Here is a 230,686-nt window from a genome sequence, read left to right as displayed (position 1 = left end):
ATATGATCATGACGAATTTGCCCGCATCAAAGCGGCGGCAAAAAAAATTAAGGAGCGCTGTGATGCCTTGGTTGTTATTGGTATCGGGGGATCTTACCTGGGTTCCAAGGCAGTGATATCGGCATTGACCAGTCCTTTTTATAATGAAGAACCACGAGGCATGCGAAAGGCACCTAAAATTTATTTTGCCGGACAGAATATCAGCGGAAAATATTTAGAAAATCTGTTGGCGTTACTAAAGGATCAGGAAGTCTGTGTCAATGTGATTTCAAAATCCGGTACAACCACGGAACCCGCGATGGCGTTCCGCTTTTTTAAGAAATTTCTGGAAGAAAAATATGGCAAAGATGAAGCGAAGGAACGCATTTTTGTCACAACGGATCAGGCTAAAGGGGCACTAAAGTTTATGGCCGACGAAGAAGGCTATGAGACCTTTGTAATTCCCGATGATGTGGGCGGGCGTTACTCGGTTTATACCGCGGTCGGTTTGCTTCCCATCGCTGCGGCTGGAATTGATATTGATGCGTTGATGGAGGGGGGAAGATCCGGTTATGAGGATTATAATAAACCAGAGTTTGAAAAAAACCCCTGTTTTCAATATGCGTTGTATCGGAATGTTCTTTATAATCGGGGTAAAAATATTGAAATTTTAGTCGATTACGATCCCTCGCTGGAGTATCTGGCTGAGTGGTGGAAACAATTATTTGGTGAAAGTGACGGAAAAGATGGCAAGGGTCTCTTCCCGGCCTCGGTTCATTTTTCCACAGACCTTCACTCGCTGGGCCAAATGATCCAGGATGGCCCGAAGAATCATTTTGAGACGGTGATTGTCATTGACGATGATCAATCGGATATCAAAGTTTTTAACGATGAAAAAAACCTCGAAGGACTCAATTACCTGACCGGTTGGGAAATCGATGCGGTGAATGAAAAAGCCTTTATGGGGACATTATTGGCACATGTAGATGGCGGCGTCCCGAATGGGGTTATTCATCTAAAAAAACTGGATGCTTTTCACATTGGCAAGCTGATTTACTTTTTCAAGAAGGCCTGTGGTTTAAACGGCTATCTGTTAGGGGTAAATCCCTTTGATCAACCAGGGGTAGAAGCGTATAAGAAAAATATGTTTGCGCTACTCCATAAACCGGGATATGAAGAGTTGACAAAAGAACTGGAAAAACGTTTTTAAGGCGGTCAAGTTATTTTGTTTAAATGCGGCAGAGTGAAAATAAAGTAAAAAAAGTTTAACAAGGAACGCAAGACATAATGTTACAATTATGATACAATATCGAAAAATCTAATACAAAATATCTATAACCTCTGCAGATTAAGAAGCATAATTTATGAAATTTGCAGTTGGAATAGAAAAAATACGGAATTAAAGGGCAAAACTGTTGTGAAATAGTGACGCAAAGCTAAAGGGACTTTTATAAGTTAGCCAGTTACTCAATTAGATTTGACAATTTAGGAGGTAGCGGTGAAGACTTATAACGAAAAAAAGTTATTAATCCTCAGCTTTGCGTTGTTTTTTTTGGTCATGATGGTTTTTATAGTTCACTCAGTTTCTTTTTTTCAGCTTTCTGATCAGGCGATTTTTGGTATTCTGTTTTATAGTTTTTCGTTTATAGGCATTTTTTTTATCAGCCTGACCAGCAATTATTTTGTTTTCAAGCTTAAGAAAGAAATCTTAAAATTAAAGCGGATGCAGGATGTTGACTTTTTGACGGGCTGTCCCAATTGGATCAAGTTTAAACGCGACGTCGAAACGCTCGTTAAAAAAGACCAGACCCAACCCTATGCCATGATCATTTTTGATGTCGATAAGTTCAAGGCGATCAATGATTTATACGGCGATCAGACAGGTAATGAGGTTCTGACGGCAATTGCCCGGATTTTAGAAGAACACCTTGAAACAAATGAGTTGTTTTCGAGAATCGCAACCGACAATTTTAGTGTTTTAATGAAATATAAAGGTTACGGGCAGTTTTCTCAGCGGGTCGAAAAACTGATTCACGAGATTAGTGGCTATTCTCCCAAGTTTATCATTGGTATTTCGATGGGCATTTATCTCATTGAGGAAGACAGGGATATCCATACCCTTAGCGATCGGGCCAATATGGCCAAACGTTCGATAAAGGATAACTCCCAGGTGAGTTACGCCTTTTATGATGACGGGATGCGTCACAGCATGATGATTGAGAACGCGATTGAAAATAGAATGGAAATGGCCTTGCGTAATCGTGAGTTTGAAGTATATCTTCAGCCTAAGTATTTGTTTTCAGATGAGCACATAATCGGCGCAGAGGCGTTGGTGCGGTGGAATGATCCTAAACGGGGCATCTTGCCGCCCAATGATTTTATTCCCCTGTTCGAGAAAAATGGGTTTGTGAAAAAAATCGATACCTATATGTTTGAAGAAGTGTGTAAACTGCTGCAAAAATGGAAAAAGGAAATGGATCAACTGACAAATATGATTATTTCGGTTAATTTTTCCCGGCTCCACCTGGAAAATACGTTATTGCCGGAGGAATTGCTGGCCATTGCCAATCGCTATCACATCGATCCGAAGATGATTGAAATTGAATTAACGGAAGGAACTGTTTTTGACAATGAAAATCAGATGGTTGCGATTATGAACCATTTAAAGGCTTCCGGGTTTCATATTTCGATTGATGACTTTGGACGAGCCTATTCATCGCTCAATACCCTTAAAAATCTGCCGGCAGATATTTTAAAGCTCGATAAAGCTTTTTTTACCGAAGATAATGCGCGGGGAAAAAAGATTATTACCAGTATGTTGAATATGGCTAAGGATTTAGATCTGATCACGGTTGCCGAAGGGGTTGAGACTCAGGAACAGGTCGATTTCTTAAAAGAAAAAGGTTGCGATATTGCTCAGGGTTTCTTTTATGCCAAACCCATGAATGTCATTGAATTTGAAGATTTTGTCAATAAAAAACTGAAATCGGCTTAGGCTGATTTCAGTTTTTTGAGGTGTTGGCGTTTTATTGATGTTAAGAAAGTGTTTTACAAAAAAATGTTCTTACTCGGATGCATTTTCGAAATTAAGACCACCACAGGTGATATCGGCAAAAACGGAAAGAGCTACCGAATGATCGGGGTCCACACAAACCGTATTGTCGGCAATGCCGCCAAATTTACAGGTATCAACAATTTTTAATTTAAAATTATCGGGAACGATGATGTTCAGACCGCCGCTGATGATACTGATATCCATGCGATAATGGTCTTTTTTAGTAACGACATCTGAAAAGTCAAGCTGCATGCCGCCAAAGAAAGCTCCGATTTTTGTATCCTGCATGGTCTGATCCCGATAATCTTTCATTTTTCCGCCGTACAGAACGGTTTCATCCAAGGAGTCAGCACTGTTGTCAAGGCTCGCTTCAAATTCCTTGCCTTTTTTGATCACGCAAGCATGATAAAGGGCGATCCCAGTTGCAAAAACAACACCTGTTCCGATGAGTAGCTTTTTAATTTTCATGGTCTTTCCTTCCTGTTCTTTTTTATTTAGTTTATCATGATTTCAATAATAACCGTACCTTTTTTTGTTTTTTTTAAGAACTTCACCGATAATTTTAACTTAAAATAAAGATACTATGCTATAATATTTAAAGCTTCTATTCAGTTTTTCTGAATAAATAACAGTAAAAGAAAGGTCTCAATGGAAACAAAAAAGTATTATGATGAGTTTGAAACCATTGTTGGCGATATATTAACACACAGTGAATTCCAAAAATTAAGGGAAATTGATCATCATGGCAATGGTTTATATGAACACGCTGTTGCAGTGGGGTATTATTCCTATCGCGTAGCCAGATTTTTAAGGATGGATTACGCATCCGTTGCGAGAGGGGCAACACTCCATGATTTTTTTCTGGAAGCATGGCAGGGTAAGGTTAAAACAGGCAAAGGGCTCAGTCGGATTAAGGAAATGCATGGCTTCTCCCATCCTAAAGTAGCACTTGAAAATGCCGAAAAATATTTTGATATCGATCAGCGCCAGGCAGATATGATCGTGAAACATATGTTTCCCCTGACACTTATTCCCCCGACAAACCTGGGCAGCTGGGTTGTTACCGCGGTGGATAAATTTGTGGCCACCAATGAACTGGTTTTTAAAAATACCCAGCCCATCAAACGGCTTAAAAGTATGATGTCCAGAGCTTAATCGGCAGCTTGCCTTAAGCATTTCTATGACACAAATCAATAAATTTGACGGAGGAACTATGATCGAAGAACAGATTGAACGAGCAAAGGCCCATTTTGGAGAGGTGATCAAAGAACAATTGACACGGATTGAAAAAATGAAGATTCAAAAGGATTTTACCGATTTCACAGCAAAAGATAGAATTATTATTGGTATTGTTGGTGGCGATGGGATTGGTCCATTTATCACATCAGAAGCCCAACGGGTTTTAGAATTTCTACTGGCGGATGATGTTAAAACCGGAAGAATTGTCTTTAAAACCATCGACGGCTTAACCATTGAAAATCGCGCGGCTTGTGGAAAAGCGATTCCGGATGAGGTTTTAGCAGAACTTAAAACCTGCGATGTCATCTTAAAAGGACCCACAACGACACCGCGAGAAGGAGATCCCTGGCCAAATATCGAAAGTGCCAATGTGGCCATGCGCCGCGAGTTGGACTTATTTGCCAATGTGCGCCCGGTTTCTGTTCCGGAAAAGAATATCGACTGGACTTTTTATCGGGAAAATACTGAAGGTGCTTATGCAGTTGGTAGCAAAGGGATCCATGTTAACAATGATTTAGCCATTGATTTTACCGTCACCACCCAGGACGGCTCAGAGCGAATCATTAAGGCGGCCTTTGATTTTGCCCAAAAATCCGGAAAAAATAAGGTAACAGTCGTTACCAAAGCCAATGTCATTAAAACAACGGATGGTAAATTTTTAGATACAGCCAAAGCGATTGCCAAGAATTATCCCACCGTGGAAATGGATGACTGGTATATTGACATCATGACTGCCAAATTAGTAGATGAAAAGCGTCGGAGTCAATTTAAGGTAATGGTACTACCCAATCTCTATGGTGATATCTTAACTGATGAGGCGGCTGAGTTCCAGGGCGGTGTCGGTACCGCTGGTTCAGCTAACATCGGCAAGCAATATGCGATGTTTGAGGCCATCCATGGGTCAGCCCCAAGAATGGTCGAAGAGGGTCGTGGACAATACGCCGATCCCTGTAGCATTATACGTGCCGCCGGAATGCTGCTCGTGCATATTGGTTATAGCCAAAAAGCAGAACAGCTTCAAAAAGCTTTGGATATCTGCGGTTTATACGAAAAGAAACTGGTGCTGACTGGCCGTGAGACAGGTGCTACCGGTTCAGAATATGCCAATTACGTAATGGAAACATTGTCCAACCCGAAGTTGGACGTGATTTATAAAAATTTCATCTAATTAATGAGGGGCGTCTTTTATGACGTCCTTTTTTTGCGGCATCAATTAAAATATAGTAGGAGGCTATCATGCTGGAGAAAATTGATTTAGGGGTTACAATCGACAAAGAAACCTATCGTCAGGAAAAAGAACGACTGACGACCCGGTTAGGCGAGTTACAGCGGACTCTCCATGATATGGGGATACCGGTTTTAGTTCTTTTTGAGGGCTGGGATGCGGGCGGCAAGGGGACACTCATTAATGAACTGCTGATGCCTATGGATCCGCGATCGTTTCGGGTTTATAACTTTAAGAAGCAGGAAAATGAGGAGGAGTTATTTCGCCCGTTCTTATGGCGCTATTGGACCAAAACACCGGAGGAGGGGCAAATCACAATTTTTAATCGCAGCTATTATAGCGATTTGTTTTATCGTAAATCGACAGATACCATTTCAATGCAAAGGCTGATGAAACAGGCCAATGAATTCGAACAAACCCTATCTGAGGATGGGATGATTATTTTTAAGTTTTTTATTCATATCAGTAAAAAAGAACAAAAAAAACGGTTTGACAAATTGCTCGATAATGATGTCACGGCCTGGCGGGTTACGCCCCGGGATAAAAAAGAAAATAAGCATTATGATAAACTATATAAGAAGGTGAATCGGGGACTGGAACTGACCGATAACGATTGTGCTCCTTGGGCGATTATCGAAGGTGAACAAAAAGACTACGCTCTGATTAAAGTTCTGAGTATATTGGAAAGACGTCTGGAAAAAGCGATTAATGACGTAAAAATGACGCCAAAAATAAAACTTACGCCACTGATTGAGGTTGGAGATAAGCCATTTCAATCGAAAATACTTGACGGGATTGTACTTGACCAGGTTATCAGTGAAGAAGCGTATCAGAGTCAGATAAAAGAATATCAGAAACAAATCCGGCTATTGCAATTTCAGTTGTACCGGGAACGGATTCCCATGATTATCGGGTTTGAAGGCTGGGATGCCGCCGGCAAGGGTGGCTGTATCAAACGGCTGACTAGAAACCTGGACCCCAGAGGTTATACGGTCTATCCAACAGCCAGTCCCAGCGATATTGAGAAAAAGCATCATTACCTCTGGCGCTTCTGGCGGGACATCCCTAAAAATGGTCATATCGGCGTATGGGATCGAACCTGGTATGGTCGGGTGATGGTGGAGCCGATTGAAGGTTTTTGCACCCAGGAAGAATTTGATCGGAGTTATCGGGAAATTAACGAATTTGAAAAACAACTCTCCGACTGGGGTGCCATCGTCATTAAGTTCTGGTTGCAAATTGATCAGGATGAACAGTTGAGACGCTTCACCGATCGGGAAGGAAATCCTGATAAGGAATGGAAAATCACTGAAGAAGATTGGCGGAATCGGGAAAAGTGGGAGCTTTATAAAATAGCAGTGGATGACATGCTACTAAAGACATCAACGGTCGATGCACCCTGGGTTATCGTGGAAGCTCAAAGTAAATATTATGCCCGGATCAAGGTTTTAAAGCAAACCATCGCTGCGATCGAAAAACGCTTAGACAATTAGGTAAGTCACTTTTTATCGATTATAATAATCGATAAAAAGGTTGCGCCTTAAACAATCACGCCTGTTTGTCGCACTTGATGGTCAGGCGTGAAGTAAATTATAGAAATAATTGAGATCGTTATTGTTGCAACCGATTGAACACACAGGTGTTAAAGACTAACAATGAGAGCCGTATGTTTTTAAGTTTATTTTGATTTTACCTCAGTTTTTCAATGGAAAAATCGGATTGCATAAATAAATAAAGTGCGGGAACGAATAGACACCAATAGTAATTAAATATTTAAAGTGATTTATTAGTATAACAAAAAGATCTATTGTTATTCACTGAAAACGTTTAATTTACTTGATAAGTCGGGTATAATTATTTTAATAGTTTTAATAGAAAGGAGATTACATGGATTCAATTGATATTGAAATCCTTAAGTTGTTGCAGAAGAATGCACGAGTTACAGCTTCCGAAATTGCCAGTGAAGTCAGTTTATCGGTTCCTGCAATCAGCGAACGAATAAAAAAATTAGATTCTTCCGGAATCATTCAGAAGTACACCATTATCCTGTCGACTCAAAAGATGAATAAAAATCTGGTCGCCTACATGTTTATATCCCTTAAACACCCAAATTATATTGAAGGCTTTGTCGAATTGGTGGAGAATGAGAATGAGATCATTGAATGTGATTATCTGGCCGGAGATTATGATTATTTAATTAAAATTATTACTAAAGATACTAAAAGTCTGGAAGCAGTGTTGAATCGCATTAAAACAGTTACCGGGGTACAAAAGACAAGAACGATTGTAACCCTGTCAACCGTAAAAAATACATACTCCATTCTTCCCTACGAAGATACGAATATGTAAGATTTTTTAATTAAGTTTACAAATTTATATTATAGAACAGGAGGTTTTATCATGATTGTAGGTATTCCAAAAGAAATTAAGAACAATGAGTCACGTGTATCCGTAACACCAGCAGGTGTGCATGCCCTAGTAGCGAGTGGCCATAAGGTATTTGTCGAAACAAAGGCTGGCCTTGAAAGTGGAATTGAAGATCAGGAATATGTAGCAGAAGGGGCCGTTATTCTAAATCAGGCGAAAGAAGTATTTGAACAAGCTGATATTATTGTAAAAGTAAAAGAACCGATTGAGTCTGAATATGAACTGATGAAGGAAGGCCAAACCTTATTTACTTATCTACATCTTGCACCAAACCTGCCTTTAACCGATATATTAGTTAAGAAAAAAATTACCGGGATTGCTTATGAAACCGTACAATTGCCAGACCGATCATTGCCACTGCTGATCCCAATGAGTGAAGTTGCGGGAAGAATGTCTGTCCAGGTTGGTGCTACCATGCTGCAGCGTTATCACGGTGGTGTTGGGATGTTACTTGGCGGTGTTACCGGTGTATTACCAGCAGAGGTCATGATAATTGGTGCGGGTACTGTCGGTATGAACGCTGCAAAAATGGCAGTTGGTCTGGGCGCGCATGTTACCGTTATTGATATCAGCAAACCAAGATTAACCTATGTGGATGACGTCTTTAATGGTCGCGTTTCCACATTAGTCAGTAATCCCTACAACATGGCCGAACTGACCAAAAAATCTGATCTGCTTATCAGTGGCGTCTTAGTTGCTGGCGAAAAAGCGCCAAAACTGGTCACTGAAGAGATGGTTAAAAACATGAAAAAGGGATCTGTTATTGTTGATGTCGCCATTGACCAGGGCGGATCGGTTGAAACCATTGATCACAGCACAACTCACGATGATCCCTGCTTTGAAAAACATGGCGTTATCCATTATTCAGTAGCCAACATGCCTGGTGCTGTTCCCAAAACATCCACCTATGCACTGACGGGATCGACCCTGCCATATTTACTGGCGATTGTTAACAAGGGACCTGAAGCGGCAATGAAAGAAGATCCTGCTTTACTTTTAGGTTTAAACACTTACAAAGGTCATGTTACCTGCAAAGGTGTTGCTGAAGGCTTAAACAAAGAATATGTGCCCGCAGACGAATTGCTATAGGTTTAAATGTAGCATCGAGAGATTTTAAAAAGATGGATCTTAAAAACTGACTGCAGGGCGACACTGTTTTAATTAACAGTGGAGCCCTGCCTTTAAAAAAATTCTGCACAAAAGTGTAATCGATAACACTGAACTTTTAAATTTAAAGGGGGCAATATGAATTTTTCGGATATCATTTCAGCTGTAAATAACTTTGTTTGGGGACCCATTATGCTGGCACTACTAATGGGGACCGGGATCTTTTTAACCGTGCGCTTAAAGTTTGCACCATGGCTCAACCTGGGCTTTGCCATTAAATCAGTCTTTACCAAAACGGATAAATCCAAAAAAGACGATTCAAGCGGTGACATTTCACCCTTCCAATCCCTGATGACAGCCCTGGCGGCCACTATTGGCACCGGGAATATCGTTGGCGTCGCAACGGCGATGGTCCTGGGAGGACCGGGTGCCCTGGTGTGGATGTGGATTTCAGCCCTGTTTGGACTTTCGACCAAATATGCTGAAAGTGTACTGGCGGTAAAATACCGGGAAACCAATGCCAAAGGCGAAATGGCCGGTGGTCCCATGTATGCGATGAAAAATGGCTTTAAAAACAAAAAAATCGGTTTAGCGCTCGCATTTTTGTTTGCACTATTTGCCACCGTGGCATCGTTCGGGATTGGCAACATGACCCAGGCTAACTCAATTTCAGGGGCAGTATTTGGTACTTTTGGCGTACCCACCTGGATATCGGGCCTGATACTAACGGTGTTGTCATTTTTAGTTATTCTCGGTGGCATCAAGAGCATTGGTAAGGTGACAGGGGTCATTGTTCCATTTATGGCAGTGTTTTACGTTTTAGCAGCACTTGTTGTTATCATCATCAATATTCAAAACGTACCAGCAGGTATTGTGGAAATCTTTACGATGGCCTTTTCACCGACAGCAATGGCTGGCGGCGTGGGCGGAACGATTGTCGCAACCATGTTGACATCGATGCGTTGGGGTGTCGCCCGGGGCGTGTTCTCAAATGAAGCAGGTCTTGGTTCAGCACCAATTGCCGCTGCCGCAGCAAAAACGGATCATCCTTCACGACAAGGTTATATCAATATGACAGGAACTTTTTTTGATACCATCTGTGTCTGTACAATTACAGGTCTAGTTATTGCCTCTTCTGGCGCCCTGGGTACAATGGACGCGACTGGTGAACTTTTAATGGGAGCAAATCTTACCATTGCCGCTTTCCAGTCCGCTCTGGGTCCTGTTGGTGGCTATATTGTAACGGTAGGAATTGCCCTCTTTGCATTTTCAACCATTCTGGGTTGGGAGTATTACGGTGAAAAGTCATTGGAGTATTTAATTAAAGCACCAATTGCCGTCACAGTTTATCGGATTCTTTACTGTCTTGTTGTCTTTGTTGGCGCTACCACAGCTCTTGAAGTTGTCTGGAATTTATCAGATGCCATGAATGGCTTAATGGCCATACCAAACCTAATCAGTTTGCTGGTTTTAAGCAGTGTTGTTGCCAAAGAGTGTTCTGAATTCCAGTCAGATTTCTTAGTACCAGAGAAACTGGCGCTTAAAGAAGCTAAAAAGAAATAGTGATTTCGATTCAATTAATTGAGTAAAAAAAGTTATCAATTCACAAAAATTACTGTTGATGAACTGTTAATGATTATTTTAACAGTTCATCCGCAGTAAATTATTGTGAAAAAGTAATTTGAAAGGATATAAGTTTTCAAACATACGACCATATCTTAATTAAAGAAATTTAAACCATCTAAAGGTTAACATTAATCGTTTTCTGATAAATCAGTGAAAATTTACCAATAAAACGTAACAAAAAATTACCCATGCTAAAGTGTATACACCCAAAAATTAATATGATATAATTTCATAGATAAAATTTTGCTATTTAAATCTACAAAAAAACATTTAGTTTTTAATTTCAAGGAGGAAAATCATGCCAAAAAAAATGATGACAATGGATGGAAACACTGCTGCCGCACATGTTGCTTACGCGTTTACCGAGGTTGCCGCAATTTTTCCAATTACACCTTCATCCCCGATGGCTGAGTATGCCGATGTTTGGGCGTCTCAGGGACGAAAAAATATCTTTGGAGAAACAGTAAAAGTTTCCGAAATGCAATCTGAAGGCGGTGCTGCTGGTGCAGTTCACGGTTCATTAGCTGCGGGAGCCTTAACCACAACCTTTACTGCTTCTCAGGGACTTTTACTGATGATTCCGAATATGTACAAAATTGCTGGTGAATTATTGCCAGGTGTTTTTCATGTTACTGCCCGTACCTTGGCTGCTCAGGCACTCTCGATTTTTGGAGACCATAGCGATGTAATGGCTTGTCGTCAAACGGGTTTTGCTTTACTGGCTTCCGGCGGTGTTCAAGAAGTAATGGATCTTGCTGCGATTGCTCACTTGGCTGCCATTAAGAGCCGGATTCCGTTTATGCATTTCTTTGACGGTTTCAGAACGTCACACGAAATTCAAAAAATCGAAGTTATCGATTATGATGTGTTTAAAAAACTGGCCGACTTTGAAGCGATTCAGGCATTCCGCGACAATGCCCTAAATCCTGAACATCCGGTCACGCGGGGAACGGCTCAGAATCCTGATATTTTCTTCCAGGCCAGAGAAGCATGCAATCCCTTCTATGATAATATCCCGGCAATTGTGGCTGACTATATGGAAAAAATTTCAGCTGAAACCGGCCGAGAGTATCATTTATTTGATTACTATGGCGCAGCGGATGCCGAAAATATTATCGTGGCGATGGGTTCGGTAACAGATACCATCGAAGAAACGATTGATTATTTATTGACCCAGGGAGAAAAAGTCGGACTGATCAAGGTTCGTTTATTCAGACCTTTTGCCCCGGAATATTTATTAAAAGTATTACCAAAAACAGCTAAAAAGATTGCTGTTTTAGACCGTACAAAAGAACCCGGCTCATTGGGCGAACCTTTATACCAGGATATTTGCACCGTATTCTACGGCAAAGAATTCCAGCCACTGGTCGTTGGCGGCCGCTATGGTTTAAGCTCTAAAGATACCACTCCAACGCAGATTAAAGCTGTTTACGATAATTTAAAATTGGATCAACCCAAAGACAAATTTACGATCGGGATTGTTGATGATGTAACTCACACAAGTCTTGAATTACCCGAAGATATCTTTACCGTTCCGAAAGGAACAAAAGGATGTAAATTCTGGGGTCTTGGTTCTGACGGAACCGTTGGTGCCAATAAATCAGCGATTAAGATCATTGGCGATCATACCGATTTGTATGCTCAGGGTTATTTCTCCTATGACAGTAAAAAATCCGGTGGGGTTACCGTTTCGCATTTGAGATTTGGTAAAAAACCAATCAAATCAACGTACTTAATTGTAAACTCGGATTTTGTTTCCTGCTCAACCCAAGCCTATGTTCACCAGTATGACCTGTTAAAAGGTTTGAAAAAAGGCGGGACCTTCCTGCTTAATACCGTTTGGGAACCAAACGAGCTGGATGAAAAATTACCAGCTTCGTTAAAGAAATATATTGCTGATAATGACATTAATTTCTATACCATCAATGCCACAAAAATTGCCGAAGAAATTGGGCTGGGCCGTCGAACCAATATGATTATGCAGTCCGCCTTCTTCAAATTGGCTGACATTATTCCAATTGAAGATGCCGTTAAGTTCTCTAAAGCCGGTATTTTGAAGTCTTATGGAAACAAAGGCCAGAAAATTGTTGATATGAATAATGCTGCCGTTGATAAGGGAATTGACGCCTTGGTTAAGATTGATGTTCCAGATTCATGGAAGGCTCTCAGTGCTGAAGCCATCGCCAAAGAAAATGTACCAGAATTCATTTCGAAAATACTTCGTCCGATAAACCGCTTAGAAGGCGATGACATCCCTGTTTCAGCTTTTGTAGGCGGAGAAGATGGAACCTTTATGTCGGGTTCATCAGCTTATGAAAAACGGGGAATTGCTGTAAATGTGCCAAAATGGATTCCGGAAAATTGTATCCAATGTAACCAATGCTCATTTGTCTGCCCACATGCAGCGATTCGTCCAGTACTGGTGGATGCCGGTGAAAAAGCAGCGGCACCGGAAGGTTATACAACAATTAAAGCAAACGGAAAACAATTTGATGGTTTAGAATATCGTATCCAGGTTAGTACCTTGGATTGTACCGGATGTGGCAACTGTCAAGACGCTTGCCCAGCCAAAACAAAAGCTTTGGTAATGGAGCCAATCGATACCCAGGCGGCCCAAATCCCAATGTGGAACTATACGACGACCGTAAAAATCAAAGATAACCTGATGAATAAGGCCACCGTCAAAGGGAGCCAATTCTGTCAACCATTACTTGAGTTCTCGGGAGCCTGTGCAGGTTGTGGCGAAACACCATATATTAAAACCATTACCCAATTATTTGGCGATCGAATGATGGTTGCTAACGCAACGGGTTGTTCATCCATCTGGGGTGCTTCCTCACCATCGACACCTTACTGTATCAATGCTGAAGGAAAAGGACCCGCCTGGGCAAACTCTTTATTTGAAGATAATGCCGAGTATGGATTTGGAATGATGCTGGCTACCGAAAAAATGGCTGACACCATTGAAAGCTACCTAAAAGAAATGATCGCTGGCGATGCACCAGAAGCAGTAAAAAGCGCGGCTCAAGCCTGGATTGACAGTCGAAAAGACGCTGAAAGCTCAAAAATTGCCTCGGCAAAACTGGTAGAAGCTCTAACCGCTTATACACCAGGTGAAGCATTAGCGACCCAAGCCAAGTTTATTCTTGACAATCAGGCTTACCTGATTAAAAAATCTCAATGGGTCTTCGGTGGTGACGGCTGGGCCTACGATATTGGCTACGGTGGACTGGATCATGTCTTAGCCTCTAACAAAAACATAAATATTTTCGTGCTGGATACAGAAATCTACTCCAACACTGGTGGTCAGGCTTCTAAATCGACACCGACTGCTGCAGTGGCACAATTTGCATCAGCAGGCGAACGGATCAAGAAAAAAGATCTTGGCATGATGGCGGCCACCTATGGTTACGTCTATGTTGCTCAGGTTGCCATGGGTGCTGATAAGAACCAATTTATGAAAGCCCTTCAGGAAGCGGAAGCATATGATGGTCCTTCACTGATTATTGCCTATGCACCTTGTATCAACCATGGCATTAAAGGCGGTATGAGCCGTACCCAAACCCACGAAGCATTTGCAGTGGAAGCGGGCTACTGGCACCTGTACCGATTCAACCCAAGCTTAAAAGAAGAAGGTAAAAATCCATTTATCCTGGATTCCAAGGAACCCGATATGGACAAATTTACGGAATTCCTGGATTCAGAAGTTCGTTATACCTCATTAAAACTGACCTTCCCAGAAGTTTCGGAAACCCTTTATGATAAGGCAAAAGAAGAAGCAATGGAACGTTACATGGGTTACAAACAAAAAGCAGATATGTAAATTAAATAATAAAAAGAGAAATCCTTTGGGGTTTCTCTTTTGTTTAACCATTTAAAAAAGCGCTATTGGTCTTGACCAATAGCGCTTTTTTGGTGGATACCATCACTAGGAGTGGTGGTATCCGTGAAAAATTTAGCAATGTTGAGGTGAGGGGTGTCTTCGCTTGAATCCTTCCAGGTCATCATCGGGGTTATAAACGGTTAAGAGCATTTTGTCTAAATCAAAATCAAAATCAAAGTTCGTGTCTGATTTTAAATCTTCGAGAACAGCCATAATCATTTCACCATCGCCGACATCATCCATGCTGAGAAGGGCTTTTCCATAATCATCAAATTTGGCAACTTTCACTTTTTCGTGAATGATTTCAATCATACGTTTTTTTTCCATAAATATACCTCTTTCTAAATAGTAGTGTTCTTAGTTTTTTAAATACCCCGATAAATGAATTTTATCCAATAAAAAATTGAAAGAGCGGCAAAACTTTATTTTTGTTTAAATTTTAAAATAAAGGATATTAAAACAAGGAGAATTCTATTTTACTTAGAATAGAGATAATAGACTCTTAAAGGTCAAGACTTTAAAAAAAGGAAAAAACAAATGACAACTTACTACTCCGAAGAATTGATACAATCGGTCATCGAAGCAAATGATATTGTCGATGTCGCTTCGGGTTACATGACCTTAAAACGAGTGGGGAACTCGTTTAAAGGCAAATGTCCGTTTCATAATGAAAAAACAGCGTCTTTCACGGTTTCGCGGGAAAAACAATTATACCATTGTTTTGGTTGTGGTGCTGGTGGCAATGTGATTACTTTTATTATGGAAATGGAAAAACTCCCCTTTGTCGATGCCCTAAAATTTCTGGCTGCCCGGGTAAACATGATTTTACCGGAAAAAAGCAATCAGCAGGAAGACCATCAGGTCTATGAGAAAAAGAAGCGCCTCTACGAATTGCATCGGGAAGCGGCTAATTACTATTATAAAATGCTTAAAACAAGTAAATTAGCGCGAGAATATCTGTTGCAAAGAGGGATTGGCCAAGAAACCATCAGAGCATTCGGTTTAGGTTATGCCAGTGAAGACTGGAGCCGATTAACCGATTTTCTTAACACCAAAGGCTTTTCCACAGCAGACATGCTGGATTCAGGCCTGGTTATGGCTTCGGAAAACAAGCGCCATTATGATCGGTTTCGGAGCCGGGTCATGTTTCCCATTGTTAATCCCCGGGGACAGATTGTTGGGTTTGGCGGTCGCCTGATGGCAACCGATCAAAATGGACCCAAGTATCTCAATTCCCCAGAAACCACCATCTTTTCTAAAAGCTATGAGCTCTATAACTTGAATCATTGTAAAAATTTCTTGGATGATGGGCGAATCGTAATTGTTGAAGGTTATATGGATGTGATTTCCCTTTATGAAAAAGGGATCAAGAATACTGTGGCAGCATTGGGTACGGCCTTTACCCCGTTTCATGGAAAAATCCTGGAGCGTTACGCTGGTGAGGTGGTTATTGCTTTTGATGGCGATAATGCTGGAAAATCGGCAACAGAAAAAGCGATGAAGATCTTGAAAAATACCAGTTTAAATGTTAAAACATTAAGCTTGCCAACAAATGAAGATCCCGATTCCTTTGTCCAGAGATATGGTCAACAGGGATTTAAGGACGCGGTTTCAAAGGCATTAACAATTGTTGAATACGAACTGGAATTGTTAAAAGGACACAATGATCTGTCCCAAACCGATGGCAGACTGCGTTATGGTAATGAGGCCATAAAAATATTAAGACAGCTTGAGACGTCAGTGGAAGTTGATTATTACAGCAAAATGGTTGCCGGTGAAACGGGAATCAATCAGGAAGTAATCCGTCGTGAGGTTCTGCGGTCAAAAACCCGAGCTGAGAATCCTTCGCCACTGGTGGAGATAACCCGCGACGCGGTATCGCTGCAAAAGATTCCTAAGGCTTATCAAAAAGCTCAGGAATTGGCGATCCGCTATTGCTTGGAAAGACCGGAAACAATAAACGAGTTTCCCATGGATTACCTGACGGAGCCCTTTTATAAGGACCTACTGCTAACTCTTTTTGAAAAGCGGAAAGCAGGGGAAAAAATTGAAGTCAATCAGATTATGTCACATTTTGATGCGTCAGAGGATGTCAAAAAATTAGTTGAGTTTATGATGAACGAGGATGAAGTCTCCCGGTCAGATTATCAAGATGCTTTGGAAATAATGAATCGTTTTTATAATGAAGCTCAGCTTGACAAACTTTCTGAACAAATAAAAAGAGAATCAGCCAATGGCAATGACGATGCAGTTGCCGGGCTTACCAATCAACTCATAGAGATTAAGAAAATGATGAAAGAAAACGGGAGGCACTAAAATGAAACAAGACAAAACAAAAACCGACGATGTGATCATAGTTACTGATGACAGCATCATTGAGATTGAAAAAGTCGCAATTGAGCTGATGCCGGAAGTGCAGCAGTTATTAAAACGCGGGAAAACGAAAGGGAATTTAAATAATCACGATTTTGAAGAAATCCTGGATAAAGCTGATCTTGATCCGGAGGAAATCGATTCAATCTATTTGTATCTGCAAAAAGAAGGAATCGAAATCGCTTTTACCGATCTCGAACTGGAAGCCCTGGAAGCGGCTGAACTTGAAGAAGAGAATCAGAAAGAAATTGAATTGGCAGATTCGGTCAGCGTTAATGATCCGGTTCGGTTATATTTAAAAGAAATTGGCAAGGTACCTTTACTAACCGGAGATCAGGAAATGACGCTGGCCCGCCGCATGGAAGCCGGCGATGATTCGGCCAAAAAAGAATTGGCTGAAGCTAACCTGCGTCTGGTCGTCAGTATTGCCAAGCGTTATGTGGGACGGGGGATGTCGTTTCTGGACCTGATCCAGGAAGGCAATCTGGGTTTGATCAAAGCGGTTGAAAAATTCGACTATACCAAGGGTTTTAAATTCAGTACCTATGCAACCTGGTGGATTCGGCAGGCGATCACCCGGGCCATTGCTGATCAGGCCAGAACCATCCGGATCCCGGTTCATATGGTCGAGACCATTAATAAACTAATTCGGGTTTCCCGCCAATTACTACAGGAATATGGCCGGGAACCAACCCCGGCAGAAATTGGCAAGGAAATGGGCTTTTCAGAAGAAAAAGTACGAGAAATTCAAAAGATCGCTCAGGATCCGGTTTCCCTGGAAACACCTATCGGGGAAGAAGAGGATAGCCATTTGGGCGATTTTATTCCCGACGAAGATGCCCCGGCACCAGCCGAAGCGGCTTCCTATGCGCTGCTAAAAGAACAGTTAATTGAAGTCTTAAACACGCTGACCGAACGGGAAGAAAAGGTACTTAGGTTGCGTTTTGGCTTGGACGATGGCCGGGCCCGGACACTGGAAGAAGTGGGAAAAGAGTTCAATGTAACCAGAGAACGAATCAGGCAGATTGAAGCCAAAGCCTTACGCAAACTGCGTCACCCCAGCCGTAGCAAAAAATTAAAGGATTATTTAACCTAAAATGAAGATTAAGTTAAGTCCGCGGCTGGAGGTTATTGCCGATTGTGTTGCCGGGGCCAAATTGATCGCCGATATTGGCACTGATCATGGCTATCTGCCGGTTTACCTGGTGGAAAACGCAATGGTTTCCCGGGTAATCGCCAGTGATACCAACTGGCAGCCGCTTAAAAAAGCCGAAAAAATTATTAATGAACAACAATTACAAAAACAGATAGAGACCCGACTTGGTTCGGGTCTTTCTGTGCTTAAACCCGGGGAGGTCGAGGCTGTTGTCATGGCTGGTATGGGGGGGCTGTTAATCCGGGATCTGCTCGAAGCCCAGCCGGAGGTGGCTCGGCAGCTAAAAAAACTGGTGCTTCAGCCGATGAATAATCAGGCGGTGCTGCGAAAACATCTGGAAGCGACCGGGTTTCGAATTATTCGAGAAGATCTGGCTCGGGAGGGCGATCGGGTTTATGAGGTTATTGTAGCAGCACCGGGAAAGATGATAATGACCAATCCGCTGGAATATGAATTGGGTTTTGAATTTTATACCAGTAAACATCCTTTGCTCCTGCATCTGATCGAGCGGAAAATATTTTTGGAGCAGCAAATCGTTTTAAATACCGAGGGCAAAACCACTGCAGTTGCTACAAAGCAATGGCAGGAGAGCAGTTTGTTTATTGAAAAACTGAATGAGGTGAAAAGATGTCTGTTAAACTAAATCAAATTATTCAAACAATTGAGGCGCTTGCTCCTGAAAAATTGGCGGAAGCGTGGGATAATGTGGGTCTCCAGGTAGGTTCCCGGCAACAAAGCATTAAGCGGCTGCTGCTGACTCTGGATATCACGGCGGAAGTGGTTGCAGAAGCCATTGAAAAAAAGGTAGATCTCATTATTGCGCATCATCCGTTTATTTTTAAGGGTTTAAAAACCCTGTCAACAGACGGGGAAAAGGGTCAGATCATTGAAATGCTGATTAAAAATGAGGTCGCTGTTTATGTGGCTCATACCAATTTGGATAAGGCAGCGAAAGGCCTTAATCACTATCTGGCCCTGCGGATGGGACTCGATAAGATCAAAACGCTGGAACCTTCTAATCCGGCGCTTTATTATAAACTGGTAATTTTTTCGCCGCAGGAAGCCAGCCAGAAAATCATTGAGGTGTTAGGGAAAAACGGCGCCGGGACCATTGGCAACTATGACTATTGCACTTACCGTTCACCCGGTACTGGCACCTTCCGTCCGCTCGCGGGCGCCAAACCTTTTATCGGGGATCTCAATAAACTGTCCTGTGTCTCGGAAGATCGGATTGAAGCGATTGTGGCAGCGCCGGATTTAAAAAATTTGATTGCCGCCGTAAAAAGAAATCATCCTTATGAAGAAATGGCCTATGATGTGATCGCTCTGGAAAACGGGGGGCTGATCAATGAAAACGGATTGGGAAAAATTGGCGTGTTAAGCCAACCCATGGCCGGGCTGGATTTTATTGCCCATACCAAAGACCGACTGGGCCTGGTGGCTTTACGAGGGGCAGGTAAGGTGCCGGATATCGTCCGGCGGGTGGCGATCTGTTCAGGGGCCGGAGCGGACATGATTGGACTGGCCAAAGCCAGACAAGCCAATGTGCTGATCACGGGTGATCTTAAGCATCACGATGGGCAACGAGCCCTGGAAAACAATATCTGGGTCCTGGATGCCGGCCATTACGGCACCGAGAAATGGGTAACTGATTGCTTCCGGCAATTGCTGGAAGCTGGTCTGCCAGACGCCTGCCCGGAAATGATTGTCGCCGAGTCGGCCCGGGATTTTATTGTAAATTATTAGGGACTGAATAAAAAAACTTGAAATTTGAGCAAAGACAGGGTATACTACAGTGATTTAGTAAATCAGATAGTCGCACCCGGAGTAATCCGGTTGAGGAAAGTCCGAGCTCCACAGAGCATGGTGCCGGGTAACACCCGGTGGAGGCGACTCTAAGGCCAGTGCAACAGAAAGTAAACCGCCAGCAATGGTAAGGATGAAAGGGTGAGGTAAGAGCTCACCAGCGGTGTGGTAACACATCGGCTATGTAAACCCCACCTGGAGCAAGACCAAGAACGGACCTTGAAAGACGGCTGCTCGTCGTTGTCCTATGGTAGGTCGCTAGAATTTATTGGTAACAATAAATCGAGATAGATGACTATTTAAACAGAACTCGGCTTATAGATTTAGTAAATCACAAAAGTCAATTAGGACGATTGCAGAACCTGCAGAAGATTAGAGTTATCGGTAAACTACCGTACCGACCAATTGTTAATCTGTTGTTTGCTGCGGGATCGGACAGGTTTATCAACCTGTTCGCCCCGATGCAAACAACAGATGTAACAATTGTCGGTACTGGGTATAAATTTATCAATAGCCTTAGTCTAATACAGGACGCTGCAATCGTCTTTTGCGTTTTTTGATCGGGGGTTGTATAATAAAGTGAGATTTATGTGAGTGGGAGAAGCGATGAAGAAAAAAGAAGCCATCGAAAAAATGATCCAGAATAGTTTGAAAATGAACAAACCGGTGATCGGCGTGGCGGTGGGGTCCGGGCTTTTTGCCAAGCAGGCGGTTAAGGGCGGGGCTGATTTGCTTCTGGCCCTGAGTGCCGGGCGGTTTCGATCGGCAGGGATTCCTTCAATCGGCTGTATGATGCCATTTTCCAACAGTAATGAGTTGGTATTTGACTTTTCCAGCCGTGAAATACTGCCAAAACTTAAAGATCGGGCCGTGATCTGCGGCATTAACGCCACCGATCCCAACTATTCCCATCAGGAGCTGATTCAAAAAGTCCGGGAACTGGGCTTTAGCGGTGTCAATAATTTTCCGACGATTGGTCTGATTGATGGGCAATTCCGGGAATGGCTGGAGGAAAAAGGGCTGGGCTACGACCAGGAAATAGAATTTATGAAAAAAGCGGTGGCGGCCAATCTCTTTACCATTGCTTTTGTCTTTGATGAAAAACAGGCCCGAGCAATGACCCGGGTGGGTGTGGATGTGGTCTGTGCCCATTTTGGCTGGACCCGGGGAGGCGAAAAATCCGGCAAGGTTTTTTCCACCATTAATGAATGTCTGGAAATGACAGAAGCGATTTTTGCAGCAGTCGATCAGATCAATCCCCAAACTTACAAGATGATTTATGGCGGACCCATTAATTCTCCGGAGGACGCCTATTATTTTTATAAAAATTCCCAGACCATCGGTTACATCGGCGGCTCCAGCTTTGAGCGAATCCCCACTGAACTGGCGATATCAGAAACGACCGATAAATTTAAAAATTATTATAAATTAAAGCAGGAAAACAAGCATTTAAAAAAAGAACTGTTAAAAAAGCGGGGCTTTGATGAAATTGTCGGCCAAAGCGTGATCATGCAGGACATGTATGAACTAATTAATAAGGTGGCCGATAAAGACGTCAATGTTCTAATTCAGGGCGAAAGTGGAACCGGGAAAGAACTGGTCGCCAAAGCGCTGCATTTTAACAGTAAACGTTGTCTGGGTTCGCTGATTAAGGTAAATTGTGCGGCCTTGCCGCCCAACTTGCTGGAAAGTGAGCTGTTTGGTCATGAAAAGGGAGCGTTTACCGGAGCCGACAAGCGGCGGCTGGGGAAATTTGAACTGGCCAACCATGGAACCCTGTTTCTGGATGAGATCGGTGAAATGGATGTCGATCTCCAGGCGAAGGTACTGCGGATTATTCAGCAGCAGGAATTTGAACGTGTCGGGGGCGAGAAAACCATCTCTGTGGATGTGCGGATCGTCTGCGCCACCAATGTGGATATTAAACAGGCGGTAGCAGAGAATCGTTTCCGGGAAGATCTCTACTATCGGCTGAACGTGGTGGAAATAAATACCCCGCCGCTACGCCGTCATCCCGAGGATATTCCACTGCTGTGCAACCGCTTTTTAGAAGAGTTTAGAATAAAGTATCAACTCGAGGAAAAACGACTGGCTCCGGATGCGATGGCCTATTTAATGGAATGCCCCTGGCCAGGTAATGTTCGGGAAATGAAGCATGTGCTCGAAAGAGCGGTGATTCTCAGTGAAGGGAAATATATCCGTCGGGATGATATGGTGGTGGAAGAATTGCACAAACCAAAAACCCAGCTAAAGAACCAGTTGGGTTCAGATCTGTTGACTACCAGCAAGGAACACCTGGAAAGTACCTACATATTGGGTGTCCTCAAGGCATGCCGATGGAATCGAACCGAAGCAGCGAACCGGATTGGCATCTCCCGGCGGACACTCTACAATAAAATAGTGAAATTTAATTTATCGATGGAAGACCAGGAATCCATGGAATAAAAAAGTGGGCAATATCTACTCGAAATGAGTAAATATTGCCCATATTACATTTGTCTGGGAAAAACATTTCCCGTTCCCCTATTTAGAATGGCGGGAACAATGGCTTCGCCGGTTTTAATAGTTGGCACAAACCTTGCGAGTTATTAAAGATAATAATAAATCTAAAGGGGGGCATGGAATGAAAAACGTATTAATTGTAGGGACCTTTGATACCAAGGGTCATGAATTCAAGTTTATCAAAGAATTGATTGAAAAGCGGGGGGTTAGTACCACCACAATCAACTGCGGGGTTATTGGGGAGCCGTTATTTGTCCCGGATGTTAGCAGTGAGGCGGTTGCAATCGCTGGCGGGTCATCCCTAGAAGAGTTACGGCAACAACATGATCGCGGTCTGGGCATTGATGTCATGATGGCTGGAGCGGCTAAAATCACCAAGGACCTTTATGACCAGGGCAAGGTTGACGGAATGATTAGTCTCGGCGGCTCTGCCGGAACGACTATTGGCACCTTTGCCATGAGAAGTCTGCCGGTGGGTGTGCCTAAGATTATGGTTTCTACCGTAGCTTCGGGTGATACCCGTCCCTATGTTGGGGAGAAAGATATCACCATGATGTATTCAGTGGTGGATATTTCCGGGATCAATAGCATTTCCAATCATATTTTAGCTAACGCTGCCAATGCCATTGCCGGGATGGCCAGCTTTGATATTCCAGCACTTAAAGAAGAGAAACCATTGCTGGCGGCCACGATGTTTGGGGTCACAACGCCTTGTGTAACCGCTGCCAGAGAATACCTGGAAGATCAGGGCTACGAGGTACTGGTGTTCCACGCCACTGGGGCTGGGGGCATGGCCATGGAAAGTCTGATTGAAGCCGGGTTTATCAAAGGCGTTTTTGACGCCACCACGACCGAATGGTGCGATGAGGTGGCCGGCGGTGTCTTTACGGCCGGACCAACCCGGTTAGAAGCGGCTGCCAAAGCGGGAATCCCTGAGGTCGTTTCGGTGGGCGCATTGGATATGGTTAATTTTGGCGCTATTGAAACCGTTCCAGAAAAGTACAAAAGTCGCAACCTGTACAAACATAATGCCAGCGTCACCCTGATGCGGACCACGGTCGATGAATGCTCCCAGATGGGGAAAATTATTGCCGGTAAGCTAAATATGGCCACCGGGCCGGTTGCCTTGTTTATTCCATTAAAAGGTGTTTCAGCTATCGATGTGGAAGGGGCACCATTTTATGGCCCGGAAGAGGATGCCGAATTGTTTGCACAATTGCGGGCAAATATAAAAGATAAAGTTGAACTGGTGGAAATGGATACCGATATCAACGACGAAGCCTTTGCCCTGGCAATGGCTAAAAAATTGATTTCAATGCTTGAAAGATAAAGAAGAGTGAAGGAGAAAATAACATGGCAATAAAACGAGAAGAAGTATTAAGACGGTTAAGAGAACAAGAAACAAAAGGGATTTCGGTGGTTGGTGCCGGAGCTGGCACCGGAATTTCTGCCAAATGCGCGGAAGCCGGTGGCGTGGATCTGATTATTATTTATAATTCCGGCCGGTACCGGATGGCAGGTCGTGGTTCTTTAGCCGGGCTGTTATCCTATGGGGATGCCAATGCCATTGTCATGGACATGGCCAGAGAAGTCGTCACAATTGTCAAGGACACGCCAGTTTTGGCTGGGGTCTGCGGAACGGATCCGTTTAGAGATATGGAAATGTTTTTAAAACAGGTCAAAGAAGCCGGGTTCTCCGGGGTTCAAAATTTCCCCACAGTCGGCTTAATCGATGGCGTATTTAGACAAAACCTGGAAGAAACCAACATGGGTTATGATCTGGAAGTTGAGATGATAAAAAAAGCCCATGAGCTAGATCTGGTAACCACACCCTATGTGTTTAACGTGGAAGAGGCCGAAAAAATGGCTAAAGCCGGAGCCGATGTCCTGGTTGCCCATATGGGACTGACAACCAAAGGGAGCATTGGCGCCTCGTCAGCGAAAACCCTTGATGATTGTGTCAAACTGACCCAGGAAATCTGTGATGCCGGAAAAGCCATCAATCCCGATGTGATGGTCATTGTCCACGGTGGCCCGGTGGCGGAACCGGAAGATGCCAAATATGTCCTCGATCGGACAAAAGGCGTCTGCGGCTTCTTCGGAGCATCCAGCATCGAACGTCTCCCAACCGAAATTGCCATTACCAAACAGGTTAAGGACTTCAAAGATATCAAACTATAAAATCAATTCCAGACAAAAATCTGTCGATAAAAGAAAATAGTTATTGTAAATAAGCACGTGAAGCCGTACCGACAATTGTTACATCATGTTGAATGCAGCAAGGCGGACACGACAAAGCCAGTCCGAGCTTGTGCGAAGGCAACGAGCCAATTACAAGCTTGCTTGTAGTTGGCGACTGTCAGCGAATCAAAGAGAAAGAAGCATAGCGGATTTCTCGTGGTTGCAGCTTACAACAGATTAACAAGTGGTCGCACGGTAATTTTGCGATCGAGCCAGGCGTTGAGTAAAAAGTTAATTCTTTTTATTCAACGCTTTTTGTTTTACACTTAACAACTATTTGGTATAATAGTACGAAAACAGTTGATGTCGGGAGAATGAATTTTGAACAACACGATAAAGAGCATCATAAAAAAGAACTCGGTTTTAACTATCGATTGTGGCACCAGAGGACTCCGAGGAATTCTTTTTGACGAGCAGGGCAATGAGCTGGCAAAAAGCGAAGAATTATTTACGGGTTATTATTCAAAGCATTTTCAATGGAAGGAAGCTTCACCAGAAATGTTCTGGGAGGCTCTGGTTAAGGTTGTTTGTGAGCTGAAGGTTAAACAGCCGGATTTGTTCCTTACGATTCGAGGCATGACGGTGTCCTGTCAGCGTGATGTCATTACCGTGGTAGATGAACGCGGAAAACCCCTGCGTGATTTTATCAGTTGGCTGGATCGCCGGGAATTGACTGAACCACTGCCCTATCCCTGGCCCTACGACCTGCTTTTTAAAACGATTGGTTTTAGTGGTTATGCAAAATCATTCAGTAGAACTGCCCATGTTAATTGGATTAAGGTTTCGGAGCCGGACATCTGGGCCAAAACCCACAAGGTTGTTTTTCTTTCGACCTATTTTTTGACCCGCTTAACCGGAAACATCGCCGACAGCCGTTCTAATACCGCCGGACATCTGCCTTTTGATACGAAAAAGAAGCAGTGGTGCGGCAAGTATGATGTTAAAAGTCAGATTCTTCAAATGGAACCGGAAAAATGTTACGAACTCACCGACTCCTGTGAAGTGATTGGAAAGCTGACAGCTGAAGCGGCCGAAATCACAGGCTTACCGGTGGGTTTGCCAATTATAGCTTCGGGAACGGATAAAGGTTGTGAGACACTGGGCGTTGGTGCACTGACCCCGGATATTGCCAGCATTTCACTCGGAACTCAAGCTACGGTAGAGATTACCACTAAAAAATACGTGGAGCTCTATCCTTTTTATCCCGCTTTTGCGGCGGTTGAGAATGACTGCTATAATCCGGAAGTTACCATCTATCATGGATTTTGGATGGTGGACTGGTACACGAAAGAATTTCTTGATCAGACTGATCCCAAAGATATCCATGAGATCCTGGAAGGCTATCTGGAAGCGACCCCACCGGGAGCGGATGGCCTGATTCATCAGCCCTACTGGGGGCGGGAAGCTTTTCGGCCGGAAGCGCGGGGGACCTTTATGGGATTTAGTGAAGGACATGATAAACGCCATCTTTACCGGGCCATTATCGAAGGCCTGGGATATGCCTTGTTAGAAGGACTAAAACTGATTGAAAGAAAGACAAAGGTACCAATTCAGGCCGTTGGTCTGTCTGGCGGGGGCTCTCGCAGTGATGGTGTGGCTCAGATCATGGCAGATGTTTTAAACCGCCCGGTTTATCGGGTGCAGACCTTTGAAACCACCGGATTAGGTGCTGCTATTGCCACCTTTGTGGGCTTAAACCATTATCCGGATATCAAAACCGCCAGTAAGGCGATGATTCGAAAATCACAGATTTTTGAACCCAATCCGAAAAATGTAATAAAATATACAGAAATTTATAATAGACTATACAAGCAATTATATCGTCGGGTAAAACCCTTATATCAATCGTATGAAAAAATAAGATAAGATCACAACCGACATGTTAGAGAAGAGGTCATAAAATAAAATGAAGAACAATTACAAAATGGGTATCGATATCGGCTCCACGACCATTAAAGTGGTGGTTATTGACGGCAAAAACGAAATCATCTATGAAGAGTATCGGCGTCATTTATCAAACATCAAGGTTACTATTGTTAACCTGTTAAAAGAAACCTATCAAAAGTTGGGGGATTTGGAGACACGGGTTTGTGTCACCGGATCCGGCGGACTGATGATTTCCCAGTGGTTGGGAATTCCCTTTGTTCAGGAGGTCGTGGCCAGCACGCTGGCGGTAGACCGGGTTATTCCCAAGACCGAGGTTGCCATTGAGTTAGGCGGCGAAGATGCCAAGATCACCTTTTTTACCGGAACCATCGAACAGCGGATGAACGGTACCTGTGCCGGGGGAACCGGTGCTTTTGTGGATCAGATGGCAACGCTTCTAAAAACCGATGCCGAGGGACTCAACGAATTGTCCAAAACCCACACGATGATTTATCCGATCGCATCACGATGCGGTGTTTTTTCCAAAACGGATATCCAGCCGCTAATTAATGAAGGGGCAGAGAAAGCGGATATCGCGGCTTCAATTTTTCAGGCGGTGGTTAATCAGACTATCAGCGGATTGGCCTGCGGACATCCGATCCGCGGGAACGTAGCTTTTCTAGGGGGACCCCTTTATTTCCTGTCGGAATTGCGACAGCGCTTTATCGAAACCCTGAAACTCACAAAAGAACAGATTATTTTTCCCGAAAAATCCAATCTCTTTGTCGCCATCGGGGCCGCCTATTCGGCTGAAAAAGAAGAAAAAATGCATTTGAAAGAGCTGGTTACGGCCGTTGAAAACCTGGATGCAGTTTCAGAAAATGAAGTCGGTCGGCTGGAACCGCTGTTTAAAAATCGGGAAGAGCTTACGCAATTTCGGCAACGTCATGATAAAAATCAGGTCGTCAAAAAAGCGCTAAAAGACCATCACGGGTGCTGCTTTTTAGGGATCGATGTCGGTTCGACCACTACCAAGGCCGTTGTGATCGATGGTGATGGTGCATTACTGTACAGTTACTATGGTGGCAACGAGGGGAGTCCACTGGCTCAATCGATTAAAATTATCAAAGAAATCTACGGATTGCTGCCGGCGGATGTTACGATTGGTAACTCGACGGTTACCGGCTATGGTGAAAGTTTGATCAAAAAAGCATTAAAAATTGACATCGGCGAAATTGAAACCATTGCCCACTATAAGGGTGCAAAATATTTTTGTCCTGAGGTCGATTTTATCCTCGACATCGGCGGCCAGGATATGAAGTGCATGAAGATTAAAAACGGTACCATCGACAGTATTATTCTCAATGAAGCTTGCTCCTCGGGTTGCGGTTCGTTTCTGGAGACCTTTGCTAAATCATTGGATCTTGATATGCAGGCCTTTGTCGAAGCTGCGTTGATGGCGGAAAAGCCAGTCGATCTGGGGACCCGCTGTACTGTTTTTATGAATTCCAAGGTTAAACAGTCCCAGAAAGAAGGCGCCGAAGTGGGGGATATCTCTGCAGGTCTGTCTTATTCGGTCATCAAGAACGCTTTGCAGAAGGTTATCAAAATTCATAATCCCAAAGAACTGGGCGAACATATCATCGTTCAGGGGGGAACCTTTAACAATCAAGCGGTACTGCGGACCTTTGAAAAAATAACCGAAAAAGAAGTGATTCGCCCGGATATTGCGGGCTTGATGGGGGCCTTTGGAGCAGCTCTGATTGCCCGGGAAAATTATCGCCCAGGCGAACGCAGCAATCTTTTAGGTTTAGCAGCGCTGGACGATTTTGCGGTGGAAGTCGGTCACAAACGCTGCGGCGGTTGCAGTAACAATTGTCTGCTGACGATTAATCGCTTTAACGACGGCAGCCGACACATCACCGGAAACCGGTGCGAGATTGGTGAAGGTAATGTCAAAAAAAATGCTGATCTACCGAATCTCTATCAATATAAGTATCAGCGGATTTTTGATTATCCCGCGTTGCCGGAAGCAGAAGCACCGCGCGGTAATATCGGTATCCCCCGGGTTTTAAATCTCTATGAAAATTACCCCTTCTGGCATACTTTTTTTACCCAACTGGGTTACCGGGTGGTACTATCTCCGGAATCCAATCGTAAAATTTACGAAAAAGGGATGGAGAGCATTCCGTCTGAGTCGGTCTGCTATCCGGCCAAATTGGCTCATGGTCATATTCAGGCACTGCTGGATCAGGGTGTCAGTCTGATTTTTTATCCCTGTATTCCCTATGAGGAAAAAGAATTTGATGATGTTGATAACTGGTACAATTGTCCCATTGTCATGTCGTATCCCGAAACCATTAAACACAATCAGGATGATGTGCAAAAAGAAGGTATTACTTTCTTAAATCCGTTTTTGCCCTTTGATAATGATTTACGGTTGGAAGAACGATTAGCCGAAATTTTTGGCGCCTTTGGTATCACTCGTCAAGAAATTACTGCGGCCATGAAAGCTGCCATTGCGCAAAAAGACGCTTTCCGGCGGGATATGGAGAAAAAAGGGGAAGAAACCATTGCATATCTAAAAGAAACCGGGCAAAAGGGAATTGTTCTGGCTGGTCGGCCCTATCACATTGACCCCGAAGTCAATCATGGTCTGGATCATATCATTACCGGCCTGGACATGGCTGTACTTACCGAAGACGCCATTGCTCATCTCTATCATCCCAAAGAAGAGCAGCGCTTCCGAGTCCTGGATCAATGGAAGTATCACAGCCGTTTATATAAGGCGGCGGAGGTGGTTAATCAGCATGATTTTCTGGAGCTGGTACAGTTGACTTCCTTTGGCTGCGGATTGGATGCGGTGACCTCGGAGCAGACGCAGGAAATCCTGGAAAGTCACGGCAATATTTATACCCTGATTAAAATTGACGAGGTCAACAATCTCGGTGCCATCCGGATTCGAATGCGATCCCTTAAAGCAGCAATGATCGAGCGGGAGAAAAATAATATTGTCGTGGACCCAACCCTGATGAACCAACGGGTGATTTTTACTAAAGCGATGAAAAAGAAGCATACGCTGCTGGCTCCTCAGATGTCACCGATCCATTTTGACTTTCTGGAAGAGGCAATGGAAAAATATGGTTATCACATCGAGGTCATGCCCAGCGTTGATAATGCGGCCATTGACGAAGGGTTAACCTATGTCAATAATGACGCTTGCTATCCCACCATTATTACGACGGGTCAGATTATGGCAGCACTGAAATCAGGAAAATACGATCTTGATAATGTCTCCGTATTAATGACTCAGACCGGCGGACCCTGCCGTGCCTCCAACTATGTGGCGTTTATCAGAAAAGCGCTGGAATCGGCCGGTATGTCGCAAATTCCGGTTATTTCACTGAGTGCCATTGGTTTGGAGAAGAATCCCGGGTTTAAGCTCAGTCTACCGCTGTTAGCGCGGCTGCTGGTGGGGATTGTTTATGGTGATCTGCTGCAACGGGTGGTCAGCGGTACAAGGCCTTATGAACTGCACCCCGGATCCACTGAAGAATTGTATCAATCTTGGCGCAAAAAAATAAAAGCCAGTTTAAAAAATGGCAAACTTCGTGATTTCAAAGAAAATGTTCGGGCGATTGTCAACGAATTTGATGCCCTGCCCCGAACGGATAAAAAACGGCCAAAGGTTGCCATCGTTGGAGAAATCCTGGTTAAATACCATCCCACGGCCAATAATAACCTCCAGTTAGTCTTAGAAGCAGAAGGTGCCGAGGTGGTTATGCCGGACCTGATGGATTTCTTTCTATATTGCGCTTACAATCAGGTCTTTAAATACGAAGAACTCTCAGGTAAACGAAAATCCATGAAACGTGCCAAACTGCTGATTAAATTTTTGGAGTTTTCCCGAAAAAACATGAAGCTTGCCCTGGATGCCAGCACCCACTTCCATGCCCCATCCACCATTGAGAAAAAGGCGGGTAAAGCCCAGGAACTGATTTCCCTTGGTAATCAGGGTGGGGAAGGTTGGTTCTTAACCGCCGAAATGATGGAGTTGATCGAAGATGGGGTAGAGAATATTGTTTGTGTTCAACCCTTTGCCTGCCTGCCCAACCACGTGATGGGAAAAGGGATGATCAAACCGATCCGCCAAAAATATCCGCGCGCAAATATTGCCCCCATCGACTACGACCCGGGAGCAAGTGAAGTCAATCAGCTAAACCGCATCAAACTGATGATGGAAACCGCCAAACGAAATCTGGATCGGAAAAACTAAGAAACTGGCTAGTTTGGTTTGACAAAAATTGTAGAAATAGAACTAACGTAGTACCGACAATTGTTACATCATGTTGTACGCATCGGAGCGGACACGGCGGAGCCAGTCCGATTCTGCGCGAAGGCAACGAGCCAATCACAAGCTTGCTTGTAGTTGGCGACTGCCCGCGACCAATGCGAAAGGAGCAAAGCGGATTTCGCATGGCGCGGCGAACAACAGATTAACAATTGGTCGGTACGGGAGTTCATCGACATCCTGAGACTGGCTTGACAGCCGGTCTTAATTTTTTGCAAAAAAAAAGAACCGATTCAGAAGAAACAGCTCGTTTTCCTAAATGAAAAAGGGGAGTAATTCATTTAGAGATAAAGGATTATATGTGATAATTTAATTATATGGAGTTCAAACAAAGAATACAATCATTATTTTTCCTATAACGTTTTCAGGATTTTGTAAAAGTTTACAATTTAATCTAAAATTTACAAAATAGAATTCCAGGATATGGTATAATCTCGTTAAACTAAAAACACAAGGAGTTATAATGAAAAAAATACTGATAATTGAAGATGAGTTGAATATATATGAACTGATCAAATTTAATCTGGTAACCCATGGATTTGAAGTGGATGGCGTCCAGGACGGTGCATTGGCCATTGAAAAAATACTAGATGTCCTGCCGGACCTGATTATTCTGGATCTGATGCTGCCGGGGAAAGATGGCATTAGTATTTGCCGGGAAATCCGGGCCAATAGTATCATCTCCTATATACCGATTATAATGCTTACCGCCAAAAGCGAAGAATTTGATAAGGTTCTGGGACTGGAAATCGGCGCCGATGATTATATCACCAAGCCCTTTGGAGTCAAAGAACTCTGTGCTCGGGTTAAAGCCGTTTTAAGGCGGACCGAGATCCTTTTGTCAAAAGAGGATGAAGCTATTTTTGTTGGCGACTTACATATTGAGCCAAAGGCATTTGAAGTCTACCAAAATGGCGAAAAACTGGCGCTTACCTTAAAAGAATATGAATTACTGGTGTTCTTAGCGAAGCATCGGGGACAGGTACTGACCCGGGATCAATTGCTCGATCAGATCTGGGGATTTGACTACTATGGAGAGACCCGAACAGTGGATGTCCATATTCGTTATTTAAGAAAAAAAATTGAGGAACAATCAGAGGATGGCAAAAAATATATCGAAACCGTTCGCGGGGTTGGGTATCGTTTTATTGAGAAATAGGAGCGTGCTATGAAGAAACGGCTGTCCATTTCGCTGACAATTATTATTGTTGTTAGTATTACGATCTGTGGATTATTTACCACCATCAGCTATCGGCAGAGTTACTATGCCGATACAGAGAACAATATAAAGAAGAGTAGTAACTATATTATGAATTATATGCTGCCGGACTTTTTGGAAACTGGAAATAAAAAGAGTTTTGATGATTTTTCCCAAAGCACCAATGTGCGAATGACGATTATCAATCCCCAGGGAGAGGTCACTTATGAGTCTTTGCAAGGGGTTGGTGATCTAGAGAATCATAAAAATCGTCCTGAAATTATTGGTGCCCTAAAAGGTGTTGAAACAACGGAGGTTCGTTTTTCGAATACCTTTAAAGATGAAATGATTTATGTGGCGACCCCATATTTTGGTGAGACGCAGTCAGTTGGGGCAGTGCTACGGATTTCCATGCCGGTGAATGCCATGGATGATGCCATGTTTGAAATGATCAATAATATTATTTTTGTGATATTAACGACAATTCTGGCCACCACCTTGTTGATTAATTATTTTATCAATCGGGAGCTAAAACCCTTAGAAGATGCATCTGCATTTGCCAGAGCAATTGCCTCAGGAAAATATGGCCAACAACTGACCATGATCAGGGAAGACCAAATCGGCGAACTGGTGGAATCCCTTAATCAGATGTCCGTCCAATTGAATAATTCGTTTACCGAAATGAACCAGAAGAATGCCGAACTCACTGCTATTTTGTCCAACATGAACCATGGCGTCATTGCCATTGATAAAAAAAATCACATCGTTCATTTAAATGAAGCGGCTCGCATGGTCTTGCGGATTCCGATGAAGGAAGTGGTGATTGGAAAAAATATTCTGGAAGTCTATCGGGAAACCTTTATCCTGGAACTGATGAATTATCTTGAAAATGACGCCTGTGAGAAAACCACGTTTGAATCGCGGATTCATTCCGATCAGGTTTTACGGATCTATATTAATCAGATTGAAGAGAATAATAATATTAACGGCCATATTATTATTTTTGAGGACATTACACTGCTGAAAAATCTGGAAAAAATGCGTCGGGATTTTGTTGCCAATGTTTCCCACGAATTAAAAACGCCGATTACCACCATTAAAGGTTTTATTGAAACCATTCAGGAGAATCACATTACCGAGCCCAAGACCCTGGAGCGATTTTATGCCATTATCTACGAGGAGAGCGATCGCCTCAGCCGATTGGTTAGTGATATCCTGGCCTTGTCGCAGTTGGAAAACAAGGGGGGCTTTGATAAAAGATATGAAACGATACAGTTGGATACGGAAATAATGCAGATTTTTGATATTTTAAAACTCAGTGCCGAAGCAAAAAATACAACGCTTGTATTAACCAGTAAAGAATCGATTAAACTCGAGTTTGTCGCGGATGAATTCAGACAGATGATGATCAATCTCATTGATAATGCCATTAAATACTCAGAACCTGGAAATCAGGTGGAAGTTGACTTATCTGAAGAAGATCATAACATCATCATCCGGGTTCGAGATCATGGCTATGGGATTCCGGAAAAGGATGTCAATCGTATTTTCGAGCGGTTTTATCGGGTTGATAAGAGTCGTTCCAAGGAAAAAGGCGGCACCGGTTTAGGTCTGGCCATTGTCAAGCACACGGTTCAGAATAATTGTGGAAAAATAACCGTCAACAGCCAGGTTGGAAAAGGAACAGAGTTTATGATTCAACTGCCAAAAAATAAAGAATAGCGAAGGTTACAAATTACCGCAGCGTATGATGTAACAATTGTCGGTACTGCTTTATTGCTTAAAAAAATAGCCGGTCAGGTTTGACCGGCTATTTTTTTTAAGGTCGGTTCAGTTTTGAGAAGATGGTGGTTTTACTAAGTAGGCGCATCAGTTCACGGGCGGTGATGCCGATAAAAAGTCCAGTGGGGATGGCCAGCAACATCAGGAACAGAAAATAGAGGAGCAGGCTGGTAGTTTGGACAACAATGGCAGCAACAATGACCTGACCCAGATTATGTGAGATGGCCCCAAAAACACTAATTAGGATAATTGATCCTCTATCTTTAAAATAGTACAGCAGTAGACTCATCACCAGCAGGCTCAACAAGCCACCGCCGAGACTGTAGACAATCGAAAAGCCACCACCAAACAGAAAGCCGGATAAAAGAATCCGGGCAATTACGACCAGTAGAGTCAACGGCCAACCCAAAGTCAACAAGGAAACAAGGGTAATAATATTAGGCAGGCCGATTTTTGCCCCGGGAATGGGTAACGGCAATGGGATCAAACTTTCAACATAACTGAGAATTAAGGCCATCGCCACATAAAGACTCAGAATAACCAATCGGTACGCCTTAGAATGCATCAGGATTCACCAGTGATGACTTCCACCACCAGTTTGTGGGGCAGACACACGATGGTCTCGCCGGGGTTGGAGATGGGATGGGTCTTAACACAAATATGATCGGGACAGTCAGCCTCAATTATTTTGGCAGTTCCCCCGGAAATTTCAAGGGTATTTGAACCGCTTGCATCGGTAAAGGTTTCGGTATGATCTTCAGAGAGCGGAAAAACAGCAACCACTTCGCCCTGGCGAGAGACCCGAACCGAAAGTGGTTTATCGGTTGCGGCGAAAAAATAAAAAGCGGCTATGCCAATTAAACTGACAGCAAGTAAGCCGATGATAATAACAAATTCGTTTTTTTTCATGGAGACCTCTTTTAATATTAATTAAGAACGCTCTTATTTTATCTGAAAAATAGCCGCTGGTAAAGACTTTAGCATTTTTTTATGCTTTTTTTCAGAGACTTTGGTATAATATCATTATTTATTAAGATATTGGAGCAACGAATGAATCAAATGAGCATAAAAAAAACATTGAAACGAGGTATCCTATTTGCCAGCGTGGCAATAGCAACCTTTTTTTTAATGCAGTATTTAACCGGCTGTGAACAAGGTAAAACGGTAACTCGAAGTGACTTCCTATTGGATACTTTTGTCAGCATCACTTTATATGGCGAATCCGATGAAAGCTTATTGGCTCAACCTTTTGAACGGATTGAAGCCTTAAACACGACTTTAACAGCTTTTGAAACGGGCAGTGATCTGGGCTTGATAAAGGAAAATGCCGGCATTCAACCAGTTGTGGTTTCCGATGACACCTACCGGATCATTGAAAAAAGTATTGAATATTCAAAAAGTTCCGGTGGTTATTTCGATGTGACGATCGGTCCGTTAGTAGATCTCTGGGGGATTCACTACCCGGAAACGAAGGAAGCCCCAGCGCTGGAAGCGATCAATGCGGCGAAGGCAAAAACGGATTATACTAAAATTATTTTGAATCCCGCCGATCAGTCGGTTTATTTAACCGATGCGGGGATGGCAGTGAACCTGGGAGCCATCGCCAAAGGGTATATCGCCGATGAGGTGATGGCCGTTCTCAAAAAAGAAGGGGTCGAGCATGCCATCGTATTTCTTGGCGGAAATGTGCTGGTGATGGGTGGAAAAGCCGATAATTCCGATTTTGGGGTTGGGGTTGAAGATCCCCGAAATCCGGGCAATGGATACCTCGGGGTCTTATCCCTAAAAGATGGCTCGGTGGTGACTTCGGGGGATTATCAACGCTATTTTGTAGACGCAGCCGGAAAAAAATATCATCATATTTTAGATCCGTTTACCGGCTATCCGGCGGATTCAGGGCTTATTCAGGTAACCGTGGTGGCGAAAGCATCAGTGGATGCCGACAGTTTGTCGACGACCCTGTTTTTATTGGGGCTTGATGAAGGTTTGAAAAAGGTTGAAGCACTGCCCGATGTGGAAGCTATTTTTATTACCAATGAAAATAAGATCGTTGTCACCAGTGGCTTAAACGATGCGTTTGTATTTGATGAAGAAAACTATGGCGATACCTACACCCTGGAAAGACGTTAATTATTGTGTGTTTCTAACTTATCAGGTATGATAGATTAGAGTTTGGATGGGATTAAAAAAAGAATGAAAAAGAAGGAATAAAATGCAAGATAGTGAGCGAGTAAAAAATTACGATGAAGAAGCGATCCGACTGCGGCGTGAACTCCATCAAATACCGGAAGAGGGGTTTGATTTAGCAAAAACCCAGGCTTATCTTATCAATTATCTAGTGGACCTGGGCTATCAGCCGGAAAAAGTGTGTGAGACCGGTCTGATTCTCTATATAAAAGGACAATGTGACGATGATGCCATTGCCTTTCGAGCTGATATGGATGCCCTTTGCATTCGGGAAGAAGCCGATCACGACTATGTTTCCTGTCATCCTGGATGGATGCATGCCTGCGGGCATGACGGACATATGACGATGAATTTGCTATTGGCAAAATATCTGGCCGATTTTCCCGATCAACGAAAAAGAAGTGTGCTGTTAATTTTTCAGCCGGGTGAAGAAGGGCCAGGCGGAGCGAAACCGATGATCGAGGCCGGAATCTTTGAAAAATATCCGGTTAAAGCGATCTTTGGTTATCATCTGTTTCCTTTTATTGAAGAAGGTATGCTGGCAACAAAGGCGGGGCCGATGATGGCGCAGAACAGTGAATTCTTTATAACGGTTCGTGGCATCAGCGGACATGCTGCGCAGCCGCAGCGGTCAATGGACGCGATCGTCGCAAGTGCTTCATTGATCACCTGTCTCCAGAGTATTGTCAGTCGAAATACCAATCCGATGGAGAGTGTGGTTATCTCAATTGGGTTGCTAAATGGTGGAACGCGCGTGAACGTTGTGGCCGATGAGGTCAAGCTTGGGGGAACCATCCGTTCATTTAGCAATAAAAGTCACGAGAAACTACATCGTCGGATTGAGGAAGTCGTAAAAGGGGTTGAATTAACCCATGGCTGTAATATTGAGCTGGAATTCATCGAAATGTATCCGCCAGTTATTAATAATGAACGATTATATGAGATTTATAAAGAACTGGTCCCGAGGGAAAACAGGGTTCCTTTTCGAAAAGTTATGTTGTCGGAGGATTTTTCTTATTTTCAGAGCGCAGTTCCGGGATTGTACATCGGGTTGGGAACCGGTAATGAAAAAAAAGGTTATAATAAAAACCTGCATACTTCAGATTTCAATTTTGATGAGACGGTTTTGTTAAAGGGAATGGAAGCATCACTTAAATTGATAAACTATTCAAAAAATTATTAAAACAGGAGAGTTAATATGTACGAAGAATTTGCACAGGTTTATGATGAATTGATGAAAGAAATAGATTATTCTAAATGGTCTGACTATGTACAGCGTTTATTTTTTAATAGCAAGCGTGAAATTAAAACTGTTTTGGAGTTTGGATGCGGAACGGGGAATATTACCTGCAATCTGGCCCAAATGGGGTTAAAAATGACGGCGGTGGATTTATCCGAAGCGATGCTAACGGTGGCAGATGAAAAAGCGGATCGGATGGGACTCAAAAATATTCAGTTTTATTTAGGCGATATGAGTAATTTTCAAATTAATCAAACTTTTGATGCCGTGATTTCCTGTTGTGACAGTGTCAACTATCTGCCTGATCTAGAAGCCCTGCAGCGCTTTTTCCTGAGTAGTTATGAATGTTTGGAAAGTGAAGGACTTTTGTTGTTTGATGTTAACACCGTCACTAAATATAAAAAGACCATTATGGATAATACCTATATCTATGATTTAGATGATATCTTTTGTGTTTGGGAAAATGAACCGCATTTTGCCGAAAATGCGATGCACTTCAATCTAACATTTTTTGAGAAGAACAAGAATGACACTTATAATCGTCATGAGGAGACCCAGATTCAATATTTCTATACCATTGAAGATATCCATCGGTGTTTGACAACGATTGGTTTTAAAAATATGAAGTATTATGATTTCGGAACCTTCCTGCAAGGCAGTAATGAAGGTGAACGAATTCAGGTTATTGCCGAAAAAAAATAAAAGCTAAAAATATAATAAAATAGTTGACAATTAGTTTTTACAGCCGTATAATAACACTTGTATCTCAACTGATGGTCGCATAGCTCAGCTGGGAGAGCACCTGCCTTACAAGCAGGGGGTCACAGGTTCGAGCCCTGTTGCGACCACCATTTTTTTTACAAGCGGCCTGGTAGTTCAGTTGGTTAGAATGCCAGCCTGTCACGCTGGAGGTCGAGAGTTCGAGTCTCTTCCAGGTCGCCATAAATTTTTAAGCAGAGAACCAAAAATGAATAGCAATTCATAGCTACCCCAAGGTTAATGGTCATCCAATTATTGGGTAATTAACCACGGCGTAGTAAAGTCATGTAACGGACTTTAAACGTTTAACATGGTTGTTTTATTAATTCTTTACATGCCCAAATAGCTCAGTCGGTAGAGCAGAGGACTGAAAATCCTCGTGTCGGTGGTTCAATTCCGCCTTTGGGCACCACCATCAGCGGAAGTGGCTCAGTGGTAGAGCATCGCCTTGCCAAGGCGAGGGTCGCGAGTTCAAATCTCGTCTTCCGCTCCAACTTAATAGGGCGCCATAGCCAAGTGGTAAGGCATGGGTCTGCAACACCCTCACCCCCAGTTCAAGTCTGGGTGGCGCCTCCAAAATAAAAAAAGCAAAATCAAAAAAAACTTTGTAAAACAGCTTGACAACACAGGAAAACGACGATATAATACAAAAGCTTCTTCGGTGGGGAATGATTAAAAATCACCTGAGATGCAGCGGTCATAGAAAAGAGAATAGTACCATAAAACCTGTAAAACAGCCAAAACATCCGCAAGGATGAAGGCGGCTAAAATAGAAACAGAGAGATGTACTCTTTAAAACATTAACTCGGCAGAGGATAAAGTGCACTCGGTAGAGTATAAAACACAGTTATTCATGAGACAGCATTTAAAGCCTAACGGCTTTAAATACAAACTTTTATTGAGAGTTTGATCCTGGCTCAGGACGAACGCTGGCGGTATGCTTAACACATGCAAGTCGAACGAGACAAAAGAGAAGTGCTTGCACGGATCTTTTAGAAAGTGGCGAACGGGTGAGTAACGCGTGGGTAACCTACCCTATGGAAAGGAATAGCCTCGGGAAACTGGGAGTAATGCCTTATAAGATATATTTGTCGCATGGCAGATGTATTAAACGCTCCGGTGCCATAGGATGGACCCGCGTCCCATTAGCTAGTTGGTGAGATAACAGCTCACCAAGGCGACGATGGGTAACCGGTCTGAGAGGGCGAACGGTCACACTGGAACTGAGACACGGTCCAGACTCCTACGGGAGGCAGCAGTGGGGAATATTGCGCAATGGGGGAAACCCTGACGCAGCAATACCGCGTGAGTGAAGAAGGTTTTCGGATCGTAAAGCTCTGTTATTGGGGAAGAAAAAAAGACGGTACCCAAGAAGAAAGTCCCGGCTAACTACGTGCCAGCAGCCGCGGTAATACGTAGGGGACAAGCGTTGTCCGGATTTACTGGGCGTAAAGGGCACGCAGGCGGTTTTTTAAGTCAGATGTGAAAGGTACCGGCTCAACCGGTGACATGCATTTGAAACTGAAAGACTTGAGTATTGGAGAGGCAAGTGGAATTCCTAGTGTAGCGGTGAAATGCGTAGATATTAGGAGGAACACCGGTGGCGAAGGCGGCTTGCTGGACAAATACTGACGCTGAGGTGCGAAAGCGTGGGGAGCAAACAGGATTAGATACCCTGGTAGTCCACGCCGTAAACGATGAGTGCTAGGTGTTGGGGAGACTCAGTGCCGCAGCTAACGCAATAAGCACTCCGCCTGGGGAGTACGACCGCAAGGTTGAAACTCAAAGGAATTGACGGGGACCCGCACAAGCAGCGGAGCATGTGGTTTAATTCGAAGCAACGCGAAGAACCTTACCAGGTCTTGACATCCTCTGACMAYCYRAGAGATYRGRCTTTYCCTTCGGGRACAGAGAGACAGGTGGTGCATGGTTGTCGTCAGCTCGTGTCGTGAGATGTTGGGTTAAGTCCCGCAACGAGCGCAACCCCTGTGGTTAGTTGCCATCATTTAGTTGGGCACTCTAAGCAGACTGCCGTGGATAACACGGAGGAAGGTGGGGACGACGTCAAATCATCATGCCCCTTATGACCTGGGCTACACACGTGCTACAATGGTCTGAACAGAGGGCTGCGAAACCGCGAGGTGAAGCTAATCCCTTAAAACAGATCTCAGTTCGGATTGCAGGCTGCAACTCGCCTGCATGAAGTTGGAGTTGCTAGTAATCGCAGATCAGAATGCTGCGGTGAATGCGTTCCCGGGTCTTGTACACACCGCCCGTCACACCACGAGAGTTGGCAACACCCGAAGTCAGTGAGGTAACCGTAAGGAACCAGCTGCCGAAGGTGGGGTCAGTAATTGGGGTGAAGTCGTAACAAGGTAGCCGTATCGGAAGGTGCGGCTGGATCACCTCCTTTCTAGGGAATACAGGAAGTCATGGTACTATTTTCTTTTGTATGACCATTTGGTTATACAAGACASAAGCAATCAGCATAAACTTAATACGTTTTAATGTTGGGGGGGTGTAGCTCAGTTGGGAGAGCACCTGCCTTGCAAGCAGGGGGTCAGGAGTTCAAGTCTCCTCATCTCCACCAATTTTTAAAACAAACGCATGGGCTTGTAGCTCAGGTGGTTAGAGCGCACGCCTGATAAGCGTGAGGTCGGAGGTTCAAGTCCTCCCAAGCCCACCATAACAAACTGAACGCAAGTTCATAAAACAAAAGGATCGTATTTTTCATCAGAATTCCTTATTTATTTAAGGAAGAATTTTGTCGAAAAATGCGTTAGTATTTGTACCAGTCACACGCTAATGCTTAGTGACTTGCCAAATTTCATCAAATTTGGACAAATACGTCGATCATTGAAAACAGCATAGTGTATAAATAAAATTTTGAAATACAATTTCTTAACACGAAAACGTAATTTTAGGATCGTATTTTTCGCCAATATTCCTTATTCAGTTAAGGAAGAATTTTGCCGAAAAATGCGTTAGTTTTTACATCAGTCACACGCTAACGCTTAGTGACTTACCAAATTTTAACAAATTTGGGTAAAAACGTYAGGATCAAGAAGAAAAGAGCACAGGGTGAATGCCTTGGCAATCAGAGCCGAAGAAGGACGCGACAAGCTGCGAAAAGCTACGTGTAGGTGCACATAACCGATAAAGCGTAGATATCCGAATGGGGAAACCCGGCTGGTAGAAGACCAGTCACTGTGACGTGAATACATAGCGTTATGGAGGGAACCTGGGGAACTGAAACATCTTAGTACCCAGAGGAAAAGAAAGAAACATCGATTCCTTTAGTAGCGGCGAGCGAACGAGGAAGAGCCCTGATTACATCAAGGCTGTATTATTAGTTGAACGACATGGGAAGGTCGGACGCAGAGGGTGAGATCCCCGTAGACGAAAATAGTATGGACGGGTAATCGACGAGTACCACGGGACACGTGTAACCCTGTGGGAAGATGGGGGGCCCACCCCCCAAGGCTAAATACTACTGATTGACCGATAGCGGAAAGTACCGTGAGGGAAAGGTGAAAAGAACCCCGGAAGGGGAGTGAAATAGAAACTGAAACCCTGTGCTTACAAGCAGCAGGAGCTAACGTGACTGCGTGCTTTTTGTAGAACGGGCCAACGAGTTACGGTATGTAGCAAGGTTAAGTACTTCAGGTACGGAGCCGTAGGGAAACCGAGTCTGAATAGGGCGACTAGTTGCATGCTGTAGACCCGAAACCGTGTGATCTATCCATGACCAGGATGAAGCTTGGGTAAAACCAAGTGGAGGTCCGAACCAGTGTCTGTTGAAAAAGGCTTGGATGAGTTGTGGATAGGGGTGAAATTCCAATCGAACACGGAGATAGCTGGTTCTCCCCGAAATAGCTTTAGGGCTAGCGTTGTAGAGAGAGTGATGGAGGTAGAGCACTGAATAGGCTAGGGGKCGTAAAGMTTACTGAACCTTATCAAACTCCGAATGCCATVCACTTATATACGGCAGTCAGACTGTGTGAGATAAGTCTCATAGTCAAAAGGGAAACAGCCCAGACCATCCGCTAAGGTCCCCAAGTCCAGATTAAGTGGGAAAGGATGTGCAACTGCACAAACAACCAGGATGTTGGCTTAGAAGCAGCCACACATTTAAAGAGTGCGTAATAGCTCACTGGTCGAGTGGTTGTGCGCCGAAGATGAACGGGGCTAAAATCTGGCACCGAAGCGATGGATTATGGTACTACCATAGTGGTAGGGGAGCAATGTCTTGAGGGCGAAGCGAAACTGTAAGGTTTGGTGGACACAAGACAAGAGAGAATGTTGGCATGAGTAGCGAAAGTGAAGTGAGAATCTTCACCATCGAAAGCCCAAGGTTTCCTGAGGAAGGTTCGTCCGCTCAGGGTAAGTCGGGGCCTAAGCCGAGGCGAGCAGCGTAGGCGATGGACAACAGGTTGAAATTCCTGTACCACCTTTAATTGTTTGAGAGATGGAGTGACACAGAAGGATAAGCGAACCCAGCGGTTGGAAAAGCTGGGCCAAGCGTCAAGGCTGAGTAGGGAGGCAAATCCCCTTACTCATAAGGCCAAGGCGTGACGGGGAACGAAAAATAAGTAGGGAAGTCGCTGATTTCACGCTGTCAAGAAAAGCTTCTATTGAGAGAGAAGGTGCCCGTACCGTAAACCGACACAGGTAGGCGAGGAGAGAATCCTAAGATGAGCGGGAGAAGTGTTGTTAAGGAACTCGGCAAAATGACTCCGTAACTTCGGGAGAAGGAGTGCCCCCTTATGGGGGCCGCAGAGAAGAGGCTCAAGCGACTGTTTAGCAAAAACATAGGTCTCTGCTAAATCGAAAGATGATGTATAGGGGCTGACGCCTGCCCGGTGCTGGAAGGTTAAGAGGAGTGCTTAGCGCAAGCGAAGGTGCAAATTTAAGCCCCAGTAAACGGCGGCCGTAACTATAACGGTCCTAAGGTAGCGAAATTCCTTGTCAGGTAAGTTCTGACCCGCACGAAAGGCGTAACGATTTGAGCGCTGTCTCGACAACACACCCGGTGAAATTGTAGTACTCGTGAAGATGCGAGTTACCCGCGACAGGACGGAAAGACCCCGTAGAGCTTTACTGCAATCTGGCATTGAGTTTTGATCGTGCACGTACAGGATAGGTGGGAGACAAAGAATTTGGGACGCTAGTTTCGAAGGAGTTGCCCTTGGGATACCACCCTTGTACGATTGGAATTCTAACGAGTGGCCGTAATCCGGTCATCGGACAGTGTCAGACGGGCAGTTTGACTGGGGCGGTCGCCTCCTAAAAAGTATCGGAGGCGCCCAAAGTTACCTTCAGGATGGTTGGAAACCATCTCTTAGAGTGCAAAGGCAAAAAGGTGATTGACTGCGAGAGAGACATCTCGAGCAGAGACGAAAGTCGGGCTTAGTGATCCGGTGGTTCCGAGTGGAAGGGCCATCGCTCAACGGATAAAAGCTACCTCGGGGATAACAGGCTTATCTCCCCCAAGAGTCCACATCGACGGGGAGGTTTGGCACCTCGATGTCGGCTCGTCTCATCCTGGGGCTGAAGCAGGTCCCAAGGGTTGGGCTGTTCGCCCATTAAAGAGGCACGCGAGCTGGGTTCAGAACGTCGTGAGACAGTTCGGTCCCTATCCGTCGTGGGCGTTAGATATTTGAGAAGAGCTGTTCCTAGTACGAGAGGACCGGAACGGACAAACCACTGGTGCACCAGTTGTTCCGCCAGGAGCATAGCTGGGTAGCTAAGTTTGGAAAGGATAAGTGCTGAAGGCATCTAAGCACGAAGCCCCCTTCAAGATAAGATATCTCACCGAAAGGTTAAGGTCCCTGATAGACGATCAGGTAGATAGGCTGGATGTGGAAGTATGGCAACATATGGAGCTGACCAGTACTAATCGACCGAGGTCTTGATCCAAGATTTTATACACTGTGCTGTTTCCAGTGATCGTTACGATCACCGAAAAACAACTTAATAAAATAGCAAGTAGGGATGAGGATTATCTTTTTCTCTAAAAACAGTTTGATTTTTAAGGATTGTTTTTAGAAAAAAAGATGGGCCATTTATCCGGTCTGACCGCTAACGCTCCTTCAAACCTATTTGTTTTTAGCAAAACAAAGCTAAATAAGTCTCGCGACGATGGCGGAAGGGCCACACCTGTTCCCATACCGAACACAGAAGTAAAGTCTTCCAGCGCCGAAAGTACTTGGTGGGCAACTGCCTGGGAGGATAGGACRTTGCGGGATTTTAAATAATCCTCAGTAGCTCAACGGTGGAGCACTCGGCTGTTAACCGATAGGTTGCTGGTTCAAATCCAGCCTGGGGAGCCATTAAGACATCAAGCGGGTGTGAACCATAATGATTCATATCCGCATTTATTACGGCCCCTTGGTCAAGCGGTTAAGACACCGCCCTTTCACGGCGGTAACAGGAGTTCGAGTCTCCTAGGGGTCACCAATTTCATATTCACGCGGCCTGGTAGTTCAGTTGGTTAGAATGCCAGCCTGTCACGCTGGAGGTCGAGAGTTCGAGTCTCTTCCAGGTCGCCATYTAAAMAGAGAACCAAAWATGYATGAACGTAGTGAGYRAACAYTTTTGAATGAATCGCTGAGTTGATTGGCTGTGACTTAAAGCAACGTAATTTATATGTGTCAATATTTTATCATTAAGCTGATGTGGCTCAATTGGCAGAGCAGCTGATTTGTAATCAGCAGGTTAACGGTTCGAGTCCGTTCATCAGCTCCATTTTTATGTCAAGAATTATTTAAACATCTGGGAGAATGCCCGAGTGGCTAAAGGGGGCGGACTGTAAATCCGTTGACAACGTCTACGATGGTTCGAATCCATCTTCTCCCACCAACGCTTTATCCCAATTTCATACCTGAAATTGGTCGGCAGGCGAGCATAGCGAGACAACAGTGATAAAGCTAACGCATTTTAATTGAAAACTCATCCAATTAGGATGAGAAGAGTTTTCGAATAAAATACGCTCCTCTAAATACCCATTAGCTCAGTTGCCAAGTAGAGAACCCAAATCTTTGATTTGGTGTGAATCACTTAGTTAGGCAAACGGGAGTATTCATAATCGTTTGGAGACAGACAAAAAGTAAATTATAGCATGACCCATTAGCTCAGTTGGTAGAGCATCTGACTTTTAATCAGGGTGTCGGGCGTTCAAGTCGCCCATGGGTCACCAATTTCTAAATTTAGCCGCAGATGATGCGGTTTTTATTTTGTTTGAATCAAAAAAATGCCGCCCAAGATCTTGACCGATCGTGGCGGCATTTTTTTAGTTACAGGCGCTAATTTAGTCTAATCTATCGATAATACTTATCAAGGACAAGCATGATCTCATCAATTTTCGCTTCACCATCGCCTTTTTCAAAGGCATCTGCTACACAAGAATTCATATGTTTTTTTAAAATTTCCAGGTTCGTCTTTTTTAAAAGGGCCTGAACTGCGAGGATTTGTTTCGAAATGTCAATGCAATACCGATCATTTTCAAGCATCTTTATAATGCCATCAATCTGACCCCGGGCAGTTTTAAGCAGGTTTAGCTCGGTTGTACGATCTTTGACTTCCATAATTATTCAGTGATTTCAGAGGCCGGGTAACCTGCTTCTGTGAGGGCAGCAGTCACTGCACTTAGATTAACATTATCGGAAGCTGTGAAACTGGCCTGGCCTTGTTCTAGAGATACGGACACATCACTGATTCCATCAATGCCATTTAACACACTTTCAACACATTTAACGCAGTGTTGACAACTCATATCACTAACTTTTAATAATTTTTTCATTTTTTTTCCTTCTTTCATTTCAATTTTTTTATCTTTAAGCAGTGTTGCTTTGCTAACGGTAGGATTTGCTTCGGGTTGCTTTACGTTTAATAATTTAGCTTTAAATGTTTTTAGCGATAAAGCGTTGAGCACAACGGAAACTGAACTTAAGCTCATTGCGCCGGCGGCAAACATTGGGTTTAGTTTTAGCCCAAACGGTATAAATAAAACACCAGCAGCAAGGGGGATACCAATCACATTATAAATAAAGGCCCAAAATAAGTTTTGTTTGATGTTCTTCAAAGTGGCCTTACTTAATTGTATTGCTGAAACAATATTCATTAAATCGTTTTGCATAAGGATAACATCGGCCGATTCAATGGCGATGTCGGTGCCGTTACCGATTGCAATGCCGACATCACTTTGGGCTAACGCCGGGGCATCATTGATGCCATCTCCGACCATGATTACCTGATGTCCCTCTGCTTGCAGATTCTTTATCATCGATGCTTTTTCATGGGGAAGCACATTGGCTACGACATTTTCGATGTTGACCGTGTTGCCAATCGCCTGCGCTGTCCGTTCGTTATCGCCGGTGAGCATATAGACCTTGATCCCCATTGCTTTTAGTTGCGAAACGGCTAAATTACTGTTTTCCTTAATGGTATCGGCAACGCCGATGATGCCTTTGACCGATTGATCCCAGCCTACTAATAGCGGCGTTTTTCCCAAATCAGAGAGTCGCAGATAATCATTCATAATGTGTTCAACGGAAAGGCTATTTTGCTCCATTAGTTTGATATTTCCTATCACTACATTTTTACCAGCAAGCTGACCTTGAATACCTAATCCAGATAACGAATCAAATTTTGACACTTCATGTAAAGAAAGATGAAGTTCATCAGCTTTCTTTACAATCGCTTCACTCAGCGGGTGCTCTGATTTTTTTTCTAAAGAAGCGGTTATGGTTAACAATTCATTCTGATCGATTTCAGAATCATAAAGAATGATATCGGTAATCGATGGAGAACCGATCGTTAAGGTACCGGTCTTATCGAAAACAACGGTATTTGATTTGCCAAGAATTTCCAAAGCCGGACCATTCTTAAATAAGATGCCTTTTTCGGCGCCTTTTCCGGTACCAACCATAATAGCTGTTGGAGTGGCTAGTCCTAAGGCACAGGGGCAGGAAATAACGAGAACAGATATCGCAGCCGATAAGGCAAAAGATAGCCCAAAACCAAGGATCATCCAGATTATAAAAGTCAGCAGTGAGATTCCCATTACTGCGGGAACAAAAAAGCGACTGATTTCATCGGCAATTCTGGCAATTGGGGCTTTCGATGACTGTGCTTCTTCAACCAGTTGTATAATTTTACTGAGGGTAGTGTCCTGTCCGATCTTAGTCGCTTTAAATTCAAAAGAACCGGTTTTATTCATACTGCCGGAAATAACAGTGTCACCGGTCACTTTTTCGACAGGCAAACTTTCGCCAGTCAGTAGAGATTCGTCAACGCTGGAATGACCACTCAGAATAATCCCATCGACAGGAACACGTTCTCCGGGGCGAATAATGACAATATCATCGATTCGAACCTCATCAATAGAAATTTCGACTTCTAAATTATTTCTTAACACGCGGGCGTTTTCGGGTACTAAAGCAATCAATTTTTCGATCGCTTGGGACGTTTTTCCTTTTGCTTTTGTTTCAAGAAATTTGCCTAAAGTGATTAAAACTAAAATAACAGTGGTTGATTCAAAATAGAGTTCATGTGAATAGTGATGAATCAATTCCATATTATCATATGAAAAACCATAAGCGAGGATAAACAAAACGATAACCCCATAGATAAAGGCAGCACTCGTGCCTACGGCCACGAGCGAATCCATATTAGGAATACGTTTGGCCAGAGCTTTAAAACCATTGATGTAAAAATGCCGACACAAAAAGACAACCGGTAAGGTTAGAAACATTTGCGTTAAGGCGTTAATCAGTAAGTTTTTTTCGCCAGCTAAAAAAGCGGGAATTGGCAAGCCGATCATCGGACCCATGGCGAGATAAAATAAGGGGAGGGTAAAGATCAGCGAACTGATGAGTCGCGATTTAACTTCGTCAATTTGAACTTGATAACTGGGCTTATCATTTTGTTTTTTATTAGTACCTGAGGTGAATTTACTTCCTTCTTCAACCAGTGTTGCGCCATAGCCTAGAGCTGTGATGGTGGTGACAATCAGCGGTACGGGAGCAAGTGTCGGATCATGCTGGACAATTAGTTTCTCATTTGAAAAATTAATAACGGCAGAATCGACACCATCTATTTGGCCAACTTTACGTTCAATGGCGCTGGCACATGCGGTGCAGGTCATGCCACTAATATTAAACTGCGTTCTTTCCATAGTGAGTCCTCCTTTTAAATCTACCCCTCATGGGGAGGGGGTGTCTTTATAACCGAATAATACACCATTTATCGATTTGTGTCAACACAATAATTAATTTTAAGAAACATGCAATCGGTTGCTAGAAAAAATTACATCTTGCTATCATTTTTTAAAGTGCTATAATGAAAAACAGAAATATTGGGTATATTAATAAGAAGAAAATGTTTTGAAATTTAATTGAAAGGAGATTAATCATGTTACATAGTGAAGACGCAGATATTAATTTGGTTATCAGGCAAGTTATCGATCTTGATATGAAGGCGGTGCGGATCAAAAAAAATGTTAGCCAACGAGCGGATCGAATTTTAGAACATACTAAAAATAAGATTAAAGCAAATGAGAAAAATGAATTAGATGGTGTTCAGGAATTAGCCAAACAAAACTATCACGTGGAGATTAGCAAAGCCAAAGAAGAGCGTCAAAGCATCATTGATTCGATGGTTCAGGAATTAGCTAAGACTCAATGCCGATATGATGAGAAAAAAGATGAAAAGGCACTGGAAGTTCTGGAAAAACTCTTTAAGTAACCGATGGCAGTATCTGATTCTATGGATTTTCGATCTAAATTTTATAGAAAAGTGTGAGAGTTAAATGTCTAAAAGTAAACATGCAGCTATAAATACAAAAGTGCTTGCAATGCGAGCTCGAAGAATTAATGATAAAGATTATCTTGAGTTGATTAAGGCAAAAGACTTGAAAGAAGTATTCCTTTACCTAAGAGATCATACTTATTATGGCGATTTTTTAAGTAAAATGAATCCAGAAGATCTTCATCGAACAGAGATTGAAGCGCACTTGAATGATTTGAAAGTGCGTGACACCGAAAAGCTGATGCATTACCTACTCGGTGAGGAAAAGAATTTTCTTCTGATTTTGCTAATCCGTATGGAGGTCGAATCGATTCGAATTTTAATTCGTGGCATCGCCAGAAGTGGTAATTTGGAATCACTCAAGGCACTAATGATTTTTTCCGAAAAGTACACTAAAGTACCTTTTGATCGTCTTTTTCGTGCTAGAGACTGGGAAGAATTTAAAAAGATGCTCGTTAATACCGATTACTACCGTATTTTTGAAATTTATAAGGATATCAAGGGTCCCCATGACTTAGTAATGGTGGAAAAAAATCTGGATCGCTATTATTATGATTTGTTAAAAAACCGTTTAATGAAGCTTGATAAAAAATCGAATCAAGATTTAATCGATCTACAAAGACGAAACTTCGATTTGCTAAATTTAATCTGGATTTATCGCGGAAAAAAATTCTATAGCTTATCCCGAGAAGAATTAATTGCCTATTCGCTACGCGGTGGTCTGGAGCTTAATGAGAAACGTTTATTAAGCCTGGTTGATGCAAAAAATCTCGTCGAAATTAAAGCTTTATTAACAAATTCTGATTATGCATTTCTTTTTAACCACACGGATACCATCGATTTATTTATGGAAAGACGCAAGGAACGCTATTTGTATTATCAGAACTTAAAGCTTTTCGGCGATAGTGACAGTGGTTTGGGTCGGGTTGTAGCATATGTGCGCTTGTTGGATTTTGAAATCGAAGATATCACGTCAATAATTGAAAGCAAGCGTTATCGAATGGGCGCGGATGAGACAAAAAAATATTTAATCAGACCCATTGATTAGGGTGTGAAAGGAAGTACTCTATGGCAGTTGAAAATGTGATTATGATGGATGTAGTCGGCAAAATTAAAGATGTAGACAAATTTGCCAAAGACATTTTTCTTTTCAATGACATACAAATAGTGGACGCCATGCACGAGATTGACTCGGGTAGATTTATTCTGCCAATTCGGGAAGAAAACATGGGAGAACTATTGGGGTTTGCTCAGCTTGTGTCTGGAGAAACCATGATGGATGAGAAGAATTTTGTCAAAACCGTAAATAAATTAAATGAACTCTACAAGGGATCCCTCAGTTTAGATATGGTGTCTTTAGCGAAAGGTGATACGGATCTCGGAAAAGCGTTGGCCAATGCTAAAGCTTTTGAAAACAATTTAGTCCTTGAGTATGGTGAGATCAAAGAAATAAACGATCGCCTTGAAACGCTTGAAAAAAGCAGAACGGCTTATGGCTATTTAGATGAACTGGAAGCTAATATGAGCGAACTTGATCATCTCGAAAATTTTTCGTTTAGTATGGGATCAGTTACAAAGGATAATGCCGCCCGCTTGAAAAGTATTTATAACAGTGTGACTTCAATTGTATTTCATGTTGGCAATCAGGTAGACAATGAAGAAGTGTTTATGATTGTGTCCCCCAGGGATTTAGAAATTGAATCCAAGCGGATTCTAAAGGCGCTGAATTTTAAGCCCATTGAAGGGTTTAGTTCAGAATATACCGAAACACCAAAGATCATTCTTAAAAAAATTAATCAAGAAGTTGAAGTGTTAAAAGAAAGAAAATCAAAGTTACTTGTGGATTTGAATGCCCATTTAAAAGAAAATAAAAAAGAAGCAACGGAGAGTTTTAATACCCTGAGTTTATATGGGAATTTGAGCATCATTAAAAAATATATGGCCTTTAGTGAAGAGAATTTTTATTTTTCTGGATGGATTTCCAGACGTGATAAAAAACGGATGGAGGCGATCGCCGCTAAATACCCGGAAATGATCATCATGTTTTCGGATACAAATAGTGGTAGTGGAAAGCCACCCACTAAATTGAAGAATAATTGGCTTTTTCGTCCCTTTGAGACCTTAGTAAAAATGTATGGCGTGCCCTCATTTAATGAGCTGGACCCAACCCCTTTTTTAAGCATAACCTATATGTTTTGTTTCGGATTTATGTTTGGTGATGTTGGCCAGGGCCTTATTTTGGCTCTCGCTGGCTGGATCCTGGGAAAAAGGGGAGTAGAGCTTGGGAAAGTGCTGTTACGATTAGGGATGTGCTCTACGTTTTTTGGGTTTATGTATGGCAGTATTTTTGGATTTGAAGAGGTGATTCATCCGCTCTGGTTAAGGCCCTTCCATGAGATTAATACCGTCCTTCTTTCGGCCGTTCTGATCGGAATTGTGATGCTTTTTGTTGCCTATATTTATAGTATCATCAACAAACTTAAAAAGAAAGATATCAAAGAGGGGGTTTTTGGAAAAAACGGCCTCTGCGGTTTTGCTTTATATGTCAGTCTCTTGGGGATTATGGGTTTGAACTTTGGAATATTTCCGCATCTGGAAATCTTAGTTCCCGGGTTGATTCTTCTGGCAGTGTTTTTGGTATTTCTGGTACTAATTAGAGAGCCTTTGGCAAACTATTTGATGAAGAAAAAGCCCTTGTATGAAGAAACGGCATCAGAGTATTATGTCGAGAGCGGTTTTGAGCTTTTCGAAATGTTTTTGGGTATGTTGAGCAACACCCTTTCCTTTATCAGAATCGGTGCCTTTGCATTGACCCATGTGGGTCTGTTTATGGCCTTTCAGACATTGGCCATCATGGTACAAAATGGTGTGATCAGTTTTGGAATACTCATCTTTGCCAATATATTTATCATTGCCTTGGAAGGTCTAATTGTTGGTATTCAGGCATTAAGATTACAATTCTATGAGTTGTTCAGTAAATACTATTCAGGTGACGGGATTGAGTTTAAACCGGTTGATCTGGAAATTAATCTAAATTAAGGAGAATTAAAATGAATCTATTAACTCTGATTACAATTGGAGCAGCACTGTTAGTTTTGGGAACAATCGCTTGTGGGGTCTATTTTGTCTATAATGATTGTGATGAAAAAAGTCAGAATATGAAAAAATTCTTGCGCGTAAATCTGTCAACATTTATTCCTTTACTCGCTGGGGCCCTTATTTTTATGGCTCCCAGTATTGTTTCAGCCGCGACTGACGGTGTATCCAGTGGAATCACAGATGCCGGTTTAGGTTATATCGCGGCAGCACTATCGACCGGGCTGGCTTGTGCTGGGGCTGGTTATGCAGTCGGGGTTGTTGGTTCGGCCGCCTTGGGTGCCGTTTCTGAAGATCAGAAAATTTTAGGTAAAACCCTTATATATGTTGGCTTGGCAGAGGGTGTTGCAATCTACGGTCTGATCATTTCAATTATGATTATTGGAAGTTTATAAAAATGAAATCTTATGTGATTAGTGAGAACCGGGACTCTTATCTGGGAATGCAACTAGCGGGTATCGAAGGGACTTATTTAAAATCAAAAGATGATATTGAAGCGGCTTTTAAAGAAGCCTTGAAAAACAAGGATATTGGAATTATTTTTTTGACGGAAAAAGCATATTTGATGATGGAAGAAACTGTAAATGAAGTAAAGAAGAAGTATTTTACGCCTTTAATTACAATTATTCCGGATCGTTATGGTTATCAAAGAAGCGAAGGAATGATAACACGGTATATTAAAGAGTCTGTGGGATTGTAAGGATGTGATAAAATGATTTCTGTAGAAGAAAAACTCCGGGTGTTTACCCAATATATTTTAAGTAAAGAACGAAAATGGGGAAAAGATATCATCTACGAAGCGAAAGAAAAGCGGGACGCCCTATTGGAAGACTCGTGGGAAAAAATCAGAAAAGAAAAAAGGTCTGTTGAAGAACGGAGTTACCATACTATTTTCAGAGATAAAAATAAAATTATCGCAGAAGGAAAAAACAAAGCCAAAGCATTAGAACTGGAAGAAAAGAAACGCATTTTACTGGATTTTAATCAGATTATCCGGGAAAAGGCCAGAGCGTATCTGACCGAAGAAGTTTACGAGTGCTATTTGCGTGATTGTATCGCCCAGATACCGCAGGTATTTGAAAGTAAAAAGGAACTGGTTGTTTTTGTCAATGAACGCGATTACGAGCAAATCAAAAACCTCATTGACGAGCAGTTAGATGGTTATGCGGTAAACTATCATAAGAATTGTCAGGAGTGTATTGGCGGATTCATTGTCGAAGATGAAGAAGTCAGCCTTCATTGCGATTTTACCGTTGAAAGTCTCATAAAAAGCAATTATAAACTCATCGGAATGACACTTAATGGGTTTATGGAAAAGCAGGTGATTTAGGTGGCAGTTACAGAAGAAAAGAAAATTACCGGGATGATTTCGGCGATTAATGGACCGGTTATCAAAGGTAAAAACATGACCACCTTTAAAATGCGAGAAATGGTCACGGTTGGTGATAAACGGCTCATTGGCGAAGTGATTATTCTAGAAGGTGACATAGGCACGATTCAGGTTTATGAGGAAACGGAAGGGCTGAAAATTGGCGAGGTAATCAACCCCACCGGCAGACCACTGAGCTTGAATTTAGGTCCTGGGATGTTAAAAAACATGTTTGACGGAATCCAGCGTCCCCTGGAAAAAATCCAGGAAATCTCGCCAATTTTTATTCCGGAAGGAATAGGACTTTTATCCATTGATGACAAAAAATTGTGGGAAACCGTCTTGAGTGTTAAACCGGGGGATGCGTTAACGGCGGGGTGTATTTTTGGCACCGTTTCGGAAACGGAAGTTATAAAAAATCGGTTACTGGTGCCACCAAACCTTTCGGGAACCGTTATTGAGGTGGTCCCTAATGGCAGCTATACCATTGACGATGTGCTGGTGCGAATTTCGGATCATAAGAATCAGGTTCATGAACTAAAAATGGCCCATGAATGGCCAATTCGTACACCTCGTCCCAATGCCTACCGAAAAGAAACCCTGGTGCCATTAATCACTGGACAGCGGGTAATTGATATCTTTTTCCCCATTGCCAAAGGTGGAACAGCAGCGATCCCCGGGGGATTTGGAACCGGAAAAACGATGACTCAGCATCAGTTGGCCAAGTGGTCGGATGCAGATATCATTGTCTATATCGGTTGCGGTGAGCGGGGAAATGAAATGACTGAAGTTATTGAAGATTTTCCTAAACTTATCGATCCCCGGTCGGGTAAATCGATTATGGAGCGAACGGTTTTAATTGCCAATACGTCCAATATGCCAGTAGCGGCCCGGGAGGCCAGTATTTATACTGGCATCACCATTGCCGAATACTATCGGGATATGGGTTACGCGGTGGCAATGATGGCAGACTCTACTTCGCGCTGGGCGGAGGCGCTGCGCGAGATCTCCGGCCGTCTGGAAGAGATGCCGGCAGAAGAAGGATATCCGGCCTATTTACCATCCCGAATTGCTGAATTTTACGAGCGGGCTGGTAGTATTGAAACCCTGGGCGGGGATGAGGGTTCAATTACGATTATCGGTGCCGTGTCGCCAGCCGGAGGAGATTTCTCCGAACCGGTTACTGAAAACACCAAGCGCTTTGTCAATGTTTTTCTGGCGCTGGATAAGAGTCTTGCTTATGCTAGACATTATCCGGCTATCAACTGGCTGGAAAGCTACAGTGGCTATATTAAAATACTATCGGACTGGTATGAGGACAATGTGGCCGAGGATTGCATTTCGCTGAGAAATAAAATGCTGGAGTTGATGTATGAAGAAAATAAGCTCCAGGAAATGGTGATGCTAGTTGGGGAAGATGTGCTGCCCGATGATCAGCGCTGGGTTCTTGAGATTGCCAAACTGATCAAAGTCGGTTATCTGCAACAAAACGCCTATAATAAAGATGATACCTATGTCCCCTTGGAAAAACAGTATGCGATGTTAAAAGCCATTGAATATCTATACGAACGCGGTCGGGAAGGCTTAAAACTCGGAATACCGACATCGCAACTAAAAGATCTGAATATTTTTGGACAGTTCATAAAAATGAAGTATACCATTCCAAATGATGATTTAAGCGGGATTGATCGGCTAAAAGATGAGATCGACCAGTATTTTGAAGTGCTTTTTAAAAAATATGAGAATTAGGGGGAAACAATGAAAAAAGAGTATTTAAAAATTGATAAAGTCGTTGGTCCCCTGATTCAAATCTCGGATGTGGACGATGTTTTCTACGGTGAAGTGGTTGATATTGTCGAAATCAGCACCGGGAAAGTCAAAAAGGGAAAAGTCATCAAAATTGACGAAAAAAAGGTTACCGTCCAGGTTTTTCAAAGTACGGCCGGCTTGGCCGCCGGAAACAGTATTATCAAATTTACTGGCGAATCCTTTAATTTGCCGATGTCCCTGGATTTACAGGGACGGATCTTTAATGGCATCGGTGAACCGATGTCCCTGGATTTACAGGGACGGATCTTTAATGGCATCGGTGAACCGATGTCCCTGGATTTACAGGGACGGATCTTTAATGGCATCGGTGAACCGATTGATAATGGCAGTGACATTTTTAGTTTGGTTGAAGCAAACATTAATGGTCGTCCCATTAACCCGATGTCCCGGGAATATCCGCGGAATTTTATCCAGACGGGTATTTCTTCCATCGATACTCTGGCGACGCTGATCCGCGGTCAAAAATTGCCGATTTTTTCAGGTAATGGCTTACCTCATAATGAATTGGCCGCTCAAATTGTTAAGCAGGCCCGACTAGGAGACAATGTTCACGAAGATTTTGCGATTGTTTTTGCCGCTATTGGGGTTAAACACGATGATGAAAAATTCTTTAGGAAGAGCTTTGATGATGCCAATGTCATGGACCGGGTGGTAATGTTTGTCAACTATGCTGATGATCCCATTGCTGAACGGATTACAACGCCCCGCTGCGCTTTAACAGCAGCCGAGTATCTGGCGTTTGAAAAACATATGCATATCCTGGTCGTCATGACCGATATTACCAGTTACTGCGAGGCATTGCGGGAAATATCCTCCGCTCGTGAAGAAGTTCCCAGCCGTAAAGGCTATCCCGGTTATATGTACTCGGATTTGGCTTCTCTTTATGAACGAGCTGGGATGTTAAAAGACCAGGTTGGTTCAATTACGTTTTTACCAATACTGACCATGCCAAATGATGATATAACGCATCCGATCCCGGATCTGACCGGATATATCACCGAGGGGCAAGTTGTTTTAGGGCGCGATCTTTTCCAGCGGAGTATTTACCCGCCGGTGGCTATTTTGCCATCGCTGTCCCGACTGATGAAAGATGGTGTTGGTGAAGGTTTCACCCGGGAAGATCATGCTGAGGTTGCCAACCAATTGTTTGCTTCCTATTCCAAGGTTCAGGAAGTAAGGGATTTATCTCAGATTATCGGTGAGGAGGATCTAAGTCCCACTGATAAAAAATATATGGCTTTTGGACGTGCTTTTGAGGCGAAATTTCTAAACCAGGGTTTTGATGAAAGTCGAAATATTATGCAAAGCCTTAACCTGGGGTGGAAACTTCTGGCTTTATTACCACTGACGGAGCTGGATCGACTGAGTCCTGAAAACATCGAAAAATATTTCCCTAAAGAAATGTAGGTGGGACGATGGCCATTAAAATAACGCCAACAAAAGCAAACCTGATAAAAGCGAAGAGTCGAATGAGTTTTTCGGTAAAAGGGTATGATCTTTTGGATAAAAAAAGAACCATCCTGATCCAGGAGATCATGCAATTGGTTAAAGAAGCGGAGTTGATTGAAAATGAGATCAACCAGAAGTTTCAGGAAGCCTATAAGGCATTGCAACAGGTTTGCATTAGCATGGGACTCAATCACCTGGAAGAGTTTGCCTTATCAATAAACTCGGAAATGCCCTTTGAGATTCGAATTAAAGGGGTAATGGGGGTTGATATACCGGAGGTGGTTTATACCGAAAAATACGAAAAAAGTCTTCCCTATGGATTTTATGAGAATAATCCGGCCCTGGATATTGCCATCAAAAAATTTAATGATGTCAAATTTTTGTCCTATCAATTGGCCCAGGTTGAAACAACGGCCTATAAACTTTCGTTAGAAATTAGAAAGACTCAAAAAAGTGCAAATGCCCTGGATAAGATTCAGATTCCCCGATTAAAGGACGAAATTAAGTATATTCAGGATACCATCGAAGAAAAAGAGCGGGAAGAGTTTTTCCGGCTTAAAAAGGTTAAAAATAGACGATAAAACAAAGCCGGAGCAACGCTCCGGCTTTTACTATGTCGTCAACTGCCTGCCGACCGAGCAATTATTAATTCATTGTTTGCTTGCGGACGAATAATTGTTGGTACGGGGTTAATAAGGGACCAAGTGTATTTTGTTTAGTTATTTTGAACGTTATATACGGCCTCTTTGGGAATCAGGTTAAAATCCGAGGCGGTCAGCAGGGCAATGGCTTTTTCCTGATCGTCGGCTTTTAAAATAATCAGGGGTGAACCCTGGTTATTGGGCATAACGAAAGAATAGACATATTCAATATTGACGTCATTTTCAGAAAGGAGCGAAAAGACATCATGAAGGCTGCCAACCTTATCAGAAGGATCCACCGCCAGCACATAGCTTTGTTTAACGACATGCCCAGCGTTTTTTAGAGCCTCGGCGCCCACCTCGGGTTTATCCACGACGATCCGCAAAATCCCGAATTCAGCGCTGTCAAAAACGGAAATAGCGCGAATATCAACCTGGGCATCTTTTAAGACTTTGGTGATCTTGCTGAGATGGCCTTTTTTATTTTCAATAAAGACTGATAATTGATTAATAAGCATGGTTTGCCTCCTATAAATTTTTAAGATCGCAGATCGATGACCCGTTTGGCTTTTCCTTCGGAGCGAACCAGACTTTTAGGCTCAACCAGATGAATACCGGCGTGGATGCCAAGGATCGTATGCAGTTTGGATTCGATTTCTTTGTAAAGCTGATCAAGCAGGGTAACCGAGACCAGCAGGTCCTGATTGATCACTTCGACATCGATTTCGATACGATCAAGATACCCTTTTTTGAGCACCCGAATCTGGTAATTTGAGCCGATTCCCTTAATGCCCAGGAGTACCCCTTCAATTTGTGATGGGAAAACATTAACCCCACCGATGATTAGCATATCGTCGGTTCGGCCAGTGATCTTTGCCATCCGGGCAGAGGTTCGGCCACAATCGCAGGGGGTGGTGTCAAGCTGAGTGATATCCTTGGTGCGGTAACGGATTAGCGGTAGTCCTTCTTTGGTAATTGGTGTAATCACCAATTCGCCGACCGAACCTTCCGGCAACACTTCCAGGGTTTCGGGATCAATAATTTCGGCAATAAAATGATCCTCATTGATATGCATGCCGTTAAAAGCCTGACACTCTCCGGAGACTCCGGGACCGATCAGTTCGCTCATGCCATAGTTTTCAGTCGAGATAATGCCCCAGGCTTCGTTTAGTTTTGCCCGCATTTCTTCGGTGGAGCCTTCGCCGCCAAAGAGTCCGTAGTTAAGAAACAGTTCTTCTTTGGGATCAATCCCCATTTCCTGGGCGGTTTCAGCCAGATGCAGGGCGTAGGAGGGGGTTCCGATCAGGACGGTGGATTGGAAATCCTGCATGATCATAATTTGTTTTTTAGTATTTCCGGAAGAAATCGGGATCACCCCGGCGCCAACCTTTTCCAAACCCTGTTGTAAGCCAAAGGCACCGGTAAAGAGACCAAATCCAAAGGTGATCTGCGCGGTATCTTCATTGGTGACGCCACCCATGGTCACAATCCGGGCGATGACTTCCCGCCAGACTTTTAGATCATTTTTGGTATAACCGACCACAGTTGGTTTTCCGGTGGTCCCGGAAGAGGCATGATAACGGACAATTTTATTTTTGGGTACGGCAAAGAGTCCGAAGGGATAATTTTTCCGCAGGTCTTCCTTAGTGGTGAGTGGGAGGAGCCGCAGATCTTTAAGGCTTCGGATATCCACCGGCTTAACCCCGGCGGCTTTGAACTTTTCATGATAATAAGGCACGTTTTCATAAACGTGATGCAGGGTTTTCATTAAACGCTTAAACTGGAGTTTCCGGATTTCTTCCCGGGATATTTTTTCTTTTTCAGACCATATTTTCATAACTTATTCCCCTCGTCTAAAAGCAGCATGTAGCAGCATTAATATATTTATTTTGTCGGTTTCCAAGAACTTTTTAAAGAGACGATCTGGTTAAAAACCAGTGCACCTGGTTTAGAGTATTTAGGATCGACCGAGAAAAAGCCGTTGCGGATAAATTGGAATTTTTCATAGGGCTCGGCCTTTAGCAGTTCTGGTTCAATATAGGCTTTGACAATTTCCAGTGATTTCTGATTGATTCGTTCCAGAAAATTATCTTTGTTGAGGCCGGCATCATCCTCAACCAGGTAGTCGTAGAGGTGGAGTTCCACTTCGCTGGCGTGGTTGGCGTCCACCCAGTGGATGGTCCCTTTGACCTTTCGCTCACAGCCAGCGCCGGATTTGGTGCCCGGGTCGTAGGTACATTTAAGCTCAATAACCTGGCCATCGGCATCTTTGATCACTTCCTGACAGGTGATAAAGTAGGCACCGCGCAGGCGGACCTCATTTCCGGGGAATAGCCGAAAATACTTTTTGGGAGGAATTTCCATAAAATCCTTGCGGTCAATTAAAATTTCGCGGCTAAATGGTGCACTGTAGCTTCCCATCGCGTCATTTTCCTGATTAAGTGGTAACTCAACCCATTCTGTTTGATTTTCCGGGTAGTTAGTAATGGTTACCTTCAGAGGATCAACGACCGCCATTAAACGGGGGGCCTTTAGTTTTAAGTCGTCCCGAATAAAATGTTCCAGCATCGCGATATCCACAGTACTGTTGGTTTTGGCGACTCCAATGGCTTCGCAGAAAGCCTGAATGGATTCCGCCGTAAAGCCACGGCGGCGCAAGCCGGAGATAGTGGCTAAGCGGGGATCGTCCCAGCCGTCGACAATTTTTTCATCGACTAATTGCTTTAAAAACCGTTTGCCGACAATGGTTTTTGTCAGATTGAGTTTGGCAAATTCGATTTGTCGCGGGGGTTCGTTCTTAAAATCGTCGATGTTAGCAAGCACCCAATCATAGAAGGGGCGGTGGTCTTCAAATTCCAGAGTACAGAGGGAGTGTGTAACACCCTCGATGGCATCCTCAATCGGATGGGCATAATCGTACATCGGATAAATAAACCAGTCATTCTCGGTCGAATGGTGTTTGGTGTGCATAATCCGATAGATGGCCGGGTCCCGCATATTCATGTTGGGGCTGCTCATATCAATTTTAGCCCGCAGGATATAAGAACCCTCTGGTAGCTTTCCAGCCTTCATCTGGGAAAACAGGCTCAGGTTTTCGTCAATGCTGCGGTTGCGGTAGGGACTTTCTTTGCCGGGTTCGGTCAGGTTTCCCCGATACTGGCGCATTTCTTCAGCGGAGAGCTGATCAACAAAGGCCAGGCCCTTACCAATCAGTTCAACGGCGTATGCCGCCATTTTATCAAAATAACTGGAGGCAAAAAAGAGTCGGTCGTCCCATTTGATTCCCAGCCAGGTGAGATCTTCCTTGATCGAATCGACATATTCCAACTCTTCTTTGATCGGGTTGGTGTCGTCAAAGCGGAGATTAAACTTGCCGTGATATTGTTTTGCAATGCGATAGTTAAGTAGTGAGGCTTTAGCATGGCCGATATGTAAATAGCCGTTTGGTTCGGGGGGGAAGCGGGTGTGAACGCGATCGTTGGTGTAGACTTTGTTAATAATGTCCTGATCGATTGCATTGGTGATAAAATTCGTCTTTTTTTCCGTGGTCTCCATTAATTTCCTCCTGTTTATATATTTGCCAATAATACCATAAAGTCGGGGTTATTACAATTTTTTTATAAACCGACCGTTCTGATAAAAGAGCTCCCCGTCGGCATAAATCGCACCGCCGTCTTTCATGTCACAGAGCATGTCCCAATGGAGCATCGAATCGTTGATGGGTCCGCATTCTGGATAGGATTTACCCAGAGCCATATGGATGGTGCCACCAATTTTTTCGTCAAAAAGCATGTTTTTGGTAAACTTAGTAATGCCATAGTTGGTGCCGATGGCAAATTCGCCAAGATAATGGGAACCTTCGTCCGTATCAAGCAGAGCGTTAAGCAAATCTTCGCCACGTTTGGCACAAGCCGTTACAACCCGGCCATCTTTGAAGGTGAGCTTAATGTCTTCAATTTCCTGTCCGCTGTAAATACCAGGAAAGGTGAAACGAATGGTTCCGTTTACGCTTTCTTTTACCGGCGCAGTAAAGACTTCGCCACTGGGGAAATTATGGTGACCGTCGGAATTGATCCAGATCCGGTTTTCGGTGCAAAGGGTCAGATCGGTATCTTTAGCAAGCACATGGAATTCTTTTTTTTGATTTAAATAGGTGACCATTGCCGCCTGTTCATGATGAATTTTCTGCCAGGACGCAATGGGATTGTCAGTATTGAGGAGACAGGCAGAAAATACGAATTCTTCATAGTCAGAAAGTGACATGTTCGCTTCCTGGGCGCCACTTTCAGTGGGATAGAGACACAGCGTCCAATCCATTTCACCCCGGGCGACCCGGTCATTGTAAATTTTAGTAACCGGTGCGCCAGAACGGCGTTGTAGAGCTATACGCTCACCAGGAATTGCGGCCAGGGACCTTAAGTTATGGTCTCCCAAAATGTTTAGAATCTTATCCGCTTTAGAATAGATTGACATCATCATGGGGGCATTAAACTGCAGTTGATCATCACTGCCTTCCTTTAAAAGAATTTCTGAAATTCCTTCCGGGTTAAGCAAAACGGTAGGGTGGGCGCCAGCTTTTAACACGGCCTGGTAGCATTCTTTAATCAGGGGCAGAGCCAGATCAGACCCCCGGATCACAACCCATTCGTCTGGTTTCACATAGAGGGAATAGTTGATTAGGGTTTGGGCATATTTTATCAGTCGATGATCTCTCATGGTTTATCTCCTTATAATTGAAATAGTATTAGTTAAATATATCCGAAAAAAGAATTTAACTCAATAAAAAATTAAAAAAACAGGTGACAAATGTAAACGAACATTGTATAATAACTACAGTATAGTTAATGATTACATGTTCATAAATGGTAACAACGTTCAGACAGAATGGTCCATGCTCCATTTAAAAAAGAATAATCAGATCCTGTACATAAAATTAAGTGGAGGTTACTCATGGAAGACAGAACTTTAATTTGTCAAGATTGTGGCGAAGAATTTGTATTTACTGTAGGTGAACAAGAATTCTACCAGGAAAAAGGTTTTGACAATGAACCAAAAAGATGTCGTGAATGTCGAACAAAAAGAAAACAAACGAGAAGACCAAGAAATAGCAATTTCTAGGAATTACGAAAAAAACAATAAAGATCCCTTTTAGGGATCTTTTTTTCATGGTGTACCAGTTAGCATCGGAATTGACAGAATCAAATCGATTCGTAGATGGAATCGATTTGTCCTTATAATAGACGTCTCCGAGAAGATTTTCCGCGGATACGGAAAGAAAGATAAACAAATGATAGACAAGGCTTACGTTTATATCGTAAAATGTAATGACAATACACTTTATACGGGGTGGACTTGTAATCTAGAAGCTCGGATTAAGGTTCATAATTCGGGAACCGGAGCAAAATATACCCGGGGTCGCCTGCCGGTGACGCTGGTTTATTGGGAAGCCCTCAATAATCGGTCGGAAGCCCTCAGTCGGGAAGCCGTGATAAAAAAAATGTCAAAAAGACAAAAAATAAAATTGATTGGGTGTTGTGAATCGCAAGACCAATGAGGAGTTTTCATATGAATCCGTTAGTCAATGAATTTCCGGTATACGAGACCCTTGCCAACGGTAATACCATTATTATTATTTATGATCTGTTTATCCTTTCGCTTTTTTTGTTTGAACTTTTTCTATTTTATAATAAAGAACGACTTGTTGAAGCAGTAAGGCAAAATAAAACTAAAAAAATCAAACCATTTCGCCGTTTTCTGGTAAAGTTAATCGTTAATTATGAGTATCAGGGGATTCTAATGGTTACCAGTGCATTGCTAATTATTTCACTGGTGGTCGTGTCCAGCCATCATCGTATTCTAATGAGTGAACTGATCGGAATTTTAGGAAGTTTTGCCGTTTTTATCATCGTTGTATTTTTGGTTCAGCACCTCTTTATGAAAATTGATCAGTTTCAGGATCTTGTCGTCTCCCGATTCGTGGATCTGATCTTTTATCTGGTTTTGGGTCATTATTTTGTATTGTTTGCGAATTTTATTTCACCGCCAAGTCTGCCACTCGGTCTGGTGGGGCTTTCTTTTGCCTTGATCCTCTGTTTTTCGGTGATGATTCGAGCTATTGCAAATCCCAGTATCATTCGGAGTTCGGTTTCAAAAAGGCGAAAATATCAGGAAACCGCCAGTATTTTAAAGGGCATGCTGGTACTGGTTGTCAGCGAAATGAGTATCCTCTATTTAATGGTTTATAATTGCTTTAAGATCGATCCGAATTTTTATGCCGCTAATTCAGACCGGGCCCTGGACGCCTTTGATATGCTTTATTACATGGTCATCTCTTTTGCCACCATCGGCTATGGGGATATCCATCCTGTACGCTTTAACGGGATGATCTACGGTGAACTGGTGGCGATGGTCATCGGTTTAGCCAGTATGTTTAGTACCGCTTGCTTTGTTGGGGCAGTGGTTGCCGGAGCCGCCCAGATGAGTTGGAGTCAAAGCCTGGAAAGCGAAAATCACAGTGACGGATCAGAGCAGAACGAACCCAGTGATCGAAAAAGCATGATCACCGTGGTTCGAGAAAAATTAAAAAATAAACAACTGTAACGTTCGCGGCACGATTGCAACGTCAATAATAAGAAAGGTTATTAATCATGAAATTTTATCTCGCATTATGGTTTGCAAAATTAATGGGTGTGGCCATCAACATGATCAGTAAGGATCGGGGCACCAATCTGCCCGGAGAAAAGGCTTTGACGATCGACCCTGATTTTGTAAAACATTTTAAAAACATAGACTATTCGAAGGTTATTTTCATTACGGGGACGAATGGAAAATCGTCAACGACTAACCTGGTTACCCACATTTTAAAACAAAACAGAAAAAAGATCGTCTCGAATCTGGAAGGTGCCAATTTACTCGGTGGCATTGCCACAATTCTGGCCAAAGAAGCGAGTTTATCGGGGAAACTCAAGGCCGATTATTATATTTTTGAAACGGATGAGCGCTACCTGCCCTTGATTTATGCTCAATTGCCAGCCCAAAACATGCTGATCACCAATTTGCAAAAAGACCAGGTCCAGAGAAATGGGGATCCGGATTTTATTATCCGTAAATTAAAAGAGGTGGTGAATCCCAAGATGACACTGATCCTCAATAACGAAGAACCGCGATCCCGATTTTTTGAGGAAACCGCCTGCCGCTCGATTTATTACGGGGTTTCCCATCATGATGAATCATTCACCAAAGGTGCGGATTATCCCACCCAGGCGTGTCCCAAATGCCATCACGATATGAGCTTTGACTATTACAATGTGGACAGTATCGGGCCTTTTCATTGCGACTTTTGCGGCTTTGCCAGCAAAAAAACACCGGACTATCTGATCACTGACCTGAATTTTTCCAAGCAAAGTTTTAAGTTAAAAGATGTGAGCTTTCATATGCCCTACGATCTGCCCTTCATGTTTTATAATTACGCCGGTTCTCTGGCTGTTTGCGAAGCAATTTGCGGGATTGCGCCAGAAGCTGCGGCCAAGGCCTTTGAAAACTTTAAAAACATCGGCGGCCGCTTTGAGGTATTGACCTATAAGAACAAAACCATTAAATACATGCGGATTAAACAGGAAAATCCCGATACCCTTCAAAGTGCGTTAAATATTATGGCTTCTGATCAGAGTGAAAAAATGGTGGCCCTGGGTTTGTATGTGGTCAATGACTTTGTGCCTCATTATATCAATACCTTTTACGCCTTTGACTGTGATTTTAAACCAGTAGTCAATTCCAATGTCGAGCGATACCTGTGTTTCTCTGAGCATGTTTCCTACGATACCGCCAATCGGCTTATTTATGATGGGGTTGCCAAAGAAGCGATCACGATCATGGACAGTGATAATATTAACGAAATTTTCGCCGAAATTGATAAGGCCGAAACCGATAATATTTATTTGATTACCTGGCTTTCCACCTTTGAAAAGATGAAAAAATTTATCGAGGGAGGACAGAATTAATGCAACAGACGATAAAAGTCGGCTGGCTTTTTAATAATATGTTTAACCTGCATGGCGACCGGGGTAACCTGCTGGCCATTCGGGCTGAAGGGGAACGGCGGGGTTACCGGGTTGAGGTCGAACAGATTAATCTCGATACGGAGACCTTTAATCCGATCGATTTTGACTTCCTGTTTTGTCCACCGGGAGAAATTGAACATTTTGAAGCAGTTGCGGCCTATCTGGAACCGCACCGCAAAGAACTGATGGATTATATTGAAACCCGGCCGATGCTGGTGACCGGCACCTCGGTGGGTCTTTTCGGTGAAACAATAAAGCGCGATGATCAGTCCACGATCAGAGGATTGGGAATTATTGAGGTGAAAACACGGGAAAATCATGTCGTCTACGGAGATGATCTTTATTACAGTTGCCGCTACAACGGCAAAGAAATGGACATCATCGGTAGTCAAATTCAGATGTTGGATCTGGATATCAAAGAAGAGTCGCCTTTTGGCTGGTTAAAATATGGTTATGGTAATAACGGCGAGACCCGCTTTGAAGGTGTTATCAGCGGCAAGGGTATGTTTACCAATACCTTGGGTCCGGTTCTGGTTTGTAACCCCTGGCTGACCGAAGAAATCATCAATTTAATTGAAGCCAATAAAAACTGGCCAGTCTGGGAAGACCAGCGTGATAATTCCTTGGAACTAAAATCACTTAAAACCAAGATCGTCCATATTAATAAAAAAGAAACCCGGCTGAAAAAGCTCGGTGAGCGTTAATCTAAACAACTAAGAAAGTGTTTAACGTGGCATTTAGCAGCAGCATTTAATACGAGGATTTGATCCCGACACTTAATATGAATAGAAAGAAAATAACCGTGAAAAAGAAAAAAGTAATAATCGGACTGAGTGGCGGTATTGATAGTGCTGCCTCGGCAAGTCTTTTAAAAAGTGAAGGTTACGAGGTTATTGGCGTAACCTTCAATTTTTTAAGTTCAGAACAAACCATCACGGCCGCAAAAAAGGTGGCCGAGAATCTTCAAATAGAGCATCATGTACTGGAAGCACAAAATCAGTTTAGAAAAAATGTCATCTTGCCCTTTATTGATGCGTATAAAAACGGCGAAACCCCGAACCCCTGCATGCTGTGTAATCAGACCATGAAATTCCCGCTGCTTTGTGATTTTGCAAAGATTAATGATCAGGCTGCAATTGCCACCGGTCATTATGCCGAGGTCAAAAAAAAGGACGACAATTATGAATTATGGGCCAGCCCTAATGCCAGAAAGGATCAATCCTATTTTTTGTATCACCTTAACCAGGAGGTACTTAAAAAACTGATTTTTCCGCTGAATGCTTTTGAGTCCAAGGATCAGGTACGCGGGATGATTAAGAAGCTTTTACCAGAACTTTCAAAAGGTGCGGAAAGCCAGGGGATTTGTTTTATCCCTAAAAAAGGGCACCAACTTTTTTTAAAACAAGCAATTTTTGGATCACAGCCCGCCGAAACTGGTATTTTTGTGGATTCTTCGGGGAAAATTTTAGGGCGGCATAAAGGGATACAAAACTTTACTCTGGGCCAAACGCGGGGGCTTGGTCTATTATCAAACACAAAATGGGCAGTGGTCGGTCTTGAGCCGCAAACAAATACCGTTGTTCTTGATGATGAGCAGGTTTTGTTTAAAGATCGGATTTTTGTGGATCAACTATTTGTGCATCCTCACGTTGACCTTACCAAACAGGAGTTTTCCTTTAAAACCTGTCGTTGGGGTCATATCTACCGTGGTCAGATTGAACGGCTACCCGGCAATCAGGCGATTGTTCACAGTCAGCAGTCAGTGCGGGCGCCAGCCCCTGGTCAGGCCCTGGTTTTTTATCAGGGACGCCGGGTACTTGGTGGCGGAATCATAAAACATTTTGAATTTCGGTAGTCCTGCGGTATAATAGGTGAGATTTTAACATTTGCATGAGAAAATAAAGGGATGCACCGCAAAATAATTAATAAAAGGCTGGTATTGCCGATAAAATAAAGATAAGGTTTTTTATTTTAGTCGCTAAATTTTATTAGTTTTGGTTTATGAGCATACAATCGAAGGAGTTATAATAGATGGGAAAATTATTTGGTACCGATGGTGTACGTGGTATATATGAACAGGATTTAACACTGGAGTTGGCCTATGGCCTTGGTCAGGCGGGAGCCAGCGTATTAGGCAGAAATGCCCACCGGCCAAAGATTGTCATCGGTCGGGATACCCGTGAATCGGGATCGCCGCTAGAGATGGCATTAGCTAAGGGAATTCTCGCGGTGGGCGGAGATGTGCTACTGGTGGGAGTGCTACCAACGCCGGCCGTGGCAGTTATTACGCGGGCGCTTAAGGCCGATGCCGGAGTTGTGATCTCGGCGTCTCATAATCCTTATGAGTTTAATGGGATCAAGTTTTTCAATGGTCAGGGCTTTAAGCTAGCGGATGCGGTGGAAAACGAAATTGAAGAAATTATTTTACAAAGTCAGGCCGTGCCGCTAAAAGATGGTGGTAGTATTCAGACACTGGAAAATCCGGAAGTATTCTATCTCAACCATATCAAAAAAGCAATTGAAACAGATTTTTCTGGGCTTCGGGTGGTACTGGATTGTGCTAATGGCGCTGCTTATAACATTGCACCGGCATTGTTTTGTGACCTTGGAGCAGAGGTTATCGTTATTGGTGATAAACCAGATGGAAAAAATATCAACGCCGGGTGCGGTTCGACGCATCTTACACCGCTTCAACAACGGGTAGTAAAAGAAAAAGCTGATATCGGTATCGCCTTTGACGGGGATGCTGACCGGTGTCTGGCGGTGGATAATCATGGGAATATCATTGATGGCGACAAGATCATGAATCTCATTGGCAGTCGGATGAAGGCTAGTGGCCGGCTGAAAAAGGATACGGTTGTGGTGACGGTGATGAGCAATATCGGTCTGGATATCGCCCTGAATCAAGCCGGATGCCAGACGATCAAAACCGATGTGGGTGATCGTTATGTACTGGAGGCCATGATTGAGGGGGATTATAATCTCGGTGGGGAACAATCCGGCCATCTTATTCTGCTGGATCATAATACTACTGGAGATGGCATGCTGACAGCGTTGGTTTTGCTGGAACTACTAAAAAAAGATGGACGAGATGCCAAAACACTGGGAGATCTCATGAAGGTTTATCCCCAGATTCTGGTGAATGCCCGGGTTGAGAATGGACGAAAACAGGATTACCTGCGTGACGACCAGATTCAAAAAAAGATCAAAGAGGTCGAAACCCATTTTCACGGACAGGGGCGGGTACTGATTCGGCCTTCAGGAACGGAACCACTGGTTCGGGTGATGATTGAAGGAAAAGATCAGAATGAACTAACCCGGATCGCAAAAGAATTGGCTCAATTGATTGAGGCACGTTTGAGCGATTCAATCGAAGCCGTGGGGCGGCCTGTGGTGGCATAATTCGAATAAATAGCGAAAATCATTAAAAATTGATTAAGAAATGAGGGCTTAGGTCCTCATTTCTTTGTGTTAAAAGTGCTTTTATGATAGAATAATCGAGTTAGTATTTGGGGATAATAATGGGCCAAAACCAAAGTACAACAAAGAAGCGCCAGAACTCAAGTGTTGGTCCACACAAGGTTGAGTTGACGAGGTCAGGGAGTATCGAAAATTCGGCGGATGCCCTGGAGAATTGTCATAAAAAACTAAAGAGTGATCTTTAGGACAAAGATGGCATAAAAAAAGAAAACAGGTGAAAAAATGTGTGGAATAGTAGGTTATATCGGAGCTAAGCAGGCTCAGGACGTTTTAATTAACGGTCTTTCCCGGTTGGAGTACCGGGGCTATGATTCGGCCGGAATTGCAACGCTGGAAAATGACGTCATCCGGATCGAAAAGAAAAAGGGACGGCTTATAAATCTGGAAGATGCTCTGGAAAAAGCACCCCTTTCCGGCCAGGTTGGCATTGGCCATACCCGCTGGGCGACCCATGGGGTTCCTTCTGATGCCAATGCCCATCCCCATTCCAGTGTTAATCAAGAGATTGCCGTCGTGCACAATGGCATCATTGAAAATTATATGGCATTGAAGAACGAGCTTAAAGATAGGGGCCACGTGTTTGTTTCCGACACTGATACGGAAGTAGTGGCTCATTTGCTTAATGAGCTGTATACCGGGGACATTGTCAAGACGATTCAAATGGCGATGCAGCAGCTAAAGGGTTCTTATGCGTTGGGAGTTCTTTGCGCCAATGAACCGGATAAAATTGTGGCCGTGCGCAAAGATAGCCCCCTGATTGTGGGTTTGGGAGACGGCGAGAATTTTATCGCTTCTGATATTCCGGCGATTCTAAACTATACCCGGGAAGTTTATCTGCTGGATAACGGCGAAATTGCAGTGCTTACCGCCGACACTATCCAGGTAATGAATAGTGATGGTGAGATCATCGAAAAAGAGATTTTCGCCGTCGATTGGGATCCCGGAGATGCGGAAAAAGGCGGCTATGATCATTTTATGCTTAAAGAAATGGTGGAACAGCCCAAAGCCATGATGGAAACATTAATGGGCCGATGCTGTGAAAGTGGCGTAACCTTCGCCGGTCTTAAGCTAAATACCGAGATGATGAAAAACATCAACCGCATTCAGATTGTTGCCTGTGGTACGGCTTATCATGCCGGAATGGTGGGCAAATACTATTTTGAAAAATTTGCCCGGATCAGCGTGGAAACCGAGGCAGCTTCAGAATATCGTTACAAAGATCCAATCGTGGATAAAAACACTCTACTGATTGTCATCAGTCAATCCGGCGAAACCGCTGATACGCTGGCTGCTATCCGGTTGGCTAAAGAACGGGGGGCCTGGGTTTTAGCGGTGACCAATGTGGTCGGAAGTTCGATCGCCCGGGAAGCCGATGATGTGATCTATACCAATGCCGGGCCGGAAATCGCTGTGGCATCGACTAAGGCTTATGTCACTCAGGTGGGTTGCATGATGATGTTAGCCTCGTTTTTAGGAGAACTTAACGGGAAAATGGAAAAGGCAGAAGGCTCCCGGATTTGCCATGGTTTGATGATGACCCCGGGACTCATCGAAAAAGCCCTGGAAACCCAGGCCGTAATTAAAGCGTTTGCCGATAAAAATCATAAAATCTATGATCTCTTTTACATGGGTAGAGGTGTTGATCTTTATACCAGCATGGAAGGTTCGCTAAAACTCAAGGAGATTTCCTATATTCATTCCGAAGCCTACGCGGCCGGGGAGCTTAAACATGGCCCCATCGCACTAATCGAGGACGGTACCATCGTTGTGGCGGTTTGCACCCAAGAAAATGTTTTTGAAAAAATGCTTAGCAATATTAAAGAAGTCAAGGCTCGAGGCGCCCATGTCCTGGCGATTGTCCAGGAAGGCCATGAAGACATTGCCACAGAGGTCGATGAGGTGTGGGTAATTCCAGAAATGGACGATGATATCACCGCCATTCCCACCATTGTTTATCTTCAACTGCTAGCCTATTATCTGGCGGTTGCCAGAGGCTGTGATGTCGATAAACCTAAAAATCTGGCTAAGAGCGTGACGGTTGAGTAAAGAAGCGATTCGTCTTTAAGAGCTGTGGGCGTGTAAAAAAGTTTGCACAAAGTTAAAAAAGTTTGCACAAAGTTAAAAAAGTTTGCACAAAGTGATGAAAGTTTGCATCAAGCTAAAAAAGTTTGCACAAAAAATTAAATTTGCTTAAATCTATAAAAAAATATATAAAAAGCACCTGTAATGAGTTAGAATAAACTTATTGGAGGTGCTTTTTATGCAAGTTTCAAACTACCCTAAATATATAGATAAAGGTATAAAAGAAGGTTTTGGATCTCGGTAGTTGTCAAGATAGTTGGCGGTTTTTCTTGAATTAACCGACTGACTTATTGGTTTCATTGGTTTCATTTGTTTCATTTGATTCACGGTAGTTGTCAAGATAGTTGGCGGTTTTTCTTGAATTAACCGACTGACTTATTGGTTTCATTGGTTTCATTTGTTTCATTTGATTCACGGTAGTTGTCAAGATAGTTGGCGGTTTTTCTTGAATTAACCGACTGACTTATTGGTTTCATTGGTTTCATTTGTTTCATTTGATTCATCTTTTTCAGGATTTAACCATACTTCGTTTTCCAGAGCCCACTTGCGAATATTTTTAGTCCAGCGGTTTGGATTATTCTGCCGTGCGGCCTCATAAACAGCTGTGCGGTTTGAAAAAATCTCTTTATCCATTCCGGTATGCCGCTGATTTGGGGTCAGGAAATTAAGCCCACTGTGGCAGTGTTCAAAATTATAGTAATGCGTAAATTCCAGAACCCATTGTCTTGCTTCCGGGATTGATTTAAAGCCCTTGTAAGGGTAATCAGGGCGATATTTGCAGGTTTTGAAGATGGATTCGGCATAGGGATTGTCATTACTGACTCTCGGTCTGCTTTTGGATGAAACAATTCCCAGTTTCTGAAGGGTTTCCATCAACGAAGCTCCTTTCATCGGACTACCGTTATCGGAATGCAGAACCAGCGGCTGTTTAGCGGTTGAAATCGTTTCTGAAAGCGCTGCTTTTCGAACAAGTATGCTGGCATTTTGTGCGGATTCTTCCGGCCAGATTTCCCAGCCAACGATCTTTCGACTGTAAAGATCCAGAATCAGATAAAGATAATAGTGAAAACCCTTTACCGGACCCGGCAGCCACGTGATATCCCACATCCAGACCTGATTCGGCCCTGTTGCTTTGTGGCTTGTGATCGTGCGCTTCTGAGGTTTTGATGAACGACCCCGATGATTATTCATGCCGGCTTCTTTCATCACACGGTATATGGAAGATTCGGATGCAATATAGCGCCCCTCCTCATCTGCCAGACGGGGAACAATCTGACTGGGTGGCAGACTCTGATATTTTTTCGAATTCACGACTTTTATTATCTCTTTCCGTTCTGCTGGTGTCAGTTTATTGGAGGGAGTTGGCCGAATCGCAACGGGACGCTGATCTTCCAGCGGTGTTGCCGGATTTTTCCAGCGTGAAAAAGTACGTTCGCTGATATTCAGCTCACGGCATGCCATAAATTGGCGGGCTCCGTTTTGAATGGCTTCTTCGATTAAAGCAGCAGCGATTTTGCGATCTGAGGTTGGGATCATTCGTCCTCGGGCTCCCCCCAGATCGCTTGTGCCTTTTTTCTGAGCACCAGTAATGCTGCTGTTTCAGCCAATGCTGCTTCCTTTCGCTTCAGTTCGCGATTGAGTTGGGTCACCTGTTTTTTTGATTCGCTTAGATCTTTTTTAAGTCTCTTTGATTCATTGGCAACACTCCCATTGGCATTGATGCAGGCATCACGCCAGGCTTCGATTTGTTCAACATAAAGGCCTTTTTCACGGCTATATTCAGCCAGCTCAGCCTGATTCATACGGGCTGTTTCCAGGACGATCAGAAATTTATCCTCACTGGACCAGTCTTCTGAAGTTCCTGTTCCCGATGGTGCTGCCATTCCGGACGCTTTTGCCTGCTTCTTCCACTTGAAAAGTGTCTGCTCTGAAACACCGGTTTCATTATGCAGCTGACGAACTGATTTGCTGATCGGCGGCAACATCTGCTGTATAATATGTTCTTTGAATTCATCGCTATATTGTGTCATGTGATACTCCTATCCTTTTATATATTTACTATAATATAGTAAATTCAATCACCTGACAACTATCTTAACACATAGTGTATTGTGTCATGTGATACTCCTATCCTTTTATATATTTACTATAATATAGTAAATTCAATCACCTGACAACTATCTTAACACATAGTGTATTGTGTCATGTGATACTCCTATCCTTTTATATATTTACTATAATATAGTAAATTCAATCACCTGACAACTATCTTAACACATAGTGATCTGGAAGCTATGATGGATATAAACCTTGGATTAATGTAATTGGTGGTCCGAAGGGTGGAAGGGTATCTCGAATTAAAGGGCTAAAAATTAAAAGAGAGCATCAATTGTTATCTGATTTAGAACGTAATATTTTACATATTTTAGATTTCAGTGATAGGGTTTTGGATATACGTGAACAGTATCCTTTACTTCCAATTCAAGAAACCCTATTAATTGCAGATGAACTCGGCATCAAACATCCAACTAATCCTAAAAACGGGGAACTGGTTGTTATGACAACAGATTTTAATATAACTTTACGGACTGAAGATGGATCGATCGATATTTTTAGAACAGCTAAATATGAAAAAGACTTATACGATTCACGAGTGTTAGAGAAATTCGAAATTGAACGAGAATGGTGTCGCAGAAATAATATTAATTGGGGTATTATCACGGAAAAATATATTGATAGCAACTATATTTTGAATTTGCAAGCTCTTCGAAACAGGTTTGATTTGAGCGAAGTCGAAGGCTTGTCTGGTTTGAATGAAAACGAAATTACATATTTAAAAAAGATTTTTCTTGATAAACTCCATGCTGCAGAAGGAAGTGGAATACCACTTATTGAAATTACAAATGATTTTGATCGACGAATGAGTATTTGCCCAGGTGTCGGGATAGCACTATATCACAATTTGATCGCGACAAAATGGATAGAAGTAAATTTGTATGAAAAAATTAATAGTGCTGTTCCTGCCAAATTTCATGACAATAATTTGTTCATTGATGTGGAGGATATTTCGAATGCAATATCTCTCTGAAGTTTACTTTGATAACGAAAAAGACCAGGTAAATAGAATTATAAGTATTCAGGAAAACTGTTGTTATGTTATCAATATGAAAAAAAGAAATGCGATGCCTTTTATAATTGAAAGAGAAATAATGAATCAGAATTTTGTTATTGGTCTTTATACTGAAATGGATGATCCATTTAATCTACCTTATACAGATGATGGAATCCCTAAAAAGACGCTTGACCAACGAAATTTGGACTGGATCTTTGTAACGGAGTGGTGTATTCCCAAAATGTCAGAATTATTAAAAAAAGAAACGAGAGGGAAATGTATTTCATCTATTGCAGAGCAAAGTGGCTATAATGTAGCAAAAATAAAAGCTTTATTGTCTCGTTATTGGCAGAGAGGAATGATAAAGAATGCGCTGTTACCTGATTGGTTATATTCAGGAGGGAGTGGAAAAGAAAAAAAAGGAACAAAAAAATCTGGAAGAAAACGAAATATCGATTTATCAGGTATCCAAAGTTCGGGAATCATTATCACCGATGTCGTAAAAAATCAAATAATTTCCGCTTATAAAAAATACTATCTAAGTGCCAACAAATTTACTATTCTTGACACATATAACCTGTTTTTACGAGATTTTTATAGTGATCATGTGATAACAAAAAAAAATGAATATAAATTAAAAAACGAGAGTCAAAGACCTTCTTATTCTCAGTTTCGTTATTACTTTGAAAAAATAAGAGATCAAAATCAGGAAATTTCGTTAAGAGAGAGTTCGAAAAAGTATGAGCTCACCAATAGAGAATTAACAGCAAATTCTCAATCCGAAACATTTGGAATAGGAAGTAGATTTCAGATTGATGCAACGATAGCAGATGTTTACCTGGTAAGTAGTTTGCATCGGGATAAGCCAATTGGACGACCTGTCGTATACGGTGTTATTGATGTTTACTCTCGGATGATTACTGGTCTTTACGTAGGATTAGAAGGACCATCTGCACTTGGAGCAACAGGGGCGTTAGCCAATATGATAAGTAACAAAGTTGAATTTTGCAAAGAATTTGGAATTATTATTTCTGAAGAAGACTGGCCTTGCAATCATATTCCGGCGATCATAATTGCGGATCGAGGAGAATTTATGGGACACTTTCCAGAAGGGATAATAAATAATTTTAATATCACAATTGAGAATACGAGACCATATCGTGGAGATATGAAGGGAATAGTTGAAAGAAAATTTGGGACAATTAATGGTAAAATAAAACGTCAGTTACCTGGCGCGATAATGAAAGAATACAGAGAGCGAGGAGATGTCGATTACCGTTTAAAAGCTAACCTTGATTTACATGCTTTTACAGAGGTAATGATTGAGCTGGTTCTCGAAAATAATAGAATGATTATGTCCAAATATGAAACAAGCAGAGACATGAGGATAAATGAGGTCGTTCCAAGGCCAATTGACTTATGGAATTATAGCATAAAAGCTGGAACTAGCCAGTTGAGAAAAGCAGATAAAAAAGGATTTTTATTAAGTCTTCTTCCTAAAGCTAAAGGAACTGTAACACGAAAAGGAATTAAATTTACAGGTCTTCATTACACATCTAAATTGTCTATTAAGGAACAATGGTTTGTAAAGAAGAAAAGAAAGATTGATATTATATATGATCCGAGAAATATGAAAAATATCTACATTCCACTAAAAAATAATGACTACGAAATTTGTTATTTGATTTCTGATCAAGCACAATATGGACAAGATTTTTTTGAAGAGATAGCTTATAGTTCAGAACTTGAGAATGAATTAATTCGAGAAGGTAGAAAAAAAGAGCCTGAAATAAATGTAAATACTATGGAAAGAATAGCAAAAATCGTCAAAAAAGCAGAAAATCAAAAGAAAAATACAATTAGTGTAAATGGGAAAATATCGAAGTCAAAGACTTTAAAAAATATCAGAAAAAATAGGTCAGAAGAAAAAGCATTCAACAGAAATATAGAAGCTTTTAATTTTGAAAATGATAATGATCTGAATAGAGGACAGGGAAAGGTTATTTCTTATTTTAATAAGAAAGAAGTTGTTGCAAAAGATGACTATTTATTAAATATTTTGGAAAAAATTCAAAATGAAGATAAAGGAAACGACGAGAATGAATAATTCAACAACAATTCTTAAAGGAGAAGTTGTAAAAGCAGTATATCAAGAACAAAAAGTTGCTTAATACAATGGAAATCCTTTTATTGAATCCTTACCACCACTTATGGAACCAATTGAAGTCGCGAAAAAAATAAGGAATATACCAGAAATCAGTGATGAAGATAAATCTCAATCTACTGGAGTTCGTAGTCACATGATACAACGAATAAGTGAGTTTGTTGAACCTATGACTAATCATTTAAAAATCGAGTCAAAATTAGGGACGATTATTCGCAAAGGTTATCTTGCAAGAAATCCGATGGAAATAAGCTTTCTTGAAAGAATTAGAATATTAAATGACATCTCAAATGATTTACTAAAAAAAGAGTCTTCCGAAAAGAATTATGTAAAGAAGTTTGAAGGATTACGGTCAACGGCAGATGCCTTTCCAGTAATTGGTGTTTCCGGTATGGGGAAAACAACAGCTGTTGAAAAGCTGCTTCTCATGTATCCTCAAGTAATAATTCATAGCAAATACAAGGACAAATCTGTCAATCTTACTCAAATTGTCTGGCTAAAAATTGACTGTCCTTATGATGGTAGCCTCAATACATTATGTAAAAATTTCTTTAAGGCTGTTGATGACATTTTAAGAACGCGATATTTCGAAAAAAATGTTTACTCTACTCGTTCAGTTTCTTTACTTCTGCAACAAATGTCTATTGTTGCAAGTTTGCATGGGGTTGGGGTTTTATGCATTGATGAAATACAGCATTTAGTTAATAATAAAGAGAATGATACAATGCTTAATTTCTTTGTTACTCTTGCAAATACAGTAGGGATACCTCTAGTATTAATTGGAACGCCACAAGCTGAACAATTATTTGGTAATTTGAGACAGGCGCGAAGAGGCTCGAGTATGGGAACTGTTAAATGGTCAAATATGGAAGAAGATTCAAGAGAATGGAAAATGTTTCTTGAAGATCTTTGGAAATTACAATACTTAAAAAATTATACCCAATTAAATGCTAAATTGAGTCGTGCTTTCTATGATGAATGTCAAGGTATAACTGCAATTGCTGTCAATCTTTTTAGATTGATACAGACAAATGCATTATTGCAAAATATGGAAGAAATTACGGTGTCTTTGATTAGACAAACGGCAAAAGACGAATTATATCTTGTTCAGCCCAAAATTGAGGCTCTACGTTCGCGAGATTTTAAAAAAATCATTCAGTATGATGATATTTCTCTGGATTATCGAGATGTAACATCAAAAATTGACCTTAAATTAATTGATACTATTCAAAAGAAATATCAATATGACATAGATCAATTTGAAGATGAGAAATGTAATATTTGTGATAGGGTGACCCATGAATTAACAAAACTGGATATTTTTGAAATGGTCGCTCAAATAGAAATAAAAGAAATTGCAAGAAAAGAAGTTCAAACAAATCCAAAATCAACATATGAAGAATTAATGCGAAGTACGTTAATCAATTTAATGAAAATTAATGATGATAGAAAAAACAAAAGAACAATTGAAAAAGTAGCTTCAAAAGAAAGATTAATTAAAAACGCTGAGAAAGAACTTCTAGAAATCTATGAGCGTGGAATCAAGGAAAAGAAAGATCTGTGCGAAATTTTAGAAAATAGAGGATTTATTAAAAATCCGTTACAAGAATTTCCATTTTAATGAGTTGGTGATTATATGCTTACTTTTTTTCCGTTTGTTTATAAAGATGAATTGTTGTATTCTGCAATTGCACGATATCATTACTATGTGGGTAATGTTATAATGTCCACAAATAGTTGGACACAAAATCCAGAAAATAAGATAAACTATACACATGAGTAGAAAACGACGAACCTGGACCCCAGAGGAAAAAGCAGCCMTCGTGCTGGAAATCCTCAGAGAAGAAAATACGTTAGCCGAGATCTCTAAGAAGTATGATGTATCTCAGCAATTATTAAGCCGCTGGAAAACCGAATTTATCGCCAATATGTCCGCCGTCTTCAATAAGAAAAATGAAGATGTTGACAAACTCAAACAAGAGCATGAAGATGAAAAGGAGCTGCTCGTAAAGAAAATAGGCGAATTAACATTGGATGTCGATTGGCTTAAAAAAAAACAAATCCAAATCTCTCAAATGAAGAAAAAAGAACGTTAATTGATTGGAAGCACCCTTTCTTAACCATAAAAAAACAGTGCCAACTTCTGACGCTATCGCGATCAACAGCTTATCATGAACCCATAGATGTTGCGCCATCCAAAGATGAAATCAATATCAAAAACGCCATTGATCGTATTCATTTTGAGGAGCCAGCCTATGGCGTCAGACGAATCAGGAATGAATTGCATAAACTGGGCTTTCATCAAGTAGGCAGGCGTCTTGTCAGGCGTTATATGATGGAAATGGATATTGTTTGTTTCTATCCCGGCCCCAATCTGAGTAAGCGAGCCAAAGCAGCCAAAACTTATCCCTACCTGCTGAGAAATCTTGAAATTAACCAACCGAATCAGGTGTGGTCCATTGACATTACTTATATAGGAACCCCAAATGGATTTGTGTATTTAACCGCTATTATTGACTGGTATTCCCGTTATATTGTGGGATACACCATCAGCAACACCTTGCAAACCGACATGGTCACCCGTGTTATAAAAACCGCCATTCAAACCTATGGTGCACCTGAGATCATTAACAGTGACCAGGGCAGTCAGTTTACGTCAAATGCCTATATTGACCTGATTAAAAGCTTTAAAACGACAAAAATCAGCATGGACGGTAAAGGCCGTGCTACCGACAATATTGCCATTGAACGGTTTTTTCGATCATATAAATGGGAACGCCTGTATTTGCTGTACCCGGAAACCGTCACTGAAGTGAGAGCCATGACAAAGGAATACATCGCTAAATATAACAATGAGCGAGGTCACCAGCGATTCAATTACAAAACACCGGCAGCTGTATTCTATGAAAATATGGCATTGGCTGCCTAATCAAAACGCGAAAGGAGATTTATCTAAAAATTTCTAATTTCGTGTCTTGACAAGCGTGTACATTATACTATTGCATTGCGTGAGTACCCATTGAGTTTGAACCAAAAAACAAGAAGACTTGATTTTATTCGTTTTGATCCAGAAAGAATGGATTTTAGACAGCTTTCATTATGTACAAACCCACGGCAAACTGAAATAAATATCAAATTAGCCAAAATGTCCTATGAAATGCTTTATCAACCGTTTGATCTACTAGATTTAAACAATGTAAAAAATAGATATAGAGATCTTTTAAACGAAAAAGAGCTATTAACACTCAGTGGACAAGTACGGCAAAATGACTTATATGAGCAATTTATTAAGTCGTATTCTAAATAATATATTGCAAACATTTGAATCTGATATTGATCCTGATATGGAATTCAATTGGTTGCGAGTATTGACTAGAAAAGGGCGAAGAAGTACTCATCCCATCAGACATTTATTATTTTTGGATTTTTTGGGCCAGAGTATCAACTCTTTTTTTGATTTGAATGTTGATTATGAACCTTTTGGAAAAGGTGATTGGCGCTGTTTAAACAGAGCCTCTAATCATTATGGAAAACGTGTAATTAAGCTTATCCAAGTCACACGTGATTATAGATCCGGAAAACCGGTTGGCACATTTACATGTCCACTATGTGGATTCGTTTATTCAAGGAAAGGCCCTGACAAAAATATCCAAGATGAATATACTATTGGACGGATTAAGATATTTGGTCCGATCTGGGCACAGACAGCAAGAACTATGTATTTGCAAAATAAATCATTTACTGAGACGGCAAAACAATTAGAGGTTGATCGTCAAACAGTCAAGAAGCATTTATTAGATGATGAAAATATGATAAACACCAAAGAAAGTATAAAGAAAGAGCTGAAATCAGAAAAGAGTATAGTTCCAAAAGTAAAAAAAGTAGTAGTTGCCAAAAATTATAAGAGAGTCGATTGGGAAAAGCGAGATGAAGAGTATAAAAACAAAATCTTGGATGTAGTGACAAAGATTTTAGAATTTGATAAGCCAAAAAGAGTTACGCGTTCTTTAATTGGAACAATAATTGGTATAAAGTCTTCACTTGATAATAATTTAGAAAACTTACCTAAAACTAAATTATTATTAGATCAGATGATCGAAAGCAAAAAAGAATTTCAAATTCGTCGAGCAGTTCGTGTGATTGATGAAGCCTATTCTGAAGATAAAAGAATAAGAATGTGGGAAATTCAACGGAAAGCAGGTATTCGGACGGAACATTTCTTAGGAATCAAACTTGAATTGGAAAATTATCTCAAAATGAAAGAAAGAGAAATCGATGAAAAAAGTGAAACCACTTATTCTTCCAAATAAAGTATGGCCATTTGATAAGGATGAGTATGCAAAATTAATTTGGATTGGAGATCCATATAGGGATTCTGAAAAACAATTTGTTATGGATGTGTTTTTTAATGGTAAAAATAAAACTGAGAAAATTGTATTAAATTGGGGTCTGCTTCCTCTTTTAAGATTACAAAGATCATATAAAAATGGCATAATTAGCGAATCTTTTAGTGGAAGTGATGAAGTTTCAATAATGAAAATTAAAATAGAACCATGTGAGACTTTATATTATGAAAAAGATGTGGTGATTCAAGGGACAGCTACTAAAGGTAAAAGTATTATTTTCAAGACAAAACAAAAAAAATCAAAACAAAAAATTATTATACCCATCATTGAGTTGATACGGGGCTTATTAGCGCCAAATATTTTTTTGTTATATCGACTTCTGGAACCAAATACACTCGCAGCATATTATCAATTTGAACGCATAGAAAAAAATTTGAACTTGAATTTATTTTCCACGTTTGATAATAAATATATTAGAACCTCAATATTAAAAGATCTTCTTTGGCTGTTTGAAAATCAAGAAATTATGGACATGTTTGCGCAGTGCTCTATGAATCATTTCAAAGATTCAAGGCTGTTTTTTAAGTGGAAGTATAATAAGCCAATTTCTATAAATGCTATTGCAACAGTAGTAAATGGAAAAATTATTGTACGTGAAATACGATCTATTAACACAAAAAAAATTAATGAAGAAGTCGTACATGTTTTTCATCCAAGTTTCAAAAAAGATAATAACAATCAAATCGATAAAATTGCAATAAACACTTATGATATGTCAGACACTTTGTTATTAACAAATGAAGCTAATGGTTCAACAAGATTTGCTGATGAATTAAATGTATCGGAACTCATCTACCAAGACTATGAAGATATCCTTAAGTTAATCAGAGAGAAAGTAGAAAGAGAAGATTTGCTTGGAGGAAATATAGTCGGTCATAGAAACGTTAATGCTGATCATTCTTTTGAGAAAGTTGAAGAAGTAACTGCAACTGATACAGGAGGTCAAGCAGTGGCCAAGGCGATTCTTCTGGAAAAAAGTTTTGAAGATGAAATTGATTTAGTTGATGATGATTTGAATAAGCTTAAGAGAACACTAAGTATATTACAAACAAATGGATTCATTAATGAGTTACACATCAATATCAGTGATCTTTCAAATGATTTGACGAAAAATAAGTTATTTACAACCTTAGATGATGGAAAGACTAATAGGAAGTACTTAACTGCAAATTTCATTACTCGGAAACTCAATTATGTCGAAATAATTGAGTTTGAACAAGAAAGCAAATCATTGTCAACGTTGATTTATCAATGCTCAAAAAATTCAGAAAAATTAATTTCCATCGCATTGATAAAATTGGCATTGGAAAACAACGGTGCTTGGAATAATAAGGAGTTAGATGTGATTCAGAAAATGTATAATTGTAAGATTATTAAGGCAAAGCATTATAAAAAAAGAAGCATAGAAAAGAACTCAATCTATTTTTCAAGTAAGATTAATGAGTTTTAATATGCTATTTCAAATCTTTAAGAGAGTTGGTCCTATGTCAAGTTTAGTACAAATTGAAACGAGGAGACGAAATTTGACACCCACATTTTAACCTGCTATTCGTAAATTTTCATTTTGCGTTTTAGTAAAAAGTTTTTCAAAGTAATCCGGCGACATATAGTCGCAATGACTATGGATATGGGTTGTATTATAAAACGTTTCCAGATACTCAAAGATCATCTCCTTCATAATGTAGTGTGTTTTAATTTGAGCGATCTCAACCTAAAATAATTTTAACATGATATATTCATTTTAATACCCGCAATTAATTGAGACTTATTGATTATTTCACGCTAAGAGTACCGCCAGTACACGCTAATGATACTGGCAGTACTTGAGATGATACCATTGGTTCACAAAATGATACCGGTAATACCGGCATTCCCTAAAATGGGTTCATTAAAGGTTTAATACAAAATCACGCATATTTATACTGCCTGAGCTGACAATGTGAGCACCATGTATAATGCGATCCATAATAGAATCAGCCAGAACACCACCACCGAGACGAGCATGCCACTCCTCGATCTTATACTGCGTGCAGAAAATGGTAGCACCGTTGTCATAACGGCGTTCGACCAGTTCAAAAAGAAAATGGAGTTCATCATCAGAAAGATCAGTAATTAGCCATTCATCAAGGATCAATAAGGGATAGTTCGTATATTTTTTGAGTTCCCTGCTTTGCCCATTCGGCTGGTTCTTTGCTTCGCCGTATTCCATCAGAAGGTCGGGCAAGCGAATATACCGGGTGCGAATGCCCTGTTTACAGGCTTCTTTTCCAATGGAACAAGCCAGATACGACTTTCCCGAGCCAGTGAACCCGCAAATGATGATATTCTGATTGTTGCTGATAAAAGTACCGGTAGCAATTTCCAGAATCAGATCTTTATCAAGATGTCGTTCAGCAAAGAAAACATCCTGAATGGCGGCATTCGGAATTCTGAATCGAGCCCGTTTTATAAGGCTTGCAACACGCTTGTTGTGCTTTTCCTGATAAACATAATCAACAATCATTTTCATGCGTTCGTCAAAAGAGAGGGTGGCATAAATCGTATCTTTGGCCTGTCTGTCAATCACCTGAATCATTTCCTCAAGCTGAATTTCGCGGAGTTTGCGTCGGGTTTCGTCATTAATCATTGTCGTAACCGCCGTAGTAAGATGCCCCACGGATAAAACCGGTGGTACTCGCTGTTTCAGCTTGATGAGCGGCATCCCGGTCTTTGGCATAAAGGATATCTTCGCCAGCGGCTAATATCGGTTCGAGATGTTTGTATTGTCAAAATCGGTGTTAAAATACCCATAATAAACGGTTGAAAATTCCCCAAAAACACGGTATGTTTCTTCTTAAAGATAAGGAGGACAACCGAATGATTACAATTGAGGAGTATTACATGATCAAATGTTTAAAGAACAAGGGAATGTCAATCATGCAGATTTCCAGAGAAATGGGTGTTGATCGAAAAACGGTCAGCAACTGGCTTAAGCACAACGAACCGCCAGCATATCGGAAACGTCAGTTTCGGCAAGGAAAGCTTGATCCGTTTAAAGATTATATCCTGGAACGAATGAATGAAGGCTGTGTCAATGCCGCTGTGATTTTTGATGAAATTGCAGCCGACGGGTACCAGGGGAAAATGACGATTCTTCGGGAATTCATGAAACCATATCGCGAAAAAGTGTTAGCCAAAGCATCAATCCGCTATGAAACGCCCCCTGGCAAACAGGCCCAGGTTGACTGGGGAGAATTCGTTGTCACGATGCCCGATGGAAAGCTCAAAAAATTGTATGCCTTCATCATGGTTTTAGGGCATTCCAGAAATTATTATCTTGAGTTTACGGAGAGTTCGAAATTTGACACATTAATCGGTTGCCATGAACGGGCATTTGCCTATTTTGGTGGTGTAACAGAGAGCATTCTGTATGACAATATGAAAACTGTTGTTGCCCACAGTCACAAAACCGGCAACGATAAATGGAATCAGCGGTTTTTGCGATTTGCCGAGCATCACCATTTTATTCCGGTTCGGCATCGGCCTTATCTGCCCCGTTCCAAGGGCAAGGTGGAACGCGGGGTCCGATATGTACGCGGCAACTTCTGGCCCAGAGTCAAAAGCTTTTCCGATCTAACTGACCTCAATGAACAGGCTCGACTCTGGCTGGATACGAAATGTAACGTCAGGCTTCATCAGACAATTCACAAAATTCCCCGTGATAGACTGAAGGAAGAACAGCTGAAACCCGTTAATACCGAACCGTTTCTTTCTGTGGATCTGGTCAGCAGGAAGGTCATGAATGATTGTATGATCAGTTATCAGTCCAATTATTTTTCCGTTCCCTTCCGCTTTGTTGGTCACCGTGTCGGTGTGCGGGATCTGAGAAATGGAACGATTGAAATCTATGATGAAACTGGTGCTTTGATTGAAGGTTACCGGAAACCGGCTCAAAAACATCAGGTTCAAAAAATGAAAAAGCACTTTGAAGGATTGAACAGTCAAAACCATAAAGCCAAAGCCCGCAAAGCACCGCTTATGATTCCAGATCAATCGCCCAAAGTGCATCAAAGACCGCTCGCAGTCTATGATTCTTTAGTCAGTGAGGTGACCATATGGTAACCCATCACCTGAAGGAAGCTTTTGATCGTCTGAATCTCACGCATATGGCCGCCGTTTATGACCACCATGCTGAAGAAGCTTCCAAGGATAGTATATCCTATTTGGAGTTTCTGGACAAGCTGCTTTGGGCAGAAATTGATGCAAAAAGAGAACGGACAACTACGACGAACTTGAAACTTGCAAAATTTCCCTATATCAAGGCCATCGATTCATTTGACTTTGATTTCCAGCCCAGTGCCAATCAGCGTAAGGTAAATGAACTGAAAACGCTCGCCTTTGTGGAACGTTCCGAAAATGTCGTGTTTTTGGGCCCGCCCGGCGTTGGCAAAACTCATCTGGCCGTAGGTCTGGCGGTTTGTGCGATCAAAAGTGGCTATACTGCTTATTTTCTCAGTGCACATGAACTGATTTCAATGATTCAGGAAAATATTGTTTCCGGGCGCATTCATCGCAAACTTAAAACACTGAATAAACCCAATATCCTGATTATTGATGAAGTTGGCTATGCGGCCATGGATGATGAAGTGGCTCATTACTTTTTTCAGATTGTTTCCAATCGCTATGAAAAAGGCTCAATCATTCTGACTTCCAACAAGTCCTACGGTAGTTGGGGTGATGTGTTCGGAAATAATGTCGTTGCAACGGCGATCCTGGATCGACTGCTGCATCATTCCACAACGATCAATATCAAAGGTGACAGCTATCGGATTAGGGAAAAGAAAAAGGCTGGCTTTTATGATGTCAGCCTATATGAAAACGAATCGAACGATGCTAATGGGTAATTTTTACCGTTTATTTTGGGAAGTTTTAAAACGGTATTGACATCGGGAAAGCGGATCACCCCAACGCCCCGGCAACGGCAAAATCGGCCATGGCTTCCATCACCCCTGCATTCATATGACCGGCGAAATAACCATCAAAGGCCTCGCTGGTTAAGTGGCAGGAATCGGGAACGCGCCGGCATCCCGGTTGACCGGCGGACACCGGGCTCCGGATGAGATGGTCAGGGGCCTGACGAAAACGTTCCGGAGATCCTGGTCAAAATCTTTCAGACTGTTCACTAGATCCAGTCCGCAGCTGCAACTGCAGGCGCATTCATGAGGGGTAAAGTCTTTAAGAAGCTCCGCTGTTTCCAACTGGCTTTCTCCGATTTGAATTTCTTCAATAAGTGAATTTAAGGCCAGAAACAGAGCATTGTTGGTGTGCTCCTTACCAGCCCGTCGGCAGCCATGTTGTTATACTGTTGGAAGGCCAGCCCCGCCGCAGCCGTGCGCTCTCAGTCCGCCCCCCTTATCTAGTAAAATGTGTTAATAAATAGTAATGGCATCCATCTGGCCGCCAAAGTTATTTTTTGCACATGTCTTTATTGGACAGCTTACACAAAGTATCGTTTTTTTAAGCATAAGTGAATATTTCACGGTAATGATACCAACGATATTCAATTGGATACCGGTAGCACACACATTGATACCGTGGACGATTCACAAATCAATACTGGCTATTCATGGAATGATACTGCTGCCTTATAATGTATATCAGGGAATAAATATCCAATATTCCTTAATACATTATAAAGGAGGACATAAATATGTCCAGAAAAATTGCCGTGAAGCTCATTATGGAATTGCGTGCTAATGGGCTTTCGCAATCATCAATCGCACGCAGCCGACACATGTCAAAAACTTCTGTTAATGAAGTTTTCCGTATTGCTGAAGAACAGCATCTTTCTTATGATGAGATCAAAGACCGGTCTTCAGACGAAGTCTATCATCTGTTCTTTCCGCATAAACATGCTGAAGAAACCGTTTATGCGCTGCCGGATTATGACTATGTTCATAATGAGTTGACCAAAGTGGGCGTCACCCTCAAAATTCTCTGGCAAGAGTATCGGGATCAATGCACTGCCACGTCACATCTCAACGTTGGTTATACGAAATTCTGTAATGGTTATCGCGATGAAGTGGCGCGTAAAAAGCTAACCAATCATCTGACCCATAAGCCGGGTGTGATCGCCGAAGTTGACTGGAGTGGCAAAACCCAAAAGCTGATTGACCAGGTGACCGGTGATGAGATAAAAGTTTATCTCTTTGTTGGCACCTTGCCTTACAGCCAGTATACCTATGTTGAACCATGTTTAGATATGAAACAAAATACCTGGCTCAATTGTCATGTGCACATGTATGAATACTTTGGTGGTTCAACGGTTCGCACGGTTTGTGATAATCTCAAGACGGGTGTTGTTACGCATCCCAGGGAAGGTGACATCATTCTCACTGAAGCTTATGAAGCTTTGGGTGATCACTATTGCACGGCTATTATGCCCGCCCCGGTGCGAAAACCAAAAGCAAAGGCTTCGGTTGAAGGCAGCGTTGGTAAACTCGCCACGGCGGTGATTGCCAAACTTCGAAATAATGTCTACTACACCCTTGCCGACTTGAGAGTCGATGTCCTGGCGGCTCTCAAAGTGTTTAATGACCGGCCTTTCCAGAAACGGCAAGGCAGTCGTACTGAAATCCACGACACCATTGAGCGCACCTGTTTGAGACCATTACCGGTGCATCCCTATGAGCCAGTTACCTGGTTTTACAACAATAAAATCTATTCGGATTGTCATATCGTTTTTGAAAAGAATCATTATTCCTGTCCTTATCAGTTTGCGGGTAAAAAAGCCGATTTACGTGTCGGTGATTCATTTATTGAGATTTATTGCCACAATGAGCGGATTGCCAGTCATCATCGTTTCCCATACTATACCATTGATGGTTGGTCGACTCATGATGAAGATTTGCCTGAAAGTTTTAAACAGGCGGAATGGAATCAGGAACGTTTTATGAAAGAAGCACAGAGCATCGGTGCTTCAACTTTGGCGGTGATTCAGCTGATTTTCGAAAATACCCGGCTCCCGGAAAGAGCTTTTAATCCGTCAAAGTCGGTACTGAAACTGGCTAAAAAATATTCGGCGGTACGGCTTGAAAATGCCTGCGAAATGGCCCTCAAAACGCTTCGTTCGCCGAGATACTGTCAATACCGTTTTAAAACTTCCCAAAATAAACGGTAAAAATTACCCATTAGCATCGTTCGATTCGTTTTCATATAGGCTGACATCATAAAAGCCAGCCTTTTTCTTTTCCCTAATCCGATAGCTGTCACCTTTGATATTGATCGTTGTGGAATGATGCAGCAGTCGATCCAGGATCGCCGTTGCAACGACATTATTTCCGAACACATCACCCCAACTACCGTAGGACTTGTTGGAAGTCAGAATGATTGAGCCTTTTTCATAGCGATTGGAAACAATCTGAAAAAAGTAATGAGCCACTTCATCATCCATGGCCGCATAGCCAACTTCATCAATAATCAGGATATTGGGTTTATTCAGTGTTTTAAGTTTGCGATGAATGCGCCCGGAAACAATATTTTCCTGAATCATTGAAATCAGTTCATGTGCACTGAGAAAATAAGCAGTATAGCCACTTTTGATCGCACAAACCGCCAGACCTACGGCCAGATGAGTTTTGCCAACGCCGGGCGGGCCCAAAAACACGACATTTTCGGAACGTTCCACAAAGGCGAGCGTTTTCAGTTCATTTACCTTACGCTGATTGGCACTGGGCTGGAAATCAAAGTCAAATGAATCGATGGCCTTGATATAGGGAAATTTTGCAAGTTTCAAGTTCGTCGTAGTTGTCCGTTCTCTTTTTGCATCAATTTCTGCCCAAAGCAGCTTGTCCAGAAACTCCAAATAGGATATACTATCCTTGGAAGCTTCTTCAGCATGGTGGTCATAAACGGCGGCCATATGCGTGAGATTCAGACGATCAAAAGCTTCCTTCAGGTGATGGGTTACCATATGGTCACCTCACTGACTAAAGAATCATAGACTGCGAGCGGTCTTTGATGCACTTTGGGCGATTGATCTGGAATCATAAGCGGTGCTTTGCGGGCTTTGGCTTTATGGTTTTGACTGTTCAATCCTTCAAAGTGCTTTTTCATTTTTTGAACCTGATGTTTTTGAGCCGGTTTCCGGTAACCTTCAATCAAAGCACCAGTTTCATCATAGATTTCAATCGTTCCATTTCTCAGATCCCGCACACCGACACGGTGACCAACAAAGCGGAAGGGAACGGAAAAATAATTGGACTGATAACTGATCATACAATCATTCATGACCTTCCTGCTGACCAGATCCACAGAAAGAAACGGTTCGGTATTAACGGGTTTCAGCTGTTCTTCCTTCAGTCTATCACGGGGAATTTTGTGAATTGTCTGATGAAGCCTGACGTTACATTTCGTATCCAGCCAGAGTCGAGCCTGTTCATTGAGGTCAGTTAGATCGGAAAAGCTTTTGACTCTGGGCCAGAAGTTGCCGCGTACATATCGGACCCCGCGTTCCACCTTGCCCTTGGAACGGGGCAGATAAGGCCGATGCCGAACCGGAATAAAATGGTGATGCTCGGCAAATCGCAAAAACCGCTGATTCCATTTATCGTTGCCGGTTTTGTGACTGTGGGCAACAACAGTTTTCATATTGTCATACAGAATGCTCTCTGTTACACCACCAAAATAGGCAAATGCCCGTTCATGGCAACCGATTAATGTGTCAAATTTCGAACTCTCCGTAAACTCAAGATAATAATTTCTGGAATGCCCTAAAACCATGATGAAGGCATACAATTTTTTGAGCTTTCCATCGGGCATCGTGACAACGAATTCTCCCCAGTCAACCTGGGCCTGTTTGCCAGGGGGCGTTTCATAGCGGATTGATGCTTTGGCTAACACTTTTTCGCGATATGGTTTCATGAATTCCCGAAGAATCGTCATTTTCCCCTGGTACCCGTCGGCTGCAATTTCATCAAAAATCACAGCGGCATTGACACAGCCTTCATTCATTCGTTCCAGGATATAATCTTTAAACGGATCAAGCTTTCCTTGCCGAAACTGACGTTTCCGATATGCTGGCGGTTCGTTGTGCTTAAGCCAGTTGCTGACCGTTTTTCGATCAACACCCATTTCTCTGGAAATCTGCATGATTGACATTCCCTTGTTCTTTAAACATTTGATCATGTAATACTCCTCAATTGTAATCATTCGGTTGTCCTCCTTATCTTTAAGAAGAAACATACCGTGTTTTTGGGGAATTTTCAACCGTTTATTATGGGTATTTTAACACCGATTTTGACAATACAAACATCTCGAACCGATATTAGCCGCTGGCGAAGATATCCTTTATGCCAAAGACCGGGATGCCGCTCATCAAGCTGAAACAGCGAGTACCACCGGTTTTATCCGTGGGGCATCTTACTACGGCGGTTACGACAATGATTAATGACGAAACCCGACGCAAACTCCGCGAAATTCAGCTTGAGGAAATGATTCAGGTGATTGACAGACAGGCCAAAGATACGATTTATGCCACCCTCTCTTTTGACGAACGCATGAAAATGATTGTTGATTATGTTTATCAGGAAAAGCACAACAAGCGTGTTGCAAGCCTTATAAAACGGGCTCGATTCAGAATTCCGAATGCCGCCATTCAGGATGTTTTCTTTGCTGAACGACATCTTGATAAAGATCTGATTCTGGAAATTGCTACCGGTACTTTTATCAGCAACAATCAGAATATCATCATTTGCGGGTTCACTGGCTCGGGAAAGTCGTATCTGGCTTGTTCCATTGGAAAAGAAGCCTGTAAACAGGGCATTCGCACCCGGTATATTCGCTTGCCCGACCTTCTGATGGAATACGGCGAAGCAAAGAACCAGCCGAATGGGCAAAGCAGGGAACTCAAAAAATATACGAACTATCCCTTATTGATCCTTGATGAATGGCTAATTACTGATCTTTCTGATGATGAACTCCATTTTCTTTTTGAACTGGTCGAACGCCGTTATGACAACGGTGCTACCATTTTCTGCACGCAGTATAAGATCGAGGAGTGGCATGCTCGTCTCGGTGGTGGTGTTCTGGCTGATTCTATTATGGATCGCATTATACATGGTGCTCACATTGTCAGCTCAGGCAGTATAAATATGCGTGATTTTGTATTAAACCTTTAATGAACCCATTTTAGGGAATGCCGGTATTACCGGTATCATTTTGTGAACCAATGGTATCATCTCAAGTACTGCCAGTATCATTAGCGTGTACTGGCGGTACTCTTAGCGTGAAATAATCAGGTAGATTTTACAGATATTCCACCAGCATACAGGAAAACAGCAGATAAAATAATTCGTTGGTATTCAGATCCTTTAACTCCACGTTTAGCATTGTAGCCATTCGATCAAGCCGGTAAATCAGCGTGTTGCGGTGTAAATACAACGCTTTGGCAGTTGTAGCCAGATTGTTTTTTGCAAGTACTTTTTGCAGAAAGTTGCAAGTTAAAAATACAGAATGTTGCATTATGGAAAATCCATAGTTTTGCAAGCTAAAATGCGAAGCGATTTTGCGAGAAATCATAGCATTGCAGGCAATTATTATTTTTTTAATTGATTGTCTGAAATTGAGCGATATAATTCATTGATACTGGATTCCCGCATTCGGTTACTGGGCCCCGGGAACATGAGCAGGTGGCAGTGGTGAAGCAGCCGATCCAGCATGGCAGCCGTCATCTGTTCATCATAAAGCACATTGACCCATCGGGAGAATTCCAGGTTGGTATTGAGAATGATGGTCCGGCGTTCATAACAATCGGATATGATTTCGAACAGGAGCTGTGCTCCCGTTCGATCCAGTGGAACATAGCCATATTCGTCCAGAATAATGACTTCCGCTTTATTCAGCCTTTTCAAAAAAACGGTCAGGGTGCCGGCGGTTTTGGCTTCGGACAGTTTATTCACCAGTGCTGCCGTCCGAAAGAATTTTACCGGGATTCCCTGCCGACAGGCGGCTACCCCGAGAGCGGTTGACAGCATGGTTTTACCGGTTCCGGTTCCGCCATACAGGATAAGATTCTTCTTTTCGTGGATAAACGCAAGGGATTTCAGGCCTTCAGGGGTCAAATCCGAAGGCAGGGTGATTTCATCAAACCGATACCCTTCGAAAGTATTAATCCCATAGAAACCGGCGCTGTTCACCAGCTTTTGGGTGCGGGTGACCTCCCGGTAATGGAGTTCTTCACTGAGTATCTGATACAGATATTCCTGGTGACTGCTGCCTTCTATAATGTCCACAAATAGTTGGACACAAAATCCAGAAAATAAGATAAACTATACACATGAGTAGAAAACGACGAACCTGGACCCCAGAGGAAAAAGCAGCCATCGTGCTGGAAATCCTCAGAGAAGAAAATACGTTAGCCGAGATCTCTAAGAAGTATGATGTATCTCAGCAATTATTAAGCCGCTGGAAAACCGAATTTATCGCCAATATGTCCGCCGTCTTCAATAAGAAAAATGAAGATGTTGACAAACTCAAACAAGAGCATGAAGATGAAAAGGAGCTGCTCGTAAAGAAAATAGGCGAATTAACATTGGATGTCGATTGGCTTAAAAAAAAACAAATCCAAATCTCTCAAATGAAGAAAAAAGAACGTTAATTGATTGGAAGCACCCTTTCTTAACCATAAAAAAACAGTGCCAACTTCTGACGCTATCGCGATCAACAGCTTATCATGAACCCATAGATGTTGCGCCATCCAAAGATGAAATCAATATCAAAAACGCCATTGATCGTATTCATTTTGAGGAGCCAGCCTATGGCGTCAGACGAATCAGGAATGAATTGCATAAACTGGGCTTTCATCAAGTAGGCAGGCGTCTTGTCAGGCGTTATATGATGGAAATGGATATTGTTTGTTTCTATCCCGGCCCCAATCTGAGTAAGCGAGCCAAAGCAGCCAAAACTTATCCCTACCTGCTGAGAAATCTTGAAATTAACCAACCGAATCAGGTGTGGTCCATTGACATTACTTATATAGGAACCCCAAATGGATTTGTGTATTTAACCGCTATTATTGACTGGTATTCCCGTTATATTGTGGGATACACCATCAGCAACACCTTGCAAACCGACATGGTCACCCGTGTTATAAAAACCGCCATTCAAACCTATGGTGCACCTGAGATCATTAACAGTGACCAGGGCAGTCAGTTTACGTCAAATGCCTATATTGACCTGATTAAAAGCTTTAAAACGACAAAAATCAGCATGGACGGTAAAGGCCGTGCTACCGACAATATTGCCATTGAACGGTTTTTTCGATCATATAAATGGGAACGCCTGTATTTGCTGTACCCGGAAACCGTCACTGAAGTGAGAGCCATGACAAAGGAATACATCGCTAAATATAACAATGAGCGAGGTCACCAGCGATTCAATTACAAAACACCGGCAGCTGTATTCTATGAAAATATGGCATTGGCTGCCTAATCAAAACGCGAAAGGAGATTTATCTAAAAATTTCTAATTTCGTGTCTTGACAAGCGTGTACATTATAATGGAGCCCGTCAAATTGGGAAAACAACTAGTATTAAATATTTTGGAGAAAAATATTTCAAAAATATGATTTATATCAATTTTGAATTAAACAGGGAATTAGCAGAGGATTTCCAGGGGAATATCTCGCCAGATTTTTTAATTCATCGATTTGAGGTTTATTTTGGAGAAAAAATTAATAAGGGGTCAACATTGATTGTCTTCGATGAAATTCAAGCCTGTGAACGTGCGCTGACAAGCTTGAAATATTTCTGTGAAGATGCTCCAGAATATTACATCATCGGTGTGGGTAGTTTGCTTGGCATCACTATAAAACGCGATAATTTTAGTTTTCCGGTTGGAAAAGTTAATCAAATTCATATGTATCCCATGGATTTTGAAGAATTCTTGTGGGCAAAAAATCAGAATATGCTGGCGGAGGAAATAAGGGCGTATTATGAAAAACGTAAGCCGATGGATGCGGCTTTACACAAAAAAGCCATGGGTCTTTATCGTGAATATTTAATTGTGGGTGGAATGCCCGAAGCAGTAAAAGAATATACCGAAAACAACGATATGCTTGAAGTAGCAGAAATCCAGGGAGCAATCATCAATACCTACGTTGCGGATATGGCCAAATATGCATCCCATGGCGACACAACGAAAATCATGGCTTGTTTTGACAGTTTGCCGGCGCAATTGGCCAAAGACAACAAAAAATTTCAATATAAAGTTGTTGCAAGAAGTGGGCGGGCGTCATTCTTTGGCCCATCCATAGACTGGCTTTTGGCCTCGGGGATTGTCATAAAATGCGATCGGGTCGAGCAGGGGCAGCATCCATTAACTATTTTCAGAGATGTTGCTTCGTTAAAACTCTATATGGGTGATGTGGGTCTGTTGTCGCACCGGGCTGGAGTCAATCAATATGATATCATCAAAGGCAACGATCATGTCTTTATTGGCGCGCTTACTGAAAATTATGTTGCTGATGTATTAATTCAGAAGGGATATCCCTTATATTACTGGACTTCAGGGACATCAGAGATTGATTTTATAATTGAGAAACAAAGCGTTGTATTTCCTATTGAGGTTAAAGCGAGAGAAAATGTAAAATCCAGAAGTTTGTCAGTTTATGTAAAAAAACATAATCAGGATTATTCGATTCGGATTTCTGGGAAAAATTTTGGATTTAAAAATGATGTTTTGTCGATCCCGTTATATGCGGTGTTTTGCTTATAGCGGTTTAAAAGTAGAACGATATGGAGCACAAGATGACGGGTATTGGTGGATTTGGGAAATTCGTTTGAAATTGCGAGAACTTTCTGAGTGACAAACTACTATGACAGAATTTTATAGAGGAAATCGTAATGGTAATGCACCTTAAAGAATTAAGATTGATGAATTCTTATACCTAAAATCAAAATGAAAGAAGGCTCATAAATGCATCAAGAGTTTGAAAAAACGGAGATTAAATTAAAAAAATTCTGTGACCATAGCTATCCAGTTGCCCGGTCTCAAGCAAGAAGAATTACAGAAAACTTATACGATTTTTGTGAAATTACCATTGATTTCGATGAAATTATTGATGTTGGCCAGGCTTTTTGTCATGAAATATTTGTCGTTTTTCAAAATAAACATCCTGATATCCAAATCAATACAGTAAATACCAACGAAATCGTCCACAATATGATCACTCGGGTTTTAAATACGGCCAAGCTTTCTGAACGATCAAAATAAATATACCTTCATCAAGTACCGTTTTTGGCAAGAGCACTATTTAGTTATGTCATAGAAGAAAATCATGAAATTATAGTTGATGGTAGAATGATTGATTTATTACAACATTACAAGATAAATAAGGTAAAAAGTTAAGTGTAAAATAATATAATTTAATTATATCTATGATATAATACATCATCAAATAAATGATTATGGATACCTGTAAATAATAGAATGTTGAAATCAAGTATTAAAAAGAAGAACAATGGAAATTAGAGAGAAAGAAGTAGAGAGTGGGTTAATTAATCAAATATCAGGTCTGTTAATATTATTCACTTTAGATTTTGTGCAAACTTTAAAGCAGATAATTTCTAAAAAGTAAAAAAGCATAAATTTTGTGCAAACTTTTTTATGCTTTTGAGGTAAGTAAAGAAGGAAAAACTACCGTTTTTTGTGCAAACTTTTTTACACGCCCACAAGAGCTTAAATTTTATAATTAAAGTTAAGTACCAGTGCAGCAAAAAAGCTGATCAGATTATTTATTAATCGGATCAGCTTTTTTAGTTCTTATTCTACCAGGTACTAAGGATATAATTTGCAAGTGCCGAAAGTGAGGCGACGATGCCGCCAATAGCGATAATCAGGTTACTGGTCGTTTTTTCCTGTCGATACTTGATAATAAAAGCCATCCCCAGGTATCCCCAGAACATTGCATTTAAATCACTGATCGGAAGGCCTTTAAATAGATTATAACCAAGTAATATGATAAACATACCGGTTAGACCCAGTAAACCATAATCCTGGGATTTATCAGCAGTTACCGTTTGAGTCGCTTCTGGATTTGGGGTTTCATTTAATAATTCATCATCTTTCATTTCATACCTCCAAATTTTTATTAGTTCTTAGGTGTTTGCAAAACTCAATAAACCCCATGGATAAGCCATTTCTTACATAGTATATTTATGCATCTCCTCACCAAATTAGCTTATATTTAACCAAAATGGGCTCGGAATGGCTTATTTACGTCAGTTTTTATAATTAGTTTCGCAATTACCTATTTATTAGTTCTAACTATATCAGATTAGAAATAGTTTGTCGAGACAAGATCATAAAAGCGCCAAGGAATAAAATTTTACTGATGAAACTAGAGGACATATTATTGCTATATATGCTCTTTTTTCGGTTCAGCGACTTGCGATGCGGTTGACGATATACGATTTGAATATAGAGGAATGGTTACGTTTCTCGGATATTAATTAGATGGCATGGTTACCGTTTAAGATCATTCGCTCGGTGAGTTTGGCAAGCTGTTGCGGCGTTTCTTTCATTTCTGTTTCCAACCAAAGAGTAATTAAGCCAATGCATCCCGAGATAAAATAGGAAAAAAAGTAATCAACTTCAAACGGTGCCTTCACGAAATGTATTCGTTTCCAGTCGCCAAAGTATCTTTGTTTAACACTGCTTTTTAAATGATCTAAAAAAACAGGTGATCGATTCTCACAAAATACCACCCGCATCATCCCTTCGTTTAATTTGATAAAAGAAAACACCTCAACGAGAAGTGGGTAGACATTACTTTCCTCAAGTAGGGAAGGGTAATGACTAAGAATATCTAGAAAATCTTCAGCCAATTTATTCTCAATTTGATCTAGCATATCAAACACATCTTTATAATGAAGATAAAATGTTCCACGGTTAATATCAACTAAATCCGACAGTTCACGGACGGTTATTTTTTGAATGCTTTTTTCCTGCAATAATTCGATGAAGCCAGTTTGCAGTTGACGTTTCGTTTTTCGAACTCGGCGATCGATTTTTTTTTTCCATGTAAGTCATTTGTCCTTTCAAAAAAGCAATTCAAGATAGATTAGAATAGAATAATGTAGTCATTATACTAAATTTGAAGTGAGTAAGCAAACTCGTAATTAGACAGATTACTAAAAGATGATGATTATAAAACATTAAAACGAGTTATGACAAATAATAGACATTTCTATGTATGATTGATCATTGATAATAATTACAACCTTGATTATGCTAGATTTAAAGTTAAACAAATTTAAAATAAAGCGTTCCATCAGGCATGGGTTTATAAATATAATCAGAATATGAAATCATTCAAATGATTTAGAATTTTTAGAAATTATTTATCTCTCACGCTATGCGCTCGCTTTTCAGTTGATCATTTATACAGAGTAGGAAGGTGACTATGACTAGAGTATTAATAGTAGATGATGCTGCGTTTATTCGGATGCAGCTTAGAAATTTGTTGGAAAGCAACGGGTTTGAAGTGGTGGCTGAAGCAGAAAACGGCAGGGTCGCACTGGAAAAAATCCAGGAGTTCAGACCAGATCTCGTTACATTGGATATTACCATGCCCGAAATGGATGGACTTGATTGCATGAAAGAGATCAAGAAAATGGACTATTTACCCATCGTGATCATGGTTTCGGCATTAGGACAGGAGAAATATGTACAAGAGTCGATCTTAAGTGGCGCAAAAGGTTTTATTGTTAAACCATACACAAGTGAAGCCGTGATAAAAAACCTCAGTAAGTATAAAGATATGGCATAAACAAGCCCCGGCAAATAAATGAATAAGACTTTAGGAGGTCAAAAATAGTATGGAAAAAAAGTTGGCTACGCCCCCAAGTGCAAAACGAGAAAGCATCTCATTTGAATCAGCGGCTGCATCGGATGAAATGGAACGAAAACGTGAGCTGGCCAGACGCCAGGCAAAGGATAAGGTAAGAGCCCGAACGCTGGCCAAACAGCAGCAATTAGCCGAGCGGATTGCTGTTGCCACCGAACAAATGGCTTCTGGGATAGAAGAAGCAAGTAGTGCGGCCGAAGAACTGGCAGCTACCATGGCCCAGATATCCAGTGGAGCAACGGAAGCGGCTTCGGCGGCGGAAGAGTCCCGGGCGGCGATTAACCAGGTTGAAAAAGCATCGGTATTATCCGATGGGCGAGCTAAAGAATCGTTCGAAAGAGCGGAAGTAGCAAAGGATCTGATTAGTAATATATCTGGTGATATCGAACTGATGATTGAAGGGATCAAAGAATCGGCTGAGACCAATAGCGAATCGGTGAAACTCATTGGTGAGTTGGAACGACAATCGAATGAAGTTGGCGAAATTGTTCAGGCGGTTGTTCGCATTGCCGATCAAACCAATCTCTTAGCACTGAACGCGGCCATTGAAGCGGCCCGCGCCGGAGAACACGGCAAAGGCTTTGCCGTCGTAGCGGATGAAGTCAGAAATCTTGCCGAAACCTCGGAAAAGTCGGCAACAAATATCAGGACGCTGGTCAATGAGATTCAAAGTAATGTTAAAGTTGTGGTGCTTGACATTGAGAATGCCGGTAAGGTGGCCAACAGTGAAGTTGAAAAAGCCGCTAAAACATCAGAAGACCTGATTAAAATTAATGACGGGGTTGTGATTGCCATGGCAGCAATTACTGAAGTATCGCAAAATGCCGTGACGGCAAACAAGGGAGCCAGGAATTTCTGGCCATTGCGGAAACCATTGCGGCAGCTTCAGAAGAGCAAAGCAGTGCCGCTGAAGAAGTTGAGAAAGCCATTCAAATGCAGACCAAAGCCTTTAATGAGTTAAATGCCGGAGCAGCGGATCTGTCTCAAATGGCCGAGGATCTTAGAAGTTCAACCGATGCACAAAAGTCATCAGAGTCCATGGCTGCAGCTTCCGAAGAACTCTCTGCTAATGTGGAGGAAGGAAATGCGACGGCAGCAGAAATCTTAAAAGCGATGGAGCAGGTATCCGCAGGTGCGCTTTTACAGGCCGAAAAGGCCGAAAGAGGGGCCTTGTTCGCAGAAAAACTATCGGTATCTTCGGCTCAAATGAGTGAAAGAGCGGGTTTCTCAGCGGAAAAAGTGACCGAACTGCAAGGCTTGAGTTATACACTGACAATCTGGTGTTTCCCCATGATCTCTATGATGAGATTCATCAGATTAAATGTGGGTCATCCTTTCTTGGACTACCACGGATAACCCAATTATGTTATGAGATCGAAACAGTTTTAATGGCATTAGAAAAAAATGAGATCAGTGTTAAAACCGAATTGATTGATAGCCTGCTTTTGTTTGTGGATTTTTTCAGAGACTACCTTGATCAACTCAACAAAATAATTAGAGATGAGTATTTTACCAATGAAGCGGGTAAATGTGTTCCAGAGATTAAACCCAATCGCCAGGAAAGTTTGTTGCGGCAGAGTTTAATACAGGCAGTTGAAAACGGGCGGATTTGTGTAGATGAAGAGAAAAATTCACCAGCACCAGTGACTGCAAAAGAAAATATGGACATTCTGCAGTCGGAGGACTTTAAGGAAGAGCTTGCCGCAGAGATCAAGGAACAGTTTCAAATTGAAAGCCTGGAGCATCTTGAAAAAATCGAGAATGAGTTATTAATGCGATTGGACAGCAACAGTGCTGATCGCGAAGCCGTTGATGAAATATTTAGAACAGTCCATAGTCTTAAGGGGGGGATTGGGATCTACCTGGCCGTTTTAAATCCTCAGGATACGACTTATGGTGCCCTTAAGGGCTTATCAGAAATCGTACATGCTTATGAGAGTCTGCTGGCGTTGATTCGCGATAAAGAATATAATTTCGAAAACAAACTCGTCGATCTCAGCTTTTTTGTGATGGATTATATTAAGACATTCATCCATTCCATTGAGGCTGAGCGTTTTGACAATCGGGAAGATCAGAAAATGCTCGATCAGATCAATAAACAGTTGCATGATTTGCAGGCCAAAAGTGGAGTAGACGAAAATGCATCAACCCCACCACGTAAGAAAGATGCTAAAACCGCAACGATAAAATCAGAACCAGTTGGGACAGCTGAGGTAAAATCACAGAATAATCAAAATTCTAATCAACCGACCCAGAATGGTGTGACCCAGAGCATTAGAGTTAACCAGGATAAACTTGATAAAATGATGAATATGATTTCGGAACTGTTGATCGCCAAAAACTCATTTATGCATATTTCGTCAAAACTGACGACGGAGTATAAACTGCCGCAAATCTCAAAAGAGGTCAAAGAAGTGGGAGCCTATGTTAATCGCATTTCGGATGAACTCCAGAATACGATCATGTCGATTAGAATGGTTGAAATAAAAACCGTTTTTCAGAAAATGCCACGGGTAATCCGGGATATTGCTCAGAGTACCGGAAAAAAAATGGAACTTATTATGGAGGGCGAGCACACCGAAATTGATAAAACCATTATCGAACAAATCAGTGATCCATTGGTGCATGTTATTCGGAATTCAGCCGATCATGGCATCGAGCTACTTGAGGAGCGGTTATTAAAAGGCAAACCTGAAAAGGGCCGGATTGTCCTGAGAGCGTATAATAAAAACAAGCTGGTTTATATCGAAATCGAAGATGACGGAAAAGGAATTGATGCGGAGTTGATAAAAAGCAAGGCTCTCGAAAAAAAACTGATTACGCAGGCTGAAGCTGATAAAATGACTAAAAATCAATTGGTCAATCTCATTTTTCTGCCGGGATTTAGTATGGCCAAAGAAATTACCGAAGTGTCGGGACGCGGTGTGGGGATGGATATTGTTAGAAGCAATATCAATAAAATCAACGGGAAAATATTCATTGAGAGTGAAGTGGATAAGGGCACAAAAATGACGATTCAGTTACCGCTGTCACTGGCAGTTTCCCGGGGCCTGATTGTTGAAGTCGGCCAGGAGACCTATATTTTCCCACTCGATAATATTGTTGAAACGGTAAAAATAAAAACCAGTAGCATCCACAATTATAATGGGAAATACTTGATCTATTTAAGAGGCACGGTGATTGGCATGGAATGGCTTTCACAGATTTTTGCAACCGGAGACAAGGATACCGAAAAAGAAGAACTAAACGCCGTCATTCTTACAAACGGTCACGAAAACTATGCCATTGTTGTGGATCGGCTTAAAAATGAACAGGAATTTGTAGTGAAGACGCTCGAAGGTCACCTGGCCGCGATTCCGGGAATAACCGGTTCGACCCTACTGGGAAACGGACAAGTTGTCTTGATTGTTAATCCCATTGATTTAATAAATGGTGTCGGAAAAGAGAATCATGGAGGATAAAAGCTTCTTAGTGTTTCATCTAATAAATGGGGATGCTGTTTTTTGCGATTTGTATACTGCGTAGGCTGCGCCTCACTTTGCATGCATAAACAGATAGAGATTCAAAGAAAGCTGAAGATCAAAGATCAGCTTGTCATCACTCAAATTGACTTGACAGAGTTCCTCTATTTTTTTAAGTCGATAAGTCAGCGTTCCCCGTTGAATAAATAAATCCTGGGATGTTTTAAGCTGCTTGCAGTTATTTTTAAGATAGGCGATCAGGGTTTTAAGCAGGGCAGCGTTCTTTTTTGTATCATACTCCTGCAATTGCTTAATGCAGGGATTTAAGTAACTTTCAACATCACCAAGCTTAATAAAGGCATACAACATGCTGTTTACGCGATGATCACTGAATAAAAAAAGATCATCAGCGAGATCAAGATAACTACCCATTTCAATCGCGATCAGGGATTGACGATAGAGCCGGGCAATTTCAGAAATCTTTTTCTCGCTGTTGCTGATACCCGCACAAAGCTGATTTTGTTTAAGAAAATACCTTAGATTTGAAGTCTCTTGAACATTAAGACTGAGTGGGGAATTGTGGTTGATCAAAATAACAATATGATCGTCGTAAATGACAGCCCAGGCATTTGAGAGCATTTTGACGATGGCTTCACTGATTTTTTTCATCTGCATTTTATTCAAAAAGAGATGACAGGACTGAATCGTCAGAATAAAAAAATTTAGTTTAGGCAGCCAGTTGACATTTCGGATTCTGGCATTGAGCTCCGCCTCATTTTTAAACCGCTCATCCAGAAGATCCGTAATAATTGATTCTAAACGATTGTCCGTGAGATAGCTCAGACTGTCCCGGGTTTTAAAATACAAGGCCAGCATATCGCCAAAATAACAAAGACAGGCAAAGTCACCCTCACTGATGGGGTGATTTTTTTGAATCAGACTGACGAGCGCAACCCGGTTCCCATTGACAACCACATTTTTTGCCGAGGCCCAGCTATCACCATGCATGGGGTGGTTATAGGCGGAGTCATGATCGTTTAATAAGGCAAGACCCCGCTTTAAAACCAATGACGATTGTCCATCCAGATCGGCGTATCCTTTTTCCACGGTCAGTTTCCAGATGGCATCGTCCATGGTGTCATCGGGGGTAAAAGCCAGTACTTTCATGGAGCTATCTAAAATCATAATGGGGTTTTTCAGAAGCTGGTGGGCGCAGGAAACCAGCTCTTGGAGGTCTTTGTTTTTCATAATCAGTGATAAGAGTTCATCTCCCCATTGAAAATAATAGCGCATGACATCGCGACAAATTTCAAATAGTTGCGAAAGAGAGGTCGCGGAATAAACTACGAGGGCACAGGGGGGCAGGGTATCGCGGTCAACCTGTTCATCGCGTGTAGCCAAGATCAGCATTTCTGGAGAACTGTGAACATAGGCTTGTTGATCATAGTCGCTCCAGTCGATGAGGACATAACTGATATCAGTGGGAAGTTTGCTTTTTTTGGAGAAACAGACATCATCGACATAGAGCTGTTTGTTATAAGCGATTCCCTTTTGACAGAGAACGCAGGTTTTCAGACCCGTATAAAGCATGGACATGGTGACTCTCATAAAAACACCTCTTTAGAATAGGTAAATAAAAATATAGTTTATATAAGTAGAATTAACGTTAATGTAGGGGTGATTATTAATCGCCCGCATACTGCACAATTGCCAGTTCAATTGGCAAAATTATTTAATCCAACGTATATAGCTTGTTACGAACGAAACTGTTTTGAATGAGACAAAATGTTAGACAGAATTCCGCAAAATTGAATCACTATAACAACATCTTAGTACAAAATGTATAAAAAATAAAGCTATTTTAGGATAAATGTAAAATGCAATCAGGAGCTACTGTTGCTATAATGAAAACGATTGTATAAAGTGTTAGAGAGTCGGTGGTTTTTAACTTGAGCTCGTTTAGTCGAAGATAAAAACCACGGCGGCTTTTTAATAAAAATTTTCAGCAAAAATAATGCTAAAACCGAAAAGGAGAAAAAAATGGGCAGACTTGAAAACAAAACAGCAGTCGTAACCGGTGCAACATCAGGGATTGGTGAAGCAGTTGCTTTGATGTATGTTAAAGAAGGTGCGAAGGTTGCTTTAGTCGGAAGAAATGAAGAAAAAGGAAGTGAACTGGTTAAAAAAATTGCCGAATTAGGCGGCGAAGGTTTTTTTGTAAAATGTGATTTGCGTCAATTTGAAGATATCGAAAAATTAAAAGCAGCAGTCGATGCCAAATTTGATCACGTTGACATTCTCTTTAATTCGGCTGGAGTGCTGGTGCACAAACCGTTTTTGGAACAAAACAAGGAAGATTTTGATTTAATTATGGAAACGAATTATCGGGCCTATGTCTGGACCATGCAAGCTTTTATTCCGGGCATGGTTGAAGCGGGTAAGGGCAGTATTATTAATGTGGCCTCGATCTCAGCCATCTGGCCGGAACTTAATTCTTATTTCTATGGTGCGATGAAATCGGCGGTGGCCAATCTTTCGCGTAATGTAGCCAAAGAGTTTGCGAGAAAAGGAATCCGGATCAACTGTATTTTACCCGGCCCGATTAATACCGGAATGACCCCTGATTTCATTAAAAACAATAAGGAAGCCCAACAGGGAATGATCGACTCCGTCTGTATGCTGGGTCGTCTGGGCGAACCGGATGATATTGCCTACCCGGCTGTTTATCTGGGATCCGATGAATCCTCCTTTGTAACCGGAACCAACATCGTCGTTGATGGTGGGGTTTGTATCAGCAACTAAGGTTAAAGGCTCAATGGAAGAGGGTAACAAAAATTTAATGAGGGTGTGAGTTAAAATGACGAATGAAAAGAGTAATCTTGCTCCAAACGGACTGGGACGGCACGTCATCCAGCATGCTAAAGAATACTCAGTCTGTGTTGGATGTAATGCCTGTGAAATTGTCTGCGGTCTGGTCCATGAGGGTGAGACCGGACAGATGTTAAGACGGTTATTTCTGGATCGTGATACCATCAATCTGGAAGATCATAAAATTCTGACCTGCCAGCAATGTACGGACCGGCCTTGTTATGAAGCCTGTCCTAAAAAAGATGAGGCCATGTGTGTTGATGCGGCAACCGGTATTGTTTATGTTAATGAAGCAGCCTGTATTGGTTGCAAAAAATGCTACAAGGCTTGTCCTTTTGAGCCCAAACGGATCAATTATGACAAGGTAACGAAAAAAGCGAAAAAATGTGATCTGTGTAGAAATCGTGAGGCCGGTCCAGCATGTATTGAGTATTGTCAGGTACAATGTCTTGGTTTGTCAGCGTCTGCCATAGGGAGGGAAAGCTAAGATGGAGAGAGAATTGTGCGGCTATGCCGGAAAGATCTTACGCGTTAATCTAACCACCGAGGAAATTACCGAACAACCGATTTGGGATTATGTACCAAAATATCTGGGCGGGCGTGGTGTCTGCAACAAGATTTTCTGGGATGAGGTGAAACCTGGCGTTAAAGCCCTAGATCCGGAAAACAAACTGATCATCATGACCGGAGCAACGACGGCCACCGGCATTCCAACCGGAGGCAGAATTGTTATTGCGGGTATTGCGCCTCAATGCTTCCCGGAACAATATGCCTGGTCGGGAATGGGCGGCTGGTTTGGCTCGGAACTCAAATATGCTGGTTATGATGGCATCGTTCTTGAAGGAGCCCTGAAAAAACCGGGCTATCTCTTTATTGATGATCAGATAGTTGAGATTCGCGATGCCAGAGAAGCTGGTATTTGGGGGCTTTATACCTATGATACCCAGATTAAACTGGAGTCCATCCACGGGAAAGAGGTTAAGAGTATTGTGATCGGCCCGGCGGGTGAAAATTTGTTGCGCATGGCGATTGTGGCTACGGCCAACGAAACCGCGGCTGGAAAAGGCGGTTTTGGTGCCGTGATGGGCTCTAAATTATTAAAAGGCATCTGTGTTAGAGGCACCGGCAGCATCAAACCGGCAGATGTGAACAAGGTGTTGGAACTGCGAAAAACCATGGGTTCGCCAGCTTTCAAGACCAATCCGATTAAGGAATCACCGAAGTTTTTTGGCCACGGCCAGGAAGCGGAGGTTGCCGGCGGACTGAGAGAATACAACACCACCTGTAGTCACGGGTGTAATCAACATTGTCCGCGCCTGATGATGGATATTAAGAGTACCACCTGGAAACAGGAGCGGATGAATCAGGTATCTAAATGTGTGGGTCCCTTTGCGATTGAGTGGAAATACGATTGTGCCTGGATGCCGGCCCAGACCTTTGTCACCGAAAAAAACAATACCCCGGCTTGTGCCATGATGTCGGGAGCAGCATCACCACCAGATTTTACCGATCCCGAAATTCCCGTCCTCTTTGACGAACATCAGGGCGATGAATACAATTTCTGGGGCCCGGACTATGACCGCGGCATGACCATTAATGAACTATGTAGCCAGTATGGGGTCAACAAGTGGGATATCATTGTCTGGCTCATGACCTGGCTGGCAATGGGTAAAAAAGAAGGGGTTTTTGATGACATTGATTTTGGTATGGAAATCGATGTGGAATCTGAAGACTTCATGAAGTACATGATGGATATGATTGTTTACCGCAAGGGGTACTATGGCAATCTGTTTGCCGAAGGCATGTCCCGGGCGATTCGGGAAATGGGCAAAGAAAAATTTGGTGATACCATTTATCACCAGCGGAAATCCAGACGACTCGACGGCAAGCAATTGGATATTCCCATCAGTTTTGAAGTGGCCTGGGGTTATTCAGCCCATTGGAATGGTCGCGGCTATGAGGGAACCGTTCCGCTCAACACCTGGCTACCGATTGCCGTGGAAATGATGACCTCAACCCGGGATGCCCAGACCAATACCCATCACAAAGATACAACCGATTATGTTCATGCCATGGAAACGGATCCCTATGGTAGTCTGGCTGGTCCTCAATCGGCGATTATGAACGAAACAAAATCAGAATTAAAGGAAGCCATTACCACCTGTGATTGGCAGTTGCCGGATATGTTCTGGATGACCGCAGAAACTGAATTATTCGAAGCCGCTACTGGTGCTGGCCTGACACAGGAAGAGATCGAAATAGCCGCCAACCGGATCAAGAATTTATTCCGGGCCATCACCATTCGCAATTATGACCGAACCCGCCAAATGGAAGTCGCTGAGATCGTTCCCTTCCATCGTTATCCTGATGCCGATGGGGTTTGCATTGATGAAGATGGATTTAACACCTTTGTGTCTAATTATTATCGTTTGCGCGGTTGGGACGAAAAAACCGGTTGGCCAACCAGAGAAACCTATGAAAAATTGGGACTAAAGGATGTGGCCGATGAATTGGCAGCAATGGGTAAATGTCCGCAATAACGAGCGAAATGACAAACGACTGAGGAGACCAAAAGAGATGGATAAGATCATTGTGTTATCATCGGAAGACAATAAAAAAAACGACTGTTACCGTCTGGCGGAGGGCCGCTGGGAAGAACAGAAGCTTTCTTTACCGGAAGAAATGCCGCTGACGCTTTTTGTTAACGGTCGTGAGCTGGTAACCATTCTTTGTTCGCCTTCGGGCCTTAACTTTCTGGTCATCGGGTATTTGTTTTCGGAAGGTCTCATTAAAGAAGTGGATGATATCGATATTTTAAGGGTTTGTGAAAACAGTCGGATTGCCGATGTCCGTTTAAAAAATGAAGTTGTTATTGATACTAAAAAGCGAATTTTGACCTCCGGCTGTGGCGGTGGAATGAGCCTGGGAATAGTGAGCTCCCAAATTCCTCTCTGCTCCCAAATAAAAATTTCGACCGAGACCATCTTTAAGTTAACGCGACAAATGATTAAAAGTGGCACTGCTTATCGTTTAACGGGTGGGGTTCATACGAGCGTATTATGTGACCAGGAACAAATTCTGGCCATCGGGGAAGATATCGGACGACATAATACCCTGGATAAGGTCATTGGCAAGAGCTTGATGGGGGATATCCACACAAAAGATAAGATCTTATTAACAACCGGAAGAATCGCTTCAGAGATTTTAAGAAAAGCGGTAAAGCTTAAAGTACCCATCGTCGTTTCGCTTAGTTCACCAACAGATGAGGCAGTTTCTTTGGCACGTAACCTTGGTGTGTCGTTGATCGGCTATGTTCGCGGCAAAAATATGACGGTTTACGCCAATGCGCAACGATTGGAAGACTGTTGCGAAACAGCGCACCTTTATACTGCCAAAGGCTAAAAAACGAAAAGTCATTTGCATAAAAGATCAAAAGACCTTGTCGATTTTGACAAGGTCTTTTGAAATTTGATCGATTTAATAGCGGCCAAGATCACTGGCTACTTGATGCGCGGCGGAGGTCGCATCATAAATATTCTTCGGGCTGAGGCAGTCACCGATCTGGTAGAATTCCGGTGCAGCGGTAGAAAGCGCCAGCGCTTCTTCCTGCAGTGGTTTTTGACCGATGGCATAAATAACGGTATCGGCGGCAATGGTGCGGACGCCATTGGCATCTTCCACGACCAGTCCCGTGTCCGTAATTTCCAGGGCCTTGGTGGAAACACAAAGCTCAATATTAGGGTGACGGGTTAGTTCGTCGCCTAACGCGACGCCATGGACCAGCGGGAAGCCGCCGGGCAATTCCATTAAACCGCCCATCCGATTAGAGGTGCCTTCAACCGGTGGTGGAGTGGCAATAGTGCCGGGTGCCATTTCCACAACCGTAATTTGATGGCCCAGGGTTGACAGGAAGATGGCCAGCTCCAGACCCACCAGTCCGCCGCCCATGACGACGGCATGCTGGCCGACTTTTTCGGGATGATAATACACGTCTTCGGCCCCAATGACTGTGGGGTAGTCGATGCCTTTAATACTCGGAATCAGCGGTCTGGCCCCCATGGCCGCAATGATCACATCGGGATGGAAGGATTCGGCCAGTTCCGGGGTGATGGCGGTGTTTAAATGGACTTCAATGGCTGCCCGGGATACCTTCAGCGCCTGGCGTTTAAGATAGGTGTCCAGGTTTGATTTAAAGGGGATTTTTTCTTCACAGAGCAGCGCCCCGCCGAGATGATCGGTTTTTTCGCAGAGAATGACGCGGTGTCCCTGTTTGGCAGCCGTTAGAGCGGCCTGCATTCCGCCGATACCGCCACCGGCAACCAGTACCGTCTTTTTGTGAGCGGGCAATGGGGTGGTCAGACTGACTTGTTCACGGCCGATTTCCGGGTTGGTGGCACAGTAGAAAACGCCGTCGATAGTGCTGTTGGAGAAGCAATAAAAACAGCGCAGACAAGGGTTGATCTCATCAGCCCGGCCCAGTCGGGCTTTAATTGGCAGATCCGGATCAGCTAGGGTTTGACGCCCCAGATTGACCACATCGACCTGACCGGAAGCAATCAGCTCTTCCATCATCTCGGGATCGGTGAGGGCACCAACCGTACCAACCGGGGTTTTTACGTGCTTTTTAATTTCAGCAGCATAAGAGGTATTGCAACCATCGGGTAGAAACATGGTCGGATGGGTTTTCATGGCGGCAGCATCGATTTCATGATGGCCAACCGATACATGGATCATCTCAACTTTGCCATCCAAAAGCTGGGCAATTTTAATACCTTCATCAAGATCGTAGCCATCGGGGAGACATTCGGTGGCACTCATTCTGAATTCGATGGGCATATCCTTGCCAACCCGTTTGCGAATGGCGTCGATAACGGCCAGCGGAAAACGCATCCGATTCTCAACCGAACCGCCCCATTTATCGGTCCGTTTATTGTCCCGAGGAGAGAGAAACTGATGAATTTGCCAGCCGTGACCACCGTGGAGGGTGATCATGTTATAACCGCATTGCCTCGCAAAGGAAGCAGCGTCACAGTATTTTTGAATCATCGCTTCAATTTGTTCATCTTGCATGGCTCGGATTTCCACTCCATCTTCACGGATACCTTCAACCGTGCCATAAATAAACCCCGGATTGACTGGCATTAAACCAAGATTGGCATTTTGACCAGCATGGCAGAGCTCAATGGCGGCAACCGCGCCATGTCGGGTGATGGCGGTACTGGTACGGGTCAGGTTAACTTTTCCAAGAATATCGTTGCCCCGCATCTGAAAGGGATGGCTGCGTCCATAATCACCGTCGACGATCATATCGCCAACACAAACCGAAGCAAAACCGCCCAGCGCTTTTCGTTCATAAAAATAGGCAGCTTCTTCGGTTAAGAAACGGTCGCTGGTTAAACCGGGATAATCCTGAGGTGAAGAAAAGATCCGGTTTTTAAAAAGGGTTTTTCCCAGCTTGATGGGTTCAAATAAATGCTTATACTTTAATTCTGGCATAATGACAATCTCCTTAATCATTCGTAATAAGTCTATTTTATCGCAGAAATGATTAAGATACATCACACGAATGTATGAAAATAGGGGCTATAATTTCGACAATTACCGATTTAATAATTGACGATATAAGTTGAAGTAAATAGTTAATGTAGGGGCGATTATTAATCGCCCGCACACTGCACAATTGCCAGATCAATTTGCAAATTTCTTTAATTCAACGTATATAAATGATAAAAAAGCACCAACGTGATAAAATATCCATGATAAGAATAGAACTAAGAATAGAAACGGTCAAAAAGGACAAAAAAATGAAAATTAGAATCGCTATGATTTTGGATCAATTATTGAATCAATTTAATGATGCTGCTTATGAATACGCTGAATGTTTTACGCTTGAGCAGTCGGGATTTTCCGGTGTCCGGTTGCTAAAACCCTCTGAACATGGCTATAAAGCCGATGTTTTATATCTGGGGTCAGCGGCATTGGTCCAACAGATTCACACCAATCATTTACCAAAACAGCTGATTTGTGTTGCTGACAGCTGCACTTCGCCTGAAATGAAAAGGCTTCAAACTATCGATGTGGCTGTGATCCGGTCAGACTGGAAGATAGAGCTGTTACTGGAAAAAATAGAAGACATCATCAGTGAATTTCATCGGATTTATGATGAAATGATTAAGCGAATCACGGATAATAAAGGGCTCACCGAAATTATCAATGCCATGACACCGATTCTTAGAAATCCACTTTATGTTGCCGACGCTGATTTTAGGGTACTGGCCCGTACCACCGGTGTTTTGCAGAAGCCGGAAGAGTGGCAGTATATTGTTGAAAACGGCATCGAAGATGGTTATATTTCCAGCACGGTGGACGATTTTTATTTTATGAAAGACCTGATAGAAAAAACTGAGAATCAGAATGAGCCGGTTTACTTTTCAGGTAATGAACGCTATCCCCACTCCTTTTGCACCATGAATTTAAAAAGTCAAAATAAAAAAATGGGATTGGTAACTGTTTTTGAAACCGAAGTACCTTTTTCAATTGGTACAAAAGCGACCATTGCCTTTTTTAGCGACATCCTGATCATGGAGTTACAAAAAAACCAGACCATGATCAGCAATGAAGGGGTTAAACTGGGCTATCTGTTTGCCGAAATTCTAACGGGTAGTCCGCATTCAGAAAATGAACTGCGAAAAGTCATCAATTTTGTCAATATTTCCTTTCCGGATTCTTTTTTTATCATCGTTTTTCAGTCAAGTCATGCCAATCGCAATCACTATGAGCTGACTTTTCTGAGAAAAAAAGTGCTCGGACTGATGAAAAATACCATTTGTATTCTTCATCAAAATAATATTGTGATGCTGGCCAATGCTAACAGTAGGCAACAATTATCTGGTCAACGTTTGTCAGAAATAAAAAATTGGCTAAAGGATTCAAAAATGGTTGCCGGAATCAGTGACGATTGCTTTTCTATTAAGGCAATTAGAAAATCCTATCAAGAAGCATTGGTGGCCGTTGAGTTCGGATTAAAAACAGAAAATGACGGCTTGTTGTTTTCATATGACCAATTCCGTTTTGCACATCTGATGGATTTGCTTGCGAACCTTAAAAACAGTGAAGATCTTTGCCACCCGGCCCTTAATAAGCTGAGGGTCTATGATGAAAAAAAAGGTGCCAATCTGGTAGAAACCCTGTATTGTTATATGAAAAACGGCCGTTCTCAAGCCCGGACCGCCAAGGAGCTACATCTCCATCGTAGCTCACTTCAATATCGATTATCAAAGATGGAAGAAGTTATGGGTGTCCAGCTGAATCATTACCAGACATTTTTGCATTTGCAGTTGACTTATGAAATGAAGCGTTGAGAGATGCGCTTACCTAATACTCAAGTAAAAAATTCCTCAATACTATTCTAGTTTTGAATGAATTACAGCTTAAAAAAATCTTAAAATAGTAGTTGTGCCATCTTGACATCTTTTTTAAAAAGTGGTATAAAATAATCAAAGTTAGCACTCGTCGATAGAGAGTGCTAACAAATAAAATATGTAAAGGAGTGGTTATGGTGACAGCACTGATTCCGTTTAACAGAAAAAGAAATGATTTGATGAATACCGGTTTTGAAGATTTCCAAAATATGCTAGACGACTTTTTTGCAGAGGGTTGGCCGATGAGAAGAAGCTTGGCGGGTGACACCTTCAAAATTGATTTGCAGGACAACGAAAAAGAATACATCGTCGAAGCAGAGATGCCAGGTGTTGCTAAAAGTGACATCAATGTTTCACTTGACGAAGGAAAACTGCAAATTTCAGTTAAGAAGGAAGAACTCAAGGAAGAAAATGAAAAGAATTATATTCATCGCGAAAGAAAGTTTTCTTCCATGACCCGGAATGTATTTCTGGCAGACGCAGCTTCTGATGACATTAAGGCTAAGCTGACAGATGGAGTTTTGACCATTACAGTGCCCAAAGCGGTAAAACAGGAACAGTCCCGATTAATTGAAATTGAATAAGGGTCGTGATGCGGTAGAAAAAGTTCTGCCGCTTGTTTTGAGCAAAAAACCTCATTAGCCTGGCTGATGAGGTTTTTTGGTACAATTTGGAAGCCTTTAGTTTTTTAACGATCGTGAAATAGTTTTTTCTCCCTGGCGCATCATTCATAGGATTGAGCAGACCCAGGTCCTTATTATTTCAGTGTTGGATAGTCGTCGGAATCTGGAAGATTTATAGATGAAAAAATTAGTTTTAAAATAAAAAGCAGAGAAAAGTAATCAGGTACAGTATCTTTTCTGGCTTAATCGTCTAAAGTAAGTAATAACCCTTGTAAATGCTACAAATATAGTTTATAATTAAATGTCAAGTGATCAATCAAGCTGTATCTTCTTTTTTGCGGATACAGCTTTTTAATTTGAAAAATAAAAAGAGAGTAGAAATAAAACGTGATAAATAAAAAATTTAACCAGTATAAACTCAGTGATGAGCTATTAAAAGCCATCGAAAAACTAAATTTTGAAACCCCTACCAAGGTTCAGGAAGCCGTGATTCCGATTGCTTTAGAGAAAAAAGATATTCTCTGCAAGGCTCAAACCGGCAGTGGTAAAACCGCTGCCTTTGGGATTCCGATCTGTGAGCTTTTAGATTGGGAAGAAAACAAGCCGCAGGCCCTGGTGCTGACTCCGACCCGGGAGCTGGCACTGCAGGTTCATGAAGATATTTTTAACATTGGCCGCTTCAAGCGGGTGAAGGTATCTGCCCTGTATGGAAAATCGCCGATTCGCCGTCAGGAAAAAGAACTGAAACAGAAAACCCATGTGGTAGTGGGAACCCCAGGCCGGGTCATGGATCATATTGAACGGGGAACCTTTATTACCGATGAGATTAAATATCTGGTCATCGACGAAGCCGATGAGATGCTAAATATGGGTTTTATCGATCAGGTAGAAGAAATTATCAATGAAATGCCCAAAAACCGGGTAACGATGTTGTTTTCAGCCACCTTGGAAAATGAGATTCAGCGATTGTCGAAAAAATATATGAATGATCCCCAGATCATTGAAATTGAGGCCGAGGCCAAACGAACTGATGCCATCGAACAATTTGCTTATAAAACCGGCCATGAAGATAAACTGGATATACTAAAAGATGTGCTGGTGGTAGAAAACCCTGACAGTTGTATTATATTTTGTAATACCCAGGAACGGGTCAATGCTATTTATAATCTTCTTGGCAAGGACAATAAGGCCTGTGAAAGGATTCACGGCGGGATGGAACAGGACGACCGCACTCTAGTTATGCAGCGCTTTAAAAAGGGCGCTTTTCGCTATCTCATTGCCACCGACGTAGCCGCCCGGGGGATTGATGTCCATGAAATTTCACTGGTCATTAATTTTGATGTGCCCTGGGAAAAAGAAACTTATGTCCACCGCATCGGACGGACGGGCCGTCGGGGTACTACCGGTAAAGCCATTACCCTGGTTTCCTCAAAAGAAGGTCGCTTGTTCCGGGACATTGAGAATTATACCGACAAAGAAATTATTGAAAAAGATTGCCCCACCCTGGCTACGGTCCATTCTCTCAAATCGGCTTTTATGGAAAAGCTTCACGAGAAACCAGAAGAAAAGCTGGACAAAGCCCATGATCTGGTCAGTGAAATCACCAAGATTCATATCAATGCCGGTAAAAAGACCAAAATGCGAGCGGTGGATATTGTCGGGACCCTTTGTAATCTGGAGGGCATGACGGCTGCGGATATCGGCGTGATCACGATTCTCGATGTTTCCACCTTTGTGGAAATCCTAAATAACAAAGGCCCTCAGGTATTAAAAGAGCTGCAAACAAGGAATATTAAGGGGCGGCTTAGAAAGGTGACCCTGGCCGAAGATAAGCCGGTTACCATTGCCCGTAAGAAGCCGATTCGTCGGTTTTACTAATTAAATGATCAAGTAATTAAGTTATTAGATTTATATAAGTGTAACACGTGAAATGATTATAGTGAGGTGTCTATGGATTATTTATCAGCCATCACAGCGTTTAAGCCCGGATCAGCCCAGGAACAGGCTGATCAAAAAACGATGATAACCTTTATCAAAAAAAATCCGAATGTCTTGCTTCGGGAAAATAAAATTGCCCATCTGACCAGCTCAGCCTTGATTTTTAATCCAGCGCAGGATAAACTGTTAATGATTTATCATAATATTTATAAATCCTGGTCCTGGACCGGCGGTCATGCTGATGGTGAACCGGACTTGCTGCAGGTAGCTATCCGCGAAGCCAAAGAAGAAACCGGATTAAAACAAGTAACCGCCGTAGCGGATAAAATTGTTTCATTGGATATTTTGCCAGTTTTTGGTCATCTTAAAAATGAACAACCGGTTTCGGCTCATTTGCATTTATCGGTAGCCTATTTACTATCGGCTTATGAAGATGAACCGCTGGCGATTAAGCCAGATGAAAACAGTGGGGTCAGATGGATCGCGATAGATGAATTGTCAAGCCATGTCAGTGAACCTCATATGCTGGTGGTCTATAATAAAATTCTGAACAGATGCTGATTGTTGTGTCTATATTAAATTGCGTAAAATGGTTTAGCACGGGCGATCCGAGATTACCTGTTTAGTTGTCAGTCTAATTTGTCACACCCGTTAATCAAACGTATGGTAAGATTTAAAATCAAGGAGGATCTATGTCCATTTCAAAAGCCATTGAATTTTCTGCCAAAGCCCATGACGGTCATTTTCGCAAGGGCTCCAAAATTCCTTATATCACTCACCCCTTTGAGGTTGCTAAAATTCTCGGTGAGACAGTGGATCCGGAAGAAAATGAAGCCCTGATCTGTGCCGGACTCCTTCACGATACGGTCGAAGACACGGATACCAGTCTGGAAACGATCCGTCGGGAATTCGGAGAAGCAGTGGCCGAACTGGTAGCCTCCGACTCGGAAGACAAATTGTTGCCCTGGGAAAAACGCAAGCAAAATACCATCGATTTTCTCAAGAACCGAGCGACCCGGGAGATGCAGATGCTGGCCTGCGCCGATAAACTGGCAAATCTGCGAAGTGTTAAAGTAGACTACGAGAGAATTGGTGAAGAGGTCTGGGATATTTTTGTCAGAGGTAAGGACAAGCAGGCCTGGTATTACAAAGGTGTGCGGGACGCATTGGCACCCCTAGCGGGTTTGGCGATGTATGAAGAACTAAAAGAATTGATTCAGGAAATCTTTGACTAATAGAAGGATGTCCTGCTGATCCTTATAAACGTAAAGAATGAAGCGTTAATAAAAGATAATATTACTCCCTCCAGTCGAGCTGGAGAGAATGGACGGCCATATAAAGTCAATCGGATCAAATTGGGAGGTAGAAATACCTCTCTTTTGTTTGCCAATTTAACAGAGTATTAACAATCTCTTTACCTCCACAAAACCTTTTAGTCTTTTTTATTTGGTAAGATAGCTATGCAATCAACGAAATTTAAGGAAATTTAAAGGAGAAAAAAATGTCAAAAAGTTTGAAAAAAGTTTTAGTATCATTGTTAGTCGGTGCAACGGTGCTGACCCTCGCAGGATGTGGTTCTTCAGGATCAACAACGGCAACCACCAGTGACGCAATTTCAGGAGAAATAAACGGTGGGGGCTCCACATCAGTGCTGAAGGTCATTGATGCAGCTGGTTCAGAGTTTACTGCCTTAAACCCAGAAGTCAAGTTTACCTACAGTGGAACCGGTTCTTCCGACGGAATTAAAGGAGCAGCAGCGGGTACTTATTCCTTTGGCTGTGCATCACGAGACTTAAAAACCGAAGAAAAGGGTAGCTTAACCGAATTGGTCTTTGCTTTTGATGGTATTGCTGTTGTTGTAAATCCAGCTAACACAGTATCCAACCTGACAACTGAACAAGTTGCAAAAATTTATATGGGTGAAATCACCAACTGGAGTGAAGTTGGCGGAGCAGATGCACCGATTGTTGTTGTATCTCGTGAAGATGGATCGGGAACGCGTGGTGCATTTGAAGAATTAGCGGATTTTGAAGAAAAACTCAAACCTGATGCCACCATTAAAGAAGGTAATGGAAATGTTCAAAGTACGGTTGCCGGAAATGAAAACTCCATTGGTTATGTTTCTTTAACCTTTGTTGATAAAACCGTTAAAGCCGTTGATATTGACGGCGTAAAAGCGACTGTGGATAATGTTAAAAATAAAACTTATAAAATTTCACGACCCTTCCTGGCTATGTATGATAAATCAAAGGTTGATGATGCAACTCTTGCTTTCCTTGACTTCCTGATGACCAAAGATGGACAGGCCATTGTTGAAGAACATGGTGGTATCTCAGTACTTTAAAAAAATAATTGAGACTCCTGAAAAGGAGTCTCTCTTCATTAAAATAATCCCATGACATCAAGTAACCTGCATGGGTTAGAAAAGGAGCGTTTATTTTGCAAGCAATTAAACGTAAGAAGCAACAAGAGAAAATAATTGAAGGCTTTTTTCTTGTCTGTGCTTTTGTCGCTGTCGTCAGTGTTTTGGCGATCACTGCCTTCGTTTTTTACAACGGACTAAAACCTTTTATTTCCAACAGTTATCCGCTTTGGAATTTTTTATCCGGTGTTGAATGGCGACCGGGTTCGAATATGTATGGGATCTTTTACATGATTGTGGGATCTGTTTTTGCAACATTAGGCGCGATTCTGATCGGAGTGCCAATCGCGATTCTCACAGCAGTCTTTATTTCAGAAATGGCCGGATCACAGGTAGGCAAAATCATTCGTTTTGCGGTGGAATTATTGGCAGGGATACCTTCCGTTCTATATGGGGTTTTTGGATTAGGAATCATTGTTCCTTATGTGCTGAAAATATCGCCTATGGCTCAAGGGGAGTCATTGCTGTCGACCATTCTGGTTCTGGCAATTATGATTCTACCAACCGTCGTCAGCATTTCAGAAACGTCCATCAGTGTGGTTCCAAAGGCATATCGAGAAGGCTCCTATGCGTTGGGTGCATCGAAAATACAAACCATCTTTAAGGTAGTGTTACCGGCAGCACGTTCTGGGATTATGACCGGTGTTATTCTTGGTATTGGCCGGGCCATTGGTGAAACGATGGCGGTTATGCTGGTATGTGGTAACCCCATTGCCGGTATACCCACTAGTCTGTTTGATCAGGTTCGTCCGCTGACCACTAACATTGCGCTGGAAATGGGTTACGCCTCCGGTGTCCATCAGGAGCTGTTATATTCAACCGGTGTGGTGCTATTTATTTTCATCATGTTGATTAATCTGATTGTTAATAAATTGGTTAAGGCAAAGGTGGGCAGTTAAATGAGCAGAAGCATAAAAGATCTATTTGTTAAAGGTATTATTTATCTGGCAACCGGCATTACATTAAGTGTGTTGCTTTTTATTATTGGCTTTATTTTTGTTCAAGGAATCGGGTTGGTTAATTGGGATTTTTTAACCCGGGATTTCAATGAAAAAGTAGGTTATGCCTTTACTGAGGCCAAGGACGTACCTTTAAGCATTGATGAAGAAAAGCTTAATGATATAAATTCATTGGATAACCGATATGAGACCGCATTAGAGGGACCAATCTACGTCGAGAACATTGGGGCAGCTATTTCTAAGGTCGCTTATAAAAACCATAGTACCGAGCGCGAACAGATTGTTGTTACCTATCTCGAAAAGGACTCACCATTACAAAGTGCTATCGATTCAACTGGAGCAGAAATAAAAATTGGCCCCGACTATATGTTACAGAGTATTAATGGAAAAGATTTTACTGATTTATCGCTAGAAGAGGTCGCCAAAACCATCGCGACTGAATCCGGTGAACTGAAAATAAAAATCGTCCAGCCGGGTGGCGGAATCAAATCAAATATTATCACAACACTATACATGGTCTTGCTCTCCTTGCTTGTGGCACTGCCAGTGGGTATCTTTGGAGCGATTTATTTGACTGAATATGCAAAACCAGGGAAACTGGTTAATATCATTCGATTTGCTGCCGAATCTCTGGCGGGTATTCCTTCGATTATTTTTGGTCTGTTTGGGATGGCTTTCTTTGTAGTCGCTCTGAATTTTCAGATCTCACTGATTTCCGGGAGTCTGACGGTTGCGGTCATTCTTTTGCCGGTTATTATTCGGAGTACAGAAGAAGCTTTAAAAAAGGTCCCCATGGCTTTTAGAGAAGGATCTCTGGCACTTGGTGCCACTAAGCTTCAAACCATTTTTAAAGTCGTACTACCCTGTGCGGTACCTGGTATTGCCACAGCGGTGCTACTCAGTATTGGCCGGGTGGTTGGTGAGTCTGCGGCACTACTATTAACTGCAGGGACGGTTGCTCAAATCCCGGGTACGCTATTTTCACCAGGGAGCACCCTAACCGTACAGGCCTATTATGTGGCCAAAGAAGAAGGCAATATTGAGCTGGCTTGTGCAGTCGGCATTGTCATAATTGTAATTGTTATTGTACTGAACATCTTGTCCCGTATCACCTCAGACAAGTTGGATGTCTTTAATAAAAAATGAGGAGTAATATGGACAGAAATATAAAGTTTAACGCGAAGAATCTTGATTTGTATTATGGCGATTTTCAAGCGCTTAAATCAATCAATATGGAAATTCGCGAAAATGAAGTTACCGCATTTATTGGACCATCCGGCTGCGGAAAATCCACCTTCTTACGTTGCCTGAATCGGATGAATGATTTAATCGACTCGGTAAAAATCAAGGGGGAAATTCTCTTTGATGAAAAAGATATTAATGGTGATATTGATGTTATAAACTTAAGAACCCGGGTGGGGATGGTCTTTCAGAGTCCGAATCCCTTTCCCATGAGTATTTATGAAAATATCGCCTATGGACCCAAATGTCAGGGTATGAAGGACAAATCGAAATTGGACGCAATCGTAAAGGAGAGCTTGATGAAAGCGGCGCTCTGGGACGAGGTTAAGGATCGATTAAATAAATCGGCTCTTGGCATGTCAGGTGGTCAGCAACAGCGTTTATGTATTGCCAGAACCATTGCCATGAATCCGGAAGTGATTTTAATGGATGAACCAACCTCGGCGCTTGATCCCATTGCAACGGCCAAGATTGAAGACTTGATGTCGAGTTTAAAGAAAGACTATACCATTATTATCGTTACTCATTCCATGCAGCAGGCGGGCCGAATTTCAGATAAAACAGCTTTCTTTCTAATGGGAGAGGTGATTGAATTTAATGAAACACCGATTATTTTCACAAATCCCAATGACAAACGGACAGAGGATTACATTACAGGTCGCTTCGGTTGATAAGGAGAATAAATCATGCGAATAGAGTATAACGAAGAATTAAGAATGATCAAAGACGAGATTTTGATGATGTCAGCGATGACAGAAAAAATGTTAGCTGATTCAGTCCAGGCATTAAAATCTCAGGACTGTGAGTTGGCCAGATCAGTGATTGAACGGGATGATTTAGTAGATGCCAAAGAAATTGAGCTTCAACTGATTGTAAGTCAGGTGATTGCCACCCAAGGACCGGTTGCCACCGATTTAAGACGATTGGCGTCAACCTTGAAAATTATTACCAATCTGGAACGAATTGCTGATATGACAGTCAATATTTCCAAACGGGTGATGGAATTATCAGATACTGTTTATATGAAACGACTGGTGGACATCCCTCGTACCTGTGATCTGGCACAGACATTATTAAAGCTTGCAATTCAAGCTTTTGTGCATGAAGATATCAGTCGACTCCGGGAAGTCGTTGATCTGGAGGATGAGATTGATGCCTTGAATATGCAGATTCATCATGACTGTTTGGCCTATATGATTGATAATACTAAAAATATCCATCAAGGTTCGGTATTCATTTTTGTTGGATCTTATCTTGAGCGTATTGGTGATCATGCCACCAATATTTTTGAAACAGTTTTTTACATCATTACCGGAGATTATATTGATTTTAATGATCTGGATGAGGAAACCATCGTGCGTATCATTGAAACACAAAAGAAAATTGAAGCCGCCGGAAAAGAAGATTAAGCGTTAAAACGAATAAAAAAAGCCAGAGGATTGATTCCTTTGGCTTTTTTTGCATTAAAAACATGAAACGACCTATTAATTGGATTAAACGGGAATCTGGGGAGAAGTAGAACGACAGCGTAAATAAAACAAGGGGTATTTACCCCTTGCCCACCTTTAACGATTGCGACCGTTAATTTCTTCGTCACATTCAGTGATACATTCGTTGAGTTTTTTTATTTCTGCATCAAATTCTTCCATTTGGGCAACGATCTTCCCGCTTGAGACATGCATGCCGGATTGTTTAAAAATAAAGCTACGTTCATTTTCAACGTCTTCCAAGTCTTCTTTCAAACTGGCCAATTTATTCTTTAGTTCGACATCACTTAGTTTACTTAATTCATTCATCGTTTCTCTCCTGTTATTTAAAATGGTTCTTTTTTTAAGTATAACATGGTCAATTTCTGAATGCAACCGACTAAATAATTGAAATGATCCAGATAGGAGAGAAGAACTCAGAAGGTATGATCAGAATTATATAAAACGAACAAAATACTATTTTTGTCTCATTAAAAAACCTAGGAGACCAGAGTGAAACAGCAAAAAGGCAGGTAAACACTTGTCTTTTTGCTGTTTCGCCATTGCTTTTGGGTGTTTTAAGCATTATAATAAACGAGTTGCAAAAAATTAAGTTGGATAAAAACTTTGCAAAAAAAAGTTTACACGGGGCTTGAAATGGTATATAAGTACCATAGCATGGCAGGCAATTATACTGGTGAGTATAGCCCGGATTGTTACCGGGATTAATGCGACCCTCGACGCCATGTGCACCGATTCAGGAAGCCAACGCATTAGAAGAAATTGTAGCAGAAATTACCAAGGTCGCGGAACTGGTTCGGGAAATTGCCGAAGCCTCCAATGATCAGGCTACCAATATCACCCAGATTAATCTGGGGGTCGACCAGGTCTCCCAGGTTGTCCAGGGAAATACAGCAACCGCTGAGCAATCGGCGGCAGCCAGTGAAGAGTTATCCAGTCAATCGCAGTTACTCAAGGAAATGATCTCGCGGTTTAAATTAAAATAATAAATGCAAACAAAAGACGGGAAAACCATCCTGTCTTTTTGCATAAAAAACCAGATAGGAGGATACAATGGAAACCATCCATGTAACAAAAAACAAATTTTATATTGGTGTCAATGAAGAAGAACCAATTGGTTTATTAAACTATCACATTGAAGGTGATCGATTGATTATCGAGCACGTTTATGTGACCAAAGCACTCAGAGGGCAGGAGCTTGGAGTCAAGCTGGTGGCAAAGGCAGTGGCATTTGCCCGGGAAAAGAGGCTTAAAATTATCGCCTACTGCTCCTATGCGGAAAAGGTCTTAACTGAAAATCAGGACTATGGTGATGTTTTTTCTGCCAACAACGAATAGTCGACAAAAAGGCATGACATCATTTGAATTAAGCGAATAAAATAATCTGACTCAAGGAGTTTCATATGAATGTTTTAGTTGCTGAAGATGAAAAAGATATTCAAAACCTTTTAAAACTTCATCTTGAAGAAAATGGTTATACGGTTTTTACTGCCGCTGATGGTTTGGAAGCCTTGGCGATTTTTAAAAATAATGTTATCAATTTAGGGATATTCGACGTGATGATGCCCCGGCTGGATGGCTTTAATCTGCTGAGAAAAATCCGTGAAACCAGTCAGATGCCGATTATCTTTCTGACTGCCCGAGGAGATGAAATGGATAAGGTTTTGGGATTGGGTCTTGGTGGGGATGACTATCTGGTCAAACCATTTAGTATGGCCGAACTCATTGCCCGAGTTGGTGCACATCTCAGACGGAACTATGAATACTCAGAAAATAATTCGATCAATAAGGCCAATCTGAATGTTGGGAATTTAGCTCTTGATGAGGATGGCTGCTGTATTTATTTAGATGGTGTATTAGTGGAACTCAGCGCCAAGGAGTATTTGATGCTCCTGTTCTTAATGAAAAATCCGAACAAGGTTTTTACTAAAAAGCAGCTTTATCGGCAGGTATGGGAAGACGACCTTTATTATGACGATAACACCATTATGGTTCATATCAGCCGGCTGCGGAATAAATTAGAAACAGATCCTAGGAATCCCGAGTATATCAAGACGATTCGTGGAATTGGCTATAAATTCCATATTTCTAAGGTTCTCTAGAATGAAAAAGAGGATTTCGAATCGCTTTGTCGCGGATTATGTGCTGATGTTTTTAATCTCCACTCTGATTGGTGTTTTTGCCGTGACGCTATTAAGCTTTGCCAGTGATGTGATCTCAAAAAATCTGGTCAATTATAACTACACGGCAGAAAAAATCATGACGGATGATCTCTCAGCTATGGATGTTGAGCAAGTGCTGGAAAATGGCGGTGGGGTTCAAGTGGTTTCTAAAAATTATGAGGTCATTTTCAGCCAGGGAATTAACAATCTACCGGAGGTGTTTAACCCCGAAGACGTTCACCGAATTTTTAACCGCCAGTCAAGCTAAGGGAAACCCATTCAGTTATAGTATCGCTTATAATCCCAGGGTAGAATTCTGGTTGTTGGTTACTTTCCCAACATCAATTCGCATTGATTTTGCCATTGTTCATAATCCCGAATTTTTATCGGTTGATACTCAGCGAGTAGTCGGGGTCATTTTTGCGATTGTCTTATTTTATTTGATCTTACTGGGAATTAGTACGGTTATATATTCTAAGCTGACCTCACTTAGTATTGTTAACCCCCTTAAGAAGCTATGCAGCAGTGCCAGTCAGTTAAGAGCAGGCGATTACACATCCCGGGTTGACTTAAATCTGGATAATGAATTCGGCGAACTAGCAACCATTTTCAATGAAATGGCCGACGAAATTGAAAAAGAAATTGCTTTAAGAAAACAGAGCGATGAAAACCGCAAAAAGCTGATTTTGGATATCTCCCACGATCTCAAAAATCCTCTTGCCAGTATTATCGGCTATGTAGAGTTCTGTTTAATAAAAACCGAAATGACTACTGAACAACTCAGGGGGTATCTGACTACGATTTATAACAATAGTAGTCGGGCTAATCGTCTGATGACAGATCTTTTTGAATTGTCAAAAATGGAAACTTCGGATTATGTTCTGGTCAAGGAAAAACTCGATTTTGCCGAATATCTTCGGGAGCAAATGAGCGAAGCCGTGGCAAACCTGGATAGCGCCGGGTTCTCCTATCTGTTTCATATTCCCGATCAAGAGATTATGGCAGCGGTGGATCGACAGCAGATGAGTCGGGTGTTTGAAAATCTTGTTGACAACGCTATCAACCATAATCAGGCTGGCACCCAGATTGAACTGAGCTTGATGGAGCATCCCAAAATGATTGAAGTTCGCTTTAAAGATAACGGGGTAGGGATTTCCTCAGAATTAAGCGATCAGATTTTTAAACCCTTTGTCAAAGGCGATCAGGTCAGATCGCGGGAAAGCGGGGGCACTGGTTTGGGTTTAGCGATTGTCAGAAAAGTTGTAAAAGCCCACGGTGGTACAATCAAACTGGCAGTGGATAACAAGGTTGGAAGTGAATTCGTTTTGTTTTTACCAAAGAGTTAAGATGGATTTAAGATAAGAAACAACTTCATGTATGAATTGCTTGCTATAGTAAAGGTAAGGGATTACGTGAAGTTTTTTATGTGATTCCACTAAAATTTGGAGGTTGATAAATTGGAAACATTGGACAGTCATTTTTATAATTGGTTTGGAGTATTATTTTTTACGGTACTTTATGGAGTGATCTTGCTGTTTATGCCATTTTACAAAAAAATGGATCGGAAGCCGGCTGGCACCTACCTTGCTTTTGTGATTGCTTTTGCCATTGAAATGCATGGAATCCCCTTTAGTATGTATGTGATCTCCTGGATAATTGGTAAAAACCTTCCTGAAGGTGTTCTATGGGGGCACACGCTTTTTGATACCATAGGTTATTGGGGAATGTATATTAATATTGCTTGTGGGGCAGCGGGTATATTTTTAATTATGAATGGCTGGTATAGTATTTACAAGAAATACTGGTCTAAAGAAACCGGAACTGGAACTTTGGTGGAAACCGGGATTTATAAGTACATTCGCCATCCTCAGTATGCGGGGCTGCTCTTATTATCTTTGGGAATGATGGTAGAATGGGTTACATTGCCGCTGCTGATATTATACCCGGTGATGGTTTTTATGTATGTGCGGCTGGCAAAAAAAGAAGAACAGGATATGATCGAAGAATTCGGAACAGACTATCAGAATTATATGAGTCGAACAAAAATGTTTATTCCGCAACTTGTTTAGAGAACGTTGGAACACAAATAAATCAGTGGTCAAAAAGACAGGTGGTAATATTACCTGTCTTTTTGACGTTATGCCATTGCTTTTGGGTGCTTTAAACATTATAATAGGTGAGCTGCAAAAAAATAGTAAGTTTGGATGCGAACGTTGTAAAAAACGTTTACACACGGTTGAAGATGGTATATAAGTACTATTAATCTTAATAGAGGTTTTTTGAATATGTATGAATTCGCGTAGATTAAATTCTGATTGAGTGAATTTAATACCTTTGATAAGCCAAACAATAAAGGGAAAAGGAAGGAGAAAGGATGAAATCAATCAGGTTACGTCTTATCATGTTGTTCACCGCACTCATTTTGGCAGTCACAGGTATTTTGGGGGTAATTGTTGTTGGTCAGTTTACCAGTGTTCTGGAGGAAGATGCCCATGAACAATTACAAAATATGGCGCTGGTTCAGGCCCGGTATATTGAAACCAGCATTAATAACCAACTGAACTATATGGAGGCGCTGGCTCAGAATTCAATGATTCTGGATCCGGCGGTGTCCCAGGAACAGCGGGTTGTTTTTTTTGAAGCAGAAGCTACACGAGTGGGGTATGACGCCTTTGTTTTAGCAGATCTGGCAGGGAATGGTGTTACCCAAAGTATTACTGGGGATACCGTTAACATTGCTGATCGAAGTTATTTTAAAGGGGCAGCGGCCGGTGTTCCGACGGTATCGGATATTACTATCAGCCGGGTTACCGGAGAGCCGGTACTGCTGTTTGCAACACCGGTCTATCAAAACGGTGGGATTGCAGCAGTTCTTTATGGCAGAAAAGAAGGAAAAACCTTAAGCAGCATTGTCGGTGAGGTAACCTATGGAGAAACCGGTTTTGGCTCACTGATTAATAACGATGGGATTGCAGTGGGAAATGCAAATCTGGAGTTGGTCAAGCAGCAGTTTAATTTTGCTGAGGCTGATGCGGAAAATCCCGATTATGCCCAGTTAGCTGAGCTGGTACGCAGTGACATGTTAACCCGTGAACCGGGCTATGGTGATTACAGCCTTGACGGGAAGGACATGTTAATTGGCTTTGCTCCGGTTGAAGGGACTTCCTGGATACTGTCAGTAGCCATGGATCAGATTGAGGTGGATGCTCAGGTAGCTGAAGTCAGAAATACTATTATAACCGTGATTCTGTTAGCAATTATTGTTGCAGCATTTGCCGTATTTCTAATCAGTGGCACCATCGCCAAGCCAATTATGGCAACCACCGAGGAATTAAACCGTCTGGCGGGCTTTGATTTTCGACATAATGAACAGTCCAATGCTGGTAAATATCTCAATCGACAGGATGAAATCGGTACGATGCTAAAGGCTGTGACAACCATGCAGCAGAATGTAAAGGAAAATCTGATTGATAAACTGGAACATATTTCCCGGGGGAATCTGGATGATGAAATTATTATGGTCGGTGACAATGATCAGGTCGGACCAGCCTTACAGGATACCCAGGGAGCCATCAAAACGTTGATCACCGATACGAATATGTTAGTGACTGCGGCCGTTGAAGGTCGGTTGGATGAACGGGCCGATGCGTCAAAGTACAATGGCGATTATCAGAAGGTGATTGCTGGGGTCAATCAGACACTGGATGCGGTGGTTGAACCGATTAAAGAAGCCTCCAGCGTTCTGGAAGCGATGGCCAGAGGGGATCTCACACAAGACATGCAGGGCGACTATAAGGGCGAACATGCGCTGATTAAAGTCTCTGTTAACAAAACCTTTGAGAGTATCAAAATGCTGGTCAGTGATACTAATTCTCTAGTAGCAGCTGCTGTCGCCGGAGAGTTAGAAACCCGGGCCGATACCACCAAACATCAGGGTGAATATGCGAAAATAATTTCCGGGGTCAACGGCACTCTGGACGCCATGGCAGAGCCGATTCAGGAAGCCTCCGGGGTTCTTGAGGAAATGGCTCAGGGTAATCTAGAACAGGGTATGGCAGGCAATTATACAGGGGAGTATGCCGTTATTAAGGATTCGGTTAACAAAACCTTTGACAGTATCAAGATGTTAGTTGGTGACACCAACAGTCTGGTTGAATCTGCTGTTGCAGGAGATCTCAATGCCCGGGCCGATACCTTTAAACATAGCGGCGAATATGCCCGGATTGTCGCTGGTGTCAATGCCACTCTCGATGCCATGGTGGCACCAATACAGGAAGCCAACACGGTGCTGGAAGAAGTGGCCAACGGCAGCTTGAAACTGCGAATGGCAGGGGAATATCAGGGTGAGCATTCAGCCCTTAAAAATTCCCTCAACAGTACCCTGGACTTTTTACAGGGGATTGTTGATGAAGTGTCTGATATTCTGGACCAGATGGCGAACTCCAATATGGTCGTCAGTACTACCGGGGACTATAAGGGCGATTTTGAACCGATTAAAACGGCCCTTAACCATATCATCGCATCTTTTAACGGAATCTTAAACGACATGAACGAAGCGGCCGATCAGGTATCAGCCGGGGCGTCACAAGTATCGGATGGCAGCCAGATGCTGGCTCAGGGCTCGACTGAACAGGCGGCCGCTATCCAGCAATTGAGCTCGTCCATTGATGAAATAGCAGATAAAACAAAAGACAATGCCAAGCGGGCCAGCGAAGCCAATATGCTTTCGACCACCGCCCAGGAAAAAGCCCAAAAAGGCAATGACAGCATGCGCCAGCTCCAGGTATCGATGGATGAAATCAACCAGGCGTCCGGCAATATTTCAAAAATCATCAAGGTCATCGATGATATTGCTTTCCAGACCAATATTCTGTCGCTAAACGCTGCTGTAGAAGCCGCCCGAGCCGGGCAGCACGGCAAGGGCTTTGCTGTGGTTGCGGAAGAAGTTCGTTCCCTGGCCGCCAGAAGTGCAGAAGCCGCCAAGGAAACGACCGCTCTGATCGAAGGATCAGTCAGAAAAACCGAAGATGGTACCGCCATTGCTGATGAAACAGCCAACGCATTAGAAGAAATTGTAGCAGAAATTACCAAGGCCGCGGAACTGGTTCAGGAAATTGCCGAAGCCTCCAATGATCAGGCTACCAATATCACCCAGATTAATCTGGGGGTCGACCAGGTCTCCCAGGTTGTCCAGGGAAATACAGCAACAGCGGAGCAATCGGCAGCAGCCAGTGAAGAGTTATCCAGTCAATCGCAGTTGCTCAAGGAAATGATCACGCGGTTTAAATTAAAATAATAAGCTTAAATACAAAAGAATTAAACCAAAAAAGACAAGGAAATTTTTCCTTGTCTTTTTTGGTGGTAAGATCTTCGCACGCGAAGAGAACACAAACTTCTTTACGAAGAAGTTTGTTATTCTTCTTTAGCCCAATCATCAAATCCCTGCATAACCTTATCATAGGTTTGTTGGGAGATTTCTGGAAGTTCACCGCCAAATGCTTTTTTAGCACTTTCAAAGCCTTCTTTAAAGGCATTTCTGAGGGTTTCAAGTTTGCTTTTATCACCACCGGAGAGCGCGTTAGCAAAATCAATAATCCGTTCTGATGTTTTGTTTACCCCATAATAGCCGTCTTCAGAAATCGCTTCCTGGGCAGCCGCTTGAGTTTTTGAATCAACAATGATGTTAACTTCTTTTCCGTCGGCCAGATCTTTAAGAACCTGACTCACTTTCTTGCCCTGTTTTTCAATCATGGCTTCAACCATTTTCTTGAAAGATTCGGTATTTCGGGCAAAATCCTGCTTGATTGCGTCTATCTTTTTACGGTCGACCGTGTAGGTTCCAATGTCTTCAGAAGTAGCAGTGCCAAGTTCAATGGAGTCGAGTTTTTGTACAACGGGTTGGACTTTATCGGCAGCCTCGGGCTCAACTTTGATGTCAGCATTTTGGGTGACGCCCTTTGTCTGAACTGCTTGATTCAGAGTTTTGTTCGCATCAATTGCATTTGCATTCATAACATCCTCCTTAATAGATATTAAATAATCGTTTCTAAATTATTTGCTTGCTTCTATAAACTATATCGACAAAATTCAGCAAAATATAACATTAAATTTAAAATAATCGCAGTTAGAAAATAATCAGAACCGATTTCATGCAGATGGTCGCGATAAAACCACTTGATAAAAGAAAAACGAAGTGGTATACTAAAAAATAAAAGTTAGCACTGTCTAACAGAAGTTTTAATTTGCAATTCGTTAATTTGATAAATGGAAGTAATGGGAGTTATTGATGGAGAAGATACAAAAGGATCAGGTCTTTTATCAGTCCCTCGAAGTCATTGTCGAAAAACATGCGCCAGTTATTCTGATACTCTTTGACATTGATGATTTCAAGGTAGTCAATGACGTCTATGGCCATCTTTTCGGTGATTATGTGATCCGGGAAGTTTCGCAAATTATCAAAAAACAGCTTCGTACCTCAGATATCGGGGCCCGATATGGCGGAAAAGAGTTTGCGGTGTTGCTACCGGTAACCTTTTGGACAGAAAATTGCCGAGTGGATTTGTACTTTTGCTGCAAAGTACCCTTTTGAATTTGATCATTAAAAAATGCGAATAACATTTTCAGCTGGGGTTTGTCATTCAACGGTAGCATTGAGTCGGGGTGAACAAACCATGTTGATTGATCGGGCCGTTGAACTCTTATACTGTTCAAAAAGAAATGGTAAGAACCGAGTTACCAGCGCTCAATTTAAATAAGGTCCGTCGCGAGGAAAGGATAGTTAGATGACAGAAAAAAAGGCATCCCGAGAGATCTGTGATTTTTCGAAATATTTAAACGAAGTGTATCTGCGATATTATGTAGTAGGCAATCAGGAAATCTTTACTGTAAAATTCCGGGCCTATCTGAAACAGTTGATAAAAAAACTCAATGAGGCATCGTTTGATGATCTGAAAAAGTATCGAAATGCAAACTGTCTCAGCAATTGCCTGCCGGGACATTCCATCCGATGCGCTTTGCTGGCCATGGGTATTGCTAAAGAGTTGGGTTTGCGCCAATCGGAGATCACAGAAATTGGGCTTGGGGCAATCCTTCATGATATTGGCAAGCTCTTTATTCCCAGAGAAATCCTGGACAAGCCCTGTAAACTCAGTGAAGTTGAATTTGATGTTATCAAAACACACTCAGAAATTGGGTTTCAGGTGCTCAAAAAGCAAAAATGGTTGCCCGTTTCAAGTGTTCAAATTGTTCATAATCATCACGAACGGCTTGATGGCAGTGGCTATCCCAATCACTTGGCAGGGGACGAGATCTATCGACACGAGCGTATTGTCGGAGTTGCCGACGTTTTTGATGCAATGACCAGCAAGCGTAATTATCGTGAGGCCTTGAGTTATGAATTTGCCTTCTTGGAAATAGTAAAAGAATCACCCCAGATGCTAGATGGGCATATTGTTTTAGTTTTAGGTGATCTCATCAAGAAACACAGCCACTCTCAAAGCGAATTAACTAAGCAAATAAAAATGAGGAGAGAATTATGCCATTATCCATGTGTAAAATAGGAAGTACAGTGATTGTGAAGGATTTAGATGTGGACGAAGCCTCACACAAGCGCCTTTATAGTATGGGGTTTATTAAGGGCGCGTTGATAAAAATTATCTCGGCCGAGCATCAGGGACCCATGACCATTGAGTTGTTAGAGAGTCAGCTGGCTTTGGGCTATGAGATCACCTCTTTAATTCAGGTTGTTACTTCAAAATATCATTAAAGTGTTATCTTTAAATAAATAACCATGAAAGCAAAAAATAGTGTAATCGAGAGGCAAATTTCATTAAAACCCAACTCAATGGCATTAAGAACGGCCAGATAATTTTTTTTCTTGAATAATCCGTAGTAAATAACTAGTCCCAGGAATAAGGAACCCACGAACAAGAGCAGCTTTACCCCATGGGATAAGATTTCCACCGGGAAGTTGACCTCAAAGAGAATCGAAATCAGTTCGCTACCAAAAATTCCGCCGAAAAAACAAAGCATACTTAAACCTAAAACCACTGCCTTCTCCAAAATATCGGAGTTGGCGGTTTCTTTTTTACCTGACTCACCGAAAAGAAGCTGGCCATATTTAATAAAGACAATAATGGTTCCCAGGTTAATAAAAATCAGGCCATATTCGATCCAGGAACCGGAGGAACCCTCGGAGATCAAGTATTTAGAAATACTACCGTTAAAAAGTGGGGCCCCAACGATACCTAAAATTGAAATGACAGTCGCCATTCCGACTGCTGGCATGTGATTAAACACCCCTTTAATCTCATCTAAATTTCTGGTTTTATATTCGGTAATAATCATCCCGGCGGTTAAAAAAAGAGTAGACTTGAAAACAGCATGATTCATAATATGATAGAGACCACCCCAATAGGCTTGGGGACTACCCATGTTGATACCGACCATGATCAAGCCAATTTGGGAAACGGTTGAATAAGCCAGGAGCAGTTTAATATCGGTTTGAGCAAAGGCTAACACAAAACCGACAATAGCAGTGATAAATCCAAGCACCATAAAAAGTTCAGAGGTGTCAATCAGCGGTGAAAAGGCTAACTGCAGGCGGATAAATAGGTAGACCCCTGTTTTAACATATAATCCGGATAGAATAGCAGAAACCTCAGATGGCGCACTGGGTGTGCCATGGGCCTTTGGCAGCCAGCTAAAAAGGGGCATTAAAGCAGCTTTTAAGCTAACCGCAGTAATCATAAAGGCATAAGGGAGAATCATACTATCGGGGTCCTTAACCTGGCTTAGAGCGGTTTCGAGCGCGTAGAAGTCAAGAACACCAATTTTTTTGTATAGCATCCCCAAACCCATCAAAAAAAATGACATCGCTACAACGTTAATCAAAAAATACATCATTCCATCATAAATAGAAAGGTTGGTCTTTTTATACATAATCAGAATGGTAATGATTAGGGTGGCGGCTTCAATGAGAACAAAAATATTAAACAAATCGTTCGAAAGAAAAATACCGATAATTAAGCTCTCAAGACTCAGAAAAAGAAAGAAAAACAGGTGGTCGGCATAGTGCTTGTTTTGAACAAAGGTTAGCATGGCTAAAAACAATAAGCAGGTCAAAAGAGCCATGGCTGAGGCCAGAAGATCAGCTCTTAAGGTGATGCTAATCGTATCCGGCCAGCCACCAATGTTTTCCAGGATGGTGCCATTTTTGCGAACCTCAATAAAAATCACGAAGACCAAAACCAGTAAGACGGCCTGAAATAAAACCATCAGTTTTTTTGCTGTTTTAAGGGGAAGCAACTTAACAACGGTTCCAAAAATAATCGGTAACAGAATAATCCAGTGTAAATTAATCATGGGGGGTCCTTTTTTTCATAATTTTTTGCCAGTTGCTGGACCCGTAACGATGATAAAGATGAATAAACATCGTTAAACCAGCAGCGGTAACACCAATACCAATAACAATATCGGTAATCATCAATGCCTGAGGGAGCGGATCTGCGACCTGGAGGGTCTGGGCAACATCGCCAATCGGGGGGGCGCTTCCTGGGGCAATATTGGTTGTAATAAAGTATAAAATAATGGCGACTTGCATAATACTGATAGACATAACCGATTTGATGATATTTCTTCTGGCAATCAGGCCATAAACACCGACAAAAAAAAGGATAATACTAATCGATTCTCCGTTAATGGCAATCATTAAATACCTCCTTCATAAAAGACGAACCTGAAAAAAACAATCGTAAAGCCGCTGCAGACCTTCAAACCGATTAGAAAATTCATGACGATAAGATAACACAGATTCATGAATTCCGAATGGTTGGAGGTCGTTGGAAATAGAAAAAGAACCGGGTACAGAATAATACAAACAAAAAGCGTCTTTTCTGCGGTTTTTAGAGTTTTAAGTCGGATACACCGATCCGGTTCTACCAGATAGCGACTGATAAAAACCGCGGCTAATACAGCACCGCCCTGAAATCCCCCGCCGGGACTGGCATGACCGTTTAAAATAATGTAAAATCCAAATAACAAAATAAAGGGATATAAAAGCCCGGTCATACGAGAAATAATTTCAGAATGGTCAGTCATCGGTTCGCCTCCAGGAAAGAGTAATAACAGCCGAAACACTGACTAAAAGAATCAGGGTTTCAAAAATACTGTCAAATACCCGGTAATTGAGGTAGATTGCGGCGACAGCATTTTGGGCATGGGTGTCCGTGTTAAAATGTTCAATATAAAAATCTGCCACGAGTGGCTCAGCGATCAAAGGTGCATCAAAATTAAGATAAAGAATCAGTACGGTAAGCGATAGGGTAAAGATCATTGTGATAATTCTACGATTCATTATCGGCTCCTTCCTCATAACGAGTCAAATGTATATTTAAGTCGCCATGGTTTGATAGTAAATAGTCTTCCAATGCATCGATCTGGTAATCTTCGGCACAGCCATAAATCCAAATATCGTCGTCGGTATGATGAATGGCCAGGTCAAACTTTTCCTGGGCGAGGATGGTTTCAATGGGTTCGCGGGAATAAACAATCTGCGGTTCCATTTCCCGTTTAATTAAAAAGGTCTCCAGATTATATAAAAAAGGGGATTTGCTTTTTACCAGTCGAATATCCTGGAAATGTGAGTCATTTGTGTAATAAATGGAAAAGACTTTATATTTTCTCAGCGCTACCAGATATAAAACCGTGGTGATCGTGCTGCCAATGATCGCTTCAGCAATGGCCACATCCGGAGCACCGTAAAGTAGATAGACAAAGGAACTGATTAGCGAAAAAACGCCCAAATAGACAACGGCCCGTCTTAGTTTTTTTGTGTTGAGGGCGATAATTGCCATAATAACCAAAGCGATGAGAAAGATGTTTTCGGTCATGGCCCGGTCTCCTGATCAATGGTATAACCACTTAAAAAAGCCGATCGGGCAATGGCGTGGGTGGCTAATGGGTTTGTGATCATCACCAGCAACGTTATCAGCAGTATTTTCATGGCAGCAAAACTGATCCCGGATAAAATGGTAAAAGCAATCATGGCAGTCAGAAAGCCAACAGTTTCGATTTTAGACGAAATAAGGATTCGCGAATAAAAATCCTTAAACCGAAACAGACCGATGACGCCAAAAGCCATAAAAAGAAGGGCGATAATCATGAGTAGATAGGCGAATAAATCAATCATGAGAGGTCTCCTTTTTTTCGATAAATCGGGCAATGAGTACCGTGCCGATAAACCCAAGTAGGGCATAAACCAGTGCGACATCAAGCAAGTAGGGCTGATTGGTAATAAGGGATAGAATAATGATCGACATAATGATTTTTGCTGAAATGGCATTCAGGCCCAAAAGGCGATCCCAAATGGTAGGTCCTAGAATAACCCGAACAAGAACTAGGGCAATATAGATGGCAATGACAAATAGGGTGGCTTCTAAAAAGGTCATGATTCCAAACTCCTTAAGATCATTTCGTAGGGGGAACAGGTTTTACCTTCAGTGATATCCGTGAAGGTATTTTCATCCTGAAAAGCCAGAATTTGAAGCAGTCGGCCATTCTTTCCGATTGTCACCGTCCCGGGAGTCAGGGTGATGGCATTGGCTAATAAGCAAATAGCCAGGTCATCACGGATACATGTTTCATATTCAATAATTTTAACGGCATCCTGACCTCTTATGATTTTTAAAATAGCGGAAAAGCCGGATCGATATATCTGGATGAATAAATACGTAGTGTAATGAAAGAGTATAGCGGGTTTAATTGAATAAGCCTCGGTATAATCGTTCTCCAGCAGATAGCGATTGGTGAATAAAACCGAAACGACTGAAAAAAAAAGGCCGATCAGGATTTGAGAAAAGGCCAGACTTTCATTAAAAATAAGCCAGATGCCAGTAAAAATAAAAATAAGTATAATGAAATGCCTTAGTTTTTTCATAGTGCTCCTTCCTTGCTTTTAGAATAACCATTTAAGTAGACTTCATTATAATAAAGACGACAACCGGATGTCAACGAGTTTAGACAATTATACGGTGGTCACTAAAATATAAATGATTAGGTCGATAAAAAAGAGGCCGGGATCAGGAATCCGGGCCTCAAAAATATACGACTAATACTTGTCCATATCATCCAGTATGATGCTTGGTTCAGGCAGCGGTTTCTCAACTTTTTTAATGGGTTGTGTCGCTGGTATTGGTATTTGCTCTGACGAGTGCTTTGATTTTAGTTTAAAAGCATCCACCATGTGTTTTAACATTTCTGCCTGGCCGGAAAGTTCTTCGCTGGCAGCAGCACTTTCTTCGGCGGTGGCTGAATTCGTTTGAACAACCTGGGATACCTGCTCAATGCCCTGAGTGATCTGGGCGATTTCTGAAGCCTGATCATTGGAAGCCTGGGCGATGGTGCCGACTAAACCGGCGACCTTATCAATTTGATTTAAAATCTCTTTTAAGCTCTCGGCGGTATCATCAGCTATTTTTGTGCCGACACTAACCTTGTCAATGGAGCCTTCAATTAAACCGGTGGTTTCTTTGGCAGCTTCTGCACTTCTGGCGGCCAGGGTTCTTACTTCCTCAGCGACCACGGCAAAACCCTTGCCATGCTGACCAGCTCGGGCAGCTTCAACAGCGGCGTTGAGGGCCAGAATATTGGTTTGGAAGGCGATATCATCAATGACCTTGATAATTTTAGAAATATTATTTGAGGAGTCGTTGATATCGCCCATGGCGCCAATCATGGTGGTCATTTGACGATTGCCTTTTTCGGCGTTGGAGCGAACATTAACAGCCAATTCATTGGCTTCGTTAGCATTCATGGCGTTACGTTTGGTTTCGGCAGCCACTTCTTCAATGGAAGCGGTCAATTCCTGGATAGCGCTGGCCTGTTCAGTGGTGCCCTGGGATAAGGCCTGTCCGCCGTCAGAGATCTGTTTGGCACCCATATCCACCTGGCCAGCGGCCATATTGATTTCGGTCATGGTATTGCTGAGGTTGCCGGTAATATCATTAAGAGCTGTTTTAATAGCCTGGAAATCGCCCAGATAATCGGTTGTGATCTGTTGATCGAGATTACCCCGTCCCATTTCTTCAAGGGTATGGGTGATTTCATCGACATATCGTTTTAAGAAGGCGATTGTCTGGTTCATATTGTCTTTAATAAGGGTATAATCACCGTTGTAGCTCCCTGTCATACTGGTGTTAAGATTGCCCTCCGCCAGTTCTTTTAAGGTTTCCGAAGCTTCCTGAACTGGTTTGACAACGGCATCCAAGGTCGCATTAACACCATCCACTATTTGGGCAAAATTTCCCTGGTGACGGCTGGCATCGGCACGGGTATCCAAGCGGCCATCAATACCGGCCTCGGCCAGCATGGTCGCATCACTAATCAGATTATCAACTGAATTTTTAACATCGCCTAAGGTGCTGACAATTCCGTGGAATTGAGCACTGACTTCAGTTGTATATTCATCAGGTTCACCAATATTTAAATCAAAGTCTAAATCACCCGCTGAGAGACGAATCAGGTTGTTCCCCAGACGGGAAACTTCGGCCTTGGTATAATCGCTGACCCGGATAATCGGTGTTAGGTCCGTGACAACTTCAACGAAGCCAATATTTTCGCCTTTTTTATTTTTTAGGTAGGCGGTATCTTGTTTATTGCTTCGACCGACCCATTCAAAATAGCTGTCGTTTAAGCCCTGATCGACCAGACGTCGGATACCGCAGCCTTCGGTTCGGCAAATATCAGCATTGGCATTGTAGCAGTCCATGCCACAGGCCGAGGTGCGATCTTTGATAACCCCGTTGGCAATCATCAGATCTTCAAAGGGTTTATTCATAAAGGTCCACTTCATATCGTTGTCGGTGACATGGAGGGGGAATGGTACTGCATCGATAATGGCTTCATACCAGACCATCTTATCAACAACGGTATCCAGGGTGCCGTTAACACCTTCAACAATTTCCTTAAAACCGCCCTGGAAGGCTGCTGAGTTACCACGGGTATCCCATTTTCCTTCAATGGCCGACTGCGCCAGCATGGTTGCTTCACGAATCAGGTCGCGAATGGTTTCGATGGTGAGTTTAAGGGCGGGAGCAAGTTCATCTTGAGTATCCTTCGGTTCCACATCGGTGCTCACATCACCCCTTGAAATCTGGTTCATAGTCCCAATGATGACATTTTGGATCTCATCGGAGAAGTCGTCCATGGACTCGGCCATCTCGCCGATTTCATCCTTCCGTTTCATATTGAGACGGAGGCTGAAATGTCCCAGACTCATTTCCTTGATCATGTGGTTGGCCTGTTGTAGGGGTTTGCTGATCATTGAACGGAGGACCAACCCGAAGATGATCGCAACACCGAAGGCTGCCAGGGTTACAATAATCATGGTGGTCGTGGCCGCGTCTTCCGTAGCCATATCGATTTCTTCGGTTTTCTGTGCTTCTTCTAATTTCATCGGTACCAGTTGATTAATGGTATCCATCACCACCGAAGCGGCAATTTCATAGGAACCGGTATCGGCCATCAGTGCGAAAGCTTCGGCATCCCGATTCTGGATAGCCAGCGCTTTTACCTTTTCAAATTCCTGAGCCAGAACCTTGCGAGATTCAACCAGATCGTCAAAGACCGCTTGCATCTCCGGATCGACGATTGTTTTCTCGAAAGCCGCTGCTGCCTCATCGATTTCGCCATTGCGGATGATGACCTTATCGGCATTGGACTGGATCAATTCGGGGCTGTTTTCAATGATCATATCCCGGACGATAACCCGCATTCGCTGGTAGGAGGTGGAAATCTGACCAACATCGGCAATTGGTACCGTCATCTTTTCGTAGAGTATACGATTGGAGTTTTGAAGATCCTGTAAATTAATAACGCCAACAACGCCAACTACCCCGGTGATCAGGGCGATAATAATGAAACTTAACATCAGTTTCACTCCGATTTTCATGTTTAAGATCCAGCGCATTTTTAATTCCCCCTTGAAATAGAATAAATTCCTCTTTGGCAAACTATTTACCCCAATAAAATACATAATAACAGAAAAATTAAATAACAATTATTTAAAAATTTCAGACTGTTTAAAGCCCTCTGGTTTGCATCAGCGCATAAACCAGAGGGCTTTTATCGGGGGGATGAATTGAGGCGATTTTGTGGAGCGTCTGTGCTAACAAGCAACGGTAGTAACTAACTGTGATACTTAGTACTTATCCGTTTCATCAAGAAGAATACGTGGCTCAGCAGGTGCTTGAGTTTCCTGGGCTTGCGGTTGTGAAACAGTGGCGGTGCTAATCGCGCTTTGGGTTACACCTTTTACTTTAAAGGCGCCCACCATTGCTTTTAGCATTTCGGCTTGACCAGAAAGTTCTTCACTGGCGGCGGCACTTTGCTCGGCAGTGGCTGAATTGGTCTGAACCACTTGAGAAACCTGTTCAATACCCAAGGTGATTTGGGCGATTTCCGAGGCCTGTTCATTGGATGCCTGGGCAATATCAGCAACGAGACCAGTCACTTTCTCAATCTGATTAAGAATTTCTTTGAGACTAAGTGCCGTTTCATCGACTATTTTTGTTCCCATACCGACATTCTCGATGGAGCCTTCAATGAGGCCGGTAGTCTCCTTGGCGGCTTCGGCACTTCTGGCAGCCAGACTTCTTACTTCTTCAGCGACCACAGCAAATCCTTTGCCATGTTGTCCGGCCCGGGCGGCCTCAACGGCGGCATTAAGGGCTAGAATGTTGGTCTGGAAGGCAATGTCATCAATCACCTTGATGATTCTGGAAATATCATTGGAAGATGTATTGATATCACTCATGGCGGTGATCATTTTTGTCATTTGAGTATTGCCAACTTCGGCATTGGTACGGACCTCAATGGTCCGCGTATTGGCTTCATTGGCGCGCATGGCATTCTTTTTCGTTTCACCGGCGACTTCTTCGATCGAGGCGGTAAGCTCCTCGATTGCGCTAGCCTGTTCAGTGGTGCCTTGGGCTAACGCCTGACCACCGCCGGAAATCTGTTGAGCACCGACCTCAACCTGACCGGCGGCCACATTAATCTCAGTCATGGTATGGCTAAGGTTGGTGTTAATGTCGTTAAGAGCAGTCTTGATGGCCTGAAAATCGCCCAGATAGTCGGTGGTGATTTCCTGACTTAGATTACTTCGACCCATTTCTTCAAGCGTACTGGTGATCTCACCTACGTATTGACTCAGGAAACTGATGGTTTGGTTTAAGGCATCTTTTATCTGGGCATGATCACCGCGGTAGTTACCTTCCATTTTGCTACGTAAATTTCCCTGAGACAATTGGGTCAGGATTGCTGAAGCTTCTTCAATGGGAGCAATGACTGCGTCGAGTGTTTGATTAAAGCCAGTGACAATTTTTCCGTATTCTCCGGGGAAGCCGGAGACATCACCACGATTGCTTAAATTTCCCTCAATGGCGATGCGGGCCATTTTTTCAGTTTCATCCACCAGATTAATGATGTTTTGAATCATGCCTACCAGAGCAGGAATCAGGGTATCGTTATCGCTGCGTTTGCCAATTTTGGTCAGTACTTCCAGGTCGACCATATCGCCGTTGGCGATATGGGTTGAGATTTCAACAATGCGGGTTAAGCGAGTGTGAACATCATTGACTGATTCTGCAATATTGCCGTAAATCCCCAAATGATCGGTATTCATTTTTTCGGAATAATCATTAAGGCTCATTTTTTTAAGCACACGGCTACCTTCCTGCAAAGCCCCCAGACCGTAAATACAGGCATTGATGTTGTTCTTTAAGGTATTAAAATCACCATTGTAGGTGGCAGTTATTTTTTCCGGAATTTGACCTTTGCCAATACGAGAAACATAATCGGCAGCTACGTTAAGTGGACCGACTACAGCGTCGAGGGTGTGATTCACGCCAACAACAATATCTTTAAATCCGCCTTTGAACGCTTGTGTATCGCCCCGGGTGGAGAGTTCACCGGCAACGCCGGCCTGGGCTAGCATGGTGGCTTCGGCAATCAAGCCTCGGATTGATTCGATGGTTTTTTTAAGAGCTGGCTTAATTTCATCCTGATCATCACCGATTTCAATCGTGGCCGAAACATTGCCATCTGAAATCTGGTTCATTACTGCAATGACATCAGTTTGAAGGACATCGGCAAAATTATCCATCGCGATGGCCATTTCTCCGATTTCATCATTCGGTTCCATATTGAGACGATCGCTTAAATGACCCAGTCCCATTTCTTTAATCATATGGTTGACTTTTTTTATGGGATCGGTAATTCGTTTGGCAATAAAGTAGCAGAAAACAAGACTGATGGCTAAAACAACAATAGAAATAAGGATACTGCTAAAGATGGCGCCAGGTAGAGCAGCCAGAACCTCATCTGATTCTATAATCAGAACCACCGTCCAATCCATGCCTTCTACCTGCGAAGAAGCCATGTAATACTCCTGATTGTCAAGTGTATAGGTCGTAGCGATGGTATCTTGTTCCAGGCCGGTTCCTATGGCAGCCCCGAATGCTTTATACCTGGCATCTGTTTCTGCCAGGTTAATGGGATTCATCTGATTAACGACATTATCCCGGTCAGGATGAGAGATAGCTGTGCCGGTAGAATCTACAATATAAGTATAGCCAGTCTCGCCAAAGGTCATCGTGTCGGTAATGTCATTTAAAAACCAGGCATTGGCCACCGCCACCAGAACCCCGGTGACCGCACCATTTTCAAAAATCGGTACGGAGTAGGCCATGATCAGCGCCCCGTTATCATCAGGATTAACGCTGATAATCGGATTCATGGTACCTCTTTCTCCGGCGGCTGAAAGATGAAAATAATCCCGTTTGGTGATATCCACAATTTGGCCACGATCACCGTAACTGTCGGACAGGTAAAGGTTTCCATTGAGATCGGAAACACCAATGCGAAGGAAACGGTTAGAACTGTTGACGTCATTTTTTAGCATCGTCATTTTTTCATCAATTGCAATAGTACTGGCAAAAATTTTATCCCGGGAGGCAATTCCTTCAAGATAAATATAATTCTGTTCGTTGCGGCTGCTAATAATTTCAGCTGAATTTTGAGCCTGGGTTTTTAGCGATTTCTCGGCTTCAGTTACCACAGCATTGGTTAATGCATTAATGGAGACAAAGGTAAAGATTGCACAGACAACCAGAATCAGTCCGGAAAAATAAACCATCAGTTTTGTTCGAATGCTTTTCATATTCATGACCCCTTTTGTGTTAAAAATTATTCTAGTCTGATAAAATAAAATGATTGCGTTACGCAGTTAATACTTTTTTACAGGATAACCGCTTTTGCCAAAATAATCAATGGTGAATCCGGTTATGTAAATAGATTTTTTAAATCGGACGTTGTTAAGAATTGAATACCCGAAAAGGATGCTTTCATTCGTCTTTTTTAACAATTGGGATAAGAATTGTCATGATGAGATAATTGCATGACAATAGATAACTTGCAGGCAAGTTAAGTGCTATAAACGGTTGCTTGAAATTAAAAAAGAAATAGACTTATTTTCTCGGATTTGGTAAAATTAGCATACAGAAAAAGGCGATTTGATAAGTCACCGGGAATAACCGAAAATAATCAAATAGCCCGGCAGTTACTGCCCTGAAATAAAAAAACAAATAGCAGGAGGAAAAAAATGGCAATTTTTGAACGTCTCAGTGACTTGTTAAAGGCGAATGTTAATGACATACTGGACAAAGCGGAAGATCCGGAAAAAATGGTGAAACAGATTATCATTGACATGGAAGCGCAGGTTAACAGTGCAACCCAGGCATTGGGTGCCGCCATGGGCAGCGAAAAACAGGCATTAAAACAGCTTGAATCCGCAAAAGCTGCTTCAGAAGACTGGAGTAAAAAAGCGAAAACGGCATTATTAGCTGGCAATGAAGCATTAGCAAAAAAAGCGCTGGAACAAAAAACAAGTGTCGATGGTGATCTTGTTCAGTTTCAGGCCGCTTATGATTCAATGAGTTTGCAAGTCGGCCAATTAAAAGATCAAGTCCGTCAGTTAAAATCAAAGCTCGAAGAAGCCCGGATGAAACAGAACATGTTGATTGCCCGTTCAAAAATGGCTGATGCTCAAAAAAGTGTCAGCACCTCTTTAAACAGTACGGACAGTAAAAGTGCATTTACGAAACTGGACAAAATGGAACAGAAAGTAAATGCTAAAGAAGCAGAAGCCCAGGCGTTTACGGAAATGGCCGGAGAAGATAGTAGTCTTGAAGATGAGTTTGAAGCATTGGAAAAAACGGCGGCGGTTGATGATGAACTGGCCAAGCTTAAAGCAGAATTAGGAATAGAATAGTATCATGGCATTTATTATTGGAATACTGATTATGATTGCAGGGATTTGCTATGCTTTTTACGTTTTAAAAAAAAGCAAGGCAAAAGCTCAGGAAATTCAGTTTCAACAGACAACCTGCATTAAAGACGTTTTGGACATTGTCGGCGATTTATCCAGTTTGGATGAAAATTACCGGCATTACAGCGAGGTAAAGGGTCACCTTCACAGCGTATCAGGCGATGTGCAAGCACCTTTTTCCCAACGGCCGGTGGCCTATTACGAAAATGAAGTATTTTCCGTTAATGAAGAAACGAGAACTGAACGGGATGATAAGGGCAATACCAGAACCATTACAAATAAGGTGGAAAGTTCTTTATCGAGTGAAAAGAGTCCGGTCGAAGTTTATCTTTCGGACAGCAGTTCAGATGAAAAGGTTTATATTGATATGGCCAGCTTTGGTGGCGATGTGGATTTGATGCCAGGTTGCAATGTGGATTTGATGCCAGGTTGCAATGTGGATTTGATGCCAGGTTGCAACCGCATGGAGTCACCTGACTCTGGCTGGGTCAGAAACAACTTTAATTTAAGCTTTTCAAACCCCCGCGGTTCACGCTTCCTGGGTTATCGCTTTTTCGAAGAAATTCTCCCGGAAGATCAACCAATGTATATTCTGGGTGAAATTCATAAACGGGGAAGTCGGCTTTATGTGGGGCGATCGGTGACAACTAAAAAACCATCTCACGTGACCTATAAATCAGAAGAAGAATTGTTAGATGATATTAAAAATGAAAAATTTATCGCATTAGCTATTGCAATCGGCAGTGTCATCGCCGGAATAGCAGTGATGTTCCTATTTTCCTAAACCAAATTGGTTCGGGAAAGGGATAAAATTATTTAAGAAACCGCGGCGATTAATCACCGCGGTTTCTTAAGTACTAATGAAAAATCGGGTTAAACTTGGTGTTGCCAGTTTTTGCAAACATCCGACCACGCGACACTGTTTGAATATTTTTCCAGTTCTTCAATGGTCAACTCAATGACACTGTTGCTACTGCCACAGGCCGGAAAGACGGTATTAAATCGCTTAAGAGACTGATCCAGATAAACCGCTACATCATCATTGATGGCAAAGGGGCAGACGCCGCCGATGCTATGACCGACATAGTGATCGACTTCTTCCGGGGAGAGCATTTTAGCCTTGGTTTTAAAATGAGCCTTAAATTTAGCATTGTCAATTTTAGCGTCACCGGCGGCTACCACCAGCACGCATTTTTCGTTCAATTTAAAAGATAAGGTTTTGGCGATTCGTTCCGGCGCACATCCCAGCGCCTGAGCGGCCAGTTCTACTGTTGCCGATGAGGTTTCAAATTCCTGGATCCGAGAATCCAAATCCCATTGTTTAAAATAGGACCGTACTTTTTCAATTGCCATTTTGTTAAGCTCCTGTTCTGATTCGATTTATTAATCGAAATTAATTTATTACAATTTTATCATAGTTTATTTTGAAGAACAAATCGTAAATAAAAATCGTCCTAATAAAGTTGAAATACAAAAGCTGCAAAAAATAAAAAGGCAGTGATCCCGGATGGATGCACTGCCTTTTTTATATTAGGAATGAAAAGAAAAAGGGGAGATGTTTATCTCTTGTATAGATAATACCCTGCTAACCTTTAGCGAAGCTTGGAATTTAGTAAAACTTAAAAAAGGTTAAGCGTTTTGTAATGTGCATTAATCGATGAAAGCGATTTAATGAAAGCGATTGAAAAAAAAGTCACTTGCATGTATAATTTAACCATTATAAAATAAAACATGAAGAAAGATGAAAACCTGATCAAGAAAAAGTAGAAAAAAAGCGTTATTCGAAACTGAATGGCTTAAGATAAAAAAAAGAAAGTGTAAGAGGTAGTTATTGATGAAATTTAAGAAGGCGATTATCTTCCTGTTAGCTATGGTTTTAATTGGAAGTTCGTTCCCGCTGGGCGTTATGGCAGAAGATCAATCCATGGTTATAAAGAGTCTTGATCAAGTAGCGGACCTGGATAGTGCTTCGCGTAACAGCGACCAGATTATTGTTATTTACAAAGAACAGGGGCATGTGGAAAATCTCTCTCTGACCACCAAAGACATTAAGGGGGGAGAAACCCTAAGTGAACAAGTGGATATTATAGCGGTTGCTGATTCGGCTAATACGGATGAGCTTTTGGCCAGACTATCTGAAAACCCCAATGTTCTGGTAGCGGAGAAAAATAGTTACATTCAGACTTCGGCTTTGCCCGATGATCCGGATTTATCTAAAGCCTGGCAGTTTGAACGAGTCGGTGCGGATGAGACCTGGAATAAGATAAGTAATTCAGAAACCGTGGTCGTGGCTGTTATTGATACCGGCCTTTATACCCAACATCCTGATATTTTAGCGAACGTGACTGCAGGCTATGACTATGTCGATGGAACGACCGATATGGTTGACCTATCCGGTCATGGTACACTGGTTGCGGGCTGTGTGGCGGCAGTGACCAATAATGGCATAGGTGTGGCGGGAATCGCCGGAGCGGCGAATATTAAGGTTGCCCCATACCGTGTTGGCGGTTTGTATGATGGGGACAAAAACCTCGATGTCGGTTATATTTGCGCCGCCTTGTATGAGGCGGCAGCACGGCCGGAGGTTAAAGTCATCAATATGAGTTTTGGCGGCTATATGGTTTCTGCTGCACTGCGGACAGCCGTGGAAAATGCTGTTAACGCTGGTAAGGTATTAGTGGCGGCGGCGGGTAATGAAGGGGCAAACCCCAATTACAGCGGCGAACTGGCGGTGCCAGCGTCATATAATAATGTTATCTCGGTGGGTGCAACCGACAAAACCAACAAGATTGCTTATTTTTCTCAACACAATAGTTTGGTTGATTTGTGTGCCCCTGGTCAAAAAATTTATTCCACAAATCACGATGGTGGTTACGAAGAAACCTCCGGTACTTCTTTTGCAAGCCCCATTACGGCCGGTGCCTGTGCAGTTTTAATGGCAGCGGATCACACGATGACCAGTACCCGGGTCGAAACGCTCCTTAAAGAAACCGCCCTGGACTTCGGTACAGAAGGAAGAGATGATTATTATGGTGATGGTATGATTCAGTTAGATGCTGCTCTTGCCAAGGTCACGCCTACAAATCCATTAAGTATTGACAGCTTTACAGTAGACAAGCCTACCGGGCAAACACTGGGAACGCTGCTCACCTTAAATGCTGCTGCCAGTGGGGGTGAAGGGGATTATCAATACGGATTTTATTATGATTTGAATGGAACAACCATCACGATTCAAGATTACAGCAGTATTAGCACGGCTGAATTTACACCAACACAACCGGGCATTTATACCCTATCAGCACAGGTGGTGGACGGCAAAGGTAATACCGTAAAAGAAACCATTGTCAATTATGTCATTAAAGAAAAGGCCGCACCTGTCATTGAATACCGAACCCATGTGCAAAATGTGGGTTGGCAGAGCATAATGGCCGATGGTGCCGTTAGTGGAACCGAAGGGCAATCACTGAGACTGGAAGCCATTGAAGTCAATACTATCACAACGAACTATAATCTTGGGGTGAAGTATAAAACTCATGTACAAAACATTGGCTGGCAAAATTTTGTAGAAGACGGGGCTCTAAGCGGCACCGAAGGGCAGTCTCTTCGCCTGGAGGCTATTGAGATCGAACTTACGGGTACAGATGCAGAGCTCTTTGACGTCTATTATCAGGTGCATGCTCAGAATGTCGGCTGGATGGGCTGGGCAAAAAATGGTCAACAGGCAGGAACAGCCGGTTATGGCTATCGACTGGAAGGGATTCGGATTGAGGTTGTTCCCAAGGGCAGTATCGCCCCTGGTTCAACAGACAGCCCGTTTATCACCAAGTGATTAAAAAACAATGATTTAAATAGACTGTTATTGTGCCAGACCGGCGTACGCCGGTCTGGTTTTGTTTATCAAAAAAAAGAAGTAAAAAAATAGCTATTTATCAAGGTTTGATAGGAGTTGTCTGAGATTTTACATTTATATCTGATATGAAAGGGTATAATATAGAATAAAACGAATTAGTGTAAGTACGGTATCAATCGTAATTGTGTCTAACCGTTTGATCGGGATACGACCTTATGATGTAGGAGAATGACGATGGCAAATGATCAGAAAATTCAAAAAGTTATATTAATTATGGTTTTACTAATTGTAGCAATTTGTCTTTGGGGATGTACGACCGAAAACAAACAGCAAGATCGCGTGGAATCAACAAATATCCGGCCTGAAAGTAGCGAAAACCTAAAAACAAAGCAGCTTATAATTGTTACCGGAGAATATGCACCCTATACATCAGAGCAGGCGGCCGGTTATGGGGCATTCACTCAGATTGTTGAGGCCGCTTTAAAAGAAAGCGGACTTGAGAGTGAAGTTGCTTTCTATCCTTGGGCCAGGGCATCGGAAATGGTTGAAAGTGGAGACGCCTGGGCTTCATTTCCCTATGGTTATGTAAATGAAATGGCTCAGATTTATGATTATTCTGAACCTGTTATTCAGGGACCCCACAAATTTTATTATCTTAAATCTAATGAAAAACTGGCCCAAGAAGGGGCTGATTTTAAAAGAATCAGTGACTTCACCAACTACACCTTTGGCGGAGCCAATGATTATTGGTATGGTGATAAAGCGGTAATTGAGAGCAGTGGGGTAAAAGTTGAGTGGGCCAATGATGTCGATGCGCTACTGAAAATGCTTTATGCTGGAAGAATTGACTTTCTCATTGAAGATTATCGCGTTGCTGAAGAAGCCATTGGCCGGCTTTTTCCAGATGACCGTGGAGCTTTCGCGACACTTCCCAATATAGCTTCTCAGCATGACTATTATCTGATTATTTCGAAGAACTATCCCAATTCACAGATGTATCGGGATAAGTTCAATACAGCCTTACAAACGTTGAAAAACAATGGCACCATTGACCGCATTTTAAGGGAAAATGGACTTGAAATAAATCAGTCGGAGGATTCTCGATGAAAGGTATTCAAACAAAAAAACTAAGCACCGCATTACTATTACCAATCATTGCGACTGTTTTTTCAGTGCTGATGGCACTAACAATCATTGATGCGGCGGCAGAAAAGCTTCATTTAACTGGGGAACTGAGTATTGAGGCAGAGCATATTTTAACCATTACGGCCGATGCGGCAGAAGATGCATTTTGGACTTATAATGAAGTCAGTCTTAATAAAATCGGAGAGACGTTGGCAAACTATCAGGCGGTGGCTTCGATAAAAATGATGGATGCTGATAATCAGCCCATTTTTGAAACCAGTAAGCGTACAAAACCCTATGATAACAAGTATCTTTATCCATCATTTACCCGGGAGATCATTAGAAACAATCAGAAAATTGGTGAAATACAACTGGTATTTACTACCTATTATTTAAATCAGGCAATAACTACTGCTATTTTTTTAGGTTTTATCCGAACCCTTTTTATTATTCTGATCATTGTTGCGCTGATTATATTTCGTTCCAAAAATCTCTCTGGATCGATTGATAAAATAGCAGATGGTGTCAAAGCGTTTTCCGAAGGCGATACAGAAACCCGAATCCAGGTAAAGGATAGTCATGAAATTAAAAATTTGGCAGATCGCATCAATAGATTGTTTGAAGACATTTTGGAATCCCGAACTAAATTGACTGAGAATTATGAAGAATTGGAGAAGCAGGAAGAAGCGCTGCGTATTTCCGAGGAACGTTACCGCTATGCCGTGGAAGGTTCCAACGATGCGATCTGGGATTGGGATTTGCAAAACTGTGAATACTATGTTTCTAAACGGGGTTTACAGATGATTGGGTTAATGGAGCATAACAGCATGAGCCTTGAATCATGGATGTGTTTTATTCATCCTCAGGATCGCGCCCATTTTGAAAATTATCTCCAAGGTTTCTATCAGAATAATTCTAATTTTGGTCAAATTGAATTTAGAGTAATTGGCAGTAAGGGTGAAACCCGGTGGTTATTTTGTCGGGGGAAGGGAATTTTTGACCAAAACAATAAATTGATGCGGGTATCCGGCTTTTATACGGATATCACTGACCGTATTAATGCCGAGGAAGCCATAAACAAACTTGCCTATTATGATGTGTTAACTGGACTGCCTAATCGGGCGATGCTTTTTGAGCACTCCAATCAATTACTTGTCGAGTCGGAACAAGCGGGTAAAAGTGGTGCTTTACTATACATCGATTTGGATAATTTCAAAGCTATCAATGATACTAGGGGACATGCCGCTGGTGATCATGTACTGGTTGGCATCGCCAAAGAATTGGTGGAAGCGATTCATTATGATACCATTGCCAGAATTGCTGGTGACGAACTAATAGTCATTAATAAAGACTGTACAATGATGGAAGCAAGCAAGCTGGCCAATGAAATTATGAGAATTATCAGTAACCCCCGGAACATTGACGGGTTTGAATTTATTATTACTTGCAGTATCGGGATTACGATGTTTCCGGAGGATGGAACGGACATTAATAAGCTGCTCATGAATGCCGATTCGGCGATGTACCATGCGAAGGAACAGGGAAAAGATCAGTTTAAATTTTTCGAGCAAAGCGCCAATGAAATGATGGTTAAAAAGATTGAACTTCAGTATGAGATCAGACGAGGCATCAGAGACCGTGAATTTGTGCTGTATTATCAGCCTCAGATTGACTTTCTTACAGGCTTAATCTGTGGCGTGGAAGCATTGGTGAGGTGGCAGCATCCGACCCGGGGCTTGTTGCCACCATTTGAGTTTATTGAACTGGCAGAAGAATCCGGTCTGATTGTCCCGCTTGGTGAGCAGATTCTGACGGAGGCATGTCGTCAAAGCGTGATTTGGGAAAATGCCGGCTACAAAGATTTAACCATGGCGGTTAATTTCTCGGCTAAACAAATAAACAAAAAGGACATCGTCGAGGTGGTTTTTGGTATTTTGAGAAAAACCGGGATGAGACCGGAGTTATTGGATATCGAAATCACCGAAAGTATTGCCATGGAAAACCTGGAGAACACACTATCAATCATCAAAAAGATCAAAAATAAGGGGGTCAAGTTTTCTTTAGATGATTTCGGAACGGGTTATTCATCATTGAATTATCTTCATAAACTGCCCATTGATCACTTGAAAATTGATAAACAATTCGTCCAAAACATGAGACCGGGGAGTTTTGAAGAGGTGGTGATTAAGGCCACCATTGAAATCGCCCATAGCATGAACCTCGTTGTCGTGGCCGAGGGGGTTGAGACAAAAGAACAATTTGAGGCAATTTTAGCCTATAATGGAGATCGGGCTCAAGGGTATCTTTTTAGCAAACCGGTGCCCGCAAAAGAACTTGAAACCCTACTAAATAACGATCTAAAACCGATAGAAGGGAGCTAAAATGAAATTTATCGACAAGATCAAAGAAAAACTGAGTGGATTGGTTGAGGCATTGTCCCGATATCCCTTGACGGTTGCTTTTTTAATGGCAGCGGTGGTGATAAATGCGATGGCAATTCAGCAGGAAGTTGATTATACCAGATATTTATTGACATTTTTGATGGGAGCTTTTCTGGGGATTACCCTTCAGGGAGCATGGGAGCGTTTTTATGACAGGACTTCCGTTCGGATCGTAGCGATGGCTCTGTGTTTGACACTGACGCTGGGGTATTTTCTTATTGTCAGACAATACACCAGCATCAGTATGGAAATCGGGATCCGTTCATCGGTCGCCATTTTTGCAGTGTTTATTGCTTTTACCTGGATTCCGGTGATAAAAAGTGAGATTCGTTATAATCAGAGTTTTATGGCGACATTTAAAGCGCTCTTTAATGCGTTGCTTTTTTCAGGTGTGTTGTTTATCGGAATCACCCTGATTATTACTGCCATTGACCTGCTACTTTTTGACGTATCCGATAAAGCCTATTTACATAGCTTAAATTGTGTTGGGATGCTGTTTTTTCCTATTTATTTTCTCTCGCTGATTCCCATATATCCCGGTCTTTCAAATAAAAACCGACCACCAGAGAAAGTGATCAATGACCGGGGAAAGTTGGTACGATCCTGCCAATGTCCGAAATTTCTGGAAGTTCTGGTTTCTTACATAGTGATCCCACTGTTGGCAGCATATACAATTATTCTGATTATTTATATCGTTGGGAACATCACAGGTGATTTTTGGAGTGACAACCGTCTGGAGTCGATGTTGGTAAGCTTTGCCATCGTGGTTATTTTTATTTATATTCTTGCCAGCAGCCTGGAAAACAAGGTGGCCGAATGGTTTTTAAAAATTTTCCCCAAAGTGCTGGTACCCATCGTATTGTTTCAGATTGTGGCTTCGGTATTGCAGATTCAGGAAGTTGGTTTGACTCATGGTCGTTACTATGCAATTCTTTTTGGAATTTTTGCTGCTGTTTCTGGTCTTTGGATGAGTTTTATGCCGGCCCGTAACAACGGGGTCATTGCGGCACTACTGATCGGTTTTTCGCTGTTTTCCATCATGCCACCAGTAGATGCCTTTACCATCAGCCGTGGGAATCAGGTCAATCGACTCACCAATACCCTGGTTGAAAACAAAATGCTGGAAAATGAACAGGTTAATCCCAACGGATCGGTGTCGGAAGAGGATAAAAAAATAATCTCCGATGCCGTCGATTATCTGGCTATGATGGCATATACAAAAGAAATATCCTATCTTGGTGAAAATTTTGATGTTTATGAGGACTTCTATAGTACCTTTGGGTTTTATCGATACGAAGACAATCAGTACCGCCAGAATTCTATATATTTGAGTTTGAATCAGCAATCACCCATTGATATTTCAGGCTACGAGACCTTTATGGTTCTGAATTACTATCAAAAAAAGGAAAAATGGGATCCCCTTATTGGTAACTTTGAGTCAGGAGGAAAAACCTATCGTTTGTCAAGAGAAAAAACAGCGGAACAGGGCGGGGCTCTGGTACTAGTGGATGAAACCGGCCAGGAGTTGATGCGGATTGACATGAAAGCAGTGTTTGATCATTTTACGACATCGCTTTCGGGTAATTATCAAACCAGCAAGGATAGTATGAATGCTGATGAGGCGAGTTTTACGATAGAAAATGATCAGGCTGCTATTTCACTGATAGCAACGTCTTTGGCTATCGAAAAAACTGAAGCAGGGACGATCAATAATGGTGACTTTTATGTGTTGATCACTATAAAATAGCGAAAAAAAGTGGGAGAAGTCCCGCTTTTTTTATTTGCCGATAATTTATCGTCTGAGTATTATGCAAAAAAGTAGTATAAACGAATATTAAATATAGATAATAAAGTAATAAAAATGCGTTACAATAACCTTTAAACAAATCGATCCACCTAAATTTGTAAAATATTAAATACATTTAAAAAAGTGATTGACGTCCCTTTACAACGATGCTATACTAAACTCAAGAAATTGACGATGTCGAACCAATAGTTTTATTATATCTAAAATGCAATAAAAAAAGAAAACGTTTTATAGTGATTAGTAGTCAATTAAAAGTTATTTAAAAACCTATATTGATACTTACGATCAATATAGTTGATATTTGAGTTCCGTTGTATTTTTATCGCGGAGAAGCTGAAAACTGCGTGAAGATTTTGTGGAATGATGATATTTCGTAAATAAAGACGTCGCAATTAGTTTGAGATCAGTTTAATAACTGTGAAAAATAGTGTTACCAGGAGGTAAGAGTAAAATGATTATTATCGGAGAAAAAATTAACGGTGCCATTCCGTCTACCGCAAAAGCCATTGCCGCAAAAGATGGAGAATTCATCAAGAATCTGGCCAAGATTCAAACCGAAGCCGGTGTGGATTACATTGATGTTTGCGCATCAGTTGATGATGATATCGAACTGGAAACCATGAAATGGTTAATTGATCTGGTTCAGGAAGTCACAGATACCCCCATTGCGGTGGACAGCCCCAATGTGTATACCTGTATTGAGTCCATGAAATACTGTAACAAACCCGGTTTATTTAATTCCGTTTCATTAGAAGGCGACAAAATTGACGCTGCTTTTAAAGCGATCGCTGATACTAAATGGGACTGTGTGGCACTGCTTAACAGTGACAAAGGGATTCCTAAAACAGCCAAAGACCGTCTGGATGTATTTGCCGATTTAATGGTTAAAGTTAAAGAATATGGCATTGATCCTTCCCGGATGCACATTGATCCATTAGTTGAAATGCTGTGTACCTCAGAAGACGGGATTGCCATGGTCGTCGAAGTGATTCGCAGTATTAAAGAACAATACCCGACCATTCATGTCACTGGCGCCGTCAGTAATATTTCCTTCAACCTGCCCGCCCGAAAAATGGTCAACATGGGCTTTACCGTCCTGGCTATGAACGCCGGTCTGGACAGTGCCATTCTTGACCCAACGAATGGTGACTTAATGGGCATTATCTTTGCCACCGAAGCTTTACTCGGCGAAGATGACTACTGCATGGAATACATTGGTGCTTATCGCGAAGGGATCTTCGGTCAGAAGAAATAGTTGGTCTTAATATAATGACACACTAATTTAATAATTCTGCTACAAATCCGGTCATCTGATCACACAATCGGTTGCCCGGTTATATATACCATTTAAAAATAAATGACTGAACAGGAGAAAAAAGATGTCAAAAATTGAAGAAGTAAAAGCAAAAGTAGAAATTGGTAAAACAAAACTGATTCCCGGATTAGTTCAGGAAGCCTTAGACGAAGGCAGTCCAGCAAGCGAAATCCTGCAAGCAATGGTTGATTCCATGAGCGTTGTTGGCGAAAAGTTCTCTTCCGGAGAAATCTTCGTTCCTGAAATGTTAATCGCTGCTAAAGCGATGGCTAAAGGCGTTGATGTGTTGCGTCCACTGTTAGCCGGAGACACTTCCGCCTCCCTGGGCACCTGTATCATTGGAACCGTTGCCGGCGATTTACATGATATTGGCAAAAACCTGGTTTCGATGATGATCGAAAGCGCCGGATTCACCATGGTTGACCTGGGTGTTGATGTACCCGCAGAACGCTTTGTAGAAGCCATCAAAGAGAACGAAAACGTCACCCTGGTTGCTTGTTCCGGTTTGTTAACGACAACCATGCCGGCACTTAAAGAAGCGGTCGAAACGATCAAAGCCAGCGGTCTGGATGTAAAAGTTATTGTTGGTGGCGCACCTGTAACCCCAGAATATGCAGCTGAAATCGGCGCTGACGGATTTGCTCCTGATGCTGGTAGCGCGGCTGTTAAAGCGAAAGAAATGGTTGCCTAAAAATAAAGGTTGGAAAAACTCAAAAACTAACTTAGACGAATAAATCTTAAGGAGACCGAGAATGTTAACAAAAAGACAGAATTTAATGGAAACCATTAAGGGTGGCAATCCTGATCGGTTTGTAAATCAATACGAATTTATGAATTTGATCATGGAAGCACCATTGGGCGAAATGGCAGGGCCAGGTCAGACAATCGTTAATGGTTGGGGGATTACTTTTAGTTGGCCAGCTGATCAATTGGGTGGATTCCCGGTGCATGATGCGGAACATAAGGTATTAAAAGATATCACTGACTGGAAAAACCAAGTCAAGGCACCAGTTGTTGCCACGTCAGATGAAGCATGGGCCGCCGCTGTTGCGCATGCTAAAGCCGTAGATCGTAACGAAGAATTTGTAACTGCCTTTGTGGCTCCCGGAGTTTTCGAAATGACCCATCATTTGATGAGCATGGAAGACGCCTTAATGGCTCTTTATGAAGAACCGGAAGACATGCATGACCTGATCGACTATCTGGTTGACTATGAACTGGCCTATGCAAAAGAATTGATTAACCGAATTCATCCGGATTGTATCTTTCATCATGACGACTGGGGTAGCCAACGTTCGTCTTTTGTTTCACCAGAAATGTTTGCAGAGTTCTTTTTGCCTGCCTATAAAAAAATCTATGGTTTCTATAAAGAAAACGGCGTTGAACTGATTGTTCACCATAGCGATTCTTATGGTGTCAACCTGGTTCCTTTCATGATCGACATGGGCATCGATATCTGGCAGGGTGTCATGACAACCAATAATGTGCCAGAACTGATAGAAAAATATGGCAAACAGATCGCATTCATGGGTGCGATTGATAGCGGTGTTGTTGATTTTCCAGGATGGACACCAGAAATCGTGGCTGAATATACTGAAAAAGCGTGCAAAGAATGTGGAAAATTATACTTTATTCCTAACTTGACCCAAGGTTTAAACTTTAGTTCATTCCCGGGTGTTTATGAAGAAACAACAAAAGTTATTGATCAATTATCAAAAGAAATGTTTTAACACCAATAATCATAACAAAAAGACCGTTCCCGGCAGTTACCCAGTGGGTTTTGCCGGGATCGGTCTTTTTTGCTGATTGCGTCAAGAAACAGTGCTATTTCTTGACAGTATCAATCAATAACAAGAGGTTGGTTTTGATAAAATCATTTTCTTTAACATCTAGAAATTTTAAATATGATTGACCGGAAAGCCCATACATATTGAAAAAACCTGTTAATGTTGGCCCTATCATTCAAGAGTACAACGAATCCATTGTATCGTAATGTATTAATTGTCTTAGCCGTCGCTCGGGCACTATTTGACTTGATCGAGAATACGTTGTTAATGGTACTAATCAACAATTATCCTCAGCAAAATATATTTATGGCAACGGTTTGCTCATGGTCCACTACCATGAAGTTTGTTTTCTTGTTTTTATGGGTTGGAATGCTACTGTTTTCCTGGGGTTTGAACCTTATAAATTAGTTGTGTGTTCGTCATAGTAGAGAATTTATTTTTCCCAGCAGGTACCGTTTCTTATACTTGATCCGGGCGTATGTGCCGATTTTGTTGATCATAAAAGGATTGACCACACCGCCGATGACGCCTACAATCGGCAGTCCCTGGATAAATTTGGCGGTCAGCAGGGTGTTGGATAAAATGTCGGAGGTTTCCTTCATAACTGTTTCTAAATCAATACTGGTTTGTGTTTGTGCATCGATATGCTGACCTAAGTGCTCAATTTTTTTGTCATAGGCTTTTCGCCGGTCTTCTTTAGTCATAGCAGCACAGATTAAATAAAGCAGGTATGCTTTTTCTTCTTTGGAGGTGCATAAAAAACCATAGGATAATGCGATTTCATTAATGGTTTTGACGATGACACCAAGAAACAGAGGGATATCAGGGAGTCCAATTCCCAGTAAACCAAGAACGCTACCCTCTATGGCAGCAATGGATTCATTGATCGTTTTGCAATGCTTTGACGATTTATCCAGCGTTTTGAGATGTTTTTTTTGCATGTATTTTTCAATGGCGTAATTACTTAAATCATAGTCCACCGCAATTTTTTCTTTATTAATTGTTTTTTCGATAATGGGGCTTCCTTTTTCAAAGACCATATGAAACCCCATATAGAAAGCCGTATCCAGGGTAGATTGTAATTTATCAGGTATTTTCGCCTGGAGCTTGTTAACCACAGGGGTGAGATTTGATTTACTAAACTGACTTTCTGTTTGATTTAGAAACTTCTGTTCATGTTTTTCAAGAATTGTCATCTGTTTAGATAAAATAAGGTCTTTCTTCATTTTTAAGAGCTCCAATCGATCGATTTATAAACTAGCATCATTCTATCATGATTTCTTAAATAAACGCTGTGGTAGAAACAGATAAGTATTATTGATCATAAAGAGAAATTACTTAAAAAAACAATTGCAAAGCTTAAACTTGTTTAGACTCGTTTAGTCAGGGTAAATAATAAAATAACAATATTTTAAGGAGGAAGAAAATGAATAAAGACATATTTGAAGGAAAATGGGAACAGATGAGAGGCGAAGCTCAGAAAACCTGGGGGAAACTTACCAATGAAGATCTGGAAATTGTCAAAGGTGATGCAAAAATTCTGGTTGGAAAACTTCAGGAAAAATACGGGATGACCAAAGAAGCCGCTGAAAAAGCCATTGAAGATTTAAAAGGAAAAATTAAAAAATAGAATTCTTAAATAGAGCCAAAAACAAAAGCACCCCGATTCGGGGTGCTTTTGTGATTATTTAATGATTGCTTTGAAAAGCCCGTATAGTGGCTCCTGGTGCCGGTGAACCGGTCGGTACGACGATCACTTCGATGGCTTCAAGCCGGTAGCCGAAGCCTTCAGTACCAGAACTGCCACCGTTTTTAGCCCAGTCCAACCAGCCGACGTTCTCGGCATGAACCCGGTAATAAACGTCGTATCGATAAGCATCGGCACCGGTTAGTCTGACCTCAATCGCCTCTAAACGTAAGCCCTGGTTGGAGGTGCCGCTTACTTCACAGTTGCGTTTCCAATCTTGCCAGCCAATGTTCTGGATATGGGTACGATACTCAATGCCGAGATCATAACCCATGTTATCCAATCGAATGCCAATGGCTTCTAGACGTTTGGACTCCCCGGAGGTGCCACTGATCTGACCGTTTGTTTTCCAATCCTGCCAGCCAACGTCCTGGATATGGGTTTGATAGGAACAAGTTATGCTTTTTTGTGCCGAAAGGCTTAACGCTGTAGCAGAACTATTTCCGGCTTTGTCATAAGCATAGACATGAACCGAATAGGTTCCAAATTCATTGTTATGTTGGCTGTATAAAACCCGGAAAGATGCGGTATTGCCACTTATTGAAGCGCGATGCCAGATAATATCATCCTGACCGTTTGCATCGGTCCAGGTTGGGAAATAAACAGAATCGATTCCCGAATCAGTATCGGTCACGTCACAGGTGATCGTAAAGCCGTCATCACTGACATCAGTGATCCGAGCATTAGTTATTGTTGGCGGGGTGGTGTCTGGGGGGACTGCCGGATCAAAATCATCAATATAGATATAGCCCTGGAATCCACCCACAGAGACGGAGTCCTCAGAACCGGCAGTGAAGGTGTTGGTGTAAAAGAACGAGCCGCTCCAGGATGATTCTGAAACAGTGACCTTGTTGCCTTCAATTTTTTCAACAACGGCAACGTGACCATATGAATTGCCGTCCCAGCACAGAATTGCTCCCAGTTTTGGCGTCGTTCCGTGAGGATAGGCACCGCTGTTTTGGTTATATCCCCAGAACTGATTGGCATTACCGTTGCTTAATTTAGGTTTGCTTCCCAGGATCTCATAGGCTCGTCCCCAGGCATAAGCGGTACAGTTTGGCATACCGTAGCCAGCGAGATAAAAAATGTTTTTGGAAAAAAAATAATCATTGTCCGTTGTTGGGGCGGTAAGTCGCGGGGAGAACACCGCTGAAGTGCTCATTGATCCATCTAAATAGGCTTCGTCTGGCCAACCTGGATCTGGGGCAACATCACCGGGGAGCATCTCCCGGGTTTCCACAAGTGGTTGGGCATCGAGGCCTGTGATCGCAGCGCCTTCGACAGTGGTTTCCTCAGCCAATGCAGCAGAAGGAAAAATCCCCAATGACAGAGCAAAAACAATGCATAAAAAAATACTTCTAACAAATTTCATTTCCAGTATCCTCCTGGTCAACAAATTTTTGGTTTATCGTAGATTCGTTCTTAATTATCGTATTAATTCGTATGATTAGGAACAAACGTCTTAAGTTTTTAAATATACTTTTTTCAGATACAATTTGTTACTTAAATTTTACACTCTTATTATAAATTTTGCAATCATTCTTTAAAAAAAATACAAAGATTCAACCAAGCAATAAATATTTTTGTTCCACTGTGTTTTATTAAAGAGAGAATCATAGATAATTAGGTAAGAATCGGCCAATTTTTACATTGTGGTTATTATTGTTAGAAAAATCAATACAAACATTTACAGCTTGTCTATTTACTTATGCGAATAAAGTGATATACTATAAATGAACCAAAGATCAACCTAATCCTTTTCTTGACTCAATGATTTCGGTTATTGAATCATAGACGGTCGCACGACTCACCAGAAAAATAAAAATTGCCAGGGTTAGCTGAGAAAATTAGTTAATGGACAATTGATTCTTTTATGGGCAGTGGGAAAAATTTGAATGAGAAAACAGATTGCTCCGAAATGAAGAACGGATGAAACCTCAAAGACATCAAACAGAGATAGCCAACGATCATTGGGTATCAAGAAAAACCATTCGGTGAAGATGATGGCAGTATGATTTCTGAATGATGTGAATGAGTTAAACAGATCCATTCTAAAGAGTAAGATGATTCCAAAAAGTTGGCGGAGTTTAAAAGAAAAGCGAAAAAGAAGATTTTTGGTAAAATCAACAGAAGGAGTCCAAACGGATGACAACAGAGATTTTAGACTAGACCGGTTTTACAGATGAAACTGTAAAATCGGTCTTAGTCTTTTTTGTTAAAAAAATCTTGGTTGCGTCTTTATATTATAAAGGTTATAATAAACTTTAATTGTAAAATTATATAATCCGTCGAGACAGCATTGAATATTTGTTGGTAACTCATGGACCATTCAGTGCAATTATGTATACAAATAGTATCGGAGGAAATTTATTTGCCAAGAGGAAACATAGAAAAATTACTAAGCATTCCAGAAGTGGAAGCTTTTTTAAAAAATAGGGTTATTGGAAACAAAGAATTATTTTTAGGTATTCGAAACGAGAACATCATCTTATATTATTGGGGTAAAAACATGATGGAGCTGATCTATACAGAAGATCAGCAATGCCACGTTAAAATCAGTAAATTTTTTATTGATCGAACCGCATTTTGCGGACTGAAATTCACCCAGAAAGCGGATGTGATGATCTTTCCTTTTAACCAGGAATTTGTTTCCGCCTTTGTTGAATCTTACCCGGAACTCAAAGAAAATGTCGAAAATGCCCTGGTTGAAAGTGCTCCCATTGAAGCAAAAGCCGGGCCACTGGGACAAAAATATCAGGGGATCATTGCCTGTAATAACAATGCTAATCCGGATTCGAACTGGTACTGTGTGGATTTAAACTACGCACCTGAAGCCACCTCGTTGGGCCGACTGGATATGGTTGCTATTTCTAAGGTTAAGCAGAATGGAAAGCACGAGATGGTGCTCATTGAATGCAAATATTCATGGCAAGCCTATAAATCGGGGTATCGCAAAAATCTTTACAACAACAAGAAAAATAAAGGGTATTATATTGAAGCCAATGGACTAAAGACCAAGGCAACCGCTAAAGGTCAACAGCATCGTCGACGGTTTGGCTGTAAATATGATGAAAAGAAGCAGCAGATTGTTGCTTATGAATTCGGATCAGGTATCACCGGGGACTTTTATAATTATTCTCAATTCCTCTTTACCGACGGCGGGAAACGGGTGGAGGATTTAAAAGGGGAGTGTTTTGATATTTTAAAGGCTCGGAAAAATCTGGGTTGTTTTGAAACAAACGACCAGATAGGGCCCGAATTGCTACAGCTCATTGAGGGAACCAAAGAAGCTTTTACAAAAACTCTTACCGATCATCCGGCATGTGTTTTTCTCACCGTGGGGTGTGGCGACTCGACGGAAAAAGCAGAACAGGCGATGACCTCTTATCTTCGTCCAGGTCCAACCAACACAGCCGATGTGTTTAGCATCACCCAGGACAAATGGGTGCTTTGTCACAATAATGGCAAGGGCAGAAGCCGTGCTATTGCCCGGGATCTCAGCCTGGCTGAAGCGTTTCCGGAAGCTTTTGAAGAACGGGTTCGGTATTTATTCACTCGAAAAATTGCATTGGAAAATTTAAATATCATTGACCATCTGGATGCGAGCAGTGCGAGCGAGTTAAAGATAAAAGTATTTAAATAAAAATTACTCATGGCGATAAGAAGGATCGTCCAAGTCAATACTTGGACGATTTTTTTTAGATTACGTGTTTGCTGGCATCCAAGTAGTTGGTAAACAACTAAACAATTGTTTGACGCGAAGGCTATACAAAAAATATACAAACGTTTACAAAAAAACTATTTACAGATTAGAAAAAGGTGTTATAATAGAGTTAATCAAAGATCAACTGACCCTATAAAAGTAAATACGAACCGACGCCCTTAAAGATAATTGAGATAACTCAGATCACCTAAAGACTGGTTAAATTGATTAGATTAAAGAAAACAGATTGTTATGAAATTAAGATAAGAAGGTCAACTCACAACGAATTAAATGAACGATAAAAGAAAAGTATGAATGAAAAAAGAAAAGTTCTCACGGTTTCTGAAAACCACATCCAATGAAAAGAATTGGAAACGAGAAAATGTTCTTAGATCAAAGATACCAAGTAAAGAATCCAGTAAATAATGATCAAGTGAGAATAAAACGAATCGGATCTTAAAAGTAAAAACATCAAAAAGTTGGCAAGATTTACATTTAGTAGTGAGAAGAAGAGAATTGATGAAAAAATCAGAGGAGGAATCCAAACGGATGACAACAGAGATTTTGGACTAAGCCGATTCTACAGGTAAAAGCGTGGAATCGGCATTAGTCTTTTTTGTGGTTGTTTTTAATTGTAGCAACGGTTAGGATGCACATTGAATTTGGTTTCGCCCCTTTTCTTTGGCACTATAGAGGCTTGCATCAGCGGCTTCAAACAAGTCAGTTTTACTCATGTTGGGAGTAAACGGGACAAAGCCAATGCTCATGGTTACCACTTCGTCCGGCATGGTTTCAAATACCGCTGTTTCCAGATCGATGCGAATTTGTTCTAAAATGGAGAGACAGGCTTCGGGTGATTTTTCGGTAAAAATAACTGCAAACTCTTCACCGCCATACCGGGCCGCAAAATCATTGGCTTCCAGGTTATCCAAAATAATGGCAGCAGCAGTAGAAATAACTAAATCCCCGTTACAATGGCCCTGTCGGTCATTTATTCCTTTAAAGAGATCCAGATCCATCAGCCCCAACGAAAGGTCAAAGGGCTGATTTTTACATTGATAGACCAGTTCTTCGAGATATTCATGAAAGGTTTTATGGTTATATAAATTAGTGGCTAAATCCATTTTGGTTAGTTTTTCCATATAGATATTTCGATATAAGAGTTCTTTTTCTTTTTCAACGGATACAACCATATCGGTATAAACTACTGAAAATCGTTTTGTCAATTCCCGCGATAAAAAATAAGTGCTCACCAGAATAGCGGCAAAAGTGGTTAGTTCAATAACTGACATAACAGATAAGGGCGGGAAAAACAGTTTCATCGCGATTAACACAACCAGTGTCAAGCAAAAGGTAAAATCAATCAATTTAAGACTCAGAAAAAAAACCGAAATCAGCATGGGCATTAAGAAAAGTGCCAACATCACATAAAAAATGGAAGAATGAACGACAAACAAAATAGTAACAATAGCCTGGGTTCCGATCACAATATAGTAGCGGATGGCTGGAGCATGTGATCGGATCTGCCACTTTAGAATGAAGAGAATTAAAACTTCAAGAACAAATGGCAATAAAAACCGTTCTAAAAAAAAGGTCTTGGTATCTAAACTGGAAAAAAACATGTTTATAAGTGTCACCGATGATGAGACCCCAATGGCAATCCATAGGTAAGTAAGGATATGCGTATGCCAGTTTTTTTTAGAATTCAAAATGTTGACCTCCTTTATAGATTTATCTTAGCCAGGACATTTAGGCAATGCTTGTGGAGCTATTTTTCACTTCGATAAAGATATAACTCGTATTGTAACACTTAACGAGACAAAATTTCAAGATAATTGAAAAGATAACTGTAAATGGCTGAAAAGCTTGAGTGAATATAAGGGTAATGGAGATAAAGGAATATAAGTTTACAAAAAGAAAGAGTGGACGGGGTCTCCGGGTATTAATCTGGGTATTATTGTAAAGAGAGAGTAAAAATAGCTAAGGGTTTTGGAATGATTGTCGATTACATAACTAGTAAGATCACGACTCATTGTGAGCAGTGAATACGATTTTGAAAAGGAGATGCTATGATTGACTTACCTAAAACCACAAATGTGTATAAACAGATGCCCAAAGAACTTTTTTACAAATATTTAAATAGTGATCCCATCTCTAAAAAGTATTTCATTGATGAAATCAGAAGCATCAACTGGATCAACACCCTTTCATCAGAAACGATGTCGATACAGAAGGGGAAACGGATTACTGAAATTGCAATTGTCGAGATATTTTTAAACCGCCAAGCCATCAACACCAAGATCATCGAGATCATAAGCAGAGAAATTGACCAATATGCTATCTTTATCGTTAGATACGAAGAATGGGGACAGTTATGGTGTTGTGATTATCAGTCTAACCCTCACGAAGATCGCTTTCACTGTCAGAATTACTATCAGACAAACTGGATGATCACTGATGATTTAACCTTGACGATTGAGGGTTGGAATCTTGATCTGATTTATGAGAACCTTTTTATGCAGATTGAACCCTTTCCAACCAGGGCTGAGAGCAGCGATCAACAAGCTGATGATGGTGTTGGAACAGCAAAACAACTCGGAAAAAGCGAACAGTTGGAAAAGCTGGAAGTGGCCATCAAAAAACTGGAAAGTCAAATAAGAAAAGAGCTGCAGTTCGGTAAACAGGTGAAGCTGGCGACAGAATTAAAAACTGCTAAGGACGAAGTGCGAAAAATAAAGCAGTCAATTCATATTGAAACCCACCAACCTAAACCCGCAACGGCACAAGAAGAACCGTCAGAAACAGTACGGTCTTTTTTCCCCAATGTATATATGAAGATGCAGAATCGAACCGGAAATCGCATTGATTATTCGTTGATATAGAATCGATAAAGATTGTAAAAAAACACTCATTATGAGTGTTTTTTTGGTGTACCCGAAAAGGAGTGGCGGTAAAGATTAGTTATCGCATCAGCGCGTTTTGAAGGAACCCTGCGGATTTGATAACGTTTTATTAAGTTGCAGATTGGAACCGGTAACTGATATAATAGAAAAAATGAAATGACATTGGATGAGAGACCATGTTAGTCAAAAAATTTCGATGTGCAATGTTTTTCTTAATTCTAATTGTCATAAAAATAGGAGTAGCGATGTTAAAACGAATTAAAAACATAAAAGGAATCGGAAAACGCGTCAGAGACATTAATGTTTTGCTGAACCGCGAAGGGTTTTATCTGCCCTTGAATGATAAGCAGATAGAGTTGTTCTTCAGAAGTTTAAAACAAGAAATGACGACTGCCGACTGGAATGATGAAGAGGGCAATAAAATAAGGTTGGTTTTTACACCTCAGATTATTAATGAGAACGGTTATGAAACAACCCTCAACGTCATCGCGGTAGAATATTACACCATTGAGCAAATTGTCGAACAGATCCGTAGACATCTTCACGCCCAAAAGAAATAATCATAAGAATTCAAAAGCACCATGAGATTGGTGTAAAATTAAAAGGAAGACGACAATGACAGACTATATTGAATTAATTGCCAGCTTTACCAAGGATGACTTTATCTTAGATTATGAATCGGTGGCAAAAAAAGGGTTCACTAAAGATAAAAGGCAGTTTGAGCAGGCATGGCAAGCCCAATTCAGAGCGAATAAAGATCGGACCCTTTTTTATTTTGGATTTGTTAGTGATCCGGATTTTCTTTCGCCGACGATGGCTTTTCTTTATCAAATCAGCGAGAAATTTATTCAAAAGATTGCCAAACAGCCGGATTTGGAGTTATCCAGGGAAGATGTCGAGCTCAGCTTGACTGCAGATGAAATCGAAGAAATCCGCAAAATAATTCCCTTTGGAAATGGCATGGCTCATGTTGACGATGGATGGATTAGAAACATTTGGGAGCGCCTCACCGATGTTTACGGTGAAGCAATTATGAGCTATCCGGGTACAGTAGCAGCGTTTTTAACCGAGCATCACGCGGGGATAAATGTGGCTGGGCGAATCTTTTTTCATCTGGTAGAGAATAGTGAAGAGAAGCGGTACCCCTTTGCTTTTTTAGCCACCTATTCCACCAAACCCGAGGACGGCAAAAAAGCGGTGCATACGCCCCTGAAAAATGCCCTGCGGGAATATCAAAATCAACCCGAAAAGCTGATTCAGCTGCTGTCTACCGTTAGCCGGGTGGCCGATGTCAGTCGGTTTATTTCGGATCTGATGGAAAGTGGGGCGTTGTTTTCACCTCTAAAACTAAGTGCCCGAGATGCCACGGTTTTTTTAACTGAAATCCCCCTTTACGAAGAAGCCGGGATCATGTGCCGGATTCCCAACTGGTGGCGCAAGAAAGCTAATCAGCTAAGGCTTAATCTGACCGTGGGGGAAAAAGAACCGGCAATGGTGGGGATGGATGCTATTTTGTCTTTTAAGCCAAACCTCATGTTTGGAGATTCCGCTATTTCCAAGGCCGAGATTCAGGGGCTCTTGGCAGAAACTCAGGGATTGGCCCTGATTAAAGGAAAATGGGTGGAAATTAATCATAAACAGTTGCAAGCTGCATTAGAGGCCTTATCAAAAGCTGAATCACTGGCTGACCAGCAAGAGCTAACTCTGGCCCAGGCCATGCGCTTGGAACTCGGTTCGGGAGAATTGCTGGGAATACCGACGACCGACTTGGAAGTCCATGTGTCAACCGGGGATTGGCTCCGCCGGGTGACGGCAACCATGGGCAATCCTCAGATTTTGCAAGGGCAAAAACCGGAACCCGGTTTCTGCGGAGCGCTACGACCCTACCAGCAAACCGGTTACGATTGGCTGAAATACATGGTCGACTTGAGGCTGGGGGCCTGCCTGGCTGATGATATGGGGCTGGGTAAAACCATCCAGATCATTGCTCTGTTAGAACACCTGCGCAGTCATCAGGGGGATCGGGTATTGTTAATCTTGCCGGCATCTCTGATTGGGAACTGGGAAAAGGAAATCAAGAAATTTGCCCCAGAAATGCCGGTCAGGGTCTTGCATGGGATGGCAGTTGCCAAAGATCCAAAAGCATTTCTGGCAACACCTGTTTTTTTAACCATCACCACTTATGGCATGGCAGCACGGGTAACAGCGCTGCGCGAAATCCACTGGGCTCTGATTATTCTGGATGAGGCTCAGGCTATTAAAAATCCCGGTACCAAACGAACTAAAACCATCAAGGCGCTCAAGGCCAAAACCCGAATTGCCATGACAGGAACCCCGATTGAAAATCACCTATTGGATTTATGGTCGCTTTTTGATTTTCTCGATGGTGGACTGCTGGGAAGTGCTAAAGAATTCACCGGGTTTACAAAAGGCTTAAAAAAGGATCCTACCGGCTATACTAAACTGCGAAACCTGGTCAATCCTTTTATTCTGCGCCGCCTAAAAACCGACGCTGCGATCATCTCGGATCTGCCGGATAAGATTGAAATCAAAGAATATCCGGTGCTGTCGAAAAAGCAGATGGTGCTCTACCAGAATCTGGTTGCGGAGCTGTCAAAGAAACTGGCAGAATGCGACGGGATTGCCCGCAAAGGTCTGGTTTTATCCAGTATCATCAAACTCAAGCAGATCTGTAATCACCCGGATCAGTATCTGGGTCAGGATCTTTATAAGCGGGATCACAGTGGAAAGTTTGAAATGCTGGAAAGCATTTGTGAAACCATCTATGAAAAGCGGGAACGGGTGCTGGTGTTTACCCAGTTTAAAGAACTGACCGCGCCCTTGGCCCGGTTTCTGGAAGAAATCTTTCACCGTCGCGGGCTGGTGCTCCACGGCGGTACCCCGGTGGCTAAACGAACCGAACTGGTGGAAGCCTTTAATGGGGAAACCTATATCCCCTTTATGGTGCTGTCGCTAAAAGCTGGTGGGGTTGGTCTAAATTTGACGGGTGCCAATAATGTTATCCATTTTGACCGCTGGTGGAACCCGGCGGTGGAAAACCAGGCCTCCGATCGAGCTTTTAGAATTGGTCAGACTCGTGATGTGATGGTGCATAAATTTATTACCGTCGGTACCATTGAAGAGAAGATTGATATTATGATTGAAGAAAAGAATCAGCTGGCTGGCGATATTATCAAGGCTTCCGGTGAGGGCTGGATCACTGAGCTGAACAATGAACAACTGCTGAGATTATTAAGTTTAGGTGGAATCTAGGGACTGACCTCAATGGCGACAATTTCCGGGACGTTCATAAATCGAAAGGGTAGTTTGGTCATTCCGGTGCCTTTGGTAACAAACAGACTGGTTTGACCCTGGTTGCCAATAACAAAAAGACCCTTTACATATTTTTTTCCGTTGGCTGGCAAAATCATTTCGGTTAAATAGGGAAGCGTAATCTGCCCCCCATGGGTATGCCCAGCTAAAACCAGTTGAACGGCATCGATGGTCATCTCATCCACAATATCCGGCTCATGAGTTAAGAGAATATTATAGCTGCTTTCAAGGACTTCATCGGTCAGGTCTATATCCGGGTTGCCCCGGTAGACATCATCCAGACCAAGAAGACGAACGTTGAGTTCAGGTATATCCAGCCAGTCATTAACCAGTACCTCAAAGCCAGCGGCGTTCATCAGATCTTCATAATTGTAGTTATCGATTAAGGCGTATTCATGATTTCCCATAACAGCGACCTTGCCATAGGTGGCATTGATCTTTGAAAGACCCAGGGAAATTTCTTCAGGATTGACAGAGAAATTTTTAGTAGAACCAATCAGATCGCCGGTAAAGATAACGAGATCGGGGTTTTCGGCGTTTATTTTTGCAACGATGCGATCAAGCTGATCATTGTCATTAAATTCGCCCAGGTGTGTATCGCCGAAAAAGACAAGTTTAAGGGGGGCCTCTAGTTTGCTGTTTTCAAGCTTTTCACGATTAACGATTAAGAGGCTTGGTTCAACATAACGGGAATAAATATAGCCACCCACAATAATTGTGGTTAGTGTGATGGTGGTGATCAGTAATAATTTTCCTAATTTCATGGGTACTCCTTTTGTATTCAGTGCATTATAACCTGTAATCTTTAAAGGCTCTTTAAAGAACAGAAGCGCTGTCCTCTTTTCTGGCATTGCTGACAAATTAAATCGACAGATCGCCGTAAAGATTGAGTAGAACAAAAAAAGAAAAAAATGGCTTGACAACGTAATACTTCGGATGTAGAATTAAATTAATTCGAAGAGTGAAGTACTTTGCAAATAGAAAAAAAGGATAAATTAAATGGACAATGGCTTTAACGGTAATCTTGAAGCAATGATTTTTGAATATATCGACAAAATAAAATACTTGTTATCCTCGGATATCTGGGGAAATGAAATTTTTAATTGTTCGAAAAATGAAGTGTTTGTGCTACTACTCTTATATCGACGAAATGATGTGAACATGACCCAGATTGCCGACTACCTCAATGTTCCTTTAAATACGGCCACCGGAATTGTCGCCCGGATGGAAAAACGGGACTTTTTAGTCCGCGAAAGAAGCTCAGAAGACAAGCGGGTAGTCACCATAAAACTTACCAAGGCTGGTAGAGCAACGATCCGGGATATTCTTAATGAGATGATCCGTTACGGACAACTGATAATGGACAGCTTTACCCGTGAGGAAGTTCAATTGGTTTTCAAAATGGTAGATAAGGTTATGGACACCCTTAGTCAAGACGCCAGTAAGACCGCAGAAAAACAAACTAAGCCAAAAATCAGAAAGATCATGATTGAATAAGACCGCTGCCCTCGGGCAGCATTTTTTAGAAGATATACTTCGGACAACGAACTATTCGACAAGTGAATTATAAAATGTAGAAGGAGAGCAAATGAAACGAATACTAATTTTTACCGGCAAAGGTGGGGTAGGCAAAACCAGTGTGGCTGCTGCTCATGCCCTCAAATCGTCACAGGAAGGCAAAAAAACCCTGATCGTCAGCACCGATATGGCCCACAATCTGGGGGATCTGTTTAATGTTCCAATCGGAAAAGAGGAAGTCGCGGTAGCCAATAATCTCTATGCTCTGGAAATCGATCCCAACTATGTGATGGAAAAAGATTTCAAAAATTTGATGAGGGCTTTTAGCAACATGATTGGCTCGATCAACCCAGAAGGTGGTGACATGGATGAATTCATAATGATGCCAGGGATGGATGAACTGTTCGCGCTTTTGAAAATCCAGGAACTATATGACAATAGCGATTATGAACGGATTATTGTCGACTGTGCCCCCACTGGAGAAACCCTGTCGTTGCTTAAATTTCCCGAGCTGATGTGCTGGTATATGGATAAGTTTTTCCCCATCGGGAAGGTGGCAGTGCGAATTTTGTCCCCGGTTTCAAAATCATTATTCAAAATACAGCTGCCCGATCGCCACGCCATGAGCGACATTGAAACGCTCTATGTCAAACTGATCGAACTTCAGGAGTTGTTAAAAAACAAAGAAGTATCCTCGGTACGCTTGGTGACCATTCCCGAGAAAATGGTGGTGGAAGAAACCAAGCGAAACTATATGTATATGAAACTCTACAACTATAATGTCGATGGCATCTTTATCAACCGAATCCTGCCCCGTGAAATCGGTAACCCCTTTTTCGAAGAATGGATCACCATCCAGAAAAAATACATCGCCGAAATTGAAACATGTTTTGACCAGATTCCCAAATATTATATCCCCTGGTATGACACTGATCTACTGGGACTGGATGCCATCAATCGGATCTGTGATGATGCCTTCGCAAAAAGAACCGATTTGTTTGAGATCAAGGCAGATATCGAAGGTGAAAAATACGAGCAGACCGAAACGGGTTATGATTTGAAGCTTTTTTTACCGAATATCACCAAGGATGAGGTAGCGGTCAATCTGTCCGGGTCGGATGTCATTGTTAAAATTGGCAATTACAAACGTAATATTCCGATGCCCAATACCCTCAGAGGGATGGAAGTCACCAGTGCAACCTTTGACCAGAGTACCCTGGTCATTGCATTTCAATCGTATTAAATAGCGTGCGATGAGCTTAGCTGTTTACGATAAACTTCAAAGCAAGTTGTGTTCGATTAAGATTAAAAACAATAAGGGAGGTCTACAAAATGAACCGTGAATTTATTAAAAATGTAATCCTGGCAAAGCAATACGAACGTGATGCTTTCTTGTCGCTGCTATCGCCGACCATCGCCCAACATGTTCAGGTGATTGAAAAAGAAGTCAAAGGAATGATCTTTGACCTCGCCAAAGAATGGGCTTTAGATGTAAGCAGTGCGGTAAACGACGCCGAGAAAGAAAAAACTGGCGAAACCGATGGTGAAAAAAAAGTCAAAAAAGTTACTATTGACTGAATGAATCGATAAATTAGTCGATTAAATAAAAGGGAGAAGACAATGCGAATTATTTTATATACAGGCAAAGGCGGTGTCGGCAAAACCAGTGTGGCCGCCGCAACGGCGGTAAAGCTGGCCAAAAATGGTAAAAAAGTGCTGATTATGAGTACCGATCAGGCTCATAGTCTATCCGATTCTTTTGGCGTAAAACTTAAGAACACCCCAGTTAAGATCAGTGATAAGCTCTGGGGCCTGGAAATTGATGCCATCCTAGAAGGTGAACGAGCCTGGGGAAATATGAAAAACTATATGAAGGAATTGCTGACAGCCAGAGCGGAAGGGGGAATTGAAGCAGAGGAACTGCTGGTCTTTCCAGGGCTGGAAGAATTATTTTCGCTGTTTAAAATCACTGATATTTATGAAGAAAATCGGTACGATGTATTGATTGTTGACTGTGCACCCACTGGGGAAACCCTGTCGCTGCTTAAATTTCCGGAAATGTTCGGCAATATGATAAAAACCGTGTTGCCGATGAAAAAAAAGGCGGTTAAGGTGGCTGGTCCGATGATGGAAAAAGTCATGAAAATCCCGATGCCCGAGGACAATGTCTTTGATGATGTGGAGCAATTAAATGAAAAACTCTATCAGCTTCAGGCGATTATGACCAACAAGGAAACCCTCAGCATTCGTATCGTGACGACACCGGAGCGGATTGTCATAAAAGAAGCTAAACGAAATTTTACCTATCTTCACTTGTATAACTATAATATTGATGCCATCATCGTCAACAAGGTTTATCCGCCAAAAGCATTAGATGGGTATTTTAGCAAATGGATTAATCTTCAGGAGGAGGGACTAAAGGAGATTCGCGAGAGCTTTTCCGCGGTGCCGGTTTTCACTCTGATGCTACTCAATAAAGAACTCGCCACCGAAGCCATTCTTTTAGAAGCAGCCGAGCAGATTTTCGGTGATACTGATCCCGCGGCGGTTTTATTTAAGGATACAATCTTTGAAGTGAAGAAGGAAGAGGACGGCTACGCTTTTATTTTAAACGTTCCTTTTGCCGAAAAATCAGATCTTGATATGGGCCAAAAAGGTAGCGAACTGATGATTCAGATTAAGAATGAAAAACGCTGCTTTACCTTGCCGGATGTACTCCGTAACAAAACGGTTCAAAGTGCCCGATATGAAGAGGGAAAACTGCGGATAAAATTTGCGTAAAGGGAGGGTTTACAATAGATTAAATGAAACTTTTAATGATATGGACAGTGAAAAAGGGCAATCGTTGACAAATTGCTCCCAGTTTAAGTAACAATAAAGCGTATTTCACAAATTTTTCTTGTTTCTTTATTTGATGAAAGTGATATAATTTTAATACAACACTCGAAAAAAGAAAAAATACAAATTTTACAAAAATGAATGAGTTGCGAGTTTTTGTAGCCGGGAATTGATGTCTTGCAGCAAACAGCGCAGGCATCTTATAGCGAGACAAGAAGAAAAGAGGAACTAAATGGACCATATGGAAAAATTAAGGGAATACGCCCGACTTGTTGTCCGAACTGGAGCGAATGTGCAGAAAGACCAATTGGCAGTGGTTAATTGTTCAGTGGAGAATTTTGAATTTGGTCGGATGATTGTTGCCGAGGCCTATAAAGCTGGGGCTAAAGATGTAATCGTCTTCTGGAATGATGTCAGAACCAACCGACTCCGTTTTGATAATGTAGGTCTGGATGTTTTGGGAAATATCCCCAATTGGCTAGCAGAATCCCGTAATTATTATGCCAAGCAGAAAGCAGCTGTTATTTCTATTGTTGGCAACGATCCGGAGGCTTATAAAGGGGTCGAAAGCGAAAAACTCAAAACCAGCAGTAAGGCTTCAGCTAAAGCGTTTGAACCTTATTATAAAAAGATGATGAACAGCGAATTCCAGTGGTGTGTGGCAGCTGTCCCTGAGACCAAATGGGCAAAAAAAGTCTTTCCTGAGCTTTATGAACAGGAAGCCATTGCGAAACTTTGGGATGCCATCTTTGATGCTGTGCGCATCGGTAAAGGCGATGTCGTCAAAGCCTGGAATGACCATAAGCTATTTCTCGCCGAAAAATGCCGCGTTCTTAATGATGCCCATTTTGATGCGCTGCGTTATAAAAACAGCCTTGGCACGGATTTTACAGTCGGTCTTCAAAAAGAGCATATCTGGGAAGGTGGTGGTGAGCTTACGCCAGATCAGGTATATTTCTTTGCGAATATGCCCACTGAAGAAATTTTTACCGCACCGGATTGCCGCCAGGCTGAAGGCACCCTGGTTTCCTCCTTGCCGCTTTCTTATCAGGGAAATCTCATTGAGGATTTCAGCCTGACTTTTCATGATGGCGAGGTGACCAACTATCAGGCCCAAAAAGGTGAGGAATATTTAAAGAGCCTGATTGAAACCGATGAGGGATCAAGGCGATTGGGGGAAGTGGCGCTGGTACCCCATGATTCACCCATTTCTAACACCGGAATTCTTTTTTATGATACGCTGTTTGACGAAAATGCCGCCTGTCATTTTGCCCTGGGGGAATGTTATCCAACCAATATCCGGGGTGGAGGAAAAATGAACAAGGAAGAACTAATTGCTGTCGGCGGGAACCAATCGGATACCCATGTGGATTTTATGATTGGCACAAACGATTTGGAGATTATCGGCATCACCAAAGATGGTCAGGAAATTCCCATTTTCAAAAATGGTAATTGGGCGTAAAACGTCATCACAAATTTAAGAAACGGAGATGGATCATGGAAGAAATTAAAAATGAAATCAATTTGGGAAATATCCACCAGGAAGTCAAAACCATTGTTCAAACCTCGGAAGAGCTGAAACAAAATATCATGACCCTGGAAGAAAGTTCGGCTCAGTCGGTCGAGATCTTAAACGAAAACAAGGTCACCATCAACAGCATTTATAACTTACTCACCGCCATGGCAGAAAAAGAAGAACCTATCGAAGATGAGGAAAAAGATAATGTCAACAGTGAACTTTTTTCACTGCTGGAGACCATGGACTTCGATATTAAAAAGCTGAGCTGGTTTTCCGAAGAAAATGTCAAAGTCTTTAACACCATCGTCGCCCAGGCTGATGAAATTGCTAAACTGAGTGAGGAAAATGCCGCTAGCACCTATGAAATCAATTCAGAAATCAATAATTTTACCCAGGTTTCCAACAAGCTTCAGGGGAATATTGTCCGAATCGAAGAAAACTCCAGTCATTCAGTTGATATGCTTAATCAGAATCGATCCACCATCGAGAGTATCTCTGATCTGCTGCTGGATCTTATTGATGGGGTGAAGCAGGCCTCAGGTATTAATTGCGAATTGGACGGCTCGTCCAAACAGATCAGCAAGTTTGTCGATTATATTAAGGATATTTCCCGACAGACCAATCTTCTGGCTCTAAATGCCAGCATTGAGGCTGCCCGGGCCGGAGCCGCCGGTAAAGGATTTTCAGTAGTGGCAGAAGAAATTAAACGGCTATCTGACAGCACCTCTACCTTTGCTACCGAAATCGAACAGATTGTCAATCAGGTCATTGTGGAAGTTGATCGTTCCAATAAATCCATTGAACGGTGCACCATCCGAACCAGAGATATTGAAAATGCTGCCCAGAAATCCGGCGCTGTTATCGAAGAAATTCAGAAAGTACTGATTGAGTTAAACCACTCCATGAATGAAATCAAAGAGATTTCCAGTCTCCAAGTGAACACCTCCCATGGCATTCAGTCCTCCATCGCCAAGGTGTCCGAAGCAGTGGATACCACTCACCGGGTAACCTCCAATACGATTAGCACCATTGTGACGCAAAAGTCAAAAAATATTGAGTTGTTGAATTACTGCACCAAGCTTTCAGAAATGGCCAGTAGTGTTCAGAAACTCACTGCCAAAAATAAAAATAAGAATGAAATTATTTTTGGGGTCAATCCTTTTACTTCGCCGGAAAACATTAAAACCATGTACGTGCCGATCTTAAATGCGGTCTTCAAAAAAATCGGCTATAACGTGCGTACCATGATTGTCAAGGATTATGATGCCCTGAGTGAAGGCATGAAGGAAGGCATCATTGACGTGGCCTGGTTCTCTCCCTTTGCCTATGTCAATGCCCATGAAAAAATCGGTATCGAGCCATTGGTAACCCCAAGAGTCTATGGAAAGGTGTCTTATAATGGCTGTATTATTACCCGCAAAGACAGCGGGGTTAGCAGTTTAAGGGGATTAACAGACCGAAGCTTTGCTTATGTGGATGAGGGTAGCGCTTCGGGATACCTCTATGCTCAGCATAGTATTAAATCTGAAGGCCTGAATCCCAAGACGATTTTCAGTAAGACGTCTTATCTGGGTAGTCATGACAGTGTAATTAAAGCGGTACTGTCTCGGGAATATGATGCTGGAGCCACTTATAACGAAGCCATGGAAGAGGCACAAAAAAGCGGCGTTAACCTGGATGAGCTCCGGATCATTGCGAAAACCCCGGACATCCCCAAGGATGCGATTGCCGTAAATCCGAAATTGCCAAAAGAATTTTCGGATCTTTTAAGACAGGCATTTGTGGAGTATGTGAAAGCACCAAATATCAAATCCCCCGTGGAAGGCTTTGTGGAAAGTGATGATGCCAAATACGATGTCATTCGGGAAGTTATGTAGGGTGTTAAAAAGCAGGTGAATCGGGTATAATCTTTTTGATAAGAAAAGCAAATAACGAGAAAGAGGAGCGAAAATGAAAAGAAATTTCAAGCGATCACTGTCATTGTTACTAGTAAGCCTAATGTTGACTGTTTTAATCCCAAGCGGGGTCTGGGCTTTGGAAGAAACCACTGAGCCAACAGTGGCGCCCTTAAATCCGGGTTTTGTCCAATACCAGGAAGAGGTCAAGTCGGGAACGCTTAACACTTCCACCTTTGATGGCCATTCTCGGGGACATATCCCACCACCGCTGGAACGCTATGAAGGAACAGTTGATGAGGCCACAATAACCCCATCGGCCACCCTCCCAGCCGCCTTTGATCTCCGTGACACTGGTCGTATCACAGCGGTTCGTGATCAGGGCGATTATGGCAGCTGCTGGGCGTTTGCCAGTCTGGCTTCCCTGGAATCCTATTTAAAGAAAGATACCACAGTGGATTTTTCAGAAAACAATCTGATGTGGAATAGCGGTTTTGACGGAACCGCTGATGAAGGTGGAAATTATACCATGGCGACTGCTTATCTGGCGCGTTGGAGTGGTCCGGTCAGTGAGAGCAGTGACCCTTATGATACCCCGAAAAAAACGGGACTATCGCCAATTTATCATATCCAGGAAGTAGTCTCGATCCCAAAATTACCATCAGTGATCAAGCAGGCCCTGATTGATGGAGGGGCACTTTATACCTCGTTACACTATGGCCAATTGGATAGTGAAGAATACTACAACAGTGAAAACGCCTCTTTTTACTACGATGGCGAGGAAGAATCCGATCATGATGTAGTGATTGTTGGCTGGGATGACAATTACAGCCGCGATAATTTTAGTAAAACACCTAAAGGTGATGGCGCCTGGATTATCCGCAATAGCTGGGGAGAGGACTGGGGTGATGGTGGCTATTTCTACTTGTCTTATTATGACACCTATGCCGGCAGCAATGTGACAGCCTTTCATAATGCTCAGGCAACCGATAATTACAGCCAGATTTATCAGTATGATCCATTGGGTAACATTTCAGCTATGGGTTATTCAGATGATGATCAAACGGCTTGGGGCGCCAATATCTTTACGGCAGCTGCCAGTGATAATCTGACCGCTGTGAGCACCTATGCGTTAACACCCGGGACAACCGCAGAGATCAAGATTTATACTGATGTGAACGATAACCAGCCATCCAGTGGGACTTTGCGAACCACCCAGACGGAAACCTTCGTGCAGGGAGGGTATTATACCATTGATTTGGATAATCCAGTGGGGTTGGTGGCTGGACAGAAGTTTGCCGTGGTGATCAAATTTAGAACCCCGGGAACCAGTGAGTCAGTACCCGTAGAAAGTCGTTTTGAAAACTATAGTAGTGCAGCCAGCGCGAATCCTGGAGAAAGTTTTACCAGTAATACCGGAACTGGCGGTTGGTATGACACGTCAAAAAAAGCAGACAGTAATGTTTGTATTAAGGCCTTTACTCAAAGTCGGGACAGCTATGCTAATTGTGTTTATCGTACCCATGTTCAAAATGTAGGCTGGCAGAATTGGCAAAGTAACGGCGGAATTAGCGGCACATCCGCCCAATCCTTGCGGCTGGAGGGAATCGAGATCAAGACAGATAGCAGTGGCTATGATCTGGGGATTGAATACTGTACCCATGTGGAAAACCTGGGCTGGCAGGATTATCAGAGCAATGGCAATATGAGCGGAACTTCCGGCGAATCGCTGCGGCTAGAAGCAATTAAGGTCAGGTTAACGGGTCGTGATGCCAATTTGTTTGATGTATATTATCGGGTTCATGCCGAAAATGTAGGCTGGATGGATTGGGCAAAAAATGACAAGGAAGCTGGCACCGCAGGATTTGGTTACCGCCTGGAGGCCATTGAGATTCAGTTACGACCAGCCGGGTCGGAGGCACCAGGTACCACGACACAACCCTATCTGGAAAACAATTGACAGAAATTCACAACAAAAAAATCCTGGTGTATTATCTTGACAAAGATAATACGCCAGGATACAATGAAAAAGTTATGAGGGAGTAATTTGCGCAATTTGCGTGATAAGTCAACATGCATGGTAGTAAATACCTGGCTTATCTTAATGAGTGAGACTCATGTACAGTTTTCTGTGCTTGGGTTATTTTTCCAGGTGTAGATGCATCTGGCTTTTTTTATGTAAAAATTAAACTTTGAGGGGGATTGAATGAAGACGTATTTACAAACTTCAGAAGAAGTGCTAAAGGAGTTAAACTCCGGAAGAGAGGGGCTTTCTGAGACCGAAGCCGGAGAAAGACTCGTTAAGAATGGGAAAAACAAGTTAGACGAGGCGAAGAAGGATTCATTGGCGAAACGGCTCTTTAATCAATTAAAAGATCCGATGATTGTGATCCTGATTGCGGCCGCCATTATTTCGGGGATCACTGCCGCTTATTCAGGAGAATCCTTTGGCGATGTGATTATCATTATGGCAGTGGTGCTAATCAATTCGATACTCGGTGTTTATCAGGAAAGTAAGGCAGAAAAAGCCATCGAAGCCCTTCAGGCGATTTCCGCGGCCACCTCACGGGTGATCAGAGATGGCAAAATCCAGGAAATTAAAACCGAAGACCTGGTAGTCGGCGATGTGATTCTGTTAGAAGCCGGAGATTCAGTGCCGGCGGATGCCAGACTGCTAGAAAGTGCCAGTCTAAAAATAGAAGAAGCTGCCCTGACCGGTGAAAGTGTCCCGGTTGGGAAGGTGATTACGGCCCTTAATCTGGGAGATCAAAAAGATATTTCGCTGGGGGACCGAAAAAACATGGTTTATATGGGTAGTGCTGTGGTTTATGGTCGTGGTTCAGCAACGGTTGTCGCGACTGGAATGAAAACCGAAATGGGGAAGATCGCCGAAGCCATTACCCAGGCCAAAGAACATGCTACGCCGCTTCAACTTAAGCTTAACCAGTTAAGCAAGGTGCTAAGCTGGTTGGTATTGGGCATTTGTATTTTTATCTTTGCTCTGAGTCTGGTGCGGTTGTATCTGGGCGAAGGAATTACCGGTATTGGCGTTCTTAATACCTTTATGGTGGCGGTATCCATGGCAGTTGCTGCCATTCCCGAAGGTCTGGCGGCGGTGGTCACCATTGTACTTTCCCTTGGTGTAACCAATATGGCCAAAGAAAAAGCGGTGATCAGGAAACTAACCGCTGTTGAAACCTTGGGTTGTACTCAGGTGATTTGCTCCGATAAAACCGGAACCCTGACCCAGAATAAAATGACCGTGGTGGATCATTTCGGTTTTGATGAGCAACTTTTGGGTAAAACCATGACCCTCTGTAATGATGCCTATTTAAATGAAGAGAATAAAGCTGAAGGAGAGCCCACTGAAGCCGCTCTGGTCAATTACGGTTTTTCGCTGGGGTTGAAAAAGGGCGACCTGGAAATAAAGACCCCTCGAGTCGGAGAAGCACCCTTTGACTCTGGCCGAAAACTGATGAGTACGCTTCACAAAATGGAAGATAGTACTTTTACTCAGTATGTTAAAGGCGCTCCGGATGTGCTGATTTCCCGCTGCACCGCCTACTGGGATGGCAATGTTCAGCGACCCATTACTGATGATATCCGTCAAGAAATCAAACAGGCCAATAAACACTTAGCAGATCAGGCACTCCGGGTGCTTGCTGCTGCTTTTCGTGTCTGGGATACTATGCCGGAAGATCAGTCACCGGATTATCTGGAACATGATTTGTGCTTTGCCGGTTTAACTGGTATGATCGATCCTGTTCGACCTGAAGTCAAAGATGCGATTGCTCAGTGCAAGTCGGCAGGTATTCGTCCAGTGATGATCACAGGTGATCATCGCGATACGGCCGTTGCTATTGCTATCCAACTGGGGATTATTGTTGATCCCAAGGAAGCCATCACCGGTGCCCAATTGGATGAGATCAGTGAGGACCAGCTAAAAAAAGATATTGGTAACTACTCTGTGTATGCCCGGGTACAGCCGGAACATAAGGTGCGGATTGTCAAAGCCTGGCAAAATCAGGGGATGATTGTGGCCATGACTGGCGATGGCGTTAACGATGCACCATCGATTAAAACCGCCGACATTGGTGTGGGGATGGGGATTACTGGCACTGATGTGACGAAAAATGTCGCTGATATGGTACTGGCTGATGATAATTTCGCCACAATTGTCAATGCAGTGGAGGAAGGTCGCCGTATTTACGACAATATCCGCAAAGCCATCCAATTCTTACTGTCATCAAATTTGTCCGAAGTGATTGCTATTTTTGTCGCCACCCTGTTGGGATTTACAATCTTAAAACCAGTTCATTTGCTCTGGATTAATCTGATTACGGACACCTTTCCAGCCATTGCTCTGGGCATGGAAGGTGAAGAAGCAGACACCATGAAAAACCCACCCAGAGAATCGCAGGAGGGTATTTTTTCCCGTGGCCTGGGCGTGGATGTGATCTGGCAGGGTGCGATGGTTGCACTGGTTACCGTCGCCGCCTATTTTGTGGGACACTACTTAGAAGCTGGGGTCTGGGAAATTGCCGAAAGTGCCGATGGTATCACGATGGCGTTTTTAACCTTGTCAATGGCAGAAATGTTCCATTCTCTGAATATGCGTAGCCGACGTCAATCAATTTTTAAAATGAAACGTCAGAATAAATTTTTGTTCCTGGCCATGGTGGTATCGCTCGTTCTGACAACAGCGGTTATCTTCATCCCACCCATCGCTGCTGCATTTGAATTCGAAGCAATTAGTCTGACCGAATACTTTGCCGCCATGGGTCTGGCAGTGCTCGTGATCCCAATTGTTGAAGTGGTAAAATTCTTTCAAAGAAAAAAGCAGCATAAGATTTAATGATAGCTTACTGATAAGAGGCCAAAGTAAAGTTTTTTTACTTTGGCTTTAAAAATTAAAAAAATAATTATTTTTGGGAAGAAAACGTGGGCTTCATCCGTTATATAGATAGGCAGAAAAAATTGAGGTGATAATTATTGAAGGGAAGAAAAGAAGGGGAAGCTGATGATGCGCTGATTAAAAAGTATTTAGTAACCGGTAATTCCGGTTATTTTGAGCCCATTGTCGAGCGATATGAGCGATATGCCTATGTCTATGCCTATTCTCTGCTTAAAAACGAATTTGATGCACAGGATGTGGTTGCAGAAAGTTTTTTAAAAGCGTTTACTAAAATCAGGCAGTATCGGCTAGAGAGCAGTTTTAAAAACTGGTTTCTGAAAATCGTTCATAACGAAGCTTTTACTCTATTACGAAAAAATAAGACCATGGTTTATCTGGACGATCAGGAAAATGGTGAAAGCTTATTTACTGATGAGGCCCTGAGTTATGATAACATCGATTCCCTGGATTTTGGGGAGATGCAAAAATCTCTGGATCAATTACCGCATGCGTTAAAAGCGGCGGTGATCCTGCGGTATTATTATGATTGGGATTATAAAAAAATCTGCGCATTTTTAAATATCCCCATGGGAACCCTATCTTCCCGGCTGAACCGGGCCGGTAAAAAACTTAGAAACTTATACAAAGGAGAGATGTAACAATGAGTGAACTCGATAAAATGATGTTCAATCTGGGATTTAATAAAACAGCCGTTAAAAATTATGGCAAAGCCATTCCTTTTACCAGCAGAAAACTGGAAATTATGAGTCGGATCAACCAGGTTAGCATTGAAAAAGCTGAAAATTCAGATCTATTTGCCTTGTTTTATATTTTTTCCATTGCTTTTTCAGTGATGGTGATGCGCTTTATCGTCTTTGCTCAAACGGGTGATTCGCCCTTTATAACGGTTTTTACCGGCATTGTCATTCGTTGTTCCCAACAACTCCAAAATAATCTCAACGTAATATCGTTTATCGTTTCTGCGGTTGTTTGTGTCGGAATAGGCGTGATGATTAATCATTTTAAAAATGAGAATCGCTTCTGTTAGGTTAAGTAATAAAAAAATGAAGGAGAAAGAAAATGTTAAAAAAATTAAGTGTATCGGTTTTAATGATGGTGATGGTATTGCTTCTCACGGTCACCTCGGCATTCGGGGCAACCAATAGCGATCTCAACAACAGCTACCATGATTCGTCAGGAAATATCAACATCGAAGGGCCTTCAGTGGCCAATACGAAATTTGCCTTCACCGGGTCAAATATCACTGCCAATTCGGTATTTGATACCACTACCTTTTTTGCCGGAAACGCCATCACCCTTGATGGGGAGTATAACGGTGATGTTTTTGCAGCAGCGAATACGGTAACCGTTAACGGCAAAATTAATGGGAATCTTTACGCTGCCGCCAATCAGGTCATTATCAATGGCAAAGTGACGCAGGATGTATTTGCTGGTGGATCCGATCTGATCATTGGCAAAGCTGCTGACATTAATCGGGATGTCTTTCTGGCCGCTGCCAATGTAAATATCGATGGAACGGTGGGACGAAATCTCCGGGTTGGTGCTGGTGATGTCTCAATTAATGGTGCGATCAATGGTTTTGTAGAAACAGATGTCGATCAGCTGACCATCAATGACGGAGCAAGTATCACGGGAACCATCAATAATCGCAGTACCAATAAAGCCATTGTAGCCCCAAGTGCCAAGGTGCCTGAAGTTAATTGGGAAAAGGTGTCAAGTAAAGAGGTTAATGAAGTACGGGGACCATCTGTTGGCTCCATTCTTTTATCCATTATTACTAAGCTGGCGTTTATCCTGGTGATCTGGGTTTTAATTAGCTTCTTAACCAAAGACTTTAATGCCAATACGACCGTTATGGCAAAAAAACATATTCTGGCTTCATTGGGAATCGGGGCAGGTTTTTTCTTCTTGTCACCATTGTTACTGATCGTGTCTTTTGTTATTTATGCACCATTTGGAATTGCAATGACCTGTGGGATCATCGCTCTGGCCATTTTGGCGATGCCAATAGCGGCAGTGGTCTTGTCAAAATTATTGATGCGGTTTTTTGATGACAAAATGAAACCGCTGCTTAGCTCATTTGTATCCATCCTAATTATTGCAGCAGCAGCAATCCTTTTGGGATACATCCCAATTATTAATTTTATTGTCTATCTCTTCTTGTATGTTGTTGGTGTCGGCTTTATTTGTTACAATGTGCTGTTCACCAATAGAAAACTAAAAGAAGAACGAAATGAGGGCAATGAAGAGATTTTAATCGTTGATGAAGTTATCAATATGGAAGAAGGTACGACAGCGATAGAAGCGTCAACAGAAGCAATCAAGCTGAATGACGAAGACCCGAATAACTAGTTTGCAATAAAAAAAACAGGCTCCGTTGTGGATGCCTGTTTTTTTTATTTGTTAGTACTTATCGCTCTCCAGATCATCCAACACAATCCGGGTTGTTGGTGCTTCCTGCTTCACCGGCTGCTCAACCGGGGGCTTGGGAGAAGCATGATGAACAGAGCCTTTTTTCTTTATTTTAAAAGCACCCACCATCTGCTTGAGCATTTCAGCCTGACCGGACAGTTCTTCGCTGGCAGCGGCACTTTCTTCAGCAGTAGCAGAGTTTGTTTGAACAACAGTCGAGACCTGTTCAATGCCCTGGGTAATCTGGGCGATTTCAGTGGCCTGATCGTTGGAGGCCCGGGCAATGTTGCCAACCAAACCAGTTACCTTTTCGATTTCACTTAAAATCTCCTTCAAACTCTCAGAGGTTTCATCGGCAATTTTGGTCCCGACATCCACGCTCTCAATGGAGCCTTCGATCAAACCAGTGGTTTCCTTGGCGGCTTCGGCGCTGCGGGCTGCTAGAGATCGTACTTCTTCGGCAACAACAGCAAAACCCTTGCCATGTTGGCCGGCCCGGGCCGCTTCAACAGCGGCATTAAGGGCCAAGATATTAGTCTGGAAGGCAATATCGTCAATCACCTTGATAATTTTTGATATGTTATGGGAGGACTCATTGATTTCACCCATAGCGGAAAGCATTTTATTCATTTGATTATTGCCAACCTCGGCATTATTGCGAACCTCTTGAGCCCGTTCGTTGGCTTCATTTGCGTTTAATGCGTTGGTCTTTGTTTCGCCAGCTACTTCTTCAATGGAGGCGTTAAGCTGCTCGATGGCACTGGCTTGCTCGGTGGTACCCTGGGAGAGCGCCTGTCCGCCATCGGAAATCTGGCGAGCACCGGTTTCAACTTGACCGGCCGCTTCATTGATTTCTGACATGGTTTCGCTGAGGGTGGCGGTAATTCCATTAAGTGCAGATTTAATCGCATGGAAGTCGCCCAGATACTCGGCTGTGATTTCGAGATTTAAATTGCCCTGACCCATTTCTTCCAGGGTATTGGTAATTTCATCTACATAGCGTTTCAAGAAGGCAATGGTCTGGTTCATGGCATCTTTAATCAGGGTATAATCGCCGTTGTAATTTCCGACCATTCCCGTCTTTAAATTGCCTTTGGCCAATTCATTAAGCGTCGTCGAGGCTTCCTGAACCGGTGCCACCACAGCATCTAGGGTGGCATTAACACCGTCGACAATTTTAGCAAAATCGCCCTGGTGTTTGTTGCTATCTGCCCGAGTATTTAATTGTCCATCAATGCCAGCCTGAGCCAGCATATTGGCGTCGCTAATCAGGTTATCGATAGATGTCTGAACCATTTGCAGACTGTCCCTAATTTCATTGAACTGGGCAGAAACTTCAGTCGTGTATTCATCGGCTTCGCCAATGTCCATATCAAAGGCCAGATCACCCTGGGATAAGCGCGTGAGGTTGTGGCCCAGTCGGGTGACCTCATTTTGGGTATAGTCGCTAACCCGAATCATCGGCGTTAAATCAGTGACAACTTCCACAAAACCGGCATTTTCGCCTTTAGAATCCTTGAGGTAAGCGGTATCTTGTTTGTAATTTCGGCCGTACCATTCAAAATAGCTATCCCCCAGACCTTTATCAACCAGTCGCCTGATTCCACATCCTTCGGTCTGGCAGATATCAGCACCAGCATTAAAACAATCCATTCCATAGCCGCTTTTACGGTCAGTGATGACCTTATTGTTGACCATCATGTCTTCAAAGGCCTTATTCATAAAGGTCCATTTCATATCATTATCGGTGACGTGAACTGGGAAGGGGACCGCATCGATGATGGCTTCGTACCAGACCATTTTATCAACGACCGTATCCAGAGTCGCATTGACCCCTTCCACAATTTCTTTAAATCCGCCGTTAAAGGCGTCAGCATCGCCCCGGGTTTGCCATTGGCCCTGAACGGCGGCCAGGGATAGCATGGTTGCTTCCTTAATGAGCCCGCGGATGGTTTCGATGGTCCGTTTTAGGGCTGGTGAAATTTCATCAGCAGGATCAGTTACCTCAATCGTTGCCGAAACGTCGCCGTTAGATATCTGATCCATGGTACCAATGACCATATTCTGGAGATCATCAGCCAGTTTGTTCATGGAAGTGGTCATTTCACCGACTTCGTCTTTGGATTTTACATCCAGCCGAACACCGAGATGTCCCAGGGTCATTTCTTTAATCATATGGTTTAACGAAATAATTGGTTTTGAAATGCTTCGGGCCAGAATATAGGTGGCCAGTCCACCGACCAATAGAATCAACAAGGAGGTCATTAGAATGACGTTTCTCAAGTTATTAATCGGGGCCAGTACGTCATCTTTAAATTTGATAACGATGAGTGTCCAGTTGGTTCCGGGAATCGGGGCATTGTAGGCAAGCTTCGTTTCACCAAGATAGTTATAGGCGATACTACCGGTTTGGCCCACGCCCAATTCTTTGATGGCCAGGGCAAATTCTTTCAAAGGGCCATTGGCATCAATTTCATCAAAAATATTGGTCTGATCCAGTATCAGCTGATCATTAGGATGAGCCATAACGGCGCCATCTTCATTGATCACCATCCCATACTTTCTGACACCATCACCCATGGCATTGGTGATATCTTGCATGAAGGTGGGATCTCGACGTCCCACCAGGAGACCGACTACCTGACCATTATTCTTAATGGGGGCGACTTCAACGACGATCGGCTCATTGGTGACTTCGCTGATGGTTACGTCGGAGATAGATGTTTTTCCGGCAAAACCGTCTTCGTACCAGAATTGACCTTCCGATTTGAATTCGCCACCGCCAATAATATATTTAGCGTTGCCGTTTAGATCCATGACCGCGATATCCTGATAGCCTAAACGTTCCACGTCTCCGGCAATGGAGGTGGCCAGGGTGTTCCAGTCCATCGTAACCGTTCGGGCCCGAAGGGCGATTTCTTCCAGTTTTCCCAGATTACCGGAAGCAACGGCGCCAATATGGCCGGCACCTTCGATGGCAAAGACCTCTTCCTGGGTACTGGATTCACTAGTCAGAGCCGCTGCGCCTAAATTAATGGCAATCAGTCCGAGGGTGAGAACCGCGGCGGCCAGAATCAGAGTGGTGAAAGCCATTAATTTGGTGGACAAACGGATTTTGATCGTTGTTGCACCTTTTTCTTGTGTATGTTTCATGATGATGCTCCTTTCTAAATACTGCGAGTGATGATGCGAGGTATATTTTGATAAAATATCGATAGATCTTGTTGGTTAATAGAATCTTTCATAACAATTAAGAGCGGCCGTTGTCCTGGTCTTATTATTATCTTAGTTAAGATATCGACATAGTGAGAAACTAAGATTAGCGAAAAGACTGACAATATTCTGATAGTATCAGGCTAAAGCTTTATTTGAATCTTCAATACCGGAATCAGATCGCTTGTACATGCCAACATACTGGTGCTTATAAGCGCCAGTATGTTAAATAAGCGGATAAAGATTAGTATTTATCCATGTCCATATCACCCAGATCAATACTTGGTTCTGGCGCCGTTTTTTCTATCGTTTCAGCTGGGGGGGCGGCAACTACTGTAGTAGTATTTGATTTGTTTCTGAGTTTAAAAGTATCAACCAGTTGTTTAAGCAGTTCGGCTTGTCCGGAAAGCTCTTCGCTGGCGGCGGCGCTTTCTTCTGCCGTGGCAGAATTTTGTTGAATCACATGAGCTACCTGTTCCACGCCGGTATCAATTTGAGCAATACCAGATGCCTGTTCGTTGGAGGCATCGGCGATATTTCCAATCAGCGTTGTAACCTTTTCGATGCCGGCGACAATGTCATCCAGAGCGGCGGCTGTATCATCCGCTATTTTTGTCCCTTCCTGAACATTGTCGATGGAGCCTTCAATTAAAACAGTCGTCTCTTTAGCAGCTTCGGCACTTCGGGCCGCCAGGCTACGCACTTCCTCAGCAACAACAGCAAATCCCTTACCATGTTGACCGGCTCGGGCTGCTTCCACTGCGGCATTGAGGGCCAGAATATTTGTCTGGAAGGCAATGTCGTCAATCACCTTAATAATTTTGGAAATATCATTGGATGACTGGTTAATGGAGACCATGGAAGTTTGCATGTTTGCCATTTGAGCATTGCCATTGGCAGCATGTCCTTTAACCGTATCAGCTAATTCTTTCGCTTTATTAGCATCCACGGCATTGTTTTTGGTCTGATCAGCAATTTCTGCAATGGAGGCGGTTAATTCCTGAACCGAGCTGGCTTGCTCGGTGGAACCCTGGGCCAGCGACTGACTTCCAGCAGATACCTGATCTGAGCCGGAGGCAACCTGTTCGGCAGCCACATTAATTTCGCCCATCACATCGTTTAAGGAATCGATAATCACATTAATGGCATTGGAGATGGTGATAAAATCACCCCGGAAGGCACGGGCATGGTCAATATCCAGGTTGCCCTGAGATAATTGCTCGATTTTTTCAGTAATTTCGCTGACGACCGAATTCAAACGGGTGGCGGTAGTGTTGACTGTTTGTTTTAGTACATCGACATCACCCTTATAGTCGCCAGTAATACGGGCCTGAAGATTTCCGTTTAAGATGGCATCCATTACGACCAGAACCTCACTCAGAGGCTTGTTGATTTCATCGAGAATGGCATTCATACCACCGACGAGTTCTTCCCAGGCACCACTAAATTTGCTGGCATCGGCCCGGGTCTGGAGATTACCATCAATCACGGCATTGGTGATCATGGCAGCACCACCAATCATATCACCAATCGAGGTTTTTACCGCGGTCAAACTGTTACTAATTTCGTTGAACTGGACGCTGACGTCAACGGTATATTCATCTGCTTCGCTGATGCTCATATCAAAGTCAAGATTTCCCTGGGCCAGTCGCATCAGGTTATCACCCAAGCGGGTCACTTCAGCATTGGTATAATCACTGACTCGGATAATTGGGGTTAAATCGGTAACAATTTCGACAAAACCAATGTTTTCGCCCTTTTTATTTTTGAGATAAGCGGTATCTTGCTTATTGTTTCGTCCAACCCATTCAAAATATGAGTCTGCCAGGCCCTGATCCACCAGTCGACGGATGCCACAGCCTTCAGTCTGACAAATGCTGGCGCCGGCATTGTAGCAATCCATGCCGCAAGCAGAACTCCGATCTTTAATGACGCCGTTTTTGATCATCAGATCTTCAAAAGCGCGATTCATAAAGGTCCATTTCATGTCCATGTCGGTCACGTGAACCGGGAAGGGGATGCCGTCAATAATGGCTTCATACCAGAACATGTTGTCGACTACGGTGTCTAAAGTCTGATTGACACCAGAAATAACCTTGCCATACTCTCCGGCATGTTTAGCGGCCTCAGCCCGTTTGGTGAAATCGCCCCGTATGGCTGAATCAGAAAGCATGATGGTGTCTGCGACTAAATCGCCAATGGCGCTCTTAATTGAAACCATACTATTGCCCAGGACATCATTTTCTGACTTGGGTAAAATATCAATGTTTAAATCACCCAAGGCGATATTCTGGGCGACTTCGGCCTGGTCCCGAATATTTTCGGCCATATTGACAAAAGATTTTGTCAGTTCACCGATTTCATCAGATCTGGCATTGTCAGCCATGGTGTAGTCAATATCAACGGAGCCCAGCGCCAGACGGTCAGCAGCTTCGCCCAGCTTGGTAATCGGCCGGATAAAGCTACGGGTGGAAATGATGATGAGTCCGACGGTGACCAAAAGGCCTAAAGCGAAAATAACCAGCATTGTGGTCTGAATGGTGGCAAAGGATTTGTTGAACTCTGTCTGGGGCAGTCCGGTGGCCAGAACCCAACCGGTATCACCGATCTCGGTAACATAGCCCTGGCTTTCAGTGCCGGCAGATGAATAAGAAATCGGGCCAGCGGTTTTACTAGTCAGTGCGGCGATGATGTTTTGGGAAAGATCAGTATCGCTTAGAGGGCCGTTGTTAAAATCCGGGTTGGGATGATCAAAGACCATACCGCTGTTGGTTGAAACGACAAAGAATCCAGTTTCGCCGATCTTATTCTCAGCAATGATTTCTTTGATGCGATCTATTGATACATCGACACAGGTTGCCCCGACAAGGTCCTGGGTGCCCAGCTTAAAAACTGGGGCAACGACACTCACAATAATCTGATTGGTGACAACATCTAAATAGGGTTCCGATATAAAAACTTCTTTTTTGGCCACTAATTCCTGAAACCAGGGGCGTGTATTAATGTCGTAGGTTCCGTCAGATGAAGCACCGTCGGATTGGGTAAATTGACTGGAATCCACATCGGCAATCCAGGCTACCTGGATGTTTTCCGGATCGGTAGCAACCACATTATCCAGGGCCTGTTTGACCTCAGGAAAATTAGTCGTTGAGGTGATGCCAATTCCCGGTGTAACCTGTTCAAAAAAGTTGCGAATCTCAGGATTGGTGGATAGTTGGTTGGCTGTTACCAGATAGCTTGTAAAGTAACTGTCTATCTCGTTTGAAACCGCCTGAGAGCGGGATGATAATTCATCAACGGTAACTCTGGTGATGGCCTGGTTCACAATATAGAGCGATATGCCTGAAACAACAGCAAAAATAATAGCAACTGGTAGTCCAATTGATAACAACATCTTGGCAAGTAACCCTTTTTTCTTATTCATTATATATCTCCTTTTATTATCATTTGCAAGCAGCTTTAAGAATATTAATCGTTTAACATAGAATTAAGTTGTTTGCAGGATCGTACTTTGATATAGTTTATATAAAGCAGCACTATTAAGCAAGGGATTAATGATCCACTATGTTTAAGATTATTACCCTTATGCTCTGAATTTAAACATATAACAATAAACTAATGATTAAAGTCTGAAAAAAAGCGAATGGGAAATTTTAGTGGCAAGAGCAGACGTCAATCAGTTTGTTGATGATCGTAAGTTTGCAGGTTTTAAATGCGGGTATATCATTTATGAGTTGTTTTACGGACGGTGGCGGTATTATTTAATCCCAAAATGGAGGAGTCTATGATGAAAAACAATAAAAAACACTCATGGCTAATCGTTTTTTTTATAGGGGCTCTGATTTTTTCGTCCTGCTCACATCAACAACCTCTGATCATTGGTTTTTCGGCAGGGCTTACGGGGAGTGCCTCGGAAATGGGAGTAAACGGGCGCAACGCTTTAATGATGGCGGTAGAAGAAATTAATGCTGGCGGTGGGGTTAACGGCCGACTGGTAGAAGTTCGGATTAAAGATGATCAGAACAATCAAGAAACCGCCCTTGCCGTTGATCAGGAACTTTATGATGAGGGCGTTTCATTTATCATCGGTCATATGACCAGTAATATGGCTAAATTGAGTCTGCCCTTTGTCAACGAGAATAATTTATTAATGATTAGTCCGACGATGAGTTCTTATGAGCTGGTAGATCAGGACGATCACTTTATCAGCGTCGTCTCTTCCAATGATGTTGAAGCAAAATTTTTAGTTGAAAACATCCTTGAAAATGGTGGAAAGCAGATTGCCGTTATCTATGAATCTCAAAATAAAGCTTACACAGGAACCATCAAGGACAAAATAAAGCTTACACAGGAACCATCAAGGACAAAATAAAGCTTACACAGGAACCATCAAGGATTTGATTGCCGCAGATTTGGTAAAAAATGGTGGTCGCATTATTTATGAAGAATCCTTTCAATCCGGATCGAGCCCGGAATATCTGGAAATATCCAAACGGGTTTTAAATTCGAACCCCGACACCATTTTAATTTTGGGCTCAAGTTTTGATTCTGCCATGTTTAGTCAACAGTTTTACAAAGCTGGGAAACAGGTGCCCATTTATTTATCCCTTTGGGCCATGAATAATGATCTGATTTTACAAGGCGGTAATTCGGTCGAAGGGGTTTACATTCCCAGTTTACTCGATACGGACTCGCAAAACCCGGCGTACCTTAATTTTAGGGAATCCTATCTTAAAAAATACGGTGCCGAGCCAACTTTTGCCGCCATCTATGCTTACGAAGCTGCGATGATTTTATTTGACGCGATGGAGACGGAAAAGAGTCTGGAACCGGAAACCATCAAGGCGGCCATTATAAAAAAAGAAACCCACCAGGGGCTTCAGGATAAGATCATTATTGATCAATACGGAGATGCCAGCCGAACGCTGTACCACTATATCATTCAGGATGGTCAATTTAAAAAGGTGGATTAGACAATGAAAAGGATAAAAAAGCTGAAAAATTTCATCCAGGTTAATAACATGCTTTCCATTGCCATACCCCTGATTCTAGTGGTGTTGTTAATAGCGCCATTGATTCTTAATGTTGCGGTCAAAGATATTCAAGAAAAAAACACCCTCATCGCTACCACCATTGCGCATCGCATGGCAGATTTTCTTAATGAGTCCTTTCTGATACTAACACAGTTGAGTGAGTTACTTGATGGCGGCGCTCTTAAGGATGAGGAGGACATCCGGGTCTATTTAAACACCGTGACCGAGAGTGCTAATATCATCGAAGGATTTGAACTGCTTGATGCAAACGGGTTTGTAACTACGGTTGTTCCGGAAAACAACAATATCCAGGGCGCGAACCGAGCCAGTCAGGATTTTTTTTCTGAAACAAAAGCCAGCCAGCAGCCGACGCTATCAAAAACTTTTATCTCTCAACAAACAGGACAGCCGACGATCACAATTGCCATCCCTCATCGCGATGGAGTCCTGGTGGCCTATTTGAATCTAAAGGAGATCAGTTTGCTTTCGCTTAATCTTAGTCAGACCTTTGGTGATCAGGTGACTGTGGCGGTTACCGATGGCAATGGTGTTTTTATCTCAAATAAAGATATGGCTAAGGTTTATCAACGCGAAATTGAAGGTCACTTTGATACCATTCATCAGGAACCAGAGCGTCAAATCATTACAGCCATTTACGACGGCCAAAGAACTGTGGTTAGTCATGCTGATGTAACAAATGGCGATTGGCATGTTTTTGTTTACCAAGCCTATGATTCGATTCTGATTGCATTTAGACCGCTCTTATGGATTGTACTTTTATTTGTTTGTTTATTGATCGTGTTTTCAAGGTTTGTTTCCAACTATGTTTTTAAAGACATTAGCCACTCTTTTTATGAACTCAATAAGCAAACCAGAGAAACTGCCGCAGGGGATTATCACCGGATTGATGAAGATAATCGTTTTGATGAATTTAACACCCTGACTGAGAATTTTAATGAAATGGTGATATCGATCAAAGAGCGGGATGAAGCGTTAAAAACTCTGGCTTATTATGACCCTCAAACGCAACTGCCCAATGCTGTTTATCTGACGGAACAATTAAATCAGCTTATTATGACGAATAGAAAAAAAATTGCGGTAATCTGTTATGATATTGAAAACTTTAAACGAATCAATGATACCTATGGACCGTCGTTTGGAGATCAACTCCTCAAAATAATGGGCGAACGGATTCTGAATATGAAGTTGACAAATGGATTTATGGCTAGAATCACGGGCTCCAATTTTATCCGGGTAATAAAGGAGTTAGAAGATCCGAGTGATGTGCTAATTGAAATTGAAGAACTGCGACAGGCATTTAATCAAGGCATCAGCGTAAACGAAAATAATGTTTATGTGCATTTTCATGTCGGAATTACACTCTATCCTGATGATGCGCAAACAGTGGAAGAGCTTCTTCAATATGCTCATGCTGCGGCCGATATGGCTAAGCAACGGGGTAAATCCCAATATGCTTTTTTTGAAAGCAGCATGAAAATGAATTTGATTAGAAGTATGACCTTAGAAAACTCGTTGCGTTCGGCGATTAAGAATGAAGAGTTCTACCTTCATTATCAACCTCAAATTGATGTAAGAACAGGATTAATTCGGGGATTTGAAGCTCTAATCCGTTGGGAACATCCGCAATTGGGGAAAATATCGCCGCTTGAATTTATCCATATAGCTGAATCAACGGGACTGATCGTTCCGATTGGAGCATGGGTGATGGAAACGGCCTGCAAGAAAATGGTGGATTTAAACAGAGTGACGGGATCAAATATGATTATCTCTGTTAACATTTCTCCGGTTCAAATCAGTAATGAGCAATTTCCGGCGATGGTCGAAGAGACATTAAAGCGCAGCGGTTTGTCCCCGAATCTTTTGGAACTGGAGATTACTGAAAATTTGTTTATCAATTCGTTTGAAGTGGCGATTAAGATATTTGATCGACTCAAGGCAATTGGTATTAAGATGTCGTTAGACGATTTTGGAACGGGCTACTCGTCGCTGGCCTATTTGAAGAACCTGCCGATTGATACGTTAAAAATCGACCAGGCCTTTACTCGCGATTTACTGATACACAAATCGAATGAGCATCTGATGGAGTCAATTATTTTAATGGCCCACACCCTTGAAATGGATGTAATTGTCGAGGGCGTTGAGGAATTAGAGCAGTTTGATCGCTTAAAAACCTATCAGTGTGACCACGTCCAGGGTTATTATTTCAGCCGTCCAATGGATACTAATCAACTGGAGGATTATTTTATAAAGATGAAATAGGACGCCTAAAACGAGTAGAAACCAAGTAGACTAACTTTTTACTTAGTTTAGTAATTAAATAATTTAATCAGGAGAATAAGATGACTAAACCAATACTGGCAATTCCGATGGGAGATGCCGCCGGCATCGGACCAGAAATTACAGTCAAAGCAATGGCAGATGACCGGGTTAGCAACATGGCCCGCCTGGTGATCGTGGGGGATAAGAAGGTGCTAAAAGAAGCCCTGGCGTTTTCTGATGTGACACTTTTAATCAATTGTATTAACGATCCCCAGGATGGAAATTTTTCACCCGGGGTCCTTAACCTTATTGATTTGGATAATATTTACTTAAATAAGCTAAAAATGGGAGCCGTGCAGGCGATGACGGGAAAGGCCGCCTATGAATACATCGAGGTCGCGACCCGTCTTTGTCTGGATAAAAAAACGGACGTGCTGACAACTACCGCCATTAACAAGGAATCGCTAAAGGCGGCAAAGGTCCCTTATATCGGCCATACCGAAATGGTGGGTGCATTAACTCAAACTAAAAATCCGCTGACGATGTTTCAGGTGCATAACCTTAGGGTATTTTTTCTCAGCCGTCATGTTTCGTTACAGCAGGCTTGTAAACTGGTAACTAGGGAAAATATTGAGGCCTTTATTGATCAGAGTGTGGCAGCGCTAAAAACTTTGGGAGTGAAAAATCCCCGGATAGCTGTTGCGGGTCTTAACCCTCACAGTGGCGAGCACGGGCTATTCGGCCGGGAAGAGGTGGAAGGGGTGATGCCAGCGGTAGTAGAGGCCCGAAATAGAGGCATCAATGTTGATGGACCGATTGGAGCTGACAGTGTCTTTTACTTGGCTTTAAATGGCAAATACGATGCGGTCTTATCACTTTATCACGATCAGGGTCATATCGCTACCAAAATGGTCGATTTCGAAAAGACGATTTCCATTACACTTGGCATGCCATTCCTAAGAACCTCGGTGGATCATGGGACGGCGCTGGATATTGCCGGGAAGGGAATCGCCAGTCCGGTGAGTCTGATTGAAGCGATTCGTTTAGGTGTGGAATACGCGCCTTTATTTAATCAGAGGTGGTGATGTTGGCACGTGGCAAGCGTTCTGTTTTTTGGCAACCTCAGATAGCACAAAGTAACATGAACTTTTTTTGATGTCCATAGGGCAAAATGATTAACAACTCAACTAATTAATAAGGAAGAATAATAAAAGACCTTTACGAAGTAGAGGCCTTTTTTCTTTGGAATTTAACCTGAAATCTTGGGGTAACACTGTGTGAACCCGCAACTTTAGGGTATAAATCAACCCATAAGGTAAAATGAGAGGGGATTTATACGATGGTTAAAAAAACGCTGATTCGGGTATCAAAAGACGGGCCCTACGTGGTGACTGGTTTGTCGGAGATCAAGGAATCCACCACCAGAAGTGTGACGGTGGCGGATCCGGCGGTGGCTTTGTGTCGTTGTGGCGCGTCAAAAACAAAACCATTTTGTGATGGAACCCATGGAAAAATTGCTTTTTCAGGCGAAAAAAGCCCGGACCGGGTACCACGTCAATTGGATACCTATGTGGGTCAGGAAATTACCATTTATGATGACCGGGGGATTTGTTCTCATGCTGGTTTCTGTACCGATGGGTTGCCCAAAGTTTTTCGGATGGGCGTGGAACCCTGGATTGATCCCGATGCCGAAGTTAAAGAATTAATTATTGAAACGATCAAAAAATGTCCTTCCGGAGCCTTGAGCTATTCCATTGACGGAGTCCGGGTGGATACTTTTACTGATGTGGAAGCGCTTCAGCTAGATGAAGATGGACCCTACCATGTACGCGGCGGGATTTCTTTGGATCTGGGCGATACGCCGGAGTCAGAACAGCCCGAATCTAAAGAGCATTGTAGTTTATGCCGATGCGGTCATTCCCAAAATAAACCCTTCTGCAGTGGTCAGCATTGGTACGAAAAATTTGTTGATCCGGGAATGGTCGGGGAACTAAAAAATCAGGATCAAGAGGGCGAGCGGTTCAATAACAAATATGCGACGATTAAAAAGATGGCCGAAACGGGCATAAGTGAGAACTCCGCGATGCGAACGCTTAAGACCTTTCCGGATTTTAACACCCTGCTTTTTAAGGGCACCCAATTACATCGGATGCCCTTAAATGAAGAGGTGACGGTCAGTCTGACAACGGTTATCGGGAAGCATGCCAAAAAACCATTGACGCTGGCCCTGCCATTTTATGTCTCCCATATGTCCTATGGTGCTATATCTAAGGAAGCCAAGGTTGCTTTGGCAAAAGGCAGTACCCTGGTGGATACCGCCATGTGTTCGGGTGAAGGAGGCATGCTCCCGGAATCCCGCCAGGCCGCCAGACACTATATTTATGAACAGGGTACCGCCGCGTTTACCTATGATGAAGCGATTATGAAACAGGCGGATGCGGTAGAAATAAAAATCGGCCAGGGGGTTAAACCCGGGCTGGGCGGCCATTTACCCCAGGAAAAAATCACATCGGAAATTGCCGGGATTAGAAAACTTGAAAAAGGCGAAGCTGCGGTGGCGCCCGCACGGTTGGCCGGGATAGATGAGATTCGGGATCTGGTTAAGCGGGTCGCCCGGATCCGGGAAATAACCGATGGTGTTCCGATTGGTATTAAAATTGCCACCAGTCATCTGGAAGAAGATCTGGCTATGGCTTTGATGGCCGAACCGGATTTTATCACCATTGATTGCCGCGGTGGTGCCACCGGTTCAACCCCGAAATTTATCAAAGATAATGTCGGTATTCCAGCTATTTTTGCCATTCGCCGGGCTCGCCGCTTTTTAGATAAGTTAAACAGTGAGGTGACCCTTTGTGCTACCGGTGGGTTTCGGGATAGTTCGGACATTGCCAAGGGGCTGGCCCTGGGGGCAGATGTCATTGCTCTGGCGACGGCCTCGCTGATTGCCATCGGCTGTTTGCAGTCCCGGATTTGTCATACCGGCAAATGTCCGGCCGGGATCGCCACCCAGGATAAAGTATTACGGAGCCTCTTTAACGAAGAAAAAGCCTTGCTCCAATTTAAAAATTTTTACACCGGCACCGCCAACGAACTAAAGGCGTTTGCCCGGACCAATGGCCGGGATGATATTCACCGGCTGGCTGTTAGTGATTTAATGACCATCAGCAACGAGGTCGCGCTTCACACTGACATTGAGCATGTCTAGAAAAACCGCTCGGATGGGCAACGGTCGTTGACTCCTGAGTTTATAAAAATATCGAATAAGCATAATTACAGATACATAATCGGAAAGAGACGGGAACAGCGATGGAATTTTTCAAAAATTTAGGCGAATTGCTCAAAACGCGAAGCGACTTTTTTATCGAACTGCTATGGCAGCACATCTTGTTGAGTTTAATTGCCATTGTAATTATTACGGTGGTAGGAATCACCACCGGCATTCTAATCTCCAAATCAAAAAAAGCTGCCAGCATCGTGATTGGTATGACTAATGTCTTGTATACCATTCCCTCGATTGCAATGTTTGGTTTTTTTGTGTCGATCACCGGCATTGGCAATACCACAGCGATTATTGCCCTGGTGATTTATGGACTGTTACCGGTGATTCGCAACACCTATGTGGGGCTCATCGAAGTGGATGATCAGATTTTGGAGGCGGCAGTGGGGATGGGTAGCACTCCCTGGCAACTGCTTTCGAAAATCCAGTTCCCCCTGGCTCTGCCAGTGATCATCGCTGGCATCCGCAACATGGTAGTGATGACTATTGCGCTGGCCGGGATTGCTTCGTTTATCGGAGCTGGCGGATTGGGAGTGGCGATCTGGCGGGGAATTACCACTAATTTTGGTGAAATGACGGTGGCTGGCAGTCTGTTGGTGGCCTTACTGGCCTTTGTTGCGGATGGATTATTGGGAATAATTGAAAAAAGATTATTAAGGAGGACAAAATGAAAAAGTGGATCAGTTTAGTATTAATTACAGCGCTGATTTTTTTAGCGGCTGGTTGCCAAAGTGAAAAAAAGAAGGTGGTCATCGCTTCAAAACCGATGGCAGAAAGCTATATCATTGCCGAAATGATGGGCCAACTGATTGAAGCAAACTCCGATATCACAGTCGAGTACAAAATGGGCATCGGCGGAGGAACCGCTAATATTCAACCAGCGATGGAATCTGGAGAAATTGATATGTACCCGGAGTATACCGGCACTGGTTGGCTGTTTGTGCTAAAAAATGAACTGGTTACCGATTCGCAAGCCCTTTACGAAGGGGTTAAAAGCCAGTATCAGGAGAAATATAATTTTATCTGGTTGGATCGTTATGGATTTAATGATACCTACGCATTGGCCATGGATAAAACAAAAGCCGATAGTATGGGGATTAATACCTTCTCGGATTTGGCGTCCCAGAGCGCCAGCCTGGTGTTGGGATCGGAATATGATTTTTACGAACGGGAAGATGGCTATCCGGGTTTAGTGACAGCCTACGGTTTTAATTTTAAAGAAAAAAAAGAACTGGACATCGGCCTGAAATATAAGGCCATTGGTGAGGGTCAGGTAGATGTGATCAATAATTTTTCCACGGATGGATTATTGGCGGAATATAACTTAAAGGTGTTAAAAGACGATCAGAACTTTTTTCCGGCCTATGAAGCGGCCACCGTCATTCGTCAGGAAACCCTGGACAAGTATCCGGAACTCGAAGCAATTCTTAACCAACTGGCGGGACAGATTAGTGATGAGGAAATGCAGCAGATGAACTATTATGTGGAAAAAGAAAACCGGGATGCCGGTGATGTGGCCACCGAATTCCTGAAAGCGAAAGGCTTGTTATAACCCGATGATTGAGTTTAGTGATGTTAGTCAACAGTATGAAACAGAGAAGCCAATTATCAGGAATTTGAGTCTGACCGTTTCACAAGGGGAGTTTGTGGTGCTGATCGGGCCTTCCGGCTGCGGTAAAACGACCCTGCTAAAAATGATCAACGGTTTGATTTTACCAAACAGCGGTGAAATCCGAATTAAAGGAAAAGAGCTCAAAGAATGGGACCCGATTACCCTAAAACGAAACATCGGTTATGTGATCCAGCAGGTGGGGCTGTTTCCTCATCTGAACATTGAAAAAAATATTGCCTATGCTCTGGATATTCAAAAGACCAGCGAAACCAAAAAAAAGGAACGGGCCCGGGAGCTAATTAATCTGGTCGGGCTAGAAGAAGGTTATCTGGGGAAATACCCCAACGAATTAAGCGGCGGCCAGAAGCAGCGAGTCGGTATTGCCCGGGCACTGGCGGCAGATCCCGAAATTATTTTAATGGACGAACCTTTGGGCGCCGTGGATCAAATTAATCGGGCGGTGCTCCAGGATGAAATCATTCGGATTTATCAAACGCTTAATAAAACCATTGTCTTTGTCACCCACGACATCGAAGAAGCCATTAAACTGGGAACCAAAATTGTAGTGATGAATCAGGGCGAAATTATGGAAGTCGGTTCCCGGGATACCATCGTTTTTCACAACAAAAGTCATTTTGCCGATGATTTTATCGGGAACAAGGGGTTTTTATCCTATTTAAATATTGTCAAAATCAAACAGGTGGTTTGTTCCTTTAATGAAAGTTCCAATGGCAATACCAAAGAAATGTCCCTTTGGGTGTCGGAGGCAGATCCCCTGATTGTGGGGATTCGGATGTGTTTGGAAAATGGTGTTAATCTTGTTGGTGTCCTTGATACCGCTGGTCGGGTTGTTGGTGCTTTTGATCTGGGCTGTTTGTCCCGGCTTACGTTCTGATAAGATAGTTAGGTTTTCAAACAAAAGGCAACTAAAATGGCGAGGATTCCCGTTTTTATCCGGGCATCCTCGCCAATATTTGTTTAAGAATGAATTTTATGCGGTGCTAGAGGCTTGGATTCCGGGAGTCTGATCTCTCCGGCTTTAACCAGGGCGTATTTGGCAGCAATAGGGCCAACCACCGAGTAAATGAAGGTAGAACACAAAATAACCACTTGAATCTGTTCGGCATAGAGGGGAACCAGCTTGGCGGCAACCACCACCAACCCAAGTGCAACCCCGGCCTGAGGCATCAGGGTGGGTCCCAGATAGGTACAGATGTTTTTATCTTGATGGGTGACTCGGCCACCTAACCAGGCACCAGCCATTTTGCCAACAACCCGGATAACGACATAGATGATGCCGATCAGCCCAATGGCAGGCAGTGCCGAGATCTGAAATCCAGCCCCGGAGATGACAAAAAAGACCATAAAAATAGGCGGTGTAAAGGAATCGGTGACTTTTAGCAGCGCATCAATCTGATCCCGGTAAATATTAACAAGTACCCCACCAAGGGCCATGCAGGCTAGTAAAGGGGAACCATGAAGTAAATCAGCGACCCAGTAGGTCAACAGGATAAAAGCGATGACAATGCAGATTTGATTGGAGGGCTTCTTGAAAAAACGGAAAAACAGTTTCATCAGGATTCCGGCCGCGGCGCCCAGAATAAATGAAATGATAACTTCATAAAAAGGGGTGAGGATCGAAAGAATTAGACTGGTTTCGACACTTGCGTTCATGGCATTAACGATGGTGGCAGCAAATCCAAAGGCGATCAAAGCAATGGCGTCATCAGCCGCCACAACGCTCATCAACATTGAAGTCAGAGGGCCTTTGGCATCATATTGTTTGATGACCATAATGGTTTGGGCAGGAGCGGTTGCTGCCGCAATGGCCCCCAACATGATCGAAAGCTTGGGGTCAAAACCAAATAACATCAATACCAGAGTTACCAGAATTACGGCCATGAGAGCTTCAGCCGTAGCAATCACAATCGGGGCAATACCGACCTTCCGGAAATAGTTGAGATCAAACTGGCTACCGATGGAAAAGGCGATAAAGCCCAAGGCAACATCTGAGATGATCATAAAACCATTGACCATATCAATGGAGATAAGATTCAGGAAGGACGGTCCCAAAATAAGTCCGGCAATCAAGTAGCCGGTGACATTGGGCATTTTGAATTGTTTGGCCAGTCGTCCCAGCAGGAGGCCGGCAAAAAGCATAACGGCGATTTCAATGATGAGTTTAGCTTCCAATTGAACATAGACCTTTCGCAAAATCGACGGGTATCGTGAACACGATCCCCGAATCCGCTTCGTCAAGGTTTGATACCGTGGCTTCAATCACTTCAATGACCTGGTCTATTTTTTCGTCTTCAAGAATGACAAAAATAAGATTGCCTTGCGTCACATCAGGATTGAGAAAGGTACGGAGTGAACCAAGAATAGGGATTTCGTCAGCGTCGTGAAGATGGCTGAGTTGTCGGGCCATGCCCCGGCTTTCCAGCACTGTTGCACCGCATATTCGTTTAGACGCCAATGCCGCCAGCAGTGAATCCAGTTTGTCTGGCTGGCTTAAGACATAAACAAGTAACTTCATTAATTTCCTCCTCTGATATTTCTGATTAAAATTTGTGATACATTCAGTATAACACTTAATCCCTGCCAGATCAAAAAAGATAGTTTGAAGAGTAGTCTCAGGTGTATTGGCAAAAAGCGATTTATACTAAAATTTGTCCCAGAAAGCTCTGTAGCCGTTCATTTTGGGGGTGATCAAAAATTTCTTCGGGAGGACCTTCTTCAGCAATTTGACCTTCAGAAATAAAGATGACGCGATCGGCTACCTCTTTGGCAAATCCCATTTCATGGGTAACAATAATCATGGTTCGGCCTTCTTTGGCAAGGTCATTCATAACGCCCAATACCTCTCCAACCAGCTCAGGATCCAGGGCCGAGGTGGGTTCGTCAAATAAGATGACCTTTGGTTCCATCGCCAGGGAGCGGGCAATGGCCACCCGTTGCTGCTGTCCACCGGAAAGCATCGCTGGGTATTCGTCGGCCTTATCCAGCAGGTTAACCTTCTCAAGCAGGTCCATTGCTAGGCCTCGCGCCTTCTTTTTATCCATTTTTTTAACGGTGACGGGGCCTTCCATCACGTTCTGAATAACCGTCATATGGGGAAAAAGGTTAAAACGCTGAAAGACCATCCCAACCTTTTGACGGATGGCATTGATATCTTTTGATGTGACTAATTCGCCGTCGATGTAGATTTCACCCTCGTTTTTTTCTTCCAGGAAATTGATACAGCGCAGTAGGGTACTTTTTCCTGATCCACTCGATCCAATCAAACAGACGACCTCGCTTTCGTCGACGGTTAAATCGATTCCGCGCAGGACTTCCAGTTCACCAAAATATTTATGTAAGTTTTTAATTTCGATCATGCTCATTGTTTACCTCTCATTTACTTTCAACTTTTGTTCGACTTTACTAAGGAGTTTAGTTAGTCCCATGGTGATAATTAGGTAGTACACCCCAGCGGTGAAATAAATCGGGAATACATTAAAGGTGGCGGCACCAAACTGGCGGGCCAGCAGCATGGTTTCGGTGATCGTGATAACACTGGCCAGGGAAGAGTCCTTGACTGCAATGATAAACTGATTGCCCAAAGCTGGTACTGATCGCTTAAATGCCTGGGGTAACACAACCCGTTTCATGGCTTGCCATTTGGTCATTCCCAGAGACCGGGCAGCTTCCCGCTGACCATAGTCGATGGATTCAATAGAACCCCGGAAAATTTCACTGATATAGGCACCGTTATGCAGGGCCAGGGCAATAACCGCAGAGGGGAAACTGTCAATCATGATTCCCATACTGGGGAGCCCATAAAAAATAAAGTACAATTGGAGTAAAAGGGGCGTTCCCCGAACAACGGTGATATAGACGTCCATTATTTTTTTTAACCACTTATATTTGGTCAGTTTTAAAACCGCAACCACCAGACCGATGACCATCCCCAGTATGATGGAGAAAAACGCCAGTTCCAGCGTTAATATAACGCCGGGAATAAACTTAGGGGCAAATTCGACAACGGTTTTAAAGAATTCGATACTATTGTTTGCCAGATTTATGATCGCATCCATAGGATACCTCCTGTTTTTTTTAATAAGTACTAATTAGTATACCCATAAAATGATGACATCCGTATCCTCTCGACAAAAAAATACGGATGTCACAGTTTTTTAATTTAGTTAAATTTTGGTTATAAATTTATTTAAATACGGACTGGGGTTTAAAGGAAGTCAGGCAGCTCGGAAGAGTTCCGGACTGCCTGACTACAAAATTTTTATTTTTCAAGAATGTTCATTCCGAACCAGCGGTTACTAATTTCTGCATAGGTGCCATCTTCAATAATGGCTGCCAGGGCAGTATTAACTGCTTCCAATAGCTCCGTATCATTCTGACGAATGGCAATGGCAATGTTTTCGGTATAAAGTAAATCCCCGATTGGTTCAATCGCTACCCCATAGTCAATTGGGGCTCGGGCACCAACAACCTTGCTGGTAACGAGTCCATCAGAACGACCCTGATCGACACTTTTGAAATTATCAACATCGCTTTGGAATTGAAGAATTTCAGCAATATTTTCCATCCCATCCAGATATTCATGGAAGGTGGTACCAGTAACGACTCCAACCTTGCCATTTTCTAATTCAGTAATGCTGTTTAATCCAGAACCTGCTTTGGCAAAAAACTGAGCGCCATCATAGTAGTACGGATCGCTAAAACTAACCTCTTTAAGTCGGTCTTCAGTAACAGCCATACTACCAATGATCATATCAAAACGATTGCCGGTAAGTCCGCCAATGATGCCGTCCCATTCCACGGTAATGGGTTTAGCAGTAACGCCCATTTTTTCAGCGAGAGCATGAGCAATTTCGATATCAAATCCAGCCAGTTCACCATTCTCATCGATATAATTAAATGGTGGATAGGCGCCAGTCATGGCAAAAGTCATTTCACCACTGTCCATAATCTTTGAATAGGTGGTTTCATCACCGGATGATCCGGTACATCCGCTGAGAACTAAGGTCAGTAAAACACCGACAGTCATCATAATTAATTGTTTCTTTTTCATTTCTTCCTCCTTGTTTTGGCTAATCGAAAACAAAGTTTTTTTCGATATTTTTATAGCCAGTTGGTATTGATTTATATTCAACGGGATTAGTACATCCAATAACAGATCACTAAAGCCCGGAATGTCTTGAGTAGATGGATTAGGGGCAATTGGTATAAGTGTGTCAATAAATTGATATAAAAAAAGGGCACTCTAACTCTGTTAATACAGAGTTAGAGTGCCCTAGCTTCGCTATAAAATAACTCACAATATACCATTTATGGCAAAATTGCCCAATAGTATAGTGTATGACCTCACGATCCTACACAAGCCCCAGTTCCATAAAATGTTTTTCGATACAGATTTCATTTATTAAACTCTTAGCTTACATATTTCCACGTTTTAGAACACGTAAATAAGCTCACCAAAAAAACTACTCAAAGTACATACTTCACAACTTTATTGAGTATATTATATCAAATCTCTATGATTATGTCAACTTAAAATCAGTATTTAGCTTGATCTCACGGAAAGTTCGAATATTAAATAGGGCTTAGTTCTTCAAAATGTATGTTTAGTCAGCGTAAATTCAGCAAAGAAATCGAGAACACGTTTTCGCTGAGGTTACTCTTGTCGTTGTGATTGTTGTCTCCCGATCGATATAAAACAGAGGGCTCCAGTTAGGATAAATCCTATACCGCCGATAATGCCAACAGGTAGTGGTCCAATAAAGGGGCTGGGGTTTCCCATTGTGACAAAAACAGAAACTGCTGCCATGCCATTCAGGGAGCCATGGGCGATTGAAGCGGGAAGAAAGCTTTTGGTTTTTATGGCCAGATAAGAGAAGAAAGAACCGACAAATAAACAAAAGACAACCATCGCCAGAATACCGCCCCAGGGAGCGGAGGGATAACCCGTGCCGTAATTATGACCCATTGCAATAATGGGTGCATGCCATAAACCCCAAATGATACCAGAAATAACAATGGAAACCCGGGGGCTGTACATTTTCATCAGTTTTGGCAGCAAATAACCCCGCCAGCCGATTTCCTCACCGGAGGTAGTGATAATGTTAAGAATCGGGCTGATGAAAATCCCCATTGCCAACTGAGTTATAAAGATAGTAAGCAGGGTGCCTTCTGGAAGAGAAAGGCCTTGAGCCACATAGACCTCAGCCATTTGGCTCATCGTGGGGTCAAACTGACTGGGGAAAATCAAAAAATAGAAGAGTGCTCCCAGGATAATCAAAAAAGCTGGGCCAAACCAGGCTGCCAGATAGTAACGGACATTGCCTTTTAAATGCGGCTTAAGACCAAAATCCTTAAACCCTTCCTTCGTAATGAGTCGGGTGGCCACCACCGAAATGGCGGGCATCAACATCACGACCGATAGCACGAAGATGGCGTAGCTGCTCGTTAGTCCACCATTGGCCATCAAAGCAAATTCCAGGGTCCAGGTCAGAAAAAAAGTTATTCCTAAAAAAATTCCAATTCGTTTCATTGAGTATCTCCTTTGTTATTTAAATGGTTTTAATTGTTACCTTCTCATGATTATAGAACCTTTCACAAAAAAACTCAATGGATTTACGGTTGATTCTGGTTGATAAGATCAACCAGGAGGTGATTTTATTAAAAATGGACCTACTAAAAAAAGCTATTCAAGTTGACAAATTTTGCGAAATGATATAAGCTTTATCCATTATCGAGTAAGTTTTTACGAAAGGAAATAAAAATGGACGACGAACCTGGGGAAACTGAGAAGTGCATAAAGAATTTTAAAATGTATCGTGTTAATCTCATCGTTTTCAATCGTTTTTCTTACTATTTGAGGCCGCAATATCTCAAGAAGAGATATTAGTGCGTCTTTTTTTGTAGTTAAAATTAGGAGGATAAACGATTGATCACAAAGATTATATTTTTACTTGCATTAGTTCTGGTAAATGCTTTTTTCGCAGCGTCAGAAATTGCCCTGATCTCATTAAATGACAACAAAATAAAACTGATGGCGGAAGGTGGCAATAAAAAAGCCCAACTGCTTGTTAAGTTGCTGGGAGAACCGAGCCGATTTCTGGCGACCATTCAAATTGGCATTACTTTAGCCGGCTTTATGGCCAGTGCTTTTGCTGCAGAGAGTTTTGCTGGTCCGATTGTGTTGGTTATAAAACAGTACAACATTCCCGTTTCAGACGGGGTATTAAAAGTTACCACTTTGGTGCTGATTACGTTGATCCTTTCATATTTTACTTTAGTTTTGGGTGAACTGGTACCTAAACGAATTGCCATGAAAAAATCCGAAAGCATTGCATTCTTTGCGGTAGGAATATTATCAGTTATATCAGTAATTACAGCACCAATTGTTAAACTCTTAACCGTTTCGACCAACTTTTTTGTCCGCTTGGCCGGAATCGACCCTAATTCGGAAGAAGATAATGTTACTGAAGAAGAAATTCGAATGATGGTAGATGTAGGTGGAGAAAGAGGCACAATCAACGAACGGGAAAAGACGATGATCAACAACGTTTTCGAGTTCAATAATAAAACCGTTTCTGATATTATGACACACCGGATGGATCTCTTTTGTGTATCGGTTGACATTGACCTTAAAGAACTCATCAACTGTGTTAAAGATGAAAAATACACCCGAATTCCTGTGTACGAAGAAACAGTGGACAATATCATTGGGATTTTACATGTCAAAGACCTGATTTTTCTGATTAATGCCGATGAGACCTGTGATTTTAGTATTCGTGAGAATATTAGAAAGCCCTACTATGTTTCCACAGGTAAGAAAATTGATGAATTATTTGTCGATCTGCAGAAAGCTAAAACACATATAGCGGTGGTTATCGACGAATATGGTGGAACCGCGGGGATCGTAACGATTGAAGATCTCATTGAAGAAATTGTGGGCGATATCTATGATGAATTTGATGAAGAGGAATATGAATTCAGAAAAATTGAAGATCATATCTATGAAGTCAGCGGTATGATTAGTCTTGACGATCTGGATAAACTGATCGATGTGGAATTGCCGGTTGATGAGTATGAAACATTCAGCGGGTTTCTTATCGGTCTTATTGGTAATATCCCACCGCAGGGAGCTGTTTTGGAAATAGTATACGAGAATTTAAGGATCAAAATTCTAGAGGTATCGGATAAGCGAATTGAAAAGGTGATTGTTTATATGGGAACTAAAAAAAAGTAGGTATCGGCTGTTTATACAAAAAAATTATGAATAATCATTGAGGTTGCCTGATCGGAAGGTCACCTTTTTTAATGCGATTAATAATATTGTTGTTAAGTCAGAAAAGAGAGGGTATATAAATAAACATCAGTCTAATAAATCAAGACACGTTCAATGAGAGGAGAAAACTAAATGGTAGAACAATTATTTAAACTAACTGGTGGAGATGATAAAATCGTCGAAAAAGTTATTCTAGATGAAAATCTCCATTATATACATGCGATTATTAATCAGAGTGACGGATTTCCCGAGCATTATACCAACGCCGTTGTTTATATGACGGTAATAAGAGGAATTGTCTCCCTACAGCTGGATGAACAGGATTACTATGCCTATCCAACGGGCACTGTTTTGAAAATACCCTTTAATACCAAAATGATTCTTAATAACTTTAATCCGGAAACCCTTGAGCTAATCCTGATCAAAGCCCCGCCACCAGAAGAACTGCCTGAATAAAGTAAGAAATAGACAAAAGAGAAATATGAAATCATATAGAAACAGGTGACAAAAATGAAAATAATCGTTTTAGATGGCCATACATTAAATCCCGGCGATCTCAGTTGGGATGGTCTGGAAAAATTAGGGAAGGTAACGGTTTATGATCGGACGACCAAAGCCGATGTGATCCAGCGGATCGGGGATGCAGAAATAGTTATCACCAATAAGACCGCCATCACGAAAGAAATCCTGACAGTCTGCCAACAGATCAAATACATTGGGGTGTTGGCTACCGGCTATAATGTCGTGGATGTAGTTGCAGCCGCAGAGCGGGGCATCACAGTGACCAATATTCCCACCTATGGTACTGATGCGGTCTCTCAGTTTGCGATTGCTTTGTTGATGGAATTGTGTCATCGTATTGGCGATCATTCCCGTTCGGTGTTTTCTGGTGACTGGGCCAATAACCCAGATTGGTGCTACTGGAATTACCCGCAGATTGAACTAAGTGGAAAAACCATGGGGATCATTGGCTTTGGAAAAATCGGCCAGCGCACCGGGCACATTGCTCAGGCTCTGGGGATGAAGGTGCTGGCCAGTGACATCAATAAGTACCCGGAGCTGGAATCAGAAACCTGTCAGTATGTAACGCAGGATGAACTGTTTGCAGCAGCCGATGTGATCATCCTTCATTGCCCACTTTTTGACGAGACCCGGGGGATCATCAACGCGAAAAATATTGCGAAGATGAAAAATGGGGTTTTGATTATCAATAACTCCCGCGGCCAGCTGATTGTTGAAGATGATCTGCGGGATGCCCTCAACAGCGGCAAGGTGGGGGGTGCAGCAGTGGATGTCGTATCCACGGAGCCCATTAAACTAACCAACCCGCTAATCCAGGCTAAAAATATCATTATCACACCGCATATTTCCTGGGCGCCCCAGGAGAGTCGGCAGCGGCTGATGGACATTGCCGTGGATAATTTGGCTTGCTATCTAAAAGGTAATAAAAGAAATGTAGTGAGTCGTTAGAGTTTAAAAAAAAGCACACTTTGTTTTCAGACTATTGAAAACAAAGTGTGCTTTTTTAAGGTTGATAAATGGTAAAAAGTAACGCGAAGCAGATCACGATTAATAACGATGGGAAGTGAAATTTTGATAATAAAGGGAGAGATTAGAAAAAAATTAAAAAGAGTTATTGACATATGTTAATAACAGCGATATTATAGTTAATAACATATGTTAAATATAAATAAGACGTCTAACGATTAGGATACAGAAAGGAGGCGATTTGATGGCAGCAGTAGTTAATCAGGAAGAATGCATCGGTTGTGGTAAATGTGAGGATGTGTGTCCGGTTGAAGCAATAAAAGTAGTAGAAGGTAAGGCGACTGTCAGTGATGAATGTATCGACTGCGGCGCATGCGTTGATGAATGTCCGGTTGAAGCGATTAATTTATAATAAGGAGGATTAAAATGCCAGGAAAAGATGGAACAGGTCCGATCGGTGATGGGTCTATTGGTGGCGGCGGTGGCCGAAGAGGGCAAGGGAATAGCTTTGGAGCACCAGCTTATTGTATTTGCCCGCAATGCGGAGAAAGGGTAGCACATCAAGCTGGACTTCCATGCACTTCGGTTAAATGTCCTAAATGTCAAGCTTTAATGATTCGCGAATAACAAATTAGAATAGGAGGATTAAAATGCCAGGAAGAGATGGAACAGGCCCGATCGGTGATGGATCAGTTGGTAGCAGAGGCGGGTCAGGTAGTGGCCGGGGCCGGGGTGGATGCAGAAATGGCGGCGGAAAAAATAATCGCTTTGTCAATAATCGGTTTGGCGATCCCTATTGTCGCAGATGGGATAACAGCAACCCGAATGATGTGTCGATGCTGAAAAATCAGGCCGAATACTATGAAAAGCAATTGGAATCCATTAATCAGCGGATTTCCAGTCTGAATGTTGAACGCCAAGTTATCGAAGACTAAAAAAATAGCCTTGAATCACAAAGGATTCAAGGCTATTTTTTTTTATTAATACGTTACACTAGGATAGAATGTCGAAACCAGAATAAAACCCAGATAGAAAGCTAGAAAGCTCAAAACAAGCGTTGCCAGCACATAGATTACGGCACTGAGGATCCGGTTATTTTGAAGCAGCACGAAGTCTTCAAACATAAAGGTGGAAAAGGTCGTGTAGGCCCCCAAAAATCCTTCTGCAAATAAACCATAAAGCAGGGTTGAAATATCAAAACCAGTGACGATACCTAAGAGAAAGGCGCCAGAGACGTTGATGACGAAGGTACCGACCGGTAGGTGCTTGTGCCGGGAGGCAAAACGTTTGCCCAGATAGTAACGGGTGGTGCTTCCTAAAGCACCACCCACAATAACGCATACAATTTCCATGAGCTGTTTTCCTTAATTGTAATCAATGCTAAATCGGGAGATGAGATTTTTGCCAACCGGATGCAAAATATGATGACCGATCAGATGGCCAAGGTAAACAGCGCCCACACCAAGGGTAATGGAGGCCGCTACATAGTAACAAAAAAAACGCAGATAACCGGCATCCAGAATACTAAGGCTTTCTTTGCAGAAGGTTGAAAAAGTGGTAAAGGCACCCAGCAGTCCAGCAGTGAGCCCTAGCTTGATATCAGTACTGATCCGCTCAGTTTTAGAGAAAACGGCATTGAGCATCCCCAGGAACAGGCAACCAATCAAGTTGATGACAAGAATGGTTAAGGCCAGATTAATAAGTTGATCGGCAGATTGAAAAAGGGTGGGAGCGTTTTTGAGTTCGAACCGTAATAGGGCTCCGATCGCACCGCCAGCTCCGATAAAATAATATTTTTTCATAACAGTCCTCCTGACTTAAGTGATAAAAATAGTTTGACACGAAGGGATTTAATATGTGGTTTGGGTATTTCAGACAATAAAAAACCTGCAGCATTGAAAAATCCTGCAGGAGTCATCAGCTGGTTAGCAATTCAGGTGAACTCCATCACCTTGTATGAAATAATGTTATCATGACGCAATAATCGTGTCAATCAAACGCTGCACTGTAATCGAAATCAAAATTAAAAAGTTTGAAATAAGCAAAAATAATAAATGTTTTATTAGGATACGGTAACTATCATGATAATTTCTGTTAAACAAATGTCCGAATATTTCTGATAAATGATGATTGAGAGGGTTGTGAACAAAATTCTGAAGATAAAATAGGAACGCATTTTTTTATGAATTTTTTCTAAAGCCTCAAGAAGATCAATGAGTTCGCTCAAGTCATTAAGCAGTATCTTTGAAAGTCGTTTTGTAATGGGTGAGATGCTTAAAGAAAAAAAGATTTCAGTGCAACGTCACAAAAATTGCACTGAAATAAAGGGATATATATATGAACTGATAGTGAAAATAACACCAGCGAGTCCCATAAATAAGTTAAAGCGGATTAAGATTGTCAGGAAAAAAACTTTTCGATCAGCAGCGGCTGGGAAATAGCGGCCAAATTAGGTTTGCCAAAAAAGCGATTACTAGACTGCGATCTAAATCAAATAAGAAAAATTGAGCAATAAAAAAACCTGCTGAAATGCAAAGCAATACAGCAGGAGTCATTAGCTACTAAGCAATTGTGGTGAACTCCATCACCTAATTTATTTGAATTTATCTTAACACGGTGTAAAATATGTGTCAACGAAATGATTGTCTGCAATCGTAATCAGAATATTAATAATAAAAGGCTAACTTTTCTCAAGAACCGTTACGGTCAAAGACATGGGCAAATAGATCATTGCCGAAACTGGTGGGAAGGGGCTCACCCGGCAGAATTTGAAAGGTTCGGCGGCCATCCTCATTGCGTTCAGCTCTTAAAAACAGGTAATGGGGATTACTTTCCTGATAAAAGTTGTTGGCAAAGGCAAAAAAATGGGTCACAAAGACTACCCGGATATCTTTTGAGATCAGGGCTTTGACAATCTGCCGCGCAATTTCTGAACCCTCTCGCTCATTGGTGGAAGCAAAGGATTCATTGAATAAAACCAGCGCTTGGGGCGCGATTTTGTCGATAATTGCGCTCATGCGGTTTAATTCTTCATCCAGTTTTCCCGAGGTCATAGTGGCATCCTCGTCCTTGGTGAAATGCGAGAAGATCCCGGTGCAGAGACTGGCAGTAAAGGTTTTGCTAGGGACAAACAAGCCGCATTGCATCATTAACTGAGCCTGACCGAGGCTACGAAGAAAAGTTGTTTTACCACCCTGATTGGCACCAGTTACAATAAGCAGATCTTTTCTGTTGGCATCAAGGGTATTGGGTACGATGGCTTGTTGAGTTTTAAGCAGAGCCAGTCCTAGATCGTACAAACCTTCACAGCAGAGATCCTTTGTTGCTGACTTCATGGGATATGGTAAGGTTATTGGATAGGGAGTATCAAGCATCTGATCATGTAAATTGAGCGCACCCACATAAAAGGCCAATTCGGTTTTAATAATAGTCCAGAAATCTAAAATATGCTGGGCGGATTGAACCATGGGATCAATAATCGGCTCACAGGCTCGTACCTTACGGTAACCCAGATCAATAGCTCCCCGGTCATCCCGGCTATGGAGGGTAAAGGCGGGGGCAAAACGCCACTTCAAGGGACTATTCTTATTTTTTTTGCGTAGCACGTAGCCGTATCCATACAGTTTTTTGCCAACCTGGGCACTAATCAGAACGCCATCCTTAAATTGCAGTTCTTTTAAATTTGCATCAAGGTCTTTAATAAAAGCATCATCAAGGTTTTTGCGGAGCATGGCAAAAAAATTTTTAAAACCATCAGAGTTAAATTTGGAATTTTCGTTATCGGCAATCTCTTTAAAACAGATAAAATATTTCACGAAAAACTTCAGCAGGTTTACCGAACCGCTTAAATTTGATGAGCGATAGGAACTGGAAAAACTCCAGAACCATTCTTTCTTTTTAACCAGTATCTCGGTCACCAACTCGTACATGGTTCTAACAATTTTTGGGTTTTTAATACAGTCTTTTAAAATAGCCTGTCGATAGAAAATCGTATCGGGATCATCAAGACTCAAAAAGAGAGCCTGATTACAAACATCATAAATAAAGGGATCCTGATTGGCCATCACATCGAGGATGCCTTCTATGCCGAGATCCCGCGTCAAGATTTTCTGATCTTGAGTAATGGCTTCATTTATATCAAAGCAGCGGTCTTTATACATTAAATAGACGTTCATGAAGAAATCCTTTCATTGATTGAAAAATAGTCCAGATGATAGCGCTGGACAATGTGATTGGCATAGGCCAGGCCGTCGGGTTCTTTGCGGATTAGCGTATAGGTTCGCTCTGAGGCGTCAACTTCAGAAACCATGCTGACCATACTGACAATTTTTTCATGACAGGAAGCCAGTTCGGTAATAAAGGTAACAAATACACAAATCAGATCCAGATCGGCCAGCATGGTGATGAAATTTGTACCAATTAATATAGCATCATTAAGGGTGGTTGAGGACAGGATTTCATTGATGATCACCAGGCTGTTGGGAGTGGCGGCGTCAAAAATCGCTTTCATCCGAATCAGGTCATCACTGAGTTTACCCTGGAGGGAATTGATGTTTTCTTCCTGTTCGAAATGGGTGAAAATCTGATCGAAATGGAAAATTCTTGACCGACTGCCCTGAATGGGCAGGCCCAGACAACCGAGATGATGAATTTGACCAAAGTGACGAGAAAAGGTTGTTTTACCGCCTTGATTCGGCCCGGAGATAAGAATAATCCGTTCATTGTTTTTGAGATAAAAGCTATTGCAGACCATATTCTCTGGTGTTTTTATCAGTTTATCGGCCAAGGCCAAATCAAAACCGTCATCATTATAGAGGTCGGTCTTAGAATTGGTGATTTCTGGCAGACTAAAGGATAAACCCATTTTTTTAATGGCTTTGATGTAATCAAAATAGGCAATATAGAATTGAAGCTCCCGGGAAAAAATGAGGATCGTGGGATTCATAAAGCTGTGATGGTTCAGGCAATAGTCATCCAGTTGTCCAAAGGATTGGGGATATAGTTTGGCCGCCAGGTTTAAGATGTTATTTTCCACATGGGTTGCCAATCCTTCATGGAGTTTGTCTTCCTGTTTGGTAGATTGACGTTTAGGGTTAAAACGTTCCAGCAGCTGAATGACCTCGCTGCTGTGATCGGGTTCGCCTTCATACTTTTTCACCTTGACGGTATCGCCTTTGATCAGGATGCAATAATCCAGTGCAAACAGTTCATCTTTGAGACGGCTGGTTGTTTTGCTGAGATTCACAAAAGCATTGGAATGGATATAGTCACCAAGAAAATCGCCCAGAGATAAAAAGCCCAAGGCTTTTAAACCGCTATGCGTGAGACATTCATAATAACGTTTGACTTCTTCACAGTAGGTTTCAATGATGTCCAAATAGCGACCCTTTTCCAGATAATCCTGATGCTTGTCCCCAGAACGGTTGAGACTGGTCAGGCATTGATCGAATTGCTGATTAAGGGTGAAAATTTTCTCGGAAAAAGCTGAGCTTGACCTAAAGAAATCATCTTTTTCTAAATCAGTGACAACCGCTTGACGAAAATGGATGTTTTCCATTTGTTTTAAGGGTGAATAAAAAAAAGACTTTAAATCATAGTCATCTTTATCCAGGGTAATCGCTTTAATGAGCTGGTCCAGATTTAGATTCTTGAAATAGCTGGGTTCCTCAATAACAGGTTTTTCTTCATAACCGGTTTGATATAAAATACTCTTAAATTCCATAAGGCCTCCTAAATAACAAAAAAAGCTGACAAATCCCGCACATCGTGCAGAAGTTATCAGCTTTTGGCGTTTAAGCATTTGCTAGGGGAAACTTCATTCCCTGTGATGAGTATAGACAAATGGCATTCATTTGTCAAGCATATTCCGGTTAAGACACTTCTAATTAAGGTTTCCTGAGTTGCGGTCGCATTTCACGTTGATATTTTGATGCGAATCGATTAAACTATCAATTAGGTGATGAAGTTCGCCCTGGCACTGGCCAAAATGCTGACACGCTGATGACTTCTGTTAATTAGACAGAAGCATCGGCTTTTTTAATTTGAACAAGTATCATCTTTGGTCAAAAGATCTGTTGAAGAGAGGAATTATGAATGAGTAAAAAAAATATAACGACAACAATTGATGATGCGGCAACTTTGCTTCAGGGAATAGGTGTATGCGAAGAAGACATCCGGAAAATTGAAATGCTTAAAACAAAAATAAAAAACCGGGAGCTGGTGATTTCGGTCATCGGCCAGTTCAAGCGAGGGAAGACCTCGTTTATCAATGCCGTGCTGGAAGCGGCGGTGCTGCCGGTGGGGATTATTCCGGTGACCTCGGTGGCTACTAAAATTCAGTATGGTGAAGCGTTGGCCGAGGTTCATTTTAAAACCGGAGACCACCAAATAGTGGCTCTGGATCAGCTAGTGGGGTATATTGCTGAACAGCAAAACCCCAACAACCAGAAAGGTGTTTCTTTTGTCAATCTTTTTTTGCCGGATGATTTTCTAAGAGCGGGCATCACCCTGGTGGATACACCCGGGGTGGGGTCGATTCATCAGAATAATACCGATGAAGCCTATGCCTTTATGAGGGACAGCGATGCGATCATTTTTATGCTGTCAGTGGATAGTCCGATTAACGAAATTGAACGGGAGTTTTTGATAGAAGCCAGAAACTACGCCGCCAAGTTTTACTTTGCCATTAATAAGACCGACACCATCAGTCCATCAGATCTGGAAGCCTATCTGGGTTATTGTCATGATATTCTTTGTGAGATTATGGCCGTGGAGGCGATCGAACTTTTTGCCATCAGTGCCAAAACCAAAGTGGGAATCGATGCGCTTTTTATTAAAATAGCTGAAGACATTAAGGTTTCGGCCGATCGGATTATTATGGATTCGGTGCAGATCAAGTTTCGGGAGGTACTGAGAGTGGCCCTTTCCCACCTGGAGCTATACCGCCGGGCTTATGGCATGCCCCTAAAAAACCTGGAGGAAAAACGAAGCGAACTGGAAGAAAAACTGAGCAGTCTGGATCAGATCACCCGAGATTCCACCTTTTATTTGTTGCGCCATATTGATGAACTACTGGAGCAGATCCGGGCGGAGTTACAGGATGGTTCAGCCGGAATTCGGGATGTACTGTCTGCGGAAATGGCAGCGGTCTATGAAAAGAATCGGAATGCGAAACCGAAAGAATTGGAAAAAATGTTGATGGCCTTGCTGGAAAACCAGCTAACAGCCCATCTCAATGAACTCAGCGAGCGGGGACTGGCGAGTCTTTCGTCAGGGTATGAACATCTGGCAGAGATTCTCAATCAGAAGATCGATGACTTGAAGGCGTTTCTGGTAAAGGTGGTGGCGGAACTCTTCGGCATTAGCTATCAGGTTGATACCATGGCGCATACGCTGTCGTCCCGGGATGATTTCTATGTGAAGGTCAATCAGAAACCGGCGGCCTTTCTGCTGGATATGAATGATCTGGTTTACCTGTTGCCCCGGGGTTACGCCAATAAAAAGATCTATGCCCGCTATCAGAATAAGATGCAGACGGACGTGGAGCACAACATCAATAACATGATCTATAATTATCAGTACAAGATCCGCGAGAGTGTCAGGGAGTTTAAGGCGGTACTGGAGCGGGAATCGGACGCATTGAAACAGGATCTCAGCGAGTTGATGAATCGGGTCGTTGCCGACAAAGAAGCGAGCAGCCAGACGCTTGGTGAAAAAATTAAAGAACTGGACACCGTTTGCCAGCAGTTAACCGTCATATTATCAGAATTTTAAAGTAAATAATACAAGCTGTAGTAATGTTACTCGCTGCCGGACATTTAAAAGTAAAATAAAGCCATTAGCGGTATGATAAAAGAAAACAAATGCTTAAAGTAATCAAAGTCGACGAGTGACATGGACTTAAAAGAACGCGGGAAAAATTAAACCAGGATCCCTGCCGTTTTTGTAGTGCTTAAGAAAATAGAATCAGAGTATCTTGGGGGGATGGCAGGAAACCAGGAAAGTGGTATTATGCCCTTCCTACAGAGTTATTCGGTCTGGTTGTGATTTGATCGCTTGTAAGAGCTATTACGAGCTGACACAAGATCAGGTTTTAAACCAATGGCGGAGAGTTACGAGATAATAGCAATTATATTAAAAGGAAAAGATGACAACGTCTCTTTTAGAAAGTGGTCACTATGTTTACAAATAATCAGGATGGATTGGAATTGTCGACGTTAATGTTGATTAATGCGGCCGAGCGCAGAGGGATTCAAGTCGAGATCCTGGATCTTGAGGATAATTTTATTCGCTTGAAGAAAGGCGATAAAATAGAATATGTCAAGCAAGCGACCCGGACATCCGCTGACACTTATATTGCGCCACTAATTATGGAGAATAAGGAAGTCACCAAGGTGGTTCTTCGCGAAAAAGGCATCCGGGTGCCGGCGGGGATTATGGTCAAATCGACTACTGAGGCCATGGCTCACTATCAAGAATTCCGGGGCAAAGACATTGTGGTAAAGCCCAAATCCTCCAATTTTGGGATTGGGATTGTGATTCATAAAAATATTCAGTGTGAAAAATGCTACCAGCTTGCAGTGAATCAGGCGTTTACCCATGATACTTCGGTGCTGATTGAAGAATTTGTGCCAGGCAAAGAGTACCGCTTTCTGGTTATTGATGATGAGGTGGTGGGGATTCTCCATCGGGTACCGGCCAATGTGGTAGGTGACGGAGTTCATTCGATTGCCGCGCTGGTAGTGAAAAAAAACCAGAATCCGCTCCGGGGTAAAGGTTATGTGTCACCGCTAGAAAAGCTGCGATTGGATCACACTGAAATTGCCTTTCTCAGTGAACAGAATAAATCGATTGAGACCATTCCTGAGGTTGGCGAAACCGTCTATCTCCGGGAAAATTCCAACATCAGTACTGGTGGTGACAGTATTGATTTTACGGATGCGATCAGCGCTGATTACAAGGCCATTGCCGTTAAAGCTGCTCAGGCGGTGGGGGCTAAAATCTGCGGTGCGGACATCATCATCCAAGATCTTCAAAAAGTCCCTGACGACAAGAATTACAGTATCATCGAACTGAATTTTAACCCGGCTTTACATATTCACAATTATCCCTTTGTTGGTGAGAACCGCCATGTCGATGACAAGGTGTTGGATCTGCTGGGATTTTAAACGGGTGCTAATAAGGCATGAATAGGGGTATCTCTTAGATCGTTTGAGCACCTTTAATGGGTGCTTTTTTCAATCGGTTTATGGTGATTAAAAAGCGAGTATGATAAAAAAAGCAAAACTTCTCCGGGCGTAATTGTAATAATTTGGGGTATGAACAGATAACAATACAAAAAAATGAGCGCAAAGAGGGAAAAGTTATGGAATATGATGCAATTATTATTGGTGGGGGATTGTCAGGCCTGACCGCCGCGAGTCTGTTGGCAAAAAGCCGATTAAAGGTGGTTGTGATTGAAAAAAGCTATAATCCCGGCGGCTCCTGCGGGATTTTTAAACGTAATGGCGCGACCTTTGATATTGGCGCGGCGATCCGTTACGTCGAACTGGCCACGCCCCGGACGATCGAGCGCTATACCAATAAAAACGGTGGAGCGGTAGCCGGTCCCAAACAGATGCTGGGGCAGCATATGTTTAAGCGGCTTCATACCCGGACCGAATGGGACAATCTGTTCTGCTGCGGCGAATCGACCGTGATGGGCACCGGCACCCCAACCGTGACCACATCGGGGATTTCGGCGGCAAATATAGTGCTCAAGAAACGGGGCCTGCAGCCCTATGTTTATCAGCCAAAGCGAAAGAAGATGGTGCGGCTCCTAGACAAACCGGTGACCGCCGAGAAACTGTATGCCGATGTCCCGGCCGAAATTCGGAGTCTGATGCAGAAAGCCTCCCGCTGTGAATACTGTGAGCATCCCTATTGCTCGATTGGGATGCAAGCCCGGGGGCGGGATCTGGATATCCGTGGCATCATGCGCCGGGTCACGGTGGGAAATCTGGTCGGCGCCAGGAAACGGCTGGAAACCTATTGCGATGAACACCAGATCAGGATTGAAACAACACCGTTGGATCTGGCCCTTTGCGAAAGTCGCTGTATTCAGAACACCAGAAATAGTAAGCCGGTGGCGATTCAGGCCGTGATCGATGGGTTGCTGGGGTAGATGGAGGTGGTTGCGATGATGGATTTTAAAAAAGACGATGCAAACGGAACAGTGGCTGACGGGAACGATTATGATGTGATTGTCATTGGTGCCGGGATTGCCGGATTGACCAGTGCCGCCTATACTGCCAAAGCCGGTTATACGACCCTGCTCTGTGAAAAAAATGAAAAACCCGGGGGGTTGGTGGGGAGTTTTAGTCGCAATGGTTTTACCTTTGACGCCGGCATTCGGGCTTTTGAAAACTCGGGGATTGTTTTTCCGATGCTTGCGCAGCTGGGAATTGCTATCGAGTTTGTCAAAAATCCAGTGATGATCGGCATTGAAGATACCCATATGACTTTAAAAGGGGTGGAAAGTCTAGCTAATTATGCTGCCATGTTGATTGCGAAATTTCCCGAAAATCAAGCGGAAATTGCCGCCATAATCAGTGAGATCCATAAAGTAACCGGGTACATGGATGTACTCTACGGCATCGAAAACCCACTGTTTAAGGATTTGACTATGGACAAGGACTATCTGTTTAAAACCCTGCTGCCATGGTTGCTTAAATACCAGGTGAATATTCGCAAAGCCCAGAAACTCAGTGAACCGATCGAGGATTATTTGCGGCGCTTTACCAAAAATCAAGCGCTGATCGATGTCATCATTCAGCATTTTTTTGAAAAGATGCCGACTTTTTTTGCCCTCAGTTATTTTGGCTTATACAGCGATTATAGCTATCCGATCGGTGGTACCGGGCGGCTGGTTACCGCGCTGCGTGATTTTATTGCTGGCCATCAGGGCGAGCTGGCGCTAGGCACCGAGATCAGCCAGATCGATGTCCGCGCCCGACGGGTGACCACCCGGGATGGCCGCTGCTTTGGTTATCGGGAACTGATCTGGTGCGGGGATATGAAGGCGCTTTATACTGCCGTTGATTTTGCAAAATCAGGGGAACACAGCCGTCGGGTCCGAGAACAGCAACAAAAGATCCGCCAAAATAGGGGCGGGGATTCGATTTTCACCCTCTACCTGGAGGTTAATCTGGAGTCGTCTTATTTTGCTCAGCGCTGCGGCCCTCATTGTTTTTATACCCCCAGCAAGGCCGGTCTTTCGGCCATCCAGTCGGAACACTGGCAGGCGGTGCTGGCAGATCCGAATCGATCGGCGATCGATTTGCAGAGTGCTCTGAAAGCCTGGGTCCGGGAATATCTGGAACTGACCACCTACGAGATTTCCTGCCCGGCGCTCCGCGATCCGGCCCTAGCCCCAGCCGGAAAAACCGGGGTGATTGTCAGCACCTTAATGGATTATCGGCTGGTTAAAGCCACTTTTGAAGCGGGCTGGTATCCGGCCTTTAAAGCCTTATGCGAAGAGCAGATAATGGCGGTGCTGGAAAACAGCGTTTTTCGCGGCTTGACCGAACAGGTTGAGCAGCGTTTCAGTTCCACCCCCTTAACGATTGAGCGGATTACTGGAAATTCCGGCGGGGCTATTACCGGCTGGGCCTTTTGCGACGAGGGGACCGCCGGAAAATTGCCGGCGGTTAACCAGTTTCGAAAAATTGTCAAAACCATTGCGACCCCGCTGCCCCATATTTCTCAGGCCGGGCAATGGACCTTTAGTCCCTCAGGACTGCCGGTCTCGATCCTGACCGGTAAGCTGGCGGCAGACGCGGTGATCAAGCGGCTCGCAAAACAGGACCGAGCGGGTCAATCCGGTGATGCTTCAGGAGCCGGCCGATGATCATCGTCGGGGCCATGATGGTGCTGGGGCTGGTGGCCAGCTGGATACTTTTTTATCGTTTTCCCGGATTGGAGCGAGGTGATCCGCAAGATCCAGGCAAAAACACACCCCAGCTTTCGATTATTATCCCGGCCCGGAACGAAGAACAAAACCTGGTCTTGCTGCTGGGCGATTTAAAAAAGCAGACGCGTGACATTCACGAAATTATCTGCGTCGATGACGGCTCCACCGATCAAACCGCCAGCATTGCCACGGTTTTAGGGGCTCGACTGATTACAGCGACCCCCAAACCAGCTGGCTGGTTGGGCAAGTCCTGGGCCTGCCAGCAGGGCGGGGCGGCCGCTACCGGGGCACTGCTTCTATTTCTGGACGCCGATGTACGGCTGAGTCCGGCCGGGATCGGCAAGCTGTTAAAGGCCCATCAAAAAAACGGTTGGGTGATCTCAGTGATGCCCTATCATCAGATTAAGAGCAAAACCGAATCGTTGTCGCTGTTTTTTAATTGCATCCAGATGGGGGCCAATGGCCTGGGCTTGCCGGCGGGGCGTAAAAAAAACAGCCACCCTTATCAGATCGGCCTCTATGGTCCGGTGATCATGATCAGTCGGGCCGATTATCAGGCCGTCGGCGGTCATGTCGCCATTAAAGACAGCATCGTCGATGATATGGCGCTGGGTGAAAAACTCCGCGAAAAAGAAATTCCCTTTGCTCTGTTTCTGGGGGATCACGACGTTTCCTATCGGATGTACCGCGGTGGGCTACGAGAGCTGATCCAGGGTTGGACCAAAAACCAGGCCGTCGGGGCGGCGAAAACACCGCTGCTGATTCTAGTGCTGGTCTTTTTCTGGATCACCGCGGTAGCCTCGGCGCCGCTTTATCTGGCTCTTAATCTGGTCTGGCAGCAGTGGCTCAGGGCCGGGTTAATGGCCTTGTGCTATGGTATCTGGGTGCTGGAACTGAACCGCATCGCCCGGCATATCGGTAGCTTCTCAGTGATCAGTATCGTTTCTTATCCGCTACTGCTGCTTTTTTATCTGCTGATCTTTTTGCGTTCGCTGGTAAAAAAAATCCTGCGTCGCCCGGTGATCTGGAAAGACCGGGAAATTAGACTGGATAAATAAGAGAGGAGAAGCGCATGCGAATCATTTTTCTGCCCCAAGGATTGACAGTTCTTCTGTGTTTTATTGTCTGGCCGTTTCTTATGGTTGCAGCTGCCTTGATTTGTACTCGCTTGCCGGATCGTTTTTTTAACTATGCCACCTGGTTTTACCGGGCCCATCCCTGGGAAAAAGACGGGGAGATCTATGAAAGGTGGTTCCGGGTGCGGCGTTGGAAAAAATACCTGCCTGATGGCGGTTCGCTGGTCAAGGGCGGCTTTGAAAAGAAAAAGCTGGTCAGTTTTAAAAAAGATAATCTTGACAAATACCTGTTAGAATCCTGCCGCGCCGAAATGATTCACTGGTTGGCGATTCTACCATTCTGGATGTTCGGCTTTTTTACACCGCCAATTGTAATACTCTATATGTTGATTTTCGCCCTGGCCGTTAATCTGCCTTGCGTGATTGCCCAGCGCTATAATCGGCCGCGGATTGTCCGGATTATTAGAGCGGATCGGATTTAAATAAGTGGAGGAGATAAGTGTAACCTAATTGAATAAAAGGATGGTTATGCTTAACAAGTATTAAGAATGATGTTGTTAATAATTTCTGCAGAGTTCCGAATTTTACTATTATTAATGTTTGAGATGGTGTAAGATTGAATTAATTTAATCGAAAAAACAAAGGCGTTTTGAGTTATTCAAAGCGCCCTTTTTTTGGTTAAAAACGCACACTCAAAAGTGAAATGGAGGGCAGGGTCAATGATAAAAAGATGGTCACCAACAGCAGATCTAGTCATAAAGAATGTGACAGTCTATACTGTAGATCTATCAGTTTCCGAAATAAGGGGCGGAAAAACTGATTTTACGGTTATCGAAAATGGTTTTGTGGCAGCTAAAGATGGAAAAACAATTGCCGTAGGCAAGGATTTTGATGAAAAAATGGTCGGTTCGGAGACTCAGATTGTTGATGGGAGTGGCAAGGTCCTGATTCCGGGGCTCATTGATTCCCACATGCACGCGATGTATGCTGGTCTGGAACTGATGCATGTCAATTTAAAGAAGGCTAATTCCAAGAAGGAATGTATCGAACTTTTAAAAAGCAGAGTCGCCATCACACCAAAAGGGGAATGGATCCGCGGCAGCGAATGGAATGAACTGGTCTGGGAGATTAAAGAAGCCCCAACCAAAGCGGACCTGGATCAGGTGACCACTGATCATCCCATTGTTTGCAGTCGATTATGTCATCACGTTTGTGTGGTCAATTCAAAAGTTCTGGAACTTGCGGGCATCAATAGCGATACAAAAGATCCCGATGGCGGACAGATTGGGCGCGATAGCGATGGCAATCCCAATGGACTTTTGTATGAAGCGGCGGCAATGGGAATGGTTGAGTCGATGATACCGGAGTTAACCGAAGCGCAACGGCTATTAGGCATTGAAGAAATGGGCAAGGTGATGAGTGCGGCAGGGATCACCAGTTGCATTGATGCCAATCTGACACCCGATGATATGAAGGCCTACTTACAAGCTGCCAATAACGGGAAATTATCCTACCGGGCCAATCTGATGTTTTACCTGGACAAGGCGGCCGGAGATATTCCATTTCATTTAAAGCGCATTGAAGAAATGCCGGCAGTAACCGGGTTTGGCAACGAAATGGTCAAGATTAATGGCATCAAGATCCTTTTTGATGGAATTCCGGTAACCGGCACCGCGGCGATGCGAAAGCCTTATGAGCATCTTTCGGAAACAAGTGGCGAAACAACCATCTCGGCAGCGGAAATGTTCGAAGTTGCTAAGTTAGGGGCCCGGTACAATTGGCAGATTGGCGTTCATAGCTGCGGCGATAAATCAGCGGACATCGCCATTGCAGCATTTATTGAAGCCTACAAGGTGAATAATAATGATGCCAGACACTATATCATTCACCATGCCGTCATGCAGCCCGATCAGATTCCGTTGCTTGAAGCCTATAACATTCCCATTACGGTTCAGCCAACCATCAATTCACTGATGGGCGAACAAAGTATTATCGGTGATGAGATGGCAGGACGATATATGCAGTATAAAACCTTTATGGATGGCGGCGTTCTGGTCGGCGGTAGTTCAGATTGCCCCGTTGTGGATTGCAATCCGTTTTTGGGCATCCATAGTGCCATCACCCGGCTAAGCGTGGCTGACGGCGTGGTCTGGAGTCCCGAACAGGTTTTGACACCGGCGCAAGCTTTGATTATGTGGACAAAAAGTTCAGCCTATTTTTCACATGATGATGATAAAATGGGCTCGATTGAAGTCGGTAATTTGGCCGATTATGTCTTAATTGATACACCCATACTAACAGCTACGCCGGAAGAAATTCTTAACACGACGGTGGCTAAAACCATTTTAAGCGGCAGGATCGTTTACGAAGCATAGTTTAGACACTCTTTGCGGTGGAATTGACTTTCCCCAGTGAAGAGTGTTTTTTGTATTGAATTTGTCGAGTGCAGCAAAAAAAACGCAACACGCATTGAAAAAATCGAATTATTTCGGTATACTTAAAGGCAGCTAACGGCTTTATGAGACAATCCAGAATGGAAAGGCAGGCACTATGGAGCTGCAATATTATTTTGCCGATGATTTTTCGGCGTTTGAAGATTATTTTGCCAAGATCAGAAATTCGGTCCGGCGTTATCAGAAAAACGAGCCGGTCAACGGCTTTGGAGAGCCGATGGATGAGATGTATTATATCACCTGCGGCACGATGTCTGGTTCCTTTATTCATGAATCTGGTAATGTCAAAACTTCGTCATTTTACGGCAAGGGTTATCTGGCACCCCTTTATTTTCCTGGGGAAATTGAAATGATGCGATCCTTTGCTTTTACCGCTGTGACTGATCTGGAAGTCTATGTCTTTAATCGGATTGGCTTTGAGCGGTATGTTAACACCAATCCGGCCCTGAACGTGGCGATGTATCGTGCCTATATTAAATTGGTTTCTTTAAATGGTCAGGAATTAGCCAACCAGTTATTTTCAACCGGGATGGAAAAGATCTGCAATTTCTTTTATATCTATTTGAAAAACACCAATGATCATAACCAGTGGATTCCCTTTTCGCAGCAGGCCATTGCCGAATTTGTAGGTCTGAACCGGGCCAATGTGGCCAAATATCTTAAAGTACTCAGGGAAGAAAAGGTTATCGATACCCAGAGAAACCATATAATTGTGATAAATATGGAAAAACTACGTCGGTTTTGCTCAAATAACATTTAAACTTTCTTAAAATAATAAAATTTACAAAAATAAGCGTCCTTATGTCTTTTGCGAGACAGAAGGACGCTTTAAAATTTGCTAAGATAACGGTAACGATTGAAACTTTTAACGGTCGATCGGGGAACCCGGTAGCGAAATTACTTTTGATCAAAATCTAACTAATATAATGGAGGAAAAAAATGAGCGATGTTCAAGCCTTACAACAGCAACGCGGTAAACTGTATAGTGATTTCTATTCAAACACAATTCCCGAGCGGATGCCGATCGGGATAACGCTGCCCCAGCATCTGGTCGCAGAATATGGTGGTCAGAACCTGTTTGATTTTCAATTCAATTATGCGATGCTGGCTGATCCGGCCCAGGAGCTGTGTACAAAAATCTATTCCGATTCCTGTCTGGTGGCACCGGCAAATTTTCTGTTGTCCCGGACGCCGTCGATGTATCAGCTTTATGGCTCCCAGTCCTTTGTAATGGGGAATGGTGGTTTTGTGCAGCATCCTGAGGTGGTCGGGATGATGGATGACGAGTATCCGCAATTGATTGACAAACCCTTTGATTTTCTGGTCGAGACCGTCATCCCGCGGCAGCATAAAAACCTTGATCCCCAGAATCCGATTAAAATGGCCACCGCCATCCAGATGGGCAAGCTGGCTCTGCAAAATGACGAAATGGCCTTTCTGCCGACCTTTTTTGAATTGATCCAGACTCATGGCTATTATCCCGGCAGTCCCTTGGGCTCCTTTAATTTCACCGAAGCCCCACTGGACTTTATTGCCGATCAACTGCGCAGCTTTTCCGGCATCAGCATGGATGTCCGACGGCATAAAACCCAGCTTCAGGAAGCCGCCGCGGCGGTAATGCCGCTGCTCTATCATTGGGGGTTGCCGGGTAATATCCATCCCCAGGGATCGGTCTTTATTCCACTCCATATGCCGACCTTTATGCGGGAAAAGGATTTTGTCGAGATTTATCTGCCTTCTTATAAAACGATGCTGCAACAGTTTGCTGCGGTGGGCGCCCGTCCTAATATGTTTTGTGAACACGATTGGAGCCGTTATCTGGATATCCTGCAGTCGGAAATCCCGGCTGGTTGTCAGCTGGCTTTTGAATATGGCGATCCCCAGACCATCAAAGATAAGCTGGGCAAAAAATTTCTGCTGACCGGCTTATTCCCCAGCAGTTCATTAAAGACCGATACGCCGGCCCAGATTGTTGACCGCGCCAAGGCCTTCCTGGATATTATGCTCCCCGGCGGCGGTTATCTGTTTGGCTTTGACAAAAACCCGCTGACCCTGAAGGAAGTGAATCTGGAAACCCTGGCCGCCTTAACCGCGTATATCCGCGACCATGCCACTTACGAAACCCCCGGCGCCGCTTTTGGTACACCGCTGAACAGCGAAGGCTTTGTCTATGATGAGCGCCTGGTGCCCAAGCCCAAGTCTCAATATTTGTTTGACTGGGAAACATTTAAACAAAGCTATCCGCTGACCCCGGATTTTGCCCGGGCCAATTTTGAGCGGTTCAGCCATGAAACCTTTGATTTTTATATGAACCTGTTAATTTAAGACACAGCAAGAAGGAGCAATTATGATTATAATCGGAGAAAAAATTAATGGCAGTATTCCGGCGGTTAAGGAGGCGATCGACAAGCGTGATGCCGCTTTTATTGCCGACCGGGCGGTCAAACAGGCGGCAGCAGGGGCGGATTTTATTGATGTCTGCGCCAGCACCACTCCGGAGCTGGAGATACAGACCCTGAAATGGCTGATCGAAGTGGTTCAGGAGACCGTGGAAACGCCGCTGTGTATTGATAGTCCCAATCCCCGGGCGATTGAGGCGGTGTTTCAATACGCCAATAAACCAGGGCTGCTCAACTCCATCTCAGAAGAAGGGGACAAGTGCGCCGTGCTGTTACCGCTACTGGCTGGCAACAGCTGGGAGGTGGTGGGGCTGACCTGTGACAATAACGGGATTCCCTGCGATCTGGAAACAAAGCTCAAAATCACGGTGAGTATGGTCGAAAAGGCGGACAAATTTGGCATCACCCCGGATCGGATCCATATTGATCCGTGCGTGATGGCGCTGTCGACGGAAAACAATTCGCTGCTGAATCTGGAGGCGGAAATCCGGGCCATCAAAGCCCTCTATCCGACCATCCATGTAACTGGTGCCATCAGCAATATCTCCTTTGGTTTGCCACTGCGGCCGCTGCTCAACAAAACCGCGATGGCCTTCGCCATTGCCGCGGGAATGGACTCGGCCGTACTGGACCCGTTGAACCGGGACATGATGGGCACCATCCTTGCCACCTATGCCCTGCTGGGGCAGGATAGACATTGCCGTAAATACAGCAAGGCCTACCGGGCCGGGGTGATTGGGGCGGTAGTAAAATAAGTTACACAGTTTTAAACAAAGGCGCCCTTTTTAATAAAGAGCCGGGATGGTCCTCGCTCACAAGCGAATTTTTCAAAAAAAGAATCGGCTTCCGCCAGCTAATGTCGCTGGTAGAAGCCGATTCTTTTAGTCATTTTAGTACTTCATAACCGTCGATCACATTGTTTAAAGCTGCCAGTCGCTAAAGTAAATAAAAATTCGTGTGCACTCTTTTAGGTTAATGAAGCTTTCTCAGTTCCAGTTTTTTCTTTGAATACTCGTCATCATCAATTTCGCCTAAAACGTAACGTTCATTTAATATCTCTAAAGAACGATCAGCAGGCGGCTGATTTGTATAGCTCGCTGAATGGTGAATTCCATTTTTTGAGAACCAGACAATAGCGACGACAATTAATACAATTAGTAAAAGCATAAACATAATACCACCTCCTGCCATGCCCATCAATCCAAATCCATGTGAGGACCCAAACAGACCGAGGCCGCACCAATTAAAGGGATTTAATCCCATCATTTTATTTCACCTGCTTTCTCAATTTTTGTAGCTAAGTATATCATTCTGTACGTTTAGCTTATCATGATGTTGTGTAGAAATTATGGAGATTAAAATAATCACGATTTAATTTTTGACGATTGCGATATTGCCGATTCAGTTTAATGATCTGTGCGTTGTTTGTGCTATTTGAAAAAGATTAATATCTAAAATTTGCCGTTTTTCTCAGATTATTGGAAAAGTCAGTTTGAATAGCAGGTCTTTTTTTATTGCCAGCGATGTTAGAATAATACTATTTTCAACCGAGTCGATGACGGGATTTTACCATTTGATGAAATCGCAGGCGGTAGTGTTGGAAAACAAGCGGGAATATTCATAAAATGATGCGATTTCGTCCATATCTTCAATAATTTTATTCGGATATAATACAGATATTACAAAAACGAAGGAGTTGAGACGAGAACACATTTTAAACGATACCAAAGGATTGAGAACAGGAGGAGAAGGCTTTGAAAATATTGATACTGGGTGGTTTTCTGGGTTCCGGAAAAACATCGGTGCTGCTCCAGCTGGCTCAATATCTGGTGCAGCAATATCCCGGCAGTCAAATGAGTCAGGTGGCGATCATTGAAAATGAAATTGGTCAGATCGGCATTGACGACAAGTTGCTGCGGGGCAATGGCTATACGGTCCGGGATATTTTCTCCGGATGCGTCTGCTGTAGTCTTAACAGCGATTTGCTGTCAGGCGTGCAGGAAATAAAAAGCACGATTGATCCGGAATGGCTGATCATCGAAGCGACCGGAGTGGCCTTTCCCGATAAGATCGCCGAATCACTGTTTACTAACCTGGGGATTGCCGCCCAGATTGTCACCCTTGTTGACGCCAGTCGCTGGCAGCGGATTCGGATGCCGCTGGCAAATCTGATTGAAGGACAGCTAAATGATGCCCACCTGATTCTGATTAATAAAACTGATCTGGTGGAGGAAACCGTATTGCGGGAGGTTGAAGCTGACCTCTGGGAACTGAATTCAGATGCGGCAATCTATCTGATCAGCGGAATTAAACCCATTGATGAACGGCTGCTTAAGGTGATCCAGAATGGCTGACTACAAGATCAAAATCAGAAATAGTGAGCAACTGAGCAAACGCAAAAGCTATCAGATTGTGACCACTTTGCATGAAGGAGCGGTGGCCATGGCCGGGGAAACTGTGTTTCAGGAGAAATCTTTTAAGGCCCTAAATACCGTCATCCAGGAAGAATTTGCGGCAATCAATCAATGGATTGCCGCGCGCGGTGGGATTGTTGGTCATCTCAAAAGCTTTCTTGCAACAACGGGACAGACCGCGATGATCTCGACAACCGGTGATCAGGTAATTTGTCGCCTGCAGCCAGCCGCCGCAGACGGCAGCAATGGGGTTTTAGTCAGTATTGCGCTGATCGTTTTTGCTATTCCCCCGAATGATTTGGAAGCGCGGCTGATTGATCTTTTTGAGCAACTGGAATACGCCCAGAAAAAAGGAGAAAGCCATGACCGATAAAAACCAGCCAGCCGAAAGCCGGATCTATAGCGATGAACACGGCAACCAATTTAAAATGGATGTGATAAAGCATTTCAGCTTTGGTGATAAACAGTATGTATTGACCCGGGAGCAGCGACTCCACCACCATCATGACGAAAGCTGTGATTGCCATGATCACCATCACCAACCGGCCGAAACCGCCAACGAAGATCTCTATGTTTTTGAATGGTGTGATGGACCTGACGGCCCAGCCCTGCTGGCGGTCAGCGAGGCAACCCTTAAGGCATTGGAGCCCTTTCTGGCCGGGCTGGAAATTAAAAATAATGAAGAGAAATTAGGAGAACAAAGCATGATCATCATCGGAGAAAAAATCAACGGCGCCATTCCCGCCACGGCTAAAGCCATTGCGGCGCGGGATGCCGAGTATATTACGCATATGGCCCGGATTCAGACGGCGGCCGGGGTGGACTATATCGATGTCTGCGCTTCAGTCGAGAATAACGTTGAGCTGGAGACCATGAAATGGCTGATCGACATCGTCCAGGAAGTCACCGAGACCCCGATTGCAGTGGACAGCCCCAACGAACAGACCTGCATTGCGACCATGAACTACTGCAACAAACCGGGGCTCTTTAACTCGGTTTCGATGGAAGGCAACAAGGTCGATGTCGGATTTGCGGCCATTGCCGACACCAGCTGGGAATGTGTGGCACTGTTGAACAGCGACAAGGGCATCCCCAAAACCGCCAAGGATCGGCTGGATGTGTTTGCCGATATTATGGCCAAAGCTAAAGCATACGGGATTGACCCCTCGCGACTGCATATCGACCCACTGGTGGAAATGCTCTGCACCTCGGAAGAGGGAATCGCGGTGGTGACGGATGTGATCCGGGAGATCAAGAATCAATACCCGACCATCCACGTTACCGGGGCGATCAGCAACATTTCTTTTAATCTGCCGGCCCGCAAAACGGTTAATATGGGCTTTACTGTCATGGCGATGATGGCCGGGTTGGACAGTGCTATCCTTGATCCCACTGATCGGGATTTAATGGGGATCATCTTTGCCACCGAGGCCTTGATGGGGGAAGACGAATATTGCGTCGAATATATCCGGGCTTACCGCCAGGGAATTCACGGCGCGGTAAAAAAATAACAGTTTAGGGTTAACGTGTTAATCACACATTTATATAAAATCGACTATAATAGGAGGAAGAAAACATGTCAAAAATTACAGAAGTGAAAGAATTGGTGGAAGCAGGGAAGTCCAAGAAGATCGGGGCAGCGGTCCAGGAAGCGTTGGACGCTGGTGGCCAGCCAGCCGAAATTCTCCAGGCGATGGTGGATTCGATGAGCGTAGTCGGGGATAAGTTCTCGGCTGGTGAAATTTTCGTACCGGAAATGCTGATTGCCGCCAAGGCGATGTCCAAAGGGGTGGATGTGTTACGGCCCTTGATGACCGGTGACAACGCCGCTTCACTGGGAACCTGCGTCATCGGAACGGTCGCTGGGGATCTTCATGATATCGGTAAAAACCTGGTTTCGATGATGATTGAAAGTGCCGGCTTTACGATGGTGGATCTGGGTGTGGATGTACCTGCTAAAAAATTTGTGGAAGCGGCCAGAGAAAATGACAATGTGACCTTAATCGCCTGCTCGGGACTTTTGACCACTACCATGCCCGCCTTAAAAGAAGCGGTTGCCACCATTAAAGCCAGTGGCCTGAGTGACTGCAAAGTAATTGTCGGCGGTGCCCCGGTAACGCCGGAATTCGCCGCGGAAATCGGGGCTGATGGTTATGCCGCTGACGCCGGATCGGCGGCGGTTAAGGCTAAAGAACTGGTTAAGTAAGAATTAATTGCTAAGAACTAAAAATAAAAGCATAAATAAGGGGAGGATACAAGATGAATCAGAGAGAGAATTTTTTTGCGATGATCGAGGGAAAAAAGCCGGAGTTTATACCGAATATCATGGAACTATATAAAATCTGTGTTGGTGGAGCTGATTGTGCTGATCAGCCAACAATGGGAGGCATAGATGTTTTTGGTGTCAATTGGATTTTGACAAAAGAAGGCGAAATGCCTGAGCCAAATAAATTTTTATTTGATGATATCGCCGACTGGAAAGAATATGTCAGTTTTCCAGATGTGAATACTTTAGGTATTGAACAAGCAGCCAAAATGGAACTGGAGGGTGTGAACCGGGACGAGGTGATTATTAATGTTTATAGTCCAACCGGATTATTTGAGCGACTGGCTGCTTTTATGGGCTTTGAAAATACGCTTTGTTCACTGGTTGAAGATCCTGATTCCTGTCGGGAATTTTTCGAAGCTTTTGCCGACTATAAAATTGCCTGTATGAATCGTTTTATTGATGCTTATCAGCCAGATGTCATTACCTATCTAGATGATTTAGCGACTGCCAACGGACTATTTATGTCACCAAAAGTTTATCGTGAAGTCATCAAACCTGCTCATCAACGGATTGTCGAGGCAGTGACGTCCAGAGGTGTAATATTTTGTCAGCACACCTGCGGAAAATGTGAAAAGATTATTGAAGATTACGTGGAAATGGGGGCAAAAATCTGGAGTTCGGCCCAGATCAGTAATGATCTGGAAGGGATTATGAAAAAGTATCAAGGTCAACTCATTGTCGAAGGTGGCTGGGATTCATCAGGTCCAGCCAGCTATATTGGCGCTTCAACAGAAGAAGTTGTCACAGAGACTATCCGCTGTGCCAAACAGTATGGAAAATACGGGAATTTCATACTCTTTCCAACTTTGCTGAATGAAAATGGAAACTCTCTATTTGTTGGCGATTCACGGTTAGGCTCGATGATTGAAGCATGGCACAGAGTCGAAAAACTCGCATGAAACAGGCGATACTGACTGGACTAATCGGTGGGGTCATGGGTTTGATCATGAGTTTTCTGATGAACTGGTTACGGGTTCCAATCCCCGAAACAGTGCTGGCAAACGCCATTGGCAACGGCATCAGCGGCTTGCTCAGCGGGTTTATGGGTGGTTTTATCGGGTTGCTGATGTATATGAAAAAAGGCACGGTGCCAGAAAAATAATCACATTCTAAAAAACGACAGCAACACAGCGCTTCCAACCCGCTGTGTTGTTTTCATCTTTACAAAAAACAACGTTTTTATTTTAATATTGTTTTTAAAAAAATCATGCTATACTGATAAAAATAACAGATTAAACTAAACAGGTGAAGCAATGGATCAATCCGAAACCCTCCAACCAACACAAAAACGCCTCAGCGACCTGGTTGACATCAAAACCCTCCAGGAAATTCTCGACGCCTTCACTACCACTACCGGCCTGATGGCCAATATTGTCGATGGCGAAGGGGTTTCAATCTTTCCGCGCAAGGGAATTAAGAAATGCTGTAAATTCTGCCGTATTATCTACAGTCTGGAAGGCGGCAAGAACCGCTGTCAGGCGGCTTACAAACGGGCCGGCAAGCAGGCGGCGCTGTTTGGTGAGCCCTATATTTTCCGTTGTCCCTCAGGCTTGATTGAGTGGGCGGCGCCGATTGTCTTAAATGGTGAGCATGTCGGCACGATTATCTGCGGCCAGGTGCTGATGTGGGAGCCGGAGGAGTTTTTCTGGATTGAACTCAGGAAGATGAACCAGGCAATCACTGATGATTTTGAGGAATTGTTTGAAGCGGTGGGGGAGCTGGCCATTGTTACCGGCAATCAGGTCCAGGCCTCGGCCTACCTGTTGTATGTAGTGGCCAACTATATTATGAAAGCCGGCTGGGAAAATTTTGAACAGTCCCGGGAGTTTGCCCGCCAGCGCACGCTCTACCATGCCGAAATCGAAAACCATAAAAGTCGGGAAGAACAAGCGGACAAAAGCGATCGCCGGTCGCTGCTTGATGAGGATGAAATCATCGTCCAGCTGCAGCAAAACCGTAAAAAAGCGAAAGCTTATCTGGAGGGGCTGATCTCCGGACTGCGCTATGAAGCCCACCAGAATCTGGCCCAGTTGCGGGCCAAAATGACCGAGCTGCTGGTGGTACTGTCCCGGGTAGTCAACCGGATCGGGCTGGCAATGGCACCGTTTCTGCACATCAACGATCAGGCCATCGGCCAGATCTATCAGACCACTTCGCAAGAAAACATCTCGGTCATCACGTCCAAGGCCGTTGATGCTTATCTGGAACAGCTTGAGGCCGCAGCAGTCAAACCGGAAAACCCCAATATCAGCTTGATGACCGACTACATTGACAAGCATTACCCCGACAACCTGACCGTGGAGGCGATCGCCGACGCTGCCTGTCTCAGTCCCGGTTATGCTGGCCGGATCTTTAAAGAGCAGCTGGGGTTGTCGATCATGGATTATGTCTTAAAAGTTCGGATTGACA

Annotated in this window: 191 protein-coding genes, 13 tRNA genes, 3 rRNA genes, 1 other RNA gene, 1 pseudogene and 5 riboswitches (2 of these 214 only partly in view); of the genes and pseudogenes, 156 read left to right on the top strand and 53 right to left on the bottom strand. The window is 42.7% G+C overall.

Going from position 1 to position 230,686, the window contains the following annotated elements; translation table 11 throughout:
* Both DOZ58_RS06630 and DOZ58_RS06625 read left to right on the top strand, forming a co-directional pair.
* Nucleotides 1-1,189, top strand: the 3' portion of a protein-coding gene (locus tag DOZ58_RS06630) for a glucose-6-phosphate isomerase (protein ID WP_111887588.1). It extends 149 nt beyond the left edge of the window; the window shows 1,189 of its 1,338 coding nt (coding positions 150-1,338); the start codon falls outside the window, past its left edge; its stop codon occupies nt 1,187-1,189.
* Between the two features lie 185 nt (nt 1,190-1,374).
* A riboswitch (cyclic di-GMP riboswitch) is annotated at nt 1,375-1,450 on the top strand.
* A gap of 27 nt (nt 1,451-1,477) precedes the next feature.
* On the top strand, nt 1,478-2,974 hold the full coding sequence (locus DOZ58_RS06625) for a bifunctional diguanylate cyclase/phosphodiesterase (RefSeq protein ID WP_111887587.1): 1,497 nt from the start codon (nt 1,478-1,480) through the stop codon (nt 2,972-2,974).
* A gap of 69 nt (nt 2,975-3,043) precedes the next feature.
* On the opposite strand, the gene DOZ58_RS06620 is transcribed toward DOZ58_RS06625, so the two are convergent.
* Nucleotides 3,044-3,502 carry a LiaF domain-containing protein gene (locus tag DOZ58_RS06620; protein ID WP_111887586.1) on the bottom strand — a complete coding sequence of 153 codons (459 nt, stop codon included), beginning with the start codon at nt 3,500-3,502 and terminating at the stop codon, nt 3,044-3,046.
* Nucleotides 3,503-3,682: 180 nt separating this feature from the next.
* Here DOZ58_RS06620 and DOZ58_RS06615 point away from each other — a divergent pair, with 180 nt between their 5' ends.
* The 7 genes from DOZ58_RS06615 to nifJ all read left to right on the top strand — a co-directional run bounded on the left by DOZ58_RS06615 (nt 3,683) and on the right by nifJ (nt 14,481).
* A complete protein-coding gene (locus tag DOZ58_RS06615; RefSeq protein WP_111887585.1) occupies nt 3,683-4,189 on the top strand; it encodes a phosphohydrolase in 507 nt (168 codons plus the stop codon).
* Between the two features lie 58 nt (nt 4,190-4,247).
* Nucleotides 4,248-5,441: an isocitrate/isopropylmalate family dehydrogenase gene (locus DOZ58_RS06610; protein WP_111887584.1), complete on the top strand. Its 1,194-nt coding sequence runs from the start codon at nt 4,248-4,250 to the stop codon at nt 5,439-5,441.
* Nucleotides 5,442-5,509: 68 nt separating this feature from the next.
* Nucleotides 5,510-6,991 carry a polyphosphate:AMP phosphotransferase gene (gene pap, locus DOZ58_RS06605; protein WP_111887583.1) on the top strand — a complete coding sequence of 494 codons (1,482 nt, stop codon included), beginning with the start codon at nt 5,510-5,512 and terminating at the stop codon, nt 6,989-6,991.
* A gap of 394 nt (nt 6,992-7,385) precedes the next feature.
* Nucleotides 7,386-7,847: an Lrp/AsnC family transcriptional regulator gene (locus tag DOZ58_RS06600; protein WP_111887582.1), complete on the top strand. Its 462-nt coding sequence runs from the start codon at nt 7,386-7,388 to the stop codon at nt 7,845-7,847.
* Between the two features lie 51 nt (nt 7,848-7,898).
* Nucleotides 7,899-9,014 (top strand): alanine dehydrogenase, encoded by a 1,116-nt coding sequence (gene ald, locus DOZ58_RS06595; protein ID WP_111887581.1) that lies wholly within the window; start codon nt 7,899-7,901, stop codon nt 9,012-9,014.
* A 156-nt stretch (nt 9,015-9,170) separates the two neighbouring features.
* Nucleotides 9,171-10,595 carry a sodium:alanine symporter family protein gene (locus tag DOZ58_RS06590; protein ID WP_204355486.1) on the top strand — a complete coding sequence of 475 codons (1,425 nt, stop codon included), beginning with the start codon at nt 9,171-9,173 and terminating at the stop codon, nt 10,593-10,595.
* A 361-nt stretch (nt 10,596-10,956) separates the two neighbouring features.
* Nucleotides 10,957-14,481, top strand: coding sequence for a pyruvate:ferredoxin (flavodoxin) oxidoreductase (nifJ, locus tag DOZ58_RS06585; RefSeq protein WP_111887580.1), 3,525 nt, complete (start codon nt 10,957-10,959; stop codon nt 14,479-14,481).
* Between the two features lie 132 nt (nt 14,482-14,613).
* On the opposite strand, the gene DOZ58_RS06580 is transcribed toward nifJ, so the two are convergent.
* Nucleotides 14,614-14,868, bottom strand: coding sequence for a hypothetical protein (locus tag DOZ58_RS06580; protein ID WP_111887579.1), 255 nt, complete (start codon nt 14,866-14,868; stop codon nt 14,614-14,616).
* A 210-nt stretch (nt 14,869-15,078) separates the two neighbouring features.
* Here DOZ58_RS06580 and dnaG point away from each other — a divergent pair, with 210 nt between their 5' ends.
* From dnaG to DOZ58_RS06520, 12 genes are all read left to right on the top strand, one after another.
* On the top strand, nt 15,079-16,857 hold the full coding sequence (gene dnaG, locus DOZ58_RS06575; protein WP_111887578.1) for a DNA primase: 1,779 nt from the start codon (nt 15,079-15,081) through the stop codon (nt 16,855-16,857).
* A gap of 1 nt (nt 16,858) precedes the next feature.
* Nucleotides 16,859-18,010, top strand: a complete 1,152-nt coding sequence (rpoD, locus tag DOZ58_RS06570; RefSeq protein WP_371414197.1) for an RNA polymerase sigma factor RpoD — start codon at nt 16,859-16,861, stop codon at nt 18,008-18,010.
* Between the two features lies 1 nt (nt 18,011).
* A complete protein-coding gene (locus DOZ58_RS06565; RefSeq protein ID WP_111887577.1) occupies nt 18,012-18,713 on the top strand; it encodes a class I SAM-dependent methyltransferase in 702 nt (233 codons plus the stop codon).
* Nucleotides 18,698-19,816 (top strand): Nif3-like dinuclear metal center hexameric protein, encoded by a 1,119-nt coding sequence (locus DOZ58_RS06560; RefSeq protein WP_111887576.1) that lies wholly within the window; start codon nt 18,698-18,700, stop codon nt 19,814-19,816. Before DOZ58_RS06565 ends, DOZ58_RS06560 begins: the two co-directional genes overlap by 16 nt.
* A 54-nt stretch (nt 19,817-19,870) precedes the next feature.
* An RNA gene (rnpB, locus tag DOZ58_RS06555) (RNase P RNA component class A) lies at nt 19,871-20,210 on the top strand.
* A 272-nt stretch (nt 20,211-20,482) separates the two neighbouring features.
* Complete coding sequence (locus DOZ58_RS06550) at nt 20,483-22,321, top strand: phosphoenolpyruvate hydrolase family protein (protein WP_111887575.1); 1,839 nt, start codon at nt 20,483-20,485, stop codon at nt 22,319-22,321.
* 178 nt (nt 22,322-22,499) lie between these two features.
* On the top strand, nt 22,500-23,708 hold the full coding sequence (locus DOZ58_RS06545) for a Tm-1-like ATP-binding domain-containing protein (protein ID WP_111887574.1): 1,209 nt from the start codon (nt 22,500-22,502) through the stop codon (nt 23,706-23,708).
* Between the two features lie 23 nt (nt 23,709-23,731).
* Complete coding sequence (locus DOZ58_RS06540) at nt 23,732-24,559, top strand: phosphoenolpyruvate hydrolase family protein (protein ID WP_111887573.1); 828 nt, start codon at nt 23,732-23,734, stop codon at nt 24,557-24,559.
* A 381-nt stretch (nt 24,560-24,940) separates the two neighbouring features.
* Complete coding sequence (locus DOZ58_RS06535) at nt 24,941-26,485, top strand: FGGY-family carbohydrate kinase (protein WP_242988624.1); 1,545 nt, start codon at nt 24,941-24,943, stop codon at nt 26,483-26,485.
* A gap of 40 nt (nt 26,486-26,525) precedes the next feature.
* The gene (locus DOZ58_RS06530; RefSeq protein ID WP_111887572.1) at nt 26,526-30,761 is read left to right on the top strand and encodes a 2-hydroxyacyl-CoA dehydratase; all 4,236 of its coding nucleotides are present in this window, start codon (nt 26,526-26,528) and stop codon (nt 30,759-30,761) included.
* Nucleotides 30,762-31,299: 538 nt separating this feature from the next.
* Nucleotides 31,300-31,995 carry a winged helix-turn-helix domain-containing protein gene (locus DOZ58_RS06525; protein WP_111887571.1) on the top strand — a complete coding sequence of 232 codons (696 nt, stop codon included), beginning with the start codon at nt 31,300-31,302 and terminating at the stop codon, nt 31,993-31,995.
* Between the two features lie 9 nt (nt 31,996-32,004).
* Nucleotides 32,005-33,756 carry an ATP-binding protein gene (locus tag DOZ58_RS06520; RefSeq protein ID WP_111887570.1) on the top strand — a complete coding sequence of 584 codons (1,752 nt, stop codon included), beginning with the start codon at nt 32,005-32,007 and terminating at the stop codon, nt 33,754-33,756.
* 97 nt (nt 33,757-33,853) lie between these two features.
* On the opposite strand, the gene DOZ58_RS06515 is transcribed toward DOZ58_RS06520, so the two are convergent.
* Together DOZ58_RS06515 and DOZ58_RS06510 are read right to left on the bottom strand one after the other, a co-directional pair.
* Nucleotides 33,854-34,381, bottom strand: coding sequence for a Gx transporter family protein (locus tag DOZ58_RS06515; protein WP_111887569.1), 528 nt, complete (start codon nt 34,379-34,381; stop codon nt 33,854-33,856).
* On the bottom strand, nt 34,381-34,725 hold the full coding sequence (locus tag DOZ58_RS06510; RefSeq protein ID WP_111887568.1) for a NusG domain II-containing protein: 345 nt from the start codon (nt 34,723-34,725) through the stop codon (nt 34,381-34,383). The genes DOZ58_RS06515 and DOZ58_RS06510 overlap by 1 nt, the downstream gene beginning before the upstream one ends.
* 141 nt (nt 34,726-34,866) lie before the next feature.
* On the opposite strand from DOZ58_RS06510, the gene DOZ58_RS06505 reads away from it, so the two are divergent.
* From DOZ58_RS06505 to DOZ58_RS06415, 19 genes are all read left to right on the top strand, one after another.
* The gene (locus DOZ58_RS06505; protein ID WP_111887567.1) at nt 34,867-35,946 is read left to right on the top strand and encodes an FAD:protein FMN transferase; all 1,080 of its coding nucleotides are present in this window, start codon (nt 34,867-34,869) and stop codon (nt 35,944-35,946) included.
* A gap of 82 nt (nt 35,947-36,028) precedes the next feature.
* The gene (locus tag DOZ58_RS06500) at nt 36,029-37,186 is read left to right on the top strand and encodes a M20 family metallopeptidase (protein WP_111887566.1); all 1,158 of its coding nucleotides are present in this window, start codon (nt 36,029-36,031) and stop codon (nt 37,184-37,186) included.
* A gap of 15 nt (nt 37,187-37,201) precedes the next feature.
* Nucleotides 37,202-37,945, top strand: coding sequence for a class I SAM-dependent methyltransferase (locus tag DOZ58_RS06495; RefSeq protein WP_111887565.1), 744 nt, complete (start codon nt 37,202-37,204; stop codon nt 37,943-37,945).
* A 73-nt stretch (nt 37,946-38,018) separates the two neighbouring features.
* Nucleotides 38,019-38,094 (top strand) — tRNA-Val (locus tag DOZ58_RS06490).
* A gap of 14 nt (nt 38,095-38,108) precedes the next feature.
* A tRNA-Asp gene (locus DOZ58_RS06485) sits at nt 38,109-38,185 on the top strand.
* Between the two features lie 153 nt (nt 38,186-38,338).
* A tRNA-Phe gene (locus DOZ58_RS06480) sits at nt 38,339-38,414 on the top strand.
* Between the two features lie 6 nt (nt 38,415-38,420).
* Nucleotides 38,421-38,495 (top strand) — tRNA-Gly (locus DOZ58_RS06475).
* Nucleotides 38,496-38,504: 9 nt separating this feature from the next.
* Nucleotides 38,505-38,578, top strand: a tRNA-Cys gene (locus tag DOZ58_RS06470).
* A 318-nt stretch (nt 38,579-38,896) separates the two neighbouring features.
* Nucleotides 38,897-40,415 (top strand): 16S ribosomal RNA (locus tag DOZ58_RS06465).
* 101 nt (nt 40,416-40,516) lie between these two features.
* Nucleotides 40,517-40,592: transfer RNA gene (locus DOZ58_RS06460), tRNA-Ala, on the top strand.
* A gap of 19 nt (nt 40,593-40,611) precedes the next feature.
* Nucleotides 40,612-40,688: transfer RNA gene (locus DOZ58_RS06455), tRNA-Ile, on the top strand.
* Between the two features lie 372 nt (nt 40,689-41,060).
* Nucleotides 41,061-43,921 (top strand): 23S ribosomal RNA (locus DOZ58_RS06450).
* 212 nt (nt 43,922-44,133) lie between these two features.
* Nucleotides 44,134-44,250, top strand: a 5S ribosomal RNA gene (gene rrf, locus DOZ58_RS06445).
* Together the 16S, 23S and 5S rRNA genes with 13 tRNA genes alongside form the textbook arrangement of a ribosomal RNA operon.
* Nucleotides 44,251-44,259: 9 nt before the next feature.
* Nucleotides 44,260-44,334, top strand: a tRNA-Asn gene (locus DOZ58_RS06440).
* A gap of 52 nt (nt 44,335-44,386) precedes the next feature.
* Nucleotides 44,387-44,461 (top strand) — tRNA-Glu (locus DOZ58_RS06435).
* Between the two features lie 15 nt (nt 44,462-44,476).
* Nucleotides 44,477-44,553 (top strand) — tRNA-Asp (locus tag DOZ58_RS06430).
* A 120-nt stretch (nt 44,554-44,673) separates the two neighbouring features.
* A tRNA-Thr gene (locus DOZ58_RS06425) sits at nt 44,674-44,749 on the top strand.
* Nucleotides 44,750-44,778: 29 nt separating this feature from the next.
* Nucleotides 44,779-44,863, top strand: a tRNA-Tyr gene (locus DOZ58_RS06420).
* 261 nt (nt 44,864-45,124) lie between these two features.
* Nucleotides 45,125-45,200: transfer RNA gene (locus DOZ58_RS06415), tRNA-Lys, on the top strand.
* Nucleotides 45,201-45,321: 121 nt separating this feature from the next.
* Here DOZ58_RS06415 and DOZ58_RS06410 read toward each other — a convergent pair.
* Nucleotides 45,322-45,588 carry a metal-sensing transcriptional repressor gene (locus DOZ58_RS06410; RefSeq protein ID WP_111887564.1) on the bottom strand — a complete coding sequence of 89 codons (267 nt, stop codon included), beginning with the start codon at nt 45,586-45,588 and terminating at the stop codon, nt 45,322-45,324.
* 2 nt (nt 45,589-45,590) lie between these two features.
* A complete protein-coding gene (locus DOZ58_RS06405; protein ID WP_111887563.1) occupies nt 45,591-48,179 on the bottom strand; it encodes a heavy metal translocating P-type ATPase in 2,589 nt (862 codons plus the stop codon).
* A 236-nt stretch (nt 48,180-48,415) separates the two neighbouring features.
* On the opposite strand from DOZ58_RS06405, the gene DOZ58_RS06400 reads away from it, so the two are divergent.
* The 9 genes from DOZ58_RS06400 to DOZ58_RS06360 all read left to right on the top strand — a co-directional run bounded on the left by DOZ58_RS06400 (nt 48,416) and on the right by DOZ58_RS06360 (nt 57,136).
* A complete protein-coding gene (locus tag DOZ58_RS06400; protein WP_111887562.1) occupies nt 48,416-48,748 on the top strand; it encodes a hypothetical protein in 333 nt (110 codons plus the stop codon).
* Nucleotides 48,749-48,812: 64 nt separating this feature from the next.
* Nucleotides 48,813-49,859 carry a V-type ATPase subunit gene (locus DOZ58_RS06395; protein ID WP_111887561.1) on the top strand — a complete coding sequence of 349 codons (1,047 nt, stop codon included), beginning with the start codon at nt 48,813-48,815 and terminating at the stop codon, nt 49,857-49,859.
* 20 nt (nt 49,860-49,879) lie between these two features.
* Complete coding sequence (locus tag DOZ58_RS06390) at nt 49,880-51,850, top strand: V-type ATP synthase subunit I (RefSeq protein ID WP_111887560.1); 1,971 nt, start codon at nt 49,880-49,882, stop codon at nt 51,848-51,850.
* Between the two features lie 11 nt (nt 51,851-51,861).
* Complete coding sequence (locus DOZ58_RS06385) at nt 51,862-52,302, top strand: ATP synthase subunit C (RefSeq protein WP_111887559.1); 441 nt, start codon at nt 51,862-51,864, stop codon at nt 52,300-52,302.
* A 2-nt stretch (nt 52,303-52,304) separates the two neighbouring features.
* A complete protein-coding gene (locus DOZ58_RS06380; RefSeq protein WP_111887558.1) occupies nt 52,305-52,607 on the top strand; it encodes a V-type ATP synthase subunit F in 303 nt (100 codons plus the stop codon).
* A 12-nt stretch (nt 52,608-52,619) separates the two neighbouring features.
* A complete protein-coding gene (locus tag DOZ58_RS06375) occupies nt 52,620-53,237 on the top strand; it encodes a V-type ATP synthase subunit E (RefSeq protein WP_111887557.1) in 618 nt (205 codons plus the stop codon).
* Nucleotides 53,238-53,270: 33 nt separating this feature from the next.
* A complete protein-coding gene (locus tag DOZ58_RS06370) occupies nt 53,271-55,025 on the top strand; it encodes a V-type ATP synthase subunit A (protein ID WP_111889695.1) in 1,755 nt (584 codons plus the stop codon).
* A 9-nt stretch (nt 55,026-55,034) separates the two neighbouring features.
* Nucleotides 55,035-56,513, top strand: coding sequence for a V-type ATP synthase subunit B (locus DOZ58_RS06365; RefSeq protein WP_111887556.1), 1,479 nt, complete (start codon nt 55,035-55,037; stop codon nt 56,511-56,513).
* A gap of 8 nt (nt 56,514-56,521) precedes the next feature.
* Nucleotides 56,522-57,136 (top strand): V-type ATP synthase subunit D, encoded by a 615-nt coding sequence (locus DOZ58_RS06360; protein WP_111887555.1) that lies wholly within the window; start codon nt 56,522-56,524, stop codon nt 57,134-57,136.
* A 134-nt stretch (nt 57,137-57,270) separates the two neighbouring features.
* Here DOZ58_RS06360 and DOZ58_RS06355 read toward each other — a convergent pair whose 3' ends face one another.
* The 4 genes from DOZ58_RS06355 to DOZ58_RS06340 are packed head-to-tail and all read right to left on the bottom strand — an operon-like array spanning nt 57,271 to nt 61,912.
* On the bottom strand, nt 57,271-57,714 hold the full coding sequence (locus DOZ58_RS06355; RefSeq protein WP_111887554.1) for an amino acid-binding protein: 444 nt from the start codon (nt 57,712-57,714) through the stop codon (nt 57,271-57,273).
* A gap of 20 nt (nt 57,715-57,734) precedes the next feature.
* Nucleotides 57,735-59,033, bottom strand: coding sequence for a phenylacetate--CoA ligase family protein (locus DOZ58_RS06350; protein ID WP_111887553.1), 1,299 nt, complete (start codon nt 59,031-59,033; stop codon nt 57,735-57,737).
* 47 nt (nt 59,034-59,080) lie between these two features.
* On the bottom strand, nt 59,081-60,751 hold the full coding sequence (locus tag DOZ58_RS06345; RefSeq protein WP_111887552.1) for a glutamine--tRNA ligase/YqeY domain fusion protein: 1,671 nt from the start codon (nt 60,749-60,751) through the stop codon (nt 59,081-59,083).
* Nucleotides 60,752-60,802: 51 nt separating this feature from the next.
* Nucleotides 60,803-61,912 carry an aminopeptidase gene (locus DOZ58_RS06340; protein WP_111887551.1) on the bottom strand — a complete coding sequence of 370 codons (1,110 nt, stop codon included), beginning with the start codon at nt 61,910-61,912 and terminating at the stop codon, nt 60,803-60,805.
* 234 nt (nt 61,913-62,146) lie between these two features.
* On the opposite strand from DOZ58_RS06340, the gene DOZ58_RS06335 reads away from it, so the two are divergent.
* From DOZ58_RS06335 to glmS, 8 genes are all read left to right on the top strand, one after another.
* The gene (locus tag DOZ58_RS06335; protein ID WP_041668887.1) at nt 62,147-62,314 is read left to right on the top strand and encodes a zinc-ribbon domain-containing protein; all 168 of its coding nucleotides are present in this window, start codon (nt 62,147-62,149) and stop codon (nt 62,312-62,314) included.
* A 169-nt stretch (nt 62,315-62,483) separates the two neighbouring features.
* Nucleotides 62,484-62,750 carry a GIY-YIG nuclease family protein gene (locus DOZ58_RS06330; RefSeq protein ID WP_111887550.1) on the top strand — a complete coding sequence of 89 codons (267 nt, stop codon included), beginning with the start codon at nt 62,484-62,486 and terminating at the stop codon, nt 62,748-62,750.
* 11 nt (nt 62,751-62,761) lie between these two features.
* Nucleotides 62,762-63,796 (top strand): potassium channel family protein, encoded by a 1,035-nt coding sequence (locus DOZ58_RS06325; protein ID WP_111887549.1) that lies wholly within the window; start codon nt 62,762-62,764, stop codon nt 63,794-63,796.
* A 47-nt stretch (nt 63,797-63,843) separates the two neighbouring features.
* The gene (locus DOZ58_RS06320) at nt 63,844-65,196 is read left to right on the top strand and encodes a Mur ligase family protein (RefSeq protein WP_111887548.1); all 1,353 of its coding nucleotides are present in this window, start codon (nt 63,844-63,846) and stop codon (nt 65,194-65,196) included.
* Nucleotides 65,196-65,960 (top strand): type 1 glutamine amidotransferase, encoded by a 765-nt coding sequence (locus DOZ58_RS06315; protein WP_111887547.1) that lies wholly within the window; start codon nt 65,196-65,198, stop codon nt 65,958-65,960. Before DOZ58_RS06320 ends, DOZ58_RS06315 begins: the two co-directional genes overlap by 1 nt.
* A gap of 77 nt (nt 65,961-66,037) precedes the next feature.
* Complete coding sequence (mnmA, locus tag DOZ58_RS06310; protein ID WP_111887546.1) at nt 66,038-67,111, top strand: tRNA 2-thiouridine(34) synthase MnmA; 1,074 nt, start codon at nt 66,038-66,040, stop codon at nt 67,109-67,111.
* A gap of 176 nt (nt 67,112-67,287) precedes the next feature.
* On the top strand, nt 67,288-68,658 hold the full coding sequence (glmM, locus tag DOZ58_RS06305) for a phosphoglucosamine mutase (RefSeq protein WP_111887545.1): 1,371 nt from the start codon (nt 67,288-67,290) through the stop codon (nt 68,656-68,658).
* 300 nt (nt 68,659-68,958) lie between these two features.
* Nucleotides 68,959-70,782 carry a glutamine--fructose-6-phosphate transaminase (isomerizing) gene (gene glmS / locus DOZ58_RS06300; RefSeq protein ID WP_111887544.1) on the top strand — a complete coding sequence of 608 codons (1,824 nt, stop codon included), beginning with the start codon at nt 68,959-68,961 and terminating at the stop codon, nt 70,780-70,782.
* Nucleotides 70,783-71,092: 310 nt separating this feature from the next.
* On the opposite strand, the gene DOZ58_RS19075 is transcribed toward glmS, so the two are convergent.
* The 3 genes from DOZ58_RS19075 to DOZ58_RS06290 are packed head-to-tail and all read right to left on the bottom strand — an operon-like array spanning nt 71,093 to nt 72,848.
* Nucleotides 71,093-71,224 carry a hypothetical protein gene (locus tag DOZ58_RS19075; protein WP_256372206.1) on the bottom strand — a complete coding sequence of 44 codons (132 nt, stop codon included), beginning with the start codon at nt 71,222-71,224 and terminating at the stop codon, nt 71,093-71,095.
* Between the two features lie 44 nt (nt 71,225-71,268).
* On the bottom strand, nt 71,269-72,354 hold the full coding sequence (locus DOZ58_RS06295; protein WP_111887543.1) for an IS3 family transposase: 1,086 nt from the start codon (nt 72,352-72,354) through the stop codon (nt 71,269-71,271).
* On the bottom strand, nt 72,351-72,848 hold the full coding sequence (locus DOZ58_RS06290; protein ID WP_111887542.1) for a transposase: 498 nt from the start codon (nt 72,846-72,848) through the stop codon (nt 72,351-72,353). The genes DOZ58_RS06295 and DOZ58_RS06290 overlap by 4 nt, the downstream gene beginning before the upstream one ends.
* Before the next feature lie 359 nt (nt 72,849-73,207).
* On the opposite strand from DOZ58_RS06290, the gene DOZ58_RS06285 reads away from it, so the two are divergent.
* From DOZ58_RS06285 to DOZ58_RS06260, 7 genes are all read left to right on the top strand, one after another.
* Nucleotides 73,208-73,906 (top strand): TnsA endonuclease N-terminal domain-containing protein, encoded by a 699-nt coding sequence (locus DOZ58_RS06285; RefSeq protein ID WP_111887541.1) that lies wholly within the window; start codon nt 73,208-73,210, stop codon nt 73,904-73,906.
* The gene (locus DOZ58_RS06280) at nt 73,890-76,037 is read left to right on the top strand and encodes a Mu transposase C-terminal domain-containing protein (RefSeq protein WP_162624457.1); all 2,148 of its coding nucleotides are present in this window, start codon (nt 73,890-73,892) and stop codon (nt 76,035-76,037) included. The genes DOZ58_RS06285 and DOZ58_RS06280 overlap by 17 nt, the downstream gene beginning before the upstream one ends.
* A gap of 103 nt (nt 76,038-76,140) precedes the next feature.
* Nucleotides 76,141-77,715 (top strand): ATP-binding protein, encoded by a 1,575-nt coding sequence (locus tag DOZ58_RS06275; RefSeq protein WP_111887539.1) that lies wholly within the window; start codon nt 76,141-76,143, stop codon nt 77,713-77,715.
* 154 nt (nt 77,716-77,869) lie between these two features.
* Nucleotides 77,870-79,023, top strand: a protein-coding gene (locus DOZ58_RS06270; RefSeq protein ID WP_256372205.1) for an IS3 family transposase whose coding sequence is annotated in 2 segments (ribosomal slippage) — nt 77,870-78,152 and nt 78,152-79,023 — 1,155 coding nt in all. Because the reading frame shifts where the segments join, the coding sequence is not laid out codon by codon here.
* Nucleotides 79,024-79,098: 75 nt separating this feature from the next.
* A complete protein-coding gene (locus DOZ58_RS18665) occupies nt 79,099-79,401 on the top strand; it encodes a hypothetical protein (RefSeq protein WP_204355485.1) in 303 nt (100 codons plus the stop codon).
* 4 nt (nt 79,402-79,405) lie between these two features.
* Nucleotides 79,406-80,404: a TnsD family Tn7-like transposition protein gene (locus DOZ58_RS06265; protein ID WP_204355484.1), complete on the top strand. Its 999-nt coding sequence runs from the start codon at nt 79,406-79,408 to the stop codon at nt 80,402-80,404.
* Entirely contained in the window at nt 80,370-81,950 is a 1,581-nt protein-coding gene (locus tag DOZ58_RS06260; RefSeq protein WP_111887537.1) for a hypothetical protein, read from the top strand. Before DOZ58_RS06265 ends, DOZ58_RS06260 begins: the two co-directional genes overlap by 35 nt.
* A gap of 438 nt (nt 81,951-82,388) precedes the next feature.
* Here the strand turns inward: DOZ58_RS06260 and DOZ58_RS06250 are convergent, their stop codons facing one another.
* Complete coding sequence (locus DOZ58_RS06250; protein WP_242988546.1) at nt 82,389-83,216, bottom strand: ATP-binding protein; 828 nt, start codon at nt 83,214-83,216, stop codon at nt 82,389-82,391.
* A gap of 140 nt (nt 83,217-83,356) precedes the next feature.
* Here DOZ58_RS06250 and istA (DOZ58_RS06245) point away from each other — a divergent pair, with 140 nt between their 5' ends.
* A complete protein-coding gene (gene istA, locus DOZ58_RS06245) occupies nt 83,357-84,601 on the top strand; it encodes an IS21 family transposase (RefSeq protein WP_111887535.1) in 1,245 nt (414 codons plus the stop codon).
* Nucleotides 84,595-85,383 (top strand): IS21-like element helper ATPase IstB, encoded by a 789-nt coding sequence (istB, locus tag DOZ58_RS06240; RefSeq protein ID WP_111887536.1) that lies wholly within the window; start codon nt 84,595-84,597, stop codon nt 85,381-85,383. Before istA (DOZ58_RS06245) ends, istB (DOZ58_RS06240) begins: the two co-directional genes overlap by 7 nt.
* Nucleotides 85,384-85,438: 55 nt before the next feature.
* On the opposite strand, the gene DOZ58_RS18510 is transcribed toward istB (DOZ58_RS06240), so the two are convergent.
* Entirely contained in the window at nt 85,439-85,585 is a 147-nt protein-coding gene (locus tag DOZ58_RS18510) for a hypothetical protein (RefSeq protein WP_162624456.1), read from the bottom strand.
* Between the two features lie 604 nt (nt 85,586-86,189).
* Between DOZ58_RS18510 and istA (DOZ58_RS06235) the strand changes: the two genes are divergently transcribed.
* Complete coding sequence (gene istA, locus DOZ58_RS06235; protein WP_111886994.1) at nt 86,190-87,659, top strand: IS21 family transposase; 1,470 nt, start codon at nt 86,190-86,192, stop codon at nt 87,657-87,659.
* A gap of 3 nt (nt 87,660-87,662) precedes the next feature.
* Here istA (DOZ58_RS06235) and istB (DOZ58_RS06230) read toward each other — a convergent pair whose 3' ends face one another.
* Nucleotides 87,663-88,451 carry an IS21-like element helper ATPase IstB gene (gene istB / locus DOZ58_RS06230; protein ID WP_111887536.1) on the bottom strand — a complete coding sequence of 263 codons (789 nt, stop codon included), beginning with the start codon at nt 88,449-88,451 and terminating at the stop codon, nt 87,663-87,665.
* Nucleotides 88,445-89,689 (bottom strand): IS21 family transposase, encoded by a 1,245-nt coding sequence (gene istA, locus DOZ58_RS06225; RefSeq protein WP_111887535.1) that lies wholly within the window; start codon nt 89,687-89,689, stop codon nt 88,445-88,447. Before istA (DOZ58_RS06225) ends, istB (DOZ58_RS06230) begins: the two co-directional genes overlap by 7 nt.
* 140 nt (nt 89,690-89,829) lie before the next feature.
* On the opposite strand from istA (DOZ58_RS06225), the gene DOZ58_RS06220 reads away from it, so the two are divergent.
* A complete protein-coding gene (locus tag DOZ58_RS06220; protein WP_242988546.1) occupies nt 89,830-90,657 on the top strand; it encodes an ATP-binding protein in 828 nt (275 codons plus the stop codon).
* Between the two features lie 127 nt (nt 90,658-90,784).
* Here the strand turns inward: DOZ58_RS06220 and DOZ58_RS06215 are convergent, their stop codons facing one another.
* Nucleotides 90,785-91,000 carry a helix-turn-helix domain-containing protein gene (locus tag DOZ58_RS06215; protein ID WP_162624455.1) on the bottom strand — a complete coding sequence of 72 codons (216 nt, stop codon included), beginning with the start codon at nt 90,998-91,000 and terminating at the stop codon, nt 90,785-90,787.
* A gap of 74 nt (nt 91,001-91,074) precedes the next feature.
* Complete coding sequence (gene istB, locus DOZ58_RS06210) at nt 91,075-91,770, bottom strand: IS21-like element helper ATPase IstB (protein WP_242988622.1); 696 nt, start codon at nt 91,768-91,770, stop codon at nt 91,075-91,077.
* Between the two features lie 44 nt (nt 91,771-91,814).
* On the opposite strand from istB (DOZ58_RS06210), the gene DOZ58_RS06205 reads away from it, so the two are divergent.
* From DOZ58_RS06205 to DOZ58_RS06195, 3 genes are all read left to right on the top strand, one after another.
* A protein-coding gene (locus DOZ58_RS06205) for an IS3 family transposase (RefSeq protein ID WP_256372196.1) occupies nt 91,815-92,968 on the top strand; the annotation gives its coding sequence in 2 pieces (ribosomal slippage) (nt 91,815-92,097 and nt 92,097-92,968; 1,155 coding nt in all).
* A gap of 36 nt (nt 92,969-93,004) precedes the next feature.
* Nucleotides 93,005-94,252, top strand: a complete 1,248-nt coding sequence (locus DOZ58_RS06200) for an ATP-binding protein (RefSeq protein WP_256372218.1) — start codon at nt 93,005-93,007, stop codon at nt 94,250-94,252.
* A gap of 201 nt (nt 94,253-94,453) precedes the next feature.
* Nucleotides 94,454-94,750 (top strand): STAS-like domain-containing protein, encoded by a 297-nt coding sequence (locus DOZ58_RS06195; RefSeq protein ID WP_111887531.1) that lies wholly within the window; start codon nt 94,454-94,456, stop codon nt 94,748-94,750.
* Between the two features lie 554 nt (nt 94,751-95,304).
* On the opposite strand, the gene DOZ58_RS06190 is transcribed toward DOZ58_RS06195, so the two are convergent.
* Nucleotides 95,305-95,607 carry a DUF6442 family protein gene (locus DOZ58_RS06190; RefSeq protein WP_111887530.1) on the bottom strand — a complete coding sequence of 101 codons (303 nt, stop codon included), beginning with the start codon at nt 95,605-95,607 and terminating at the stop codon, nt 95,305-95,307.
* 381 nt (nt 95,608-95,988) lie between these two features.
* Nucleotides 95,989-96,489, bottom strand: coding sequence for a TetR/AcrR family transcriptional regulator (locus DOZ58_RS06185; protein ID WP_111887529.1), 501 nt, complete (start codon nt 96,487-96,489; stop codon nt 95,989-95,991).
* 452 nt (nt 96,490-96,941) lie between these two features.
* Between DOZ58_RS06185 and DOZ58_RS06180 the strand changes: the two genes are divergently transcribed.
* From DOZ58_RS06180 to DOZ58_RS06165, 4 genes are read left to right on the top strand one after another with little or no spacing between them, the layout of a single operon-like run.
* Nucleotides 96,942-97,307, top strand: a complete 366-nt coding sequence (locus tag DOZ58_RS06180; protein ID WP_111887528.1) for a response regulator — start codon at nt 96,942-96,944, stop codon at nt 97,305-97,307.
* Between the two features lie 49 nt (nt 97,308-97,356).
* On the top strand, nt 97,357-98,346 hold the full coding sequence (locus tag DOZ58_RS06175; protein WP_111887527.1) for a methyl-accepting chemotaxis protein: 990 nt from the start codon (nt 97,357-97,359) through the stop codon (nt 98,344-98,346).
* The gene (locus DOZ58_RS06170) at nt 98,319-98,741 is read left to right on the top strand and encodes a hypothetical protein (RefSeq protein WP_111887526.1); all 423 of its coding nucleotides are present in this window, start codon (nt 98,319-98,321) and stop codon (nt 98,739-98,741) included. The genes DOZ58_RS06175 and DOZ58_RS06170 overlap by 28 nt, the downstream gene beginning before the upstream one ends.
* Nucleotides 98,666-100,846: a chemotaxis protein CheW gene (locus DOZ58_RS06165; protein ID WP_371414196.1), complete on the top strand. Its 2,181-nt coding sequence runs from the start codon at nt 98,666-98,668 to the stop codon at nt 100,844-100,846. The genes DOZ58_RS06170 and DOZ58_RS06165 overlap by 76 nt, the downstream gene beginning before the upstream one ends.
* A 72-nt stretch (nt 100,847-100,918) precedes the next feature.
* On the opposite strand, the gene DOZ58_RS06160 is transcribed toward DOZ58_RS06165, so the two are convergent.
* The gene (locus tag DOZ58_RS06160; RefSeq protein ID WP_111887524.1) at nt 100,919-102,454 is read right to left on the bottom strand and encodes a CdaR family transcriptional regulator; all 1,536 of its coding nucleotides are present in this window, start codon (nt 102,452-102,454) and stop codon (nt 100,919-100,921) included.
* 432 nt (nt 102,455-102,886) lie between these two features.
* Between DOZ58_RS06160 and DOZ58_RS06155 the strand changes: the two genes are divergently transcribed.
* From DOZ58_RS06155 to fdhD, 4 genes are read left to right on the top strand one after another with little or no spacing between them, the layout of a single operon-like run.
* Complete coding sequence (locus DOZ58_RS06155) at nt 102,887-103,648, top strand: SDR family NAD(P)-dependent oxidoreductase (RefSeq protein WP_111887523.1); 762 nt, start codon at nt 102,887-102,889, stop codon at nt 103,646-103,648.
* Nucleotides 103,649-103,703: 55 nt separating this feature from the next.
* Nucleotides 103,704-104,201, top strand: coding sequence for a 4Fe-4S dicluster domain-containing protein (locus DOZ58_RS06150; protein WP_111887522.1), 498 nt, complete (start codon nt 103,704-103,706; stop codon nt 104,199-104,201).
* 1 nt (nt 104,202) lies between these two features.
* Nucleotides 104,203-106,254, top strand: a complete 2,052-nt coding sequence (locus DOZ58_RS06145) for an aldehyde ferredoxin oxidoreductase N-terminal domain-containing protein (protein ID WP_111887521.1) — start codon at nt 104,203-104,205, stop codon at nt 106,252-106,254.
* Between the two features lie 37 nt (nt 106,255-106,291).
* Complete coding sequence (fdhD, locus tag DOZ58_RS06140; protein ID WP_162624452.1) at nt 106,292-107,116, top strand: formate dehydrogenase accessory sulfurtransferase FdhD; 825 nt, start codon at nt 106,292-106,294, stop codon at nt 107,114-107,116.
* Nucleotides 107,117-107,191: 75 nt separating this feature from the next.
* Here the strand turns inward: fdhD and DOZ58_RS06135 are convergent, their stop codons facing one another.
* Nucleotides 107,192-109,210 (bottom strand): NAD(P)/FAD-dependent oxidoreductase, encoded by a 2,019-nt coding sequence (locus DOZ58_RS06135; protein ID WP_162624451.1) that lies wholly within the window; start codon nt 109,208-109,210, stop codon nt 107,192-107,194.
* 308 nt (nt 109,211-109,518) lie between these two features.
* On the opposite strand from DOZ58_RS06135, the gene DOZ58_RS06130 reads away from it, so the two are divergent.
* From DOZ58_RS06130 to phoU, 10 genes are all read left to right on the top strand, one after another.
* Nucleotides 109,519-111,075, top strand: a complete 1,557-nt coding sequence (locus tag DOZ58_RS06130) for a CdaR family transcriptional regulator (protein ID WP_162624450.1) — start codon at nt 109,519-109,521, stop codon at nt 111,073-111,075.
* A gap of 194 nt (nt 111,076-111,269) precedes the next feature.
* Nucleotides 111,270-111,719: an Hsp20 family protein gene (locus DOZ58_RS06125; protein WP_242988621.1), complete on the top strand. Its 450-nt coding sequence runs from the start codon at nt 111,270-111,272 to the stop codon at nt 111,717-111,719.
* A 426-nt stretch (nt 111,720-112,145) separates the two neighbouring features.
* Nucleotides 112,146-113,636, top strand: coding sequence for a DEAD/DEAH box helicase (locus DOZ58_RS06120; RefSeq protein ID WP_111887517.1), 1,491 nt, complete (start codon nt 112,146-112,148; stop codon nt 113,634-113,636).
* A 72-nt stretch (nt 113,637-113,708) separates the two neighbouring features.
* The gene (locus DOZ58_RS06115) at nt 113,709-114,257 is read left to right on the top strand and encodes an NUDIX hydrolase (protein ID WP_111887516.1); all 549 of its coding nucleotides are present in this window, start codon (nt 113,709-113,711) and stop codon (nt 114,255-114,257) included.
* A gap of 131 nt (nt 114,258-114,388) precedes the next feature.
* Entirely contained in the window at nt 114,389-114,931 is a 543-nt protein-coding gene (locus DOZ58_RS06110) for an HD domain-containing protein (protein ID WP_111887515.1), read from the top strand.
* 266 nt (nt 114,932-115,197) lie between these two features.
* A complete protein-coding gene (locus DOZ58_RS06105) occupies nt 115,198-116,040 on the top strand; it encodes a phosphate ABC transporter substrate-binding protein (RefSeq protein ID WP_111887514.1) in 843 nt (280 codons plus the stop codon).
* 95 nt (nt 116,041-116,135) lie between these two features.
* On the top strand, nt 116,136-117,017 hold the full coding sequence (gene pstC, locus DOZ58_RS06100) for a phosphate ABC transporter permease subunit PstC (protein WP_111887513.1): 882 nt from the start codon (nt 116,136-116,138) through the stop codon (nt 117,015-117,017).
* On the top strand, nt 117,018-118,223 hold the full coding sequence (pstA, locus tag DOZ58_RS19250) for a phosphate ABC transporter permease PstA (RefSeq protein WP_111887512.1): 1,206 nt from the start codon (nt 117,018-117,020) through the stop codon (nt 118,221-118,223).
* Between the two features lie 8 nt (nt 118,224-118,231).
* Complete coding sequence (pstB, locus tag DOZ58_RS06090; protein WP_111887511.1) at nt 118,232-118,990, top strand: phosphate ABC transporter ATP-binding protein PstB; 759 nt, start codon at nt 118,232-118,234, stop codon at nt 118,988-118,990.
* A gap of 15 nt (nt 118,991-119,005) precedes the next feature.
* Complete coding sequence (gene phoU, locus DOZ58_RS06085) at nt 119,006-119,728, top strand: phosphate signaling complex protein PhoU (protein ID WP_111887510.1); 723 nt, start codon at nt 119,006-119,008, stop codon at nt 119,726-119,728.
* Between the two features lie 156 nt (nt 119,729-119,884).
* Here phoU and DOZ58_RS06080 read toward each other — a convergent pair whose 3' ends face one another.
* Nucleotides 119,885-120,115, bottom strand: a complete 231-nt coding sequence (locus DOZ58_RS06080) for a hypothetical protein (RefSeq protein WP_111887509.1) — start codon at nt 120,113-120,115, stop codon at nt 119,885-119,887.
* Between the two features lie 434 nt (nt 120,116-120,549).
* Here DOZ58_RS06080 and DOZ58_RS06075 point away from each other — a divergent pair.
* The 7 genes and pseudogenes from DOZ58_RS06075 to DOZ58_RS06050 form a co-directional block, all read left to right on the top strand.
* A pseudogene (locus DOZ58_RS06075) lies at nt 120,550-120,792 on the top strand (methyl-accepting chemotaxis protein); the annotation flags it as partial.
* 67 nt (nt 120,793-120,859) lie between these two features.
* On the top strand, nt 120,860-121,144 hold the full coding sequence (locus DOZ58_RS06070; RefSeq protein ID WP_111887507.1) for a GNAT family N-acetyltransferase: 285 nt from the start codon (nt 120,860-120,862) through the stop codon (nt 121,142-121,144).
* A gap of 65 nt (nt 121,145-121,209) precedes the next feature.
* On the top strand, nt 121,210-121,908 hold the full coding sequence (locus tag DOZ58_RS06065) for a response regulator transcription factor (protein WP_111887506.1): 699 nt from the start codon (nt 121,210-121,212) through the stop codon (nt 121,906-121,908).
* A 1-nt stretch (nt 121,909) separates the two neighbouring features.
* Nucleotides 121,910-122,236: a hypothetical protein gene (locus tag DOZ58_RS18500; RefSeq protein WP_162624449.1), complete on the top strand. Its 327-nt coding sequence runs from the start codon at nt 121,910-121,912 to the stop codon at nt 122,234-122,236.
* Nucleotides 122,237-122,288: 52 nt separating this feature from the next.
* Nucleotides 122,289-123,314, top strand: a complete 1,026-nt coding sequence (locus DOZ58_RS06060) for a HAMP domain-containing sensor histidine kinase (protein ID WP_162624448.1) — start codon at nt 122,289-122,291, stop codon at nt 123,312-123,314.
* Between the two features lie 111 nt (nt 123,315-123,425).
* On the top strand, nt 123,426-124,037 hold the full coding sequence (locus DOZ58_RS06055) for an isoprenylcysteine carboxylmethyltransferase family protein (RefSeq protein ID WP_204355482.1): 612 nt from the start codon (nt 123,426-123,428) through the stop codon (nt 124,035-124,037).
* Nucleotides 124,038-124,342: 305 nt separating this feature from the next.
* Nucleotides 124,343-127,264 (top strand): methyl-accepting chemotaxis protein, encoded by a 2,922-nt coding sequence (locus DOZ58_RS06050; RefSeq protein ID WP_111887504.1) that lies wholly within the window; start codon nt 124,343-124,345, stop codon nt 127,262-127,264.
* Nucleotides 127,265-127,380: 116 nt separating this feature from the next.
* On the opposite strand, the gene DOZ58_RS06045 is transcribed toward DOZ58_RS06050, so the two are convergent.
* Nucleotides 127,381-127,980 carry a hypothetical protein gene (locus tag DOZ58_RS06045; protein WP_111887503.1) on the bottom strand — a complete coding sequence of 200 codons (600 nt, stop codon included), beginning with the start codon at nt 127,978-127,980 and terminating at the stop codon, nt 127,381-127,383.
* A gap of 274 nt (nt 127,981-128,254) precedes the next feature.
* Between DOZ58_RS06045 and DOZ58_RS06040 the strand changes: the two genes are divergently transcribed.
* Genes DOZ58_RS06040 through DOZ58_RS06030 form a run of 4 tightly spaced genes read left to right on the top strand, consistent with a single transcriptional unit; the run spans nt 128,255 to nt 129,733 of the window.
* The gene (locus DOZ58_RS06040; RefSeq protein ID WP_111887502.1) at nt 128,255-128,557 is read left to right on the top strand and encodes a GGDEF domain-containing protein; all 303 of its coding nucleotides are present in this window, start codon (nt 128,255-128,257) and stop codon (nt 128,555-128,557) included.
* A gap of 16 nt (nt 128,558-128,573) precedes the next feature.
* Nucleotides 128,574-128,723, top strand: coding sequence for a hypothetical protein (locus tag DOZ58_RS18660; RefSeq protein WP_204355481.1), 150 nt, complete (start codon nt 128,574-128,576; stop codon nt 128,721-128,723).
* A 27-nt stretch (nt 128,724-128,750) separates the two neighbouring features.
* Nucleotides 128,751-129,527, top strand: a complete 777-nt coding sequence (locus DOZ58_RS06035) for an HD-GYP domain-containing protein (protein ID WP_111887501.1) — start codon at nt 128,751-128,753, stop codon at nt 129,525-129,527.
* Nucleotides 129,503-129,733, top strand: a complete 231-nt coding sequence (locus DOZ58_RS06030; protein ID WP_111887500.1) for a FeoA family protein — start codon at nt 129,503-129,505, stop codon at nt 129,731-129,733. The genes DOZ58_RS06035 and DOZ58_RS06030 overlap by 25 nt, the downstream gene beginning before the upstream one ends.
* On the opposite strand, the gene DOZ58_RS06025 is transcribed toward DOZ58_RS06030, so the two are convergent.
* From DOZ58_RS06025 to DOZ58_RS05980, 10 genes are all read right to left on the bottom strand, one after another.
* On the bottom strand, nt 129,730-131,331 hold the full coding sequence (locus tag DOZ58_RS06025; RefSeq protein WP_111887499.1) for a complex I subunit 5 family protein: 1,602 nt from the start codon (nt 131,329-131,331) through the stop codon (nt 129,730-129,732). The two genes, DOZ58_RS06030 and DOZ58_RS06025, sit on opposite strands and share 4 nt — an antisense overlap.
* A complete protein-coding gene (locus DOZ58_RS06020) occupies nt 131,324-131,677 on the bottom strand; it encodes a sodium:proton antiporter (RefSeq protein WP_111887498.1) in 354 nt (117 codons plus the stop codon). Before DOZ58_RS06020 ends, DOZ58_RS06025 begins: the two co-directional genes overlap by 8 nt.
* Nucleotides 131,677-132,066, bottom strand: coding sequence for an MnhB domain-containing protein (locus DOZ58_RS06015; RefSeq protein WP_111887497.1), 390 nt, complete (start codon nt 132,064-132,066; stop codon nt 131,677-131,679). The genes DOZ58_RS06020 and DOZ58_RS06015 overlap by 1 nt, the downstream gene beginning before the upstream one ends.
* Nucleotides 132,059-132,322 (bottom strand): hypothetical protein, encoded by a 264-nt coding sequence (locus DOZ58_RS06010; RefSeq protein ID WP_111887496.1) that lies wholly within the window; start codon nt 132,320-132,322, stop codon nt 132,059-132,061. The genes DOZ58_RS06015 and DOZ58_RS06010 overlap by 8 nt, the downstream gene beginning before the upstream one ends.
* Complete coding sequence (locus DOZ58_RS06005) at nt 132,312-132,857, bottom strand: DUF4040 domain-containing protein (protein ID WP_111887495.1); 546 nt, start codon at nt 132,855-132,857, stop codon at nt 132,312-132,314. Before DOZ58_RS06005 ends, DOZ58_RS06010 begins: the two co-directional genes overlap by 11 nt.
* Nucleotides 132,854-133,156 (bottom strand): monovalent cation/H(+) antiporter subunit G, encoded by a 303-nt coding sequence (mnhG, locus tag DOZ58_RS06000; RefSeq protein WP_111887494.1) that lies wholly within the window; start codon nt 133,154-133,156, stop codon nt 132,854-132,856. Before mnhG ends, DOZ58_RS06005 begins: the two co-directional genes overlap by 4 nt.
* Nucleotides 133,149-133,415 carry a monovalent cation/H+ antiporter complex subunit F gene (locus DOZ58_RS05995; protein WP_111887493.1) on the bottom strand — a complete coding sequence of 89 codons (267 nt, stop codon included), beginning with the start codon at nt 133,413-133,415 and terminating at the stop codon, nt 133,149-133,151. The genes mnhG and DOZ58_RS05995 overlap by 8 nt, the downstream gene beginning before the upstream one ends.
* Nucleotides 133,412-133,903 (bottom strand): Na+/H+ antiporter subunit E, encoded by a 492-nt coding sequence (locus tag DOZ58_RS05990; RefSeq protein WP_111887492.1) that lies wholly within the window; start codon nt 133,901-133,903, stop codon nt 133,412-133,414. Before DOZ58_RS05990 ends, DOZ58_RS05995 begins: the two co-directional genes overlap by 4 nt.
* Before the next feature lie 171 nt (nt 133,904-134,074).
* Entirely contained in the window at nt 134,075-136,933 is a 2,859-nt protein-coding gene (locus tag DOZ58_RS05985) for a methyl-accepting chemotaxis protein (RefSeq protein ID WP_204355480.1), read from the bottom strand.
* 231 nt (nt 136,934-137,164) lie between these two features.
* Nucleotides 137,165-140,185 (bottom strand): methyl-accepting chemotaxis protein, encoded by a 3,021-nt coding sequence (locus DOZ58_RS05980; RefSeq protein ID WP_111887491.1) that lies wholly within the window; start codon nt 140,183-140,185, stop codon nt 137,165-137,167.
* Nucleotides 140,186-140,626: 441 nt separating this feature from the next.
* Here DOZ58_RS05980 and DOZ58_RS05975 point away from each other — a divergent pair, with 441 nt between their 5' ends.
* Nucleotides 140,627-141,295 (top strand): PspA/IM30 family protein, encoded by a 669-nt coding sequence (locus tag DOZ58_RS05975; RefSeq protein ID WP_111887490.1) that lies wholly within the window; start codon nt 140,627-140,629, stop codon nt 141,293-141,295.
* Nucleotides 141,296-141,299: 4 nt separating this feature from the next.
* Nucleotides 141,300-142,136 (top strand): GIDE domain-containing protein, encoded by an 837-nt coding sequence (locus DOZ58_RS05970; RefSeq protein ID WP_111887489.1) that lies wholly within the window; start codon nt 141,300-141,302, stop codon nt 142,134-142,136.
* An 89-nt stretch (nt 142,137-142,225) separates the two neighbouring features.
* On the opposite strand, the gene DOZ58_RS05965 is transcribed toward DOZ58_RS05970, so the two are convergent.
* On the bottom strand, nt 142,226-142,705 hold the full coding sequence (locus tag DOZ58_RS05965) for a YbaK/EbsC family protein (RefSeq protein WP_111887488.1): 480 nt from the start codon (nt 142,703-142,705) through the stop codon (nt 142,226-142,228).
* Between the two features lie 481 nt (nt 142,706-143,186).
* Here DOZ58_RS05965 and DOZ58_RS05960 point away from each other — a divergent pair, with 481 nt between their 5' ends.
* The 7 genes from DOZ58_RS05960 (at nt 143,187) to DOZ58_RS05930 (ending at nt 153,620) form a co-directional block, all read left to right on the top strand.
* Nucleotides 143,187-145,181 (top strand): S8 family serine peptidase, encoded by a 1,995-nt coding sequence (locus DOZ58_RS05960; RefSeq protein ID WP_111887487.1) that lies wholly within the window; start codon nt 143,187-143,189, stop codon nt 145,179-145,181.
* A gap of 255 nt (nt 145,182-145,436) precedes the next feature.
* Nucleotides 145,437-146,309 (top strand): ABC transporter substrate-binding protein, encoded by an 873-nt coding sequence (locus DOZ58_RS05955; RefSeq protein WP_162624447.1) that lies wholly within the window; start codon nt 145,437-145,439, stop codon nt 146,307-146,309.
* On the top strand, nt 146,306-148,708 hold the full coding sequence (locus tag DOZ58_RS05950) for a bifunctional diguanylate cyclase/phosphodiesterase (protein ID WP_111887485.1): 2,403 nt from the start codon (nt 146,306-146,308) through the stop codon (nt 148,706-148,708). The genes DOZ58_RS05955 and DOZ58_RS05950 overlap by 4 nt, the downstream gene beginning before the upstream one ends.
* Before the next feature lies 1 nt (nt 148,709).
* A complete protein-coding gene (locus DOZ58_RS05945) occupies nt 148,710-150,515 on the top strand; it encodes a DUF4153 domain-containing protein (protein WP_111887484.1) in 1,806 nt (601 codons plus the stop codon).
* Between the two features lie 511 nt (nt 150,516-151,026).
* Nucleotides 151,027-151,830 (top strand): methyltetrahydrofolate cobalamin methyltransferase, encoded by an 804-nt coding sequence (locus DOZ58_RS05940; RefSeq protein ID WP_111887483.1) that lies wholly within the window; start codon nt 151,027-151,029, stop codon nt 151,828-151,830.
* Between the two features lie 124 nt (nt 151,831-151,954).
* Nucleotides 151,955-152,581, top strand: coding sequence for a corrinoid protein (locus tag DOZ58_RS05935; RefSeq protein WP_111887482.1), 627 nt, complete (start codon nt 151,955-151,957; stop codon nt 152,579-152,581).
* Nucleotides 152,582-152,642: 61 nt separating this feature from the next.
* On the top strand, nt 152,643-153,620 hold the full coding sequence (locus DOZ58_RS05930; protein ID WP_111887481.1) for a uroporphyrinogen decarboxylase family protein: 978 nt from the start codon (nt 152,643-152,645) through the stop codon (nt 153,618-153,620).
* A 476-nt stretch (nt 153,621-154,096) separates the two neighbouring features.
* Here DOZ58_RS05930 and DOZ58_RS05925 read toward each other — a convergent pair whose 3' ends face one another.
* The gene (locus DOZ58_RS05925; RefSeq protein ID WP_242988619.1) at nt 154,097-154,903 is read right to left on the bottom strand and encodes an EcsC family protein; all 807 of its coding nucleotides are present in this window, start codon (nt 154,901-154,903) and stop codon (nt 154,097-154,099) included.
* Nucleotides 154,904-155,103: 200 nt separating this feature from the next.
* On the opposite strand from DOZ58_RS05925, the gene DOZ58_RS05920 reads away from it, so the two are divergent.
* Entirely contained in the window at nt 155,104-155,307 is a 204-nt protein-coding gene (locus DOZ58_RS05920; protein ID WP_111887480.1) for a CsbD family protein, read from the top strand.
* 58 nt (nt 155,308-155,365) lie between these two features.
* Here DOZ58_RS05920 and DOZ58_RS05915 read toward each other — a convergent pair whose 3' ends face one another.
* Entirely contained in the window at nt 155,366-156,796 is a 1,431-nt protein-coding gene (locus DOZ58_RS05915) for a GBS Bsp-like repeat-containing protein (RefSeq protein WP_111887479.1), read from the bottom strand.
* Nucleotides 156,797-157,795: 999 nt separating this feature from the next.
* Between DOZ58_RS05915 and DOZ58_RS05910 the strand changes: the two genes are divergently transcribed.
* Nucleotides 157,796-159,067 (top strand): hypothetical protein, encoded by a 1,272-nt coding sequence (locus DOZ58_RS05910; protein WP_111887478.1) that lies wholly within the window; start codon nt 157,796-157,798, stop codon nt 159,065-159,067.
* Between the two features lie 704 nt (nt 159,068-159,771).
* On the opposite strand, the gene DOZ58_RS05905 is transcribed toward DOZ58_RS05910, so the two are convergent.
* A complete protein-coding gene (locus DOZ58_RS05905) occupies nt 159,772-160,836 on the bottom strand; it encodes a diguanylate cyclase (protein WP_111887477.1) in 1,065 nt (354 codons plus the stop codon).
* 360 nt (nt 160,837-161,196) lie between these two features.
* On the opposite strand from DOZ58_RS05905, the gene DOZ58_RS05900 reads away from it, so the two are divergent.
* The 3 genes from DOZ58_RS05900 to DOZ58_RS05890 all read left to right on the top strand — a co-directional run bounded on the left by DOZ58_RS05900 (nt 161,197) and on the right by DOZ58_RS05890 (nt 165,303).
* The gene (locus tag DOZ58_RS05900) at nt 161,197-162,009 is read left to right on the top strand and encodes a DUF4391 domain-containing protein (RefSeq protein ID WP_111887476.1); all 813 of its coding nucleotides are present in this window, start codon (nt 161,197-161,199) and stop codon (nt 162,007-162,009) included.
* A gap of 266 nt (nt 162,010-162,275) precedes the next feature.
* Nucleotides 162,276-162,590, top strand: a complete 315-nt coding sequence (locus DOZ58_RS05895; RefSeq protein WP_162624446.1) for a hypothetical protein — start codon at nt 162,276-162,278, stop codon at nt 162,588-162,590.
* Between the two features lie 55 nt (nt 162,591-162,645).
* Complete coding sequence (locus DOZ58_RS05890; RefSeq protein ID WP_111887474.1) at nt 162,646-165,303, top strand: DEAD/DEAH box helicase; 2,658 nt, start codon at nt 162,646-162,648, stop codon at nt 165,301-165,303.
* On the opposite strand, the gene DOZ58_RS05885 is transcribed toward DOZ58_RS05890, so the two are convergent.
* On the bottom strand, nt 165,300-166,127 hold the full coding sequence (locus DOZ58_RS05885; RefSeq protein ID WP_162624445.1) for a metallophosphoesterase: 828 nt from the start codon (nt 166,125-166,127) through the stop codon (nt 165,300-165,302). The two genes, DOZ58_RS05890 and DOZ58_RS05885, sit on opposite strands and share 4 nt — an antisense overlap.
* Before the next feature lie 235 nt (nt 166,128-166,362).
* Between DOZ58_RS05885 and DOZ58_RS05880 the strand changes: the two genes are divergently transcribed.
* The 11 genes from DOZ58_RS05880 (at nt 166,363) to DOZ58_RS05830 (ending at nt 180,400) form a co-directional block, all read left to right on the top strand.
* Nucleotides 166,363-166,860: a MarR family transcriptional regulator gene (locus tag DOZ58_RS05880; RefSeq protein WP_111887472.1), complete on the top strand. Its 498-nt coding sequence runs from the start codon at nt 166,363-166,365 to the stop codon at nt 166,858-166,860.
* Nucleotides 166,861-166,951: 91 nt separating this feature from the next.
* Nucleotides 166,952-168,124 (top strand): ArsA family ATPase, encoded by a 1,173-nt coding sequence (locus DOZ58_RS05875; protein WP_111887471.1) that lies wholly within the window; start codon nt 166,952-166,954, stop codon nt 168,122-168,124.
* Nucleotides 168,125-168,213: 89 nt separating this feature from the next.
* Nucleotides 168,214-168,459: a hypothetical protein gene (locus tag DOZ58_RS05870; protein WP_111887470.1), complete on the top strand. Its 246-nt coding sequence runs from the start codon at nt 168,214-168,216 to the stop codon at nt 168,457-168,459.
* Nucleotides 168,460-168,501: 42 nt separating this feature from the next.
* Nucleotides 168,502-169,662, top strand: coding sequence for an ArsA family ATPase (locus tag DOZ58_RS05865; protein WP_111887469.1), 1,161 nt, complete (start codon nt 168,502-168,504; stop codon nt 169,660-169,662).
* Between the two features lie 289 nt (nt 169,663-169,951).
* Nucleotides 169,952-171,181, top strand: coding sequence for an aminopeptidase (locus tag DOZ58_RS05860; RefSeq protein WP_111887468.1), 1,230 nt, complete (start codon nt 169,952-169,954; stop codon nt 171,179-171,181).
* A 35-nt stretch (nt 171,182-171,216) separates the two neighbouring features.
* The gene (phnD, locus tag DOZ58_RS05855) at nt 171,217-173,115 is read left to right on the top strand and encodes a phosphate/phosphite/phosphonate ABC transporter substrate-binding protein (protein ID WP_111887467.1); all 1,899 of its coding nucleotides are present in this window, start codon (nt 171,217-171,219) and stop codon (nt 173,113-173,115) included.
* A gap of 73 nt (nt 173,116-173,188) precedes the next feature.
* Nucleotides 173,189-175,093: a lectin like domain-containing protein gene (locus DOZ58_RS05850; RefSeq protein WP_111887466.1), complete on the top strand. Its 1,905-nt coding sequence runs from the start codon at nt 173,189-173,191 to the stop codon at nt 175,091-175,093.
* Between the two features lie 246 nt (nt 175,094-175,339).
* Complete coding sequence (locus DOZ58_RS05845) at nt 175,340-177,988, top strand: cation-translocating P-type ATPase (protein ID WP_111887465.1); 2,649 nt, start codon at nt 175,340-175,342, stop codon at nt 177,986-177,988.
* 137 nt (nt 177,989-178,125) lie between these two features.
* A complete protein-coding gene (locus DOZ58_RS05840) occupies nt 178,126-178,686 on the top strand; it encodes an RNA polymerase sigma factor (protein ID WP_111887464.1) in 561 nt (186 codons plus the stop codon).
* Nucleotides 178,687-178,688: 2 nt separating this feature from the next.
* Nucleotides 178,689-179,075: a hypothetical protein gene (locus tag DOZ58_RS05835; RefSeq protein WP_111887463.1), complete on the top strand. Its 387-nt coding sequence runs from the start codon at nt 178,689-178,691 to the stop codon at nt 179,073-179,075.
* 32 nt (nt 179,076-179,107) lie between these two features.
* Nucleotides 179,108-180,400 carry a polymer-forming cytoskeletal protein gene (locus DOZ58_RS05830; RefSeq protein ID WP_111887462.1) on the top strand — a complete coding sequence of 431 codons (1,293 nt, stop codon included), beginning with the start codon at nt 179,108-179,110 and terminating at the stop codon, nt 180,398-180,400.
* 51 nt (nt 180,401-180,451) lie between these two features.
* Here the strand turns inward: DOZ58_RS05830 and DOZ58_RS05825 are convergent, their stop codons facing one another.
* Both DOZ58_RS05825 and DOZ58_RS05820 read right to left on the bottom strand, forming a co-directional pair.
* The gene (locus DOZ58_RS05825) at nt 180,452-183,613 is read right to left on the bottom strand and encodes a methyl-accepting chemotaxis protein (RefSeq protein ID WP_111887461.1); all 3,162 of its coding nucleotides are present in this window, start codon (nt 183,611-183,613) and stop codon (nt 180,452-180,454) included.
* Nucleotides 183,614-183,917: 304 nt separating this feature from the next.
* Nucleotides 183,918-187,097 carry a methyl-accepting chemotaxis protein gene (locus DOZ58_RS05820; RefSeq protein ID WP_111887460.1) on the bottom strand — a complete coding sequence of 1,060 codons (3,180 nt, stop codon included), beginning with the start codon at nt 187,095-187,097 and terminating at the stop codon, nt 183,918-183,920.
* Between the two features lie 360 nt (nt 187,098-187,457).
* Between DOZ58_RS05820 and DOZ58_RS05815 the strand changes: the two genes are divergently transcribed.
* The 8 genes from DOZ58_RS05815 (at nt 187,458) to DOZ58_RS05785 (ending at nt 196,770) form a co-directional block, all read left to right on the top strand.
* The gene (locus DOZ58_RS05815) at nt 187,458-188,045 is read left to right on the top strand and encodes an ABC transporter substrate-binding protein (RefSeq protein WP_162624444.1); all 588 of its coding nucleotides are present in this window, start codon (nt 187,458-187,460) and stop codon (nt 188,043-188,045) included.
* 25 nt (nt 188,046-188,070) lie between these two features.
* Nucleotides 188,071-188,646: an ABC transporter substrate-binding protein gene (locus DOZ58_RS05810; protein ID WP_162624443.1), complete on the top strand. Its 576-nt coding sequence runs from the start codon at nt 188,071-188,073 to the stop codon at nt 188,644-188,646.
* A 3-nt stretch (nt 188,647-188,649) separates the two neighbouring features.
* Nucleotides 188,650-190,986 (top strand): EAL domain-containing protein, encoded by a 2,337-nt coding sequence (locus DOZ58_RS05805; protein WP_111887457.1) that lies wholly within the window; start codon nt 188,650-188,652, stop codon nt 190,984-190,986.
* Between the two features lie 80 nt (nt 190,987-191,066).
* On the top strand, nt 191,067-192,071 hold the full coding sequence (gene pdxA / locus DOZ58_RS05800; RefSeq protein WP_111887456.1) for a 4-hydroxythreonine-4-phosphate dehydrogenase PdxA: 1,005 nt from the start codon (nt 191,067-191,069) through the stop codon (nt 192,069-192,071).
* 254 nt (nt 192,072-192,325) lie between these two features.
* Nucleotides 192,326-194,191, top strand: a complete 1,866-nt coding sequence (locus DOZ58_RS05795; RefSeq protein WP_111887455.1) for a glutamate synthase-related protein — start codon at nt 192,326-192,328, stop codon at nt 194,189-194,191.
* Between the two features lie 101 nt (nt 194,192-194,292).
* Complete coding sequence (locus tag DOZ58_RS18875) at nt 194,293-194,934, top strand: ABC transporter permease (protein WP_242988617.1); 642 nt, start codon at nt 194,293-194,295, stop codon at nt 194,932-194,934.
* Nucleotides 194,931-195,815, top strand: a complete 885-nt coding sequence (locus DOZ58_RS18870) for a glycine betaine ABC transporter substrate-binding protein (protein ID WP_242988616.1) — start codon at nt 194,931-194,933, stop codon at nt 195,813-195,815. Before DOZ58_RS18875 ends, DOZ58_RS18870 begins: the two co-directional genes overlap by 4 nt.
* Nucleotides 195,816-195,819: 4 nt before the next feature.
* On the top strand, nt 195,820-196,770 hold the full coding sequence (locus DOZ58_RS05785; protein ID WP_111887454.1) for an ABC transporter ATP-binding protein: 951 nt from the start codon (nt 195,820-195,822) through the stop codon (nt 196,768-196,770).
* An 83-nt stretch (nt 196,771-196,853) separates the two neighbouring features.
* Here the strand turns inward: DOZ58_RS05785 and DOZ58_RS05780 are convergent, their stop codons facing one another.
* The 6 genes from DOZ58_RS05780 to DOZ58_RS05755 all read right to left on the bottom strand — a co-directional run bounded on the left by DOZ58_RS05780 (nt 196,854) and on the right by DOZ58_RS05755 (nt 202,425).
* Entirely contained in the window at nt 196,854-198,089 is a 1,236-nt protein-coding gene (locus DOZ58_RS05780; protein WP_242988615.1) for a cation:proton antiporter, read from the bottom strand.
* Nucleotides 198,058-198,411, bottom strand: a complete 354-nt coding sequence (locus tag DOZ58_RS05775) for a P-II family nitrogen regulator (protein ID WP_111887453.1) — start codon at nt 198,409-198,411, stop codon at nt 198,058-198,060. The genes DOZ58_RS05780 and DOZ58_RS05775 overlap by 32 nt, the downstream gene beginning before the upstream one ends.
* Before the next feature lie 121 nt (nt 198,412-198,532).
* Complete coding sequence (locus DOZ58_RS05770; RefSeq protein WP_111889689.1) at nt 198,533-199,252, bottom strand: amino acid ABC transporter ATP-binding protein; 720 nt, start codon at nt 199,250-199,252, stop codon at nt 198,533-198,535.
* A gap of 9 nt (nt 199,253-199,261) precedes the next feature.
* Nucleotides 199,262-199,951 (bottom strand): amino acid ABC transporter permease, encoded by a 690-nt coding sequence (locus DOZ58_RS05765; protein ID WP_111887452.1) that lies wholly within the window; start codon nt 199,949-199,951, stop codon nt 199,262-199,264.
* A gap of 203 nt (nt 199,952-200,154) precedes the next feature.
* Nucleotides 200,155-200,946, bottom strand: a complete 792-nt coding sequence (locus DOZ58_RS05760) for a transporter substrate-binding domain-containing protein (protein WP_111887451.1) — start codon at nt 200,944-200,946, stop codon at nt 200,155-200,157.
* Nucleotides 200,947-201,549: 603 nt separating this feature from the next.
* On the bottom strand, nt 201,550-202,425 hold the full coding sequence (locus DOZ58_RS05755; RefSeq protein ID WP_111887450.1) for a CPBP family intramembrane glutamic endopeptidase: 876 nt from the start codon (nt 202,423-202,425) through the stop codon (nt 201,550-201,552).
* Between the two features lie 396 nt (nt 202,426-202,821).
* Between DOZ58_RS05755 and DOZ58_RS05750 the strand changes: the two genes are divergently transcribed.
* The 6 genes from DOZ58_RS05750 (at nt 202,822) to DOZ58_RS05725 (ending at nt 206,591) form a co-directional block, all read left to right on the top strand.
* Nucleotides 202,822-204,129: a hemolysin family protein gene (locus DOZ58_RS05750; protein ID WP_111887449.1), complete on the top strand. Its 1,308-nt coding sequence runs from the start codon at nt 202,822-202,824 to the stop codon at nt 204,127-204,129.
* A gap of 171 nt (nt 204,130-204,300) precedes the next feature.
* Nucleotides 204,301-204,624 carry a cupin domain-containing protein gene (locus DOZ58_RS05745; protein ID WP_111887448.1) on the top strand — a complete coding sequence of 108 codons (324 nt, stop codon included), beginning with the start codon at nt 204,301-204,303 and terminating at the stop codon, nt 204,622-204,624.
* A gap of 54 nt (nt 204,625-204,678) precedes the next feature.
* On the top strand, nt 204,679-205,638 hold the full coding sequence (locus DOZ58_RS05740; protein WP_111887447.1) for a D-2-hydroxyacid dehydrogenase: 960 nt from the start codon (nt 204,679-204,681) through the stop codon (nt 205,636-205,638).
* A 262-nt stretch (nt 205,639-205,900) separates the two neighbouring features.
* Nucleotides 205,901-206,068, top strand: a complete 168-nt coding sequence (locus tag DOZ58_RS05735; RefSeq protein WP_111887446.1) for a 4Fe-4S binding protein — start codon at nt 205,901-205,903, stop codon at nt 206,066-206,068.
* Nucleotides 206,069-206,082: 14 nt separating this feature from the next.
* Nucleotides 206,083-206,283, top strand: coding sequence for a hypothetical protein (locus tag DOZ58_RS05730; protein WP_111887445.1), 201 nt, complete (start codon nt 206,083-206,085; stop codon nt 206,281-206,283).
* Between the two features lie 23 nt (nt 206,284-206,306).
* The gene (locus DOZ58_RS05725) at nt 206,307-206,591 is read left to right on the top strand and encodes a DUF5320 domain-containing protein (RefSeq protein WP_111887444.1); all 285 of its coding nucleotides are present in this window, start codon (nt 206,307-206,309) and stop codon (nt 206,589-206,591) included.
* Nucleotides 206,592-206,636: 45 nt separating this feature from the next.
* On the opposite strand, the gene crcB is transcribed toward DOZ58_RS05725, so the two are convergent.
* The 4 genes from crcB to DOZ58_RS05700 form a co-directional block, all read right to left on the bottom strand.
* A complete protein-coding gene (gene crcB / locus DOZ58_RS05720) occupies nt 206,637-207,008 on the bottom strand; it encodes a fluoride efflux transporter CrcB (RefSeq protein ID WP_111887443.1) in 372 nt (123 codons plus the stop codon).
* Between the two features lie 12 nt (nt 207,009-207,020).
* Nucleotides 207,021-207,458 (bottom strand): CrcB family protein, encoded by a 438-nt coding sequence (locus DOZ58_RS05715; protein ID WP_111887442.1) that lies wholly within the window; start codon nt 207,456-207,458, stop codon nt 207,021-207,023.
* A gap of 99 nt (nt 207,459-207,557) precedes the next feature.
* Nucleotides 207,558-207,617, bottom strand: a riboswitch (Fluoride riboswitch).
* Nucleotides 207,618-208,194: 577 nt separating this feature from the next.
* Nucleotides 208,195-208,254: riboswitch (Fluoride riboswitch) on the bottom strand.
* Between the two features lie 92 nt (nt 208,255-208,346).
* On the bottom strand, nt 208,347-209,831 hold the full coding sequence (locus DOZ58_RS05705; protein ID WP_111887440.1) for a DNA mismatch repair protein MutS: 1,485 nt from the start codon (nt 209,829-209,831) through the stop codon (nt 208,347-208,349).
* Complete coding sequence (locus tag DOZ58_RS05700; RefSeq protein WP_162624442.1) at nt 209,828-211,378, bottom strand: DNA mismatch repair protein MutS; 1,551 nt, start codon at nt 211,376-211,378, stop codon at nt 209,828-209,830. Before DOZ58_RS05700 ends, DOZ58_RS05705 begins: the two co-directional genes overlap by 4 nt.
* Nucleotides 211,379-211,418: 40 nt before the next feature.
* Nucleotides 211,419-211,488: riboswitch (Fluoride riboswitch) on the bottom strand.
* A 114-nt stretch (nt 211,489-211,602) separates the two neighbouring features.
* Nucleotides 211,603-211,673: riboswitch (Fluoride riboswitch) on the top strand.
* A gap of 76 nt (nt 211,674-211,749) precedes the next feature.
* On the opposite strand from DOZ58_RS05700, the gene DOZ58_RS05695 reads away from it, so the two are divergent.
* From DOZ58_RS05695 to DOZ58_RS05650, 10 genes are all read left to right on the top strand, one after another.
* Nucleotides 211,750-213,429, top strand: a complete 1,680-nt coding sequence (locus tag DOZ58_RS05695; protein WP_111887438.1) for a dynamin family protein — start codon at nt 211,750-211,752, stop codon at nt 213,427-213,429.
* 404 nt (nt 213,430-213,833) lie between these two features.
* Nucleotides 213,834-214,823 carry a bifunctional glutamate--cysteine ligase GshA/glutathione synthetase GshB gene (gene gshAB / locus DOZ58_RS05690; protein WP_111887437.1) on the top strand — a complete coding sequence of 330 codons (990 nt, stop codon included), beginning with the start codon at nt 213,834-213,836 and terminating at the stop codon, nt 214,821-214,823.
* 197 nt (nt 214,824-215,020) lie between these two features.
* A complete protein-coding gene (locus DOZ58_RS05685) occupies nt 215,021-215,818 on the top strand; it encodes an NAD(P)-binding protein (protein WP_111887436.1) in 798 nt (265 codons plus the stop codon).
* A gap of 15 nt (nt 215,819-215,833) precedes the next feature.
* Nucleotides 215,834-217,543, top strand: coding sequence for an NAD(P)/FAD-dependent oxidoreductase (locus tag DOZ58_RS05680; protein WP_204355479.1), 1,710 nt, complete (start codon nt 215,834-215,836; stop codon nt 217,541-217,543).
* Nucleotides 217,540-218,664, top strand: coding sequence for a glycosyltransferase (locus DOZ58_RS05675; RefSeq protein ID WP_111887435.1), 1,125 nt, complete (start codon nt 217,540-217,542; stop codon nt 218,662-218,664). Before DOZ58_RS05680 ends, DOZ58_RS05675 begins: the two co-directional genes overlap by 4 nt.
* A 14-nt stretch (nt 218,665-218,678) precedes the next feature.
* Nucleotides 218,679-219,164 carry a hypothetical protein gene (locus DOZ58_RS05670; protein ID WP_111887434.1) on the top strand — a complete coding sequence of 162 codons (486 nt, stop codon included), beginning with the start codon at nt 218,679-218,681 and terminating at the stop codon, nt 219,162-219,164.
* 237 nt (nt 219,165-219,401) lie between these two features.
* Nucleotides 219,402-221,057 (top strand): amidohydrolase, encoded by a 1,656-nt coding sequence (locus DOZ58_RS05665; protein ID WP_111887433.1) that lies wholly within the window; start codon nt 219,402-219,404, stop codon nt 221,055-221,057.
* Between the two features lie 175 nt (nt 221,058-221,232).
* Nucleotides 221,233-221,895, top strand: coding sequence for a Crp/Fnr family transcriptional regulator (locus DOZ58_RS05660; RefSeq protein ID WP_111887432.1), 663 nt, complete (start codon nt 221,233-221,235; stop codon nt 221,893-221,895).
* Between the two features lie 179 nt (nt 221,896-222,074).
* Nucleotides 222,075-223,460 (top strand): hypothetical protein, encoded by a 1,386-nt coding sequence (locus DOZ58_RS05655; RefSeq protein ID WP_111887431.1) that lies wholly within the window; start codon nt 222,075-222,077, stop codon nt 223,458-223,460.
* A gap of 22 nt (nt 223,461-223,482) precedes the next feature.
* Entirely contained in the window at nt 223,483-224,289 is an 807-nt protein-coding gene (locus DOZ58_RS05650; RefSeq protein WP_111887430.1) for a methyltetrahydrofolate cobalamin methyltransferase, read from the top strand.
* A gap of 217 nt (nt 224,290-224,506) precedes the next feature.
* Here the strand turns inward: DOZ58_RS05650 and DOZ58_RS05645 are convergent, their stop codons facing one another.
* Nucleotides 224,507-224,800 (bottom strand): SHOCT domain-containing protein, encoded by a 294-nt coding sequence (locus tag DOZ58_RS05645; protein ID WP_242988614.1) that lies wholly within the window; start codon nt 224,798-224,800, stop codon nt 224,507-224,509.
* A 488-nt stretch (nt 224,801-225,288) separates the two neighbouring features.
* Here DOZ58_RS05645 and DOZ58_RS05640 point away from each other — a divergent pair, with 488 nt between their 5' ends.
* The 7 genes from DOZ58_RS05640 to DOZ58_RS05610 all read left to right on the top strand — a co-directional run.
* Entirely contained in the window at nt 225,289-225,888 is a 600-nt protein-coding gene (locus tag DOZ58_RS05640; RefSeq protein WP_111887429.1) for a GTP-binding protein, read from the top strand.
* A complete protein-coding gene (locus DOZ58_RS05635; RefSeq protein WP_111887428.1) occupies nt 225,881-226,321 on the top strand; it encodes a hypothetical protein in 441 nt (146 codons plus the stop codon). Before DOZ58_RS05640 ends, DOZ58_RS05635 begins: the two co-directional genes overlap by 8 nt.
* Before the next feature lie 331 nt (nt 226,322-226,652).
* On the top strand, nt 226,653-227,459 hold the full coding sequence (locus tag DOZ58_RS05630) for a methyltetrahydrofolate cobalamin methyltransferase (RefSeq protein ID WP_111889686.1): 807 nt from the start codon (nt 226,653-226,655) through the stop codon (nt 227,457-227,459).
* A gap of 65 nt (nt 227,460-227,524) precedes the next feature.
* The gene (locus DOZ58_RS05625) at nt 227,525-228,154 is read left to right on the top strand and encodes a corrinoid protein (RefSeq protein ID WP_111887427.1); all 630 of its coding nucleotides are present in this window, start codon (nt 227,525-227,527) and stop codon (nt 228,152-228,154) included.
* Between the two features lie 53 nt (nt 228,155-228,207).
* On the top strand, nt 228,208-229,176 hold the full coding sequence (locus tag DOZ58_RS05620) for a uroporphyrinogen decarboxylase family protein (protein ID WP_111887426.1): 969 nt from the start codon (nt 228,208-228,210) through the stop codon (nt 229,174-229,176).
* A complete protein-coding gene (locus tag DOZ58_RS05615; RefSeq protein WP_111887425.1) occupies nt 229,173-229,379 on the top strand; it encodes a hypothetical protein in 207 nt (68 codons plus the stop codon). The genes DOZ58_RS05620 and DOZ58_RS05615 overlap by 4 nt, the downstream gene beginning before the upstream one ends.
* Before the next feature lie 151 nt (nt 229,380-229,530).
* Nucleotides 229,531-230,686: the 5' portion of a PocR ligand-binding domain-containing protein gene (locus tag DOZ58_RS05610; protein ID WP_111887424.1), read on the top strand. The gene runs 149 nt beyond the window's last position; 1,156 of the gene's 1,305 nt are visible here — the first part of the coding sequence; it begins with the start codon at nt 229,531-229,533; the stop codon falls past the right edge of the window.

It is taken from the genome of Acetobacterium sp. KB-1, assembly GCF_003260995.1.
Classification (GTDB): domain Bacteria; phylum Bacillota; class Clostridia; order Eubacteriales; family Eubacteriaceae; genus Acetobacterium; species Acetobacterium carbinolicum.
The sequence above is the reverse complement of the archived record's forward strand: the minus strand, read 5'-3'. Positions and strand labels throughout refer to the sequence as shown.

What these genes read in the sequence shown, in the direction of transcription:
- crcB (WP_111887443.1), bottom strand. Translation starts at nt 207,008, where the DNA reads ATGGAAATTGTATGCGTTATTGTGGGTGGTGCTTTAGGAAGCACCACC.
- DOZ58_RS05965 (WP_111887488.1), bottom strand. Translation starts at nt 142,705, where the DNA reads ATGGCAATTGAAAAAGTACGGTCCTATTTTAAACAATGGGATTTGGAT.
- glmS (WP_111887544.1), top strand. Translation starts at nt 68,959, where the DNA reads ATGTGTGGAATAGTAGGTTATATCGGAGCTAAGCAGGCTCAGGACGTT.
- DOZ58_RS05735 (WP_111887446.1), top strand. Translation starts at nt 205,901, where the DNA reads ATGGCAGCAGTAGTTAATCAGGAAGAATGCATCGGTTGTGGTAAATGT.
- istA (WP_111887535.1), top strand. Translation starts at nt 83,357, where the DNA reads ATGATTACAATTGAGGAGTATTACATGATCAAATGTTTAAAGAACAAG.
- DOZ58_RS05980 (WP_111887491.1), bottom strand. Translation starts at nt 140,185, where the DNA reads ATGAAAAGCATTCGAACAAAACTGATGGTTTATTTTTCCGGACTGATT.
- DOZ58_RS05890 (WP_111887474.1), top strand. Translation starts at nt 162,646, where the DNA reads ATGACAGACTATATTGAATTAATTGCCAGCTTTACCAAGGATGACTTT.
- DOZ58_RS05945 (WP_111887484.1), top strand. Translation starts at nt 148,710, where the DNA reads ATGAAATTTATCGACAAGATCAAAGAAAAACTGAGTGGATTGGTTGAG.
- DOZ58_RS05935 (WP_111887482.1), top strand. Translation starts at nt 151,955, where the DNA reads ATGTCAAAAATTGAAGAAGTAAAAGCAAAAGTAGAAATTGGTAAAACA.
- DOZ58_RS06335 (WP_041668887.1), top strand. Translation starts at nt 62,147, where the DNA reads ATGGAAGACAGAACTTTAATTTGTCAAGATTGTGGCGAAGAATTTGTA.
- DOZ58_RS05695 (WP_111887438.1), top strand. Translation starts at nt 211,750, where the DNA reads ATGAGTAAAAAAAATATAACGACAACAATTGATGATGCGGCAACTTTG.
- dnaG (WP_111887578.1), top strand. Translation starts at nt 15,079, where the DNA reads ATGACAACTTACTACTCCGAAGAATTGATACAATCGGTCATCGAAGCA.
- DOZ58_RS05815 (WP_162624444.1), top strand. Translation starts at nt 187,458, where the DNA reads ATGATGAAAAACAATAAAAAACACTCATGGCTAATCGTTTTTTTTATA.
- DOZ58_RS06505 (WP_111887567.1), top strand. Translation starts at nt 34,867, where the DNA reads ATGAATCAAATGAGCATAAAAAAAACATTGAAACGAGGTATCCTATTT.
- DOZ58_RS06040 (WP_111887502.1), top strand. Translation starts at nt 128,255, where the DNA reads ATGGAGAAGATACAAAAGGATCAGGTCTTTTATCAGTCCCTCGAAGTC.
- DOZ58_RS06365 (WP_111887556.1), top strand. Translation starts at nt 55,035, where the DNA reads ATGAAAAAAGAGTATTTAAAAATTGATAAAGTCGTTGGTCCCCTGATT.
- DOZ58_RS05850 (WP_111887466.1), top strand. Translation starts at nt 173,189, where the DNA reads ATGAAAAGAAATTTCAAGCGATCACTGTCATTGTTACTAGTAAGCCTA.
- DOZ58_RS06260 (WP_111887537.1), top strand. Translation starts at nt 80,370, where the DNA reads ATGAAAAAAGTGAAACCACTTATTCTTCCAAATAAAGTATGGCCATTT.
- DOZ58_RS06325 (WP_111887549.1), top strand. Translation starts at nt 62,762, where the DNA reads ATGAATCCGTTAGTCAATGAATTTCCGGTATACGAGACCCTTGCCAAC.
- istA (WP_111887535.1), bottom strand. Translation starts at nt 89,689, where the DNA reads ATGATTACAATTGAGGAGTATTACATGATCAAATGTTTAAAGAACAAG.
- DOZ58_RS06510 (WP_111887568.1), bottom strand. Translation starts at nt 34,725, where the DNA reads ATGAAAAAAAACGAATTTGTTATTATCATCGGCTTACTTGCTGTCAGT.
- DOZ58_RS05755 (WP_111887450.1), bottom strand. Translation starts at nt 202,425, where the DNA reads ATGAAACGAATTGGAATTTTTTTAGGAATAACTTTTTTTCTGACCTGG.
- DOZ58_RS06610 (WP_111887584.1), top strand. Translation starts at nt 4,248, where the DNA reads ATGATCGAAGAACAGATTGAACGAGCAAAGGCCCATTTTGGAGAGGTG.
- DOZ58_RS06220 (WP_242988546.1), top strand. Translation starts at nt 89,830, where the DNA reads ATGCCAAAGACCGGGATGCCGCTCATCAAGCTGAAACAGCGAGTACCA.
- DOZ58_RS18870 (WP_242988616.1), top strand. Translation starts at nt 194,931, where the DNA reads ATGAAAAAGTGGATCAGTTTAGTATTAATTACAGCGCTGATTTTTTTA.
- DOZ58_RS06130 (WP_162624450.1), top strand. Translation starts at nt 109,519, where the DNA reads ATGAAAATTAGAATCGCTATGATTTTGGATCAATTATTGAATCAATTT.
- DOZ58_RS06135 (WP_162624451.1), bottom strand. Translation starts at nt 109,210, where the DNA reads ATGCCAGAATTAAAGTATAAGCATTTATTTGAACCCATCAAGCTGGGA.
- DOZ58_RS05770 (WP_111889689.1), bottom strand. Translation starts at nt 199,252, where the DNA reads ATGATCGAAATTAAAAACTTACATAAATATTTTGGTGAACTGGAAGTC.
- DOZ58_RS06005 (WP_111887495.1), bottom strand. Translation starts at nt 132,857, where the DNA reads ATGACCGAAAACATCTTTCTCATCGCTTTGGTTATTATGGCAATTATC.
- DOZ58_RS05885 (WP_162624445.1), bottom strand. Translation starts at nt 166,127, where the DNA reads ATGAAATTAGGAAAATTATTACTGATCACCACCATCACACTAACCACA.
- DOZ58_RS06110 (WP_111887515.1), top strand. Translation starts at nt 114,389, where the DNA reads ATGTCCATTTCAAAAGCCATTGAATTTTCTGCCAAAGCCCATGACGGT.
- DOZ58_RS06145 (WP_111887521.1), top strand. Translation starts at nt 104,203, where the DNA reads ATGGAGAGAGAATTGTGCGGCTATGCCGGAAAGATCTTACGCGTTAAT.
- DOZ58_RS06355 (WP_111887554.1), bottom strand. Translation starts at nt 57,714, where the DNA reads ATGCTTATTAATCAATTATCAGTCTTTATTGAAAATAAAAAAGGCCAT.
- DOZ58_RS06065 (WP_111887506.1), top strand. Translation starts at nt 121,210, where the DNA reads ATGAATGTTTTAGTTGCTGAAGATGAAAAAGATATTCAAAACCTTTTA.
- DOZ58_RS06170 (WP_111887526.1), top strand. Translation starts at nt 98,319, where the DNA reads ATGCAGACCAAAGCCTTTAATGAGTTAAATGCCGGAGCAGCGGATCTG.
- DOZ58_RS05820 (WP_111887460.1), bottom strand. Translation starts at nt 187,097, where the DNA reads ATGAATAAGAAAAAAGGGTTACTTGCCAAGATGTTGTTATCAATTGGA.
- DOZ58_RS05830 (WP_111887462.1), top strand. Translation starts at nt 179,108, where the DNA reads ATGTTAAAAAAATTAAGTGTATCGGTTTTAATGATGGTGATGGTATTG.
- DOZ58_RS06375 (WP_111887557.1), top strand. Translation starts at nt 52,620, where the DNA reads ATGATTTCTGTAGAAGAAAAACTCCGGGTGTTTACCCAATATATTTTA.
- DOZ58_RS06380 (WP_111887558.1), top strand. Translation starts at nt 52,305, where the DNA reads ATGAAATCTTATGTGATTAGTGAGAACCGGGACTCTTATCTGGGAATG.
- pap (WP_111887583.1), top strand. Translation starts at nt 5,510, where the DNA reads ATGCTGGAGAAAATTGATTTAGGGGTTACAATCGACAAAGAAACCTAT.
- DOZ58_RS05990 (WP_111887492.1), bottom strand. Translation starts at nt 133,903, where the DNA reads ATGAAAAAACTAAGGCATTTCATTATACTTATTTTTATTTTTACTGGC.
- DOZ58_RS05700 (WP_162624442.1), bottom strand. Translation starts at nt 211,378, where the DNA reads ATGGAATTTAAGAGTATTTTATATCAAACCGGTTATGAAGAAAAACCT.
- mnmA (WP_111887546.1), top strand. Translation starts at nt 66,038, where the DNA reads ATGAATAGAAAGAAAATAACCGTGAAAAAGAAAAAAGTAATAATCGGA.
- DOZ58_RS05875 (WP_111887471.1), top strand. Translation starts at nt 166,952, where the DNA reads ATGAAACGAATACTAATTTTTACCGGCAAAGGTGGGGTAGGCAAAACC.
- ald (WP_111887581.1), top strand. Translation starts at nt 7,899, where the DNA reads ATGATTGTAGGTATTCCAAAAGAAATTAAGAACAATGAGTCACGTGTA.
- DOZ58_RS05995 (WP_111887493.1), bottom strand. Translation starts at nt 133,415, where the DNA reads ATGACCTTTTTAGAAGCCACCCTATTTGTCATTGCCATCTATATTGCC.
- DOZ58_RS06080 (WP_111887509.1), bottom strand. Translation starts at nt 120,115, where the DNA reads ATGAATGAATTAAGTAAACTAAGTGATGTCGAACTAAAGAATAAATTG.
- DOZ58_RS05865 (WP_111887469.1), top strand. Translation starts at nt 168,502, where the DNA reads ATGCGAATTATTTTATATACAGGCAAAGGCGGTGTCGGCAAAACCAGT.
- DOZ58_RS05680 (WP_204355479.1), top strand. Translation starts at nt 215,834, where the DNA reads ATGATGGATTTTAAAAAAGACGATGCAAACGGAACAGTGGCTGACGGG.
- DOZ58_RS06330 (WP_111887550.1), top strand. Translation starts at nt 62,484, where the DNA reads ATGATAGACAAGGCTTACGTTTATATCGTAAAATGTAATGACAATACA.
- DOZ58_RS05920 (WP_111887480.1), top strand. Translation starts at nt 155,104, where the DNA reads ATGAATAAAGACATATTTGAAGGAAAATGGGAACAGATGAGAGGCGAA.
- DOZ58_RS05785 (WP_111887454.1), top strand. Translation starts at nt 195,820, where the DNA reads ATGATTGAGTTTAGTGATGTTAGTCAACAGTATGAAACAGAGAAGCCA.
- DOZ58_RS05615 (WP_111887425.1), top strand. Translation starts at nt 229,173, where the DNA reads ATGAAACAGGCGATACTGACTGGACTAATCGGTGGGGTCATGGGTTTG.
- DOZ58_RS06550 (WP_111887575.1), top strand. Translation starts at nt 20,483, where the DNA reads ATGAAGAAAAAAGAAGCCATCGAAAAAATGATCCAGAATAGTTTGAAA.
- DOZ58_RS06395 (WP_111887561.1), top strand. Translation starts at nt 48,813, where the DNA reads ATGTCTAAAAGTAAACATGCAGCTATAAATACAAAAGTGCTTGCAATG.
- DOZ58_RS06275 (WP_111887539.1), top strand. Translation starts at nt 76,141, where the DNA reads ATGGAACCAATTGAAGTCGCGAAAAAAATAAGGAATATACCAGAAATC.
- DOZ58_RS06250 (WP_242988546.1), bottom strand. Translation starts at nt 83,216, where the DNA reads ATGCCAAAGACCGGGATGCCGCTCATCAAGCTGAAACAGCGAGTACCA.
- nifJ (WP_111887580.1), top strand. Translation starts at nt 10,957, where the DNA reads ATGCCAAAAAAAATGATGACAATGGATGGAAACACTGCTGCCGCACAT.
- DOZ58_RS06385 (WP_111887559.1), top strand. Translation starts at nt 51,862, where the DNA reads ATGAATCTATTAACTCTGATTACAATTGGAGCAGCACTGTTAGTTTTG.
- fdhD (WP_162624452.1), top strand. Translation starts at nt 106,292, where the DNA reads ATGGATAAGATCATTGTGTTATCATCGGAAGACAATAAAAAAAACGAC.
- DOZ58_RS05795 (WP_111887455.1), top strand. Translation starts at nt 192,326, where the DNA reads ATGGTTAAAAAAACGCTGATTCGGGTATCAAAAGACGGGCCCTACGTG.
- DOZ58_RS06035 (WP_111887501.1), top strand. Translation starts at nt 128,751, where the DNA reads ATGACAGAAAAAAAGGCATCCCGAGAGATCTGTGATTTTTCGAAATAT.
- DOZ58_RS06115 (WP_111887516.1), top strand. Translation starts at nt 113,709, where the DNA reads ATGGATTATTTATCAGCCATCACAGCGTTTAAGCCCGGATCAGCCCAG.
- DOZ58_RS05620 (WP_111887426.1), top strand. Translation starts at nt 228,208, where the DNA reads ATGAATCAGAGAGAGAATTTTTTTGCGATGATCGAGGGAAAAAAGCCG.
- DOZ58_RS06390 (WP_111887560.1), top strand. Translation starts at nt 49,880, where the DNA reads ATGGCAGTTGAAAATGTGATTATGATGGATGTAGTCGGCAAAATTAAA.
- DOZ58_RS05970 (WP_111887489.1), top strand. Translation starts at nt 141,300, where the DNA reads ATGGCATTTATTATTGGAATACTGATTATGATTGCAGGGATTTGCTAT.
- DOZ58_RS06410 (WP_111887564.1), bottom strand. Translation starts at nt 45,588, where the DNA reads ATGGAAGTCAAAGATCGTACAACCGAGCTAAACCTGCTTAAAACTGCC.
- DOZ58_RS05655 (WP_111887431.1), top strand. Translation starts at nt 222,075, where the DNA reads ATGAGCGATGTTCAAGCCTTACAACAGCAACGCGGTAAACTGTATAGT.
- DOZ58_RS05900 (WP_111887476.1), top strand. Translation starts at nt 161,197, where the DNA reads ATGATTGACTTACCTAAAACCACAAATGTGTATAAACAGATGCCCAAA.
- DOZ58_RS06105 (WP_111887514.1), top strand. Translation starts at nt 115,198, where the DNA reads ATGTCAAAAAGTTTGAAAAAAGTTTTAGTATCATTGTTAGTCGGTGCA.
- DOZ58_RS05895 (WP_162624446.1), top strand. Translation starts at nt 162,276, where the DNA reads ATGTTAAAACGAATTAAAAACATAAAAGGAATCGGAAAACGCGTCAGA.
- DOZ58_RS05835 (WP_111887463.1), top strand. Translation starts at nt 178,689, where the DNA reads ATGAGTGAACTCGATAAAATGATGTTCAATCTGGGATTTAATAAAACA.
- gshAB (WP_111887437.1), top strand. Translation starts at nt 213,834, where the DNA reads ATGTTTACAAATAATCAGGATGGATTGGAATTGTCGACGTTAATGTTG.
- DOZ58_RS05765 (WP_111887452.1), bottom strand. Translation starts at nt 199,951, where the DNA reads ATGGATGCGATCATAAATCTGGCAAACAATAGTATCGAATTCTTTAAA.
- DOZ58_RS06280 (WP_162624457.1), top strand. Translation starts at nt 73,890, where the DNA reads ATGCAATATCTCTCTGAAGTTTACTTTGATAACGAAAAAGACCAGGTA.
- DOZ58_RS05705 (WP_111887440.1), bottom strand. Translation starts at nt 209,831, where the DNA reads ATGAACGTCTATTTAATGTATAAAGACCGCTGCTTTGATATAAATGAA.
- DOZ58_RS05730 (WP_111887445.1), top strand. Translation starts at nt 206,083, where the DNA reads ATGCCAGGAAAAGATGGAACAGGTCCGATCGGTGATGGGTCTATTGGT.
- DOZ58_RS19075 (WP_256372206.1), bottom strand. Translation starts at nt 71,224, where the DNA reads ATGAAACAAATGAAACCAATGAAACCAATAAGTCAGTCGGTTAATTCA.
- DOZ58_RS06125 (WP_242988621.1), top strand. Translation starts at nt 111,270, where the DNA reads ATGGTGACAGCACTGATTCCGTTTAACAGAAAAAGAAATGATTTGATG.
- DOZ58_RS06560 (WP_111887576.1), top strand. Translation starts at nt 18,698, where the DNA reads ATGTCTGTTAAACTAAATCAAATTATTCAAACAATTGAGGCGCTTGCT.
- DOZ58_RS05950 (WP_111887485.1), top strand. Translation starts at nt 146,306, where the DNA reads ATGAAAGGTATTCAAACAAAAAAACTAAGCACCGCATTACTATTACCA.
- DOZ58_RS06370 (WP_111889695.1), top strand. Translation starts at nt 53,271, where the DNA reads ATGATTTCGGCGATTAATGGACCGGTTATCAAAGGTAAAAACATGACC.
- DOZ58_RS05665 (WP_111887433.1), top strand. Translation starts at nt 219,402, where the DNA reads ATGATAAAAAGATGGTCACCAACAGCAGATCTAGTCATAAAGAATGTG.
- DOZ58_RS06500 (WP_111887566.1), top strand. Translation starts at nt 36,029, where the DNA reads ATGCAAGATAGTGAGCGAGTAAAAAATTACGATGAAGAAGCGATCCGA.
- pstB (WP_111887511.1), top strand. Translation starts at nt 118,232, where the DNA reads ATGGACAGAAATATAAAGTTTAACGCGAAGAATCTTGATTTGTATTAT.
- DOZ58_RS06360 (WP_111887555.1), top strand. Translation starts at nt 56,522, where the DNA reads ATGGCCATTAAAATAACGCCAACAAAAGCAAACCTGATAAAAGCGAAG.
- DOZ58_RS06030 (WP_111887500.1), top strand. Translation starts at nt 129,503, where the DNA reads ATGCCATTATCCATGTGTAAAATAGGAAGTACAGTGATTGTGAAGGAT.
- DOZ58_RS05725 (WP_111887444.1), top strand. Translation starts at nt 206,307, where the DNA reads ATGCCAGGAAGAGATGGAACAGGCCCGATCGGTGATGGATCAGTTGGT.
- DOZ58_RS06515 (WP_111887569.1), bottom strand. Translation starts at nt 34,381, where the DNA reads ATGCATTCTAAGGCGTACCGATTGGTTATTCTGAGTCTTTATGTGGCG.
- DOZ58_RS06070 (WP_111887507.1), top strand. Translation starts at nt 120,860, where the DNA reads ATGGAAACCATCCATGTAACAAAAAACAAATTTTATATTGGTGTCAAT.
- DOZ58_RS18875 (WP_242988617.1), top strand. Translation starts at nt 194,293, where the DNA reads ATGGAATTTTTCAAAAATTTAGGCGAATTGCTCAAAACGCGAAGCGAC.
- DOZ58_RS06620 (WP_111887586.1), bottom strand. Translation starts at nt 3,502, where the DNA reads ATGAAAATTAAAAAGCTACTCATCGGAACAGGTGTTGTTTTTGCAACT.
- DOZ58_RS06340 (WP_111887551.1), bottom strand. Translation starts at nt 61,912, where the DNA reads ATGAGAGATCATCGACTGATAAAATATGCCCAAACCCTAATCAACTAT.
- DOZ58_RS06590 (WP_204355486.1), top strand. Translation starts at nt 9,171, where the DNA reads ATGAATTTTTCGGATATCATTTCAGCTGTAAATAACTTTGTTTGGGGA.
- DOZ58_RS06520 (WP_111887570.1), top strand. Translation starts at nt 32,005, where the DNA reads ATGAAGAAACGGCTGTCCATTTCGCTGACAATTATTATTGTTGTTAGT.
- DOZ58_RS06530 (WP_111887572.1), top strand. Translation starts at nt 26,526, where the DNA reads ATGAAGAACAATTACAAAATGGGTATCGATATCGGCTCCACGACCATT.
- DOZ58_RS06345 (WP_111887552.1), bottom strand. Translation starts at nt 60,751, where the DNA reads ATGGAGACCACGGAAAAAAAGACGAATTTTATCACCAATGCAATCGAT.
- DOZ58_RS05675 (WP_111887435.1), top strand. Translation starts at nt 217,540, where the DNA reads ATGATCATCGTCGGGGCCATGATGGTGCTGGGGCTGGTGGCCAGCTGG.
- DOZ58_RS05650 (WP_111887430.1), top strand. Translation starts at nt 223,483, where the DNA reads ATGATTATAATCGGAGAAAAAATTAATGGCAGTATTCCGGCGGTTAAG.
- DOZ58_RS06150 (WP_111887522.1), top strand. Translation starts at nt 103,704, where the DNA reads ATGACGAATGAAAAGAGTAATCTTGCTCCAAACGGACTGGGACGGCAC.
- DOZ58_RS06495 (WP_111887565.1), top strand. Translation starts at nt 37,202, where the DNA reads ATGTACGAAGAATTTGCACAGGTTTATGATGAATTGATGAAAGAAATA.
- DOZ58_RS06580 (WP_111887579.1), bottom strand. Translation starts at nt 14,868, where the DNA reads ATGGAAAAAAAACGTATGATTGAAATCATTCACGAAAAAGTGAAAGTT.
- DOZ58_RS06025 (WP_111887499.1), bottom strand. Translation starts at nt 131,331, where the DNA reads ATGATTAATTTACACTGGATTATTCTGTTACCGATTATTTTTGGAACC.
- DOZ58_RS05880 (WP_111887472.1), top strand. Translation starts at nt 166,363, where the DNA reads ATGGACAATGGCTTTAACGGTAATCTTGAAGCAATGATTTTTGAATAT.
- istB (WP_111887536.1), top strand. Translation starts at nt 84,595, where the DNA reads ATGGTAACCCATCACCTGAAGGAAGCTTTTGATCGTCTGAATCTCACG.
- DOZ58_RS06045 (WP_111887503.1), bottom strand. Translation starts at nt 127,980, where the DNA reads ATGAATGCAAATGCAATTGATGCGAACAAAACTCTGAATCAAGCAGTT.
- DOZ58_RS06180 (WP_111887528.1), top strand. Translation starts at nt 96,942, where the DNA reads ATGACTAGAGTATTAATAGTAGATGATGCTGCGTTTATTCGGATGCAG.
- DOZ58_RS06600 (WP_111887582.1), top strand. Translation starts at nt 7,386, where the DNA reads ATGGATTCAATTGATATTGAAATCCTTAAGTTGTTGCAGAAGAATGCA.
- DOZ58_RS05645 (WP_242988614.1), bottom strand. Translation starts at nt 224,800, where the DNA reads ATGATGGGATTAAATCCCTTTAATTGGTGCGGCCTCGGTCTGTTTGGG.
- DOZ58_RS06155 (WP_111887523.1), top strand. Translation starts at nt 102,887, where the DNA reads ATGGGCAGACTTGAAAACAAAACAGCAGTCGTAACCGGTGCAACATCA.
- DOZ58_RS06175 (WP_111887527.1), top strand. Translation starts at nt 97,357, where the DNA reads ATGGAAAAAAAGTTGGCTACGCCCCCAAGTGCAAAACGAGAAAGCATC.
- DOZ58_RS06015 (WP_111887497.1), bottom strand. Translation starts at nt 132,066, where the DNA reads ATGACTGACCATTCTGAAATTATTTCTCGTATGACCGGGCTTTTATAT.
- DOZ58_RS05915 (WP_111887479.1), bottom strand. Translation starts at nt 156,796, where the DNA reads ATGAAATTTGTTAGAAGTATTTTTTTATGCATTGTTTTTGCTCTGTCA.
- DOZ58_RS05975 (WP_111887490.1), top strand. Translation starts at nt 140,627, where the DNA reads ATGGCAATTTTTGAACGTCTCAGTGACTTGTTAAAGGCGAATGTTAAT.
- pstA (WP_111887512.1), top strand. Translation starts at nt 117,018, where the DNA reads ATGAGCAGAAGCATAAAAGATCTATTTGTTAAAGGTATTATTTATCTG.
- DOZ58_RS06290 (WP_111887542.1), bottom strand. Translation starts at nt 72,848, where the DNA reads ATGACACAATATAGCGATGAATTCAAAGAACATATTATACAGCAGATG.
- DOZ58_RS06545 (WP_111887574.1), top strand. Translation starts at nt 22,500, where the DNA reads ATGAAAAACGTATTAATTGTAGGGACCTTTGATACCAAGGGTCATGAA.
- DOZ58_RS06020 (WP_111887498.1), bottom strand. Translation starts at nt 131,677, where the DNA reads ATGATTGCCATTAACGGAGAATCGATTAGTATTATCCTTTTTTTTGTC.
- DOZ58_RS05635 (WP_111887428.1), top strand. Translation starts at nt 225,881, where the DNA reads ATGGCTGACTACAAGATCAAAATCAGAAATAGTGAGCAACTGAGCAAA.
- DOZ58_RS06195 (WP_111887531.1), top strand. Translation starts at nt 94,454, where the DNA reads ATGCATCAAGAGTTTGAAAAAACGGAGATTAAATTAAAAAAATTCTGT.
- istA (WP_111886994.1), top strand. Translation starts at nt 86,190, where the DNA reads ATGTCCAGAAAAATTGCCGTGAAGCTCATTATGGAATTGCGTGCTAAT.
- DOZ58_RS05860 (WP_111887468.1), top strand. Translation starts at nt 169,952, where the DNA reads ATGGACCATATGGAAAAATTAAGGGAATACGCCCGACTTGTTGTCCGA.
- DOZ58_RS05925 (WP_242988619.1), bottom strand. Translation starts at nt 154,903, where the DNA reads ATGAAGAAAGACCTTATTTTATCTAAACAGATGACAATTCTTGAAAAA.
- DOZ58_RS06050 (WP_111887504.1), top strand. Translation starts at nt 124,343, where the DNA reads ATGAAATCAATCAGGTTACGTCTTATCATGTTGTTCACCGCACTCATT.
- DOZ58_RS06190 (WP_111887530.1), bottom strand. Translation starts at nt 95,607, where the DNA reads ATGAAAGATGATGAATTATTAAATGAAACCCCAAATCCAGAAGCGACT.
- DOZ58_RS06405 (WP_111887563.1), bottom strand. Translation starts at nt 48,179, where the DNA reads ATGGAAAGAACGCAGTTTAATATTAGTGGCATGACCTGCACCGCATGT.
- DOZ58_RS06320 (WP_111887548.1), top strand. Translation starts at nt 63,844, where the DNA reads ATGAAATTTTATCTCGCATTATGGTTTGCAAAATTAATGGGTGTGGCC.
- DOZ58_RS06525 (WP_111887571.1), top strand. Translation starts at nt 31,300, where the DNA reads ATGAAAAAAATACTGATAATTGAAGATGAGTTGAATATATATGAACTG.
- DOZ58_RS06350 (WP_111887553.1), bottom strand. Translation starts at nt 59,033, where the DNA reads ATGAAAATATGGTCTGAAAAAGAAAAAATATCCCGGGAAGAAATCCGG.
- DOZ58_RS05775 (WP_111887453.1), bottom strand. Translation starts at nt 198,411, where the DNA reads ATGAAGTTACTTGTTTATGTCTTAAGCCAGCCAGACAAACTGGATTCA.
- DOZ58_RS18500 (WP_162624449.1), top strand. Translation starts at nt 121,910, where the DNA reads ATGAAAAAGAGGATTTCGAATCGCTTTGTCGCGGATTATGTGCTGATG.
- DOZ58_RS05930 (WP_111887481.1), top strand. Translation starts at nt 152,643, where the DNA reads ATGTTAACAAAAAGACAGAATTTAATGGAAACCATTAAGGGTGGCAAT.
- DOZ58_RS18660 (WP_204355481.1), top strand. Translation starts at nt 128,574, where the DNA reads ATGCGAATAACATTTTCAGCTGGGGTTTGTCATTCAACGGTAGCATTG.
- DOZ58_RS05660 (WP_111887432.1), top strand. Translation starts at nt 221,233, where the DNA reads ATGGAGCTGCAATATTATTTTGCCGATGATTTTTCGGCGTTTGAAGAT.
- DOZ58_RS05870 (WP_111887470.1), top strand. Translation starts at nt 168,214, where the DNA reads ATGAACCGTGAATTTATTAAAAATGTAATCCTGGCAAAGCAATACGAA.
- DOZ58_RS06565 (WP_111887577.1), top strand. Translation starts at nt 18,012, where the DNA reads ATGAAGATTAAGTTAAGTCCGCGGCTGGAGGTTATTGCCGATTGTGTT.
- DOZ58_RS06540 (WP_111887573.1), top strand. Translation starts at nt 23,732, where the DNA reads ATGGCAATAAAACGAGAAGAAGTATTAAGACGGTTAAGAGAACAAGAA.
- pdxA (WP_111887456.1), top strand. Translation starts at nt 191,067, where the DNA reads ATGACTAAACCAATACTGGCAATTCCGATGGGAGATGCCGCCGGCATC.
- DOZ58_RS05740 (WP_111887447.1), top strand. Translation starts at nt 204,679, where the DNA reads ATGAAAATAATCGTTTTAGATGGCCATACATTAAATCCCGGCGATCTC.
- DOZ58_RS05670 (WP_111887434.1), top strand. Translation starts at nt 218,679, where the DNA reads ATGCGAATCATTTTTCTGCCCCAAGGATTGACAGTTCTTCTGTGTTTT.
- DOZ58_RS05685 (WP_111887436.1), top strand. Translation starts at nt 215,021, where the DNA reads ATGGAATATGATGCAATTATTATTGGTGGGGGATTGTCAGGCCTGACC.
- phnD (WP_111887467.1), top strand. Translation starts at nt 171,217, where the DNA reads ATGGAAGAAATTAAAAATGAAATCAATTTGGGAAATATCCACCAGGAA.
- DOZ58_RS05825 (WP_111887461.1), bottom strand. Translation starts at nt 183,613, where the DNA reads ATGAAACATACACAAGAAAAAGGTGCAACAACGATCAAAATCCGTTTG.
- DOZ58_RS05845 (WP_111887465.1), top strand. Translation starts at nt 175,340, where the DNA reads ATGAAGACGTATTTACAAACTTCAGAAGAAGTGCTAAAGGAGTTAAAC.
- DOZ58_RS05630 (WP_111889686.1), top strand. Translation starts at nt 226,653, where the DNA reads ATGATCATCATCGGAGAAAAAATCAACGGCGCCATTCCCGCCACGGCT.
- DOZ58_RS05805 (WP_111887457.1), top strand. Translation starts at nt 188,650, where the DNA reads ATGAAAAGGATAAAAAAGCTGAAAAATTTCATCCAGGTTAATAACATG.
- mnhG (WP_111887494.1), bottom strand. Translation starts at nt 133,156, where the DNA reads ATGATTGATTTATTCGCCTATCTACTCATGATTATCGCCCTTCTTTTT.
- glmM (WP_111887545.1), top strand. Translation starts at nt 67,288, where the DNA reads ATGGGAAAATTATTTGGTACCGATGGTGTACGTGGTATATATGAACAG.
- DOZ58_RS06400 (WP_111887562.1), top strand. Translation starts at nt 48,416, where the DNA reads ATGTTACATAGTGAAGACGCAGATATTAATTTGGTTATCAGGCAAGTT.
- DOZ58_RS05625 (WP_111887427.1), top strand. Translation starts at nt 227,525, where the DNA reads ATGTCAAAAATTACAGAAGTGAAAGAATTGGTGGAAGCAGGGAAGTCC.
- DOZ58_RS06010 (WP_111887496.1), bottom strand. Translation starts at nt 132,322, where the DNA reads ATGAATCGTAGAATTATCACAATGATCTTTACCCTATCGCTTACCGTA.
- DOZ58_RS06615 (WP_111887585.1), top strand. Translation starts at nt 3,683, where the DNA reads ATGGAAACAAAAAAGTATTATGATGAGTTTGAAACCATTGTTGGCGAT.
- DOZ58_RS06295 (WP_111887543.1), bottom strand. Translation starts at nt 72,354, where the DNA reads ATGATCCCAACCTCAGATCGCAAAATCGCTGCTGCTTTAATCGAAGAA.
- DOZ58_RS05960 (WP_111887487.1), top strand. Translation starts at nt 143,187, where the DNA reads ATGAAATTTAAGAAGGCGATTATCTTCCTGTTAGCTATGGTTTTAATT.
- DOZ58_RS06215 (WP_162624455.1), bottom strand. Translation starts at nt 91,000, where the DNA reads ATGCAACATTCTGTATTTTTAACTTGCAACTTTCTGCAAAAAGTACTT.
- phoU (WP_111887510.1), top strand. Translation starts at nt 119,006, where the DNA reads ATGCGAATAGAGTATAACGAAGAATTAAGAATGATCAAAGACGAGATT.
- istB (WP_111887536.1), bottom strand. Translation starts at nt 88,451, where the DNA reads ATGGTAACCCATCACCTGAAGGAAGCTTTTGATCGTCTGAATCTCACG.
- rpoD (WP_371414197.1), top strand. Translation starts at nt 16,859, where the DNA reads ATGAAACAAGACAAAACAAAAACCGACGATGTGATCATAGTTACTGAT.
- DOZ58_RS05760 (WP_111887451.1), bottom strand. Translation starts at nt 200,946, where the DNA reads ATGAAAAAGAAACAATTAATTATGATGACTGTCGGTGTTTTACTGACC.
- DOZ58_RS05985 (WP_204355480.1), bottom strand. Translation starts at nt 136,933, where the DNA reads ATGCGCTGGATCTTAAACATGAAAATCGGAGTGAAACTGATGTTAAGT.
- DOZ58_RS05715 (WP_111887442.1), bottom strand. Translation starts at nt 207,458, where the DNA reads ATGAAAAAATATTATTTTATCGGAGCTGGCGGTGCGATCGGAGCCCTA.
- DOZ58_RS05955 (WP_162624447.1), top strand. Translation starts at nt 145,437, where the DNA reads ATGGCAAATGATCAGAAAATTCAAAAAGTTATATTAATTATGGTTTTA.
- DOZ58_RS06315 (WP_111887547.1), top strand. Translation starts at nt 65,196, where the DNA reads ATGCAACAGACGATAAAAGTCGGCTGGCTTTTTAATAATATGTTTAAC.
- DOZ58_RS06160 (WP_111887524.1), bottom strand. Translation starts at nt 102,454, where the DNA reads ATGAGAGTCACCATGTCCATGCTTTATACGGGTCTGAAAACCTGCGTT.
- DOZ58_RS05940 (WP_111887483.1), top strand. Translation starts at nt 151,027, where the DNA reads ATGATTATTATCGGAGAAAAAATTAACGGTGCCATTCCGTCTACCGCA.
- DOZ58_RS05745 (WP_111887448.1), top strand. Translation starts at nt 204,301, where the DNA reads ATGGTAGAACAATTATTTAAACTAACTGGTGGAGATGATAAAATCGTC.